This window comes from Nevskia sp. (genome assembly GCF_051860985.1).
Lineage (GTDB): Bacteria > Pseudomonadota > Gammaproteobacteria > Nevskiales > Nevskiaceae > Nevskia.
In genome coordinates this window covers 226,688-454,432 of sequence record NZ_JBIMKV010000001.1, presented here as the reverse complement: position 1 = coordinate 454,432, position 227,745 = coordinate 226,688, and the positions used below count along the sequence as shown (strand labels likewise).

The 227,745-nt window shown below is 68.2% G+C and carries 201 protein-coding genes, 6 tRNA genes and 2 pseudogenes (2 of these 209 only partly in view); 120 read left to right on the top strand and 89 right to left on the bottom strand.

Annotated elements, in window-relative coordinates:
- The 19 genes from ACTIGJ_RS02040 to ACTIGJ_RS01950 all read left to right on the top strand — a co-directional run.
- Positions 1–526, top strand: partial view of a TonB-dependent receptor gene (locus ACTIGJ_RS02040; protein ID WP_439638595.1) — the final stretch only. Its footprint begins 1,835 nt before the window's first position; the window shows 526 of its 2,361 coding nt (coding positions 1,836–2,361); its start codon lies beyond the left edge, outside the window; its stop codon occupies positions 524–526.
- 117 nt (positions 527–643) lie between these two features.
- A complete protein-coding gene (locus ACTIGJ_RS02035; protein WP_439638594.1) occupies positions 644–1,750 on the top strand; it encodes a M48 family metalloprotease in 1,107 nt (368 codons plus the stop codon).
- Entirely contained in the window at positions 1,747–2,601 is an 855-nt protein-coding gene (locus tag ACTIGJ_RS02030) for a DMT family transporter (RefSeq protein WP_439638593.1), read from the top strand. Before ACTIGJ_RS02035 ends, ACTIGJ_RS02030 begins: the two co-directional genes overlap by 4 nt.
- A gap of 179 nt (positions 2,602–2,780) precedes the next feature.
- Positions 2,781–3,368, top strand: coding sequence for an adenylate kinase (locus ACTIGJ_RS02025; protein WP_439638592.1), 588 nt, complete (start codon positions 2,781–2,783; stop codon positions 3,366–3,368).
- Positions 3,369–3,441: 73 nt separating this feature from the next.
- On the top strand, positions 3,442–3,801 hold the full coding sequence (locus ACTIGJ_RS02020; protein ID WP_439638591.1) for a hypothetical protein: 360 nt from the start codon (positions 3,442–3,444) through the stop codon (positions 3,799–3,801).
- Between the two features lie 60 nt (positions 3,802–3,861).
- Positions 3,862–5,643, top strand: a complete 1,782-nt coding sequence (locus ACTIGJ_RS02015) for a PHA/PHB synthase family protein (protein ID WP_439638590.1) — start codon at positions 3,862–3,864, stop codon at positions 5,641–5,643.
- Positions 5,644–5,725: 82 nt separating this feature from the next.
- Positions 5,726–6,466 (top strand): acetoacetyl-CoA reductase, encoded by a 741-nt coding sequence (phbB, locus tag ACTIGJ_RS02010; protein WP_439638589.1) that lies wholly within the window; start codon positions 5,726–5,728, stop codon positions 6,464–6,466.
- Positions 6,467–6,519: 53 nt separating this feature from the next.
- On the top strand, positions 6,520–7,740 hold the full coding sequence (gene phaZ, locus ACTIGJ_RS02005) for a polyhydroxyalkanoate depolymerase (protein ID WP_439638588.1): 1,221 nt from the start codon (positions 6,520–6,522) through the stop codon (positions 7,738–7,740).
- A 67-nt stretch (positions 7,741–7,807) separates the two neighbouring features.
- Positions 7,808–8,989, top strand: coding sequence for an acetyl-CoA C-acetyltransferase (locus tag ACTIGJ_RS02000; protein ID WP_439638587.1), 1,182 nt, complete (start codon positions 7,808–7,810; stop codon positions 8,987–8,989).
- Positions 8,986–9,744: an acetoacetyl-CoA reductase gene (phbB, locus tag ACTIGJ_RS01995; RefSeq protein WP_439638586.1), complete on the top strand. Its 759-nt coding sequence runs from the start codon at positions 8,986–8,988 to the stop codon at positions 9,742–9,744. The genes ACTIGJ_RS02000 and phbB (ACTIGJ_RS01995) overlap by 4 nt, the downstream gene beginning before the upstream one ends.
- Before the next feature lie 10 nt (positions 9,745–9,754).
- Positions 9,755–10,291 (top strand): polyhydroxyalkanoate synthesis regulator DNA-binding domain-containing protein, encoded by a 537-nt coding sequence (locus tag ACTIGJ_RS01990; RefSeq protein WP_439638585.1) that lies wholly within the window; start codon positions 9,755–9,757, stop codon positions 10,289–10,291.
- Positions 10,292–10,399: 108 nt separating this feature from the next.
- On the top strand, positions 10,400–10,762 hold the full coding sequence (locus tag ACTIGJ_RS01985; RefSeq protein WP_439638584.1) for a thioredoxin family protein: 363 nt from the start codon (positions 10,400–10,402) through the stop codon (positions 10,760–10,762).
- 164 nt (positions 10,763–10,926) lie between these two features.
- Entirely contained in the window at positions 10,927–11,925 is a 999-nt protein-coding gene (locus ACTIGJ_RS01980) for an ABC transporter substrate-binding protein (protein WP_439638583.1), read from the top strand.
- The gene (locus tag ACTIGJ_RS01975; RefSeq protein WP_439638582.1) at positions 11,925–12,686 is read left to right on the top strand and encodes an ABC transporter permease; all 762 of its coding nucleotides are present in this window, start codon (positions 11,925–11,927) and stop codon (positions 12,684–12,686) included. Before ACTIGJ_RS01980 ends, ACTIGJ_RS01975 begins: the two co-directional genes overlap by 1 nt.
- Positions 12,683–13,432, top strand: coding sequence for an ABC transporter ATP-binding protein (locus ACTIGJ_RS01970; protein ID WP_439638581.1), 750 nt, complete (start codon positions 12,683–12,685; stop codon positions 13,430–13,432). Before ACTIGJ_RS01975 ends, ACTIGJ_RS01970 begins: the two co-directional genes overlap by 4 nt.
- The gene (locus ACTIGJ_RS01965) at positions 13,429–14,235 is read left to right on the top strand and encodes an ABC transporter ATP-binding protein (protein ID WP_439638580.1); all 807 of its coding nucleotides are present in this window, start codon (positions 13,429–13,431) and stop codon (positions 14,233–14,235) included. Before ACTIGJ_RS01970 ends, ACTIGJ_RS01965 begins: the two co-directional genes overlap by 4 nt.
- Positions 14,232–15,197, top strand: coding sequence for a PQQ-dependent catabolism-associated beta-propeller protein (locus ACTIGJ_RS01960; RefSeq protein WP_439638579.1), 966 nt, complete (start codon positions 14,232–14,234; stop codon positions 15,195–15,197). Before ACTIGJ_RS01965 ends, ACTIGJ_RS01960 begins: the two co-directional genes overlap by 4 nt.
- Positions 15,194–16,405, top strand: a complete 1,212-nt coding sequence (locus ACTIGJ_RS01955) for an ABC transporter substrate-binding protein (RefSeq protein ID WP_439638578.1) — start codon at positions 15,194–15,196, stop codon at positions 16,403–16,405. The genes ACTIGJ_RS01960 and ACTIGJ_RS01955 overlap by 4 nt, the downstream gene beginning before the upstream one ends.
- Positions 16,402–17,208 (top strand): ABC transporter permease, encoded by an 807-nt coding sequence (locus ACTIGJ_RS01950; RefSeq protein WP_439638577.1) that lies wholly within the window; start codon positions 16,402–16,404, stop codon positions 17,206–17,208. The genes ACTIGJ_RS01955 and ACTIGJ_RS01950 overlap by 4 nt, the downstream gene beginning before the upstream one ends.
- Positions 17,209–17,275: 67 nt before the next feature.
- On the opposite strand, the gene ACTIGJ_RS01945 is transcribed toward ACTIGJ_RS01950, so the two are convergent.
- From ACTIGJ_RS01945 to ACTIGJ_RS01895, 11 genes are all read right to left on the bottom strand, one after another.
- Complete coding sequence (locus tag ACTIGJ_RS01945; protein ID WP_439638576.1) at positions 17,276–17,833, bottom strand: PepSY domain-containing protein; 558 nt, start codon at positions 17,831–17,833, stop codon at positions 17,276–17,278.
- Positions 17,834–17,961: 128 nt separating this feature from the next.
- Complete coding sequence (locus tag ACTIGJ_RS01940) at positions 17,962–19,275, bottom strand: magnesium transporter (RefSeq protein WP_439638575.1); 1,314 nt, start codon at positions 19,273–19,275, stop codon at positions 17,962–17,964.
- Positions 19,272–20,114 carry a magnesium transporter MgtE N-terminal domain-containing protein gene (locus tag ACTIGJ_RS01935; RefSeq protein ID WP_439638574.1) on the bottom strand — a complete coding sequence of 281 codons (843 nt, stop codon included), beginning with the start codon at positions 20,112–20,114 and terminating at the stop codon, positions 19,272–19,274. The genes ACTIGJ_RS01940 and ACTIGJ_RS01935 overlap by 4 nt, the downstream gene beginning before the upstream one ends.
- Positions 20,107–20,958 (bottom strand): mechanosensitive ion channel family protein, encoded by an 852-nt coding sequence (locus ACTIGJ_RS01930; RefSeq protein ID WP_439638573.1) that lies wholly within the window; start codon positions 20,956–20,958, stop codon positions 20,107–20,109. Before ACTIGJ_RS01930 ends, ACTIGJ_RS01935 begins: the two co-directional genes overlap by 8 nt.
- A gap of 168 nt (positions 20,959–21,126) precedes the next feature.
- Positions 21,127–21,438: an EthD family reductase gene (locus tag ACTIGJ_RS01925; protein ID WP_439638572.1), complete on the bottom strand. Its 312-nt coding sequence runs from the start codon at positions 21,436–21,438 to the stop codon at positions 21,127–21,129.
- A gap of 13 nt (positions 21,439–21,451) precedes the next feature.
- A complete protein-coding gene (gene pqqE, locus ACTIGJ_RS01920) occupies positions 21,452–22,591 on the bottom strand; it encodes a pyrroloquinoline quinone biosynthesis protein PqqE (RefSeq protein ID WP_439638571.1) in 1,140 nt (379 codons plus the stop codon).
- Positions 22,592–22,594: 3 nt separating this feature from the next.
- Positions 22,595–22,918, bottom strand: coding sequence for a pyrroloquinoline quinone biosynthesis peptide chaperone PqqD (pqqD, locus tag ACTIGJ_RS01915; protein WP_439638570.1), 324 nt, complete (start codon positions 22,916–22,918; stop codon positions 22,595–22,597).
- The gene (gene pqqC, locus ACTIGJ_RS01910; RefSeq protein WP_439638569.1) at positions 22,911–23,699 is read right to left on the bottom strand and encodes a pyrroloquinoline-quinone synthase PqqC; all 789 of its coding nucleotides are present in this window, start codon (positions 23,697–23,699) and stop codon (positions 22,911–22,913) included. The genes pqqD and pqqC overlap by 8 nt, the downstream gene beginning before the upstream one ends.
- A 29-nt stretch (positions 23,700–23,728) precedes the next feature.
- The gene (pqqB, locus tag ACTIGJ_RS01905; protein ID WP_439638568.1) at positions 23,729–24,643 is read right to left on the bottom strand and encodes a pyrroloquinoline quinone biosynthesis protein PqqB; all 915 of its coding nucleotides are present in this window, start codon (positions 24,641–24,643) and stop codon (positions 23,729–23,731) included.
- A gap of 156 nt (positions 24,644–24,799) precedes the next feature.
- The gene (gene pqqA / locus ACTIGJ_RS01900; protein ID WP_366943442.1) at positions 24,800–24,874 is read right to left on the bottom strand and encodes a pyrroloquinoline quinone precursor peptide PqqA; all 75 of its coding nucleotides are present in this window, start codon (positions 24,872–24,874) and stop codon (positions 24,800–24,802) included.
- 252 nt (positions 24,875–25,126) lie between these two features.
- A complete protein-coding gene (locus ACTIGJ_RS01895; RefSeq protein WP_439638567.1) occupies positions 25,127–27,163 on the bottom strand; it encodes a sigma-54-dependent Fis family transcriptional regulator in 2,037 nt (678 codons plus the stop codon).
- 465 nt (positions 27,164–27,628) lie between these two features.
- Here ACTIGJ_RS01895 and ACTIGJ_RS01890 point away from each other — a divergent pair, with 465 nt between their 5' ends.
- From ACTIGJ_RS01890 to ACTIGJ_RS01830, 13 genes are all read left to right on the top strand, one after another.
- Positions 27,629–29,140 carry an aldehyde dehydrogenase family protein gene (locus tag ACTIGJ_RS01890; protein ID WP_439638566.1) on the top strand — a complete coding sequence of 504 codons (1,512 nt, stop codon included), beginning with the start codon at positions 27,629–27,631 and terminating at the stop codon, positions 29,138–29,140.
- A 149-nt stretch (positions 29,141–29,289) separates the two neighbouring features.
- Complete coding sequence (locus ACTIGJ_RS01885; RefSeq protein WP_439638565.1) at positions 29,290–29,916, top strand: response regulator; 627 nt, start codon at positions 29,290–29,292, stop codon at positions 29,914–29,916.
- On the top strand, positions 29,909–31,354 hold the full coding sequence (locus ACTIGJ_RS01880; protein WP_439638564.1) for an ATP-binding protein: 1,446 nt from the start codon (positions 29,909–29,911) through the stop codon (positions 31,352–31,354). Before ACTIGJ_RS01885 ends, ACTIGJ_RS01880 begins: the two co-directional genes overlap by 8 nt.
- A gap of 323 nt (positions 31,355–31,677) precedes the next feature.
- Positions 31,678–32,904: a porin gene (locus ACTIGJ_RS01875; protein ID WP_439638563.1), complete on the top strand. Its 1,227-nt coding sequence runs from the start codon at positions 31,678–31,680 to the stop codon at positions 32,902–32,904.
- A 454-nt stretch (positions 32,905–33,358) separates the two neighbouring features.
- Positions 33,359–35,107, top strand: a complete 1,749-nt coding sequence (locus ACTIGJ_RS01870; RefSeq protein ID WP_439638562.1) for a PQQ-dependent methanol/ethanol family dehydrogenase — start codon at positions 33,359–33,361, stop codon at positions 35,105–35,107.
- Between the two features lie 165 nt (positions 35,108–35,272).
- Positions 35,273–35,698 (top strand): cytochrome c-550 PedF, encoded by a 426-nt coding sequence (pedF, locus tag ACTIGJ_RS01865; protein ID WP_439638561.1) that lies wholly within the window; start codon positions 35,273–35,275, stop codon positions 35,696–35,698.
- A gap of 6 nt (positions 35,699–35,704) precedes the next feature.
- Positions 35,705–36,574, top strand: a complete 870-nt coding sequence (locus ACTIGJ_RS01860) for a substrate-binding periplasmic protein (protein ID WP_439638560.1) — start codon at positions 35,705–35,707, stop codon at positions 36,572–36,574.
- A 27-nt stretch (positions 36,575–36,601) separates the two neighbouring features.
- Positions 36,602–37,372, top strand: a complete 771-nt coding sequence (locus tag ACTIGJ_RS01855; protein ID WP_439638559.1) for a quinoprotein dehydrogenase-associated SoxYZ-like carrier — start codon at positions 36,602–36,604, stop codon at positions 37,370–37,372.
- Positions 37,369–38,316 (top strand): quinoprotein relay system zinc metallohydrolase 1, encoded by a 948-nt coding sequence (locus ACTIGJ_RS01850; RefSeq protein WP_439638558.1) that lies wholly within the window; start codon positions 37,369–37,371, stop codon positions 38,314–38,316. The genes ACTIGJ_RS01855 and ACTIGJ_RS01850 overlap by 4 nt, the downstream gene beginning before the upstream one ends.
- On the top strand, positions 38,313–40,097 hold the full coding sequence (locus ACTIGJ_RS01845) for a pyrroloquinoline quinone-dependent dehydrogenase (RefSeq protein WP_439638557.1): 1,785 nt from the start codon (positions 38,313–38,315) through the stop codon (positions 40,095–40,097). Before ACTIGJ_RS01850 ends, ACTIGJ_RS01845 begins: the two co-directional genes overlap by 4 nt.
- 223 nt (positions 40,098–40,320) lie before the next feature.
- Positions 40,321–40,974 carry a glutathione S-transferase family protein gene (locus ACTIGJ_RS01840; RefSeq protein ID WP_439638556.1) on the top strand — a complete coding sequence of 218 codons (654 nt, stop codon included), beginning with the start codon at positions 40,321–40,323 and terminating at the stop codon, positions 40,972–40,974.
- A 284-nt stretch (positions 40,975–41,258) separates the two neighbouring features.
- Positions 41,259–42,287 carry a serine hydrolase gene (locus ACTIGJ_RS01835; RefSeq protein WP_439638555.1) on the top strand — a complete coding sequence of 343 codons (1,029 nt, stop codon included), beginning with the start codon at positions 41,259–41,261 and terminating at the stop codon, positions 42,285–42,287.
- 154 nt (positions 42,288–42,441) lie between these two features.
- Positions 42,442–42,927 (top strand): hypothetical protein, encoded by a 486-nt coding sequence (locus ACTIGJ_RS01830; RefSeq protein WP_439638554.1) that lies wholly within the window; start codon positions 42,442–42,444, stop codon positions 42,925–42,927.
- 54 nt (positions 42,928–42,981) lie between these two features.
- On the opposite strand, the gene ACTIGJ_RS01825 is transcribed toward ACTIGJ_RS01830, so the two are convergent.
- Genes ACTIGJ_RS01825 through ACTIGJ_RS01800 form a run of 6 tightly spaced genes read right to left on the bottom strand, consistent with a single transcriptional unit; the run spans position 42,982 to position 47,011 of the window.
- Positions 42,982–43,686: a hypothetical protein gene (locus ACTIGJ_RS01825; protein WP_439638553.1), complete on the bottom strand. Its 705-nt coding sequence runs from the start codon at positions 43,684–43,686 to the stop codon at positions 42,982–42,984.
- A gap of 11 nt (positions 43,687–43,697) precedes the next feature.
- A complete protein-coding gene (locus ACTIGJ_RS01820; protein ID WP_439638552.1) occupies positions 43,698–44,216 on the bottom strand; it encodes a hypothetical protein in 519 nt (172 codons plus the stop codon).
- Between the two features lie 26 nt (positions 44,217–44,242).
- Positions 44,243–44,854, bottom strand: coding sequence for a hypothetical protein (locus tag ACTIGJ_RS01815; RefSeq protein ID WP_439638551.1), 612 nt, complete (start codon positions 44,852–44,854; stop codon positions 44,243–44,245).
- Between the two features lie 27 nt (positions 44,855–44,881).
- On the bottom strand, positions 44,882–45,559 hold the full coding sequence (locus ACTIGJ_RS01810) for a MotA/TolQ/ExbB proton channel family protein (RefSeq protein WP_439638550.1): 678 nt from the start codon (positions 45,557–45,559) through the stop codon (positions 44,882–44,884).
- A gap of 4 nt (positions 45,560–45,563) precedes the next feature.
- Positions 45,564–46,850: an FCSD flavin-binding domain-containing protein gene (locus ACTIGJ_RS01805; protein WP_439638549.1), complete on the bottom strand. Its 1,287-nt coding sequence runs from the start codon at positions 46,848–46,850 to the stop codon at positions 45,564–45,566.
- Positions 46,847–47,011 carry a c-type cytochrome gene (locus tag ACTIGJ_RS01800; protein ID WP_439638548.1) on the bottom strand — a complete coding sequence of 55 codons (165 nt, stop codon included), beginning with the start codon at positions 47,009–47,011 and terminating at the stop codon, positions 46,847–46,849. The genes ACTIGJ_RS01805 and ACTIGJ_RS01800 overlap by 4 nt, the downstream gene beginning before the upstream one ends.
- A gap of 439 nt (positions 47,012–47,450) precedes the next feature.
- Here ACTIGJ_RS01800 and ACTIGJ_RS01795 point away from each other — a divergent pair, with 439 nt between their 5' ends.
- Both ACTIGJ_RS01795 and ACTIGJ_RS01790 read left to right on the top strand, forming a co-directional pair.
- Positions 47,451–47,732, top strand: coding sequence for a DUF768 domain-containing protein (locus ACTIGJ_RS01795; RefSeq protein ID WP_439638547.1), 282 nt, complete (start codon positions 47,451–47,453; stop codon positions 47,730–47,732).
- A 176-nt stretch (positions 47,733–47,908) separates the two neighbouring features.
- A complete protein-coding gene (locus ACTIGJ_RS01790) occupies positions 47,909–48,697 on the top strand; it encodes a hypothetical protein (RefSeq protein WP_439638546.1) in 789 nt (262 codons plus the stop codon).
- A gap of 291 nt (positions 48,698–48,988) precedes the next feature.
- Here ACTIGJ_RS01790 and fba read toward each other — a convergent pair whose 3' ends face one another.
- The 8 genes from fba to ACTIGJ_RS01750 form a co-directional block, all read right to left on the bottom strand.
- Positions 48,989–50,053, bottom strand: a complete 1,065-nt coding sequence (fba, locus tag ACTIGJ_RS01785; RefSeq protein WP_439638545.1) for a class II fructose-bisphosphate aldolase — start codon at positions 50,051–50,053, stop codon at positions 48,989–48,991.
- A 32-nt stretch (positions 50,054–50,085) separates the two neighbouring features.
- Positions 50,086–50,814: an HAD-IA family hydrolase gene (locus tag ACTIGJ_RS01780; RefSeq protein WP_439638544.1), complete on the bottom strand. Its 729-nt coding sequence runs from the start codon at positions 50,812–50,814 to the stop codon at positions 50,086–50,088.
- A gap of 3 nt (positions 50,815–50,817) precedes the next feature.
- A complete protein-coding gene (tkt, locus tag ACTIGJ_RS01775) occupies positions 50,818–52,869 on the bottom strand; it encodes a transketolase (RefSeq protein ID WP_439638543.1) in 2,052 nt (683 codons plus the stop codon).
- Between the two features lie 31 nt (positions 52,870–52,900).
- Positions 52,901–53,773, bottom strand: a complete 873-nt coding sequence (locus ACTIGJ_RS01770) for a phosphoribulokinase (protein WP_439638542.1) — start codon at positions 53,771–53,773, stop codon at positions 52,901–52,903.
- Positions 53,774–53,831: 58 nt separating this feature from the next.
- A complete protein-coding gene (locus ACTIGJ_RS01765; protein WP_439638541.1) occupies positions 53,832–54,905 on the bottom strand; it encodes a class 1 fructose-bisphosphatase in 1,074 nt (357 codons plus the stop codon).
- 10 nt (positions 54,906–54,915) lie between these two features.
- Positions 54,916–55,821 carry a CbbX protein gene (cbbX, locus tag ACTIGJ_RS01760; RefSeq protein ID WP_439638540.1) on the bottom strand — a complete coding sequence of 302 codons (906 nt, stop codon included), beginning with the start codon at positions 55,819–55,821 and terminating at the stop codon, positions 54,916–54,918.
- An 86-nt stretch (positions 55,822–55,907) separates the two neighbouring features.
- Positions 55,908–56,342 (bottom strand): ribulose bisphosphate carboxylase small subunit, encoded by a 435-nt coding sequence (locus tag ACTIGJ_RS01755; RefSeq protein ID WP_439638539.1) that lies wholly within the window; start codon positions 56,340–56,342, stop codon positions 55,908–55,910.
- Between the two features lie 31 nt (positions 56,343–56,373).
- A complete protein-coding gene (locus ACTIGJ_RS01750) occupies positions 56,374–57,855 on the bottom strand; it encodes a ribulose-bisphosphate carboxylase large subunit (protein ID WP_439638652.1) in 1,482 nt (493 codons plus the stop codon).
- Positions 57,856–57,972: 117 nt separating this feature from the next.
- Here ACTIGJ_RS01750 and ACTIGJ_RS01745 point away from each other — a divergent pair, with 117 nt between their 5' ends.
- Entirely contained in the window at positions 57,973–58,896 is a 924-nt protein-coding gene (locus ACTIGJ_RS01745) for a LysR substrate-binding domain-containing protein (RefSeq protein ID WP_439638538.1), read from the top strand.
- 7 nt (positions 58,897–58,903) lie between these two features.
- On the opposite strand, the gene ACTIGJ_RS01740 is transcribed toward ACTIGJ_RS01745, so the two are convergent.
- The 18 genes from ACTIGJ_RS01740 to ACTIGJ_RS01655 form a co-directional block, all read right to left on the bottom strand.
- Positions 58,904–59,842 (bottom strand): MBL fold metallo-hydrolase, encoded by a 939-nt coding sequence (locus ACTIGJ_RS01740; protein ID WP_439638537.1) that lies wholly within the window; start codon positions 59,840–59,842, stop codon positions 58,904–58,906.
- The gene (locus ACTIGJ_RS01735; protein WP_439638536.1) at positions 59,842–60,579 is read right to left on the bottom strand and encodes a phosphatase PAP2 family protein; all 738 of its coding nucleotides are present in this window, start codon (positions 60,577–60,579) and stop codon (positions 59,842–59,844) included. Before ACTIGJ_RS01735 ends, ACTIGJ_RS01740 begins: the two co-directional genes overlap by 1 nt.
- 3 nt (positions 60,580–60,582) lie before the next feature.
- Positions 60,583–61,380, bottom strand: coding sequence for a metallophosphoesterase family protein (locus ACTIGJ_RS01730; protein WP_439638535.1), 798 nt, complete (start codon positions 61,378–61,380; stop codon positions 60,583–60,585).
- The gene (locus ACTIGJ_RS01725; protein ID WP_439638534.1) at positions 61,377–62,339 is read right to left on the bottom strand and encodes a diacylglycerol/lipid kinase family protein; all 963 of its coding nucleotides are present in this window, start codon (positions 62,337–62,339) and stop codon (positions 61,377–61,379) included. Before ACTIGJ_RS01725 ends, ACTIGJ_RS01730 begins: the two co-directional genes overlap by 4 nt.
- Before the next feature lie 4 nt (positions 62,340–62,343).
- Entirely contained in the window at positions 62,344–64,647 is a 2,304-nt protein-coding gene (locus tag ACTIGJ_RS01720) for a fatty acid cis/trans isomerase (RefSeq protein WP_439638533.1), read from the bottom strand.
- Between the two features lie 175 nt (positions 64,648–64,822).
- Complete coding sequence (locus ACTIGJ_RS01715; protein ID WP_439638532.1) at positions 64,823–65,692, bottom strand: quinoprotein dehydrogenase-associated SoxYZ-like carrier; 870 nt, start codon at positions 65,690–65,692, stop codon at positions 64,823–64,825.
- Between the two features lie 2 nt (positions 65,693–65,694).
- On the bottom strand, positions 65,695–66,645 hold the full coding sequence (locus ACTIGJ_RS01710) for a quinoprotein relay system zinc metallohydrolase 2 (RefSeq protein ID WP_439638531.1): 951 nt from the start codon (positions 66,643–66,645) through the stop codon (positions 65,695–65,697).
- A gap of 9 nt (positions 66,646–66,654) precedes the next feature.
- Positions 66,655–67,020 (bottom strand): hypothetical protein, encoded by a 366-nt coding sequence (locus ACTIGJ_RS01705; RefSeq protein WP_439638530.1) that lies wholly within the window; start codon positions 67,018–67,020, stop codon positions 66,655–66,657.
- Positions 67,021–67,066: 46 nt separating this feature from the next.
- Complete coding sequence (locus ACTIGJ_RS01700; RefSeq protein ID WP_439638529.1) at positions 67,067–67,996, bottom strand: quinoprotein dehydrogenase-associated putative ABC transporter substrate-binding protein; 930 nt, start codon at positions 67,994–67,996, stop codon at positions 67,067–67,069.
- Positions 67,997–68,028: 32 nt separating this feature from the next.
- Positions 68,029–68,427, bottom strand: coding sequence for a c-type cytochrome (locus ACTIGJ_RS01695; RefSeq protein WP_439638528.1), 399 nt, complete (start codon positions 68,425–68,427; stop codon positions 68,029–68,031).
- A 130-nt stretch (positions 68,428–68,557) separates the two neighbouring features.
- Complete coding sequence (gene fghA / locus ACTIGJ_RS01690; RefSeq protein ID WP_439638527.1) at positions 68,558–69,406, bottom strand: S-formylglutathione hydrolase; 849 nt, start codon at positions 69,404–69,406, stop codon at positions 68,558–68,560.
- Complete coding sequence (locus ACTIGJ_RS01685; protein WP_439638526.1) at positions 69,406–70,515, bottom strand: S-(hydroxymethyl)glutathione dehydrogenase/class III alcohol dehydrogenase; 1,110 nt, start codon at positions 70,513–70,515, stop codon at positions 69,406–69,408. Before ACTIGJ_RS01685 ends, fghA begins: the two co-directional genes overlap by 1 nt.
- Positions 70,516–70,721: 206 nt before the next feature.
- Positions 70,722–72,734 carry a sigma-54-dependent Fis family transcriptional regulator gene (locus ACTIGJ_RS01680; RefSeq protein WP_439638525.1) on the bottom strand — a complete coding sequence of 671 codons (2,013 nt, stop codon included), beginning with the start codon at positions 72,732–72,734 and terminating at the stop codon, positions 70,722–70,724.
- A gap of 677 nt (positions 72,735–73,411) precedes the next feature.
- On the bottom strand, positions 73,412–74,080 hold the full coding sequence (locus ACTIGJ_RS01675; RefSeq protein ID WP_439638524.1) for a hypothetical protein: 669 nt from the start codon (positions 74,078–74,080) through the stop codon (positions 73,412–73,414).
- Positions 74,081–74,119: 39 nt separating this feature from the next.
- Positions 74,120–75,157: a trypsin-like peptidase domain-containing protein gene (locus tag ACTIGJ_RS01670; RefSeq protein WP_439638523.1), complete on the bottom strand. Its 1,038-nt coding sequence runs from the start codon at positions 75,155–75,157 to the stop codon at positions 74,120–74,122.
- A gap of 190 nt (positions 75,158–75,347) precedes the next feature.
- Positions 75,348–77,093: a methanol/ethanol family PQQ-dependent dehydrogenase gene (locus ACTIGJ_RS01665; RefSeq protein ID WP_439638651.1), complete on the bottom strand. Its 1,746-nt coding sequence runs from the start codon at positions 77,091–77,093 to the stop codon at positions 75,348–75,350.
- 594 nt (positions 77,094–77,687) lie between these two features.
- Positions 77,688–78,884 carry an acetyl-CoA C-acyltransferase gene (locus ACTIGJ_RS01660; protein ID WP_439638522.1) on the bottom strand — a complete coding sequence of 399 codons (1,197 nt, stop codon included), beginning with the start codon at positions 78,882–78,884 and terminating at the stop codon, positions 77,688–77,690.
- A 100-nt stretch (positions 78,885–78,984) separates the two neighbouring features.
- On the bottom strand, positions 78,985–79,455 hold the full coding sequence (locus tag ACTIGJ_RS01655) for a hypothetical protein (protein WP_439638521.1): 471 nt from the start codon (positions 79,453–79,455) through the stop codon (positions 78,985–78,987).
- 201 nt (positions 79,456–79,656) lie between these two features.
- Here ACTIGJ_RS01655 and ACTIGJ_RS01650 point away from each other — a divergent pair, with 201 nt between their 5' ends.
- Both ACTIGJ_RS01650 and ACTIGJ_RS01645 read left to right on the top strand, forming a co-directional pair.
- Complete coding sequence (locus tag ACTIGJ_RS01650; RefSeq protein WP_439638520.1) at positions 79,657–80,334, top strand: O-methyltransferase; 678 nt, start codon at positions 79,657–79,659, stop codon at positions 80,332–80,334.
- 163 nt (positions 80,335–80,497) lie between these two features.
- Positions 80,498–80,860, top strand: coding sequence for a hypothetical protein (locus ACTIGJ_RS01645; protein ID WP_439638519.1), 363 nt, complete (start codon positions 80,498–80,500; stop codon positions 80,858–80,860).
- On the opposite strand, the gene ACTIGJ_RS01640 is transcribed toward ACTIGJ_RS01645, so the two are convergent.
- The gene (locus ACTIGJ_RS01640; RefSeq protein WP_439638518.1) at positions 80,788–81,531 is read right to left on the bottom strand and encodes a TetR/AcrR family transcriptional regulator; all 744 of its coding nucleotides are present in this window, start codon (positions 81,529–81,531) and stop codon (positions 80,788–80,790) included. The genes ACTIGJ_RS01645 and ACTIGJ_RS01640 overlap by 73 nt on opposite strands.
- Positions 81,532–81,607: 76 nt before the next feature.
- On the opposite strand from ACTIGJ_RS01640, the gene ACTIGJ_RS01635 reads away from it, so the two are divergent.
- The 3 genes from ACTIGJ_RS01635 (at position 81,608) to ACTIGJ_RS01625 (ending at position 84,411) form a co-directional block, all read left to right on the top strand.
- Positions 81,608–83,107 carry a flavin-containing monooxygenase gene (locus ACTIGJ_RS01635; protein ID WP_439638517.1) on the top strand — a complete coding sequence of 500 codons (1,500 nt, stop codon included), beginning with the start codon at positions 81,608–81,610 and terminating at the stop codon, positions 83,105–83,107.
- A gap of 32 nt (positions 83,108–83,139) precedes the next feature.
- Positions 83,140–83,979, top strand: coding sequence for an SDR family NAD(P)-dependent oxidoreductase (locus ACTIGJ_RS01630; RefSeq protein WP_439638516.1), 840 nt, complete (start codon positions 83,140–83,142; stop codon positions 83,977–83,979).
- 72 nt (positions 83,980–84,051) lie between these two features.
- Positions 84,052–84,411: a YajD family HNH nuclease gene (locus ACTIGJ_RS01625; RefSeq protein ID WP_439638515.1), complete on the top strand. Its 360-nt coding sequence runs from the start codon at positions 84,052–84,054 to the stop codon at positions 84,409–84,411.
- A 27-nt stretch (positions 84,412–84,438) separates the two neighbouring features.
- On the opposite strand, the gene ACTIGJ_RS01620 is transcribed toward ACTIGJ_RS01625, so the two are convergent.
- Both ACTIGJ_RS01620 and ACTIGJ_RS01615 read right to left on the bottom strand, forming a co-directional pair.
- Entirely contained in the window at positions 84,439–85,635 is a 1,197-nt protein-coding gene (locus ACTIGJ_RS01620; RefSeq protein WP_439638514.1) for an HPP family protein, read from the bottom strand.
- 80 nt (positions 85,636–85,715) lie between these two features.
- Positions 85,716–89,093 carry a DUF2126 domain-containing protein gene (locus ACTIGJ_RS01615; protein WP_439638513.1) on the bottom strand — a complete coding sequence of 1,126 codons (3,378 nt, stop codon included), beginning with the start codon at positions 89,091–89,093 and terminating at the stop codon, positions 85,716–85,718.
- Positions 89,094–89,234: 141 nt separating this feature from the next.
- Between ACTIGJ_RS01615 and ACTIGJ_RS01610 the strand changes: the two genes are divergently transcribed.
- The 12 genes from ACTIGJ_RS01610 (at position 89,235) to flgL (ending at position 100,534) form a co-directional block, all read left to right on the top strand.
- Positions 89,235–90,284, top strand: a complete 1,050-nt coding sequence (locus tag ACTIGJ_RS01610) for a Leu/Phe/Val dehydrogenase (protein ID WP_439638512.1) — start codon at positions 89,235–89,237, stop codon at positions 90,282–90,284.
- Positions 90,281–90,811: a CinA family protein gene (locus ACTIGJ_RS01605; RefSeq protein ID WP_439638511.1), complete on the top strand. Its 531-nt coding sequence runs from the start codon at positions 90,281–90,283 to the stop codon at positions 90,809–90,811. The genes ACTIGJ_RS01610 and ACTIGJ_RS01605 overlap by 4 nt, the downstream gene beginning before the upstream one ends.
- 22 nt (positions 90,812–90,833) lie before the next feature.
- Positions 90,834–91,184 carry an MmcQ/YjbR family DNA-binding protein gene (locus ACTIGJ_RS01600; protein ID WP_439638510.1) on the top strand — a complete coding sequence of 117 codons (351 nt, stop codon included), beginning with the start codon at positions 90,834–90,836 and terminating at the stop codon, positions 91,182–91,184.
- A gap of 96 nt (positions 91,185–91,280) precedes the next feature.
- Positions 91,281–92,006: a bifunctional 2-polyprenyl-6-hydroxyphenol methylase/3-demethylubiquinol 3-O-methyltransferase UbiG gene (gene ubiG / locus ACTIGJ_RS01595; RefSeq protein WP_439638509.1), complete on the top strand. Its 726-nt coding sequence runs from the start codon at positions 91,281–91,283 to the stop codon at positions 92,004–92,006.
- 5 nt (positions 92,007–92,011) lie between these two features.
- Positions 92,012–92,686 carry a phosphoglycolate phosphatase gene (gph, locus tag ACTIGJ_RS01590; protein ID WP_439638508.1) on the top strand — a complete coding sequence of 225 codons (675 nt, stop codon included), beginning with the start codon at positions 92,012–92,014 and terminating at the stop codon, positions 92,684–92,686.
- Entirely contained in the window at positions 92,686–93,447 is a 762-nt protein-coding gene (locus ACTIGJ_RS01585) for an SDR family NAD(P)-dependent oxidoreductase (protein WP_439638507.1), read from the top strand. Before gph ends, ACTIGJ_RS01585 begins: the two co-directional genes overlap by 1 nt.
- Before the next feature lie 391 nt (positions 93,448–93,838).
- Positions 93,839–94,624, top strand: a complete 786-nt coding sequence (flgG, locus tag ACTIGJ_RS01580; protein WP_439638506.1) for a flagellar basal-body rod protein FlgG — start codon at positions 93,839–93,841, stop codon at positions 94,622–94,624.
- Positions 94,624–95,283 (top strand): flagellar basal body L-ring protein FlgH, encoded by a 660-nt coding sequence (locus tag ACTIGJ_RS01575; protein WP_439638505.1) that lies wholly within the window; start codon positions 94,624–94,626, stop codon positions 95,281–95,283. The genes flgG and ACTIGJ_RS01575 overlap by 1 nt, the downstream gene beginning before the upstream one ends.
- A 17-nt stretch (positions 95,284–95,300) precedes the next feature.
- The gene (locus tag ACTIGJ_RS01570) at positions 95,301–96,425 is read left to right on the top strand and encodes a flagellar basal body P-ring protein FlgI (RefSeq protein ID WP_439638504.1); all 1,125 of its coding nucleotides are present in this window, start codon (positions 95,301–95,303) and stop codon (positions 96,423–96,425) included.
- Positions 96,425–97,357, top strand: coding sequence for a flagellar assembly peptidoglycan hydrolase FlgJ (gene flgJ, locus ACTIGJ_RS01565; RefSeq protein WP_439638503.1), 933 nt, complete (start codon positions 96,425–96,427; stop codon positions 97,355–97,357). The genes ACTIGJ_RS01570 and flgJ overlap by 1 nt, the downstream gene beginning before the upstream one ends.
- A gap of 82 nt (positions 97,358–97,439) precedes the next feature.
- Positions 97,440–99,323, top strand: coding sequence for a flagellar hook-associated protein FlgK (gene flgK / locus ACTIGJ_RS01560; RefSeq protein WP_439638502.1), 1,884 nt, complete (start codon positions 97,440–97,442; stop codon positions 99,321–99,323).
- Between the two features lie 14 nt (positions 99,324–99,337).
- A complete protein-coding gene (gene flgL, locus ACTIGJ_RS01555) occupies positions 99,338–100,534 on the top strand; it encodes a flagellar hook-associated protein FlgL (protein WP_439638501.1) in 1,197 nt (398 codons plus the stop codon).
- A gap of 31 nt (positions 100,535–100,565) precedes the next feature.
- Here the strand turns inward: flgL and ACTIGJ_RS01550 are convergent, their stop codons facing one another.
- Entirely contained in the window at positions 100,566–100,958 is a 393-nt protein-coding gene (locus tag ACTIGJ_RS01550) for a VOC family protein (RefSeq protein WP_439638500.1), read from the bottom strand.
- 77 nt (positions 100,959–101,035) lie between these two features.
- Between ACTIGJ_RS01550 and ACTIGJ_RS01545 the strand changes: the two are divergent.
- Positions 101,036–102,239: pseudogene (locus ACTIGJ_RS01545) on the top strand (epoxide hydrolase family protein).
- Positions 102,240–102,255: 16 nt separating this feature from the next.
- Here ACTIGJ_RS01545 and ACTIGJ_RS01540 read toward each other — a convergent pair.
- The 3 genes from ACTIGJ_RS01540 to ACTIGJ_RS01530 all read right to left on the bottom strand — a co-directional run bounded on the left by ACTIGJ_RS01540 (position 102,256) and on the right by ACTIGJ_RS01530 (position 104,772).
- Positions 102,256–103,032, bottom strand: coding sequence for a ferredoxin--NADP reductase (locus ACTIGJ_RS01540; RefSeq protein ID WP_439638499.1), 777 nt, complete (start codon positions 103,030–103,032; stop codon positions 102,256–102,258).
- 120 nt (positions 103,033–103,152) lie between these two features.
- On the bottom strand, positions 103,153–104,532 hold the full coding sequence (locus tag ACTIGJ_RS01535; protein ID WP_439638498.1) for a cytochrome P450: 1,380 nt from the start codon (positions 104,530–104,532) through the stop codon (positions 103,153–103,155).
- A gap of 164 nt (positions 104,533–104,696) precedes the next feature.
- Positions 104,697–104,772 (bottom strand) — tRNA-Glu (locus ACTIGJ_RS01530).
- A 270-nt stretch (positions 104,773–105,042) separates the two neighbouring features.
- Here ACTIGJ_RS01530 and pcnB point away from each other — a divergent pair.
- The 8 genes and pseudogenes from pcnB to ACTIGJ_RS01490 form a co-directional block, all read left to right on the top strand.
- Positions 105,043–106,305 (top strand): polynucleotide adenylyltransferase PcnB, encoded by a 1,263-nt coding sequence (gene pcnB, locus ACTIGJ_RS01525; RefSeq protein WP_439638497.1) that lies wholly within the window; start codon positions 105,043–105,045, stop codon positions 106,303–106,305.
- Positions 106,306–106,311: 6 nt separating this feature from the next.
- Complete coding sequence (folK, locus tag ACTIGJ_RS01520; RefSeq protein WP_439638496.1) at positions 106,312–106,821, top strand: 2-amino-4-hydroxy-6-hydroxymethyldihydropteridine diphosphokinase; 510 nt, start codon at positions 106,312–106,314, stop codon at positions 106,819–106,821.
- A gap of 79 nt (positions 106,822–106,900) precedes the next feature.
- Positions 106,901–107,731: a 3-methyl-2-oxobutanoate hydroxymethyltransferase gene (gene panB / locus ACTIGJ_RS01515; RefSeq protein ID WP_439638495.1), complete on the top strand. Its 831-nt coding sequence runs from the start codon at positions 106,901–106,903 to the stop codon at positions 107,729–107,731.
- Between the two features lie 5 nt (positions 107,732–107,736).
- The gene (locus tag ACTIGJ_RS01510; RefSeq protein WP_439638494.1) at positions 107,737–109,272 is read left to right on the top strand and encodes a hypothetical protein; all 1,536 of its coding nucleotides are present in this window, start codon (positions 107,737–107,739) and stop codon (positions 109,270–109,272) included.
- A 25-nt stretch (positions 109,273–109,297) separates the two neighbouring features.
- Positions 109,298–110,146, top strand: coding sequence for a pantoate--beta-alanine ligase (gene panC, locus ACTIGJ_RS01505; RefSeq protein ID WP_439638493.1), 849 nt, complete (start codon positions 109,298–109,300; stop codon positions 110,144–110,146).
- Between the two features lie 236 nt (positions 110,147–110,382).
- On the top strand, positions 110,383–110,763 hold the full coding sequence (panD, locus tag ACTIGJ_RS01500; RefSeq protein ID WP_292997391.1) for an aspartate 1-decarboxylase: 381 nt from the start codon (positions 110,383–110,385) through the stop codon (positions 110,761–110,763).
- 77 nt (positions 110,764–110,840) lie between these two features.
- Positions 110,841–112,463, top strand: a complete 1,623-nt coding sequence (gene pgi, locus ACTIGJ_RS01495; RefSeq protein ID WP_439638492.1) for a glucose-6-phosphate isomerase — start codon at positions 110,841–110,843, stop codon at positions 112,461–112,463.
- Positions 112,375–113,295: pseudogene (locus tag ACTIGJ_RS01490) on the top strand (PA2778 family cysteine peptidase); the annotation flags it as partial. The gene pgi and the pseudogene ACTIGJ_RS01490, both read left to right, overlap by 89 nt.
- A gap of 64 nt (positions 113,296–113,359) precedes the next feature.
- Here the strand turns inward: ACTIGJ_RS01490 and queG are convergent.
- Entirely contained in the window at positions 113,360–114,487 is a 1,128-nt protein-coding gene (gene queG / locus ACTIGJ_RS01485; RefSeq protein ID WP_439638491.1) for a tRNA epoxyqueuosine(34) reductase QueG, read from the bottom strand.
- 13 nt (positions 114,488–114,500) lie between these two features.
- Between queG and ACTIGJ_RS01480 the strand changes: the two genes are divergently transcribed.
- The 4 genes from ACTIGJ_RS01480 to mutL all read left to right on the top strand — a co-directional run bounded on the left by ACTIGJ_RS01480 (position 114,501) and on the right by mutL (position 119,895).
- Entirely contained in the window at positions 114,501–115,988 is a 1,488-nt protein-coding gene (locus ACTIGJ_RS01480; protein ID WP_439638490.1) for an NAD(P)H-hydrate dehydratase, read from the top strand.
- Entirely contained in the window at positions 115,985–116,461 is a 477-nt protein-coding gene (tsaE, locus tag ACTIGJ_RS01475; RefSeq protein ID WP_439638489.1) for a tRNA (adenosine(37)-N6)-threonylcarbamoyltransferase complex ATPase subunit type 1 TsaE, read from the top strand. The genes ACTIGJ_RS01480 and tsaE overlap by 4 nt, the downstream gene beginning before the upstream one ends.
- Positions 116,462–116,558: 97 nt before the next feature.
- A complete protein-coding gene (locus ACTIGJ_RS01470) occupies positions 116,559–117,902 on the top strand; it encodes an N-acetylmuramoyl-L-alanine amidase (protein WP_439638488.1) in 1,344 nt (447 codons plus the stop codon).
- Positions 117,903–118,065: 163 nt separating this feature from the next.
- The gene (mutL, locus tag ACTIGJ_RS01465; RefSeq protein WP_439638487.1) at positions 118,066–119,895 is read left to right on the top strand and encodes a DNA mismatch repair endonuclease MutL; all 1,830 of its coding nucleotides are present in this window, start codon (positions 118,066–118,068) and stop codon (positions 119,893–119,895) included.
- A gap of 20 nt (positions 119,896–119,915) precedes the next feature.
- Here mutL and ACTIGJ_RS01460 read toward each other — a convergent pair whose 3' ends face one another.
- Both ACTIGJ_RS01460 and ACTIGJ_RS01455 read right to left on the bottom strand, forming a co-directional pair.
- On the bottom strand, positions 119,916–122,375 hold the full coding sequence (locus ACTIGJ_RS01460) for a tetratricopeptide repeat-containing protein (protein WP_439638486.1): 2,460 nt from the start codon (positions 122,373–122,375) through the stop codon (positions 119,916–119,918).
- 5 nt (positions 122,376–122,380) lie between these two features.
- Positions 122,381–122,962 (bottom strand): Smr/MutS family protein, encoded by a 582-nt coding sequence (locus ACTIGJ_RS01455; RefSeq protein WP_439638485.1) that lies wholly within the window; start codon positions 122,960–122,962, stop codon positions 122,381–122,383.
- Between the two features lie 61 nt (positions 122,963–123,023).
- Between ACTIGJ_RS01455 and surE the strand changes: the two genes are divergently transcribed.
- The 4 genes from surE to ACTIGJ_RS01435 are packed head-to-tail and all read left to right on the top strand — an operon-like array spanning position 123,024 to position 125,797.
- The gene (gene surE / locus ACTIGJ_RS01450; protein ID WP_439638484.1) at positions 123,024–123,770 is read left to right on the top strand and encodes a 5'/3'-nucleotidase SurE; all 747 of its coding nucleotides are present in this window, start codon (positions 123,024–123,026) and stop codon (positions 123,768–123,770) included.
- A complete protein-coding gene (locus ACTIGJ_RS01445) occupies positions 123,770–124,450 on the top strand; it encodes a protein-L-isoaspartate(D-aspartate) O-methyltransferase (protein ID WP_439638483.1) in 681 nt (226 codons plus the stop codon). The genes surE and ACTIGJ_RS01445 overlap by 1 nt, the downstream gene beginning before the upstream one ends.
- A 22-nt stretch (positions 124,451–124,472) precedes the next feature.
- On the top strand, positions 124,473–125,069 hold the full coding sequence (locus tag ACTIGJ_RS01440; RefSeq protein WP_439638482.1) for a DedA family protein: 597 nt from the start codon (positions 124,473–124,475) through the stop codon (positions 125,067–125,069).
- A complete protein-coding gene (locus ACTIGJ_RS01435; RefSeq protein ID WP_439638481.1) occupies positions 125,042–125,797 on the top strand; it encodes a peptidoglycan DD-metalloendopeptidase family protein in 756 nt (251 codons plus the stop codon). The genes ACTIGJ_RS01440 and ACTIGJ_RS01435 overlap by 28 nt, the downstream gene beginning before the upstream one ends.
- Before the next feature lie 60 nt (positions 125,798–125,857).
- Here ACTIGJ_RS01435 and ACTIGJ_RS01430 read toward each other — a convergent pair whose 3' ends face one another.
- From ACTIGJ_RS01430 to ACTIGJ_RS01420, 3 genes are all read right to left on the bottom strand, one after another.
- Entirely contained in the window at positions 125,858–128,134 is a 2,277-nt protein-coding gene (locus ACTIGJ_RS01430) for a TonB-dependent receptor (RefSeq protein ID WP_439638480.1), read from the bottom strand.
- 173 nt (positions 128,135–128,307) lie between these two features.
- Complete coding sequence (locus ACTIGJ_RS01425) at positions 128,308–128,871, bottom strand: peroxiredoxin (protein WP_439638479.1); 564 nt, start codon at positions 128,869–128,871, stop codon at positions 128,308–128,310.
- Positions 128,835–129,197: a hypothetical protein gene (locus tag ACTIGJ_RS01420; RefSeq protein WP_439638478.1), complete on the bottom strand. Its 363-nt coding sequence runs from the start codon at positions 129,195–129,197 to the stop codon at positions 128,835–128,837. The genes ACTIGJ_RS01425 and ACTIGJ_RS01420 overlap by 37 nt, the downstream gene beginning before the upstream one ends.
- A 306-nt stretch (positions 129,198–129,503) precedes the next feature.
- Here ACTIGJ_RS01420 and alaC point away from each other — a divergent pair, with 306 nt between their 5' ends.
- The 4 genes from alaC (at position 129,504) to recJ (ending at position 135,067) form a co-directional block, all read left to right on the top strand.
- Positions 129,504–130,805 carry an alanine transaminase gene (gene alaC, locus ACTIGJ_RS01415; protein ID WP_439638650.1) on the top strand — a complete coding sequence of 434 codons (1,302 nt, stop codon included), beginning with the start codon at positions 129,504–129,506 and terminating at the stop codon, positions 130,803–130,805.
- Between the two features lie 2 nt (positions 130,806–130,807).
- Positions 130,808–132,106, top strand: coding sequence for a homoserine dehydrogenase (locus tag ACTIGJ_RS01410; protein WP_439638649.1), 1,299 nt, complete (start codon positions 130,808–130,810; stop codon positions 132,104–132,106).
- Positions 132,107–132,226: 120 nt separating this feature from the next.
- Positions 132,227–133,345, top strand: coding sequence for a threonine synthase (gene thrC / locus ACTIGJ_RS01405; RefSeq protein WP_439638477.1), 1,119 nt, complete (start codon positions 132,227–132,229; stop codon positions 133,343–133,345).
- Between the two features lie 18 nt (positions 133,346–133,363).
- A complete protein-coding gene (gene recJ / locus ACTIGJ_RS01400; RefSeq protein ID WP_439638476.1) occupies positions 133,364–135,067 on the top strand; it encodes a single-stranded-DNA-specific exonuclease RecJ in 1,704 nt (567 codons plus the stop codon).
- A 45-nt stretch (positions 135,068–135,112) separates the two neighbouring features.
- Here recJ and ACTIGJ_RS01395 read toward each other — a convergent pair whose 3' ends face one another.
- From ACTIGJ_RS01395 to ACTIGJ_RS01385, 3 genes are all read right to left on the bottom strand, one after another.
- Positions 135,113–138,256: an EAL domain-containing protein gene (locus ACTIGJ_RS01395; protein WP_439638475.1), complete on the bottom strand. Its 3,144-nt coding sequence runs from the start codon at positions 138,254–138,256 to the stop codon at positions 135,113–135,115.
- A 76-nt stretch (positions 138,257–138,332) separates the two neighbouring features.
- Complete coding sequence (locus ACTIGJ_RS01390; RefSeq protein WP_439638474.1) at positions 138,333–139,139, bottom strand: heme ABC transporter ATP-binding protein; 807 nt, start codon at positions 139,137–139,139, stop codon at positions 138,333–138,335.
- Positions 139,136–140,146: a FecCD family ABC transporter permease gene (locus tag ACTIGJ_RS01385; RefSeq protein WP_439638473.1), complete on the bottom strand. Its 1,011-nt coding sequence runs from the start codon at positions 140,144–140,146 to the stop codon at positions 139,136–139,138. The genes ACTIGJ_RS01390 and ACTIGJ_RS01385 overlap by 4 nt, the downstream gene beginning before the upstream one ends.
- Before the next feature lie 186 nt (positions 140,147–140,332).
- On the opposite strand from ACTIGJ_RS01385, the gene ACTIGJ_RS01380 reads away from it, so the two are divergent.
- The 21 genes from ACTIGJ_RS01380 to ACTIGJ_RS01280 all read left to right on the top strand — a co-directional run bounded on the left by ACTIGJ_RS01380 (position 140,333) and on the right by ACTIGJ_RS01280 (position 168,922).
- Positions 140,333–140,414: transfer RNA gene (locus ACTIGJ_RS01380), tRNA-Leu, on the top strand.
- A 144-nt stretch (positions 140,415–140,558) separates the two neighbouring features.
- Positions 140,559–141,896: a trigger factor gene (gene tig / locus ACTIGJ_RS01375; RefSeq protein WP_439638472.1), complete on the top strand. Its 1,338-nt coding sequence runs from the start codon at positions 140,559–140,561 to the stop codon at positions 141,894–141,896.
- Positions 141,897–141,980: 84 nt separating this feature from the next.
- The gene (clpP, locus tag ACTIGJ_RS01370) at positions 141,981–142,601 is read left to right on the top strand and encodes an ATP-dependent Clp endopeptidase proteolytic subunit ClpP (protein ID WP_439638471.1); all 621 of its coding nucleotides are present in this window, start codon (positions 141,981–141,983) and stop codon (positions 142,599–142,601) included.
- A gap of 136 nt (positions 142,602–142,737) precedes the next feature.
- Positions 142,738–144,015: an ATP-dependent Clp protease ATP-binding subunit ClpX gene (clpX, locus tag ACTIGJ_RS01365; RefSeq protein ID WP_439638470.1), complete on the top strand. Its 1,278-nt coding sequence runs from the start codon at positions 142,738–142,740 to the stop codon at positions 144,013–144,015.
- Between the two features lie 148 nt (positions 144,016–144,163).
- Positions 144,164–146,590 carry an endopeptidase La gene (gene lon, locus ACTIGJ_RS01360; RefSeq protein ID WP_439638469.1) on the top strand — a complete coding sequence of 809 codons (2,427 nt, stop codon included), beginning with the start codon at positions 144,164–144,166 and terminating at the stop codon, positions 146,588–146,590.
- 234 nt (positions 146,591–146,824) lie between these two features.
- The gene (locus tag ACTIGJ_RS01355) at positions 146,825–147,097 is read left to right on the top strand and encodes an HU family DNA-binding protein (RefSeq protein WP_439638468.1); all 273 of its coding nucleotides are present in this window, start codon (positions 146,825–146,827) and stop codon (positions 147,095–147,097) included.
- 35 nt (positions 147,098–147,132) lie between these two features.
- Positions 147,133–147,208: transfer RNA gene (locus tag ACTIGJ_RS01350), tRNA-Val, on the top strand.
- 36 nt (positions 147,209–147,244) lie between these two features.
- Positions 147,245–147,321, top strand: a tRNA-Asp gene (locus ACTIGJ_RS01345).
- A gap of 55 nt (positions 147,322–147,376) precedes the next feature.
- Positions 147,377–149,302: a SurA N-terminal domain-containing protein gene (locus tag ACTIGJ_RS01340; protein WP_439638467.1), complete on the top strand. Its 1,926-nt coding sequence runs from the start codon at positions 147,377–147,379 to the stop codon at positions 149,300–149,302.
- Positions 149,303–149,330: 28 nt separating this feature from the next.
- Complete coding sequence (locus ACTIGJ_RS01335; RefSeq protein ID WP_439638466.1) at positions 149,331–150,581, top strand: dicarboxylate/amino acid:cation symporter; 1,251 nt, start codon at positions 149,331–149,333, stop codon at positions 150,579–150,581.
- Positions 150,582–150,645: 64 nt separating this feature from the next.
- Positions 150,646–152,370 (top strand): S8 family peptidase, encoded by a 1,725-nt coding sequence (locus ACTIGJ_RS01330; RefSeq protein ID WP_439638648.1) that lies wholly within the window; start codon positions 150,646–150,648, stop codon positions 152,368–152,370.
- A 192-nt stretch (positions 152,371–152,562) separates the two neighbouring features.
- Complete coding sequence (locus ACTIGJ_RS01325) at positions 152,563–154,197, top strand: TldD/PmbA family protein (protein ID WP_439638465.1); 1,635 nt, start codon at positions 152,563–152,565, stop codon at positions 154,195–154,197.
- A 15-nt stretch (positions 154,198–154,212) separates the two neighbouring features.
- A complete protein-coding gene (locus ACTIGJ_RS01320; RefSeq protein WP_439638464.1) occupies positions 154,213–155,547 on the top strand; it encodes a TldD/PmbA family protein in 1,335 nt (444 codons plus the stop codon).
- A complete protein-coding gene (locus tag ACTIGJ_RS01315) occupies positions 155,547–156,182 on the top strand; it encodes a DUF4159 domain-containing protein (RefSeq protein WP_439638463.1) in 636 nt (211 codons plus the stop codon). Before ACTIGJ_RS01320 ends, ACTIGJ_RS01315 begins: the two co-directional genes overlap by 1 nt.
- Before the next feature lie 78 nt (positions 156,183–156,260).
- Positions 156,261–157,259, top strand: coding sequence for an AAA family ATPase (locus ACTIGJ_RS01310; protein WP_439638462.1), 999 nt, complete (start codon positions 156,261–156,263; stop codon positions 157,257–157,259).
- Between the two features lie 46 nt (positions 157,260–157,305).
- Complete coding sequence (locus ACTIGJ_RS01305; protein ID WP_439638461.1) at positions 157,306–158,193, top strand: DUF58 domain-containing protein; 888 nt, start codon at positions 157,306–157,308, stop codon at positions 158,191–158,193.
- A complete protein-coding gene (locus tag ACTIGJ_RS01300) occupies positions 158,190–159,335 on the top strand; it encodes a BatA domain-containing protein (protein WP_439638460.1) in 1,146 nt (381 codons plus the stop codon). The genes ACTIGJ_RS01305 and ACTIGJ_RS01300 overlap by 4 nt, the downstream gene beginning before the upstream one ends.
- Positions 159,332–161,434, top strand: coding sequence for a hypothetical protein (locus ACTIGJ_RS01295; RefSeq protein ID WP_439638459.1), 2,103 nt, complete (start codon positions 159,332–159,334; stop codon positions 161,432–161,434). Before ACTIGJ_RS01300 ends, ACTIGJ_RS01295 begins: the two co-directional genes overlap by 4 nt.
- Positions 161,431–163,131, top strand: a complete 1,701-nt coding sequence (locus ACTIGJ_RS01290) for a hypothetical protein (protein ID WP_439638458.1) — start codon at positions 161,431–161,433, stop codon at positions 163,129–163,131. Before ACTIGJ_RS01295 ends, ACTIGJ_RS01290 begins: the two co-directional genes overlap by 4 nt.
- Positions 163,132–163,219: 88 nt before the next feature.
- A complete protein-coding gene (locus ACTIGJ_RS01285) occupies positions 163,220–165,253 on the top strand; it encodes an FAD-dependent oxidoreductase (protein WP_439638457.1) in 2,034 nt (677 codons plus the stop codon).
- Between the two features lie 12 nt (positions 165,254–165,265).
- Positions 165,266–168,922, top strand: a complete 3,657-nt coding sequence (locus tag ACTIGJ_RS01280; RefSeq protein ID WP_439638456.1) for a hydantoinase B/oxoprolinase family protein — start codon at positions 165,266–165,268, stop codon at positions 168,920–168,922.
- A gap of 3 nt (positions 168,923–168,925) precedes the next feature.
- Here ACTIGJ_RS01280 and ACTIGJ_RS01275 read toward each other — a convergent pair whose 3' ends face one another.
- On the bottom strand, positions 168,926–169,642 hold the full coding sequence (locus tag ACTIGJ_RS01275) for a DUF2490 domain-containing protein (protein WP_439638455.1): 717 nt from the start codon (positions 169,640–169,642) through the stop codon (positions 168,926–168,928).
- Between the two features lie 162 nt (positions 169,643–169,804).
- Between ACTIGJ_RS01275 and ACTIGJ_RS01270 the strand changes: the two genes are divergently transcribed.
- The 4 genes from ACTIGJ_RS01270 (at position 169,805) to ACTIGJ_RS01255 (ending at position 172,847) form a co-directional block, all read left to right on the top strand.
- On the top strand, positions 169,805–170,500 hold the full coding sequence (locus ACTIGJ_RS01270; protein WP_439638454.1) for a DUF969 domain-containing protein: 696 nt from the start codon (positions 169,805–169,807) through the stop codon (positions 170,498–170,500).
- Positions 170,497–171,447, top strand: coding sequence for a DUF979 domain-containing protein (locus tag ACTIGJ_RS01265; protein ID WP_439638453.1), 951 nt, complete (start codon positions 170,497–170,499; stop codon positions 171,445–171,447). Before ACTIGJ_RS01270 ends, ACTIGJ_RS01265 begins: the two co-directional genes overlap by 4 nt.
- Positions 171,444–172,439: a DUF2891 domain-containing protein gene (locus ACTIGJ_RS01260; RefSeq protein ID WP_439638452.1), complete on the top strand. Its 996-nt coding sequence runs from the start codon at positions 171,444–171,446 to the stop codon at positions 172,437–172,439. Before ACTIGJ_RS01265 ends, ACTIGJ_RS01260 begins: the two co-directional genes overlap by 4 nt.
- 123 nt (positions 172,440–172,562) lie before the next feature.
- On the top strand, positions 172,563–172,847 hold the full coding sequence (locus ACTIGJ_RS01255) for a pyrimidine/purine nucleoside phosphorylase (RefSeq protein WP_439638451.1): 285 nt from the start codon (positions 172,563–172,565) through the stop codon (positions 172,845–172,847).
- Between the two features lie 65 nt (positions 172,848–172,912).
- On the opposite strand, the gene ACTIGJ_RS01250 is transcribed toward ACTIGJ_RS01255, so the two are convergent.
- Positions 172,913–173,548, bottom strand: a complete 636-nt coding sequence (locus ACTIGJ_RS01250; RefSeq protein WP_439638450.1) for a LuxR C-terminal-related transcriptional regulator — start codon at positions 173,546–173,548, stop codon at positions 172,913–172,915.
- Positions 173,541–174,968, bottom strand: a complete 1,428-nt coding sequence (locus ACTIGJ_RS01245; protein WP_439638449.1) for a sensor histidine kinase — start codon at positions 174,966–174,968, stop codon at positions 173,541–173,543. The genes ACTIGJ_RS01250 and ACTIGJ_RS01245 overlap by 8 nt, the downstream gene beginning before the upstream one ends.
- Positions 174,969–175,181: 213 nt before the next feature.
- Here ACTIGJ_RS01245 and ACTIGJ_RS01240 point away from each other — a divergent pair, with 213 nt between their 5' ends.
- Positions 175,182–176,090, top strand: coding sequence for a bestrophin family protein (locus ACTIGJ_RS01240; RefSeq protein WP_439638448.1), 909 nt, complete (start codon positions 175,182–175,184; stop codon positions 176,088–176,090).
- 74 nt (positions 176,091–176,164) lie between these two features.
- On the top strand, positions 176,165–177,163 hold the full coding sequence (locus ACTIGJ_RS01235) for a universal stress protein (RefSeq protein WP_439638447.1): 999 nt from the start codon (positions 176,165–176,167) through the stop codon (positions 177,161–177,163).
- An 8-nt stretch (positions 177,164–177,171) separates the two neighbouring features.
- On the opposite strand, the gene ACTIGJ_RS01230 is transcribed toward ACTIGJ_RS01235, so the two are convergent.
- Positions 177,172–177,678 (bottom strand): SixA phosphatase family protein, encoded by a 507-nt coding sequence (locus tag ACTIGJ_RS01230; RefSeq protein WP_439638446.1) that lies wholly within the window; start codon positions 177,676–177,678, stop codon positions 177,172–177,174.
- A 50-nt stretch (positions 177,679–177,728) separates the two neighbouring features.
- Between ACTIGJ_RS01230 and ACTIGJ_RS01225 the strand changes: the two genes are divergently transcribed.
- On the top strand, positions 177,729–178,175 hold the full coding sequence (locus ACTIGJ_RS01225) for a thioredoxin family protein (protein WP_439638445.1): 447 nt from the start codon (positions 177,729–177,731) through the stop codon (positions 178,173–178,175).
- Here the strand turns inward: ACTIGJ_RS01225 and ACTIGJ_RS01220 are convergent.
- From ACTIGJ_RS01220 to dusA, 5 genes are all read right to left on the bottom strand, one after another.
- Positions 178,165–178,866: a class I SAM-dependent methyltransferase gene (locus tag ACTIGJ_RS01220; protein ID WP_439638444.1), complete on the bottom strand. Its 702-nt coding sequence runs from the start codon at positions 178,864–178,866 to the stop codon at positions 178,165–178,167. The genes ACTIGJ_RS01225 and ACTIGJ_RS01220 overlap by 11 nt on opposite strands.
- A 70-nt stretch (positions 178,867–178,936) precedes the next feature.
- Entirely contained in the window at positions 178,937–179,254 is a 318-nt protein-coding gene (locus ACTIGJ_RS01215; RefSeq protein ID WP_439638443.1) for an SCP2 sterol-binding domain-containing protein, read from the bottom strand.
- A gap of 75 nt (positions 179,255–179,329) precedes the next feature.
- The gene (locus tag ACTIGJ_RS01210) at positions 179,330–179,605 is read right to left on the bottom strand and encodes a hypothetical protein (RefSeq protein WP_439638442.1); all 276 of its coding nucleotides are present in this window, start codon (positions 179,603–179,605) and stop codon (positions 179,330–179,332) included.
- Complete coding sequence (locus ACTIGJ_RS01205) at positions 179,602–180,327, bottom strand: UDP-2,3-diacylglucosamine diphosphatase (RefSeq protein WP_439638441.1); 726 nt, start codon at positions 180,325–180,327, stop codon at positions 179,602–179,604. The genes ACTIGJ_RS01210 and ACTIGJ_RS01205 overlap by 4 nt, the downstream gene beginning before the upstream one ends.
- The gene (gene dusA / locus ACTIGJ_RS01200; protein ID WP_439638440.1) at positions 180,324–181,382 is read right to left on the bottom strand and encodes a tRNA dihydrouridine(20/20a) synthase DusA; all 1,059 of its coding nucleotides are present in this window, start codon (positions 181,380–181,382) and stop codon (positions 180,324–180,326) included. Before dusA ends, ACTIGJ_RS01205 begins: the two co-directional genes overlap by 4 nt.
- Before the next feature lie 336 nt (positions 181,383–181,718).
- On the opposite strand from dusA, the gene ACTIGJ_RS01195 reads away from it, so the two are divergent.
- From ACTIGJ_RS01195 to ACTIGJ_RS01180, 4 genes are all read left to right on the top strand, one after another.
- Entirely contained in the window at positions 181,719–186,035 is a 4,317-nt protein-coding gene (locus ACTIGJ_RS01195) for a S8 family serine peptidase (protein WP_439638439.1), read from the top strand.
- A 103-nt stretch (positions 186,036–186,138) separates the two neighbouring features.
- Positions 186,139–186,966 (top strand): transporter substrate-binding domain-containing protein, encoded by an 828-nt coding sequence (locus tag ACTIGJ_RS01190; protein WP_439638438.1) that lies wholly within the window; start codon positions 186,139–186,141, stop codon positions 186,964–186,966.
- A 104-nt stretch (positions 186,967–187,070) separates the two neighbouring features.
- A complete protein-coding gene (locus ACTIGJ_RS01185) occupies positions 187,071–187,943 on the top strand; it encodes a Wzz/FepE/Etk N-terminal domain-containing protein (protein ID WP_439638437.1) in 873 nt (290 codons plus the stop codon).
- Complete coding sequence (locus ACTIGJ_RS01180) at positions 187,943–189,049, top strand: acyltransferase family protein (protein ID WP_439638436.1); 1,107 nt, start codon at positions 187,943–187,945, stop codon at positions 189,047–189,049. Before ACTIGJ_RS01185 ends, ACTIGJ_RS01180 begins: the two co-directional genes overlap by 1 nt.
- A gap of 6 nt (positions 189,050–189,055) precedes the next feature.
- On the opposite strand, the gene ACTIGJ_RS01175 is transcribed toward ACTIGJ_RS01180, so the two are convergent.
- From ACTIGJ_RS01175 to ACTIGJ_RS01120, 12 genes are all read right to left on the bottom strand, one after another.
- The gene (locus tag ACTIGJ_RS01175) at positions 189,056–190,168 is read right to left on the bottom strand and encodes a glycosyltransferase (protein ID WP_439638435.1); all 1,113 of its coding nucleotides are present in this window, start codon (positions 190,166–190,168) and stop codon (positions 189,056–189,058) included.
- Positions 190,165–191,103: a glycosyltransferase family 4 protein gene (locus ACTIGJ_RS01170; protein ID WP_439638647.1), complete on the bottom strand. Its 939-nt coding sequence runs from the start codon at positions 191,101–191,103 to the stop codon at positions 190,165–190,167. The genes ACTIGJ_RS01175 and ACTIGJ_RS01170 overlap by 4 nt, the downstream gene beginning before the upstream one ends.
- Before the next feature lie 85 nt (positions 191,104–191,188).
- Entirely contained in the window at positions 191,189–192,622 is a 1,434-nt protein-coding gene (locus ACTIGJ_RS01165) for an O-antigen ligase family protein (protein ID WP_439638434.1), read from the bottom strand.
- Positions 192,562–193,665, bottom strand: a complete 1,104-nt coding sequence (locus ACTIGJ_RS01160) for a glycosyltransferase family 4 protein (RefSeq protein WP_439638433.1) — start codon at positions 193,663–193,665, stop codon at positions 192,562–192,564. The genes ACTIGJ_RS01165 and ACTIGJ_RS01160 overlap by 61 nt, the downstream gene beginning before the upstream one ends.
- Positions 193,666–193,832: 167 nt before the next feature.
- Positions 193,833–194,573, bottom strand: coding sequence for a class I SAM-dependent methyltransferase (locus tag ACTIGJ_RS01155; RefSeq protein WP_439638432.1), 741 nt, complete (start codon positions 194,571–194,573; stop codon positions 193,833–193,835).
- Between the two features lie 58 nt (positions 194,574–194,631).
- Positions 194,632–196,107, bottom strand: coding sequence for a lipopolysaccharide biosynthesis protein (locus ACTIGJ_RS01150; protein ID WP_439638431.1), 1,476 nt, complete (start codon positions 196,105–196,107; stop codon positions 194,632–194,634).
- A 110-nt stretch (positions 196,108–196,217) separates the two neighbouring features.
- The gene (locus ACTIGJ_RS01145) at positions 196,218–197,180 is read right to left on the bottom strand and encodes a hypothetical protein (RefSeq protein WP_439638430.1); all 963 of its coding nucleotides are present in this window, start codon (positions 197,178–197,180) and stop codon (positions 196,218–196,220) included.
- Entirely contained in the window at positions 197,177–197,863 is a 687-nt protein-coding gene (locus tag ACTIGJ_RS01140; protein WP_439638429.1) for an HAD family hydrolase, read from the bottom strand. The genes ACTIGJ_RS01145 and ACTIGJ_RS01140 overlap by 4 nt, the downstream gene beginning before the upstream one ends.
- Entirely contained in the window at positions 197,860–198,597 is a 738-nt protein-coding gene (locus ACTIGJ_RS01135) for a 3-deoxy-manno-octulosonate cytidylyltransferase (protein WP_439638428.1), read from the bottom strand. Before ACTIGJ_RS01135 ends, ACTIGJ_RS01140 begins: the two co-directional genes overlap by 4 nt.
- Positions 198,594–200,210: an aldolase catalytic domain-containing protein gene (locus ACTIGJ_RS01130; RefSeq protein WP_439638427.1), complete on the bottom strand. Its 1,617-nt coding sequence runs from the start codon at positions 200,208–200,210 to the stop codon at positions 198,594–198,596. The genes ACTIGJ_RS01135 and ACTIGJ_RS01130 overlap by 4 nt, the downstream gene beginning before the upstream one ends.
- Positions 200,207–201,568, bottom strand: coding sequence for a flippase (locus tag ACTIGJ_RS01125; RefSeq protein WP_439638426.1), 1,362 nt, complete (start codon positions 201,566–201,568; stop codon positions 200,207–200,209). Before ACTIGJ_RS01125 ends, ACTIGJ_RS01130 begins: the two co-directional genes overlap by 4 nt.
- Positions 201,535–201,804 carry a hypothetical protein gene (locus ACTIGJ_RS01120; protein ID WP_439638425.1) on the bottom strand — a complete coding sequence of 90 codons (270 nt, stop codon included), beginning with the start codon at positions 201,802–201,804 and terminating at the stop codon, positions 201,535–201,537. The genes ACTIGJ_RS01125 and ACTIGJ_RS01120 overlap by 34 nt, the downstream gene beginning before the upstream one ends.
- A gap of 352 nt (positions 201,805–202,156) precedes the next feature.
- On the opposite strand from ACTIGJ_RS01120, the gene gmd reads away from it, so the two are divergent.
- Positions 202,157–203,269: a GDP-mannose 4,6-dehydratase gene (gmd, locus tag ACTIGJ_RS01115; protein ID WP_439638646.1), complete on the top strand. Its 1,113-nt coding sequence runs from the start codon at positions 202,157–202,159 to the stop codon at positions 203,267–203,269.
- Positions 203,270–203,281: 12 nt separating this feature from the next.
- Complete coding sequence (gene fcl / locus ACTIGJ_RS01110) at positions 203,282–204,217, top strand: GDP-L-fucose synthase (protein ID WP_439638645.1); 936 nt, start codon at positions 203,282–203,284, stop codon at positions 204,215–204,217.
- Between the two features lie 58 nt (positions 204,218–204,275).
- Here the strand turns inward: fcl and ACTIGJ_RS01105 are convergent, their stop codons facing one another.
- The 5 genes from ACTIGJ_RS01105 to ACTIGJ_RS01085 form a co-directional block, all read right to left on the bottom strand.
- Positions 204,276–204,887 carry a sugar transferase gene (locus tag ACTIGJ_RS01105; protein ID WP_439638424.1) on the bottom strand — a complete coding sequence of 204 codons (612 nt, stop codon included), beginning with the start codon at positions 204,885–204,887 and terminating at the stop codon, positions 204,276–204,278.
- Positions 204,888–205,122: 235 nt separating this feature from the next.
- Positions 205,123–206,142: a UDP-glucose 4-epimerase GalE gene (gene galE, locus ACTIGJ_RS01100; protein ID WP_439638423.1), complete on the bottom strand. Its 1,020-nt coding sequence runs from the start codon at positions 206,140–206,142 to the stop codon at positions 205,123–205,125.
- Positions 206,143–206,150: 8 nt separating this feature from the next.
- Positions 206,151–207,122 (bottom strand): UDP-glucuronic acid decarboxylase family protein, encoded by a 972-nt coding sequence (locus ACTIGJ_RS01095; RefSeq protein WP_439638422.1) that lies wholly within the window; start codon positions 207,120–207,122, stop codon positions 206,151–206,153.
- 481 nt (positions 207,123–207,603) lie between these two features.
- On the bottom strand, positions 207,604–208,944 hold the full coding sequence (locus ACTIGJ_RS01090) for an ABC1 kinase family protein (protein ID WP_439638421.1): 1,341 nt from the start codon (positions 208,942–208,944) through the stop codon (positions 207,604–207,606).
- A 27-nt stretch (positions 208,945–208,971) separates the two neighbouring features.
- Positions 208,972–209,778, bottom strand: a complete 807-nt coding sequence (locus ACTIGJ_RS01085; protein ID WP_439638420.1) for a TIGR03084 family metal-binding protein — start codon at positions 209,776–209,778, stop codon at positions 208,972–208,974.
- Between the two features lie 172 nt (positions 209,779–209,950).
- Between ACTIGJ_RS01085 and alaS the strand changes: the two genes are divergently transcribed.
- The 5 genes from alaS (at position 209,951) to ACTIGJ_RS01060 (ending at position 214,637) form a co-directional block, all read left to right on the top strand.
- Positions 209,951–212,614 (top strand): alanine--tRNA ligase, encoded by a 2,664-nt coding sequence (gene alaS / locus ACTIGJ_RS01080; RefSeq protein WP_439638419.1) that lies wholly within the window; start codon positions 209,951–209,953, stop codon positions 212,612–212,614.
- Between the two features lie 87 nt (positions 212,615–212,701).
- The gene (locus ACTIGJ_RS01075) at positions 212,702–213,934 is read left to right on the top strand and encodes an aspartate kinase (RefSeq protein WP_439638418.1); all 1,233 of its coding nucleotides are present in this window, start codon (positions 212,702–212,704) and stop codon (positions 213,932–213,934) included.
- 231 nt (positions 213,935–214,165) lie between these two features.
- Positions 214,166–214,366 (top strand): carbon storage regulator CsrA, encoded by a 201-nt coding sequence (gene csrA / locus ACTIGJ_RS01070; RefSeq protein WP_439638417.1) that lies wholly within the window; start codon positions 214,166–214,168, stop codon positions 214,364–214,366.
- A 72-nt stretch (positions 214,367–214,438) separates the two neighbouring features.
- Positions 214,439–214,533, top strand: a tRNA-Ser gene (locus ACTIGJ_RS01065).
- 27 nt (positions 214,534–214,560) lie between these two features.
- Positions 214,561–214,637: transfer RNA gene (locus ACTIGJ_RS01060), tRNA-Arg, on the top strand.
- Between the two features lie 124 nt (positions 214,638–214,761).
- Here the strand turns inward: ACTIGJ_RS01060 and ettA are convergent.
- Positions 214,762–216,426, bottom strand: a complete 1,665-nt coding sequence (ettA, locus tag ACTIGJ_RS01055) for an energy-dependent translational throttle protein EttA (protein WP_439638416.1) — start codon at positions 216,424–216,426, stop codon at positions 214,762–214,764.
- Positions 216,427–216,703: 277 nt separating this feature from the next.
- On the opposite strand from ettA, the gene ACTIGJ_RS01050 reads away from it, so the two are divergent.
- The 8 genes from ACTIGJ_RS01050 to ACTIGJ_RS01015 all read left to right on the top strand — a co-directional run bounded on the left by ACTIGJ_RS01050 (position 216,704) and on the right by ACTIGJ_RS01015 (position 225,571).
- Positions 216,704–217,948, top strand: coding sequence for a threonine ammonia-lyase (locus tag ACTIGJ_RS01050; RefSeq protein ID WP_439638415.1), 1,245 nt, complete (start codon positions 216,704–216,706; stop codon positions 217,946–217,948).
- A gap of 45 nt (positions 217,949–217,993) precedes the next feature.
- On the top strand, positions 217,994–218,500 hold the full coding sequence (locus ACTIGJ_RS01045; protein ID WP_439638414.1) for a DUF1993 domain-containing protein: 507 nt from the start codon (positions 217,994–217,996) through the stop codon (positions 218,498–218,500).
- On the top strand, positions 218,497–219,888 hold the full coding sequence (locus ACTIGJ_RS01040) for a lipopolysaccharide biosynthesis protein (RefSeq protein WP_439638413.1): 1,392 nt from the start codon (positions 218,497–218,499) through the stop codon (positions 219,886–219,888). Before ACTIGJ_RS01045 ends, ACTIGJ_RS01040 begins: the two co-directional genes overlap by 4 nt.
- Before the next feature lie 62 nt (positions 219,889–219,950).
- Positions 219,951–221,690 carry a fatty acyl-AMP ligase gene (locus ACTIGJ_RS01035; RefSeq protein WP_439638412.1) on the top strand — a complete coding sequence of 580 codons (1,740 nt, stop codon included), beginning with the start codon at positions 219,951–219,953 and terminating at the stop codon, positions 221,688–221,690.
- Between the two features lie 14 nt (positions 221,691–221,704).
- Complete coding sequence (locus tag ACTIGJ_RS01030) at positions 221,705–222,655, top strand: NAD-dependent epimerase/dehydratase family protein (protein ID WP_439638644.1); 951 nt, start codon at positions 221,705–221,707, stop codon at positions 222,653–222,655.
- Positions 222,656–222,822: 167 nt separating this feature from the next.
- Positions 222,823–223,074: an acyl carrier protein gene (locus ACTIGJ_RS01025; protein WP_439638411.1), complete on the top strand. Its 252-nt coding sequence runs from the start codon at positions 222,823–222,825 to the stop codon at positions 223,072–223,074.
- A gap of 4 nt (positions 223,075–223,078) precedes the next feature.
- Entirely contained in the window at positions 223,079–224,368 is a 1,290-nt protein-coding gene (gene spt, locus ACTIGJ_RS01020) for a serine palmitoyltransferase (protein WP_439638410.1), read from the top strand.
- Between the two features lie 213 nt (positions 224,369–224,581).
- Positions 224,582–225,571: a fatty acid desaturase gene (locus ACTIGJ_RS01015; protein ID WP_439638409.1), complete on the top strand. Its 990-nt coding sequence runs from the start codon at positions 224,582–224,584 to the stop codon at positions 225,569–225,571.
- A 13-nt stretch (positions 225,572–225,584) separates the two neighbouring features.
- Here the strand turns inward: ACTIGJ_RS01015 and ACTIGJ_RS01010 are convergent, their stop codons facing one another.
- The 3 genes in view from ACTIGJ_RS01010 to ACTIGJ_RS01000 are tightly spaced (each overlapping or abutting the next) and all read right to left on the bottom strand, a layout consistent with a single transcriptional unit that may run on beyond the window.
- Positions 225,585–226,541 carry a hypothetical protein gene (locus ACTIGJ_RS01010; RefSeq protein ID WP_439638408.1) on the bottom strand — a complete coding sequence of 319 codons (957 nt, stop codon included), beginning with the start codon at positions 226,539–226,541 and terminating at the stop codon, positions 225,585–225,587.
- Positions 226,538–227,503, bottom strand: coding sequence for a diacylglycerol/lipid kinase family protein (locus tag ACTIGJ_RS01005; protein ID WP_439638407.1), 966 nt, complete (start codon positions 227,501–227,503; stop codon positions 226,538–226,540). Before ACTIGJ_RS01005 ends, ACTIGJ_RS01010 begins: the two co-directional genes overlap by 4 nt.
- Positions 227,503–227,745 carry the end of a CDP-alcohol phosphatidyltransferase family protein gene (locus ACTIGJ_RS01000; RefSeq protein ID WP_439638406.1) on the bottom strand. It continues 924 nt past the right edge of the window, so only the last 243 of its 1,167 coding nucleotides appear in the window; the start codon falls outside the window, past its right edge; its stop codon occupies positions 227,503–227,505. Before ACTIGJ_RS01000 ends, ACTIGJ_RS01005 begins: the two co-directional genes overlap by 1 nt.

Sequence of the window (227,745 nt, the reverse complement as noted above, 5' to 3'; positions counted from 1 at the left end):
CAGCCAGTACCGGATCACCCAGGCCTTGAGCGTCGGCCTGCAGTACACCTATCTCGACGCCCAGTTCCTCGAGGGCTTCCTGGTCAATTCGCCGAACCATCCGGTACGCGACCCCGCCGATGCCGAAGACGTGTCGGCCGCGGCCGGCGTGGTCAATGCCGGCAACCGCATTCCGCTGGTGCCGCGCCACCTCGGCAAGGCGACGATCGAATACCGCGTGCCGAGCTTCGGCGTCGGCTTCGAAGCGGTCGGCCGCAGCAGCTCGCCCTATCGTGGTGACGAGTCGAACACCGATCCCGAGCAAGTGCCGGGCTTCGTGATCTTCGGCCTCTACGGCGACTACCGGCCGCTGCCGTGGCTGACGGTGTTCGGCCGGGTGTCGAACCTGTTCAACCGCGACTTCGCGGCCTTCGGGGTCTACGGCGAAGCCGAGGAAACGCTGGGCGACGACTACGAAGGCGAATACCGCTTCGTCGGCCCCGGCGCGCCGAGGGCGTTCTTCGGCGGCGTGCGCCTGCAGTTCTGAGCGCAGGCCAGGGCGGGCCGATGATGGGCCGGCCCCGGCTTTTTCCGCCGCCGTGATTGCTGCGGCGGCACGGCTCTGGAACAGTGGCGGCCGTTTCGCCACCGAGCCGCGCCGCCCGTGCTTCCCGTCCTCTGCACCCTGATCCTGGTTGCCGCGCTGCGGCTGTTGCTGCTGCTTCGCCAGCGCGCCGTGCTACGCACGCAGGATCAGGCCTATGCCCTGGGCCTGGTCAGCCAGCGCGTCGGCCAGCAGCTGTGGCAGCAGGGCTGGCCGCTGATCCTGATCGCCGCGCTGCCGTGGCTGAGCGGCGCCGGTCCGCTGATGCTGCTGGCACTGGTGATCGCCGGCGGGCTGTGGGAACTGCCGGCCAAGGCCGTCAAGCCGTTCGGACTCGATGCCCGCCACGGCATGAACCGGATGACGCTCGTCGCCTTCGCGCGCGAGCAGGCCATCCAGCTGGCGCTGCTGGCGGCGCTGGCGCTGCCGGCCGCCTGGCTGGCGCTGCAGCTGCTGGCCCGTACCGACAAGCGCGCCTGGCTGCTGATCTGGGCGATCGGCTGGAGTGGCTGGGCTGCGCTGCGCGCCCTGCAGCCGCAGTTCGCCGCGCGGCTGTTCGATCGACTCGAACCGCTGCCGGCCGGCGCCTTGCGCAGCCGGCTCGAAGCGCTGCTCAGCCGCAGCGGTGCGCGCGTGCAGCGGCTGTTCGTGCAGGCCTCGTCGGCCCGCTCGGCGCAGGCCAATGCCCAGGTGTCCGGCAGCGCGCGGGCACCGCGCATCGTCCTCGGCGACACGCTGCTGGCGATGCTGCAGGCCGACGAGGTGGAAGCCGTGGTCGCTCATGAGCTGGGCCATCTGCAGCGCGGCCATCTGCGCTTCCAGCTGCTGATGATCGCGGCGGCCTCGTTCCTGATGGTGATGGTCGCCGCTGCATTGACCGCCGGCATCGCCGAGCCGGTGGCGCGGCTCGCCATCGCCTGGGCGCTGCTGCCGTCGCTGTGGTTCTTTGCACTGCCGCTGACCAACTACTGGTACCGGCGCTTCGAGTTCGAGGCCGATGACAGCGCCGCCCGGCAGGCCAGCGGCGCGGCGCTGGCCCGGGCGCTGCGCCAGCTGACCCGCAACAACCGCAATGCGCCGTTGGCCGACCGCTGGTACGAGCGCGTCTACCACACCCATCCGGCGACTTCGGAGCGGCTGGCCCGGCTGGACCGCGCCGGCACGTGAGCCCGGCCCTGCGCACGGCGCTGCTGACGGCACTGACGCTGTGCTGCTTCGCCGCCAACTCGATCCTGACCCGGCTGGCGCTGCGTGGCGACGGCATGGATGGCCTGGCGTTTTCGATGATCCGCATCGCCGCCGGCGCGCTGATGCTGGCGCTGCTGCTGTCGCGCCGCAGCGCCGGCCGGCGGGCGCTGGCCGGCGACTGGCCGTCGGCGCTGGCGCTGGTCGTCTATGCGGCGGCGTTCTCGGTGGCCTACCGGTCGATCCCGTCCGGAACCGGCGCGCTGATCCTGTTCGGCGTCGTGCAGGTGACGATGATCGGCACCGGCCTCGTGCAGGGCGAGCGCGCGCCGTGGCAGGTCTGGCTCGGCGTGCTGCTGTCGGTGGCCGGACTGCTGGTGTTCCTGCTGCCGGGCCTTCAGCGGCCGCCGCTGGCCGGCAGCCTGCTGATGCTGGCCGCCGGCATCGGCTGGGCGGTGTACAGCCTGCGCGGCCGGGGCAACCGCGATCCGCTGGCGGCCACCGCCGGCAACTTCGTCCGTGCGCTGCCGCTGGCGCTGCTGCCGTGGCTGCTGGTCGGCGAATGGGCGCTGGATGCTCGAGGCGTGATCTGTGCCATCGCGTCCGGCGCGCTGGCCTCCGGCCTCGGCTACGCCCTCTGGTACACCGTGCTGCCGGCGCTGACGGCGTTGCGGGCGAGTCTCGTGCAGCTGGCCGTGCCGCTGCTGGTCAGTGCCTTCGGCGTGCTGTTCCTTGATGAAACCGCCGGCGCCCGACTGCTGGCCGGCAGCGCGCTGATCGTCGGCGGCCTGGCGCTGGCGACGCTGTACCGGGCGAGGCGCGCGGCCGGCTGAACGGGCAGGCCCTTGCGTCATCCGCGTGACACCGGCGCTGGCGGCAAGCCTGTCCAGCCTTGCCAGTGCCATGAAATGACGGACATCTCCGTCCATGGCACCGAACTTGCGCAGTCGCCGGGCGCAACGGAAGCGGTGCCGGTTGCGCATCCGCACAACACCGCGCAGGAGGACAACCGATGAGAATCGTGATGCTGGGCGCGCCCGGCTCGGGCAAGGGTACGCAGGGTGACCTGCTCGCCAGGCACTACGGCATTCCCAAGTCGTCGACCGGCGATGCGCTGCGGGCGGCGGTCAAGGCCGGCACCCCGCTGGGGCTCAAGGCCAAGGCTGCGATGGACGCCGGCCAACTGGTTGCCGACGAACTGGTGATCGGCATCATCCGCGAGCGCCTGCAGGCGCCCGATGCGCGTGACGGCTTCATCGTCGACGGCTTTCCGCGCAATGTCGCCCAGGCCGAAGTGCTGGACAGCCTGCTGGCTGGGCTTGGCCAGCCGCCGATCACGCACGTCGTCCATCTGGCCGTCGATGAAGCCGAAATCGTCCGCCGGTTGCTGGCGCGCGGCGTCGCCGAAGGCCGCAGCGACGACAACGAGGCGACCGTGCAGAACCGCATCGCGGTCTATCGCGCCGAAACCCAGCCGCTGCTCGACTACTACGCTGGCCGCGGACTGGTGCGCACCATTGCCGGTGTCGGCGACGTTGCAGCGATCCAGGCTCGCATCGTGGCGACGCTGGCAGTGGCCGAGACCCCGGTTGCCGCGTAAATCATTTTGCAGCGCAGAATCAATATCGCTATAATGACCGCGACGCGACAGGCGTCGATCGACGGAGCGGACCATGGGCGACAAGGTGAATGCGGTGATCGAGCGGGTGCGCGCGGCCGGTTCGGCGCTGGCAGCAGGCGTGGGACAGGGCGGCCGGACCACGGTTGATGCGGTTCGCCTCGGCGCCGGCCTGCAGCTGGGCCTGGCAGCGTCGGTCGGCAGCGCCGTCGAAGACCAGTGGCAGGCGGCCGGCAAGATTCGCGACACGGCCGATCTTCTGCAGAGCCAAAGAAAGTTTGGTGAAGCGCTGTATGACAGCACGCTGAACTACTTCGATGGCCTGCGCGAAGTCGGCTTCAGCGCCCAGGCGGGCTGGCTGGCGGCGGCCAACACGGTGGCAGCAGGCTTCGGCCTGACGCGGAAGGACCACTAAAACAAGACGGGCGGGGCGGCGGCGCAGGCCGCCGCCCGCTGGCGTGCACGGAGGAGAGACGTGAGCGCGAAGGACAAGACGGCTGGCAGCGCCAGCCGCGCGGCATCGGTCGACAAGCCGGCCCGGCGACGCTGGTTCGATGCGGCGCTGGCCGAGCGGGTCAATGAACAGGCAACCCGGCGGCTGGCCGGCCTGACCGGCGGCATCGCCCCGGCGCGGGTCGTCGAGGCCTATGTCGACTGGTTGCTGAACCTGGCGGCATCGCCGGGACGGATGGCGGAAATCGTCGAATCGCTGCTGCGCGACAACGGCGATCTGCTGCGCGCGGCGATCGGCCGCGCCGGCGCGCCGGATGATCCCCGCTACGCCGGCGCCGGCTGGCAGCGCTGGCCTTTCTCGCTGTTTGCGCAGGCGGCGGCGCGCCGCGATCAGCTGATCGAGCTGGCGACCCGGCCGCTGCCCGGCATGAGCCGCGACAACAGCGATCGCCTGCGCTTCTACGCGCAGCTGCTGGCCGATGCGCTGTCGCCGGCCAACCTGCCGCTGACCAATCCCGAAGTGATCGCCGAGACCCGCCGCAGCCGCGGCCGGAATCTCGTGGCTGGCGCCCGGCTCGCAGCTGGCGATGTCTGGCGCGCGGTGCGCGGCAAGACCGGCGAACCGGCGGCCGATTCGCCGTTCGTGGTCGGCGAAACCGTGGCCTGTACGCCCGGCAAGGTGATCTACCGCAACCGGCTGATCGAAGTGATCCAGTACACGCCGACCACGCCGACGGTGCATGCCGAGCCGGTGCTGATGGTGCCGGCCTGGATCATGAAGTACTACATCCTCGACCTGCAGCCGCAGAACTCGATGATCCGCTGGCTGGTGTCGCGCGGCCACACGGTGTTCTCGATCTCCTGGAAGAACCCGGGACCGGAAGACCGCGACCTGACGATGGAGGACTACCGCAGCCTCGGCTTCCTTGATGCGCTGAAGGTGGTCAACACCGTGGTGCCGGCGCAGAAAGTGCACGCGGTGGGCTACTGCGTCGGCGGCACCCTGCTGTCGATCTGCGCGGCGGCGATGGCCCGCGACGGCGATGACCGGCTGGCCAGCATCACGCTTTTTGCGGCGCAGACCGATTTCACCGAGGCCGGCGAGCTGAAGCTGTTCATCGACGAACTGTCGCTGTACTGGCTCGAGCAGGCGATGGCCAAGCGCGGCGTGCTCGACTCCAAGCAGATGGGCGCGGCGTTCGCGCTGCTGCGGCCGCGCGACCTGATCTGGTCGCCGCTGGTGGCGCGCTACTTCCTGGGCAAGCAGGGCGAAGCCTTCGACATCATGGCCTGGAACGCCGACGGCACCCGCATGCCGCAGCGCATGCATGCCGACTACCTGCGGCAGCTCTATCTCGACAACGAACTGGCGCAGGGCCGCTACCGCATCGGTGGCCGCTCGGTATCGCTCGGCGATGTCCGCGTGCCGCTGTTCGTGGTCGGCACCGTCACCGATCACGTGGCGCCGTGGCGTTCGGTCTACAAGATCCGCAATCTCAAGCGGCTCGGCCACACCAGCTTCGTGCTGACCACCGGCGGCCATAACGCCGGCATCGTCAGCGAACCGGGCCGCCCGCGCCGCCACTTCCAGTTCGGCAGCTGGGATCAGGACAGCGCCTACCAGTCGCCCGAGGAATGGCAGGCCGGCGCCGAGCGGCGCGAAGGCTCCTGGTGGCCGACCTGGCAGGAATGGCTGGCCGAGCGCTCGACGCCGGCCGTGGCCGAACCGCCGGCGATCGGCAACGCGGCCGCCGGCTATCCGGCGCTGGCCGCCGCCCCTGGCGATTACGTGCGGCAGCGCTGAACGCGCCTGCCCGAAAGAACACCCAGACCTAGACCCGTCCAGCGGGCTCTCGACCACCGAGGCGCAGAGGAGCGAACAACAGATGAGCAGGACTGCATTGGTAACCGGCGGCATGGGCGGGCTTGGCGAGGCGATCTGCCTCAAGCTCGAAGCCATGGACTATGAAGTGATCACCACCTATTCGCCCGGCAACCGGAAGGCAAAGGACTGGTTGGCCAAGATGAATGGCGAAGGCCATCACTTCCACGCCTTCGCCTGCGATGTCGCCGACTACGATTCCGCCGCCGCCTGCTGGCAGGCCGCCGAAGCGGAAGTTGGCCCGATCGATGTGCTGATCAACAACGCCGGCATCACCCGCGATGTCACCTTCCGCAAGATGACCAAAGGCGACTGGGATGCGGTCATGAAGACCAATCTCGATTCGGTGTTCAACATGACCAAGCAGGCGCTGCCGGGCATGACCGACCGCAAGTGGGGCCGGGTCATCAACGTGTCGTCGGTCAACGGCCAGAAGGGCGCCTTCGGCCAGACCAACTACGCCGCCGCCAAGGCCGGCATGCACGGCTTCACCAAGGCGCTGGCGCTGGAAGTGGCGAAGTCGGGCATCACCGTCAACACCATCTCGCCGGGCTACATCGGCACCAACATGGTGATGGCGATCGACGAGGCGGTGCTCAGCTCCAAGATCCTGCCGCAGATCCCGATGAGCCGGCTCGGCAAGCCCGAGGAAGTGGCCGGCCTGTGCGCCTACCTGGCGTCCGAGGAAGCGGCGTTCCTGACCGGCGCCAACATCTCGATCAACGGCGGTCAGCACATGTTCTGAACCGGCGCGCCGCCCGGCGCGCCGTACTTCGCGTCACCAGGATCCCGAACGCCATGCTTTACCGCACCTATCAGGCCCAGTCCGATCTGCACGCCACCTTGCGGCTGGCCGCCGCTGGCGCCCGTGCCGCGCTGTCCTGGCTGCCGCCGCCGCTGGCCGGGCTGGCGCCGGTCCGGGCGCTCGACGCCGGCTGGCGGATCGCCGCTGACACCGCGATCCGCCACGAACGCCCGGACTGGGGCATTCGCCAGGTCGAAACTCCGCAGGGCCGGGTGGCGATCGTCGAGCAGGTGGACTGCCAGCGGCCGTTCGTGACCCTGCGCCGCTTCGTGCGGGTCGGTGCGGCGCCGGCGCCGAAGGTGCTGCTGGTGGCGCCGATGGCCGGCCATTTCGCGACCCTGCTGCGCGAGACCGCCCAGACCCTGCTGAGCGATCACGAGGTCTGGGTCACCGACTGGCACAATGCCCGCGACGTGCCGCTGTCCGAGGGCCGTTTCGATCTCGACGACTACATCGCCGAGCTGATCGGCTTCGCCCGGATCATCGGGCCGGGCCTGCACATCGTGGCGGTCTGCCAGCCTTGTGTCGCGGCGCTGGCGGCCACCGCGCTGCTGGCCGAGGACGGTGATCCGGCGACGCCGCGCAGCCTGAGCCTGATGGCCGGGCCGGTCGACACCCGCATCGCGCCGACCGAGGTCAACGCCATCGCCCATCGCTACCCGCTGTGGATGTTCGAGCAACGGGTGGTGCAGACCGTGCCGTACGGCCACGCCGGCAGCGGTCGCAAGGTCTACCCCGGCTTCCTGCAGATCGCCGGCTTCATGAACATGAATGCTGGCCGGCATCGCGAATCGCTGATGCGCCGCTTCACGCTGCTGCGCGGGCTCGATCCGCAGGACGAGGCCGAATCGATCCGCGCGTTCTACGACGAGTACCTGGCGGTCTGCGACCTGCCGGCCGAGTTCTATCTCGACACCATGCGCCGGGTGTTCATCGAATGGCATCTGGCCCGCGGCTGCCTGCAGTGGCGGGGCCGCCGGGTCGACTGCGGGGCCATCACCAGCACCCGCCTGCTGACCGTCGAAGGGGCCAAGGACGATATCTGCGGCCTTGGCCAGACCGCTGCCGCGCATGCGCTGTGCAGCCGCCTCGATCCCGCCCTGCAAGAGGCCTACGTGCAGGACGGGGCCGGCCACTACGGCGTGTTCAGCGGCCGGCGCTGGCAGCAGGAGATCTACCCGAAGCTGGCGGCCAGCATCGCGGCGGCCGAATGAACCGACGCGGCTGACCGCGTCTTCTCACCACCATGCGGCCGCCGCTGCGGCCGAGGAGAGCCACGACATGCAGGACGTAGTGATCATCGATGCCGCGCGTACCGCGATCGGCCGCTTCGGCGGCAGCCTGGCCGGCGTTCCGGCCACCGAACTCGGCGCCCGGCTGATCGCCGCGCTGGTGGCGCGCGCGCAGCTGCCGGCCGAGCAGGTCGATCTGGTGCTGATGGGCCAGGTGCTCAGCGCTGGCGCTGGCCAGAACCCGGCCCGTCAGGCCGCGATCAAGGCCGGTCTGGCGCAGTCGACGCCGGCGTTGACGGTCAGCCATGTCTGCGGCTCCGGGCTGTCGGCGGTGATCATGGCCATGCAGGCGATCCGGGCCGGCGATGCCGAACTGGTGGTGGCCGGCGGCATGGAGAACATGAGCGCTGCGCCGCATGCGCTGCCGAATTCGCGCGACGGCCAGAAGATGGGCCCGTGGTCGCTGGTCGACACCATGATCGTCGACGGCCTCTGGGACGCCTTCAATGGTTATCACATGGGCCAGACCGCCGAGAACCTGGCGGTCAAGTACGGCATCAGCCGCGAAGCGCAGGACGCCTTCGCGGCGCGCAGCCAGAACCGCGCCGAAGCGGCGATCGACGCCGGCCGTTTCGCCAGCCAGATCGTGCCGCTGACGCTGCCGGCGAAGAAGGGAGCGACCGTCGAGTTCGCGGTCGACGAATTCGTCCGTCGCGGCGTCAGCGCCGAATCGCTGGCGGGCCTGAAGCCGGCGTTCAGCAAGAGCGGCACGGTGACCGCCGCCAATGCCTCCGGCCTGAACGATGGCGCGGCGGCGGTGATCGTGGCGTCGGCCGCGAAGGCGAAGGCGCTGGGGCTGCCGGTGTTGGCGACGATCCGCGGCGGCGGCTGGTCTGGCGTCGATCCGGCGATCATGGGCATCGGCCCGGTCACCGCGACCCGGCGGGCGCTTGGCCGCGCCGGCTGGACGCTCGCCGATCTCGACCTGATCGAGGCCAACGAGGCATTCGCCGCGCAGGCGCTGGCGGTCGGCCAGGAGCTGGGCTGGGACGACACCAAAGTCAACGTCAACGGCGGCGCCATCGCGCTCGGCCATCCGATCGGCGCCAGCGGCGCCCGGGTGCTGGTGACCTTGCTGCATGAACTGAAGGCGCGCGGCGCCGCCCGGGGCCTGGCGACCCTGTGCATCGGCGGTGGCCAGGGCGTGGCGCTGGCCGTGGAGCGCGCATGAACCTGCGACTCGAAGGACGGCTGGCACTGGTCACCGGCGGCACCGGTGCCATCGGCAGCGCGATCAGCGCCCGGCTGGCCGGCATGGGCGCGCGGGTGATCGCGGTCTGCCTGCCGGCCGAGCAGGCGGCGGCCGAAGCGCTGCGCGCCGACTGGCAGGCCCAGGGGCTGGCGATCGACGTGGCCGCGTTCGATGTCTCCGATGCCGAGGCCACCGAGACCAGCCTGCAGGCGCTGGCTGACTTGCATGGCGCCATCGACATCCTGGTCAACTGTGCCGGCATCACTCGCGATGCGCCGCTGAAGCGGATGACGGTGGCGCAGTGGCAGCAGGTGCTGCGTGTCAATCTCGATTCAATGTTCAACACCAGTCGTGTCGTCGCCGAGACAATGGCGAGCCGGGGCTGGGGCCGGATCGTCAACATCAGCTCGGTCAACGGCCAGAAGGGCCAGTTCGGGCAGACCAACTACGCGGCGGCCAAGGCCGGTGTCCACGGCTTCACGATGGCGCTGGCGCTGGAAGTGGCGAAGAAGGGCGTGACCGTCAACACGGTGGCACCGGGCTATGTCGACAGCCCGATGATCCGCGCGGTGCCGGAAGCGATCCGGGCCGACATCCTGCGCGGCATCCCGGCCGGCCGCTACGGCACGCCGGCCGACATCGCCGCCGCCGTGGCCTTCCTGTGCGCCGACGAAGCGGCCTACATCAACGGCATCCAGCTGCCGGTCAACGGCGCGATGTACCTGAGCGCCTGAGGGCGATCCGATGGCCGAAACGCCTTATCTGATCAAGAAGTACTCGAGCCGCCGCCTCTACGACGTGGCGGCGGCGCGCTTCCTGACCTTGGACGATCTCTACGAGCTGATCCGCAGCGGCCGGCGGATCCGGGCGATCGACGCCAGCGGTGCCGACATCACCCGCAGCGTGCTGCTGCAGGTGCTGGCCGAGCGCGAAGAGAACGGGGAACCGCTGCTGTCCACCGACACGCTGCACCGGCTGGTGCAGCTCTACGGCAGCGTCATGCACAGCGCCTTCCTGCGCTTCATCGACGAAGGCCTGTCGGACCTGCTGGCCCAGCAGGCGCTGATCCAGGGCGGCTTGCGCCAGTCGCTGAAGCGCGGCGGCCAGGCGGCGGCTCAGGTGTTCGCGCAGCAGAGCGCGATGTTCGATGCCTCCAAGCAGCTGGTACGCGGCTTGCTGACGTTTGGCGACCGCGCGGCGACCGCTGCACCGCTGCAGGCGGTCGAGGAACCGGCCGTGGTGCCCCGTCGCCCCCGAGGCCGGCCCCGCAAGACCGGCTGATCGCAGCGCCCGCCCGGGCGGGCGGCGGCGGGTCGGCGGAACCTCGACGTCTGCGGATGGTCGGTGCACCATCCCGCGACTTCTTCGTCGTGCCACCGTGAGGCCGCCATGTCTGCATCCTTCGCCCCGTTGCTCCCGGAAGTCGATGCCGAGGCGCTGCGCGCCGCGCTGGCCGAGCCGGCGCTGCCGGTGCTGGTCGAGTACATGACCGAAAACTGCCCCTGGTGCCAGCGGCTGGAGCCGGTGCTGGCCGCCGCCGCGCCGAAGTTCGAAGGCCGGGTGCGGATGCTCAAGGTCGACATCGAGCGCTGGCCGGAGGTCAAGCCGACCGACCATCCGCGCGCGGTGCCGACCATCGCGCTGTTCCGCGACGGCCGGATGATCATGACCAAGAGCGGCATGATCCAGCGCCAGCAGCTCGACGTGTTCCTGAACCACTGGCTCGATCCTGCCAATGAGGGCTTGAACTGAGATTCACCGGGCCTACACCGCAGTACGATGCAGGCCAGCGTCATCGAGCGCCGCGTCGGCCCCCGGGGTCGCACCGCGCAAGACGATCCGGAATACCGGACGAACAGAACCAGCCGGAGGAGATCATGAAGGTTTCGGGCAACGGTGCCGGGCGCGGCCGGTGGATGGCGTGCAGCATCGCGTGCTGCCTGGCGCTGCTGGCGGCCTGCCTGCCGGCCCTGGCGGCAGATGCATCGTCCGGCAAGTCCGCCGGCACCTTGCGCATCGGCGTGCTGCAGTTCGGCACGGTGGCCTGGACGCTCGACACGCTGCAGCACCAGGGTTTCGACAAGGCTACCGGCTTCGACATCGAAGTGGTGCCGATGGCCGCACCCAACGCCGCCCAGATCGCGCTGCAGGGCGGGGCGGTGGACATGATCACCACCGACTGGCTGTGGGTGAACCGCAATCGCGCCGAAGGCCGCAAGCTGCAGTTCGCTGCCAATTCGACGGCGCTCGGCGGGCTCTACGTGAAGGCCGACAGCGGCATCAAGTCGCTGGCCGACCTGAAGGGCCGCGAGATCGGCGTCGCCGGCACGCCGGTCGACAAGAGCTGGCTGTTCCTGCAGGCCTACGCCAGGAAGTCCGCCGGCCTCGACCTGCGCAAGGACGCGCGGCCCAGCTTCGCCGCGCCGCCGGCGCTCAATGAATTCATCCTGCGCGGCAAGCTGCCGGCGGTGCTGAACTTCTGGCCCTACGGCGCGCGGCTGCAGGCGGCCGGGCTGACCGAGCTGCTGGACATGAAGGACGTGCTGAAGGGCCTCGGGCTGTCCCGGCCGGCGCCGATGGTCGGCTGGGTGTTCAGCGAAAGCTGGGCGGCGGCGCATCCGCAACTGCTGCAGCGCTTTCTTTCGGCCGTCGAGCAGACCAACGCCGTGCTGCGCGACAGCGATCCGGCCTGGGTCCGGCTGAAGCCGCTGATGAAGGCCGACAGCGAAGCCGATTTCCTGGCTCTGCGCGATGCCCACCGGGCCGGCATCCATCCGGACGAACTGGTCGTCGACCTGCCGGCCATCCAGCGCCTGTATGCGCTGCTGGCCGAGGAAGGCGGCGAGGAACTGGTCGGCAAGTCGGCGACGCTCGACCCGGCGACCTTCTACCCCGCAGGCGGACGCGCGCGCTGATGCCGCTGGCCAGGGCCGGGTTGCCGGCCGGTGTCATCCGTTGCGGCTCGCTGCTGGTGCTGCTGCTGCTCTGGCAGCTGGTGGCGCTGCGGGTGCACGACCCGCTGCTGCCGGCACCGACCGCCGTGCTGGCCAGCCTGTTTCATCACCTGACGGCTGGCGAGCTGCTGCACCACCTCGGCATGACCTTGCTGCGGGTGCTGGCGGCGTTCGTGATCGCGATGACGGTCGGCGTCGCCGTCGGGGTCTGGATGGGGCGCAGCCGGCTCGCCAACCAGCTCCTCGACAGCCTGCTGGTGCTGATGCTCAACCTGCCGGCGCTGGTGGCGGCGATCCTGTGCTTCATCTGGATCGGCCTGAACGAGACCGCTGCGGTGATCGCCGTGGCGCTGAACAAGATTCCGACCGTGATCACCAACATCCGCGAAGGCGCGCGGGCGCTGGACCCGCAGCTGCTGCAGGTCGGCGAGGTCTATCGCGTGCCGCGCCTGACGGTGCTGCGCCGGATCGTGCTGCCGCAGCTGTATCCGTACATCATGGCTTCGGCGCGTTCCGGGCTGGCGCTGATCTGGAAGATCGTGCTGGTGATCGAACTGCTCGGCCGCTCCGATGGCATCGGCTTCCAGCTCGGCACCTATTTCCAGTTCTTCGACCTGACCAGCATCCTGGCGTATACCGCCGCCTTCGCTGCCGTGGTGTTCGTCATCGAAGCGCTGCTGCTGCGGCCGCTGGACCGCCGGCTGAACGGGTGGCGGTCATGAGCGAGCTGCGGGTCGACATCCGGGCCAAGCGCCATGCCGGCGCCGCGGTCGACACCCTGGGCGAGCTTCGCTTCGCCGCGCGGTCCGGGGATTTCATCGCCATCGTCGGACCCAGCGGTGCCGGCAAGACCACCTTGCTGAAGATCATCGCCGGGCTCGATCCGGCCTTCGACGGCAGCGTCAGCGCCGGTCGCGGCAGCCGGGTCGGCTTCGTGTTCCAGGAACCGCGCCTATTGCCGTGGCTGAATGTGGCCGACAATCTGCGGCTGGTGCAGCCGGATCTGAGCGATGCCGCCATCGATGACGGGCTCGCCCGGGTCGGTCTGGCCGGCACGGCGCGGCAATTCCCGCTGCGCCTGTCCGGCGGCATGCAGCGTCGCGTGGCGCTGCTGCGCGCCTTCCTGATCCAGCCGGAACTGCTGCTGCTCGATGAACCGTTCATTTCCCTCGATGCGCCGACAGCCGACAGTCTCTACGACGTGCTGGCCGCGCTGCGCGCCGACGTGATGCCGACCACGCTGCTGGTCACCCACGACCTGCGCGAGGCGCTGGCGCTGGCCGATCGCGTGCTGTTCGTCAGCCGCAGCCCGGCGCGGCTGATTCTCGACCACGCCGTGCCGCTGTCCGGTCGCCGCCGCCGCGATGACGCGGCGGTGTCCGAGGCCCACCACCAACTGATGTCCCAACATCCTGAACTGCTGGGCGGCCTCGCGGCTGCCGGCTCGAATCCGGAGGCCGTCCGATGACGTCGCCTGCTGCAAACCCGCCGGCGGCAACGCCGGCCAACACGCTCGACGTCCGCGACGCGGTGAAGTCCTACGGCGACGTGAAAGCCCTGCAGGGCGTGTCGCTGAACATCGCGCCGGGACAGTTCATGGCGCTGCTCGGGCCGAACGGGGCCGGCAAGTCGACCTTGTTCCAGCTGCTGTCCGGCCTGTTCGTGCCCGATGGCGGCGCGATCAGCATCTGCGGCGAGGATTTCCTGAAGAAGCCGACGGTCGGGCTGGCGAAGATCGGCGTGGTGTTCCAGCAGCCGACCCTCGATCTGGATCTCAGCGTCACTGGCAACCTGCGCTTCCATGCCGCGCTGCACGGCCTCGGCCGCGCGGGCCGCGAGCGGATCGCGCCGCTGCTGGCGCAGGTCGGGCTGGGCGGCTCGGAAGACAAGATCTGCCGCACGCTGTCGGGCGGCAATCGCCGCAAGGTCGAGCTGGCGCGGGCGCTGCTGCATCGTCCGGCGCTGCTCTTGATGGACGAGGCCACCGTCGGCCTTGATCCGCAATCGCGCACCTCGCTGATGGCGCTGGTCCGGGGCCTGTGCCGCGACCAGGGCCTGTCGGTGCTGTGGGCGACGCATCTGGTCAACGAAGCGGAGCAGGCCGACCGCGTCTATGTGCTGCACCGTGGCAAGCAGCTGATCGAAGGCACGCCGGCAGCCGTCACGGCGGCCAGTGGCTGCGCCACGCTCGAGGAAGCATTCCTGAAGATGACCGTTCCGCCGCCGGGCGCCCCCGGCGCGGGCGGCAAGCCTGTGGAGAAGACCGCATGAAGCCCATCCATCTGATCGCCGCCGCCAGCCTGCTGGCCGCTGCCGTGCCGGCGAGCGCCGGCAAGCTCTACATCTCGAGCGAGAAGGACAACATCGTCACCGTGCTGGAATCCGGCTCGCTGAAGCCGCTCGGCAAGATCAGGACCGGCGACAAGCCGCGCGACCTGGTGTTTTCGCCGGACGCCAAGCGCCTGTACGTCGCCTGCGGCGAAGGCAGCCGTATCGACGTGATCGACACCGCCACCGACAAGGTGGTCGGCAAGCTCAACGTCGGCGAAGACCCGGAGCGCTTCGTCTTCTCGCCGGACGGCAAGACCGTGTGGGCGACGCTGGAGGAAGACGGCATCGTCTCCGCCACCGATGTCGCCAGCGGCAAGCGGGTGGCCGAGGTGCCGGTCGGCGACGAGCCGGAAGGCATCCTGATGACGCCGGACGGCAAGACGATCTACGCGACCTCCGAGGTTGCCAACCTGGTCCACGTGATCGATGTGGCGTCGCGCAAGGTCACCGCCAACATCAATGTCGGCAACCGGCCGCGGCGCTTCGCGCTGACGCCGGACGGCAGCGCGCTGTGGGTGTCGAACGAGCTGTCCGGCACCCTTTCGATCATCGACACCAAGACCCACGCGGTGACCGGTGAAGTCAAGTTCCAGCCCAAGGGCTTCCGCGCCGAGGACATCACGCCGGTCGGCATCCTGATGACCAGAGACGGCAGCACCGCCTACGTGACGATGGGCAGCGCCAACCACATCGCCAAGGTCGACGTGAAGACGCGCGAGGTGAAGGGCTACCTGCTGACCGGCGGCCGGCCCTGGGGCATCGCGCTGACCCGCGACGAGAAGACGCTGTACGTCACCAACGGCCAGTCCGACGACATGGCGGTGATCGATGTCGCCAGCTTCAAGGTCGTCAAGGCGGTGCCGGTCGGCCGCGTGCCGTACACCGTGGGCATCCTCGAATGAAGCGTCTGCTGAGCTTTGCCGCGCTGGCGCTGCTGGCCGCATGGCCGGTGGCCCGCGCTGCCGACACGCCGTTCCGGATCGGCTATCTGGAGTGGTCGGAGGACCCGCGTTATCGCAGCGAGCGGACCAAGGCCGAATACCCGCTGCTGCCCTGGGGCCGGCCGCTGGCCGGCGCCGAACAGGCGATCAGGGAGACGGCGTTCTCGGGCAGTCAGCTGAAACTCAAGTTCGAGCTGGACAAGGCGGAAGCGGCCGATGCCGCCGGGCTGGCCGATGCCGTGAAGCGCATGGTCGCCAAGGGCACGCATTACGTGATCGTCGACGCCGACGGCGCGGTGATGGCGGACCTTGCCAAGCGCACCGCCAGCCTGCCGGTGACCCTGTTCAACATCTCGGCCCAGGATGACGCGCTCCGTGGCGCGCAGTGCAGCGCCAGGCTGCTGCACGTGATCCCCAACCACGCGATGCTGACCGATGCGCTGGCCCAGTACCTGGTGCTGCGCCGCTGGGCCAACGTGCTGGTGCTGAAAGGCCCGAACCCGGCCGACGCCGCGTTCGCCGCCGCCTGGGCGCGCTCGGCCAAGCGCTTCGGCCTGAAGATCGTCGACACCCGGCCGTTCAAGCTGGGCCTCGATCCGCGCGAGCGCGAGCTGAACAACCTGCAGTTGCTGACCGGCAGCAAGGACTACGACGCCGTGTTCGTCGCCGACACCGATGGCGAATTCGCCCGCGCCGTGCCGTACCAGACGGCCAAGCCGCGGGTCGTCGTCGGCGCCAGCGGCCTGGTTGCCGATGCCTGGCACTGGAGCTGGGAACGCGACGGCGCGCGGCAGCTGAACAACCGTCTGCTGAAGGCGGCCGGGCGCCACGTCACGTCCTATGACTGGGCGGCGTGGATGGCGGTCAAGAGCGTGGTGGAGGCGGTGGTGCGCGCCGGCACGCCGGACTACGCGAAGAGCTACGCCTATCTGCGCGGCCCGGACATCGTCATCGACGGCTTCAAGGGCTTCCGCCAGGGCTACCGGCCCTGGGACGGCCAGCTGCGTCAGCCGATCCTGCTGAACACCGGCAATTGGGCCATCGCCGTCGCGCCGATCGAGGGCTTCCTGGATCCGGTCAACAACCTCGACACCCTGGGCTTCGATGCCCGGGAAACCGCCTGCCCGAAAGCGCAGGCCTTCGGCAGCGGTTCGGGAGGGGTGAAATGAGAGCAGGACACGCGCTGGAAGCGCTGGGCGCGATCAGTCTTCGCGAGCTGCGCAAGTTCATGCAGCAGCGCTCGCGGCTGCTGTCGGCGCTGGTCCGGCCGCTGCTGTGGCTGGTGGTGTTCGCGGCGGGCTTTCGCAACGTGTTCGGTGTGGCCGTGATCGAGCCGTATTCGAGCTTCATCGAATACCAGGTCTACGTCGCGCCCGGGCTGCTCGGGATGATCTGCCTGTTCAACGGCATCCAGTCGAGCCTGGCGATGGTCTACGACCGCGAGATGGGCATGATGCGGCTCCTGCTTACCGCGCCGCTGCCGCGTGCCTGGCTGCTGGCCAGCAAGCTGGTGGCCGGTACCCTGTTGTCGCTGGTGCAGTGCTACGCCTTCCTGGTGGTCTGCGCGCTGTTCGGCGTCGACCTGCCGTGGAGCGGCTGGCTGTACGCGCTGCCGGCGCTGCTGCTGGGCGGCCTGATGCTCGGCGCGCTGGGCCTGCTGCTGAGCGTCTACATCAAGCAGATCGAGAACTTCGCCAGCACGATGAATTTCGTGATCTTCCCGATGTTCTTCATGTCCTCGGCGCTGTATCCGCTGTGGAAGCTCAAGGAAAGCGGTGCCGACTGGCTGTACTGGGTGGCCAGCGTCAACCCGTTCACGCACATGGTCGAGCTGACCCGGTTCGCGATGTACGAGCAGCTGAACAGCACCTCGCTGGCGGTGGTCGCCGGCTCGGCGACGGTGTTCTTCATCTGGGCCGCCTATGGCTACGACCCGCAGCGCGGCATGGTGAAAAAGCGCGCGCAGGCCTGAAGCCTGCGCGATGCCGTCCGAGGTTTCCCGCCGCCGCGGCGACGAAAAACCTCGGCACGGAAGACGCTCAGACGCCGCCGATTTCCAGCAGCTCCGCCGAGGTTTCGACGACCTCGCCGCTGGCGGCATCGACTTCCACGCGGTAGTCGCCGTCGGCGGTCTTGATGTCGTACTCGTAGGACGCCTTGCCCTCAGCTTCCAGTTCGAATTCGACGCGCTCGACGGTGCCGGCCTTGGCCGTCAGCGCCTTGGCGCGGGCTGCCGCCTCGTCGATCTTGGCGATCGCCGCGAAGGCCGGATCGGCCGCCGACGCGACGCGGGTCTCGGTCTCGACGATGGTGCCGGCGCTGTCGGAGCATTCGATGTCGAACAGCTTGCCGTCGGCCTGCTTGATCTCGAACTCCCAGACGCGGCCTTCCGGCTCGCTCTTCAGCGTGCCCTGCAGCAGCTCGCCCGGCGCCTGGGCCAGCACGGCCTTGGCGCAGCTCTCGATGCCGGCGTTGCTGGCGGCGACGGCTGCAGCCGGGCTGTCGGCAGCAGGGGCGGTCGGGGCCGGCGCTTCGGTCTTGGCGCAGGCGGCGAGGGTCAGCGTGGCAAGCGCCAGCGCGATCGGCTTCAGGTTCATCGGGTGTGCTCCATCGGGAGAGGTGGGCGACGGGAAAATCTTGTCGCGGCGCAGCATTTTAGCCCCAGGAAGATTTCCCGGTGACCTGTGCCGCCCAATGGTGAACAGGCGCAAGCCCGTCCCATGTGTCAGCTCGGCGTCAGCATTCCTGAGAAAAGTGTGGCGATGCCGAGGAACGAGAAGAAGCCGACCACATCGGTGACCGTGGTCAGGATGATCGACGAGGACTGCGCCGGGTCCTGGCCGAAGCGGCGCAGCATGATGGGCACCAGCGCACCCGCGAAGCCGGCGGCGACCATCGAGATCACCATCGCGGTGGCGATCACCAGCACCAGCCCGAACGAGCGGCTCCAGACATAGACGCCGATCGCCGTGGTCGCGGCGATGCCGAGCCCGTTGAGCAGGCCGACGCCGACTTCCTTGGCCACCACGCGCGGCCAGTGGCGGATGCTGATCTCGCGCAGCATCAGCCCGCGCATCGTCACCGCCAGCGCCTGCGCGCCGGCATTGCCGCTCTGGCCGGCGACCACCGGCAGCAGCACCGCCAGCGCCGTGTACTTGGAGATCACACCTTCGAACAGGCCGACGACCGACGCGGCCAGGAATGCCGTCAGCAGGTTGATCTGCAGCCAGGGCAGCCGTTTGGCGACCGCGAACAGCGGTGACGACAGCGCCCGTTCGTCCTTCGACGCACCGACCATGGTCTGGATGTCGAGGCTGGTTTCCTCCTGCATCGCGTTGACCAGCTCGGCCTGGTGGATGACGCCGATCAGCCGGCCGCTGAAATCGATCACCGGCAGTTCGGTCAGCGTTTCGTGCTGCTCCAGCGCTTCGACCACTTCCTCGCGCGGCACGCTGTCGTCGACGACGGCGATGATCGGCTGGCGCAGGTCGGCGAGCAGCTGCTCGGGTTCTGCCAGCGCCAGATCCTGAATCTCGACCCGGCCTTCGAGCCGGCCGCCATCGCCGACCAGATAGATCTCGCGCACGCTGCGGCGACCGGCCCGGCGCAGGCGGCGCAGCGCCTCGGCCACCGGCAGCGCGGCGTCGAAGGCGAGGAAGCGCGGGTCCATCAGCGCGCCGGCGGAATCCGGCAGCCGCGCCATGCTGGCGCGCAGTTCGTCGGCGATTTCCGGGTTCAGCAGCGCCAGGTATTCGCTGCGCCGGTCCTCGCCGACCCGGTTGAGCAGCGCCACCGCTTCGGTCGGCTCCAGTTCGGTGAGGATGTGGCGGGCGATCTTGGCCGGCAGCAGCGGCAGCACAGCCTGTTCGATGTCGCTGGTCAGGCCGCGCCAGACCGGCATCAGCGCGTGCAGCGGCTGGCTGGTGAAGACCGCAGCGATGTCCTCGGCTGGCAGCCGCTCGAGCCGCCGCGCGGCTTCGCGCGGATAGTCGAGCAGGTAGCGCAAGGTCAGCGCGGCGGTGGCGGTATCGGCGTTCACAGGCGGCTGTCCGGATGCTGGCGGCCGGGCAGCCAGGACACCACGACCTCGATCAGCCCGGCCACGCCGGCCCAGTAGCCGCCGGCGAGCAGCGACAGGCCGTCGCCCGGCGTCTGTCGCTGCGGATGGATCGTCGATGGCGCCAGCGCCAGTGCCAGCGCCGACTGCCGCAGCACACCGGCAAAGCGCTCGCCGCGCTCGACCACCGGCAAGGCCCGGTCGCGCGTCCAGCCGCTGTGGTCGCGCATCGCGCCGATCAGCGACTGCGCCGGCACGGTGACCCGCGGCGTCGCCATGAGCCGGCGCAGCGGCACTTCCGGCGCGACCCGCAGCAGTTCCACGAGCGCGACGACGCCGAGCAGCCGCTGATCGTCATCGACGACATACAGCGCGTCGTGCTCGTGTTCGGTATCGCGCAGCCGTTCGACCGCTTCGCCGGCGCTGACCTGGGGGGTCAGCGCCAGCGCATGCGGGTCAGCCCAGGCGCCGACCGTGTTTTCCGGGTAGCCGAGCAGCAGGCGGAAGGCCACCGCATGGCCGGCCGGCAGCAGGCCCAGCAGGGCATCGGCGCGGGCGGTCGGCAGCTGTCGCAGCAGCGCCACGCCCGCCTGCGGACCGATGGCCCGCAGCAGGCCGGCGGCGCTGTCGTCGGCCAGGCGGCCGAGGATGCGGGCCGAGAACAGCGGCAGCATCTGCCGCAGCACCGGCGCGGCGAGCCGCTGCGGCAGGGTGTCCAGCAGGTCGGCGGCGATGTTCGGCACCAACCGTTCGAGCACCCGCGCGGCGTCGGCCGGGTGCGCCTCGAGGAAGGCCAGCGACAGGCTCTGCGGTTCAGACACGGCGCTCGCCTTCGTCCGGACGGTCGACCAGCAGCACGATGGCGCTGTCGTTGAACAGCTTGGCCGGCAGGCTTACGCGGCCGTCGCGCGTTTCCAGCACCAGGCTAGTGGCCGACATGTCGAGGATCTTGCCTTCATGGCCGTCGACCCTGACCTGCTGGCCGATCGAATAGGTCTGGCGCAGGTAGTGGCTGCCGATCAGGTTGGCGACGTAGCTGCGGGCCGCGAGGCTGACCGCCAGCGCCGCCGCACCGACCAGTGCCGCGACGATCACCGCCGCCATGACCACCAGGAAGGTGACGCGGATGCCGATCTGGTCGGCGCCGACCAGGATCGCGGTGATCAGGATCACTGCCTGCACCATGCGGCCCAGCAGTTCGCGCTGGGCACGGACCTCGCCGACCGGGGCGGCTTCGACCAGCTGCCGCGCCATCCGGCTGGCCAGCACGCCGACGATGATGATCAGGCCGCCGGCTGCCACTGTCGGCAGGTAGCCGACCAGCTGCGCCAGCCAGGCGGTGAAGATGTCGAGCCCCATCACTTCGGTGGCGGCGGTCACGAAGAACAGCAGCACCAGCCAGAACAGGATGCTGCCGAGCATACGCGCCGAGATCAGCGGCAGACGGACGCTGGTGCCGGTGCGCGCGATCGAGGATTGCGACAGCACCCGTTCCAGCGTCATCACCACGTTGGTGCCGATCGAGCGCAGCAGTCGCGCCAGCAGCCAGCCGACCAGCAGCAGCAACAGTGCCCCGACCAGTTTGGGCAGGAACTGCGAGGCCTTGCCGAGGAACGCGGACAGCACGTCCTGCAGCGCGGTGCTCCATTCGGCAAACAGGGTCAAGGGCTTGGGCTCCGGAGTGGGACGCGGAGTCGGCGGCGCTCAGCTGACGGCCATCCGCGCAGGCGGACGGAGCACTGGCACGAAGCCGCGGGAGAATCGGGCCTTGAAGGTAACACAGGCTACCGCCTGACTGGCCCGGCGTTGGCGCGGGCCGGTCAGGGTGATGGCTTACAGCTTGACGTCGCTGATCTGCAGCACCGGCTGGGTGTTGGTGTAGTTCGGGATGTCGGCGAGGATTTCCTTCGACGGCGGGCCGAACGCGGCCTGGAAGGCGTCGACCGAATCGAAGTACAGATGGCCCATCGCGACGAACGCCGGGGGCGCGCCCGGGGCACCGCCGGCCAGGCCCTGCTCGACGGCCATCGACTTCAATGCCGACCCGAGCTTGCTCTTGACCATCGGCATGTGGCTCTTGACGTAGTAGTCGATGTCGAACTTGGCATCGGCGCTGTGCGGGTACATCACGCTGACCTTGATCACGGCTTTCCTCTCCTCACTCGGGACCGGCCACGATGGCCGGCGTCTTGGCATGGCGATCCGAGTTCTTCGGATTGCGGAAGATGATCGGCTTCTCGGTGGTGGTGCTGCGCGCCGCCGACACCGCTTCGTCGACGAGATGGCGCAGCGGCGACTTGTCGCAGACCGGATCGGTGGCGGCGGCGTCGCCGGTGAACTGGAAGGCCTGGCAGCGGCAGCCGCCGAAGTCCTTCTCCTTCTCAGGACAGGACGAGCAAGGTTCCTTCATCCAGCCGAAGCCGCGAAAACGGTTGAAGGCGTCCGAGGCCTGCCAGATTTCTTTCACCGAATGGGTCTGCACGTTCGGGAACGCGAAGCCGGGTAGCTGGCGCGCGGCGTGGCAGGGTAGGGCGGTGCCGTCCGGCGTCACCAGCAGGAACACCGAACCCCAGCCGTTCATGCAGGGCTTCGGGCGCTTCTCGTAGTAATCCGGCACCACGAAGTAGATGTCCATCCGGCCCTTCAGCCGCGCCTGGTATTCGTGGGCGACGGTTTCGGCCTCGCGTACCTGTTCGAGCGTCGGCAGCAGGCGGTCGCGATTCAGCAGCGCCCAGCCGTAGTACTGCGTGGTCGCCAGTTCGACGTAGTCGGCTTCCAGTTCGATGGCGAGATCGAGCATCTCGCGCAGCCGATGCAGGTTGTCCCGGTGCAGCACGAAGCACAGCACCATCGGGAAGCCGGCGGCTTTCACCGCGCGCGCCATGTCCAGCTTGTGCGCGTAGGCGCGCATGCCGGCGATCTCGTCATTCTGGTTCGCTTCCGAACTCTGGAAGCTGACCTGGATGTGATCGAGCCCCGCGGTTTTAAGCGCGCGGGCGCGCGCTGCGTCCATGCCGATGCCGGAGGTGATCAGGTTCGAGTAGTAGCCGAGCTTCGTCGACTCGGCGACCAGTGTCTCAAGGTCTTGCCGGACCAGTGGCTCGCCGCCGGACAGGCCCAGCTGCAGTGCGCCCATCGAGCGGGCATCGCGCAGCACGCGCAGCCAGGTCTCGGTGTCCATGGTCTTGCCGTGGCCGTTGAAATCGACCGGATTGGAGCAGTACGCGCACTGCAGCGGGCAGGCGTAGGTCAGCTCGGCGAGCAGCCACAGCGGCGGCTTGATGGCGGGCAGGCTCATTTTTCAGGCGATCCAGCCGCGGGCGTGGGCGACTTCGAGGAAGCTGCGGATGTCGCCGGAGATGTCGCCGGCTTCCGGGAACTGCTGCATCAGGCTGCTGACGATGCCGGTCGCATCTTTCTGTCCATCGACCTGCTTGAGGATCATCGCGGCGGTTTCGCTGAGCTGCACCACCCCTTCCGGATACAGCAGCACGTCGCAGCCCTGCGCGGTCTCGTACTGGATGCGATGGCCGCGGGCCAACTTGAGGGGGCCGTCGTGCAGCGGCTTGTAGTCGGTCGCGTACTCGACCTTTTGCTCGGTGTTGCGGGTGGGCGCGTCAGACATGGGCGGCTCCGCTGATCTCGGCGGCGGTCATCCCCTGGCGGAAGCCATCCACACAGTGGTACGGCGGCTCGCCCTTCACGTAGGCCATGGTCATTGCGTCGAGCATCGACCACAGGATGTCGAGCTTGAACTTCAGCAGTTCCAGCGCCCGTTCCTGCTCGGCGCGCGTGCGGAACAGATCGAGCGTGAGCCCCAGGCCGTGCTGCACGTCGCGATGCGCTTCCTGCACGCGGCCCTTGAAGTAGTCGAGCCCGTGGGACTCGATCCACGGATAGTGCTTCGGCCATTCGGCGATGCGTTCCTTGTGGATGCTCGGCGCGAACAGCTCGGTCAGCGATGACGCAACACCTTCCTGCCACGAGGCGCGGCGCACGAAATTCACATAGGCGTCGACCGCGAAGCGCACGCCCGGCAGCACGTAGCGGTGGCTGACGATGTCCTCGCGATTGAGTCCGACGGCAATGCCGAGGCGCACCCAGCGCTCGATGCCACCTTCGCTTTCGTCATTGCCGTCGTGGTCGATGATCCGCTGGATCCAGCGCCGGCGAACCTCGCGATCCGGGCAGTTGGCGAGCAGCGCGGCGTCCTTGTTCGGGATCGCGGTCTGATAGTAGAAGCGGTTCAACACCCAGCCCTGGACGGCTTCCTTCGACAGCCGGCCCTCGTTCATTGCCCGCTGAAACGGGTGGTGGATGTGGTAGTACGGCTCGAAGGCCTTGAGGCGCGCCGCGAATTCCTCGCGGGTCCAGGGCAGGTCGTGCGTTGCGACCGATGCGTTCATTGATGCCTCCTCCTGCAGTTGATTCCGGCTTACAGCGCGAACTCCATTCCGTCCTGCGCCACCTCGACGCCGGCGGCGCGCACAGCGGCTCGCTCGGGGCCATCCTCGACGAGGATCGGATTGGTGTTGTTGATATGGATCAAGACGCGCCGCGCCTGTGGGTAGGTCGCCAGCACCTCCAGCATGCCGCCGGGCCCGGACTGGTAGAGATGGCCCATCTCGCGCGCCAGCTTCTTGCCGACGCCACGGCGGCTCATCTCGTCGTCGGTCCAGGTGGTGCCGTCGACGAGAATCAGCGCGGCTTCCGCCATCGCCTTCTGCACCGGTGGTTCGATGACGCCGAGGCCCGGCGCGTACAGCGCACAGGCCTGGGTTGCGGTGTTGCGGATCACGAGACCCAGATTGTCGCCTGGTGCCGGCGCCGCGCGATGCGGCGAGTAGGGCGGCGCCTTCGAGGTCAGGGCGAACGGCTCGAACTGGATGCCCTCGATGCCCGGCACGGTGAATGGCGTGCCATCCGGTTTCACCTCGTGCCAGTCGACACCGCAGTAGTGCTCCAGGATGTTGAAGATCGGGAAGCCGGAAGTCAGGTCGGCCTTGACCCGCGCGGAGCAGTAGATCGGCAGCCGGGCGCGCGACTCGCGCAGCATCAGCAGGCCGGTCACGTGATCGATCTGCGCGTCCATCAGGAACACGGCCTTGATGCCGGTGTCGCGCAGCGCCCGGTTCGGCTGCAGCGCGGGCGTCGACAGGATCTGCTGGCGGATGTCGGGCGAGGCGTTGATCAGCACCCAGTCATCGCCGTTCGACGACACCGCGATCGACGACTGGCTGCGGGCAATCGCATTGAGGCGGCCGCTGCGGCAGCCGTCGCAGGTCTCGCAATTGCAGTTCCACTGCGGAAATCCTCCGCCGGCAGCGGAACCCAGGATTCTGATTTTCATGTGGGGTCTGGTTCGGCAGGCAGGCGTTTGCTGCACTGCATCCGGATGGTCGTCCTGCAAAACAAAGCCCCCGTTTCCGGGGGCCCCATTTCTGAATCTACCGCCGTCTGGCCGCGTCCGATAAGGGTTGCCCCTGAGGGATGCAGCCGAGAAGACTTAGCGGTTCAGGATGTACATCGTCACTTCCATGCCGAAACGCATTTCGGTGAAGCTCGGGGTCGTCCAACGCATGATCAATCCTCCAATCGGGTTCGCAGTGGTATGTATGCCAACGTGCTTTTGCAGCACGCGATGGCAGTGCAGAGACTATGCCACCTCGGTTTCGGTTCCCAATCGTCTGTTTCAATGGTCGGGATTGAAAATTCGCAAGTCGCTGTCACGACCTGATTTAACGGCAGTTTTGCCGCCTGCCTCAAGCCTTCCGGAACCCTTGATGCGGCGAGTCCCGGCCGCGCCGACATCTGGCGGCACCGGCGCGATGTGTCAGTTACGGGACAAATCGTCACGGCGGGCATCGCCCACCGGGATCGCGTGACGCTTGAGCTTGCGGTACAGCGTGTTGCGGCTCATGCCCAAATCGCGGGCGGTCAGCGTCATGTTCCACTGGTTGGCTTCCACTGCGCGCAGGATCGCCGCCTTTTCGGCTGCCTCCAGCGGGTTGCCGCCGGCGGCCGTCGGCGCCATCTGCGTTTCCGGTGCCGTCAGCGCCGCCTGGGACGGCGCCGGCAAGGCCTTGGCCCTTGCGCCCTGGAAGCTGCGGGGCAGGTCGGCGATGCGTACCACGCCGTCCTCGCAGATCGCCAACGCGGTGCGGATGACGTTGCGCAGCTCGCGGATGTTGCCCGGCCAGTCGTAACCCAGCAGGCAGTCGAAGGCGTCGGCCTCGATCGAGATCGCTTCGCCGGGGCGCGCCTCGAGCGCGATGAAGCGTCGGATCAAGGCTTCGGCGTCGACCCGGTCCTTCAGCGCCGGCAGCTCCAGCGTCATGCCGTTCAGGCGGTAGTACAGATCTTCGCGGAAGCCGCCGCTGGCGATCAGCTGGCGCAGGTCGCGATGTGAGGCGCTGAGCACGCACAGCTCGACCTTCACCGCCTGTTCGCAGCCGAGCGGCACCACTTCCTGCTCTTCCAGCACCCGTAGCAGGCGGGTCTGCAGGCTCAGCGGCATGTCGCCGATTTCATCGAGGAACAGCGTGCCGCCGCTGGACTGCTGGATGCGGCCGCGCATGCCTTCCTTGCGCGCGCCGGTGAAGGCGCCGGACTTGTAGCCGAACAGTTCGGATTCGATCAGCGTTTCCGGAATCGCCGCGCAGTTCACTGCCACGAATGGCTGCGCCGCCCGCGCGCTGGCCAGGTGGATGGCCTTGGCGAACACTTCCTTGCCGGAGCCGGTCGGCCCCTGGATGAGAATCGGCACCCGGGTGTCGGCCAGCCGCCGCGCCGCCCGGATGTTCTGCAGCATCTGCGGATCCTGGCCGGCGAGGTCGGCCAGCGACAGCGCATTCGCCGACGGCGCCGGCACGATCTGCACGCGCTCGCTCGGTGGCCGGCGGGCGCGGTCGACCTGGGTGTCGATGCGGCTCATCAGTTGCGGCGGCGACAGCGTCACGAAGAAGCGGCGGCCGTAGCGCTGGTCACGCACCGGCATCAGTGCCATCCGCGTGTTGACCAGCTGCGCCAGCTCCATTTCGCCGATGTCGAACAGCTCGCTGACCGGCCGGCCGATCAGGCTGGCGCGGCTCGGGGCCGACAGCAGCGATACCGCCATGTCGTCGGCGGCTACGATGTGGCCGTCCTCGGACAGCGCCAGCGCGGCGTCGTGCAGCAGGTTGACGAACTCGGGCCGGCTGTGGAACCGCAGCACGCGATACGGCTGGCAGCGGCGCAGGAACAGGCACTTCTCGATCATCCGCGCGCTGGTGTTGACCAGCGCCATCGTGTGCATCTGGCTGGCGCGGGTGTCGTGACTGCCGACCGAGGAAGCATCGAGCACGGCGATCAGTTCGCCGTTCATGTCGCGGATCGGCGCCCCCGAGCACGACAGGCCGATGTGGCGGGCACGGAAGTGATCGTTGCGATGAACGGTGATGGCCCGGCCTTCGGCGATGCAGGTGCCGATGCCGTTGGTGCCTTCGCTCTGCTCGCTCCATTCGGCACCGACCAGCAGGCCGGCACTGCGGAACATCTTGTTGAGCGTCGGATCGACTTTGTCGGTCAGGATGATGCCCTTGGCATCGGTCAGCAGCAGCGCATAGCCGGAGCCGCTGATCTGGTCGTACAGCGTGTCGATCTCGGCGCGGGCGATCTCCACCAGTTCGTCATGGCGTTCCTGGAGATCCTTGAGATTGTTGGAGTCGATCACGCTCGGCGCATGCAGGCGCGCCGGGTCGAGTCGGAAATCGTTGAGGCAGCGTTGCCAGGAAACCCGGATCGCCTCGTCGAAACCTGCCTTGGCGACCAGGCCGCCATTGATCGTGCGCAGCACGCCGTTGGCGTGCTGCACCGCAGCGTTATCGCCCATCTCCTCGCACCTCATCTCGACTGCTCCGCGCTGCTTGGTCGCAGGAGCCTTATGGTTTTCATGACGCAGTCCACTGTTGCGGGTGACCGGTGACAGCGCAGAAAGCAACAGTAGTGCCAGCGGACGGTAGTCGCCCCTGACAAGGTCGTCAACGGAAGGTCGTGCGGGCGGTGTCACGTCATCGCTGAACGGCGCATAGGGGGCGAATACTGTGTCAGGGCCGCGACAACCCTTTTGGGTGGCGCGCCGGACCTGAGACAGCGCAGGATAAGTGCCCTGCGATCCGGCGCTGGAAATCGTTGGTCATCAGCGATTTGCAGACGCTTTCGCCGCTGGCTTGCTTCTTGCCATCGCGAGCCCGTCGCGACGCCCCGGCAGCGACGATCAGCGGAACGAATGGTCGTCCGGAACAGTCGCAGGCACTCAATCATCATCTGCAATAACGAATTGACGAGGAGATCACCAATGGATGGATCGAAAGGTCTGGAAGCACTGGGCGCAGCCGCCCGCAAGTTCATCAGCACGCCGAAGCAGATCCTGATCGACGGCAACTGGGTCAACTCGACCTCGGGCGAAACCTTCGAGGTCTACAACCCGGCCACCGGCCAGGTCGTTGCGCACGCCCAGAGCGGCTCGAAGGAAGACATCAATGCTGCCGTGGCCGCTGCCCGTCGTGCGTTCGCCGACAACAGCGAATGGCGCAAGATGTCGCCGGCCAACCGCGGCAAGCTGCTGCACCGCATCGGTGACCTGATCCTCAAGCACCAGGACGAGCTGGGCGAGCTGGAATCGCTGGACAACGGCAAGCCGGTCGTCGTCGCCAAGGTCGCCGACGTCGCGCTCGCTGCCGACATCTTCCACTACATGGCCGGCTGGGCCACCAAGTCGGAAGGCAACACGCTGGATCTGTCCGTGCCGTTCACGCCGGGCACCGAGTACCACGCCTACACCAAGCGCGAGCCGATCGGCGTTGTGGGCCAGATCATCCCGTGGAACTTCCCGATCCTGATGGCGGCCTGGAAGCTGGCCCCGGCGCTGGCCTGCGGCTGCACCGTGGTGCTGAAGCCGGCCGAGGAAACCCCGCTAACCGCGCTGCGCCTGGCCGAACTGATCCAGGAAGCCGGCCTGCCGAAGGGCGTGCTGAACGTGGTCACCGGCTTCGGTGAAACCACCGGCGCGCCGCTGGCCGGACATCCGGGCGTCGACAAGGTCGCCTTCACCGGTTCGACCGAGGTCGGCAAGCTGATCGTCAAGGCTGCCGCCAACGACCTCAAGAAGCTGACCCTGGAACTGGGCGGCAAGTCGCCGAACATCATCCTCAACGACGCCGACCTGTCGAAGGCGATCCCGGGCGCTGCCTCGGCGATCTTCTTCAACCAGGGCCAGACCTGCTGCGCCGGCTCGCGCCTGTTCATCCAGGACAAGGTCTATGACGAAGTCGTCGCCGGCATCGCCGCCTACGCCAAGGGCCTGAAGGTCGGCCCGGGCCTCGATCCGTCGACCCAGCTCGGCCCGCTGGTCTCGCAGAACCAGCTCGACCGCGTGTCGGGCTATCTGAAGGCCGGTCCGGCCGAAGGCGCTTCGCTGGCGGCCGGCGGCGGCCGCTGGGGCAACGAGGGCTACTTCGTCGAACCGACCCTGATGGTCAACGTCGCCGACACCGCCAAGGTCGTGCAGGAAGAGATCTTCGGGCCAGTGCTGGTGGCCACCCGCTTCTCGGACGTCGATGACGAGCTGATCCGCCGCGCCAACGACTCGGTCTATGGTCTGGCCGCCGGCATCTGGTCGCAGGACGTGTCGAAGATCCACAAGATGGTGCCGCGCCTGCGCGCCGGCACGGTCTGGGTGAACTGCTACAACATCTTCGATGCCTCGATGCCGTTCGGCGGCTACAAGCAGTCGGGCTGGGGCCGCGAGATGGGCCACCATGTGCTGAACAACTACCTCGAGACGAAGGCTGTCTGCATCGCCTACTGATCGGTTGGTTGCCATCGGCTGAGGCTTGCCGATAGTTGTCAGTGACAGGAGGCCCGGGTGATGCTCGCCCGGGCCTCCTGCGTTGAGAGCGTTGTAGTAGCGGGACCGACAGGCGCCGATTCGAGCGCCGTTGCCTGAGGAGAATCCGAATGATCCGTATCCTGCTGGTCGACGACCATGCGGTCGTCCGCGCTGGTTATCGCCAGCTGCTCGAATGTGCGCCGGAGTATCAGGTGGTGGCCGAAGCGGCGTCGGCTGCGGCCGGTTACCGGCGCTTCCTGGAATGTATGCCGGACGTGGTGATCACCGACCTGTCGCTGCCCGGCGTCGGCGGCATCGAACTGCTGCGCCGTCTGCGTGCCCGGCAGCCGGAACTGCGGGCGCTGGCGTTCAGCGTTCACGAGGAATCGATGTTCGTCGACCGGGCACTGGCCGCCGGCGCGCTCGGCTACGTGTCGAAGCGTTCGGCTCCCGACACGCTGGTCGCGGCAGTCGATGCCGTGTCCCGTGGGCGCGAATTCCTGTCGCCCGATCTGGCCCATGCCCGCGCCCATCAGCGCAAGCCGGACGACGCGTTGCACAGCTTGTCGCAGCGGGAGTTCGAGATTTTCCGGCAGGTCGCCGAAGGCCGGTCGGTGCGCGACATCGCCAGTGGCCTGTGCATCAGCGGCAAGACCGTGTCCAACCATTACTCGCAGATCCGCGTGAAGCTGGGCCTGCGTTCGGCCGCCGAGATGGCGCGCCTGGCGATCGTCGCCGGCATCGTGCGTGTCTGAAATCGCGGTCGACACCGCAGCGGCATCGCCGCGCGGCGCCCGCTGGCTGCTCAGGGCCTTGATGACGCGGGTCGATCTCAAGACCCGACTCAGCCTGTTCATCGGCCTGCTGCTGGGCGTGGTGCTGCTGCTCGCGGTCTATGCCGTGCTCGGCAATTCCCGGCGCGCCGTGCAAGGCGAAATCGACGCCGTGATGCGGCTGGCCAGCCACCTGCTCGACGACAAGGCGATTCCTGCCGAAGCCAGCGACCGAACCGTGCTGCCGGTGCTGATCAGCGTGTTCGACCATACCCGCCACCTGTGCGTGGAGGGCGCTTACCGAGAGGCCGATGCGCCGTTGCGGGCCTGTCCGGCGGCGATCGATGACCGGGTGCCGGACTGGTTCATCGCCCAGGTGACGACCGTGCCGCAGTCGCTGCGGGTGGCCGTGCCGATGGCCGACGGCGGCATGCGTCCGGTGACCATCCATTCCGATCCCGCCGACGAGATCCTCGAAGCCTGGAACGAGGCGCGGCCATTGTTGCTGCTGATCGTCGCGATCGGCTTCCTGACCAACGCGATCGTGGTGTTTTCGGTATGGCGAGCACTGAAGCCGATCGACCTGATCCGCGCAGCGCTGGAACGCATCGGCCGCGGCGATCTGCACCCGGGCCTGCCGAAGGCAACGACGCCCGAGCTGCGGACGATCATCGACGGCGTCGTCGAACTCGGCCAAAGGCTCGAGGACGCGCGCTCCGACAACCAGCGGCTGCTGCGCCACAGCCTGGAAGTGCAGGAGCACGAGCGCCGCCTGATTGCGCGCGAGCTGCACGACGAGATCGGCCAGAGCCTGGCGGCGATGGATGCCGAGGCCGCCCTGCTGCATCAGCGCGTCGGTCGCCTGTCGCCAGAGCTTGGCGCGCGCACTCACGGCATCCGCGCCGGCATCGCCACGCTTTACGACGGCCTGCATCTGCTGCTGGCCCGGCTGCGGCCGGCCGGCCTCGACGAGTTCGGGCTCGGCCCGACGTTGGAGAACCTGGTTGCCGACTGGTCGGGCCGTTGTCCGCAGATCCGCTTCGAGGTGCGCATCGACGTCGAACGGGTAGCGGGCGAGCCGCTGGTGCAGGTCTACCTGTACCGGATCGCCCAGGAAGCGCTGGTCAACGCCGCCCGCCACGCTGCGGCCAGCCGGATCAGCGTGATGCTGTGCCGCGATGTCAACGCGGCGCTGCACCTGCGCATTTCCGACGATGGCCGGGGCCTCCCAGGCGAGATGCGAGTTGCCGGTGACGGCCTGCATCGCCGGCGTGCGACGGCTGCCGACCGGCGCGGCGGCCTCGGCCTGCTCGGCATGATCGAACGCGCCGAAACGCTCGGCGCCACGCTGCAGATCGATTCGCAGCCCGGCGCGGGCACCACGATCTCGGTGCGCTTGCCGCAGCAAATTCCGGGCTGAGTGCAGCATCTGTCACCGCCAGCTGTAACGGCTGTGACGTTAGGGGCGTCCCTCCGATGAAACAGGCCGGCATTTGGCCGGCGCGCTGGAATTTCCCTAAAAATCATTGAATTCAAAGGGATGAGAAATATTCCCGATTTGGCATGTCGATTGCTCTAGCGGGGTCGCCGCCACACTTGTGCGGGTTGCATGTGTCTACAGACCGAAGCTCACCAACAGGTCGAGGACGCCGGCAGCTGAAGAGGAAGTGGGGCGGCGCGGCAAGCAGGTCTGCATTCGCAGGCCGGCAGGTCGTACCTCTCAACAATATTGGGGAATTACAAATGTCCAAGTCGAACCAGCGAAACCTCATTGCGGCCGCTGTTGCACTGCTGTCCTCCACGGGCGCCAGCGCGCTCGAACTCAATGCCGGTGATTACAAGTTCACCGTCAACGGCAACATCAACGTTCACTACGTCTATTCGGATTGCGACAGCAGCAGCCCGGTCGTCATCGGTGGCGGTCTGGCCTGCACCGGCGGTGGCGGCACCGCCAAGTCGGCCTCGGCGGTCACCAACGGCCTGCTGCCGGCGGCGCTGTCGTTCGGCGTGATCACCCAGCAGAACGGCCTCGACATCGAAGGTCACTTCGGTCTGTATCCGGGCATCAGCACCAACGACGGCGGCTCGCCGAACCTGCAGGGCGGCGCCGGCAATGTCGGCCTCGGCACCACTGGCCTCGACGTTCGTCAGGTCTATCTGACGGTCGGCAACAAGGACATCGGCACGTTCACCGCCGGCCGCAATTTCGGCCTGTTCGGTTTCGACGCGATCATCAACGACATGACCATCCCGGGTGTCGGCGCTGCTGGCGCTGCTGCTTCGGGCACGCCGGCGAACACCACGCTGGGCTCGATCGGCCTCGGCTACGTCTACACCGACACGCTGGCGCAGATGAACTACACGACGCCGGCCTTTGCAGGTGCAACGCTGACGCTCGGCATCTACGACCCGCTCAACAGCCTCGGCGGCGCGACCGGCCGCAAGACCCAGCCGGGCTTCCACGGCAAGCTGGCCTACAAGACCGAAGTCGGCGGCACCAAGGTGTATCTGTCGAGCGCCTTCATCACCCAGCAGCAGCGTGACGACGGCGGCAGCGACGACTACCGCAGCTACGGCCTCGACGTCGGCGGCAAGGTCAACATCTCCGACCTGGAACTGGGCGGCTGGTACTACTACGGCAAGGGCCTCGGCACCACTGCGCTGTTCCTGCTGAGCTCCGACGGCAACGGCGGCCGCCGCGGCTCCAACGGCTACCTGGCCCAGGCCACCTACAAGATCGATGCGGTCAAGGTCGGCGTGAATTACGGCGTCAGCCGCCTGAGCGGCGCCGATGGCGAGAACGCGACCGGTCTGGTGCGCAGCAACACCAAGATCACCGGTGGCGTCTACTACTCGTTGACCAAGAACCTGCTGCTGCTGAGCGAAGTCACCTCGGTGACCGCCAAGGCTCACGGCGGCGGCAAGAACGAAGCGCTGAACTTCAACGTCGGCACCTTCCTGTCGTTCTGAGTGCCGGCCTGATCAAGAACCTCTCCTAGCGCCAAATTACCGGGCCTTGTGCCCGGTTTTTTTTGGCCCGGGGAAGGGGGATTTGCCCGCGATGCGGAAGCCGCTCGAACTGTGTCATTTTCGACCCGCAAAGGGCACCGTCCCGGACGCGAGACAGGCCAGATGAGGCTGTCCCCGGCCAGTGACAATGCCCGGATCGCATGATGAAGGCTGGAGCCGGTCCCGCCGCAAGGCCGAGTTTCCAGCGTGGCTCCAGCATCTTGCGGGAGGTTGTTTTCTTGAGTGATATCAAAGCAATAACGCAGCGATCAGCCCTGGTTGGTGGCCTGGATCGGAGGCCGGGCTGGTGGCCTCCGCGTCTTGCCACGATGGCACTGATCGTGCTTAAGGGCGCGCCGGTGACAGTCGTTGCCCGCCACACCCGTACACAACAAAGCCTTGAGGAGAAATAAAAATGTCCAGTAACGCAGTAGCACGCATCACCGCCGGGGCCGGCTTCAAGGCCTTCGCCGGCCCGGTGACCGACGCCATGATCCTGAATGACCAGAACACGCCGAACGACGTGTTGACGGTGGGCATGGGCACGTCCGGTCAGCGTTTCAGCAGCTCGACCCAGATCAACTCCGACACCGTCGTCGATCTGGTGCCGGCCTGGTCGTTCTCGTTCGGTGGCGAAAAGCAGCGCGGCCAGGAAACCCAGGCCCTGGTGCATGACGGCAAGATCTTCATCACCGGTTCCTACTCGCGCCTGTGGGCGCTGGACCAGAAGACCGGCGCCAAGCTGTGGTCGTACGAGCACCGTCTGCCGGAAGGCATCTTGCCGTGCTGCGACGTCATCAACCGCGGCGCCGCGCTGTACGACAACCTGGTGATCTTCGGCACGCTCGACGCCAAGCTGGTCGCGCTGAATCAGGACACCGGCAAGGTGGTCTGGACCGAAACGATCGACGACTTCAAGGGCGGCTACTCCTACACCGCCGCGCCGCTGATCGTGAAGGGGAAGCTGATCACCGGCGTGTCCGGCGGCGAGTTCGGTGTCGTCGGCCGCGTTGAAGCGCGTGATGCCAAGACCGGCAAGATGGTCTGGTCGCGTCCGACCGTCGAAGGCCACATGGGTTACCTGAACGGCAAGGAAAACGGCATTTCCGGCAAGGTCAACGCCACCTGGCCGGGCGATCTCTGGAAGACCGGCGGCGCCGCCACCTGGCTGGGCTGCACCTATGGTGCGGACACCAACCTGATCTACTGCGGCACCGGCAACCCGGCACCGTGGAACGCCTTCACCCGTCCGGGCGACAACCTGTACTCGACCTCGACGGTGGCGATCAACGCCGACACCGGCAAGATCGAGTGGAGCTACCAGTCGACCCCGAACGACCACTGGGATTTCGACGGCGTCAACGAGTTCATCTCCTTCGACCTGAAGAAGGACGGCAAGACCGTCAAGGCCGGCGCCAAGGCGGATCGCAACGGCTTCTTTTACGTCCTGAACCGCGAGAACGGCAAGCTGCTGTCGGCCAGCCCGTTCGTCACCAAGCAGACCTGGGCCTCGGGCGTCGACCTGAAGACCGGCCGTCCGGTGGAGTCGAACAACCGTCCTGGCGACCCGCAGAAGGCCGAGAAGGGTTCCTCGGTGTTCGCGGCGCCGTCGTTCCTGGGCGGCAAGAACTGGATGCCAATGGCGTACTCGGGCCAGACCGGGCTGTTCTACGTGCCGGCCAACGAGTGGGGCATGGACATCTGGAACGAGCCGATCACCTACAAGAAGGGTGCGGCCTACCTCGGCGCCGGCTTCACGATCAAGCCGCTGTATGAGGACTACATCGGTGCTCTGCGCGCCGTCGATCCGGCCACTGGCAAGATCGTCTGGGAGTACAAGAACCCGGCTCCGCTGTGGGGTGGCGTGATGACCACCGCCGGCAACCTGGTGTTCACCGGCACGCCGGAAGGCTTCCTGAAGGCTTTCGACGCCAAGACGGGCAAGGAACTGTGGAAGTTCCAGACCGGCTCGGGTGTTGTCGGCCAGCCGGCCACTTGGGAAATGGATGGCGAGCAGTACATCGGTGTTGCCTCCGGCTGGGGCGGCGCAGTCCCGCTGTGGGGCGGCGAAGTCGCCAAGAAGGTCAAGGACATCAGCCAGGGTGGCTCGTTCTGGGTCTTCAAGCTGCACAAGGCGGGCAAGGCCACGGTTGCTCAGAAGTAAGCCTCGCGCGTCGCGTTTGACTACACGATAAGCGGAACGGAAAAGGAGCCCGGTCATTCGGGCTCCTTTTTCGATTCACGCGGTCTCACCTGTATTCCCGAACCCCGTTCAACTTTCCACGATTCCACGTACCGGAATTTCCTTCACGCAACACTGGAAACCACGATGACCCGCAATCTGATCAAGTCTTCCGCCATCGCTGCCGTCGCCGCCCTCGGCCTGCTGAGCAGCTCCGTCTTCGCCCACGGTGATGTCACCCCGCAGGCCGTCGATACTTCGAAGCTGCCGCCGCTGAAGGGGCCGGTCGACAAGAACCCCTACGTCGGCAACGCCGAAGCAATCAAGCTGGGCTCGTCGGCGTTCAACCAGAACTGCGCCCGCTGCCATGGCCTCGGTGCCGTGTCGGGCGGCATCGCGCCGGATCTGCGCTACCTGCCGACCGACCAGCCGACCGACGAGTACTTCAAGGGCAAGGTCCAGAATGGCGCGGTCCGCAATGGCGTCACCTACATGCCGCCGTTCAAGGACGTGTTCAAGGAAGAAGCGATCTGGGCGATCCGCAGCTACCTCGTCAGCATCCACGTCGAATAACGCCGGATGAAGCCCTACAAGGCAATGGTCGCGGGGCTGGCGCTGCTGGCCTCGACGATCTCGGCGACCGCGAGCGCCGATGATGATGTCGACGGGCTTGATCGCGTCCGCCAGAAGGGCGCCATCGAGTTCATCGTCTATCGCGACTTCCCGCCGTACTCCGACGAGCGCGGCGGCCAGTTCACCGGTGTCGACGTCGACATGGGCACCGCGCTGGCGGCGGCGCTGAACCTGAAGGCGACCTTCCGCACCTTCATTCCCGGCGACGATCTCGACGACGACCTGCGCAACCAGCTGTGGCGCGGCACGGTCGTCGGCGGCACGGTCGGTGACGTCATGCTGCATGTCGGCGCCGATCCGCAGTACGTCGCCCGGCAGGACAAGGTGTCGATCTTCGGCGTCTATTACCGCGAGGCGCTGGCGGTGTCGTTCGACCCGAAGCGGTTCGCCAGCTACAGCACGCTCGATGATCTGGACGGCCACAAGGTGGGTACGGAACTGGGCACGCTGGCCGACCAGTACCTGACCAACTTCCATGGCGGCGCCATCGCCAAGGCCGTGCGCCGGTATCCGACCCTGGCCGAGGCCGTGAAGGCCTATTGCGATGGCACCCTCGACAGCGCGATCGCGCCGAAGGGCGAACTGCAGGGGCTGATGCACGACAACGGCTGCCCCGCCCGTTATGCCGCACCGCAGCCGCTGGTGCTGCAGGGCATCTACCACGGCGCCTGGGAACTCGGCATCGCGGTGAAGAAGGACAGCCCGAAGCTGCGCGACGCGTTGGCCAACGCGATGGCGAAGCTGATCGAGAGTGGCGAGCTGAAGGCGATCTACGCCCGCCACGGCATGGACTACACCGCGCCCGGTCTTCGCTGACCGGGCCGGACGCAACCGGGAGTCTGCATGACGAAGCCGCTGCTGCAGGTGCTGGCCTGGCTCGGGCTGGTGGCCGGTGGGCCGGTGCTGGCCGCCGCCGAACTGCCGGCTGATCCGCTGAATTCTCCGGCCTGGAGCACGATCGCCGGCCGCTATTTCAAGGGGCAGCCGGTGGTGTTCGACGCCCGGGTCAAGGTCACCGCGCCGGCCAGCGCCGAAGACCCGCTCGACGTGCCGGTGCAGATCAGCGCCGACGGCCTGGCCGATGTCCAGGAGATGCTGGTCGTTGCCGATCTCAATCCGATCCAGAAAATCCTCAGCTACGAGCCGCTGCGGGCGCAGCCGTCGCTCGCGTTCCGCTTCAAGGTCGAGCAGTCGACGCCGATCCGTGTCGCGGCGCGGACCCGGGACGGCGTCTGGCATCTCGGCGGCGTCTGGCTCAGTGCGGCCGGCGGTGGCTGCACGACGCCCAGCTACGGCAGCGCCGATCCGGTCTGGCAGACGCGGCTGAACGAAGTGCGTGGCCGCCTGTGGCCGGCCGAGGACCACAGCGGCCAGCGGCTGCGGCTGCGCGTGATCCATCCGATGGACACCGGCCTCGCCAACGGCATCCCGGCGTTCTACATCGATCGCATCGTGCTCAGCGATGCCAAGGGCGTGACGCTGGCGCGGCTCAATACCTTCGAGCCGATCGCCGAAAACCCGGTGCTCAGCTTCGACCTCAAGTGCAGCGGCGCCGTGCAGGTCAGCGGCGGCGACATCCAGGGCAACCGGTTCTCGGCCGAGATCACGCCGTGAGCCGGCTGCGGCTGCTCGCGGCGCTGGCCGCCGGTGTGTCGACCCTGGCCACCGCCGCCGGTTTCGATTACCGGCTGCAGCCGGTACCGGTCGCCGATGGCGTCTACACGCTGATCGGCAAGTCGGAAAACTTCAGCCGCGACAACGGCGGCAACATCGTCAACACCGGCTTCATCATCGCCCCTGATGGCGTCATCGTCATCGACAGCGGTCCGTCCAAGGGCTACGGCGAGCATCAGCGCGCAGCCATCGCCAAGCTCACCGGCAAGCCGGTCGTGCAGGTGCTGCTGACCCACGCGCACCCGGACCATGTGCTGGGCAGCCAGGCGTATCCGGGCGTTCCGGTGGCCAGCTTGCCGGCCACCACCGCCACGCTGACGCAAAGCGGCGACGCGCTGCTCGGCAACCTGTACCGGCTGGTGGGCGATGCGATGCGCGACACCGAGGTGCGCCTGCCGAACGCCGAGGCGCGCGACGGTGCGGTCACCATCGCGGGCCGCAAGCTGCGGCTGATCGCCGCGCGCGGCCATACCGATGCCGATCTGATGGTGTTCGATGACGCCACGCGCACGCTGTTCGCAGGCGATCTGGTGTTCTTCGACCGCACACCGACCACGCCGAACGCCGATATCCCGGCCTGGCTGGCGACGCTCGACGCCATCGACGCGCTGCCGTTCGCGGCGCTGGTGCCGGGCCACGGCCCGGTGCTGCGCGACCACGCCGGCATCGCCCAGACGCGCGACTATCTGCGTTGGCTGAGGGACAGCCTGCAGGGGGCGGCCCGCCGTGGTCTGGACATGCCCGAGGTGCTGGAATTGCCGGTGCCCGAGCGCTTCCGCCACCTGGCCGTGCTGCGCACCGAGTACGAGCGCTCCGTTTCGCACCTGTACCCGGCGTACGAACTGGACACCCTGCCCACGATCCCGAGATCGAAGCCGAAATGACCACTCGCAACCTGCTGCACCGCTTCACGGCCGCTGCGCTGATCACGCTGACCGGAAGCGCGGCGGCAGCGACTGTGCCGGCCAAGCTCGACTGGCCGCTGTACGGACTGGATGCCGCCAACCACCGGCTGGCCGCGATCACCGCGATCAATCCGAAGACGGTCGGCAAGCTGGTGCCGAAGTGGATCTACCAGAGCGGCGTCAGCGGCACCTTCCAGGCCACGCCGATCGTTGTCGATGGCCGCATGTACGTGTCGTTGCCGGGCGCCCACGTGGTGGCGCTCGATGCCCGCACCGGCCGCGAGCTGTGGCGCTACGAGCACGTCAAGCGCGTCGAGAAACTCTGCTGCGGGCCGGCCAACCGCGGGGTCGCGGTTTCCAACGGCCGGGTGTTCGTCGGCACCGTCGATGCCCGGCTGATTGCCCTCGATGCGGCCAGCGGCAAGCTGCTGTGGGATGTCGAGGTCGCCCGCAATGACCGGCCCGAAGAAACCGTTGCTGGGCTGGCTGCCAACGACCAGCTGAAAGGCCAGAAGGTCAGCGGCGCGTCGGGCGTCGGACTGGCGGCGGCACCGCTGGTGTTCGAGGACCGCGTGATCGTCGGTGCCAACGGCCTCGGCTACGGTCTGCATCTGGACAGCACGCGGCCGGGCGCGCCGCTCGGCGCCGTGGTCGGTCTGCCGGGCGCTTTCGGGGGCGTCGGCTTTCTTGCCGCCTTCGACGCCGCCACCGGCAAGCCGCTGTGGCGCTTCGACACCATTGCCAAGCCCGAGGACGGCGGCTGGGAAGGCGGTTTCTCGGCAACCGCTGCTGGCGGCGTGCCGATGAACCGCGATCTCGCCGCCGAGCGCGCGCAGGCGGAAGCTCGCCGCGATGCCTGGAAAAGCGGGGGCGGTTCGATCTACTCCACGCCAGCGGTCGACCCGGCCACCGGCATCGTCTACTTCGGCGTCGGCAATCCCAGCCCGCAGATGAACGGCGACGGCCGTCCGGGCGACAACCTCTACACCTCCAGCCTGGTTGCGATCGATGGCCGTACCGGCCGCCGCCTGTGGCACTGGCAGCAGGTGCCGCACGATCTCTGGGGCTATGACGTCGCGTCGCCGCCGGTGCTGATCGAGGCTACTGTCGGCGGCAAGCGAGTGCCGGCGGTGGCGCAGGCATCGAAGCTCGGCTGGATGTTCGTCCACGACCGCGCCGACGGCCGGCTGCTGTACAAGTCCGAAGCCTTCGTGCCGCAGGCCAACCTGTTCGCCCAACCGACCCGTGAAGGAGTGACCATCGCGCCGGGCATCGGTGGCGGCGTCAACTGGTCGCCGGTGGCGGTCGATGCGCCGCGCGGCCTGGCTTTCGTCGCGGCAATGCACTGGCCGACCACCTACACGGTCAAGGAAATCCCGGCCGCCGACGGCAAGCCGGCTGTGCCGTACTTCGCGGCCGAGCCGTCGCCGGGCGAACGCTGGGGCGCGCTGGTGGCCGTCGACCTGAACCACGGCGGCAAGCTCGCCTGGACGACACGCACGCCGCAGCCGCTGATCGGCGGCGTGCTGGCGCTGAAGGGCGGGGTCGTGTTCACCGGCGAGGGCGACGGTCATCTGTCGGCCTTCGAATCCGCCACCGGCAAGCGGCTCTGGCAGTTCAACTGCGGAGCCGGTGCCAACGCGCCGCCGGTGGCCTACGTCATCGACGGCAAGCCGTACATCACCGTGGCGGCCGGCGGCAGTGCCATCTGGGGCTATCGCCAGGGCGATGCCGTGGTGACCTTCGGCCTGCCGGACTGACGCAGTCGGCGCTGCCGCCCTGCAGCCCGTACGGCGAGTCTTGAAGGGGCGAACCCTTCATCGCCCGGTTATATCGGTATTCCTGTCTCTGCGAGTGCAGAATGCCGACACTGGCCGAATTTTCTTAACAGTGTTCCGGAACCCGGCCGGGACCATTTCACCGGCAGCAAGAGCGTCGGATGTCAGCGGCGCACCCCCAAGAACGTCATCGATGAGGAGCACCATGAAGCTGATCAATTCCTTCGGCCCCAACCCGCGCGCCGTGCGCATGTTCCTGGCCGAAAAGGGCATCACTCTCGACAAGCAGGACATCGACATCCTCGGCGCGGTCGACAACCGCCAGCCGGCCTACCTCGCCAAGAACCCGGGCGGCCAGACGCCGGCGCTGGAGCTCGATGACGGCACGGTCATCGGCGAGACCGTGGCGATCTGCGAATACCTCGAAGAAAAGCACCCGACGCCGGTGCTGATCGGCTCGAACGCCAAGGAGCGCGCCGAGTCGCGCCAGTGGCAGCGGCGCGTCGAGCTGAACGTCACCGAAAGCATGTACAACGCTTTCCGCTACGCCGAGGGCTACGGCCTGTTCAAGGACCGCGTGCACTGCATCCCGGTGGCGGCGCCGGAGATGAAGGTATCGGCCCAGAAGTGGGTCAAGAAGATCGACGGCCTGATCGCCGGTCGCAACTTCATCGTCGGCAACGAGATCCGCCTCGCCGACATCATCCTGTACTGCTGCATGGACTTCGTGAAGGACGTCGGCCAGCCGATCGACCCGGCCAACGCCAACATCAATGCCTGGTTCAAGCGCATGGATGCGCGCCCGAGCGCAGCCTCCAGCCTCAGCCCGAACTGGGCTGACGTGAAGATGCGCGGCTGATCCGGCTGCGCCGCTGGTTCGCGGCGAAGGGCCCGGCATCGCACTGCGATGCCGGGCCTTTTCATTTGCGGCGACTGCGGGTCGGGCCTGCGGTCGTCGATTTCGGCCAGTCGCCACTGTTCGCCACCGTCATCCGATCAGCGGCATCGCCGGAGACATCAGGAGTTACTGGAAATGGCGACAGCAGGTCGTTCAAATTGCTACAGTTTCAAGACGAACTGACATCTGCCTGACCCCGAGCCCACGTGATCGCATCCTTTTTTCGCCGGCCCGCGCCCCGTTCCGTGATCCTCGGCCTCGTCGTGACCCTTGGCGGACTCGCGCCGACGGCGTTCGCTCCGGCTCAGGCGGCTGCATCCGGCAGCACCGTGGAGCGTCCGGCCCCGACCGCCAAGCCCGCCGTACGCAAGGCAGCAGCACCAGCTACCCGCAACGCCGCGAAGGCCAAACCGGCTCCGCGCAAGCGCGGCAAGTCGACCCGCGCGATCAGCCCGGTCGACGCTGCCGTCGGTGACCTGACGCTGCGCTCGAACAGCGTGCTGGTTGTCGATCAGGACAGTGGCGAGCCGGTGGCGCTGAAGAATCCCGACGAGGTGATGCCGATCGCCTCGCTGACCAAGCTGATGACCGCCCTCGTCGTGCTCGACGCCGGCCTGCCCCTCGACGAGGTGCTGGAAATCGGGCCTGAAGCTGTCGACACCGACCGCCACACGCATTCGCGTCTCGCCGTCGGCACCGAACTGCGTCGTGACGAGATGCTGCTGCTGGCGCTGATGTCGTCGGAAAACCGCGCCGCCAAGTCGCTTGGCCGGCATTTCCCCGGCGGCCGCGCGGCGTTCATCGCCGCGATGAACGAGAAGGCGCGCGCGCTGGGCATGACCCATACCCGCTTCGCCGACACCGCCGGCCTGTCGAACGGCAGCCAGTCGACGGCGCGCGACCTGCAGCATCTGATCCGCGCCGCGCACGCCAAGCCGCTGCTGCGTGCCTATTCGACGCAGCCGGAAGCGGACGTCAGGGTGAAGGGCCGGATGCTGACCTTCGTCAACAGCAATCGTCTGGTTCGCAGCACCAGCAGCGACTGGAAGATCGATCTGCAGAAGACCGGCTTCACCAACGAGGCCGGCCGCTGCCTGATCATGCATGCGACGGTGCTCGGCCGCCGGCTGCTGATGGTGTTCCTCGATTCCAACGGCACCATGACCCGCTACGCCGATGCCGCCCGGGTGCGCCGCCAGCTGGAACTGCAGGCGCGGGCCGGCAGCAAGCCGGTGAAGACCCAGGAAGCGGCGGTGATCGGCGCGGCCTCCTGAGCCGCGTCGTCGCGTCGCTCGGGCGGGCGGCAGCGGGATCGTCGAACCGCCGGCAATCGCTTCTGCGCCGTTGATCTGGGCGCTGCTCGCCCGCGCAGCAATTCGTGGCGTGTCGGCGCATCATCGAAGCCTGTCCATCCCGATGGAGGCGGCCATGATCGAATCCGCAGCAGTTCGCCGTCGGCGGATCCCGGCCTTCGCGCTGGCCGTCACGCTGCTCCTGCCCGTGGCCGGCGGCGCCCCGGCGCGGGTCCTTGCCGACGAGGCACCGGCGGCCAAGCCGGCTGCTGCCGCCAAGGCCAAGCCCCGCAAGCCCGCCAGGCGCAAGCAGGCTGCGCCGCGTTCGCGGACCGGTGCGCTCGATCTGTCGGTGCCCAGCCTGCCCGGCGATCCCGCGCGGCTGCTCCCCGGCCCGGTGAGTGCTGGCGGTGGGGCGCGCAGCCCGGCACCCGGCACCCTGACGGTGGCCGAGCGCGACGCCGAGACCTACAAGACCGAACCGCTGTTCCAGGCCGAGCAGAAGCTGCAGATCCTCGACGCCGAAGTGCCGGTGTCGGTCAAGCTCGGCAAGTGGAAGACCTCGGAGGAATCCAAGGCGCTCGGACTGTCGGCGACGGTGCCGCTGAAAAGCACGCCGTAGGCCATACGGCGGGCGCGTTCCGCGGAACTGCCGGCCGCGCGGCCGCCGTCGTTTCTAGCGTTCGAAGGCCTGCAAGGCCATCGTCACTTCGCCGCCGACGATCTGCGTGGTTTCCAGCGGCTCGGAGCGCTCCAGCTTGATCAGCCCGACGCCCGGCGCGTACCACTCGGTGTGGCGGATCACCACTTCCGAGCCACCGAGGCGGGGATCGGCCAGCACGTGGATCAGCGCATCGCCTTCGGCCTTGATGCAGTGCTTGAAGGTGCCGGCCGGCACGGTCACTTCCTCGTCAACGGCGGTTACCTTCATCGCCAGCGTGAAGCGCACCGAATCGTGATGCAGGAAGCGCTCGCGGAACGGCACCGCGCGCTCCAGGATGAACGGCTGACTCGGCTGTTCCCAGCTGTCGCCAAGCTTGGGCGCCACCGGCAGCACGGTGCGCGGCACGGCGTCGTTGCGCGGCTCGAGTTCCACCGTGGTCCGCAGCGCGCTGCGCACGATGTTGCCGTCGACCAGCTTCAGCCAGTACTCGGTGCCCAGGCTGTTGCGGCGTAGCCAGTAGGTTTCGCCATCTCGTTCGCGCGGGCCGGCGCTGGTGATCTCGAAGGTTTCGGTCTTCTCGCCCAGCGGATTGGCTTCGTGCAGTTCGTAGGTCCAGCGCTGGCCGGCCGCCAGCGGGAAGTACGGCGTGTCCGGCGCGCCGCTGCAGGCGGCGAGCACGAAACCGGCCGAGGCGGCGAGCATCAGGCGCAGGGTCATGGCGGCGCGCCTCACTTTTCCGGCAGCGCCGGGTCGGGCAGGTCGGCCAACGTGAAGTTCGCCGAACCGGCGCTGCGCTTGGCGTCCGACACCAGGTTGGACTTGTTGCGGGTCCCGCTGGCCTTGCGGCCGATCTGCGGCAAGCCCTGCTGGCGTTGCCGTTCGCGGGCGTCCTGGATCTGCTTGTGATCTTCGGGCTGGTACGGCAGTTCGTAGCCGCGCGGCTCCGGCGCGGGGCCTTCCGGTGTCAGTTCGGTGGCCCAGATATGGATCAAGCCGGGATCGCCGGTCGCGGCGTTCGGCTCGCGGACGCTGGCGGCGTGATACAGGAAGCGGTCGGGCAGCGGCTGCCGGGTCGGCCAGCCGGCCAGCCGTTCCCAGGCGTGGTGGGTGACGACCGCCATGCCGACGAAGGCCAGGATCAGCACGGTCTTCAGCCGCGCGGGAAGCGTGGTGCGGATCACCAGCGCCAGCGCCAGCACGACCAGCAGGAAATACAGCAGCGACAGCAGGACGATGCCTTTGGACATGGTTTCGTACGCGGTGGTGGTGGCGGTCAGTCGCGTGACTTGACCAGCGATTTCTGGAGGGTGTTGATGTTGGTCACGCTGCCGTCGGGCAGCACGGTGAAGCGGACGGCGGTCTTTTCCTCGCCCTGGCGCGTCAGCTGGATGGTGTCGTAGTACAGCACTGTCAGCACCGGATTGACCTTGACGACATTGACCTGCACCGGGACTGGTCCGGTGGAGTTCGACTTGTAGTTGTTGATGTTGACGGTGTACTCGCCGGGCGCCTTGCCGCGCAGGGTCACCACTTCCTGGTTCAGCGGGTTGATGATCTTCTGGCCGTTGACGGTGATGGTGTCGTTGGCTGCGCCGCGGTCGTCGCGATCCAGATGCATCTGGCCGGAGTCCGGATGGCGGAACCAAACCACATCGCCATCGCCGCTTTCCACCCAGGTGTCGATATCGTCTTCCGAGCCGTCTGGCCAGGTGGTGGTGATGATGAACTCGGCCTTGGTGTCGATCACACCGGTCTTCTTCGACGGCGGGTTCAGGAACAGCAGCAGCATGAACATCAGCATCGTGAAGCCCATCAGCACGTTGAACAGCAGATCCGTGAACGGATCGACCTCGAAGTGCTGACGATTGGTACCTCGACGGGCCATCGGCGGGGAGCGGTCTTGAACGAGGACTCAGGCGCCGGCGCGATCGGCGGCCGGCGAAGGAGGCGTTTCGGGCAGCGTGATGATCAGCGCGAACAGCCGGTCCGCCGCGCGATCGATGGCCAGCATCTGGAAGCCGATCAGGATCGAGCCGACCAGCCCGGCGATCGTGTGGTACAGCGATACCCGCATGCCGGTGCCCATGCCGCGGATCAAGGTGTCGATGCCCTGTGCCTGCAGTTCGTTGGCGCTGCCGACCGAGGCCAGCATCATCACGAAGCCGATCACCGTGCCGAGCAGGCCGAGCTTGATGTGCAGGCCGGCCGAGAACCAGCCGAGCTCGGTGCGCCCCTTGATCCGCTCGTGCAGCAGGTCGCCGAGCGGCGTCGCATCACGGCCGCCTAGCGTCGCCCGTTCGCGCAGGAAATCGCCGGTCCACGAGCGGGCCGGCATCGGCGCGCCGGCCAGGTGGGCGAGCAGCGCATCGTGCTGCTGCGACAGCTCCCAGGCCAGCATGCCGATGTAGCTGGTCGCGATCAGGAACAGCACCGCCACGGCCGGCGTCAGGAAGGTCGGATCGTCGAGCAGCAGCAGCTGCAGGTAACCCGGCCCGGTGCTCAGGTAGATCAGGTAGCCGATCGCCGAGACGATCAGCAGCCAGCGATGCCACGGTGAACCGGGCACTTCCTGGGCGCGCAGCGCTTCCACGGCCTTAGTGGCGGGCGCGGCCGAAGCTGTCTGTCGAAATGCTTTCATACCAGTCATGGGCTTGGGCCGCCTCGCGTTGCCGCAGGCCATCCGGCGGGCTCAGCGGACTGAGCCCTTCGGAGACGATGGCGATGCGGCCGCTGGCGGCGGAATAGAAACCGGAAACCGAAATCGCGGCGTCGTGCGCGACCAGGCTGTAGCAGGTGTTGATCATGCGGGCATCGGGGGCGGCGCGGCCATCGAGGGCCGCCGCTATCGCCGCCGCGCACAGCTTGGCCTGCGAGTTCGCCGCGAAGGCCGACTTCGGCATCGGGCTGGCGATGGTGGCGTCGCCGATCACATGGATGCCGGCGTGGCGGGTCGATTCGAAGGTCTGCGGATGCACCGGACACCAGCCGGATTCATCCGCCAGACCGGCGGCGCCGGCGATCGCCGCAGCCTGCTGCGGTGGCACGACCGACGCCAGATGGGTGCCGATCGACGCCGCCTGATCGCGCAGCCAGACCTCGCCGGTCGCCGGATCGACGCGCACCACTTCGCCGCCCTTCGAGCGGCTGATCCACTCGATCATTCCGCCGTAGCGTTCGTCCCACTCGGCCAGGAACAGCGGCCGCTTGGTGAAATCGTCCTTGGCATCGGCAATCAGGATCTTGCAGCGCTTGCGCCCGGTGGTGAGCAGACGCTCGGCGATCAGGCTGGCGCGCTCGTAGGGGCCGGGCGGGCAGCGGTAGGGATTCGGCGGTGCGGCGATCAGCACCGTGGCGCCATCGGGCAGGGCGTCGATGCGGTCGCGCAGCGCCTGCACCTGCGCATCGCCGGTCCAGGCGTGCGGCATGGCACCGGATAGCTCCGCCGTCAGGCCCTCGATTGCGCCCCAGCGCATCCCGATGCCCGGCGACACCACGATGCGATCGGCCTTCAGCCGTTCGCCGCCGGCCAGCGTGACCGTCATCGCCACCGGATCGATCGCCGTCACCGTCTCCACCCGCGTCCGCACGCCATGGGCGCGGCCGATGTCTTCGGTGCTGCGGGTGATGTGCTCGACGCTCGCCAAGCCGGTGACCGCCAGATTGGTGAACGGCCCGGTGCACCAGCGGGCGCGGGCATCGATCAGCAGCACATCGACCTGAGGCGACAGCGCGCGCAGCGTCTTCGCACAGGTGGCGCCGCCGTAACCGGCGCCGATGACAATCACCCGGGCTTTTGGCCGGGCCAGCGCCAGCGTCGGCACTGCCGCGCCGAGAGCGGCGAGTGCAGCCGACTGCAGCCAGCGGCGGCGCGAGCGGTTCATCGCGCGCCGGGTACCCCAAGTTCGGCGGCCAGCGCCTCGATTTCGGCGTCGCTCAGATACTGCGCAAAGCGCGCCATGATCGACCCCGGCGCTGGCGTTTCGCGCGCCGCCCGCAGACTGGCCGCGATCTTCAAGGCCGAATAGCCGGCCAGCGACGGCATCGAGGCCGCGTTGACTGCGGGCTGATGGCAGCCCTGACAGGACAGCGCCAAGGGCGACAACCGCTTGGCCGGCGCAGCCCCGGCCGTTCCGCTTGCCAGCAGGCAGGCAGTCGACAGGCAGACGGCAAGATGGGCGTGACATGAACGCATGGTCGGCGCGGACAGCAGTAAGCGTGCCGTGGGATCGAGCCAGCAGGATAGCGGGCAAGTCCTTGTTTGTGCGGGCGAATGGAGGGATGTCGGGTCAACCCTCGACAAGCCGCTGTCACGAAAGCGGGACAGCGGCTGTATCCATTACTCACGATACACGCGAAGGAATTCCTGCCCTTCGATGCATCGACTAAGCTCGCTCGGTCACTGACGGAAATGCCGCAAGCAACCACGAACGGCCGGACGGATTCCCGGCATCGCACTCGACACGCGCACAGGACAGGCAACCATGAGCAACCGTTTCCTCCGGTGGGCGGGCAGCTGGATCGAAGACAACATCCTGCCCGGCGCCAATCCCGACATCGAGACCTACGCCGATCGCGCGAAGCGGCTGATGGACAAGATGTTTGCCGAGGCTGCTGAGGCCGGCTTCACGCACGCGGAAATCGAGGAGGAGCGGGCTCGGCTCGCGCCGCAGGTGCTGGCGGCCGCATCGGACAGTCGTGATTTCGACGTCGGCACCTATCACCTGAAGTCGCTGCTGGCGCAGGAGAATGAGGATGGGGATTGAGGCCTGCACCCTGTCATTCGGTAGCGTGCGCTCCGCGCACGACTTCGATCAGCCTGAGGACGGATTCGTGCGCACAGCGCACGCTACGTCGCTAAGCCCAACCGAACCTGCTTGAAAAGCTACGCAGGCCGACTAGTTCCACGGTAGGTCACACGATCACCTGAAGGAGCAGACGAGTGCGAAGAGTCAACACGTTTGCGTTCTACACGTTGGGCAAGGAACTCAGGCCCCTTGAGAACATTGACGAAGACAATGCCTCTTACGGACAGGTCATGTTCCCACTCGTCAACGCAAGAATTCAGGTCGAGAACCTCTTGAAGAACGAAGTTGTCCCGCTGCGCCTTTGTCGTCATGCCGGCGAGCAGTTTATTGCCGCAGTTAACGCAATTGTTCCCGCAGACATTTCAGAGGCCCTTAAGGGCAACAAAGAGGCCAAGGTCACGTGGTGGCCAATAAGGCAGGCCCGAGAAGCCGCAAGCAAGTTCGAAACGGTTTTGGCAGAGGAACTGAACATCCTCGATACTTACTCCATCGCTCAGAAGGGCGCGTACTCAACTTCTGAACTAATTGCGAATGCCGAAGTAATGTTTTCGCTGTCGGTTCTCGCCAAGCTTCCCGCGCTCGCCGTACGAGATATCCGTGAGGCCGGAAAGTGCTTGGCCTTCGAGACCACAACCGCCGCTGCCTTTCACATTCTGCGCGCAGTCGAAGCCGTACTACTTTCGTACTACGAAAAAATTCTTGGGGCCAAGCCTGGAGCGCGTATGAGGAATTGGGGCGTATACATTGGAACCCTGAGGAAGTCAGGCAAGGCAGACGAGAAAATCCTAGATTTTCTGGATCACATACGAAATTCGTACAGAAACCCCGTGGCGCATCCGGAGGCAGTTCTGGGTGTGGAAGAGGTCATGGTCCTTCTTGGTGTTGCAGTTGGAGCTATCACGCAAATGGCGTTGTCACTATAGCGGCATGGCCTAATCCCTCGGTCAACCTCCTACTCACTACGGCAGGCAGCGTAAGCCTCTTGTGTGGCGGCTTCGCGACCTTCGCACAGCAGGCTTACTTTTCTTCCCACGCACTCGCGTTGGTAGTTCGAACGTTGGCGGCCGGATTTGCATCCGACACAATCGCCGTCGTCCACGATTCAAAAGTCCAATGCCCGAAGTTCGCACGCTGCGTTCGGTCCTGAAAGTAAAAAGCCGCCCGGTCGAAAGACCGGGCGGCTCTTCAGCCAGCTTTGTAGGGCCGGGAACTGATCAGTTAACGACCGGATTCAGCTCGCCCTTCGCGTAGCGGCTGGCCATCTTGTCCAGGTGCACGACCTTGATCTTCGAGGCCTTGCCGGCGCTCTCGAAGGCTTCGAAGCGGGCCTGGCAGATGTCCTTCGCGGCGGCGGTGGCGACCTTCAGGTAGCCGCGCGGATCGAACTCTTCCGGCTTGTCGCCCATGTAGCGGCGGATCGCGCCGGTCATGGCCAGACGGATGTCGGTGTCGATGTTGATCTTGCGGACGCCGTGCTTGATGCCTTCGCGGATTTCCTCGACCGGCACGCCGTAGGTTTCCTTGATGTTGCCGCCGTACTTGCGAATGATCTCCAGCCATTCCTGCGGCACGCTGGACGAGCCGTGCATCACCAGATGGGTGTTCGGGATGCGCGCGTGGATGGCCTTGATCTGGCTGATGGCCAGCACGTCGCCGGTGGGCGGGCGAGTGAACTTGTAGGCGCCGTGGCTGGTGCCGATGGCGATGGCCAGCGCGTCGACGCCAGTGGCCTTGACGAAGTCGGCGGCTTCGTTCGGATCGGTCAGCAGCTGCGAATGGTCGAGCTTGCCTTCGGCGCCGACGCCGTCTTCCTCACCGGCCATGCCGGATTCCAGCGAGCCGAGGCAGCCGAGTTCACCTTCGACCGACACGCCGACGGCATGCGCCATCTCGACGACGCGGGCGGTGACGCGGACGTTGTAGTCGTAGTCGGCCGGCGTCTTCTGATCTTCCTTCAGCGAGCCGTCCATCATCACCGACGAGAAGCCCGAGCGGATCGAGGCCTGGCAGGACGCCGGGCTGGCGCCGTGGTCCTGGTGCATGCAGATGGGGATGTGCGGGTAGGACTCGATGGCGGCTTCAATCAGGTGGCGCAGGAACGGTTCGCCGGCGTACTTGCGGGCACCGGCGGAGGCCTGAAGGATCACCGGGCTGTCGCAGGCATCGGCCGCCTGCATGATCGCGGAGACCTGCTCCATGTTGTTGACGTTGAAGGCGGGCAGGCCGTAGCCGTGCTCGGCCGCATGGTCCAGCAATTGGCGCAGGGAAATCAGTGCCATGGAAAGGTCTCTTGGGGTCTCTAAGGGGCTTGTTAGGGGGCGGACGCAAGTCCGTCCGCAAGGGTAACCGACGCCGGCACCGTGCCGGAACAGGCAAGTGCGACTTCGGTCAGGGTCAGGATTACCCGGTCGGCACCGGCGTGTTCCGCCGGTTCGCCGCCGTTGTAGCCGTACGGCACCATCCACACCGGCACGCCGGCGTTGCGGGCGCAGGCGACGTCGATCGAGGAGTCGCCGACCATCAGGGTCCGCGCCGCCGTAGTGCCGAACTTTTCCAGCGCGAACAGGATCGGCGCGGCATCCGGCTTCTTCTTCGGCAAGGTGTCGCCGCAGACCAGCAGGTCGATCAGGCCCGGCAGCGGGCCGCCGGCCAGCAGCTGCTCGACAAAACGCGTTTCCTTGTTCGACACGATTGCGCACTTCACGCCGAGCGCGCGCAGCTGGGTCAGCGTCGACACGGTGTCGGCGAACGGCTGGCTTTGCGGCGCCAGCCGCGCGTAGTGGTGCTCGAAACGAAGCAGGGCAGCGTCGATGTCGGCGTTGCGCTTCGCCTCCGTAGTGCCGGCAGGCGCGACGGTGTCGTAGGCCTTGGCAATCGTCTCCCGCACGCCGTGGCCGATGAAGAAGCGCACGGCGGCGATATCGACCGGCGGCAGGCCCTGTTCGGCAATCGCCAGGCTGACGGCAGCACCGATTTCCGGCGCGGTTTCGAGCAGGGTGCCGTCGAGGTCGAACAGCACCGCGTCGAAGGGCCGGCGCATCGGCTAGTTGCTCGACCGCTCGAAGATCGCCGGATCGCTGGCTGCTTCGACCACCTGCTGCGCGGCCTGGACGACCGCAGCGGCGGTGATGCCGAAGTACTCGTACAGCGCCGGCGCCGGTGCGGATTCACCGAAGCTCGACATGCCGACGAAGGCGCCGTCGAGGCCGATATACTGGTACCAGCTGTCGGCGGTGCCGGCTTCCACGGCCACCCTCGGCAGCCCGCGCGGCAGGACGCTGGCCTTGTAGGCGGCGTCCTGGCGGTTGAAGACATCGGTCGACGGCATCGACACCACGCGGGCACCGATGCCGAGCGCGGCGAGGCTGGCCTGCGCCTGCACCGCCAGCGTCACTTCCGAGCCGGTGGCGATCAGGATCACGTTCAGCGGCAGCGTCGAATCGGCCAGCACATAGCCGCCGCGCTCGATCAGCGCCGCCGACTCGTCGCCGTGCTTCTGCTGGGCGAGGTTCTGGCGCGACAGCAGCAGCGCCGCCGGACCGTCGTGACGCTCGATCGCCGCCTTCCAGGCAACCGCCGTTTCCAGCGCATCGCAGGGCCGCCAGACGTCGAGGTTCGGAATCGCGCGCAGGGACGCTGCGTGTTCGACCGGCTGATGGGTCGGGCCGTCCTCGCCGAGGCCGATCGAGTCGTGGGTCAGCACGTAGATCACCCGCTGCTTCATCAAGGCACTCATGCGCATGCCGTTGCGCATGTAGTCGGAGAACACCGCGAAGGTGCCGCCGTAGGGGATGAAACCGCCATGCAGTGCCACGCCGTTCATGATCGCGGCCATGCCGAATTCGCGGACGCCGTAGCTGACGTAATTGCCGGCCGCGCCCACCGTGTGGAAGGCCGCGCTGGCCTTGGCAGCGGTCAGGTTGGAACCGGTGAGGTCGGCCGAGCCGCCGAGCAGTTCCGGCACCGCCGGCACCAGTGATTCCAGCGCCACCTGCGAGGACTTGCGGGTTGCCACGGCGGCGGTCACGGCAGCGGCCGAGGTCAGCAGCGCCTGCGTGGTGGCCAGCCAGTCCTTGGGCAGCAGGCCGTGCTGGGTGCGCAGGAAAGCTTCGGCATCCTGCGGGTAGGCGGCCTGATAGGCCGCGAACGCGGCGTTCCAGGCGGCTTCCCGGGCATCGCCGGCGGCTCGGGCGTCCCAGGCAGCGCGGATGTCGTCCGGAATCTCGAATGGGCCGTGGTTCCAGTCGAGCGCCGCGCGGGTGGCAGCGACTTCGGCGGCGCCAAGTGCGGCGCCGTGGACCTCTTCGGTGCCGACCTTGTTCGGCGAGCCCCAACCGATCTGGGTGCGGGCGATGATCAGCGTCGGCTTGGCGGTCTGCGCCTTCGCCTCGACGGTCGCGGCCTCGATGGCCGCCACGTCGTGACCGTCGATCGGGCCGATCACATGCCAGCCGTAAGCCTTGAAGCGGGCGGCAGTGTCGTCGCGGAACCAGCCTTCGACATGGCCGTCGATCGAGATGCCGTTGTCGTCGTAGTAGCAAATGAGCTTGTTCAGGCCGAACACGCCGGCCAGCGAGCAGGCCTCGTGGCTGACGCCTTCCATCAGGCAGCCATCGCCGAGGAACACGAAGGTGCGGTGGTCGACGATCGTGTGGCCGGGCTTGTTGTAGCGGGCAGCGAGCAGCTTTTCGGCCAGCGCCATGCCGACGCCGTTGGCGATGCCCTGGCCGAGCGGGCCGGTGGTGGTTTCGACACCCGGCGTGATCGCGTATTCCGGGTGGCCGGCGGTCTTCGAATGCAGCTGGCGGAACTTCTTCAGCTCTTCCACGGGCAGGTCGTAGCCGGCCAGGTGCAGCGCGGCGTAGTGCAGCATCGAGCCGTGGCCGTTGGAAATCAGGAAGCGGTCACGGTCGGCCCACTTCGGGTTGTTAGGCGAGTGCTTGAGATGGTCGCGCCACAGCACTTCGGTGAGATCGGCCATGCCCATCGGCATGCCGGGGTGCCCGGACTTCGCGGCTTCCACACCGTCGATGGCGAGAAAGCGGATAGCATTGGCGAGCCGGCGGCGCGCTGCCGCGGTAAGCGTCTGAGTCATGGCGTAGGTCAGGTAAGGGGCGGAGCCGGCGTCAGGCGCGGCGCTTCTTGTCCATCAGACGCAGGATCATCGGCGTGAAGATCATCTGCATCGCGAGCCCCATTTTGCCACCCGGGCAGACGATGTTGTTCGGCCGGGTCATCATCGAGCCGTGCAGCATGCTCAGCAGGTACTGGAAGTCGATGCCCTTGGGATCAGCGAAACGGATCACCAGCATCGACTCGTCGGCCGTCGGAATATCCCGTGCAATGAACGGGTTGGACGTGTCGACGGTGGGCACGCGCTGGAAATTCACGTGGGTCCGCGAGAACTGCGGGCACAGGTGGTTGATGTAGTCGGGCATCCGCCGAAGGATGGTGTCGACCACCGCTTCCTGCGAGTAGCCGCGCATGTTCTTGTCGCGGTGCAGCTTCTGGATCCATTCCAGGTTGATGATCGGCACCACGCCGACCAGCAGGTCGACCGCCGCCGCGATGTTGTGCTGCTCGTCGGCATAGCCGCCGTGCAGGCCTTCGTAGAACAGCAGGTCGGTGTTCTCCGGCAGGTCCACCCACGGCGTGAAGGTGCCCGGCTCCTGCTGGTACGGGCCCGCCTCGTCGGCATCGTGCAGGTAGTGGCGGATCTTGCCGGTGCCGGTCTTGGCGTAGGACCGGAACAGCTTTTCCAGTTCTTCGATCAGGTTCGCTTCCGGGCCGAAGTGGCTGAAATGCTTGTTGCCCTGGGTTTCCTCCTCCTTGAGCCGGGCGCGCATGCCGAGCCGGTCGAAGCGGTGGAAGGCATCGCCCTCGACGATGCCCGGCTTCAGCTTCTCGCGGCGGAAGATGTGCTGGAACGCTTTCATCACCGTGGTGGTGCCGGCCCCGGAGGAGCCGGTCACCGCGATGATCGGATGCTTGACGGACATGGTCCTTTCCTCGTGTCGGTGCGCCGCGCGGTGAGCGGCGGCCGGTGGTCTTGGACGCTCAGGCTTCCGAGCGGTACAGCGAGCGGTTGCTGAACAGCGGCGAGATGAACGGCCGGTCCTCGCCGGCATCGAATTCGGCGTGATAGCGCTCGATGCGCTCGACCTCGTTGCGCGAGCCGAAGATCACCGCCACCCGCTGATGCAGGGACTCGGCCGGCAGGTCGAGGATCGGGCCGCGGCCGTGGCTGGACGCGCCGCCGGCCTGCTCGATGATGAAGCTGACCGGGTTGGCCTCGTACAGCAGCCGCAGCCGGCCAGGCTTCTTCGGGTCCTTGGTGTCGCGCGGGTACATGAACACGCCGCCACGCATCAGGATGCGGTGCACGTCGGCCACCATCGAGGCGATCCAGCGCATGTTGAAGTCGCGGCCGCGGATACCGGTCTTGCCGGCCTTGCACTCCTCGACATACCGCGACACCGGCGGCTCCCAGAAGCGTTCGTTGGAGGTATTGATCGCGAACTCGCTGCAGTCCGGCGGAATGCGCAGGTTTTCGTGGGTCAGGATGAAATTGCCGATTTCCCGATCCAGCGTGAAGGCGTGTGTGCCCTTGCCGACGGTGATCACCAGCATCGTCGCCGGCCCGTAGATCGCATAGCCGGCGGCCATCTGGCGGCGGCCGCTCTGCAGGAAATCCTCGACGGTCGGTTCGCTGTCCTTATCGTGGGCCAGCACCGAAAAGATGGTGCCGACCGAGACATTGATGTCGATGTTCGACGAACCATCCAGCGGGTCGAAGTTCAGCAGGTAGCGCCCGCGCTTGAACTCCGGCGGGATACGGATCGGCTCCTCGTTCTCCTCGGAGATCATGCCGGCCAGCGTGCCGCCCCATTCGCAGGCGTCGATCAGCGCATCGTTCGACAGCACGTCGAGCTTCTTCTGCACCTCGCCCTGGATGTTGACCGCCTCGATGTTGCCGTGGAAGCCGCCGAGTGCGCCTTTCGCCGACATCGCGGCGATCGATTTCACGGCCGCCGCGACGTCGACCAGCAGGCCGGCCAGCTGGCCGTTGTCATCGACTTCATGCAGCTGCTCGATCAGGAATTTCGACAGCGTGGTTCTTCCGAGTTGCATGGCAGGCCTTTCAGGTCGGGTCGGCGGAGTCGGGCGTGTCGAACACGCGGGACGCGAGGATATCGGACGCAGAAAGCGTGCTCAGCGCATCGGCCGTGACATGGGGCTGTCCCTGACCGATGCCGGCGAACAGCCGGTTGGCCTGGCGCAGCCGCGCGCGGTCCAGCGCATTGCGTACCGAACGGGCATTGGCGAAGTTCGGCTGCGTCAGCCGGCGGCCGATGTAGCGGCCCATCGCGGCTTCGGCCTCGGCATCGAAGCGGTAGTTCATCGCGTCGACCATGCGACTGGCGATCGACAGCAGCTCCGGCTGCGAGTAATCGGGGAAGTCGATGTGGTGGGCAATGCGCGACGACATGCCCGGGTTGGACGAGAAGAAGGTGTTCATCCGGTCCTTGTAGCCGGCGAGGATCACGACCAGATCGTCACGGTTGTTTTCCATCACCTGCAGCAGGATCTCGATCGATTCCTGGCCGTAGTCGCGCTCGTTCTCCGGCCGGTACAGGTAATAGGCCTCGTCGATGAACAGCACGCCGCCCATCGCTTTCTTCAGCACTTCCTTGGTCTTCGGCGCGGTGTGGCCGATGTACTGGCCGACCAGATCATCGCGGGTCACCGACACCACATGGCCTTTGCGCACGTAGCCGAGCCGATGGAGGATTTCCGCCATCCGCAGCGCCACCGTGGTCTTGCCGGTGCCGGGATTGCCGGTGAAGCACATGTGCAGGCTCGGCGGCGCGGCTTCCAGCCCCAGGGCCTTGCGGGCCCGGGTCACGGCCAGGTAGGCGGCGATCTCGCGGATGCGCCGCTTGACCGGCGCCAAGCCCACCAGTTCGCGATCCAGCTGGTCGAGCACCTCGGTGACGTTCGAGTCGCGAACGATCGCCTGGAGATCGACGGTCTTTGCATCGTCCATGGGCCACCCTGTCTGGCATCCATCAAAGAAAGCGGCGCGACGCCGGGTGCCGGCAACCCGGGCGCCGCGCCGTGCGGAAGAACCGGTCAGTAGCGTTCGCCTTCGCTCTTGTCGGTGGCGTACGAATGGATGGTGTAGCGGATCGCGCGGCTGTCCACTTCCTGACGCACCAGGCCAAAGCCCGGCTCGTTCTTGGGACGGTTGACGATGTAGGACATGGTCGGCGACTCCACGCCGCGCGTGTTGTCGAAGGCCGTGACCCGGATGTAGTGGCTCGGGAAGGTCTTCCGGCAGCTGTTGATCTCCATCAGGATGCCGGCGGCATCGCGCAGATCGAACATCGGGTTGCCGAACATCTCCCAGTAGGTGTTGCGCGGGTGCGGATCGTCGGTGTACTCGATGCCGATCGCCCAGCCCTTGTTCAGCGCGTATTCGAGCTGCGCGGTGATCTGCGGGTCGGTCAGGTCCGGCAGGAACGAGAACTGGCCCTGGGTCACGCGCCGGTTGTAGTTGGTCATCATGATCGTGTCTCCGGTGGCAGGGGCGGGCGCTTCAGGCGCTGACTGTCGGGGTCGGCGCGTAGTCCGAGGTGTCGGTGGATTCGTAGTTGAAGGTCACGTCGCCCCAGACATCGAGCGCCTGCTTCAGCGGCGAACACCACTTGCCGGCGTCGCGCAGGATCTGCGGGCCCTCGTTCCAGATGTCGCGGCCTTCGTTGCGGGCCAGGATCATCGCTTCCAGCGCCACGCGGTTGGCGGTGGCACCGGCCTGGATGCCCTGCGGATGGCCGATGGTGCCGCCGCCGAACTGCAGCACCACGTCATCGCCGAGATAAGTCAGCAGCTGGTGCATCTGGCCGGCGTGGATGCCGCCCGAGGCCACCGGCATCACCTTGTTCAAGGAAGCCCAGTCCTGCTCAAAAAACAGGCCGGTTTCCAGGCATTGCGGCGTGTGGGTTTCGCGCAGCGTGTCGTAGAAGCCCTTGATCATCAGCGGGTCGCCTTCCAGCTTGCCGACCACGGTGCCGGCGTGGATGTGATCGACGCCGGCCATGCGCATCCACTTGCAGATCACCCGGAAGTTCATGCCGTGGTTCTTCTGCCGCGAGTAGGTGGAGTTTCCAGCGCGGTGCAGGTGCAGGATCATGTCGTTCTTGCGCGCCCACGCGGCCATTGTCTGGATCGCGGTGTAGCCGATGACCAGGTCGATCATGATGATCACCGAGCCCAGGCTCTTGGCGAACTCGGCGCGGGCGATCATCTCGTCCATCGTGCCGGCGGTGACGTTCAGGTAGTGCCCCTTCACTTCACCGGTGGCGGCCGACGCCTTGTTGACGGCTTCCATGCAGTACAGGAAGCGGTCGCGCCAGTGCATGAACGGCTGCGAATTGATGTTCTCGTCGTCCTTGACGAAGTCGAGCCCGCCTTTCAGCGCCTCGTAGACGACGCGGCCGTAGTTGCGGCCGGACAGGCCGAGCTTCGGCTTGGTGGTGGCGCCGAGCAGCGGACGGCCGAACTTGTCGAGCCGCTCGCGCTCCACGACGATGCCGGTCGCCGGCCCCGGGAAGGTCTTCAGATAGGCCACCGGAATGCGCATGTCCTCCAGGCGCAGCGCCTTCACCGCCTTGAAGCCGAATACGTTGCCGATGATCGAGGCCGTGAGATTGGCGATCGAGCCCGGCTCGAACAGGTCGAGGTCGTAGGCGATGTAGGCGAAGTACTGCTGTTCGGTCTTGGTGCCCGGGCCGGTGTTCGGCACCGGATCGACCCGGTAGGCCTTGGCGCGATACAGCTCGCAGGCGGTCAGGCGATCGGTCCAGACCACGGTCCAGGTTGCGGTCGAGGATTCCCCGGCGACAGCGGCGGCGCATTCATCCGCCGGCACGCCCTCTTGCGGCGTAATGCGGAACATCGCGATGACGTCGGTTTCCTTCGGCAGGTAGTCGGGCTGCCAGTAGCCCATCTGCTTGTACTTCAGCACGCCGGAGGCGTAGCGCTTCCTGCCATCGGTGATCTGCTTGTCGTCGCTGTGCATCGCATCGTTGCTCATCGCGGAACCCTCTGGTGTTGGCCTGTCACGGATGAGCGACCTTATTCCGCAGGTTGGATAAGGTAAATTCACGATATCTGCAGTCTTGAATAAGGTTTTCTGATGTTGAATGTCAGCCTGCGTCAGCTGCGCACGTTTGCATCGGCCGCCCGGCACCGCAGCTTTGCGCGCGCGGCGGACGAACTGCACCTGACCGCACCGGCCGTCTCGATGCAGATCCGCGATCTGGAAACCGCCGTCGGCCTGCCGGTGTTCGAGCGCAACGGCCGGACCATGAGCCTGACCACCACCGGCGAGTACCTGCTGGTCTACGCCCGGCGGGTGATCGCGACGATGAAGGAAGCCGAGGACACGCTGGCCCGGCTGCGGGGCCTGCAGGCCGGGCGGATCACCGTCGGCATGGTCGGCACCGCGCAGTACTTCGTGCCCCGGCTGCTGGCCCGATTCCGGGTCGACTATCCCGGCGTCGAGGTACGGCTCACGGTCGGCAACCGCGATCAGCTCGATCGACAGCTGCAGGCGCGCGAGATCGACCTGGCCATCATGGGCCGGCCGCCGCGCGATTTCGGCGTGCGCGCCGAAGCCTTCGCCGCCAACCCGCTGGCCGTGATCGCGGCCGGCAGCCATGCGCTGGCCGGGCTCCGTGACGTCGCCCCGGCACTGCTCGATCGCGAGCCGTTCATCGTCCGAGAAAGCGGTTCCGGTACCCGCTCGGCGATGGAGGCCTGGTTCCGTGAAGCGCGGGTGACGCCGCCGCAGATCATGGAATTGAACAGCAACGAAACCATCAAGCAGGCGGTGATGGCCGGGCTCGGGCTGACGCTGCTGTCGCTGCACACGGTGGCGCTGGAATGCGCGGTCGGCCGGCTGGCGGTCATCGATGTGGCCGGACTGCCGCTGAAGCGCGCCTGGCATGTGGTCAGCATCGGCACGATGAGCCTGTCGCCGGCCGCCGAAGCGTTCCGCTATTTCGTGCTGGAACGTGGCGATCGCCTGCTCGACGACCTGTTCGGCGCCGCGCAGTAGGCGGCTTTTAGCGAAAGTCGGCGTCTTCCAGCTGGCGGTACAGGTACTGGACGTTCTGCGGATGCAGGCTCGCGTAAGCGTTCCAGTCGGCGAACGCCGGCAGCTGCACCGCCGCCACGGTTTCCAGCAGGCTGGCGCCGCGCTGGTACTCGGCGCGCACGGCGCGGTCGATCTCGCGCAGATAGCGCTGCATGTCGTCGATCTGCCGCCGATCGCCGACCGGCCCGAAGCCGGGGACGATGCGCCGGATCGGCAGCGGGCGCAGCGCCTCCAGCGCAGCGAGCCATTGCGGAATGCGGGCATCGCGCAGGCTGGGAATGCGCTGCTGGCTGATCAGCCCGCCGGCGAACAGCGTGCCGCTGGCCGGATCGAACACGGCCAGCGTGCCCGGCGTGGTTGCCGGGCCGGCGTCGATCAGCTGCACGATGCGGTCGCCGAGGTCGATCGGCGCGGCTGCATCCAGCAGCCGGTCCGGCGTCACCAGCGCGGTGCCCTTCATCAGGCCGCCGGGCAGGACCTCGCGCAGATGGGTCAGGCAGTTCTCGCAGCGCTGGCGCATCAGCCGCGCGGCATCGCGATGCGCCAGCACCGCCACGCCGTGGCGCTGGAAGGCGCCGGCGCCGAACAGGAATTCCTGCGCCGGCTGGCTCAGCAGCAGGCCGGCGAACGGTCGGTCGGCACGCGCTGTCCAGGCCTGGTACAGCCGCTCGCCGTGGGCGCGCGACACGCCGCTGTCGATCGCCAGCATCTGGCGGCTGCCGACGATCAGCCCGCTGTTGGCGATCTCGCCCCGGTTGTCGCGGCTGAGCTCGGTGGCGGCGCCGAGATCGGCATGCACGCCGTCGGCCAGCGTGCGGACATCGGCGCGTGCGGGCGGGCCGGCGAGCAGCATCGCCAGCGCCGCCAGCAGCAGGGCGACATGCCGCAGGTGCCGGCTTGGGGCCATCAGCCCGGTGTCCGGCCGTATCGCGCCTGCAGCTGCTCGCGCAGCGCATGGGCGCTGGCCAGCACGGCGGCGGCCAGGGCATGACCGGCCACCACGTCGCTGAGGAAATGCACCTGCAGGATCACCCGACTGGCGCCGATCAGCAGCACCAGCGCCACCGTCGCCAGCAGCAGCGGCAGGCGCGCGGCCGCTGCCAGCCTCGGCAGCAACAGCACCGTCAGCAGCCCGTACACCGCCAGCGCGCCGGAGGCATGGCCGCTGGGGAAGCTATAAGCCGGCTCGATCACCAGCCCGTGGTCGTGCAGTGGCCGGACCCGCTCGAAGCCGAGCTTCAGCGCCCGATTCAGCAGCCCGGTACCGGCGGTCACCACCAGCCACAGGCCGAGATCCGACCATTGCCGCCGCAGCGCCAGCAGCAGCGCCACCGCGATGACCAGCGCCAGCAGGGTGCGGAAGTTGCCGAACTGGGTGATCGCGAAAGCGGCGTCGAGCAGGCCGGGCGAGGCCTGTGCGTGCAGGCCATCGGCCAGCCGCAGGTCCCAGCCGACGATCGCCGGCGGCATCGTCGCCAGCACTGCGAACAGCGCGGCCGCGCCGAGGGCGATGGCGAACCGGCTGCGCACCGTCGGCGGGCCACGCCGCCACAGCTGGACCGTCAGCCACCCGGCGAACGCCAGCAGGGCGGCCAGCAGCGGCAGCGTGGCGGCGGGTTGCAGGCCTGCGGACAGCGCGGTCACCGCTCAGCCGTCCAGGGTCATCGAGGTGGCGGCGCGACAGGTGAAGGCCAGCGTCAGGTCGTCGAAGTCCCAGCGCTCGATCCGGCAGCTGCCGCGCTGGGCATCGCAGTGGATCAGGTTGACCGAATTCGGCACGCCCGGCCGGGTGCGCCAGGACACCGCCGTGCCGGCCTGCACGGCCCAGACTTCGCGCGGCAGGCCGTGCGCAACCTTGAGCGGCGCGACGAACGGCAGGTGGATGTGGCCGCCGAGGATCAGGTTGGCGCCGGCCGCCGCCCAGCCGTGCAAGGCCCGCTCGCGGCCGCGCAGCAGGTTGTGCTGGTCGGCGGCGGATTCGACATGCACGGGCTGGTGCGTCACCACCAGCTTGATGCGCGCGCCGCTGCGCCGCAGCCGCTCGCTGCTGCGGACCACCTGCAGCGGCGACACCGTGCCATCGACATGCCGGTAGCGGCGCGTGGTGCGGATGCCGACCACCAGCAGGCCGTGGTCCTCGTAGACCGGTTCCAGGTTGCGGCCGAAGGTGCGCCGGTGGTTGCGGTAGGGCATGAACAGCCGGCGCCCGACATCGAACAGCGGCAGGTCGTGATTGCCTGGCACTACCAAGGTGCGACCGGCGCTCAGCGCATCGACGAAGCGGCGGGCGGCGGCGAACTCGTCGTGGCGCGCCCGCTGGGTGACATCGCCGGACAGCACGGCCAGATCCGGCCGCTGCTGATCGGCCAGGCGCAGCAGCGCCTGCACGACTTCGCTGCGCTCGACGCCGAAATGGGTGTCGGACAGATGCAGGACCAGGCTCATGGCGCGGCGGTAGCGCCGTCCTTGGCGGCGGCCGGCGGCACCATCAGCAGCAGCGGCTCCGGGGCAATGCGGAACACCAGAGGCGACGGCAGGCGGGTCACTTCGCCATCCATCGCCACCTTGTAGCGGCGGCGGCGACGCCCGCCCGGCGGGCGGATGGTCAGGCTGCGCAACGGAAAGCTCACCACCTGGTCGGCGTCGCCGAGCCGCCCGAGCGCACCACGCAGCAGCAGGCCCAGCATCGCCAGGCTGCCGACCGGCTTCAGTCCGATCGCCACCAGCCGGCCGCGGCCCAGCGCTTCGGCATCGGCGATGCCGATCTGGGTCAGCTGCAGCGCGTTGTTGCCGACGAACAGCGTCGGCGTCCGCAGGGTCCGGGTCTCGCCTTCGATCTCGATTTCCACATGCAGCTGGCGGCGCTCGCGCAGGAAGCTCAGCAGGCCGGACACCATCGCCACCAGCCGGCTGCGGCCGAAGCGCGCCTTGAAGGCCTCGCGGTCTTCCAGCAGCTGCGGGTAGAGGCCGAGACTGGCATTGACCAGAAACACCCGGTCGTTGACCAGGCCGACCTGCACCGGTTGCGGGCTTGCCGCCAGCAGCGCGGCGACTGCATCGGCGGTGTCCTGCGGAATGCCGTGGGTGCGGCCGAAGTAGTTGAACGTGCCCTGCGGCAGCACCGCGAATGGCTGGCCGCAGCCGAGCGCTGCCTGTGCGACCGCATTGATGGTGCCGTCGCCGCCGGCCGCGACGACGATGCCGTCGGCTGCCTGCGCCCGCGCCACGGCCTCGCGCGCCAGGCGCGGGATGTCGCGGCCCTGCTCGGCCAGCAGCAGCTGGTGCGGACGACCGGCATCGGTCAGCAGCGTGCGGATCTGGTCGGCAGTGGCATCGGCCACCTGCCGGCCGGAGCCGGCGTTCAGCACGATGAAGCAGGGTCGGGAAGCGACGGCGGCGTTCATCCGGTCACAGGTTTTCGTAGCGGTTCATGTCGAGGATGCCGGCCTCCAGCGGCTCGGTTTCCCGCTGGTACTGCGCAAAGTCGTTGAAGATCGACCAGAAATCCGGATGCGTGCGGCGCAGGCCCCACTGGTCGACGACCTTCTCGAGCCCGGCCTTGTCGGTGACCGCCGACAAGGCGGCGACGAAGCGATCAAGCTCGGCCAGCGGCACGTCGAAGGCGAAGTTCGGGTAGTTGCCGTAGACACCCTTGATCACGCTCAAGGTGTCGCGTTCCGGTTCCAGGCGGCCGTCCTCGCCCATGATGAAGGCGACGTTGCTGTGCGCACGGTTGTGGATCAGCGAATAGACCAGCCGCTGCGATTCGCCGCGCACCCGCAGCAGCACCACTTCGGGCAGCAGCGGAATCACCGGCAGCGTCTTGCCGGTGCCCTGGGCCAGCGGCCGCAGGCTGCGGTTGGCGGCGCGGGTGGTGGCGGAGGCGCCGGGCAGCGCGCAGTCGCCGGCCGGGCAGCGGTTGATCACGTCGTCCGCGCCCTTGACCTTGCGCAGCGCCTTCTGCAGCTGCTCGACATAGGCGGCCTTGGCGCCTTCGGCATCGACGCCGGGCTTGAACTTCAGCTGCGTCGGCCGCTTGTCGTCGATGTCGGCATAGGTGGTGAACAGCTTCACCCGGCCGCCGTCCTGGTACCACTGGTGCAGCAGCGGATTGCGCAGCTTCGGCGGCAGGAAGCGCAGGAAGTTGGTTTCGCCGTCGTTGCGGATCAGGTCGAAGTACAGGCGCGTCTGCAGCTGGTGCGAGACGTTGCCGAAGACATCGAAGTTGACCACCAGCTCGTAGTAGGTGCGCTCGAACAGCGGGTAGTCCATCACCCACAGGGTTTCCGGCAGCGCGCCGATCAGGCCGTCCTTGACGAAGGCGTTGTCGTGGTGCCGGAAGATGGTCAGCAGCGCATCGTGGTTGTGGCCGTCGCCGTCCCAGATGTCACTGATCGCCGGCCCCTTCGGCATCGCCTTGGCGTAGGCCTGCAGCCGCAGCCGCGCGTAGTCGTTGCGCTGCGTGCGGTAGCTGAGCCATTCGGTGCCGGCCTTGATCAGCGACGAATCCTGGCCGGCGACATCGAGCAGCGGCGAGACCTGGTCGCGGTAGGCGGCATCGTTGACGTACAGCTCGTGCGCCGGGTCTTCGAAGCTGACCCAGAACTGGTCGCGGATCACGTCAGTGGCCGCCTGGCCGGCGCAGACCGGGCCGCGAATGAAGGTGCGGACGAAGAACTGCGCGTCGTCGAGCATGAACTGGTAGCGCGCCTTGGCCGGGATCGGCGCGAAGGTCAGGAACGGATTGGCGCGCGCTTCCTTGTCGTGGGCCTTGTGTTCCGGCTGCGGTGGCACCGTCCAGGCGTCCTTCAGGAACAGGGTCTGGAAACGCGTGCGCCGGCGTTCGTCGAGCGGATAGGTGATGTGGTTCTTCTGGACGATGCTCTCGTTGAGCAGCCGCAGGCGGTAGTGGAACGGACCGTCCGCCGCCTGGTTCGGCAGCCGGGTCGCCACCGGCACGATCGGCTCACCCGGCGGCGTGCGCGAGCGCAGCAGCTCGAAGAAGTGCGGGTTCTGCTCGCTGCTGAAATACAGATGGCCGAGGAACAGGTGCTCGTACAGGTAGCGGGCGACCAGCTGCTCGCGATCGCCCGGCCGGTTCAGCCAGCTTTCCCACTGGGCGATCTGCGCAGCTTCGCTGGCGCTGGGTTTGATGGCGTCGCTGTCGACCTGCGCGCCCTCGGCGATCCAGGTGGACAGCGTGGCGTACTCGCGATCGCTGAGCCCGGTGACCGCCAGCGGCATGCCCTCGTGCGGGTGCTTCTTCGCAAAGGCGTCGTACTCATCCAGGGTCGGGCAGTGGTTCTGCCGCGTGAAGCCCAGCGGCAGATCATCCGGCAGGCGCTGGTTGGCGGCCCATCGCTGCTGGCGGCCCAGCGCCAGCGCCCGTTGCAGCAGCGACGACGGCATCTGGCTGCCGGCCTCGGCCTGGGTCAGCACCGGCTGCACCGGAAAGAAGCCGCGCTGGCGCCAGTCGGCGGTGCTCAGCGCGTCGATGCCGAGCCGGGTGGTGGGGGCGGTGTCCAGTCGCGTGCCGTCGTAGACCTGCAGCTTGCTGGCGCCGCGTTCGACACCGTCGGCGCTGGTCAACTTGAGCTGGCAGGGCGCGTCGTAGCAGCCGTGACAGGCCGCGCACTTGGTGTCGAAGATCGGCTGGATGTCGCGGCTGTACTGGTAGGTCTGCTGGATGGCGACCGGGGCCGGCGTTGCCATGACGGCCTTTTTGATCGACAGCCCCGAGCAGGCGAGAACGATCAGGGAGGCGATGCTGACGAGCGCCGCGACGCTGAACCAGCGGCGGCGGGAGGGGAGGGCTGGCGGCACAGGCGAGTTTCCGGAACGTGACGGCAGGATCGTAACAGGCGGGCCGGTTCGGCCCGCCGCACCGTCACGGCGGAATGGCGGCGGCGTGGCCGGGCTTGACCGCCAGCCGGGTCTCGAAGTGCAGGTCGCGGGTGTCGACCACCTCGGCCTGCAGTTCGCCGTCGGTGGTCGGCAGGAAATGGAAGCGGAAGTTGGGGTTCTCGCTGATCGAGAAGTCGATGTCGGCGCTCAGCACTGGCTTGCCGGCGTAGCGCACGGTGAGCCGGCGCACGTAGTAGGCCGGCTCGTAGAGCCGGGTCAGCTGATCGAGCACCAGCCCCGAGGCGTTCGGATGGCTGACCGCCAGTTGCGCGACCGCCGGCACCCCGGCTTCGACCGGGCCATCGACCCGGAAGCGCATGCGGCCGGCATTGCGGGCGGCTTCGCGCGGGTCCTTGCCGGCCGGCGCCGAACAGCCGCCGGAGGCCTTCACGTGACGGCGGGCCATGTGCAGCGTGCCGTCGCTGAGTTCGGCGATGACGCGGACGTCGGTGTACTGCTCGACCCGGATGCGGGTTTCGATGTCGGCGCGGCCGCTGTCCGGTGTCAGCTCGAAGACCGCCGCGACCGGCGACGGGTTGTTGTCGACCAGCAGGTACAGCGTGCGGATGTAGCGCTCCGGCGTCTGCGGCAGTCCGGCCCGGATCGCGATCGGCACCGTGGCGGCGTCCTCGGCCCGCATCGGCGCCTCCAGCTGCACGACATCGGCTTCGTCCTCGCGGATCGGGCGGTCGCCGAACAGGCCGCTGCGCAGCTTCGGCCAGATGCCGACCGGCGAGGCCTGTGGCGCATCGGCAAGCGCCGGCTGCAGGGGCAGGACCGTGCTGACCAGCAGTGCGGCGAGGGCCAGCCTCGACAGGGCCAGGGCCGGGCGGCAGCGCAGGGTGTCGGCCATCGTCAGGGCTCCCATTCCAGCTCCGTGTACACGGTGGTGACGTTGCGGCGGTGGTAGTCGTCGAACAGCTGCCAGCGGCTGCGTTGCTCGCCGCCGTCAAGGCGCTCGACTGCTTCGGACAGCGACACCCCGTCGCGCAGCGCGGCGCGGCAGTCGCGCACCAGCGACGCCAGGTAGGCCTGCTCGGCGGCGAAGGCAACGGCCGGTGGCCGGTTCAGTGGCCCGTGGCCGGGCACCACGCGGGCCGGCTTCAGGGCCAGCAGCTCGTCGATCACGGCCAGCCAGCCGAGCACCTTGCCGTCGACGATCGGCACGCGGTCGACGAACAGCATATCGCCGGTGAACAGCGTGCCGGTACGTTCGTCGAGCACGGTCAGGTCGTGATCGGTATGAGCGGTGGGCCAGGCGTCGAGCCGCAGGCGGCGACCGCCGAGGTCCAGCGTCAGCCGGGTGTCGATCAGCAGGCTCGGCACCGCGCTGTCGCTGCCGGCGCCGAGCGCGCCGAGGCTGTCGTCGATGCCATGCCGGTAGTGATCGCGGCGGCGCGCCAGCGCCGCAGGGTAGGCGGCATGGCTGACCACCACCGGATGGTCGGCCGCGAATGCGGGATCGCCGAAGGCGTGGTCCGGGTGGACGTGGGTGTGGATCAGGTAGCAGACCGGCTTGTCGGTGCGCGACCGGATCGCGGCGCGCAGCGCGCGGCCGATGCTGGCGCTGCCGCCGCTGTCGATCACGGCGACGCAGCGCTCGCCGATCACGAAGCCGAGGTTGGCGATGTCGCCGCCGTTATCCGGACTGGCCAGCGCCTGCGCGCCGAGGTGGACGAACACGCCATCGGCCGGGTTTTCAAGCGGCCAGTCGTTGGCCGCCACAGCTGATGTGCCGACCGCTGCGAACAGCCCGAACAGCATGCTGGCCAGACCGGCCGCCGTGCCGACGCTGACCGGTCTCACGCGATCGGCTCAGTTGATGAAGCAGGACTTGCGCGCCTTGCCGAGCTGCTCGCGGAAGCTGTCGGCCAGCGCCTTGGCCACGCGCTCGTTGCGGATCACCTGGCCGCGTTCACCGGCGATCGACGAGGCGTAGTACGCGGTGGAGCTTTCGACGAAGTCCTCGTACGGCATGGTTTCGCCGAACTTGTCGATCACGCAGGCGCACTTGTAGAGCATCTCGTGCGGTGGCTTGTCGGGGTATTCGCGCTGGCACATGTGCACGAACTCGACGCGGTCGACGGTCGGGTAGTCGTAGGCCTGCGCCGGAGCGGCGGCCAGCCCGGCAGCGCTGCCGAACACGATGGCCAGGGCCTGTGCAGTCTTGCGAACGATCATGGCGTGGGCTCTCGAAAATGGAAAAAGCGATGCCGCCCGGCGGGCTTCAATCGTCCCGCGCCGGTGCCGCAGGAAGGCGTTCGAGCAACGGCACGCCGTAGTCGGCAAGGATGGCGTCGATCTTCGACTGGTTGCGTTCGATCAGGCCGTCGACGGTTTTCAGCCAGGCCTTGTCGGCGATGCGCACCGCCATCGCGATCTCGAAATCGAACTTGATGTTGCGCTCCGACTGCATCGGCAGGACTTGAAGGTCGGCGTCCGGATAGCGCTTGGCGTAGTAGCCAGCGATCGGCCCCCAGACGATGACGGCGTCGAGCTTGCCGGCGATCAAGTCGCCTTCGATGATGCTGCCGGAGCTCTGGTCGGGATCGGCGACCAGTACCCGATATGGCACACCGAGGTCGATCAGGCCGCGCTTGGCCAGCCAGTCGGAGGCCGGCGATTTGTCGATGACGCCGATCTTGAGTCTGGCGAGCTTTTCCTGTGGCAGCGCCAGGAACTGCTCGACCGTGGTTACGCCGGCCAGCGCCTTGCCGCGCGGAAAGGCCAGCGCATAGGTGGAGCGGTAGTAGGGACGGGTGGACGACGTGCCCTGACTGAAACCGGCCGGCACGTCCATCACCAGGTCGCAGGGGAAATCGTCGCCCGGCAGCTTGAAGCGCAGCGTGTTGCGGATGAAGTTGAAGCGGGCGGGGTAGTCGAAGGCGACGACCTTGACGCCGAGATCGGTCGCGAACAGTTCGGCGATCTTGTCCTCGAAGCCTTCGCCGCGGACGTTCTGGAACGGCAGGTTGTTGGGGTCGCGGCAGATCCGCAGCGCCTTGCGGCCTTCATCGGTCTGCTGCGCGACGGCGGGCAGCAGCGGCGCCGTTGCCACCAGCGCCAGCAGCGTCATCGTTGACGTGCGGCGCAGGCTGCCCAGCAAGTCGACCGCCCCGCGCCGGAATCGTTCCTGCATGCCGGTGAACGGATGCATCGTGTCGCTTCCGGCGCGGGGCGCGGCTCGCATCACTCGATGCCCGTGACTTTGGCGGCAGTGATCTTGCCGTCCGAGCGGCCCTTCAGATAGGCGTAGAGCTTGTCGAGGTTCTCGACGACCTTCGGATTGGTGCCGAAGCTCGGCATGCCCTTCTCGAGCCGGCCGTTGGTGACGGTGGCCTTGAAATCGTCCTTCGACAAGGTCTTCAGGCTTTCCACCAGCGACGGGCCGACCAGGCCTTCCTGGTTCGGGCCGTGGCAGCGGTCGCAGGCGGCGGCACGCCAGGTCTTGAAGCCGGTCAGCGTGTCGGCATCGACCTTGGTGCCGTCGACGACGGTATACAGCGGGGCATCGGCGGCCGATGCGGGGACAGACAGGCTGCCGGCAAGTGCGGCGACCATCAGGGACAACAGGATACGGTGCTGCATGTTGAACTCCTCCACAGTTGTTATCGCGTGGCCGGTTTGCGCTGGCAGCGCTGAACCCGCCCTGAATGTGCCCTTGGGCGGCTGCCGACGCCGCTGAACGGTCGTCGGCAGCCCGCCGGTGGCTTGTCGGTCAGACGCCGAGCTGCGTGGCGTGGTGTTTCAGGTGATCAGCAATGAAGCTCTGGATGAACCAGTACGAATGGTCGTAGTCGGCGTGCAGCCGCAGGCTCAGGCGCTGCCCCGAGGCCCGGGCAGCAGCATCGAGATGCTCGGGCTTCAGCTCACGGGCCAGGAAGTTGTCGGCTAGGCCCTGGTCGACCAGCAGCAGCCCCGGATACGGCTGGGCTCTGATCAGCAGGCTGGTGTCGTACGACTCCCAGGTCGACGGGTCGGCACCGAGATAGTTCCCGAACGCCTTCTGGCCCCAGGGTACGGCGACCGGATTGGCGATCGGCGCGAACGCCGATACCGAATGCCAGCGATCCGGGTTGCGCAGCGCGGTCACCAGCGCGCCGTGGCCGCCCATCGAATGGCCGAAGATGCCGCGCCGGCCGGCGAGTACCGGGAAGTTCGCCTCGATCAGCGCCGGCAGTTCTGCGTTGACGTAGGAACCCATCCGGTAGTTCGTCTTCCACGGGTCCTGCGTGGCGTCCAGATAGAAGCCGGCAGCCAGGCCGAAATCCCAGCTGTCGGCTTCGCCGGGCAGGTTCAGGCCGCGCGGACTGGTGTCGCAGGCGACCAGGGCCAGACCGAGTTCGGCGGCCACCCGCTGGGCTCCGGCCTTGATCAGGAAGGTTTCCTCGGTGCAGGTCAGGCCGGCTAGGTAGTACAGCGCCGGCACCTTGCGGTGCACGGCCTGCGGCGGCAGGTAGACGCCGAACTTCATCGCCGTGCCGGTCTCGCGGGATGCGTGGGTATAGAAGCCCATGCGGCCGCCGAAGCAGGCCTGGTCGCTGCGCTTCTCGATCGCTCCCGACATCAGTACAGCACCACGCCGCGGATCGACTCGCCGCGCGCCATCAGGTCGAAGCCTTCGTTGATCTTCTCCAGCGGCATCGTGTGCGTGATCAGGTCGTCGATGTTGATCTTCTTGTCCATGTACCAGTCGACGATGCGCGGCACGTCGGTACGGCCCTTGGCCCCGCCGAACGCCGAGCCGATCCAGCGACGGCCGGTGACCAGCTGGAACGGACGGGTGGAGATTTCCGCGCCGGCCGGCGCCACGCCGATGATCGTCGACATGCCCCAGCCCTTGTGGCAGCACTCCAACGCCTGGCGCATCAGCTTGACGTTGCCGGTGCACTCGAAGGTGTGGTCGGCGCCGCCCTTGGTCAGCTCGACCAGATGAGCTACCAGATCACCCTGGACTTCCTTCGGGTTGACGAAGTGGGTCATGCCGAACTGGCGCGCCATGGCTTCGCGGGTCGGGTTGATGTCGATGCCGACGATCATGTTGGCGCCGACCATCTTCAGGCCCTGGATCACGTTCAGGCCGATGCCGCCAAGACCGAACACCACGCAGTTGGCGCCGTATTCCACTTTGGCGGTGAACAGCACCGCGCCGATGCCGGTGGTGACGCCGCAACCGATGTAGCAGATCTTGTCGAACGGGGCGTCCTCGCGAACCTTGGCGACCGCGATCTCCGGCAGCACCGTGTAGTTGGCGAACGTCGAGCAGCCCATGTAATGCAGCACCGGCTTGCCCTGGAAGCTGAAGCGGCTGCTGCCGTCCGGCATCAGGCCCTTGCCCTGCGTCGCACGGATGCGCTGGCAGAGGTTGGTCTTGCCGGACAGGCAGTAGTCGCACTCGCGGCATTCCGGCGTGTACAGCGGGATCACGTGATCGCCTTTCTTGACGCTGGTCACGCCGGCGCCGACGTCGACAACGATGCCGGCGCCTTCGTGGCCCAGGATCACCGGGAACATGCCTTCCGGGTCATCGCCGGACAGGGTGAACTTGTCGGTATGGCAGAGGCCGGTGGCCTTGACTTCGACCAGCACTTCGCCCGGGCGCGGGCCATCGAGCTGCACGGTTTCGATCGACAGTGGCTTGCCGGCTTCGAAGGCAACGGCGGCGCGTACATCCATGGTCTTTCTCCTGTTTTTTTCTGTTGGGGCTGGGGTGGGGCTGAGCATGCGGCCCAGCCCCGGGTGCTTCGGGTGATGCGGTGACAGCGGGTCCGCCGTCGGCGCGACCGTGCAGCGGGGATAGCGCCTGCCGTCAGCGCCGGTGGTGACCGGTGATGCGCGCGCCGTTGACGGTCGGGCGTCGGGCAGGTGGCGATGTGGGGGCGTCAGCCATCGCCGGCGGTCGACTCGGCAGATGCGCGCGGATGGTGTTCTGCTGCCACGCCTTCACGTCGCGTGATGCCGTGACGAAACATCTTGCGATAGAGCGTCTTGCGGCTGACATGCAGTTGCACGGCCGCCGCACTGACATTCCAGCGGCAGCATTCGAGCACCCGCCGCAGTGCTTCCCGTTCGGCCTCGCCGAGCACGTCGTCACCGTCCAGATCGAGTTCGATGGCGTCGCTGGCGACGGCCGGCGCCGCGCTGCTGGTGCCGGCGGACAGCCATTCCTCGTCGAAGTCGGCCAAGGTCAGGCAATCGTTTTCGGACATCGCGATCATCGTGCGCAGCACGTTGCGCAGCTGGCGGATGTTGCCGGGCCACGGCGATTGCAGCAGCCGGCGCATCGCGGCGTCGTCGATGTCGATTTCCGCGTCGCGATCCCGGGATTCCTCCCGGATCAGGTTCAAAATCAGATCGCGGCTGTCGTGACGATCGCGCAGCGCCGGCATCCGCAGCGACAGCCCGTTGAGCCGGTAGTACAGGTCTTCGCGGAAGCGTCGCTCGCGCACCTGCTGCAGCAGGTCGCAGTGGGTGGCGCTGATGATGCGGATGTCGACCGGAATCGCCTTCGATGCGCCAAGTGGAATGACTTCTCGGTCCTCGATCACTGACAGCAGGCGCACCTGCAGCGGCAGCGGCATGTCGCCAATTTCGTCCAGGAACAGCGTGCCGCCATTGGCCTGCACGACGCGACCGGAATGACCTTCGCGGGTGGCGCCGGTGAAGGCGCCGGCCTTGTAGCCGAACAGCTCGGATTCGATCAGCGTCTCCGGGATGGCGGCGCAGTTGACGGTCACGAACGGCTTGTCGGCGCGCCGGCTGGCGGCGTGGATGGCCTTCGCGAAACAGCCCTTGCCGGTACCGGTTTCGCCGAGCAGCAGCACCGGGATGTTGCGATCCAGCACGCGACGGACGATGCGGACGTTGTTCGCCATCTGCGGATCGCCATATTCCATCGCCGCCAGCGGTCCGCAGGTGGATGTCGCTGGCAGCTCGACATGTTCGCGGCGGCCCTGCTCGGCACGCAGTTCGCGTTCCGGCGGCTGGATGGCACTCCACAGACGCGTCTGGCTGGCACGCGCCAGCAGCGGCGCCGGCCGGAACGCGCGGCGGGATGCCAGCTGCATCTGGGTGGCGAGGGTGGTGTCGAACACGGCCTCCAGTGCCTGGCCGCAGAGCGCGCGGTGATCCGGTGCGCCAAGCAGTTCCAGCGCGCTGCGATTGGCGCCGACGATCATGCCGTTGTCATCGAAGGCGACAATGCCTTCGCCAGGAGTGGAGATGAACTCCTGCTGGCGATGGAAGCGCAGCATGTAGTGCCGCTTGCAGCTTTCCAGCAGAGCACGGTTCTCGATGTTCTGCGCGGCGATTTCCACCAGCGCCAGCGTGTGCGTCTGCGCCCGGTTAAAGCTGCCGGAAATGTCCAGCGCCGCCACCACCTTGCCCTGCGAATCGAAGATCGGCGTTGCCGAGCAGGTGAGTTCGGTGTTCTGCGCCAGGAAGTGCTCGTTCTGGTGGATCACCACCGAGCGCTGCTCGACGATGCAGGTCCCCATGCCATTGGTGCCGAGTTCCCGCTCGCTCCACACCGCGCCTTCACGCAAACCGCTGCGCTTGGCCGTGGCAGCGAAGCCGGGATCGCCGACGTAGTGCAGGATCACGCCATCCTGATCAGTCAGCATGATGCCGAAGTCGTTCTGGTGCAGACGCTTGCGCAGGCTCAGCAGCTCGACCCGGGCAATCGACAGCAGCAGGCCGTGCTGCTCGCGCCGTGCCTGCAGTTCAGGCCGATCGACGACGGTGGCTTTCTTTGGCGTCAGCGGATCGAGCGCGTAGGTTTCGATGCAACGCGCCCAGGAGTGACGTACCCGATGGTTGATGTCCGACGCCGGAACAAGCCCCTGTACTGCGGACTCCACCAGGCTGGCGTGACGCATCGCTTTCTGCGTGGTCAACATCGTCTCCTCCGTGCGCGCCATCGAACCCGTGGGTTCGTGGTCGTTATCGTGATGGCGTTCGGCCATCGCGCGCGGATCGTCGTGATTGGCGAGGCCTTGACGAGGAGGCTGTGATGCACCGGACGCCGGAAGACTACCCCCGTCGGTTGCCCGGTACAACAATCGGTTCGGCTGTGCCGAATGGGGTGTCGACGGCCCGTGGAATGGGCCGTCCGGGCCGTCCACAAGGCTGCCCGGAATGGTGACCCAATCGCTGCCGGCAAGACTGTCGCGGCCATCCCAACGTGTCTGTCGGCGGGCGGCAATCGGCATCTCGTCGGCCTTGTCGGCAGGCGCGATTGGCCGCGCGTTCCCGGCACGACGGTCGCGGTCACGCCCGTCGCTCATCTCAGTACCCGCCTGATGGCAGGCTCGTCCGCCTGCCCCGCAATCGGAGCCGGCCGGCGGCGGCAAGTCGGGCGATGGCGGCGATGGTCATGGCGAGGAGCGGGGCTGGATGAGCGTTCGCGGATCAATCCGCTGATGAGCGGAATTGCAGATCGCGTGCCATCCGGGAAGGTCTGCCCGATGTTTGAAAATCAGCCACTTGAGGCCGGGAAAACGCGGGGCTGCCGCGCCTTGCAGGCCCGCTGTTTCCTATCTGACCCACCTGCTGCGTCAGCGCGCGGCAGGACTCAGCGGCGCTCGAGCGTCAGCATCGTGTCGAGCGCGGGTGCAGTGCCGTCGGCATCGACATGGGTCTTCAATTCGTAGAGCCCGCCCGGCACGGCGCTCGACAGCGTGAAGACATAGGACTTCGACACGAACTGCTTGAGACGATCCTTCAGCGGATCGTCACGGTACGGGCTGATCGTCACTTCATGGCCGTCGATCGTCTTGCCGGCGTAGCGCAGCTGCACTGGCCGCACGGTTGCCTTTTCCGCCAGCGCCATACGAATGCGCTTGCGGAAGTAGGCTTCCTGACCGCCGAGGCGGTTGTGCAGGTCGCGGATGTCGTTTTCCAGGAAGTACAGGATCACCGGATTGCCGGTGCCGCCTTCGATGCTCGACAGGTTCAGCCGGCGGCTGCCGCTGAGGAAATCGACCTTCAGTGCCCGCGCCTCCGGCTTGCCAGCGCCGACATGCAGGATGACCTGGTCGGTGAAACGGTCGCTGTCGCTGCCGGTCTGGGTGAAGACATAGGGCAGATCGGTGGCGTCCCGAATGTTCTGCAGATGGTTGTCAAGAAAGATCCGCTGCTCGGCGACCGAGATGTCGTCGCCATCGGCTGCCATCGCGGGCGGCAGCACGACCGTGACGACGGCGGTGATCGAGACCAGCGCGCGCATCCATTGGCTGACCATGGAATCTCCTGAAGAAGTGGGTGAGGGAATGAGGTGGAGTCAGGGGGTGCCGTCACGATCGCCGGCGCGCAGTTCGGCTGCCAGTTCGGGAGCAAGCGCATCGAGCCGCCGGGCAATGTCCTGGACCTCGTCGAAATGGCGCAGCTTTCGTTCCGCGATACCGAGCTTCAACCAGGCCACGGCCAGCCGGGGATTGAGCTCAAGCGCCTTGCGGAACGACGGCACGGCGTCCGCGTAGCGGTCCATCTGGCTCAGCGCGTCACCGCCGACAAACCAGGATTCGGCGTTCCCGGGTTCGGCGGCTGCCCAGGTCTGCGCAAGCTGGGCCAGATCGGCCCATTGCCGGCGGGCTTCGAGCACGGCTGCCCGCATGAAGTAAGGCAGCCGATCGACCGGCTGCGACCAGAACGGCTGCGCGTCGGCGGGCAGCGGCGCAATCGGACGGTAGTCGTCGTCGCCGGCCAGCGCGCTGTCGATCCAGTCCGCCGGAATCGAGAAGTAGTAGGCCTCCGCGCCCTTCAGGCGAAACGTCAGGATGCCGACCAGACGACCGTCCATCGTGAACAATCCGCCGCCGCTGGCGCCGGAGTTGAAATAGGTGGCGCTCTGCAGCACCAAGCCGCCGTCAATCGGGTGCAGGGCGCGGATCGTGCCGACCTGGGTCGAAAGGCCGGTGCCGAACGTGTAGCCGGCAGCGGCCACCGGATCTCCTACCTCAAGGTCGCGGGCGCTTGAGCGTGGCGCGACGGCGACCGATGCCAGACGGGGCACATCGAGCAGGCAGAGATCGCGTCCGGTGTTGGCGCGCTGTCCACGCACCGGCCAACGCAAGCCCTGGTAGAGCAGGGCAACCGACTCGGCTTTCGCGGTGACGTGACAACTGGTGACGAAGCGCCCTGGCGCCACGGCGACTGCACTGCCGAGCGAGTAGCTGCCGGCTTCGGTCACGGCTTCGACCTTGACGATGCTGGCGAGGATTGGATTGAACCGCGCCCTGTCCAGCTCTTCGGCGGCCGCCGTAGCCAGGCTTGCCAGCGTCAACAGCAGGAGCCGCAATGCGGCGCGCGCGATGGTCATGGGTGTGCAGGCATCGGGTCTGGGGCGCTTTCCGTTGACGGGCCCGGAGGTGGCAAGAACGGTCATCGGCTTGCCGGCTGCGTGGGAAGGTACGAAAGGGCAAGACGCTGGCGAATGAGCGGCAACCGCGCAAAAAAATGGCGCCGCCGAGGTTATCGGCAGCGCCACTTGCATCTACCCGCGCTGGCGATCAGTCGCCCAGCGCGAACACCGTCAGCGAACCGCCCAGCTCGGTGTACTGGTTCAGTTCGCGATAACCGCCGACCGCACCGAGGCCGTCGGTATCCTTTTCGAGACCTGCCGCCATGCCGATGCCGGCCCAGCCGCCGATACCCGAGAACACGCCGACGTACTGCTTGCCCTTGTGCTGGTAGGTGAAGACGTTGCCGATGATGCCGGACGGGGTCTTGAACTTCCAAAGCTCCTTGCCGTCCTTGAGGCTGACCGCCTTCAGATAGCCTTCCAGCGTGCCGTAGAACAGCACGTCACCCGCGGTGGTCAGCGCACCCGACCAGACCGAGAACTTCTCCGGCTTCGACCAGACGATCTTGCCCGCACCGGCATCCCAGACCGTGAAATTGCCCATGCCGCCATGGCTGTTCGGCGCCGGGAACATCGACAGCGTCGCGCCGACGTACGGCTGGCCGGCGGTGTAGTCGACGGCGAACGGCTCGTAGTCCATGCAGACGTGGTTGGTCGGGATGTAGAACAGGCCGGTCTTCGGATTGAACGCCGCCGGCTGCTGGTCCTTCGAGCCCAACGCCGCCGGGCAGACGCCCTTGGTGTTGACGTCCGGACCGTTCTGCGCGGTGGAGTACTTGGAGACGACCTGCGGCCGGCCCGACTTCATGTCGACGTGGGTCGCCCAGTTGACGACCGGATCGTACTTCTCAGCCACCAGCAGCGCGCCGTTGGTGCGGTCCAGCGTGTAGCCGAAGCCGTTGCGGTCGAAGTGGACCAGTGCCTTGGTCGGCTTTCCCTTGACCGGGATGTCGGCCAGGATCATTTCATTGATGCCGTCGAAATCCCATTCGTCGAACGGCGTCATCTGGTACACCCAGTTGACCTTGCCGGTATCGAGGTTGCGCGACCAGATCGACATCGACCACTTGTTGTCGCCCGGGCGCTGCGACGGGTTCCAGGTCGACGGATTGCCGGTGCCGTAGAACACGGCGTTCAGGGCGCGGTCGTAGCTGTACCAGCCCCAGGTGGTGCCGCCACCGATCTTCCACTGGTCGCCCTTCCAGGTCTTGAGGCTGGAGTCCTTGCCCACAGGAGTGACCTTGCCGTCTGTCCAGGTGGTCGTCTTGGCCGGATCGATCAGCATTTCGGCATCCGGACCGACGCTGTAGCCTTTCCAGGCGGGCGTGCCGTCCTTCAGGTTGTAGGCAGCCAGGAAGCCGCGCACGCCCCATTCGCCGCCGGAGATGCCGGTGATGACCTTGTCCTTGAAGACATGCGGAGCGTTGGTGTTGACGGCACCGAGCTTCGGATCGCCGTTCTTCACCGACCACACCAGCTTGCCGGTCTTGGCGTCGAGCGCAATCAGGTTGGAGTCGGCCTGCTGCAACAGGATCTTGCCGTCGCCGAAAGCGAGGCCGCGGTTGACGGTGTCGCAGCACATCTGCGGAATCACTGCCGGGTCCTGCTTCGGCTCGTACTTCCAGATGATCTTCTGGGTTTCGAGATCGATCGCGAACACCTTGTTCGGGAACGGCGAATGCAGGTACATGGTGCCGTCGATGACTAGCGGCGAGCCTTCATGGCCGCGCAGCACGCCGGTTGAGAAGGTCCAGGCGACCTGCAGCTTGTTGACGTTCTTGTCGGTGATCTGGGCGAGTTTGCTGTAGCGCTGGTTGTATTCGTCGCCTGCCTGCGCCGCCCAGTTTTCCGGGTTGGCGAGGGCCTTGTCGAGGTCGGCAGCGGCATGCGACATGCCGGGGGCCGCGACGAGCGCAAAAGCGACCGCAGCCAGATTGGCCTTGTAACGGAAATTCATCTTGTTTCTCCTCCGCATTAAGAAAATTACGGTTGTATCTGTTCGATCACACTCGGACTGCACAGCGGCTGAAACATCCGGCGCATCTTTTTTTGACTCCACTGCAGACAGGGGGCAGTGAACGGGTGCAGCTTGAATCGCTCCACGAGACGACTGCCGTGTTGCCCTCAATAACCGAACCTGCCGCCAAGGGAGCAACAGCCGTGCCACCCTGGGCAGCCTTCCCGGTTTGCAAATTAGATCAATTAAAACAAAGAGATGAATAGGTCCGTGATTGTGCATTTGCACAATGCTGGCGGCTCGCCGCAGTGGCTGGCGCAGTTTTGACCCAAGTGTTTCGGCCCGCCTTGAAGGCCTGAGGAACGACGGCCCTGTCGCCGGCAGCGCACGGCCTGCCGGATGGAAGCCGGGGCCGATCGTCGGCGTAATGCCCTGTACGTAGGCGGCGATGGCGACGGAACGACGACGCAAAAAAAGGCCGGGGATCGCGATCCCCGGCCTGGTATCCGAAACGGTCTGCAGGTGGCGGTGTCAGATCATCTCGATCGCCACGGCCACAGCTTCGCCGCCGCCGATGCACAGGCTGGCGATGCCGCGCTTGCCACCGGTTTTCCGGAGCGCACCGATCAGCGTGGCGAGAATGCGCGCGCCGCTGGCGCCGATCGGATGGCCGAGCGCGCAGGCGCCGCCGTGGATGTTGACCTTGTCGTGCGGCAGGCCGTGGTCTTTCATTGCCGCCATGGTGACGACGGCGAAGGCCTCGTTGATTTCCCAGAGGTCGACGTCGGCGGCCTTCCACGACAGCTTGTCGAGCAGGGCCTGGATGGCGAACACCGGCGCGATCGCGAACTCGCCGGGCAGGCGCGCGTGCGACGCGTGGCCGAGGATGCGGGCCAGCGGTTTCAGGCCACGACGTGCGCTTTCGGCTTCCGACATCACCACCACGGCGGCGGCGCCGTCGGAAATGCTCGACGAGGTGGCGGCGGTGATGGTGCCGTCTTTGGCGAAGGCGGCCTTCAGCGTCGGAATCTTGTCCGGCCGCCCCTTGGCCGGCTGTTCATCGTGGCGGATGACGACCGGGCCGTTCTTGCCCGGCAGTTCCACGGGCGTGATCTCGAAATCGAAGGTGCCGTCTTCGTTGGCCTGCTTGGCGCGTGCCAGCGAGGCGACCGCGAAAGCGTCCTGCGCCTCGCGCGTAAAGTCGTAGTGGCTGGCGCAGGTTTCGGCGAACTGGCCCATCGACTTGCCGCGCTCGTAGGCGTCTTCCAGGCCATCCATCGCCATGTGGTCGTAGATGGTAGCTGCGCCGTAGCGGATGCCGCTGCGGCCCTTCGGCAACAGGTGAGGGGCGTTGGTCATCGACTCGAAACCGCCGGCGACCATGGTCGTGTTGGTGCCGGCCTTGATCAGGTCATGGGCCAGCATCACGGCCTTCAGGCCCGATCCGCACATTTTCGAGATCTGGGTGGCGCCGACGGCATCGGGCAACCCCGCGCCGCGAACTGCCTGCCGTGCCGGTGCCTGTCCCTGGCCGGCGATCAGGCAGCAGCCGAGGATCGCCTCGTCGACATCCGCCGGCGCGATGCCGGCGCGCTCCACGGCCGCCTTCACGGCAATCGCGCCCAGCTGGGCACCCGACAGCGGCGACAGATCGCCCAGCAGGCCGCCCATCGGCGTGCGGGCAACGGAAACGATGACCACGGATGCGTGATCGCGGGATGAGGACATCGGGCACTCCAAGGTGGACGAGGAAATCGCGTCTGCGATTATCGCCCAGCTGTCCGGATGGCCGCGCTCGCCAAAGGTTGGGGAGCGCCCTTGCTCCCGCTTACTTCACTTCTTCTTCGATGGCGGTGACCTTGCCGTTGACGAACACCACGCGCAGCCGCTCGCGTTCGACGCTGTTGCCGGTGTAGATCGTGGTCACGCCGGGTCCGTAGAAACCGACCGGCCGGCCGAAGGCGCCGTAGCCGACGAAGCCCGGGTAATAGCCGGGACCGTAGAAGCCGCCGATGCTGCCGACCGAGCCGCCGTCGTAGTCGATGTAGCGCCAGACCGTCGATCGTCCCTTCTCATCGGTCCGCTGACTCACCCGCTGCGGCTGCCCCAGCGCCAGCTTGACGGCCGCTTCGCTGAAGCCGATCGCGACCTTGCCTTCCTTGACCAGCGCCTGCTGTTCGGCATTGAGCGACTGGAAGGTGTCGGGATTGCGCTCGATCCGCGACTGCGGCGACGCGCAGGCCGCAAGCAGAAGGGCCGAGACCAGACCGGGGAGAAACAGGCGGGATGAAGTCGACATGACGGAAATCCTCCAAGAGCCGCAAGCCTGCGGGCCGCTGGCTGAATGACGCCTGAAGGCGCGTGGAAGTTTCGTCGGCTGGGGGTTTACAAATAAGAATCATTATCATTAAATCGCTGAACGCACCGCAGCCATGCCGTCAGCGCCAGCCAGCCGGAACGCTTTTCGAAGCGCATTTCAGCCGATGGAGACCGCATGCCGATGAGCCCCGCCGATCATGCCCCTGCCGTGATGTCCCGCGCCGGTCTGGAGGCCGGCCCCTCGCGCTCCCGGGCCTGGCTGGATGCCTGTTATCGCGCCGAGCGATCCCGTCCGGTCGGCCTGCGCTGGCTGCACGGCTGGCGCTGGCCCGGCTCGACAGACGGGCCGGCGGACTTGCCGGCGGCGTCCGGCGGCTGGTTGCAGCAGCTGGTCTATGCCACGCGGGCGCAGCTGGTGGTGACGCTGGGCACGGCCGATGGCGCCGCTGCCGTCTGGCTGGCCGAGGCGCTGCGCGCCGTGCCTGGCAGCCGCAGCGATCGCGCGCTGATCGGCTTCGAGCGCGATCCGGCGGCCGCCCGGCAGGCGCGCGACGTGCTGCGCCGTGCCGGGGTGTCGCGCTATGTCGACATCCGCTGTGATGCGCCCGCCCGGGTGCTGGCGACCATCGACGTGCCCATCGACCTCGTCGTATTGCTGGGCGGTTTCGACGACGACGCCAGCGAACTGGTCGAACGGCTGCTGCCCCGGCTGCGAGCGGGCGGCTCGCTGGTGATCCCGCGTTTCCGGCGCCGGCCGCTGCTGGCAGCGGCGATCGACCGATACTGCGCTGACGGCGGCCAGCTCCAGGCCTTGCAGATGCCGCTTGATGGCGGCCTGCTGTGGTCGGTGAAGCGCTGATGTGCGGCCGTTGCCCGAAGTGCCCGAAGCCGTCCTGCGCAACGCGCACGACGCGGCCGCCCGCTGCTGTCGCCACCGCCGACAAGGCCACGACCATTCCGCTGGCAGTCTTGCTGGCGCGGGCAGCGGTCGCACCGCCCGCTGAACCGTCCTCGGTGCTGCCATGAGCGGCGGCGCGCTGGCTGTCGCCGATGCGCCACTGGCGCTGATGGCGCTCGCCTGGTGCTGGTCGGGTGACCACGACGCTTCCGCGCGACTCGAACGGCTGGCGGCCAGCAGCTTGCTGGTGGCGGCCTCCGCCTGCCTGTGGAACGGACTCGTCGGGCCCGAACAGCTCTGGCAGCACTGGCCGGTGCACGCCAGCCTCGCGGTGATGCTGGCCAGCCTGCGCGCGGCGACACGCGAGATGGCGGTGGACCTGCCGGTGCCGATGCTGCTGGGCCGGTTTGCGGCCTATGCCGGCGGCCTTGCGCTGGCGGCAGTGTCGGGTGGCTGGAATTTCGGCCAGAACGCGCTCAGCGCCTGATAGATCGCCAGGTTGTTGCGCAGCACCACGTCGAATGACGGCCGGAAGCCATCGCGCACCCATTGGGTGGCGATGTGGATGTTGGCGCCGAGCAGGCCGGTGGCGATCACGCCGATGTCGATGCCGCGCGTCTCGGCGCCGGGAAACAGCTGCTCGATGAAGCGCCGCGTCAGTTCCGCATATTCGCGGGTGATCTGCCCGGCCAGTTCGCCGACCCCGTGGCTGATGCTTATTGCGTCGATCAGCATCACCCGCGCGCGGCGCGGATCGTCGCGGATGAACTCCAGCAGCACCCGCAGGCCGGCACCGGCCAGCGCATCGATCCGTTCGCGATCCGGGCTGGCCGCCGTCTTGATCTGCGCCGCCATCAGCGCCGCCAAGGTCGCGCCTTTCAGCTGCTCGTTGAGCATCAGGTACAGGGCGCTGAACAAGGCTTCGAGGCTCTTGAACGACTCGTAGAAATAGCGCTCGGTCAGCCGGGCGCCAGTGCAGATCTCGCGCACCGTCACCGCGTGGTAGCCCCGCGTGCCGAAGGCCACCAGGGCCGCTTCGAGCAGCAGCGCGCGGCGCTGGGCGACACGCGCCGCCATCGGCATGCCCTTGAGGCGCGATACCGCGCGGGTGGCGGGCGCTGCCGGCGCGTTATCGGGAGGCGGCGTGTTTTTCTTCATGTTCGGATATTGACATCAATCGATGTCAAAGTTTAGATTGACAACGTGCATTGTCAAACAAGAGGGGAACACGACGATGGCGTACGACGCGGGCAAACCGGTTGAAGCGAAGCAGGTCCTGATCATCGGCAGCGGCTTCGCCGGTCTTGGCATGGCGATCAAGCTGCGCGAGGCGGGCATCGAGGATTTCCAGATCCTGGAGCGCGGCAGCGATGTCGGCGGCACCTGGCGCGACAACCACTATCCGGGCTGCGCCTGCGACGTGCAGTCGCACCTGTATTCGTTTTCCTTCGAGCCGAATCCGGACTGGACGCGGATGTTCGCCCGCCAGCCGGAAATCCGCGCCTATCTCGAAAAGTGCGCCGACAAGTACGACCTGCGCCGCCACATCGTGTTCGGCGCCAATGTGCAGACCGCGCGCTACGACGATGCCTCGGCGAGCTGGACGGTGACCACCGCCGACGGCCGCAGTTTCAAGGCGCAGGTGCTGGTGTCGGGCATGGGCGGCCTGTCGAACCCGGCGATGCCGAACGTCAAGGGTCTGGAGAAGTTCAAGGGCAAGGCCTTCCACTCCGCGCACTGGGACCACAGCTACGATCTCGCCGGCAAGAAGGTCGCCGTGATCGGCACCGGCGCCAGCGCCATCCAGTTCGTGCCGCAACTGCAGAAGCTGGCTGGCCGGGTCGACCTCTACCAGCGCACCGCGCCGTGGATCATGCCGAAGCCGGATCGCGAGATCGGCCAGATCGAGCGGGTGCTGTACCGCCGGTTCCCGGCGCTGCAGAACGCCTACCGCACGGCGATCTACTGGGCGCTGGAATCGCGGGTGCTGGGCTTCGCGGTCAACCCGAAACTGATGACGCTGGTGCAGGGCATCGCCCGCAGCCACATCAAGAAGCAGATCGCCGACCCGACGCTGCGCGCCAAGGTGACGCCGGATTACACGATCGGCTGCAAGCGCATCCTGATCTCCAACGACTACTACCCGGCGCTGGCGCAGGACAACGTCGAGGTGATCACCGATTCGATCGCCGAAGTACGGGCGAATTCGATCGTCGATGCCAATGGGGTGGAGCGCAAGGTTGACGCGATCATCTATGGCACCGGCTTCAAGGCCCAGGACCCGATGCCGCGCGGCACCGTGTTCGGCAAGGGCGGTGTCGATCTGCTCGACGCCTGGAAGGACGGCCCGGAGGCGTACCTCGGCCTGTCGGTCGCCGGCTTCCCGAACTTCTTCATGCTGGTCGGCCCGAATACCGGCCTCGGCCACAACTCGATGGTCTTCATGATCGAGTCGCAGGTCGCCTACGTGATGGATGCGCTGAAGACGATGAAGGCGCGCCAGCTGCGCGCGGTCGACGTCAAGCCGGACGCCCAGGTGAGCTTCAACAAGGGGATTCAGGGCAAGCTGACCAAGACCGTCTGGACCTCCGGCTGCAAGAGCTGGTACGTCGACGCCAATGGCAAGAACACGACACTTTGGCCGGGCTTCACCTTCGTCTACCGTGGCAAGACGCGCCGCTTCAAGGCCGATCAGTACCAGTTGGAAACCGCTGCCGAAGCGGTTGCTGCCTGAATCCTCACTCCACCAGAACAACGAGAAAGACGATGAAATCATTTGCGAACAAGGTCGCCGCGATCACCGGTGCGGCCTCGGGCATGGGCCGCGAACTAGCGGTCGAACTGGCGTCGCGCGGCTGCGCCCTGAGCCTGTCGGACGTCAACCTGAAGGGCCTCGAGGAAACCGCGGCGCTGGCCCGCGAGAAGGGCGCCAAGGTCACCACGAGCAAGCTCGACGTGTCGAACCGCGACGCCGTCTATGCCTGGGCTGAGCAGACCGCCAAGGATCACGGCGGCGTCAACCTGATCTTCAACAATGCCGGCGTGGCGCTGAACTCGCCGCTGGAAACGATCAGCCAGAAGGACTTCGAGTGGATCGTCGGCATCAACTTCTGGGGTGTCGTCTACGGCAGCCAGGCGTTCCTGCCGTATCTGAAGGCCAGCGGCGACGGCCACATCATCAACACCTCGAGCCTGTTCGGCCTGATCGGCACACCGGGCACCGGCGCCTATTCAGCCACCAAGTTCGCGGTCCGCGGCTATACCGAGTCCCTGCGCATCGAGCTTGACCTGATGAACTGCGGCGTGTCGGCTACTTGCGTGCATCCGGGCGGCATCCGCACCGCGATCAACGCCAATGCCCGCATCGGCGACGGTGTCGAAAAGCTGATGGGCGTCAGTGCTGAAACCGCGCGTGACAAGTTCGACAAGCTGCTCAACATCACCACCGCCAACAAGGCGGCGCGGACGATCCTGAAGGCGGTCGAGAAGAACGCGCGCCGCGTCGTCGTCGGCCCGGATGCCAAGACCATGGACGTGGTCGTGCGCATGCTCGGCTCGGCCTACCAGCCGCTGGTGACCTCGAACATGAAGCGGATGATGCGCTGAAGCGTCGCCGCTTCGATCGCCCAAGAAGGCCGCCCGTCGTGGCGGCCTTTTTCATTGCGTAGACTGCCGTCCATGAGCACGAACAAGACACCGGACCGGTCGAAACTCGACCAGATCATCATCGATACCCGGCGCAACGCCGAACAGCGCGAACTCGGCTATCGCGAGCAGGCGCTGAAGCTGTATCCCTGGGTCTGTGGCCGCTGCGCCCGGACGTTCGACCGCGCCAATCTGCGCGAGCTGACCGTCCATCACCGCAACCACAACCACGACGACAACCCGTCCGACGGCAGCAACTGGGAACTGCTGTGCCTGTACTGCCACGACAACGAGCACCAGCGCTACATCGACAAGACCGCCGTCGGCAACGCCAAGGACAAGGTGTCGACCGGCAACCCGTTCGCCGATCTGAAGTCGCTGCTGAAGAAGTAAGCGCCTGAAGCCCGCGCCGGGCCGGCGCTAGGCCGGCGCGCGCTCCGGCTCCACGACCCGCGCCAGCGCCCGCACGAAATCCGACTGGGTCAGGATGCCGACCAGCCTGCCGTCGCCGTCGACGACCGGCAGGTGGTGGTGATCGTCCTCGGAGAACGCCGCCAGCAGGTCGACCACCGGCCGGTCATCGCGGGCCACGCGGACCCGGCGGGTCATGATCTGGCCGACCACTTCCGGCTTCGACGAGGCCAGGGTGCCGCTGCCGCGAACCAGGCCGCGCACCCGCTCGCCGAGGCCGTCGCGGCTGTCGAGATTGGCGTGGCGCAGGAAATCGGCCTGGGTGACGATGCCGGCGATCCGGCCGCCGCGATCGACCACCGGCAACGCCTTGATCCGGCGGCTGCGCATCAGGGTCCAGGCCGCTTCCAGGCTTTCGCCGAACGGCACGGTGACCGGCTCGCGGCTCATCACGTCGGCGCAGCGCAGCCCGCCGAACAGGCGCTGGTAGGCGTTCAGCTCGGTCTGGCGCAGCAGGTTTTCCAGGTCGTCGCGGCTGACATCGAGCACCTCGTTATAGCGGGCCAGCGCCTGGTCGAAATCCGCCGAGCTGAAGCGCGACGGCACTTCGCCGACCGTCGCCTGCGGCGGCGCGGCCGGCCGCTGGCCATGCGGATAGCGGCGCCCGCTGAGGTGGTGGAACGCGACGCCGGCCAGCACCAGCAGCAGGCTGTTGGCGGCGACCGGGAACAGCGCGAAGCGGGCATCGCCGACGCCGAGCAGCACCGTGGTCAGTGCCACCGCGCCGCCGGGTGGATGCAGGCAGCGCAGGCTGAACATCGCCGCGATCGACAGGCTGGCGGCTGCGGCGGCGACCACGAAGACCGGCGCGTCGATCAACTGCATGCAGGCGATGCCGACCAGCGCCGACAGCGTGTTGCCGGCCACCACCGCCCAGGGCTGGGCCATCGGGCCGGCGGGGGCGGCGAACACCAGCACCGCCGAGGCGCCGAGCGAGGCGACCATCCAGGCGCCATCGATCCCGAAGCGGGCGGCCAGCCACTGGCACAGGCCGGCAGCGAGGCCGACGCCCAGCAAGGCCCCGGCGACGATCCGCGCCCGCTCCCGGCCGCTGATCGCCAGCGGCGCCGGCAGCAGCAGGTCGATCACGCGGCGTAACCGGCCGGCGGCCGGGCGGTCGGGCAGGCGGGAAGGAGAAAGCGGCATGCGCGCAGTGTAATCGCGCGCTGCCGGCGCCGGCCCCGCCATGATCGGCCGGCAGCGCTGCAGCCGGCGCGGCCGGGGCCTCAGAGGCCGATCGGCCGCCGCAGGTCGAGCGTGTGCGGGTAGTCCGGGTTGGTCTTTTCCTCGGCCGGCCAGTAGCTGTTCGGCGTGTGGCCGAACGGCACGAAGCGGCTTAGGAAGCGCGCTTCGGCCTCGTAGGCGTTGACCGGGAAGGTGTCGTAGTTGCGGCCGGCCGGATGGGCGACGTGGTAGGTGCAGCCAGCCACCGCGCGCTTGTTCCAGGTGTCGTAGAGATCGAACACCAGCGGCGTGTGGACGCCGATCGACGGGTGCAGCGCCGACGGCGGATGCCAGGCGCGGTAGCGCAGGCCAGCCACGTATTCGCCCTTCACGCCGGTGTTCTTCAGCGGCAGGCGACGACCGCCGGCGGTGACGAAATGGCGGCCTTCGGTCAACCCGGTGACCCGCACCTGCAGCCGCTCCATCGACGAGTCGACATAGCGCGCGGTGCCGCCGACGGCGTTTTCCTCGCCGAGCACCGGCCAGGGTTCCAGCGCGTGGCGGATCTCGACTTCGACGCCGCCGTGGCGGATTGCGCCGTGACGCGGGAAGCGGAATTCGAAGTGCGGCGCGAACCAGTCGAGCTGGAACGGGAAGTTGGCGCGATTGAGATCGGCCACCACTTCGCCGAGGTCCTGCCAGACGTAGTGCGGCAGCATGAACTGGTCATGCAGCTGCGTGCCCCAGCGCACCAGCGGTCGCTCGTAGGGCTGCTCCCAGAACCAGGCGATCAAGGACCGCAGCAGCAGCTGCTGGGTCAGGCTCATGCGCGCATGCGGCGGCATCTCGAAGGCGCGGAACTCGACCAGCCCCAGGCGGCCGGTGGGACCGTCCGGCGAGTACAGCTTGTCGATCGAGATCTCGGTGCGGTGCGTGTTGCCGGTGAGATCGACCAGCAGGTTGCGCAGGGTGCGGTCGACCATCCACAGCGGCACCGTGTAGCCCTGCTTCGGCAGCTGGCTGAGCGCGATTTCCAGCTCGTACAGCGCGTTGTCCTGCGCTTCGTCGATGCGCGGATGCTGGCTGGTGGACCCGATGAACAGGCCGGAAAAGAAATAGCTCAGGGACGGATGGTTCTGCCAGTAGCGGATCAGCGAGCCGAGCACATCCGGGCGGCGCAGGAACGGCGAATCGGCCGGGGTGGCGCCGCCCACGACGAAATGGTTGCCACCACCGGTGCCGACCGCGCGGCCATCGATCAGGAATTTCTCGGTGGCGAGCCGCGCCTGCCGCGCTTCCTCGTAGACCGTGAGCGTGGTTTCGCGCAGCTCTTCCCAGGAATGCGAAGGGTGGATGTTGACTTCGATGACGCCCGGGTCCGGGGTGACCTTCAGCACGTTGATGCGGTGGTCGGCCGGCGGCGAATAGCCCTCGATGCGCACCGGCGTGTCGAGTTCGGCGGCAGCGTCCTCGACGGCGGCGATCAGTTCGAGATAGTCCTCCATCGATTCGGTCGGCGGCAGGAACACGCACAGATGCCCTTCACGCGGCTCGACGGTCAGCGCGGTGCGCACGTTGCCGCCTTCCAGATAGGCGCCCCGGCGCACCGGTTCCGGCTGGTCGCGCTCGGCGGTCAGCCGCTGGCGGCGTTCGCGCAGCCGGGCGGCGATTTCCGACTCGCGCGATTCGCGCGGCGCGTCGCCGGAGGACTGCAGGAACGGCTGGCGCTGGCCGTCGAAGCTCGGCAGCGGCTGCGCGCTGCGGATGTCGACCGCCATCGGGTCGTAGGGAATCAGCGTCGGATAGCGCGACGGCGGCAGCCACGGCAGCGCATCGAGCGGCAGCCGGAAGCCGATCGGCGAATCGCCGGGGATCAGGAACATGCGCTTCTGGCGGAAGCTCCAGCGCTCGGAGATCCAGGCCCGCGACTGCCAGCGCTGCACCGGCAGCGCGTAGCCGCGCGGCCGGTCCAGCCCGCGTTCGAAGACCCGGGCGATGCGGGCCCGTTCTTCCGGGTCCTTGAGCTTGTTGTCCTCGGGCAGCACGTTGTCCGGCAGCTGCCGCTCGCGGTGCAGGTAGTAGAAGGCGTCCTCGTAGCCGGGCACGGCGTTTTCCGGGCTCACTTCCAGCCGCTGGGCGATGCCGCGGATCAGCTCGCCAGCCGCCTCGATGGTCGGCGCCGTATGGCCGTCGGCGAGATCGGTGCGGACGATCGGCTTGCCGTCGCCGCGCCAGTACAGCGCATAGGCCCAGCGTGGCAGCGACTCGCCCGGGTACCACTTGCCCTGGCCGTAGGTCAGCAGGCCATTCGGCGCGAAGCGGTCGCGCAGGCGGCGGATCAGGGTGTTGGCCAGTCCCTGCTTGGTCGGGCCAACGGCGGCGATGTTCCACTCCGCGCCCTGCATGTCGTCGATGGAGATGAAGGTCGGCTCGCCGCCCATCGTCAGGCGGACATCGCCGGCCTTGAGCCGGGCGTCGACCGCCAGACCCAGCGTGTCGATGGCCCGCCACTGCTCCTCGGTGTAAGGCTTGGTCACCCGCGGCGATTCGTACAGCCGGGTGACGATCATCTGGTGGCCGAACTCGGTGTCGAGATCGCCCTTGCCCTCGAAGCTCAGGGTGCCGGTGATCGGTGCGGCGCTCGACGGCTCCGGGGTAGCACACAGCGGGATGTGGCCCTCGCCGGTCAGCAGGCCGGAGGTTGGATCAAGGCCGACCCAGCCGGCGCCCGGCAGATAGACCTCGCACCAGGCGTGCAGGTCGGTGAAGTCGTGGTCGGTGCCGGACGGCCCGTCCAGCGATTTCACGTCCGGCGTCAGCTGGATCAGGTAGCCGGACACGAAACGGGCGGCCAGCCCCAGCTGGCGGAAGATCTGCACCAGCAGCCAGCCGGAATCGCGGCAGGAGCCGGAGGCCAGGGTCAGCGTGTCTTCCGGCGTCTGCACGCCGGGTTCCAGCCGGATCAGGTAGCGCACCGCTTCCTGCACGCGGCGGTTCAGGTCGACGACGAAGTCGATGGTGCGCATCTTCTCCTTCGGCAGCCCCTTGATGAACATCGCCAGCCTCGGCGTCGCCGAGCCGTGCTTCAGGTAGGGCTTCAGGTCTTCCTTCAGATCATCCGCATAGGTGAACGGGAAATACTCGGCCTTGTCCTCGATGAAGAAGTCGAACGGGTTGTAGATCGACATGTCGGCGACCAGGTCGACCGTCACCTTGAACTCGGTGACCTTCTCCGGGAACACCACGCGCGCCTGCCAGTTGGCGAAGGCGTCCTGCTGCCAGTTCAGGAAATGCCCTTCCGGCTCCACCTTGATCGAATAGGACAGCACCGGCGTCCGGCCATGCGGCGCCGGGCGCAGGCGGATGATCTGCGGCGACAAACTGACCCGGCGGTCGTACTGGTAGGTCGTTTCGTGATGCAGGACGGCGTGGATAGCCATGAGGCGGTCGGCGGTTCCGAAGAGGGTGACCCGATTGTGAAGCAAGAAGACTGCCGTCGGGCCGGGCGGTGGCGCCCGGCCGTGCCGGCCCCGACGGGGCGCGCCCGGTAGACTCGCGCCATTCCGTTGCGGCCAGATACCATGTCCGTGTTTTCGCATTCCGAGTTCGATGGCCACGAGCGCGTGGTCTTTCATCACGACGCCGCCTCCGGCCTGCGGGCGATCATTGCCGTCCACAGCACCCGGCTGGGCTGCGGCCTCGGCGGCTGCCGGATGTTTCCGTACGCCGGCGACGCCGAGGCGCTGACCGACGTGCTGCGCCTGAGTCGCGGCATGAGCTACAAGGCCGCGCTGGCCGGGCTGCCGCAGGGCGGCGGCAAGTCGGTGATCCTGGGCGACCCGCGCCGCGACAAGACGCCGGCGCTGATCCGGGCGATGGGCCGTTTCGTCGACAGTCTCGGCGGCGCCTACGTGGTGGCCGAGGATTCCGGCACCGGCGTCGCCGACATCCGCCTGATGGCCGAACACACCCGCCATGTCGGCGGTCTGGCCGACGCCGCCTCGATCGCTGCCGGCCGCACCGGCGATCCGAGCCCATCAACCGCGCTCGGCACTTTCATCGGCATCGCGGCGGCGGTCCGTTTCGCGCTCGGTCGCCGCGACCTGCGCGGGCTGAGGGTCGCGATCCAGGGCGTCGGCAATGTCGGCTACCGGCTGGCGCGCCATCTGCACGAGGCCGGCGCGCAGCTGTGGGTCACTGACCTGCATGCGCCGTCGGTGGCCCGCGCGGTATCCGAATTCGGTGCCACGGCAGTGGCGATGGACGCCATCCATGCGCTGGAGGTCGATGTCTTCGCCCCCTGTGCGCTCGGCGCGGTGCTGAATGCGCAGTCGATCCCGCAGATTCGCGCGCCGGTCATCGCCGGCGCCGCCAACAACCAGCTGGCGACGCCGGCCGACGGCCAGCGGCTGCTCGACCACGGCCTGCTGTACGCGCCGGACTACGTGATCAACGCCGGCGGCATCATCGACATCCACCACGAGCGCATCGGCTACGACGCGTCCGCCGTCGAGGCGCATCTGGCGCGCATCGGCGACACGCTGACGGCGATCTTCGAACGCGCGCGCACCGAACGGCAGCCCACCGGCGTCATCGCCGACGCGATGGCCGAAGCGATCTTCCGCACATGAACCCCACACTTCCCGACGACGCGGCGCTGCAGGCGCTGGCCCAGCAGATCGCGGCGCGGCTGATCGCCCGCCGGCAACGCATGGCGACGGCCGAATCCTGCACCGGCGGCCTGATCGCCAAGGTGCTGACCGACCTGGCCGGCAGCTCGGCCTGGTTCGAGCGCGGCATCGTCAGCTATTCCAACGAGGCGAAGGCAGAACTGCTCGGCGTACCGGAGACGACGATCGCCCGCCACGGCGCGGTCAGCGGCCCGACCGTGATCGCGATGGCCGACGGCCTGCGCGCCCGCGCGCCGGTGCAGTGGACGGTGTCGGTCAGCGGCATCGCCGGCCCGACCGGCGAGGTGCCCGGCAAGCCGGTCGGCACCGTGTTCATCGGCTGGTCCGGCGTCGGCAGCGCCAGCGCGTCGAGCCGCTTCCAGTTCGAGGGCGATCGCGATGCCGTGCGCCGCTGCACCGTCGACGCCGCGCTCGCCGGGCTGATCGATCTGCTCGACGCCGCGCGGCAAGCCGACAGCGGTCGCTGAGCTGCGGCGGAGGAGGCAGGACGTGGATGTCGCAGCTGTCGAAGCGCTGTGCAGCGCAAGTTCCGGTGCCTCGTCGAAGCGCTACGGGCCGCCCAGCAACGTGCTCGTGTACTACGCAGGCGGCCGGAAATTCGCCTACTTCAAGACCAGCGAGCCGGAGCAGTGGCGGTTCAGCATTCGCACCACGCCGGAACGCTTTCTGGCACTGACCGACGTGCCGGGCTTCAAGCCGGCCCGGTACCTGTCCCGATTCCACTGGCTCACCATCGTCGATGTCGGCGCGGTCGCCGACGACTACCTCCGGGAGTTGATCGCCTGGTCCCACGCCGCGGCGCTGCACCGTCCCGGCCGATCGTCCCGCCTGCGCCGATGAGCGGCGACGGCGGGGCCGGCGCTGCTGGCTGCCGGGCGCGCGTCGCTGGCTTCCCTGCGCCGGGTTCACCGGGCCCCGTTTGGTAAACTCCTGCCCATGAATACCAACGTCGATCACGACGAAATCAGCCGTTTCGAAGCCCTTGCCGCCCGCTGGTGGGATACCGATGGCGAAATGGCGGCGCTGCACGTCATCAACCCGCCGAGGCTGCGCTACATCCGCCAACGGACGGGCGGGGCGGCGGCCTCGATCGCCGGCAAGCGCACGCTCGATGTCGGCTGCGGCGGCGGCATCCTGACCGAGGCCCTGGCCGAAGCCGGGGCCGATGCGCTCGGCATCGACCTGGCCTCCGCCTCGATCGAGGTGGCCCGGCAGCATGCCGACGCCAACGGCCTGAAGGTCGCCTACCGGGTTGTGGGTGCGGAGGCGCTGGCCGACGAGCAGCCGGCCAGCTTCGACCTGGTCTGCTGCCTGGAAATGCTCGAACACGTGCCGGACCCGGCCGAGACCGTGGCCGCGATCGCGGCGCTCGTGAAGCCGGGCGGCGATGTGGTGTTCTCGACCATCAACCGCAATCCGAAGTCCTACGCGCTGATGATCGTCGGCGCCGAATACGTGGCCCGCATCGTGCCGCGCGGCACCCATGACTACGCCAAGTTCATCCGGCCCTCGGAACTGGACCGCTGGTGCCGCGCCGCCGGTCTGGTGCCGCAGGACGTCACCGGCCTGCGCTACAACCCGCTGCTCAAGTCGGCCTCGCTGAACGCCAGCGACCTCGACGTGAACTACCTGATGCACTGCCGGAAGCCGGCCGAGGACTGATTCCCGTGACTCACGCCCCTGCATGTGTGCTGTTCGATCTGGACGGCACGCTGGTCGACAGCGCGCCGGATCTGGGCTACGCCGCCAACCTGGTCCGCGAAGCGCTCGGCATGGCCCATCTGCCGCTCGCCGACTACCGGCCGCAGGCCTCCAACGGCGCGCGCGGCCTGCTCAAGGTGGCGCTGAACATCGCCATGGACCATCCGGACTACGAGGCCCGCAAGGCGCTGTTCCTGAAGTTCTACGAAGCCAACCTGACCACCCACAGCCGCCTGTTCGACGGCGTCGTGGAGATGCTGGCGGCGCTCGATGAAGCCGGCATTCCCTGGGGCATCGTCACCAACAAGGCCGGCTGGCTGGCCCAGCCGGTGGTCGAGCAGCTCGGCTTCGCCGCCAACTGCCGGGTGCTGATCGCCGGTGATTCGACACCGCACCCGAAGCCGGCGCCGGACGGCCTGCTGCTGGCGGCCCGCAAGGTCAGCGTCGATCCGAACGCTTGCGTCTATGTCGGCGATGACGTCCGCGACGTGGTCGCCGGTCGTGCCGCCGGCATGCGTACCGTGGCCGCCGGCTGGGGTTATCTCGGCACCGAACCGGACCTCGAGAAATGGCAGGCCGACGATATCGTCGCCACGCCTGCCGACCTTCTTTCGCTGCTGAAACTGACGCCTGCCGCCTGATGAGCAACGCCCCCTCGATTCCCGCCGGCTACCAGCCGCCCGCTGGCCTGCTGGCCGGCCGCACCATTCTGGTCACCGGTGCCGGCTCCGGCCTCGGCCGCGCCACCGCGCTGGCCGCCGCGAAGTGCGGCGCCACGGTGATCCTGCTCGGCCGCACGACCAAAAAGCTGGAAGCCGTGTTCGACGAGATCGAAGCCGGCGGCGGCCCGCAGGCCGCGATCCTGCCGATGAACCTGGTCAGCGCCACCTGGGCCGACCTGTTCGAGGTCGCCGAAACCATCGAGCGCGAGTTCGGCACGCTGCACGGGCTGGTCCACTGCGCGGCGCATTTCCCCGGTTTCACGCCGATCACCGAGGAAAAGCCGAAGGACTGGATGGACGGCCTGCAGGTGAACCTGACCGCCGCCTATGCGCTGACCCGCCACTGCCTGCCGCTGATGCAGCAGACGCCGGACGCCAGCATCGTCTTCGTCACCGACGCCGTGGCTCGCGAGCCGAAGGCGCTGCGCGGCGGCTACGGCGTCGCCAAGTACGCGCTCGAAGGGCTGGTGAAGATCTGGTCGCAGGAACTCAGCGTGACGCCGGGCCTGCGCATGAACAGTTACGACCCCGGCGCGCTGCAGACGCCGCTGCGCGCCAAGGGCTACGTGTCCGAGGAAGTGCAGAAGCTGCCGGAAGCCGCGATCGCCGCCCCCGGCCTGATCTGGCTGCTCGGCCCGGACAGCGCCGGTGTCAACGGGCAGGCGCTGAGCCGCGGCTGAGGCCGGGCTGGACGCCACCGCCCGCCAACCTGTTGTCATACCGGCGAAAGCCGGTATTCAGTACGGGCAGCCGCACCGAAGCCGGCCCTGGACCCCGGCCTGCGCCGGGGTGACAGGTGAAGAAGTGTGTATCTGACCCCGATTTCGACCCTTCCGCTGTCATGCCGGCGAAGGCCGGTATCCAGTACACCCAGCCGCATCGGAATCGACTGGAAGACTTTGGCCTGTACCGCTGTCACCAGTCCGGAAAAACCGTGACGCGTTCCCGTCGCGGGACCGCAAGCTGCAGGAGGGCTGACGGCGTCGCAAAACCGTCGCCGATCGGTCTGGTACGCCACTTGTAACAGCCCCGATGTCCGCCGGATTCCCGGCACGCATCGAGGCTGTCGACATGAATTCCGCACTCTGGGTTGCCAAGACCGGGCTCGATGCCCAGGCCACGCGGATGAGCGTGGTGTCCAACAATCTCGCTAACGTCAACACCAGCGGCTTCAAGCGCGGTCGGGCGGCGTTCGAGGACCTTCTCTACCAGACGGTGCGCCAGCCCGGCGGCCAGACCACCCAGCAGACCCAGGCGCCGACCGGCCTGACGCTGGGCACCGGCGTGCGCGTGGTGGCCACCGACAAGCAGTTCACCCAGGGCAACCTGCAGCAGACCAACAATTCGCTCGATGTCGCGATCAACGGTCGCGGCTTCTTCCAGATCCTTCAGCCGGACGGCACCCTGGCCTATGGCCGCGATGGCAGCTTCCAGCTGAACAGCCAGGGCGAGCTGGTCACCGCCAACGGCTACCCGCTGCAGCCGGGCATCCAGATTCCGGCCAACGCGCTGAGCGTGACCATCGGCACCGATGGCACGGTGTCGGCGCAGCTGCCGGGGCAGGCGGCCGGCCAGCAGGTCGGCACGCTGACCCTGGCGGACTTCGTCAACCCGGCCGGCCTGCAGGCGGTCGGCGGCAATCTCTACGTGGAAACCGCCGCCAGCGGCGCGCCGCAGGTCGGCACGCCGGGCGTCAACGGCGTCGGCACCGTGCAGCAGGGCGCGCTGGAAGCCTCGAACGTCAATGTCGTCGAGGAACTGGTCAACATGATCGAGACGCAGCGTGCCTACGAGATGAATTCGAAGGCGATCTCGACCACCGACCAGATGCTGCAGTACGTCGGGCAGAACCTCTGATGCGGGCCGCGCTCGCCATCGTCGCCGTGACGCTGCTGGCCAGCGGCTGCAGCAGCCTGTCGCCGCGCGTGTCGTTCGGCGACGACCGGCCGCAGCCGGTGCCGATCCCGCTGCCGCAGGGCATGCCGAGCGAGGGTGCGATCTTCAGCGACGGCCAGTCGATGGCGCTGTTCGAGGACGCCAAGGCGCGCAATGTCGGCGATCTGGTCACCATCCTGCTGGTCGAGAAGACGCAGGCGCAGAAATCGGCGCAGACCAGCACCTCCAAGGCGTCTGACGTCAACCTCACCGATGTCACGGTTCTCGGCCGGCCGGTCGGCGTCAACACCGGCATCAGCGGTGAACGCAGCGCCAAGGGCGGCGGCGATTCCAAGCAGAGCAACAGCCTCGACGGCAGCGTCACGGCGGTGGTCGTCGCCCGGTTGCCGAACGGCCTGCTGCAGGTGCGCGGCGAGAAGCAGGTCGAGCTGAACCAGGGCTCGGAAACCCTGTTCATCGACGGCGTCGTGCGGCCGATCGACATCCTGGCCAACAACACCGTGTCGTCCGACAAGGTCGCCAACGCCCGCGTTTCCTACAAGGGCCGGGGCGCGCTGGCCGATGCCAATTCGCAGGGCTGGCTGACCCGCTTCTTCAATTCCCCGTGGTTCCCGTTCTAAGGCTTGCGAGCGTCCCGATGAGCACCATGCGCGTTGCCTTTCACGTCATCGCCGGCCTGTGCCTGCTGGTGGCGATCGCGATCCTGAATCCGGCCCGCGCCGAGCGGGTGAAGGATCTGGCGACCGTCGCCGGCGTCCGCTCCAACCCGCTGGTCGGCTACGGCCTGGTGGTCGGCCTCGACGGCACTGGCGACCAGACCTCGCAGGCGCCGTTCACCGTGCAGAGCCTGAAGGCGATGCTGGCGCAGCTCGGCGTCACCGTGCCGCCGAACGTCAACCCGCAGCTGAAGAACGTGGCGGCGGTGGCGATCAATGCCGAATTGCCGCCGTTCGCCAAGCCCGGCCAGACCATCGACGTCACCGTGTCGTCGATCGGCAACTCCGGCTCCTTGCGCGGCGGCACGCTGCTGATGGCGCCGCTGAAGGGCGCCGACGGCCAGATCTATGCAATCGCCCAGGGCAACGTCGTGGTCGGCGGCCTTGGCGTATCGGCCAAGGACGGTTCGCGGGTCACCATCAACGTGCCGAGCGCCGGCCGGGTGCCGGGCGGCGCCACCGTCGAACGCAGCGTGCCGGCCACCTTCGGCGCCAGCCCGGAACTGCGGCTCGATCTGCGCACGTCCGATTTCACCACCGCTACCCGGCTGGCCTCGGGCATCAACAGCGCGCTCGGCAGCGAGGTCGCCCGCGCCATCGACCCGGTCACCGTCACCGTGCAGGCGCCGGCCGATCCCAATGCCCGCGTCGCCTTCATGGCGCAGCTGGAAAGTCTCGACGTTGCTCCGGGTGATGCGCCTGCGCGGGTGATCGTCAATTCGCGCACCGGCACCGTGGTGATCTCGTCGATGGTCCGGGTGCTGCCGGCGGCGGTGTCGCACGGAAGTCTGAGCGTGACCATCAGCGAGAAGCCGCAGGTCAGCCAGCCGGCGCCGTTCTCGCAGGGCGAAACCACCGTGGTGCCGCGCTCGCAGATCGAAGTGACCTCGGGGGCCAAGCCGGCCTTCGTGTTCGACGGTGGCACCAGCCTCGACGACATCGTCCGCGCCATCAACCAGGTCGGTGCTGCGCCGGGTGATCTGGTGGCGATCCTCGAAGCGCTGCGCGCCGCCGGTGCGCTGCGCGCCGAGCTGGTGATCATCTGATGGCCGGCCTGCCGCTGGGTGGGGCGAAGACCTCGTCGCCGATCGACACCACCGACTTCAACCAGTACGCGAAGCTGCGTGCCGGCGCCAAGGGCAACGATGCCGGCACCGTCCGTGAAGTCGCCCGCCAGTTCGAGGCGCTGTTCACCCAGATGCTGCTGAAGGCCTCGCACAGCGAGGACTCGTCGGCCAACGATCTGCTCGGCGGCTCCGGCAGCGACACCTACCGCGATCTCTACGACCAGCAGATGGCCGGGCACCTGTCGTCCGGCAAGGGGCTGGGTCTGGCTGACCTGCTGACCCGCCAGCTGCTCGGCAAGGCGGCACCGGAAGCGGCCGATCCGGCCACCATCCAGAAGCTTTCGCGCGCACCGCAGGCGGCGGCCAACGTCGACAACCAGCCGCCGATGAAATCGGCCGAGCGGCCGAGCGATGCCAACGCCTTCGTCGACGCCATCACCCCGCATGCCGAGAAGGCGGCGAAGGAACTGGGCATTCCGGCCCGCGTGCTGGTGGCGCAGGCCGCGCTGGAAACCGGCTGGGGCAAGAAGCAGATCCGCAACGCCGATGGCAGCGACAGCCACAACCTGTTCGGCATCAAGGCCAGCCAGGGCTGGGACGGCGCGACCACCAACACGCTGACCCACGAGTACGAAGGCGGCGAAAAACGCAGCGAGCGCGCCGATTTCCGCTCCTACGCTTCGGTCGGCGAAGCCTTCGACGACTACGTCAGCTTCATCAAGGACAACCCGCGCTACGCCGCTGCGCTGCGCAGCGGCGGCAGCGCCAGCCAGTACGCTCAGGGCCTGCAGAAAGCCGGCTATGCGACCGATCCGGCCTATGCCGCGAAGATCGCCAAGATCGCCTACGGGCGGACCATGAACGCCTCGCTCGACGCCGCGCAGAACGATCTCGCGGGGCGGACCTTGTGAGCGACGCGCGCCAACAAAATGGCGCGGACCGGCGGCCGGCGCAACGCGGCCGCCGTGGCACCAAACCTGCAGGAGCCCGGTCATGAGCGACATTCTCGGCATCGGCATTTCCGCACTGCTGGCCAATCGCAGCGGTCTCGACGTCACCGGCCACAACATCGCCAACGTCAACACCGCCGGCTATTCGCGGCAGCGGCTGGACTTGAGCAACCGCGTCGGCGCGGTCACCTCCTATGGCTTCGCCGGCAACGGCGTCACCGTGCGCGGCGTCGAACGGCTGTCCGACAGCTTCGTGTTCGCCCGCGAGATCGCCGGCACCGCGTCGCTGTCGCGGGTCGAGACCTTCACCACCGAAGCCAAGCGCACCGATGCGCTGCTGTCCGACGCCGATACCGGCCTCGGCACCACGCTGAGCAGCTTCTTCGACAGCCTGTCGGTGATGGCGACCACGCCGTCGTCGACCGCCACCCGGCAGACGGTGATCACCGCCGCCGACGCGCTGGCCGGCCGCTTCAATGATCTTCAAGGCCAGCTCGACGCCGACGAGCGTTCGATCAACAGCCGCATCGGCCAGACGGTCACCGAGATCAACAACTACGCAGCGACCATCGCCAGCCTCAACGACCGCATCTCGATGGCGCTCGGCGCTTCGGGCGGCAAGCCGCCGAACGATCTGGTCGACCAGCGTGCGCAGGCGATCCGCGAGCTGTCGCAGCGGGTGTCGGTCAGTACGGTGGAGCAGGACGACGGTTCGCTGAACGTGTTCGTCGCCAATGGCCAGAGCCTCGTGGTCGGCACCACCACCAGCGCGCTCGGCACCCGGCCCAACGAATTCGATTCGGCGCGCAGCGAAGTGACCGTGCAGGGCGGGGCGGTGATCAGCGGCCAGGTGGGCGGCGGCACGCTCGGCGGCCTGCTCGATACCCGTCGTGAAATCCTTGATCCGGCCCGCGAGAAGCTTGGCCGCATCGCCATCACGCTGTCGGAAACCGTCAACGCCCAGCAGGCCAAGGGCGTCGACCAGAACGGCAACTTCGGCGGCCCGCTGTTCACGCCGCTGGCCGGCGCGGCGCCGGCATCGAGCCGCAACACCGGCAGTGCGGCGGTGACGGTCGGCTTCGCCGATGCCACCCAGCTCGACGGCAAGGCCTACCAGCTCGGCTTCGACGGCAGCGCCTGGTCGCTGACCGATCCGGCCACCGGCTCGGCGGTGCCGTTCACCGGCAGCGGCACCGCCGCCGATCCGTTCGTCGCCAAGGGCTTCAGTCTGGCGGTTGGCGGCACGCCGGCGGCCGGCGACAAGTTCCTGGTCCAGCCGGGCCGGCGCGCGGCCGGCCAGCTGGCGGTGGCGATCAGCAATCCGGCCCAGCTGGCTGCCGCCGCGCCGATCAAGGCCGGCGCCGCGACCACCAACACCGGCACCGGCACGATCACGCCGGGCGTGGTCACCGATGTCACGAATACCGCGTTGCGCGATCCGGTCAGCATCCAGTTCACCGGGCCGGGCACCTATTCGATCAACGGCAGCGGCGCTTACAGCTACACCGCCGGCCAGCCGATCAGCGTCAATGGCTGGCAGGTCGAGATTTCCGGCAGTCCGGCGACCGGCGACAGCTTCACCGTCGGCCCGACCGGCGCCAACAGCGGCGACGACCGCAATGCCCGGCTGCTGTCCGGTATCGCCAGCAAGGCGCTGCTCGATGGCGGCCTGAACACGCTGACGGCGGCCAACGGCCAGCTGGTGCAGCAGGTCGGCTCCAAGGCGCAGACCGCGCAGCTGCAGCTCGATGCCCAGACTGCGCTGGCTTCGCAGACGCTCAGCGAGCGCAACGCGCTGTCGGGCGTGAATCTCGACGAGGAAGCCGCTGACCTGTTGCGCTGGCAGCAGGCCTACCAGGCGTCCGCCCAGATCATCGCCACCGCCAGCACGATCTTCGATTCGCTGCTCGCTGCGACCCGCCGCTGACAGGACCTGCGCCGATGAGAGTCTCGACCGCCGATTTCTACCGCCAGAGCATCGTCTCGCTGCAGCGGCAGCAGTCCCTGGCGCTGCATACCCAGAACCAGCTGTCGTCGGGCAGCAAGCTGCAGACGGCGGCCGACGACCCGACCGGCGCGGCGCACGGCCTGTCGCTGGACCAGACGCGGGTGGCCAACCAGCGCTACACCGAAAACACCAAGGCGCTCGGCGAGCGGCTGGGACTTGAGGAAAACGCGCTCGGCGGCATCAGTGAAACCCTGAACCGGGTACGCGAGCGGGCCTTGCAGGGCAACGGCGGCACCTTGAGCGATTCCGATCGCGCCTCGATCGCCGCCGACCTGCGCCAGTCGCTCGACAGCCTGCTCGACTATGCGAATGCCGCCGACGGCGAGGGCCGCTACCTGTTCGCCGGCAGCAATGACGCGCAGGCGCCGTTCGCGCTGACCGCCGGCGGCACCCAGTTCAGCGGCGATGACGTGATCCGCCAGGTGCAGATCGGCCCGAACCGCGCAGTCGCTTCCAGCGACAGCGGCGCCGACGTGTTCCTGCGCCAGCGTTCCGGCAACGGCAGCTTCAGCGTCGCCGCCACGGCCACCAACACCGGCACCGCGACGATCGCCAGCGCGCGGCTGTCCGATGCCTCGGCCTGGGATGGCGGCAGCTATGCGCTGAGCTTTTCGGCCGGCCAGTACAGCGTCGCCGACAGTGGCGGCAATGTCGTCGCCAGCGGTACCTACACAGCCGGGCAGACGATCCGCTTCCGTGGCGCCGACCTGACCGTCGCCGGCGCGCCGGCCGATGGCGACCGTTTCTCGATCACGCCAAGCCAGCAGCAGGATCTATTCGCCACCGTGCGCGACCTGATCGGCTTGTTCGAGACGCCGACCAGCGCCAACCCGGCCGCCCGCGCCCAGGTGCAGACCGGTGTGCTCGACAAGCTCGGCGCGCTGGAAACGGCGCAGAGCCGGGTGATCGACGTCCGTGCCCGGCTCGGTGCCCGGCTGGTGGCCGCCGACGATGCGCAGAACCAGCTGTCGTCGCAGCTGGTGAAGATCGACGAGGCGCTGTCCGGCATCCGCGATGTCGACTACGCCGAAGCGGCCAGCCGGCTGACCCAGCAGCTGACCGGCCTGCAGGCGGCGCAGCAGTCGTTCGCCAAGATCCAGGGCCTGAGCCTGTTCAACTACCTGCGCTGAGACAAGCCGGGAACGGCCCGTCGCCGGCCGCTCAGTCCGGCTCGTGGCAGACCACGCAGAGCTTGTTGCCTTCGGTATCCCGGAAGTAGGCGCCGTAGTAGTTCGGGTGATATTCCGGGCGCAGGCCCGGCGCACCTTCGCAACGCCCCCCGCGCGCCAGCGCGGTGGCATGCGCGCGATCGACGATCGCGCGGCTGCTGGCCACCAGGGCCGTCATCTGGCCGTTGCCGGGCAGATGCGGCTGGCCGTCCTGCGGCGTGCCGATCAGCAGCAGCGGGCGCGGACCGGGCTGCGACTGCCAGCCGGCCCAGGGACGTGACGGATCGCAGAAGCGCTCGGCGATGCCGAGCACCGGCATCAGCCGGCGATAGAAAGCGAGCGCGCGATCGAAGTCGCGGACACCGATGAAGACGTGGGAAATCATGGCCGGGAACGGGCGGAGAGGTAAGCCGGGCCGAGTGTCGCAAATCGTCATGCCGACGCGAAGCCGGTGGCGGGGCGCTGTCAGGCGCCGGGCGATCGACGTACGCTTGCGGTCCGCCTCCCGGTTGTCGCCCGCACCATGTCCGACCGCGTCACGCCGTTCCACCTCGCCATTCCGGACGATGCGCTCGTCGACCTGCGCCGCCGCCTCGAATGCACGCGCTGGCCGGACCGGGAAACCGTCGGCGACTGGTCGCAGGGCGTGCCGCTGGCGCAGGCGCAGGCACTGATCGAGCACTGGCGCACGCGCTACGACTGGCGACGCTGCGAGGCGCAGCTGAACGCGCTCGGTCAGTTCACGACCGAGATCGACGGGCTGTCGATCCATTTCCTGCACATCCGTTCGAAGCACGCCAACGCGATGCCGATGCTGCTCAGCCACGGCTGGCCCGGTTCGGTGATCGAGTTCCTGAAGGTGATCGGGCCGCTGACCGATCCCGAAGCCCACGGCGGCCGCGCCGAGGATGCTTTCCATCTGGTGATTCCGTCGCTGCCGGGCTTCGGCTTTTCCGGCAAGCCGACCGGCACCGGCTGGGGTGTCGCGAAGATCGCGGCGGCCTGGTCGACCCTGATGACGCGGCTTGGCTACACGCGTTATGTCGCCCAGGGCGGCGACTGGGGCGCGGTGGTCACCACCCAGCTCGGCAAGCTGCAGCCGGCGGGACTTGCCGGTATCCACGTCAACCTGCCGGTGGTGCTGCCGGCGACGCTGGAGGGCCCGTTCAGCGACGGCGAGGCGGCGATGCTGGCGGCGCTGAAGGACTACGAGCGCTGGGACGGCGGCTATTCGCACCAGCAGTCGACGCGGCCGCAGACGCTGGGCTATGCGCTGGCCGATTCGCCGAGCGGCCAGGCGCTGTGGATCTACGAGAAGTTCTGGAAATGGATGGACTGCAACGGCGACCCGCTGAGCGTGCTGTCGGCCGACGAGATCCTCGACAACATCATGCTGTACTGGCTCGGCAACAGCGCTGCGTCGTCGGCCCGCCTGTACTGGGAAAGCTACCAGGGCGCGTTCACGGCGGTGCCGCTGAGCCTGCCGGCCGGCTGCAGCGTGTTCGCGAAGGAGATCTACCGCGCGCCGCGCAGCTGGGCGGAAGCCTGCATGTCGCAGCTGATCCACTGGAACGAGCTGGACCGCGGCGGCCACTTCGCGGCCTTCGAGCAGCCGGCGCTGTTCGTCGGCGAGCTGCGGACCTGTTTCCGGACGCTGCGCGGCTGAGGGCGCAGCCTGCGGCTTACTTCTCGACGAAGGCGCGTTCGAACACGTAGTCGCCCGGCTCGCCGATGCCGGGGCTGACGACGAAGCCGCGCTTGTCGAGCATCGCCCGGGTGTCGGCCAGCATCGACGGGCTGCCGCAGATCATGCCGCGATCGGTTTCCGGGTTCAGCGGCGGCAGACCGATGTCGGTGAACAGCTTGCCGCTCTCGACGAGATCGGTCAGCCGGCCCTGGTTGCGGTAGGCCTCGCGGGTCACGGTCGGGTAGTAGATGAGCTTGGTCCGCACCATCTCGCCGAGGAATTCGTCGTTCGGCAGCTCTTTGGTGATGTAGTCCTGGTAGGCCAGTTCGCTGACCAGCCGCACGCCGTGGATCAGCACGACCTTCTCGAAGTGCTCGTAGGTTTCCGGGTCGCGGATGATGCTCATGAACGGCGCCAGACCCGTGCCGGTGCCGAACAGGTACAGGTTCTTGCCGGGCTTCAGGTCATGGATGATCAGCGTGCCGACCGGCTTGTCCGACACCAGCAGCGGATCGCCGACCTTCAGGTGCTGCAGGCGCGAGGTCAGCGGGCCGTTCTCGACCTTAATCGAGAAGAACTCCAGCTCTTCCTGGTAGTTCGGGCTGGCGATCGAGTAGGCGCGCATCAGCGGCTTGCCGTTGACTTCGAGGCCGATCATCACGAAGTGGCCGTTCTCGAAACGCAGGCCCGAGGTCCGCGTGGTGCGGAAGCTGAACAGGGTTTCGTTCCAGTGGTGAACGTGGGTGACGGTTTCGGTGAGGAACTTGGCCATTGCGTGCGTCTGCGGCTCGAGCGGATGTTGGCAGGGCGCGCATTCTCGCCGATCGGCCGACGTTCGTGATTTCTATGCTTATTCGATTTCCGGAACGGCGCCCGGCCGGCGCGGCCAGCGTCAGGCCAGCCGCTCGAGCCGCATCGGCAGCCGGTCCTTCGGGATCGGCAGGCTGGTGAAGTCCTGCGGCATCACGTAGCTCTCCGGCACGGTGAAGCGGAAGGTCAGCAGCAGCCGGTGCAGGATGGTCTTCACTTCCATCATCCCGAAATGCAGGCCGATGCACTTGTGGGCGCCGCCACCGAACGGCGTCCACAGGAACGGGTGGCGACGGTCCTCGGCGCGGGCGCTGCCGAACCGGTCGGGATCGAAGCGGGCGGGGTCGGTCCACCATTCGGGCAGGTGGTGGGTCAGCCAGGGCGTCACCGCCACCATCGCGCCCTTCGGCAGGCGCACGCCGTTGAACGCGCATTCCTCGGTGACGCCGCGCGGCAGCATCGGCACCGGCGCAGCGATGCGCAGCGTTTCCTTGATCGCCAGCGTGGTGTCCTCGAAGCGGTCGAGATCGGCGAAGGCCAGCGCGCCGCTGCCGATCGCCCGGCATTCCTCGCGCAGGCGTTCCTGCCACGCCGGCTGTCGGGCCAGCTGGTAGAGCAGGTTCGACAGCGTGATCGTCGAGGTGTCGTGCGCGGCCATCAGCACGAAGATCATGTGGTTGACGACGTCGTCGTCGGAGAACAGCTCGCCGTCGTCGGTGCGCGCCTCGCAGAGCCGGGAGAACAGGTCGGCGCCGGGATGCGCGCGCTTGCCGGGCAGCGCCCGGGCGAAATGACGTTCCAGCAGCTTCCGGCCCTTGAGCCCGGCATTCCAGCGGGTACCCGGCACCGGGTAGCGGATCAGGCCGGTGGCGGCCTGCACGGTGTCGAGGAAGGCGTCGTTGATCGCGTCGGCGTCGTCGCCGGGCTTGCTGCCGACGAACACCTCGCTGCCGATGTTCAAGGTCATCGCCTTCAGCCGCTTGAACAGCAGGCAGTCGCCGGCGTCCCAGCCGGCCAGCTCGGCGTCGACGCTGCGCTGCATGCGGTCGAAGTAGCCCGACAGCGCCTCGTGGGAGAACGCGGCGTTCATGATCCGCCGGTGCAGGCGGTGCTCGTCGAAGTCCATCAGCATCAGGCCGCGCCGGAAGAACGGGCCGATGAAGTACGACCAGCGGGCGTTCTCGAACAGGTTGCCGCGGTTCTGCAGCACGAACTGGTTGGCGTCCGGCCCGAACAGGAAATGGCACTGGGTGCCGAAGGCGTCGATCTTGGCGACGTCTCCGTGCCGCTCGTGCAGCCGGCGCAGGAAGGTGTCGGCATCGCGGATGTAGGCGAGGCTGGAACCGATCACCGGCCAGCTGCGGTGGTGCGGCGCTTCACGCAGCCGGCTCCCGCCACCGCCGGCCGGGGTGGCGGAATCCGCCGCAGGCACAGCGTGCGCCGGCCGCTCGACATCGGTCATGGTGACGGTCTCCTGCCGCACGGCATCTTGTCGTTTTCGGGGTTCGAAGCCGCCGGACCGCGCGGAATTGAACAAACGGAAGATTGGCACAGAAGCCCGAACGGCGGACACAAAAAACGCCGCGTGAGCGGCGTTGCTTGCATGCGGCGCGACCTGGATGAAGGTGGCGCTCCTACCCGGATTCGAACCGGGGTTAAAGCCGTGAGAGGGCTCCGTCCTAGGCCTCTAGACGATAGGAGCGTGGTCAGCGCGCGGCGGATTATAGGGCAATGCCCGGGCTTGTCCACGCCGGCGTTCGCGGGGCCGCCCCTTGGCGACTGCGGAAGCGCCGCATCCTCGCGTAAACTTCAGTTCGCCCGCCTGCGGATCGCCTTGCCTGGCGCCGGGTGCGGGCCTGACCGCTAGCCGCATCGAACCCTTCTTCCGAGACCCGCCATCAGCGAGCCGAACCGCATTCCGCGCGAGCAGCACCCGATCTCGCGCGCCAAGATTTCTCCGGGCGCCCTGAAGGTGCTCTACGGTCTGAAGGACGCCGGCTACGAGGCCTATCTGGTCGGCGGCGGCGTTCGCGACCTGCTGGCCGGCCTGGAGCCCAAGGACTTCGACATCGCCACCAGTGCGCACCCGGAGCAGATCCGCAAGGTGTTCCGCAACTGCCGGCTGATCGGTCGCCGCTTCATGATTGCCCACGTGCGGGCGGGCGAGGAAATCCTCGAAGTCACCACCTTCCGTGGCGCGATCACCGACAGCCACGAGCGTGACGAGACCGGCCGCATCCTGTCTGACAACGTCTACGGCACGCTCGAGGAAGACGCTTTCCGCCGGGATTTCACCGTCAACGCGCTGTATTACGACATCCGCGATTTCTCGATCGCCGATTTCGCCGGCGGCGTCGACGACCTGCAGGCCCGGCAGCTCCGGCTGATCGGCGATCCGGAACTGCGCTACCGCGAGGACCCGGTGCGGATGCTGCGTGCCATCCGCATCGCCAACAAGCTGGGCTTCGAGATCGCGTCCGATACCGCCGAGCCGATCAGCCGCCTGGCGCCGCTGCTGCGCGAGATTCCGCCGGCCCGGCTGTTCGACGAAATCCTCAAGCTGCTGCTGAACAAGGACGCGGTCGCCAATTTCGAGGAACTGCGCCGCTACGGCCTGTTCGCCGAACTGTTCCCGGCCACCGAGCGCGCCATCAACGCGGCCAAGCGGGACCTGCAGCTGCTGCGCATCGCGCTGGCATCGACCGCCGAGCGCGTCAAGCGCGACCTGCCGGTGACCCCGGCCTTCCTGTACGGCGCCCTGTTGTGGCCGCCGTACGCCGATCGCGCCTACGAGCTGGAATACGAACGCGGCCACGATGCGGTGACCGCGCAGAACCAGGCCGCCGACGAGATCCTGGCTCGGCAGCAGGCCCGGATCGCGATCCCGAAGCGCTTTTCGCTGCCGATGCGGGAAATCTGGAGCGTGCAGCCGCGCTTCGAGGACCTGCGCCCCGGCCGCGCCCGGCGCCTTTTGACCCATCCGCGCTTCCGTGCGGCCTACGACTTCCTGCTGCTGCGCGCCCAGGCCGGCGAACCCGGCTGCGCGGCGCTGGCGGAATGGTGGACGCAGGCTCAGGTCACGCTGGGCCAGGGCGGCGATGCCCCGCCGCTGCCGTCGCCGGAGCTGTTGGAGTCGGGCGCGGCCGACGAGGCCGGTGACGGCGAGCCCGGCGACAATGCCGGCGCGCCCAAGAAGCGCCGCCGGCGCGGCGGACGCAACCGTCGCAAGGCCTGAACGCCGGTGCCCAGGGCCTGGCTGGGCCTCGGCGCCAACCTCGGTGAGCCGGCGGCCCAGGTCGAACGCGCGCTGCAGCAGATCGCTGCGCTGCCCGGCACCCGGCTGATCGCGCGCTCGTCGCTGTACCGCAGCGATCCGGTTGGCCCGCCCGGCCAGCCCGACTACTGCAACGCCGTCTGTGAAATCGACACCGCGCTGGCGCCGGAGGCGCTGCTCGACGCCGTGCTGGCGATCGAAGCCGATCATGGCCGGGTGCGCGACGGCACCCGCTGGACCGCGCGGCGGCTCGACATCGACCTGCTGCACATCGACGGCGTGGCGCTCGACAGCGCCCGGCTGAGCCTGCCGCACCCGCATTTGCCGCAGCGCAACTGGGTGCTGGTACCGCTGGCCGAGATCGCCCCCGCATTGGTGATTCCGGGCCACGGCCCGGTGTCGCAGCTGGCCGCCGCGATCGGCCAGGCCGGACTGTCGCGCGGCTGGCCTACGACCGACGGCGGCTCGCCGCCTTGATAAGCGCGCCGCGCGCAGTTCAGCCACTGCGCTCCGGTAATCTAGACGTCCCTTCTCTCGCCAACCGCTGCCTGCCCGAATGACCGCCCCCGCTGCTGCGCCCGGCACGCCTGTCCATGTCTCCGAACTGCGCCGTATGCGCGAGGCCGGCGAGAAGATCGCCTGTCTGACCTGCTACGACGCCAGCTTCGCGCTGATCGAGGATCGCGCCGGGGTCGACGTGGTGCTGATCGGCGACTCGCTGGGCATGGTCATCCAGGGCCAGAACGCGACCACGGCGGTGACGGTGGCCGACATTGCCTACCACTCGCGCTGCGTGGCGCCGTATCTGAAGCGGGCGTTCCTGGTCGCCGACCTGCCGTTCCTCAGCTTCGCCACTCGTGAACGGGCGCTCGATGCCTCGCAGCGGCTGATGCAGGAGGGCGGGGCGAAGATGGTCAAGCTCGAAGGCGGCCGCGAGCAGGCCGACATCGTCGAATACCTGTCGGTGCGCGGCGTGCCGGTCTGCGCCCACCTGGGCCTGCAGCCGCAGCTGATCCACAAGCTCGGCGCCTTCAAGGTGCAGGGCCGCGAGGACGCGGCGGCCGAAGCGATGCTGAAGGACGCGCGGATTCTGGAGGAAGCCGGGGCCGACATGCTGCTGCTGGAATGCGTGCCGTCGAGCCTCGGCAAGCGCATCACCGAGGCGTCTCAGGTGCCGGTGATCGGCATCGGCGCCGGCCCCGACGTGTCCGGGCAGATCCTGGTGCTGCACGACATCCTGAACATCTCGCCGATGGTCACCATCGGTCGCAAGCCGCGCTTCGTGCAGAACTTCATGGCCGGCGCGCCGGACATCGAATCGGCCATCCGCGCCTACGTGCAGGCGGTCAAGAGCGGTGCCTATCCGGCACCGGCGCACTGCTTCTGAGCGCGGTGCCGGCTCCGATGCTGCAGGCGCTGCCGGGATCGACCCTGCGTGCGGTGCTGCTGCTGGTGGTGGCGCTGGTGGTGCTGCGGCTCGGCTGGATGTCGGACGACGCCTACATCAGCTTCCGCAGCGTCTGGAACCTGGTGCACGGCTACGGGCTGACCTGGAACACCGACGAGCGGGTGCAGGCGTTCACCCATCCGCTGTGGCTGTTCCTGATCGCCGCCGCGCACGCGCTGACCGACGAGATGTACCTGACCGCGATGGCGGTATCGGTCGCCTGTTCGCTGCTGGCCGTATGGGTGGTGCTGCGCCGGCTGACCGATTCCAATGCGGCGGCGGTTGCTTTCGTGGCGCTGCTGCTGGGCTCGCAGGCGCTGCTCGATTTCACCACCTCGGGGCTGGAGAACCCGCTGTCGTTCCTGCTGGTGGCGCTGTTCTGCGCGCAGTGGCTGAATCATCCCGCCGGCCATCGGCCGCTGTTCGGGCTGATGCTCACCGGCTGCGGGCTGGCGCTGAACCGGCTCGATCTGGCGCTGATGGTGGCGCCGGCGCTGGCCATCGAGCTGTGGCAGCAGCGGTCGCGCCGGGCGCTGGGCCTTGCGGTCATCGCGCTGCTGCCGCTGCTGGCCTGGGAGCTGTTCTCGCTGCTGTTCTACGGCTTTCCGTTTCCGAACACCTACTACGCCAAGCTCAATACCGGCATTCCGAAGGCCGAGTACCTCGGGCAGGGCGTGGTCTACCTGCTCGATGTCGCGACCCGCGACCCGGGCACGATGGCGATTCTGGTGCTGGCGCTGCTGGCCCCGTTCGCGCCGGGCGCCTCGCGGGCCCGGCTGCCGCTGGCGCTGGGCCTGCTGGCCTACCTGGCCTACGTGGTCAACGCCGGCGGCGATTTCATGCAGGGCCGCTTCGTCAGCGTGCCGGCGTTCCTGGCCGCGATCCTGCTGAGCAGCGACAGCGGCGACGCCCGCTGGGCGGATCAGGACCGGGTCTGGCTGGCGGTCGCGGCGGTGCTGCTGCTGTCCGCCACGCGGCTGATTCCGTTCGAGGCGGCCGATCCGCCGATCCGCCCCAACGGCGTGGCCGACGAGCGCCGCTATTACTTCGCCCAGACCGGACTGGTCTACCACCAGCGCTACCGGCAGGTGCCGTTCAATCACGCCTGGGGCATGACCGGCAAGCGCATGCGAGGCGCGCCGAGCCAGTCGGTGCAGGTGTTCAACGCGATCGGCTTCTCCGGCTTTGCTGCCGGGCCGGACATCCACATCGTCGATCAGCACGCGCTGTCCGACGCCTTCCTGGCCCGCCTGCCGAGCACGCGGCCCTGGCGCATCGGCCATTTCGTGCGCGAACTGCCGCCGGGCTACCTGGACTCGGTCGCCAGCGGCCGCAACCAGCTGGTCGACCCGGCGCAGCGGGCGCTGTACGACGACCTGCAGAAAGTCATTCGCGGCCCGCTGCTGGCGCCCGGACGGCTGGCCGCGATCTGGCGGCTCAACACCCGGCCGGCGATCGGTTCAGAATCCGCCGCTCGCTGACGTTCAGACGCTCTCGATCCCGACCATGAAAACCCTGCACCTGGCCTCCGAACTGCGCGTCACCGTCGATCGCTGGCGCGCCGAGGGCAAGACCGTGGCGCTGGTGCCGACCATGGGCAACCTGCATGACGGCCACCTGGCGCTGGTCGCGGCCGCCCGCTCGCGCGCCGACCGGGTGGTGGTGACGATCTTCGTCAACCCGCTGCAGTTCGGTCCCAACGAGGATTTCGGCCGCTACCCGCGCACGCTGCCGGATGACATTGCCAAGCTCGAAGCGGCAGGTGTCGACCTGCTGTGGGCGCCGCCGGTCGAGGAGGTTTACGTCAACGGCTACCCGCCGGCGACGACGATCACCGTCGCGCCGATCGCCAACGAGCTGGAAGGCGCCTTCCGGCCCGGTTTTTTCACTGGCGTCGCCACCGTGGTGGCCATCCTGTTCGCCAGCGTGCGGCCGGACATCGCCGTGTTCGGCGAGAAGGACTGGCAGCAGTTGCAGATCGTCCGGCGGATGAACGAGGACCTGCGCTTCGGCATCGACATCGTCGGTTATCCGACCGCCCGCGCGGCCGACGGCCTGGCGCTGTCGTCGCGCAACCAGTACCTGAGCGCGCAGGATCGCCCGCGTGCGGCGGGGCTGCACGCGGCGCTGAAGGCGGTTGCGGCCGGTATCGGCGCCGGCCGCCGCGATTTCACCGCGCTGTGCGCCGAGCAGGTGGCCGTGCTGGCCGGCGCCGGCTTCACGCCGCAGTACCTGGAAGTGCGCAGCCCGGCGCTGGCGCCGGCCGCAGCCGGCGATCGCGCGTTCGTGGTGCTGGTCGCGGCCGTGCTCGGCGGCACCCGGCTGATCGACAACCTGCCGGTGCGGCTCGACTGAGTGATGGCAGCCGGCTCGATCACCGGTTCCGTTCATCGGACCGGCATGATCCGTACGAAAGGTTTGTTGGCGCAGGCCGGCTATATCGTTACAATTTTGCGACTTGCTGCAGTGAACAATCCTGCAGCGACGGGCGTATGTCTTTGTGGGCCGCCCTCGGTCGTTGAACATCTTGATTCCGGGTGCATGTCTTTGTGGGCCACCCGCGCGTCAGCCAACCATCCAGGAAGAAGCTCATGCAACTGACGATGCTCAAGTGCAAATTGCACCGTGCGCGTGTGACCCACGCTGAACTCGACTACGAAGGTTCTTGCGCGATCGACGGGCGTCTGCTCGATCTCGCCGGCATCCACGAGTACGAGCAGATCCAGATCTACAACGTCGGCAACGGCGAACGCTTCACCACCTATGCGATCCGCGCCGAGAACGGCAGCGGCATCATCTCGGTCAACGGTGCGGCAGCCCACAAGGCACGGGTCGGCGATCGGGTGATCATCTGCGCGTACGCCGAGGTGGAAGCCAACGTCGCCAAGATGCACAAGCCGAAGCTGGTCTACTGCGACGAAGCCAACCGCGTCACCCGCACCGCCAACACGATTCCGGTGCAGGCGGCCTGACCGTCGCTGGCGGCAGCACGAAGGGACTCCGGCTTGAGTAAGCTTGGGTCCCTTTTTTATTGCCGACGTGCCGCCCGATGTCTGCACTGACGGAAAGCGCCGCCTGGCGTGCCTTGATCGCCCTTGCCGAGGCAGACCGGGAGATCACCACCGCCGCCCGATTCGCGCAGGACCCGGAACGCGCCTGCCGCTACGCGGCCGAGGCCTGCGGCCTGTATCTCGACTACTCCAAGCAGCGGCTCGGTGACGAGGTGCTGGCCGCGCTGCTGGCGCTTGCCGATCAGCAGCAGCTGCCAGCCTGGATCGGCCGGATGTTCGCAGGCGAGGTGATCAACGCCACCGAGCAGCGCGCCGTCGGCCATGTCGCGCTGCGCGGCGCGGCGCCAGTGATGGACGGCGAGCCAGTCACGGCCCTGGTCGACGGAGAGCTGGATCGGATGGTGGCCTTCGCCGAGGCCGTGCGCAGCGGCGACTGGCGCGGCGCCACCGGCGAGAAGATCACCGACATCGTCAACATCGGCATCGGCGGCTCCGACTTCGGCCCGCGGATGATCTGGGAAGCGCTGTCGCAGAACGCGACGCTGCCGCGCGCCCATTACCTGTCGAACGTCGACGGCGCGCAGCTCGGCCTGATCCTGTGCCGGCTCGATCCCGCCCGCACGCTGTTCGTGGTGACCTCCAAGACCTTCACCACCCAGGAAACGATGGTGAACGCCCACGCCGCCCGCCGCTGGCTGACGGCGGCGCTCGGCGAAGCGGCGGTTGCCCGCCACTTCGCCGGCGTGTCGACCTCGCGTCCGACCACCGAGGCCTTCGGCATCGATCCGGCGCTGGTGTTCGGCTTCTGGGACTGGGTCGGCGGGCGCTATTCGCTGTGGTCGGCCGTGGGGCTGTCGGCGCTGATCGCGCTCGGTCCGGCGCGCTTCCGGGAACTGCTCGCCGGCGCCCGGGCGATGGATCTGCACTTCCGCGATGCGCCGATGCACCGCAACCTGCCGGTGCTGATGGCGCTGATCGCGCTGTGGAACACCAATTTCCTGGGCGCTGCCAGCCAGGTGGTGGTGCCGTATGCGCAGCGCCTGCACCGTTTCGTCGGCTGGCTGCAGCAGCTGGAGATGGAATCGAACGGCAAGGGTGTCGATCGCGATGGCCAGCCGGTCGATTACCCGACCACGCCGGTGATCTGGGGCGATGTCGGCAGCAATGCCCAGCACGCCTTCTTCCAGCTGCTGCATCAGGGGCCGGCTCTCAACCCGGTCGATTTCATCCTGCCGCTCGAAGCCATCCACGGCTACCCGGACCAGCAGCGGCTGCTGATCGCCAACTGCCTGGCGCAGAGCGCGGCGCTGATGCGCGGCAAGAACGCCGACCAGGTCCGCGCCGAACTGGCCGCCCAGGGCCTGGTCGGAGAGGCGCTGGAAGCGGCGATCCCGCATCGCGTGTTCACCGGCAACCGGCCGTCGAGCACGCTGCTGCTGCCGCGGCTCGATGCCTTCCACCTCGGCGCGCTGTGCGCGCTGTACGAACACCGCACGTTCGCGCTCAGCGTGTTGTGGAACATCAATGCCTTTGACCAGTGGGGCGTGGAGCTGGGCAAGCAGCTGGCGCGTGATGTCATCGCCGCGCAGGCGAATCCTGCCGCCGCCGGCACGCTCGATGCCTCGACCCTGCAACTGCTGGAGCGCGCCCGTGCCCATTGATCGCCTGCTGCCAGCCGTCGCGGTGGCCGCACTGCTGACCGCCTGCACGCCGCAGGTGACGCTGCGGGTGCAGGATTTCGGCTCCGGCGACGAGCGGCTGGAGCTGTCTAAGACGGCGTTCTTCCCATCCACCGAGCGGGCCTCGGCCGCAGCCGCCCTGGCCACGCTGCTGTACACCGATGGCCTGAACACGGTCGGCCCTGGCCAGGTCGCGCCGCTGCTCGGCAAGAAAACGGCGGTGCCGGCGTTGCGCGCGGAGATGCTCGACCTCGCGCGCCGCTTCGGCCGCCTGCCGTTCGTGCTGCCGCCGACGCTGAACGCGGTGCTCGCCGAAGTCCGCAGCGGCCAGCCGGTGCTGGTGTTCCAGCAGCTCGACGGCGGGCGCTATTCGGTGGTCGTCGGCGTCGATCCCGTAGGCAACCGGATGATCCTGCGCAGCGGCAAGGACGGCCGCGTCTACCAGCCGGTCGATGAATTCGTCAGCCGCTGGAAGGGCGGCGACGCCTGGGCGATGACGCTCAACGATGGCAACCGGGTGCCGGCGTCGGCGACCCAGGACGCCTGGATCGCCGCCGGTGAGGCCGCCACCGCAGCCGGTTATCCGGGGCTTGCCGAAAAGGGTGCCGTCGCCGCCATCGCCCGTTGGCCCAACGCGGTGGTGCCGTGGGTGGCGCTGGGCAATGCCCGCTACGCGATGAAGCAGTGGCAGACCGCGCAGGACGCCTATGTCGAAGCACTCAAGCGCAAGCCGGACAATCCGGTGGCGCGCAACAACCTGGCGCTGGTGCTGCTGGAGCGGCGCTGCATCTCCCTGGCCGAGGAACAGCTGCAGCGCGCGATCAGCGGCGAAACCGATCCCCGGCTGCTCGAGGCCTACGACAACACGCGGGCGCTGATCAATCGCTACAGCGGCACGGCGATCTACTGTCCGCCGCCGGACGACGCGTCAGCGCCCATCGAATATGAGATTGCACCGTTGAATCCGGAAACGCCGCGCGCGCCTGCAGCGCCGCGACGAGCGACGCCGCCGCCGAAGCGGTAGTCGCCGGGTCGGCCAGCGCATTGCCGATCGCCACGGCCAGGTTGCGCAGCCAGCGCGCATAGCCGGCCCGGCGCAGCGCCATGCCTTCGGTGCGCGCCAGATACTCGTCCTCGCTCCACGCGAACAGATCGATCAAGCGGGCGCTGTCGAGCCCGTGGCGCGGCGCGAAATCCGGCGTCGCGTCGAGCTTCGCGTAGCGATTCCACGGACAGGCCAGCTGGCAGTCGTCGCAGCCGAAGATGCGGTTGCCGATCAGCGGCCGCAGGTCTTCCGGGATGTCGCCGTGGTGCTCGATGGTCAGGTAGGAAATGCAGCGCCGCGCATCGAGCTGGTAGGGCCCGGTGATCGCCTGCGTCGGGCAGATGTCGAGGCAGGCCGTGCAGCTGCCGCAGCGCGGCGTCGCCGGCCCGGCGGCGGTGGCTGCGATCGGCAGGTCGGTGCAGATCTCGCCGAGGAAGAACCAGGAACCGGCCTCGCGGTTCAGCACCAGCGTGTGCTTGCCGATCCAGCCCAGACCGGCATTGCGGGCCAGCGCCTTTTCCAGCAGCGGGGCGCTGTCGGCGAACACCCGGTAGCCGTGTGGCGCGATCTCGGCAGCCAGGCGTTCGGCCAGCTTCTTGAGCCGTTGCCGCATCAGCTTGTGGTAGTCGCGACCCAGCGCGTAGCGCGAGATGTAGGCGCCTTCCGGATCGGCCAGCAGGGCCTCGGCATCGGCGGCCGAGGGCCGGTAGTCGAGCCGCGCGCTGATCACCGTCACCGTGCCCGGCTGCAGCCGCGCCGGGTCGGCGCGCAGCGCTGCGTGTTCGGCCATCCAGGCCATGCCGCCGTGGCGGCCTTCGGCGAGCCAGCGCTGCAGGTGGGCGTGGTCTTCATCGAGCGCCTGGGTGGCGATCGCGGCATCGGCGAAGCCCAGCGACTGCGCCCAGCTGCGGATCAGCGCCGGCCAGTCGCGTGGCAGCGGCGGAGCGGGGGAGGTCGGCACTTATAATCCGTGGATGGACTCCATCATCTCGCGATTGTATTCGGCGGTCTCGACCCGCGAGCTCGACCGGCGGGCGATCGAGGTGTTCGGCATCGCCGGCCACACGCTGATGCAGCGCGCCGCCGAGGCGGCCTGGACCGCCGCCCGCTGGCGCTGGCCGAATGCCCGCCACGTCACCGTCTTCTGCGGACCCGGCAACAACGGCGGCGATGGCTACGAGCTGGCCTGCCTCGCCGAAGCCGCCGGCTGCACGGTACGGGTCCATGAATGCGAGGACCTGCCTCGGCGCGGCGATGCCCTGATGGCGCGCAATCGCTGGCTGGCGCGCGGTGCGGTGCAGCGCTGGTCGGCCGGGCAGGCGCTGGATGACGCCGACCTGCTGGTCGACGCGCTGTTCGGCATCGGCCTGAGTCGCGCGCCGACCGGTGACGCGGCGGCCGCCATCACCGCCATCAATGCCGCCCGCACCGGCGGTACCGCCGTGCTGGCGCTGGACGTGCCGTCCGGGCTCGATGCCGATACCGGTGCTGCGCCCGGCGCGGCGATCGAGGCCGATCTGACGGTCAGCTTCATCGCGCTGAAGCCGGGCCTGTGCACCGGCCAGGGACCGGCCCTAACCGGAGCGCTGGAGCTGGCCACGCTGGACCTGCCGGCTGCCGCACACGATGGCCTGCCGGTGCTGGCCCGGCTCACCGATCGCAGCGAACTGCGCGGCTGGCTGCCGAAGCGGCCGCGCACCGGCCACAAGGGCAGCCACGGCCACGTGCTGCTGGTCGGCGGCGATCACGGCATGGCCGGCGCGATCCTGCTGGCGGCCCGGGCGGCGCTGCGCGCTGGTGCCGGGCTGGTCACCGTCGCCACCCGCGACCGCCATGCGGCGGCGCTGACGGCCGCCCAGCCCGATGTCATGGTGCGCAGCGTCGAGCGCCCGGAAGACCTTCAGCCACTGATCGCCCGCGCCGACGTGCTGGCGCTCGGCCCGGGTCTCGGTCGCGAAGCCTGGGGACAGGCGATGTTCGATGCCGCCATCGACGCGGCGCTGCCGAAGGTCGTCGACGCCGATGCGCTGAACGCGCTGGCCGCTGCGCCACGCCGTGACGACCGGTGGCTGCTGACGCCGCATCCTGGCGAAGCCGGACGTCTGCTGGGCCTGAGTACGGCCGAGGTGCAAGCCGATCGCCTGGGCGCGATCGGCGCGCTGCAGGCACGTTACGGCGGCGCAGTGGTACTCAAGGGCGCCGGCAGCCTGGTGCTCGGCGGCAGCGCCGCCGAACTGCGCGTCTGCCCGTACGGCAATCCCGGCATGGGCGTTGGCGGCATGGGCGATGTGCTGACCGGCGTTGCCGCCGCCTTCATCGCCCAAGGTTTGGCGATCGACGCTGCCGCCGCTGCGGCGGTCACCGCTCATGCGCTGGCCGGCGATCGCGCTGCCGAACGGGGCGAGCGCGGCCTGATGGCCTCCGATGTCATCGAGGCGCTGCAGGTGGTGGTCAATCCATGAGTGTCACCGAACGCTTCCTGGCCGACGACGCCGCCACCGAAGCCCTGGGCGCCGAACTGGCTGCGGCGTTCCGAGCGCGGCCGGGCGGTGTGGTCTACCTGCACGGCACGCTCGGTGCCGGCAAGACCACGCTGGTACGCGGCTGGCTGCGGGCGCTGGGCGTGACCGGCAGCATCCGCAGCCCGACCTACACGCTGATCGAGCCGTACAGCGTCGATGGTCGCGACTGGCTGCACCTCGATCTCTACCGCCTGAAATCGCCGGACGAACTGGAAGGCCTCGGTCTCGACGACTATCCGCCGAGCCGCTGCGGCTGGCTCGTCGAGTGGCCGGAATGCGGTGCCGGCTACCTGCCGCCGCCGAGCCTGCGGATCGAACTGCGGGCGGCCGACGGTGGCCGGATCGCGACCGTCGACACCCTGGACGGCGGTGGATGGCCGACAAACGCCGCGCCAATTTCGCATCCCACTTGAGATTCGCGCGTCTAGCTACTGATTTCGATAAGAAAATTCTTGCGTTGACAAGCGCGTCGAACTATCTTCCGCCTTTGTTCGACCCCGCTGGGCTGCCATGCGTGCACTGACCGGATTGCTGCTGCTGTTGACTGCCGCCTCGGCGGCGGCGGCCGAACTGCGCGAAATGCGCCTGATGGACGGACCGGAAGCGACGCGGGCGGTGTTCGACTTCGACGTCGCCACCACGCCGAAGCTGTTCACGCTGGCCAATCCGGACCGCGTGGTGATCGATTTCGCCGATGCCCGTCGTGGCCCCGGGATGCCGGCGGCGAGCGCCGGCAAGGGGCTGGTCAAGAGCGTCCGCACCGGCCCGCGCGAAGCCGGCCTGCGCGTGGTGCTCGACGTCGGCGAAAAAGTCGCGCCGCAATCGTTCGGCCTGGAGGCCAGCGAAGGCTATGGCTATCGGCTGATCGTCGACCTGATGCCGAAGCAGCCGCACCGGGCCGCGCTGCCGGCAACTTCCTCCGTTCCTGCGACCACGCCGGTGCCTGCCGCTGCACCGGCTGCGCCGAAGCCCGAACTTGTTGTGGCCGCCGCATCGGCGACCGCCGCCGCTGCCGTGGCCGCCGCGCCGCTTCCGGCCGCCGATGCCCCGGCGGCCGTCGCCAGCGCCGAACCGGTCCGGCCGCGCGTGGCCGGGCGCGAGGTGATCGTCGCCGTCGACGCCGGTCACGGCGGCAATGATCCGGGCGCGATCGGCCTTGGCGGCCTGCGCGAGAAGGACGTGACCCTGGCCATCGCCCGCCGCCTGGCCCGGAAGATCAATGCCGAGCCCGGCATGCGCGCCGTGCTGACCCGCGACAGCGACACCTTCATCGAACTGCGCACCCGCACCGTCAAGGCACGGCAGGTGAACGCCGATCTTTTCGTGTCGGTGCATGCCAACGCGGTCAACGACCGCTCGATGCACGGGTCGTCGGTCTACGTGCTGTCGGAACGCGGTGCTTCCAGCGAGCAGGCACGCTGGATCGCCAATCACGAGAACGCGGCCGATCTGGTCGGCGGCGTCGCGCTGCAGAAGCAGGACGACAACGTCGCCGCCGTGCTGATCGACATCTCGCAGGGCGCGACGATGGAAGCCAGCTTCGACGTCGGCAGCCGCATGCTGCATGCGATGGGCCGGATCAACCGGCTGCAGAAGGCGGAAGTCCAGCAGGCCGGCTTCATGGTGCTGAAGTCGCCGGACATCCCGTCGGTGCTGGTCGAGACGGCGTTCATCAGCAACCCGCGCGAGGAAAAGCTGCTCGGCGATCCGGACTACCAGGACCAGCTGGCGGAATCGATCTTCGACGGCGTGCGCAGCTATTTCGCCCGTTACCGCCCGCAGCAGATCGCCACCGCCGTTCCGGTCAAGACCTCGACCACCACTCGTCCGGCGTCGGCACGCCTGCGGCGCTGAAAGGCCGTCGGCTGGACAGCGCGAGCGGCCTGGTTGTTGCCCGCCTGCGGCGGACACCAGAACTTCATTAAGCTGGCCGCCCGCAACAGCTGCCGGCGCGCGTGACCTCTTCGATCTTCCCCGGATCTTTCATCCTCCCGATCGCCACGGACACCGTCGGCCCGTGAGCCGCATCCGTGTGCTGGATGAGCAGCTGATCAACCAGATCGCCGCTGGCGAGGTGGTCGAGCGCCCCGCCGCCGTGGTCAAGGAGCTGGTCGAGAACAGCCTCGATGCCGGTGCCACCGCGATCGAGGTCGAGCTGGAGGCCGGCGGGCTGAACCTGATCCGGGTGCGCGACGATGGCTGCGGCATCGCCCGCGCCGAGCTGGCGCTGGCGCTGACCCGGCACGCCACCAGCAAGATCGCCGGGCTCGATGACCTGGAGCGGGTCCGCAGCTTCGGTTTCCGGGGCGAGGCGCTGCCGAGCATCCTGTCGGTGTCGCGCTTCGCGCTGATTTCGCGCACGGCCGATCAGCCGCATGGCTGGAAACTGGGCGGCAGCGGCGTGCCGGACGATGCCGGGCCGCAGCCGGCGGCGCATCCGATCGGCACCACGATCGAAGTGCGCGACCTGTTCTTCAACACGCCGGCGCGCCGCAAGTTCATGAAGGCGGACGGCACCGAGTTCCGCCATGTCGACCAGATCCTGCGGCGCCTGGCGCTGACCCGTTTCGACCTGCGGCTGAAGCTCGGCCACAACGGCCGGCGCAGCTTCGAGCTGCCGCGCGCCGACGGCGAGGCGGCCCGGGCGGCGCGGGTCGCCCAGGTCTGCGGCGACGAGTTCTTCGCCAATGCGGTGACGGTCGACGAGCAGCGCCTCGGCCTGCGCCTGTGGGGCTGGGTGGCACTGCCGAGTTTCGCGCGGGCCCAGCCGGATCTGCAGTACCTCTACGTCAACGGCCGCAACGTGCGCGACAAGCTGCTCGGCCACGCGCTGCGCCGCGCCTATGCCGATGTGCTGCATTCGCAGCGGCATCCGGCCTTCGTGCTGTTCCTGGAGCTGGACCCGGCGCGGGTCGATGTCAACGTGCATCCGCAGAAGACCGAGGTGCGTTTTCGCGATGCCTCGGTGATCCACGATTTCCTGTTCGGTGCGGTGCACCAGCTGCTGCGGCGGGTGCGGCCGGAGCCGGGGCTGCACCACCGGGTCGCGTTCGAGACGCCGGGCCCGCCGGCCAGCGAACCGAGCCAGGTCGCGCTGCGCTATCCGCAGCCGTCGGCGGCGCCGTCGTGGCCGGTCCGCGAACGGGACGCGGACGTCGGCGGCGGCGCGCCGTGGCCGCTGTACCGACCGCCGGCCGAGACCGGTTCCGGCGAACCGCTGGCGGTCGCCGCCGACGGTGCTGGCGACGGCGACGAGGCGCCGCTGGGCCGGGCGATCGCCCAGATCCGCGGCGTGTTCGTGCTGGCCGAGAACCGCCACGGGCTGGTGCTGGTCGATGCCCACGCCGCGCACGAGCGGGTGATCTACGAACGCTTCAAGCGCGAACTGGCCAGCGATGGCATCGCCGCCCAGCGCCTGCTGCTGCCGGAGCCGGTGGTGGTCGGCGAAGGCGAGGCCGACGAGCTGGAAGCGCAGGCCGAGTCCCTGCGCCGCTTCGGCCTGCTGATCGATCGCAGCGGCCCGGACACGGTCACCGTGCGGGCGGTGCCGGCACTGCTGGTCAAGACCGACCTGGGCGCGCTGCTGCGCAGCCTCTGCGGCGGTGCCGAGGCGGCGGAAAGCGCCGAGCATTTCGGCGAGGCACTCGACGCCCAGCACCGCATCCTGGCCGACATGGCCTGCCGCGCCGCGATCAAGGCCAACCGTCGGCTGACGCTGGCGGAGATGGACGCGCTGCTGCGCGACATGGAGCGGACGCCGAACGCCGGCCAGTGCAATCACGGCCGGCCGACCTGGGTGCAGATCGACGCCGACGGCCTCGACCGCCTGTTCCTGCGCGGGCGCTGAGCCGGCCGAAAGCGCGTCCGTCAGCTGTCGGCTTCGCCCCGGCGCAGCGAGTACAGCCGGTACTTGCCGTAGCGCTTGGCCAGCTCGATTTCGCCGGCGTACTCGGCGGCGTAGCGATCCGGCGCTTCCAGCATCAGACGGGCGGCGAAGGCTTCGGTGACGAAGATCATGCCGGGCGGCGTGACCGGCTCGACCCGCGCTGCGAACGACAGCTGGGAACCGAAGTAGGTGGTGGTGCCCTCGACCGGGTCGATGCCCTCGAACACCGGCGCGTAGTGCGCGGACAGGCGCAGCTCGAGCTTTTCCAGCATGCCGCCAAGACCGCTGCGGGCCCGCTCGACGATGCTGTGGATGCGGTCGGCGATGCGCGCCGTGGTTTCGGCGTCATCGGTCACCACGTGCACCGCGTCGCCCCAGGTGTGCTGCAGCAGGATGTGCGGCTGGTGCTCGGTCAGCGCGGCGGCGATGCCGCCGATCAGCACGTCCTGGAACACCGGCTGCTCCTCGTCGCCGAGCCGGCTGTAGCCGGCGAAGTCGGCGAACAGGGTGCCGACCAGCCGCCGCGTTTCGGGCTGGCCGGTGCGGCCGGGCGCGCAGTGCAGCGGCAGCGGCGCGCCGCAGCCGCAGGCCGCGTCGGCGGCACGCGGGCCGCCGCCGTGGCCGAGGTCGTGCCAGCCGGCGCCGATCCGGCGCGCTTCCAGCCGCGACAGGCCGCAGGCGGTGGCCGACACGTAGGCGGCGCGCCAGTCGCCCTCGCGCTCGAGGAAGCCCTGGGCGATCGAGCATTCGCCGCCACGTTCCAGATGGCCTTGCAGGCGCTGCGCGATGGCGGTGCCGTGATGCCGCTGCCATTCCTCCACCAGCTGCTCGCGGGCGGCCGGCAGCACCAGGTGCACGCGCACGCCGCGCAGCCGGTAATGCTCGGCGATGTCCAGCTCGCGCGGGCCGTTCAGGCCGATGCAGACGAACGAGGCCTCGGCCGGCAGCGGCAGCTCGGCCGGCAGCGCCGACGGCACGAACAGCACAGGCGGGACCGACAGCGCTGCCAGATGCGCGGGATCGTGGCCGAGATGGCGGCAGATCAGCCGCAGCTGGGCGCCGGTACGGCTCAGGGCATTGACGTTGCCGGGCTGCAGCTGCGCGGCCCGGGCCAGCGCGCCGCGCACCCGTTCGACGCGGCCGAGCAGCAGCGCGGCCTCGGCCTCGGTGACGGCGCGGTAGTAGCGCTCGGTGTCGCCAACGCCAGCACCGTCGGCATCGTCGGCCAGTGCGTCCAGCGAATCGAGCACCCGGCGCGCCAGCGCCAGCGCTTCCGGACCGTGGCCGCCGAGCATCAGCATGGTGGCGGCGTTGATGCCGGGAAAATAGCCCTGCGCGTGGTCGAAGGCCTGGGCGTAGACCCGCCCGGATTCGACGAACAGGGCCGGGGCCTTGGCGGCCGGCGCGGCGAGCGCCAGATCCTTCAGCAGGCGGGCCTTCAGCGATAGCCATTCCTCGACGTTGTAGCCGTCGCCGTCGCTGTCGCCGTCATCGACGCCGATGCCCAGCTCGCGGTAGCGGCGCAGCGCCAGCTGGGTGCTGCCGGCATTGGCCAGCGACAGCAGGGCCAGGTGGTCAAGCTCGCGCGAGCGCAGGCCGTCGGCACGGGCGCGTTCGGCAAGGTCGTGGCAGAGCAGGTAGTTGCCGGTCTTCAGCGCCGCGCGGCAGGCGTCGAGCACCTGCTGCAGCGGGTCGAGCAGCGCCGATTCGATGCCGCCGCTGTCGGCCGGACGGGGGCCCGGCACGGCCGCCAGGGTGGGGTCGATCAGCAGCAGCGGCCGCCCGGCAACCGCTGGCCGGCGCAGGTGCAGCGTCGACAGCGCTGCCGGAATCCGGGCCGGACGATGCCGCCAGCTGACCACGTCGGCAGCGCCGCCAGGCAGGCCGCTGTGGCCGGGCCGCAGGATCGCCACCAGCACGTCCGACTGCTCGGCCAGGCAGGCAGCCAGCTGCCGGTACTGGCGCTGGCGGAAGGCGCCGAGCCGGAGCTTGGGATCGGCCGGGCCGCCGGGCACCAGATCGATGACCACGGCGCACAGCGCCAGCTGTTCTTCGATGCCGGCGCGCACCGCCTCGATGGTGGCCGGCTCCAGCGTCACCGACATCTCGCTGAGCCGCGCCACCCAGTCGTCGATCAGCACCGGCACCGGCACTGGCAGCAGCGCCACCGTATCGAACGCGATGCCGGCCTCGCGCAGCCACTGGCTGGCGACCTGCTTGAACAGCAGGTCGGCACCCGGCGCCAGTCCGGTCACCAGGCTGACCCGCCGGGGCCGGGCGCGGGCGATCAGCGTGGGCAGGGCCTCGTGGCGCAGGCGGCTGGTCACCGCCGCACGCTCGCTGGCCGACAGCCGCAGATGGCCAGTGGCGCCGATCAGCAGGTGTCCGTCGTCCTGCAGCGGCAGGCGGGTCAGCCAGGTTTCGAGGCTGATCCGGATCATCGCCGTCAGCCGTTGCCGGGCAGGCTGGCGGCGGTGGCGCGCATCAGCACGTAGACAGCGCCGGTGCCGCCGTCGTGCGGGCGCGCCGAGCAGAAGGCGATGACATCGCTGCGCCGGCGCAGCCAGCTGTCGAGCAGGGTCTTGATCACCGGGCCGGTGTTCGGAGAGCGGTTGCCCTTGCCGTGGATGATCCGCACGCAGCGCACGTCGCGCGACTGGCATTCGGCCAGGAACATCGACACGGCCAGCTGGGCATCGCCGCGGTTCATGCCGTGCAGGTCCAGTTCGGCGCGCACCCGGTAGGCGCCTCGGCGCAACTTGCGCCAGACGCTGTCCTGCAGGCCGGGTCCGCGATAGCTCAGGGTGTCGCTGCTTTCGATCAGCTCCGGCTCGAACATGCTGAACTCGAGCAGCTCGGCCATCACCGCGCGTTCATCCGCCTCGGCCTGACGCGGCCTGGGGGGCGGCGGCGTGCGCAGCGGCGCGATCCGGTCGGAGCCGCTGCGGCGCTGCACGCCGGCCATCGCCGAGCGGAAGTCGACGTCGTCGGCGGAGTCGGGCAGGGCGTCGTCGGCGGGGCTTGGCATGGCAGCCGCATCATAGCCCGGTGCCACGTAAACTAAGGCCATTCCTCACGACACCTCCACCATGCGGATACTCCTGTCCAACGATGACGGCTGCACGGCACCCGGACTGCTGGCGCTGGCGCGGCAGCTGCGCAGCGAACACCAGGTCGACATCGTCGCCCCGGACCGCAACCGGAGTGCGGCTTCGAACTCGCTGACCATCCTGGTGCCGCTGCGCATCCAGAAGCACGACGACGGCACCATCTGCGTCGATGGCACGCCGACCGACTGCGTCCATCTGGCGCTGGCCAGCCTGCTGCCGGAAAAGCCGGAAATGGTCGTGTCGGGCATCAACAACGGCCCGAATCTCGGCGACGACACGCTCTACTCCGGCACCGTGGCGGCGGCGATGGAAGGCCGGCATCTCGGTTCGGCGGCGATCGCGGTGTCGATGTCGGCCTACAACCCGAAGCACTACGACACCGGCGCGCGGGCGACGCTGAAGATCATCGCCGAGCTGGCGCGCAATCCGTTCCCCGGCCACACCATCCTCAACGTCAACGTGCCGGACGTGCCCTGGGAGGAACTGCAGGGCTTCGAGGTGACGCGGCTCGGCCATCGCCGGCAGTCGGAACCGGTGGCCGAGGCGCTCGATCCGCGCGGCCGGCCGATCTACTGGATCGGCCCGGCCGGCCCCGGCGCCGATGCCGGGCCGGGCACCGATTTCCACGCCGTCGAACAGAACCGGGTGTCGATCACCCCGCTGCTGGTCGACCTGACTCGCCACAGCGTCATCGACAAGCTGCGCGACTGGGCCCAGGGCTTGTGATGGTCGGCAGTCACCCTCACAGCCGCGGGCTGGGGCTGGCGTCGCCGGCCAGCCGCGCGAAGATGGTCGAGGAACTGCGCAGGAACGGCGTCAGCGACGAGCGGGTGCTGGCGGCGATGCTGAAGATTCCGCGCCATGACTTCGTCGAGGAAGCCTGGAAAGGCGAGGCCTACCGCAACCGGCCGCTGCCGATCGGCCAGGCGCAGACCCTGTCGCAGCCGGTGGTGGTCGGCCTGATGAGCCAGGCGCTGCTGGTGCCGTCGAGCGAAACCGGCGCGCGCCGCCGGGTGCTGGAAATCGGCACCGGCAGCGGTTACCAGACCGCCGTGCTGGCCGAGCTGATCGAGCGGGTCTATTCGGTCGAGCGGCTCAAGGGGCTGTCGGAATCCGCGCGCAAGCGGCTGGCCGGCCTCGGCTACCGGAACATCCACTTCGGCTATGCCGACGGCACGCTCGGCTGGGATGCCCACGGGCCGTACGACGGCATCATCGTCACCGCTGCCGCTGCCGAAGTGCCGCGCGCGCTGCTCGAACAGCTGGCGCCGGGTGGCCGGCTGGTGATTCCGGTCGGCCCGCCGAACAACCAGATGCTGCGCGCCATCGATCGCAGCGGCGCCCGCTACCAGGCCACCGATCTCGCTACGGTCAGCTTCGTGCCGCTGCTCGAAGGCCGCGCCTGAGCCTGCCCGCCGCGCCCGCGCCGTGATCGAAGCTTTCAAGCAGTGGATCGCCGAGGCGGTCGCGCAACTCGGCTACGGCGAGATCCTGCTGCTGATGGCGCTGGAATCGAGCCTGTTCCCGGTGCCGTCGGAGCTGGTGATGATTCCGGCCGGCTACCTGGCCCGCAACGGCGGCCTCGATCCGTTCCTGGCGGCGCTGACCGGCGGCTTCGGCTCGGTGCTCGGTGCCAGCGCCAACTACCTGCTCGGCCGTCATGTCGGTCGCGCCTTCCTGCTGCGCTTCGGCAAGTACCTGCTGATCAACGAAGCGAAGTACCACGAGGCGGAAGCGATGTTCCTCGGCAATGCCGCGCGGGCCACCTTCATCGGCCGCTTCATTCCGGTGGTGCGGCACCTGATCTCGCTGCCGCCGGGCGTGTTCGGCATGGCCTACCTGCCGTTCGCGCTGATCACCTTCGCCGGCGCCACGATCTGGTGCGGCGTGCTGGTGGCGGCCGGCTATTTCTTCGGCGACGCGGCGATCGGCGTGATCAGCACCTACACCCACGAGCTGACGCTGGCGGTGCTGGTGCTGCTGGTGGCGGGTGGGCTGTGGTTCCTGCTGCGCCGGCGCGGCTGAGCCGCCGCTGGCTGCTGGCCGCGCTGCTGGCGCTGCTGGTGGCCGGCTGCGCCAGCGAAGCCGGCCGGCGCACGGTCAGTCGCGGCGCGGCGGTGGTCCGCTCGAAGCCGACGCCGGGCGAAACCTATGTCGTCGCCCGTGGCGACACGCTGTATTCGATCGCCTTCCGCAACGGCCTCGACTACCGCGAACTGGCCGACTGGAACGGCATCGGCCGGGATTACACGATCCGCCCCGGCCAGCGTCTGCGGCTGGGGCCGCCGGGTGCGGCGACACCGGCAGCCCCGGCAGGCGTGGATCCGGCGCCGTCGTCATCGGCAGTGGCGACCGGCAGCCCGGAGCCGATCCCGATCGTTACCGGCACCGCCAGCTGGGAATGGCCAACACGGGGCGAACTGGCGCGCAGCTTCGCGACCAGCGGCAGCAAGGGCATCGACATTGCCGGCGAAGCGGGCCAGCTGGTGATCGCCGCCCGCGGCGGCAAGGTGGTCTACAGCGGCGCGGCACTGAAGGGCTACGGCGAGCTGGTGATCATCAAGCACGACGAGCAGTACCTGTCCGCCTACGGCTACAACCGCCGGCGGCTGGTCGAGGAAGGGGAAACGGTGGGACCCGGCCAGCCGATCGCCGAACTGGGGCTGGGACCGGAGAACCGGCCGCTGCTGCATTTCGAGGTGCGCGACCGGGGGCGGCCGATCGATCCAGTCGCGCTGCTGCCGCGCCGCTGAGGCGGCGGGCGGTGCCTCCCGGCCCGCGCGACGGCGGGCCGGGAGACGGGACGGCAGACCTCAGAAGCTGGCCTTGAACTGGGCGCCGATCAGGCGCGGTTCGTTGATGAAGCCGGTCAGGTTGTTGAAGTCGATGCCGCCGACGACCCGCGTGGTGCCGGTGATGTTGCGGGCGAACGCGGCCAGCTCGAAGCGACCGTCACCCCACAGGTAGCCGGCGCGCAGGCCGCCTTCCAGCAGGTACTTGCCCTTGTACTCGACCGACTCGTACAGGAAGAAGTTGACGGTGCTGCGGTAGGCCCAGTCGGTCAGCACGAAGGCTTCGCCGGCGCCGACCGGATGGCCGTAGCGCAGAGTGGCGTTGCCGGTCACGCGCGGCGCCTGGGGCAGCCGGTTGCCGTCGATGATGACGGTGTTCGAGCCATTCGCCTGCGGGTCCAGCACGGTGCAGCCGCTGCCGCAGGGGGCAACGGCAAGCCCGGCGTCCTGGATCTCGGTGTAGTTGTAGCTGGCGCCGAGGGTCAGCAGCAGGTTCCGGGTGAGGATCGCCTTGAAGTCCAGCTCGGCACCCTGCAGCAGCGCCTTGTCGGCATTGATCAGCGTGTTGAAGTTGGCGCCGCCGCCGACGGCGGTCAGCTGCTGGTCCTCGACTTCCGAGCGGAACAGGTTGAAGGCGATGCGCGCGCGCTTGTCGAACAGGTCGGCCTTGATGCCGGTTTCGTACGACAGCACCGTTTCCGACTTGGCCACCGACAAGGTCGAGCCAAACAGCAGGCGGCCCTGCACCGACGGCGCTCGGAAGCCGCGGGCGACGCGGGCGTAGGCGCTGACGGTCGGCGTCAGCTTGTAGGTGCCGCTGACATCCCAGCTGACGTCGGTGTCGTACGGGTTGGCGTACAGCTCGCCGGTCGGCGGCGCGCCGATCGGCGACTGCAACTGCTCGGCGACGAAGTTCTTGTTGTCGACCGTGTAGCGCACGCCGCCCTTGAGCTTGAAGTCCGGCGTCACCGCGTAGGTCACCGAGCCGAACACCGCAGCCGCGTTGTTCTGCTGCTCCTGCACCGCGTAGCCGTTCTGCACGCCGCCGGCCAGCGTGTCGAAGTTGAAGCTGTCGATGGTGATGTCTTCGAAGAAGTAGTAGACACCGCCCTGGAAGTTGACCGGGCCGGCGTAGTTCGACTCGATGCGGAACTCCTGCGTCAGCTGCTGGTGCTTCGGCAGGCCGTCGGCCGATTCCGCCGGGAACGGGATGAAGCCGGGGCCCGACGGCGGCGCGAAGGCGGCGCCGAAACCGCCGTCGATGTCGCCGCGGCTATAGGAGATCACGTGCTCGTAGCCGGAGATCGAGTACAGGCTGTGGGCGCCGACATCCCAGCGCAGGCGCACGCTGCCGCCGGTACCGTGCAGGTCCTGCTCGTTGCGGCCGTCGATCGCCACTTCACGCTTGCGGAAGCCGCTGACCAGGTCGTTGGTGCCGGGTTCGATGATGTTGGCGCGGAACAGCCGCGCGGTGCCCTTGAGCTGCCGGGTGTGGACGTTGAACAGCGCGCTGAACGTGGCGCTCGGCTGGTACAGCAGCTGGGCGCGGAAGGCGCCGTCGGTATAGCCCTCCAGCGAGGTCTTGCCCTGCGCCGAGTACAGATTGTCGACCCAGTCCTCGCGCCGCTGCAGCAGGCCCGAGACGCGCAGGGCCAGGGTCTTCGACAGCGGGATGTTGTAGGCCGATTCGACGTTGGTGGTCAGGTAAGTGCCGGTCGACAGGTTGAAGTAGCCGCCCTGGTCGAAGGTCGGCCGGGCGGAATCGAACTTGACGACGCCGGCTGGCGTGTTGCGGCCGAACAGCGTGCCCTGCGGGCCGCGGGCGACTTCGATCTGCGCCAGGTCGAAGATCGGGAAGCCCTTCAGCAACGGGTTTTCCAGCACCACGTCGTCATAGACCAGGGACACCGGCTGCGAGGCGTTGAGGTCGAAATCGGTGTTGCCGTAGCCGCGGATGTAGAAGCGCGGGAAGGCGCGGCCGAACGAGGATTCGATGTTCAGGCTCGGCACGCGGGCGGCCAGCAGGCGCACGTCCTGGCCGTTGGTGACCAGCACGCCCAGGTTTTCGTCGGACAGCGTCGACACCGAGATCGGCACGTCGCGGATGTTTTCGCGACGGCGCTCGGCGGTGACGGTGACGGCCTTCAGCTGGGTCGGATCGGCGCTGCCGGCGGCTTCGGGCGCGCTGTCGTCAGCGAAGGCGGCCGGTGCGCCGCCGATCATCATCAGCAAGGCGGCCCGGAAGGCGAGACGGGCGGACAGCCGCCCGCGATTCAGCGTCAAGATGCTGCTCAGCATGGTGATTTCCCCAGATGTGGATACGGCGCACCCCCGTGCGCCGTCTGTGCGTCGGCTCGCGGCTTTTGTGCCAGCGGCGAGACTGCCTGCGACCTTACCCGAGTCGCCCGGCAAAGTGTCACCGGACGGTCACCTTGTCGCGATGACGCCGGCCGCCGCCGGCTGTCCGCTCCTCAGGGCTGCCGACTGCCCTTCCAGGCCTTGACCGCCGCCAGCGTGTTCTTGACGTGGTCGTCCGGCTTCAGCGCCGAATGCACGTAGGCGACGCTTGCGTCGGGCAGGATCACGAACGAGGTGCGGTCGGCATAGGACAGCAGCGGCACCTTGGCGTCATAGGCACGGGCGATCGCCAGGTCCGGGTCGGCCGCCACCGCGAACTTGCTGCGGCATTCGCTGACCGAGAAGCGGTTCAGCGTGTCGATGTCGTCCTTGGAGACACCGATCACCGTCGCGCCAAGCGCGTTGAATTCGTCGGTCGCTTCGGCGAACAGATGGGCCTCCACCGTGCAGCCCTTGGTGAACGCTGCCGGATAGAAGTACAGCACCACCGGCCCTTTCTTCAGTGCCGCCGCCAGCGTGAACTCGAACGGCTTGCCGGCCAGCGTCGCCTGGGTGCTGAAATCCGGCGCCTTGCTGCCGACTTTCAGGGCCGCCCAGGCGGGTGCGGCAACCGCCAGCGCGAGCGCGGCGGCGGCGAGTTTCAGGCGTGCACGGGAATGGATGCCGTTCGGGAACATCGGATGCCTCTGCTTGAAGTGGTGGTGATCGACGATACGCCTGCGCGCCTCTGGCGGATTCGCGCCGCCGGCTTTCGATGATCCCTTCGGCGCGTGGCGCGCCGCGCAGCGGTGGCGGGCAGCTGCGCTTCTTCGAAGACCGCCAGCATGTCGTCGCCGTAGGCCTTGATGAAGGTCGCGCCGCAGCGACGCGCGGCGGCTATCAGGGTGTCGAGCAGGTGATGGATTTGCCGGCCGGCGGCCACTTCGCCGAGTTCCTTGCGCAGCTTCACCGATCCGGCGATATCGACAATGAGCACGCCGCAATGACGGACGCTTTCGGACACCGGGTTGCTCTTCCTCTTAAAAGTGTCAGCTGGATCACCTTTTCACTCTGTGTTCTTTCTTTCCTGAATGAAACGCGGGCAGGGGACCCCGGCGAAGCGCCGGCGGCGCTGCGATGGCGGTTAGCCGCTACGCCATGTGATCCATCGCGCGGGTCGGCGCCTGGTCAGTCAAGACGCCGCCGGGCGCGATACGAACCGCAGGCGCTGGCCCTCATCAGCCGCGCATGCTGTAATTAGCGGCTTTTTTCAGCAGTATTGCCGTCCCAATCGTGCCGATCCGGCACTCAATCCGTGACCGAGGAATCCGTGAACACCGTCTTCCCGCGCATCGAGCGCCTGCCGCCCTACGTCTTCAACATCGTCGGTGAAATGAAGAAGGCGGCCCGAGCTCGTGGCGAGGACGTCATCGATTTCAGCATGGGCAACCCGGACCAGCCGACGCCGAAGCACATCGTCGACAAGCTGGTGGAAGCCTCGGTGCGGGGTACCGAAAGCGACTACGTACGGCCGGAAGTGCACGACGAGGACGGCACCCACACGCACCGCTACTCGGTGTCGAAGGGCATTCCGCGCCTGCGTCGGGCGATGGCCACCTGGTACAAGCGCCGCTACGACGTCGACCTGAACGCCGAAACCGAAGTCATCGCCACGATCGGCTCCAAGGAAGGCCTGGCCCATCTGGCTTTCGCGACCTTGGCGCCCGGCGACACCGTGCTGGTGCCGAATCCGGCCTATCCGATCCACCCGTTCGGCGTGGTGCTGGCCGGTGCCGATGTGCGCCATGTGCGCTTTCCGGCCGACGATCCGAACCACGAGATCTTCTTCGAGGAACTGCGCAAGGCGATCAAGGAATCGACGCCGACGCCGAAGATGCTGATCCTCAATTTCCCGTCCAACCCGACGGCGGAATGCGTGGAACTGGACTTCTTCGAGCGCGCCGTGGCGATCTGCCGCGAGCACCAGATCTGGCTGATCCACGACCTCGCCTATGCCGACATCGTGTTCGACGGCTACACCGCCCCCAGCGTGATGCAGGTGCCCGGCGCCAAGGATGTGGCGGTGGAGTTCTTCACGCTGTCCAAGAGCTACAACATGCCGGGCTGGCGCGTTGGCTTCATGGTCGGCAATCCGGTGCTGGTGGCGGCGCTCGCGCGCATCAAGAGCTACCTCGACTACGGCATGTTCACGCCGATCCAGGTCGCCTCGATCGCCGCGCTGGAAGGCCCGCAGGATTGCGTCGCCGAAATCTGCGAGATGTACCGCAAGCGCCGCGACGTGCTGGTCGAAGGCCTGCTGGCGGCCGGCTGGCCGGTGACCAAGCCGAAGGCGACGATGTTCATCTGGGCGCAGATTCCGGAATCGCACCGGCATCTCGGCTCGCTGGAATTCTCCAAGCAGCTGCTCGAGCAGGCCTCGGTCGCGGTGTCGCCGGGCATCGGCTTCGGCGAGTACGGCGATGACTACGTGCGCTTCGCGCTGATCGAGAACGAGCACCGCACGCGGCAGGCGATGCGCTCGATCAAGAAATTCCTGAAGGGCGGCAGCAAGGCAGCCAAGGCCGAGAAGCCGGTCAAGGAAGCGCCAGCGGCGAAGGCGGAAAACGCATGAGCATGTCGCCGCTGAAGGTCGGCATCGTCGGGCTCGGCACGGTCGGGCAGGGCGTGGTGCGGGTGCTGGCCAGCAATGCCGAGGTGATCAGGGCCCGCGCCGGCCGGCCGATCGTCGTCACCGACGTCTCTGTGCGCACGGCGAACGCCAAGCGTGACTGCGTGCTCGACGGCATCCGTGTGCATTCGACGCCGGAAGCGGTGGTCGCGGCCGATGTCGACGTGATCTGCGAGCTGATCGGCGGCACGACCCTGGCGAATGATCTGATCGCCGATGCGCTGGCGCGCGGCAAGTCGGTGGTCACCGCCAACAAGGCGCTGATCGCCGAGCGCGGCAACGCGCTGGTCGCCGATGCCCAGGGCCGCGGCCTTACCCTGTCCTTCGAAGCGGCGGTGGCCGGCGGCATCCCGATCATCAAGGTGCTGCGCGAAGGCCTGACCGCCAACGCCATCGACAGCCTGGCCGGCATCATCAACGGCACCTCGAACTACATCCTCACGCAGATGACCGCGAAGGGGCAGAGCTTCGCCGATGCCCTGGCCGACGCCCAGAAGCTCGGTTACGCCGAAGCCGATCCGACCTTCGATGTCGAAGGCATCGATGCCGCCCACAAGCTGACCATCCTCGCGTCGATCGCCTTCGGCACGCCGCTGAACTTCGCGGCCGTGGCCACCGAAGGCCTGTCCAAGGTGCATTCGCAGGACATCCAGCTGGCCCGCGAGCTGGGCTACCGGATCAAGTCGCTGGGCATCGCCAAGCGCTCGGCGCACGGCGTGGAGCTGCGCGTGCATCCGACCCTGGTGCCGGACGACCATCTGCTGGCCAAGACCGACGGCGCGCTGAACGCCGTGCGCGTGCACGGCAATGCCGTCGGCCAGACGGTGTACGTCGGCCGTGGCGCCGGCGGCGAGCCGACCGCCTCGGCGGTGATCGCCGATCTGATCGACATCGCCCGGCTCAACGGCGCCGCGCCGGTGGTGCCGCCGCTTGGCTTCACGGCCGCCGGGCTGTCGGCCCAGCCGGCGCTGTCGATCGAAGCGGTGGAATCGGCCTTCTACCTGCGACTGACGGTGGCCGACGAACCGGGCGTGCTGCGCGCGCTGACGTCGATCCTCGCCGAGGCCGACATCTCGATCGAGGCGATCCTGCAAAAGGAGCCGGAAGACGCCGAAGACGCCCGCATCGCGATCATCACCTCGGTGGTCAGCGGCAGCCGCTTCGACGCCGCGCTCGAACGCATCCGCGCACTGCCGTTCGTGCGCGCCGACATGAGCCGCCTGCGCGTCGAGCATTTCGAATAAATAGCCGCCTTACTCCCTCTCCCGTCGGGAGAGGGCCAGGGTGAGGGAACGCCGCCCGACAAGGGCGCGACGCCACAACGGCCGTTCCCGAGCCACAAGACGAACCACTGGAGCTTCAACGTGACCCGCTACACCGGCCTCATCGACGCCTACCGCCATCGCCTTCCGCTGCCGCCGGAAGCCAAAGCCATCAGCCTCGGCGAAGGCCGCACGCCGCTGATCAAGCTCGACAACCTGGTCCGCCATGTCGGCGTCGACGCCGACATCTACGTCAAGTTCGAAGGCGCCAACCCGACCGGTTCGTTCAAGGACCGCGGCATGACCATGGCCGTGACCGAAGCCGTGCATCGCGGCGCCAAGGCGATTCTCTGCGCCTCGACCGGCAACACCTCGGCCGCCGCGGCGGCTTATGCGGCGCGTGCTGGCATCAAGTCCTTCGTGCTGATCCCGGAAGGCAAGATCGCGATGGGCAAGCTCGCCCAGGCCGTGGTCCACGGCGCGGTGATCGTGCAGGTCCGCGGCAACTTCGACGACGGCATGCGGCTGGTCAAGGAAGTGTCCGAAACTTCACCGGTAGTGCTGGTGAACTCGGTCAACCCGTACCGCCTGCAGGGTCAGAAGACGGCCGCCTTCGAGATCGTCGAAGCGCTCGGCGAAGCCCCGGACTACCACTGCCTGCCGGTCGGCAATGCCGGCAACATCACCGCCCACTGGATCGGCTACACCGAATGCGCGGGCAACGGCACGGTGTCCTGCAAGCTCTGCAACGGCAACTGCCAGTTCGCGCAGGCCGGCGGCAAGGCCAAGCGGCCGAAGATGGTCGGCTATCAGGCGGCCGGCTCCGCGCCGTTCATGCGCGGCGGCGCCGTCAAGAATCCGGAAACAGTCGCCACCGCGATCCGCATCGGCGATCCGCAGAGCTGGGACCCGGCCTGGATCGTCCAGAAGGAATCCGGCGGCTGGTTCGACGAATGCTCGGACGCCGACATCCTCGCCACCCAGCGCCTGCTCGCCGAACAGGAAGGCGTGTTCTGCGAACCAGCCTCGGCGACCTCGCTGTGCGGCGCGCTGCGCGACCTGAAGAGCGGCAAGATCCCGGCCGGCTCGTCGATCGTCTGCACCCTGACCGGCAACGGCATGAAGGACCCGGACATCATCCTCAAGGCCGGCCTGCCGCAGCTGATCGAAGTCGACGCCGTGAAGAGCGCGGTCGAGCGGGTGCTGGTCGACCGCCTGTAAGCGGAGCCGCGCCGCCCGGTGAGCCGCGCGCCGACCATCCGCCGTCGCCCGCCGGGCGAGCCGCAGGCGCTGCCGGCCACGCTGTCGCCGGTGCTGCGCCGCGTCTATGCGGCGCGCGGGCTGCGTGACCCAGCGCAGCTGGCGCTGGAGCTGAAACATCTGCTGCCGCCGGATCGGCTGCTCGGCATCGAGGCGGCAGCGGCGCAGCTGGCCGATGCCATCGCTGCGCGGAAGCGCATCGTCATTGCCGGCGACTACGACGCCGACGGCGCCACCGCCTGCGCGGTCGCGGTGCTCGGGCTGCAGGCGCTCGGCGCGACCGAGGTCGGCCATGTGGTGCCGAACCGCTTCACGATGGGCTACGGCCTGTCGCCGCCGCTGGTCGATCTGGCGCGCGAAGCCGGCGCCGAACTGCTGGTCACGGTCGACAACGGCATCGCCAGCGTGGCCGGCATCGAGCACGCCCATAGGCTCGGTCTGCCGGTGATCGTCACCGACCATCATCTGGCCGGCCCCGAGCTGCCGGCGGCAGCGGCGATCGTCAATCCCAACCAGCCGGGCTGTCCGTTCCCGTCGAAGCATCTGGCCGGCGTCGGCGTGATGTTCTACGTGCTGCTGGCGCTGCGTGCGCGGCTGCGCGCCGATGGTGCGTTCGGCTGCGGCAACGGCCCGAACCTCGCCGAGCTGCTGGATCTGGTTGCGCTCGGCACGGTCGCCGATGTCGTCAAGCTCGACTACAACAACCGGGTGCTGGTGCAGGCGGGCCTGCAGCGCATCCGCGCCGGCCGCGCGCGGCCGGGTCTGATGGCGCTGCTCGAAGCGGCCGGCCGGACGCCGGAGCGGATCAGCGCCGCCGATCTCGGTTTCGTGCTGGGCCCGCGGCTGAACGCCGCCGGCCGGCTTGACGACATGCGCCGCGGCATCGAATGCCTGCTGGCGCCGGATCGCGAGTCGGCGCTGCCGATCGCCCAGGAGCTGGATCGGCTGAACCGCGAGCGGCGCGGCATCGAGGCGCAGATGCGCGACGACGCGCTGGCGCTGGTCGCCGACAGCGAGGACGTGGGTGTCGTCGTCCACGAGCCGGACTGGCACGAAGGCGTCGTCGGCCTGGTCGCCTCGCGGGTCAAGGATGCGCTGCACCGGCCGGTGATCGCCTTCGCCCGCGCCCAGGAGCGCGGCATGCTGAAAGGCTCCGGCCGCTCGATCGCCGGCCTGCATCTGCGCGACGCGCTGGCGGCGGTCGACGCCCGCCATCCGGGCCTGATCACCCGTTTCGGCGGCCATGCGATGGCGGCCGGTCTGAGTCTTCCCGAAGAAGGGCTGACGGCGTTCCGCACGGTCTTCGATGCGCAGTGCCGCTCGATGCTCGACGCCGAGGCGCTGGCGCAGGTGATCGACACCGATGGCGAACTGCGCGGGCCGGAGTTCGCCATCGACACCGCTTTCGAGATCGAAGCGGCCGGGCCCTGGGGACAGGGCTTCCCGGAGCCGCGCTTCGACGGCGAGTTCGAAGTGCTGGATCTGCGCCCGGTCGGCAAGGACGGCAACCACGTCCGCTATCGCTTGAAAGGTCCGGCCGGCGCGATCAACGCGGTGCACTTCAACGGCGCCGAAACGGCGGTCGACGAAGGCCGCGTACGGGTGGTCTACCAGCTGGCGATCAACCGCTGGCAGGACCGCGAGACGCTGGAACTGCGCATCGACTGCCTCGAACGCGCCTGAAGCCATGCCGGCGGCGCAGCCCCCGATGCCGCCGCCGGGATCGCCTCAGGCCTTGAACGGCACCGGCGAGGGGCGGGCGATCGCCGGCCCCTGCAGGTAGTCGGCGCCGAGGCGACGCCAGACGGCTGCCTGCGCCTCGCTGCCGATCTCGGTGACCAGGGTCCGTGCGCCGTTCAGTTTGGCCAGCCGGATCGCCGTCTCGGCCAGCGTCTGCTCGACCTGGTCGTCGACGATCCGGGCAAACGCGCCGGCATCGAGCCGGAGCACCGAAATCGGCAGCTTGCGCAACAGATCGATGTAGTCGATCTGCCGACCGTCGCGATGGTCGATGGCGGTGCGGCAGCCCAGCTTGCGCAGCGATTCCAGGCAGCGCGCCGCCTGCTGCGGGAAGCCGGTCAGCAGCTCGTCGCGCAGCAGGAAGCACAGCTTGCCGACCGCCACCCGCGGCTGGCGGTTGATCTGCTCGGCAATGAAGTCGATCAGGGCGGCGTCGCCCAGCGAATCGGCCGACAGCGGCACCGTGCAGAACGCCAGCCGCGTGCCGAGATCCGGCTGGGCGGCCAGCTTGTCGAACAGGCTGCGGATCACCCACTGGTCCAGCGGCGCGCCCAGCAGATGTCGTTCCGCCACCGGCAGGAAGGCCGGCAGCGGCGCCCAGAAGCCTTCCTCGTCCTCCAGCGACAGCAGCACGTCGAACACCTCGCCATCGTTGGCGTGGCTGCGCGCTGGCTGCACCGACTGGGTGGTCAGATGGAACAGGCGATGCTCCAGGCCGCGCTCGATGCGCCGCACCCACAGCAGTTCCTCGTCGACGCCGGCCACGGTTTCCAGCTCGGCGCTGTGCAGCAGCACGCCGAGGCTGCCGTGGGCGCGGTCGCAGGCCAGGCCGGCGCGGCGCATCACTTCGGCCGGCGTATCGATGCCGGCGCCGATCAGGCACAGGCCGATGGCCGGCTGCGGATCGATCCAGTGATCGCCAACCAGCAGACGCTGGCCGGCGATCTGCTGGCGCAGGGTTTCGGCCTGGCGCAGCGCCTGCTCGGCGGTATCGGCCGGCAGCAGCACGCCGAAGCGGTCCGGGGCCAGCCGGAACACGTGCTCGGTGCCGCCGAGCAGCGCCGCCAGCCGCTCGCCGCAGCGGGCGGCGACCGCATCGGCATCGCTGTGGCTGCGGCTTTCGCGCACCTGGCGCAGCTCCGGAAAATCCAGCTTGGCCAGGGCCCAGTGGCCCTGGGTGGCGTGCTCGCGGGCTTCGCGGTGCAGTTCGCGCACCCGCCGCTCGCAGGCCTTGCGGCCGCCGAGCCCGGTCACCGGATCGACGAACTCGGTGCCGGCCGGCGCTGCGGGCGTGCCGTTGCCGGACGGCTCGGCGGCACCATCTGCTGCGCCTTCGCGCAGCACGATCACGGCGCCATTGAGGCGGTCGAAACGGCTGCGCAGCGCCACCGCGCGCACGCCGAGCGTGCGGGCTTCTGTGCTGCCGGCCGGCAGCAGCACGACCACCGGATGGTCGACACGGTGGCTGCCGGCCTGCAGCAGCTGCATCAGATCGGGCAGCGGCGGTCCGTCGGCGGTGCCGACGCGGGCCGCGAACACCTGGCTGAAAAGCCGTCCGCGCAGGCTCGGTGCGTTGACGGCCAGCCATTGTTCGGCCCGGCTGTTGAGATCCTCGATGGCGCCGCGTTCATCGAGCACCAGCAGGCCTTCGTCGACACTTTCGGTCAGCAGCCGCAGCTTTTCGCCGAGCCGCATCAGGGCGTCCTGGGTGCGCAGCCGCTCGCTGTTCTCGGCGTTCAGCTGGGTGGTGGCGATGTTGGCGCGGTCGCGCATCTCGGCCAGCCGTTCGCTGCGCTCGTTGTGCCAATGGGCGATCTGGCGCAGCTCGCCGGCGCCGGATTCGTCGAGCGTCGCTGTGCGGCCGTCGACAGTGGTGCCGGCCAGTGCCGACCCCATTGCACGCAGCGGCCGGATCACCAGCCGCTGCAGCAGCGCGAAGCTCAGCAGCAGCACCAGCGCCGAGCCGCCGAGCGACACTGCCAGCACCTGTTCGTTGACCCGGCGGGCACGCTCGCTGCCCTCGCGGGCCGGGGAGGCGCTGATCAGCAGCCAGCGGCTGCCGGGAACGGCGGCGACCACGGCGTGGCCGGTCTCGCCGAACACCGGGTCGACCGCCAGCCGCAGCGGCACGGCGGCCGGCTCGATGCGGCCGTCGGCGGCGTTCCAGACGCCGGCCAGCAGGTCTTCGGCCGCGTCGCGGTCCAGCTCGCGGGTGTTGTCCTTCAGCGACGACACCAGGCGGGCGTCATAGCGGGCCGAGCGCAGCGCTGCCGCACGGAAGGCATCGTCCCGTTGGCGTAGCTGTCCGGCCACCTCGGCGAACGCCGGCAGGCGTTCGGCCAGTGCGGCCAGCGTCGGCGCGGCCGTGTCGTCCTGCAGGCCCAGCGCGCGCCGGGCTGGCGCCGACACCGCCAGCAGCGCGCCGCGCCGGTCGGCGACCAGTGCGTAGCTGCGATCGTCGCCGCCTGCGCCGAACATCTGCCGGCCGAGCTGGGCGACGTCCAGGCTCACGGTCGCCACGCCCTCGAAGCCGCGCCCGCCGGTGATGGCAACGGCGCAGCTGACCACGGCGCGGCCGAGCAGTGGATCGCGGTACGGGGCAGACCAGTGGCAGCCGCGCATCGTCGCCGGCGCCAGCCGCACCGGCGTGTACCAGGGCTCGCGCCACCAGGCGAGCGCCGCGCTGCGGCCTTCGTCGCCGAGCAGGCGCGCCCGGCCGTCGGGCAGCAGCGACCAGTGCCGGTCGTCGTGGCGGCTGCCCGGCGCCGTCGACACCGGTTCCGGCCACAGGCCATAGCCGGCGACCGGCAGACCGGCGAGCAGGCTGTCGCCGAGTTGTGTCAGCGTGGCGGCATCGCTGCGCGGACCGATCCGGGCCAGCGTCTGGGCGAACTGCTCGACGGCGCGCAGCAGCTGCTGGGTTTCGGCCTGCAGGCGCTGGTTGATCGCCATCTCGTGGCGCAGGCTGGCGTCGTCGACGCTGCCGACGATCAGCTGCTCGGCGGCGTAGAACGCCACGGCCGCCAGCAGCGCCAGCAGTCCGGCGAACAGCCCGGCGAGCCGGAACTGCAGGCTCTGGTGCCAGCGCAGGCCGGCGTCGTCGGCGCGCGGCCGGGAACGCGTCGAACTCATTCGGGCAGCGCGGGAAGACCGGTGGGCATGCCGGCACGATGACATGGAAGCTCTAGTGGAACCAGCGGCTTGCGGCTCATGGGCGGCCTTTGCGCAAGGCTTCCTCGACCAGCAGCGCCCAGCCGCCGTCTGGCCGCGCCGCCGCCACGATCGGCAGGCCGTAGAGCGCGCTCAGCCGGGTTGGTTCCAGCACCGTTTCGGGGCGGCCGGAGGCGATCAGACGACCCTGCGCCAGCAGGCTGACCTGGTCGGCATGGCGCAGCGCCAGATTCGGGTCCTGCAGGATCGCCAGCACGCCGACGCCGCGATCGGCCAGTTGCCGCAGACGCGTCAGCACCTGGTGCTGGAAGGCGAAGTCGAGGCTGGCGGTGGGTTCGTCGAGCAGCAGGTAGCGTGCCGCCAGGTCATCGGCGTCGGCGTGGATCTGGGCCAGCGCCCGGGCCAGCTGCACGCGCGCCCTTTCGCCGCCGGACAGCGCCAGATAGCGGCGACCGGACAGCGGGCCGGCGCCGGCTTCGTCGAGCGCTGCACGGACGACCGCCTGCTCGGCGGGCGATCGCTCGCGCCGCTGCCAGGGCAGGCGGCCCAGCGCCACCACCTCGTCGACCGAAAACGGAAATCGCAGTTCGTCGCGCTGCATCATCACCGCGCGGCGGCGCGCCAGCTGGGCTGGTGGCCAATCGGGCAGGGCGCGGTCGTCGAGCATCACCCGGCCGGCATCCGGGGCGCGGTCGCCGGCCAGCAGGCCGAGCAGGGTCGATTTGCCGGCGCCGTTCGGGCCGAGCAGCACGTGCAGCGTGCCGGGCTCAAGTTGCAGGCTGACGTCGTCGAGCAGCCGGCGCCCGTCGCCGACCAGCGAGACGCCCGTGGCGGCCAAGGTCATGGCAGGCCGATCCGGCTGCGCATCCGCAGCAGCAGCGCCAGGAAGAACGGTGCGCCGAGCGCGGAGGTCAGCGCGCCGACCGGCCATTCCGCTGGTGCCGCCGCCGTGCGGGCGACGGTGTCGGCAAGCGTCAGCAGCAGCGCGCCGAGCAGGGCCGAGGCCGGCAGCAGCAGGCGGTGACCGGGGCCGGCGAGCAGCCGGATCGCATGCGGGACCACCAGGCCGACGAAGCCGATGACGCCAGCCAGCGACACCGAGGCGCCGGTGGCCAGCACCACGGCAACCAGCAGCCGGCGCTTCAGCCGCTCGACATCGAGGCCGAGGTGCGCGGCTTCGGTGTCACCGAGCAGCAGCGCGTCGAGGCCGCGCGCCTCGCGCGGCAGCCAGAGGGCGACGGCCAGCAGCACCGGCGCGGCGATGGCGATCTCGTTCCAGCCGGCGCGGCCCAGGTTGCCGTACATCCACAAGGTGAAGCCGCGCAGGCCGGCATCGTCGGCACGCGCCGACAGCAGGCCGACCAGCGCGGCGACGAAGGCATTGATCGCGGTGCCGGCCAGCAGCAGCGTGGTCATGTCGGTCTGGCCGTCGCGGCGGGCCAGGCGCAGCACGATCATCGCCGACGCCAGGCCGCCGGCGAAGGCCGCCACCGGCAGCACCAGGCTGGCCGGCAGGGCCAGACGGCTGGCGAAGCCGGTCAGCGCGGTGTGGACCAGCGCCGCAGCGAGCGCCGCGCCGGCCGAAACGCCGATCAGGCCCGGCTCGGCCAGCGGATTGCGGAACAGCGCCTGGGCGACGGCGCCGGTCTGCGCCAGCACGGCGCCGATCAGTACCGCCAGCACGATGCGCGGCAGGCGCAACTGCAGCAGCGCGGTGGGGGCTGCGCCATCACCGCCGAGCGCGGACCAGTCGATGTCGATGGTGCCGGCGTTCAGCGCCACGGCAACCGTCGCCAGCAGCAGCACCAGCAGGCCGGGAATCAGCAGGGGGCGGGCGAAGCCGGGGAGCATGGACGGCGAGAAGAGGGCAGGGATAGCCGGGCGGCGAGCAGCGGCCCGCCATTTTGGCAGCTTGATCGCGGCGGATCACGACGCCCTGCGGCCGCCCTGCCAGCCGGGCCGTCGGCAGTCGGCCGCTGATATACTCGCGCCCTGCGTCGCCGGTCGTGGGCGGCAGGAATCCGGCGCGAGCACCGGGCGAGAGTGGCGGAATTGGTAGACGCACTGGATTTAGGTTCCAGCGCCGCAAGGCGTGCGAGTTCGAGTCTCGCCTTTCGCACACCCGCAATCCGCGCCGCTGACGCTCATCCCGACGGCCGGTTGCCGCCGTGAATCCGCAGACCGCGCACAACAGACCGCCGGGAGACCCCATCCGGGCAAGGCGGCCACCCATCATCATCACAATCTCGAAGAGTCTTTAACGATGGAAGTTCAAGTCGAATCCGCCGGCGGCCTGCTGCGCCGGCTGCATGTCACGATCCCGGCCGATCGTTTCGAGCACGAAATCGGCGAGCGCCTGAAGCGTCTTGCCAGCCGCGTGCGGGTTCCGGGCTTCCGTCCGGGCAAGGCGCCGCTGAAGGTGATCCAGCAGCAGTACGGCGCCGATGCGCGCAACGACGCGGTCAGCGAACTGGTGCGCACCACCTGGCCGCAGGCGCTTGACCAGGTCAAGATCCAGCCGGCCAGCCAGCCGAACTTCCAGGTCACCACCGAAGCGGTCGGCCAGCCGCTGGTCTACGTCGCCAGCTTCGACGTCTACCCGGAGATCACGCTGGGCGACCTGTCGAGCCTCAAGCTCGTGCGTCCGCAGGTCGAGGTGACCGACGCCGATGTCGAGCGCCTGATCGACAATCTGCGCAAGTCGCGCCGCACGCTGGCGGTGGTCGAACGGCCGGCCCAGCAGGGCGACGTGGTGACGCTTGATTTCGAAGGCAAGCTCGACGGTGAAGCCTTCCAGGGCGGCAAGAGCGACAACGCCTCGGTCGAGATCGGCGAGCGCCGCTTCCTGCCGGACCTCGAAGACGGCCTGATCGGCCACGCTGCTGGCGAAACCTTCGACGTCGAGGTGAATTTCCCGGCCGATTACCGCAACGAAACGCTGGCCGGCAAGAAGACCGTGTTCACCGTCAACCTCAAGGAAGTGCGTGAAGCGCGCCTGCCGGAGATCGACGAAGCGTTCCTGACCGCCCACGGCATCGAGGAAGGCGGCGAAGCGGGCCTGCGCGCCAAGTGCCGCGAAGCGCTGGAAACCGAACGCAACAAGGCGGTCAACAACCGCCTGAAGCGCGAAGTGATGGAGCAGCTGTTCGACCTGCACCCGATCGACGTGCCGGCCGGCCTGGTGGCCGAGGAAGTCGAGCGCATGCGCGCCGAAACCGCCAACCGGATCGGCGCCAACAACCCGGCCCAGAAGCTGAAGCCGGAGCAGCTGCGCGCGATGCTGCCGGCGGAAATGTTCGAGCCGTCGGCCAAGCGCCGCGTGGCGCTGGGCCTGCTGATCGGCGAGATCATCAACGCTCGCAACGTGCAGTTCGATCCGGCCCGCGTCGAAGCGGCGCTGTCGGCGATCGCCGCCGATTTCGAGGACCCGTCCGAAGTGGTGAAGATGTACCAGCAGCGCCAGGACCTGATGCAGGGCCTGCGCAGCGTGGTGATCGAGGAACAGGTCGTCGAGCTGCTGGTCGCCGGCGCCCAGGTGACCGAGGAAGCGATGTCGCTCGAAGACTTGTTGAAATCGCAGAATCAGGCCCAACCTGCCTGAGAGCGCCGGCGAGGAGCCGGCGGCACGCGCCGGCTGCCGATGGCCGGCGCGTCCCGACTACACCGATAACCACTGGAAATCCGAATGACTGACCTCCGCAACCGCTCGCAGCTGGTCCCGATGGTGGTCGAGCAGACCGCCCGCGGCGAACGCGCGTTCGACATCTATTCGCGCCTGCTGAAGGAGCGCGTGATCTTCCTCGTCGGTCCGATCGACGACCACATGGCGAACCTGGTGGTCGCCCAGCTGCTGTTCCTGGAGTCGGAGAACCCCGACAAGGACATCCACCTGTACATCAACTCGCCGGGTGGCGTGATCACCTCGGGCCTGTCGATCTACGACACGATGAAGTTCATCAAGCCGGATGTGTCGACGATGTGCATCGGCCAGGCGGCCAGCATGGGCGCCTTCCTGCTGTCGGCCGGCACCAAGGGCAAGCGTTACGCGCTGCCAAATTCGCGGGTGATGATTCACCAGCCGTCCGGTGGTGCCCAGGGCCAGGCGACCGACATCGAGATCCAGGCGCGGGAAATCCTGTACCTGCGCGAAAAGCTGAACCGCCTGATGGCCGACCATTGCAGCCAGCCGATCGAGAAGGTGGCCAGCGATGTCGAGCGCGACTACTTCATGAACTCCGAGCAGGCCAAGGCCTACGGCCTGATCGACCAGATCATCGACAAGCGCGCGGCGGCTCCGGCGGCCTGACGCAATCCCGTGCCGCAGGTCCTGCGCCGGATTTCCGACGCCGGGCAGGACCTGCGACACAGCACGGGAATTGCAGTCATTCCGTTGTCACCTGACATGATGCTATAAGGATTCAGAACCTTGATTGAGGTCGGAAATGCCTGACAACGTACGCAGCGGCACGCAAGGTGGCCGTGTGCTGTATTGCTCGTTCTGCGGCAAGAGCGAGCATGAAGTCCGCAAGCTGATCGCGGGCCCGTCGGTGTACATCTGCGACGAATGCGTCGATTTGTGCAACGACATCATCCGCGAGGAAGTGCACGCCAAGCCGCAGGTCAAGGGCTTGCCGAAGCCGCAGGAAATCCGTGCGGTGCTCGACGAGTACGTCATTGGCCAGGACCAGGCCAAGAAGGTGCTGTCGGTGGCCGTGTACAACCACTACAAGCGTCTGAGCCAGAAGGGCTCGACGGATGGCGTGGAGCTGTCGAAGTCGAACATCCTGCTGATTGGCCCGACCGGCTCAGGTAAGACGCTGCTGGCGGAAACTTTGGCGCGGCTGCTCGACGTGCCGTTCGCGATCGCGGATGCGACGACGCTGACGGAAGCCGGCTATGTCGGCGAGGATGTCGAGAACATCATTCAGCGCTTGCTGCAGAAGTGCGATTACGACGTCGAGAAGGCGCAGCGCGGCATCGTCTACATCGACGAGATCGACAAGATCTCGCGCAAGAGCGAAAACCCGTCGATCACCCGCGACGTGTCCGGTGAAGGCGTGCAGCAGGCGCTGCTGAAGCTGATCGAGGGCACCATCGCCAGCGTGCCGCCGCAGGGCGGCCGCAAGCATCCGCAGCAGGAGTTCCTGCAGGTCAACACGGCCGGCATCCTGTTCATCTGCGGTGGCGCGTTCGCGGGCCTCGACAAGGTGATCCAGCACCGTACCGAGAAGACCGGCATCGGCTTCGGCGCCGATGTGAAGTCGCAGAAGGATGCGGCGCAGGTGTCGAAGATGCTGCTGGGCGTCGAGCCCGAGGACCTGATCCGTTACGGCCTGATTCCCGAGTTCGTCGGCCGCCTTCCGGTGCTCGCCGTGCTGGAAGAGCTGGATGAGAAGGCACTGATCTCGATCCTCAAGGAGCCGAAGAACGCGCTGGTCAAGCAGTTCGCCAAGCTGTTCCAGATGGAAGGCTGTCAGCTGGAGTTCCGCGAGGACGCGCTGAACGCCATCGCGCGGAAGGCACGTGATCGCAAGACTGGTGCCCGCGGCCTGCGCACGATCCTCGAGACCATCTTGCTCGACGTGATGTACGACCTGCCGTCGATGCAGAACGTGTCGAAGGTGGTGGTCGACGAGTCGGTGGTGAAAGGGGAGGCGAAGCCTTTCATCGTCTACGAGAACCTCGAGGCGCCGCGCCGCGACGTCAAGAACTCGGCCTGACACGCTTTGGGCTGTCGAGAACCCGCCCGGGCTGTCCGCGGCGGGTTTTTTTGTTCAGGAGGGCGATCGGTGCCTGCGCCACGCTTGAAAAGGCCGGCGCGGGACGCACCTCCCACGTACTGCATAATCACCGAAACGTCTTATTCCGATGTCACCGAACTCGACCGAGGTTCCGACAGTGTCCAGCACGAATGAAGCATCCACGCCGGTGTTGCCGCTGCGCGATGTGGTGGTCTACCCCCACATGGCGATTCCGCTGTTCGTCGGTCGCGAGAAGTCGGTCAAGGCGCTGACGGCGGCGATGCAGGATGGCAAGCGCATCCTGCTGGTGGCACAGAAGCACGCCGACACCGACGAGCCCGGCGTCGACGACCTGTACGACACAGGCACGCTGGCGTCGATCCTGCAGTTGCTGAAGCTGCCCGATGGCACCGTCAAGGTGCTGGTCGAAGGCGCGCAGCGCGCGCAGGTGCTGAAGCTGGAAATGAACGGCGACTATCTGACCGCCGATTTCCGCGTCATTCCTGCGGACGAAAGCGGGTCGGGCGGCAGCGAGGCCGATGCCGTGATGCGGACGGCGGTGGCGACCTTCGAGCAGTACGTGAAGCTGAACAAGAAGGTGCCGGCTGAATTGCTGCCCAGCCTGACCAGCATGGATTCCCCCGGCCGGCTTGCGGATGCGATTGCCGCCCATCTGTCGCTGAAGCTCGAAGACAAGCAGAAGGTGCTGGAGATCGGCGATCCGAAGCCGCGCCTGGAATACGTGCTGGCGCAGCTCGAAGGCGAGATCGACATCCTGCAGATCGAGAAGAAGATCCGTGGGCGGGTCAAGCAGCAGATGGAGAAGAATCAGCGCGAGTACTACCTGAACGAGCAGATGAAGGCCATCCAGAAGGAATTGGGTGAGCTGGACGATGCGCCGAACGAGCAGGAAGAACTGGCGCGCAAGATCGCCAAGGCCGGCATGCCGAAGGCCGCCAAGGCCAAGGCTACGGCCGAACTGAACAAGCTGAAGATGATGCCGCCGATGTCGGCGGAAGCGACCGTCGTGCGCAATTATCTCGACGTGATGACGCAGGTGCCGTGGAAGAAGACCACCAAGGCCAACATCGATCTGCCGAAGGCGCAGGACCAGCTCGACGCCGATCACTACGGTCTGGAGAAGGTCAAGGAACGCATCCTCGAATATCTCGCGGTGCAGAGCCGGGTGAAGAAGCTGAAGGGCCCGATCCTGTGCCTCGTCGGTCCGCCCGGCGTCGGCAAGACCTCGTTGGGCCGCTCGATCGCGCAGGCGACCAACCGCAAGTTCGCGCGCATGTCGCTGGGCGGCGTGCGTGACGAAGCCGAGATCCGCGGCCACCGCCGGACCTACATCGGTTCGCTGCCGGGCAAGATCGTCCAGAATCTGACCAAGGTCGGCGTGAAGAATCCGCTGTTCCTGCTCGACGAGATCGACAAGATGAGCACGGACTTCCGTGGCGATCCTTCGTCGGCGCTGCTCGAAGTGCTGGACCCCGAGCAGAACAACACCTTCCAGGATCACTATCTGGAAGTGGACCTCGATCTGACCGACGTGATGTTCATCTGCACCGCGAATACGCTCAACATTCCGGGGCCGCTGCTCGACCGCATGGAGGTCATTCGTATCCCCGGCTATACCGAGGACGAGAAGCTCAACATCGCACGGCGTTACCTGATTCCGAAGCAGATCAAGGAAAACGGCCTCAAGGAGTCGGAACTGGAAATCAGCGAAAGCGCGGTGCGGGCGGTCATCCGCACCTATACCCGCGAAGCCGGCGTGCGCAGTCTGGAGCGCGAGATGTCGAAGATCGCGCGCAAGGTGGTCAAGCAGGTGCTGCTGAAGCCGACCGACAAGACGGTCAAGGTCACCGACAAGAATCTCGACAAGTATCTTGGCGTGCCGCGCTACCGCTATGGCCGCGCCGAGGAAGCCAATCAGGTCGGGCAGGTCACTGGTCTGGCCTGGACCGAAGTCGGCGGTGAACTGCTGACCATCGAATCGGCGCTGACGCCGGGCAAGGGCAAGATGACTCAGACCGGTAGCCTCGGCACGGTCATGCAGGAGTCGATCCAGGCGGCGCTGACCGTCGTTCGTTCGCGCGCCAAGCAGCTTGGCATCGACCCGGAGTTCTATCAGAAGCACGATCTGCACGTGCATGTGCCGGAAGGCGCGACGCCGAAGGACGGACCATCGGCTGGCATCGGTATGTGCACCGCGCTGGTATCGGCGCTGACCGGCATCCCGGTTCGGGCCGATGTCGCAATGACGGGCGAAATCACGCTTCGCGGCGAGGTCCTACCGATCGGGGGGCTGAAGGAAAAGCTGCTGGCTGCGCAGCGTGGCGGCATTCGTACCGTGATCATCCCGCAGGAGAACGTCAAGGATCTCGCCGAGATCCCGGACACCATCAAGGGCAAGCTCGATATCGAGCCGGTGCGCTGGGTTGAAGAAGTGCTGCGCATCGCGCTGGAACGGATGCCGGAAGCCAAGCCGGTCGTCGAGGGCGCGGCAGCGCCGACTCCGACCTCCAACGACGGCGTTCGACCGCATTGATCGACTCGTTCGGATCGCACGCGACGAGGCTCCCTGCGGCGAGCACTGCTGCAGTGGAGTTTCGTTGACGCTCCTGGACCTGCTTGATATAAGGCGTGCTCCGATGCTCGGCCGTGCAATTCCCGCCGGCGGCTTTCCGCTACAGCAAGCCCTTCAAGTCCCCGGCATTCTGCAGCGGGCCTGATCGCCAGCATCGGCTCACGTCGATCAAACCATTCGAGGGGACGCACTTACATGAACAAATCCGAGCTGATTGCTGCCGTCGCCGAAAAATCGGGACTCACCAAGACTGACGCCGGCAATGCCATCGACTCTTTCATCGATGTGATCGCAGCCGCGCTGAAGAGCGACGACAAGGTTTCTCTGGTAGGATTCGGCACGTTTTCGAACCGCACGCGCGCTGCTCGTACTGGCCGCAACCCGAAGACGGGCAAGACCCTCACGATCGAAGCCAGCAAGAATCCAACGTTCAAGGCTGGCAAAGCGCTGAAGGATGCGGTAAAGTAGCAAACCAGTTCGGGAGTGACAGCCCGAAACGAGAAGGGTGCTTAGCTCAGTTGGTAGAGCATCGCCTTTACACGGCGGGAGTCGGGGGTTCGAGCCCCTCAGCACCCACCAACTCATTGGTTAGAAGTACAGATTTTGAAGTTTCGCGGAGCGGTAGCTCAGTCGGTTAGAGTATCGGCCTGTCACGCCGAGGGTCGCGGGTTCGAGTCCCGTCCGCTCCGCCATGTAACACCCCAGGGCGCTCATTGAGCGCCCTTTCTATTTGCGAGACCGAAACCCATGATGCAGCAAATCCGCGACAGCCTGAACGGCCCGCTCATCGTCGGCGTATTGCTTGCCATCATCGGTATCCCGTTCGCCTTCAGTGGAATCGAAGGTTATTTCCAGAGCAACGCCAACCCGACGATTGCGAAGGTTGGTGATACGAAGATCACCCAAGATCAGCTGCGGCGCGCCTACGACCAGCGTTACCGGCAGCTGCAGCAGCTGCTCGGCGAGAACTTCCGCGCCGACCAGATCAACCCGCAGCGGATGCGTGAGAACGTGCTGCAGGACATGGTTCAGGACGCCCTGCTGCGAGCCGAAGCCCGGAACAGTGGCTACCGTGCCGGCGATGCCGCCCTGCGCGATTACCTCACCGCCATTCCCGCGTTTCAGGACAGCGGCAAGTTCTCGCCGGAACGCTACCGCCAGCTGCTGGCACAGAACGGCTACACGCCGGACAGCTTCGAAGCCCAGCAGCGCGACAGCCTGATCGTCGACCAGCTGCGTGACAGCATTCTGGGCAGCGCCGTCGTCACGGCGGACGAAGCGGCGCTGGCCACCCGGCTCGCCAAGCAGGAGCGCGACTTCAGCTATCTGCAGTTCGATCCCGCCAAGTACCTGCCAACGGTCAACGTCACGCCGGAGCAGGTAGCGGCGCGTTACGAGGAGCGCAAGGCAACCTTGCAGGCTCCCGAGCGCATGAAGCTGGCCTATGTGGAGCTCTCGCAGGGCAGCATCCAGAAGGCCGAAGCGCCGGGCACGGACATTTTGAAGACGCTCTACGAGGCCGAGAAGTCGCGCTTCACGACGCCGGAAACGCGTCGCGCCAGCCACATCCTGGTGAATTTCGGCGCCGACAAGGACGCTGCGCGCAAGAAGATCGAATCGCTGTCGGCGAAGCTGAAGAGCGGCTCCGATTTCGCCGAACTGGCGAAGTCGGTGTCCGACGACACTGGCAGCAAGGACAAGGGTGGCGACCTCGGCATCGTCAAGCGTGGCGACGGCCTTTTGCCGCCGAAGTTCGAGGCTGCGCTTTATGCGATGAACGCCGCTGGCGAAGTCAGCGAGCCGGTGGAAACCGAGTTCGGCTGGCACATCATCAAGCTGACCGAACTGGTGCCGGCGCACACCGAAGCCTTCGAAGCCCCCGCCGTCCAGAAGGCGCTGACCGATCTCTACGTCAACAAGGACCTGCAGGCCAAGGTCCAGGAAAAGACCCAGCAACTCGAACAGCTGGCATTCGAGAACGAATCGACGCTGGAGCCGGTGGCCAAGGCGCTCGGCCTCAGCGTGCAGACGACCGACTGGTTCACGCGGGCCGGCGGTGCCGGCATCGCAGCCACGCCGGCGGTGATCGAAGCCGCATTCTCGCGCGACGTGCTGACCGATGGCGTCAACTCCAAGCCGATCGCGCTTGATGCCGACCGGCTCGTGGTGATCCGCAAGGCCGAGTACGAAGCCCCCCGCCAGCGTGAACTCGCCGAAGTCGAGGCGACTTTGCGCGAGGCCCTGCGCAACGAGGAAGCCCGCAAGCTCGCCGATGCCGATGCCGCCAAGGCGCTGGCCGATATCAAGGCCGGCAAGTCGATCGACGAAGTGGCCGCCAGTATCGGCGCCACCGTGCAGAAGCAGGACGGCGTGACGCGCAACAAGAGCGGCGTCGGCTTGGCGCTGCTGCAGACGGCGTTCAAGCTGCCGCGGCCGGTCGGTGCCGCCGTCAGCGCCGGCAATGCCACCCTCGAGGACGGTGCGGTCGCCGTGATCGCCGTCAGCTCGGTACGCGATGGCCGCGAGAAGGATGGCCACGAGCGCGACACCGAACTGGCGACCCTGCGTGATGCGCGCGCCGGCGCCGAGTTCAACGCCTACCGCGAAGCCTTGAAGAAGACCATCAAGGTCGAGGTCAAGGCACTGCCGGCCGAAGAAGCGCCGCTGCCGTAGCCCGGCTCCCGCCCCCCAGGATCGCGCGATGAAATCCCACTGGCAGATCGCCATCGCACTGGGGCTCGCGGTACTGGTGGGAATGCTGGTCCCGTCCGATAGCCGGGTATTCGCGGCCTGCGGTTTCGTGGGCGGGCTGTTTCTCAATGCCTTGAAGATGGTCGTCGTGCCGCTGATCGTGTCGTCGATCATCAGCGCCATGTCGACCTTCGGCGATGCCGGCGCCCTGTCGCGGATCGGTGTCCGCACCATGCTGTTCTACACGGCCACCACCGTGCTCGCGGTGGTCACTGGCCTGGCGATGGTCAACCTGGTCGAGCCGGGCATCGTCGACGGCCGGCCGGCGCGCGAACTGCTCGGGCTGGCCAGCGGTGCTGGACAGCTCAGCGAACACGTCAGCAGCGCCAAGCTGTCCGATGTCGGCGATGTCTTCTACCGGCTCGTCACGCCCAATCCGATCAAGGCGGCGGCGGAAAGCGATCTGCTGGGCCTGGTCTTCTTCAGCATGCTGTTCGGCATCTTCGCGGCGCGGATTCCCGGCGCCGCCGGCCAAGTCCAGCGCGATTTCTGGGCCGGGGTCCGGGAAACGATGATGCACATCACCGCGCTGGTGATGCGCTGCGCGCCGGTCGGCGTGTTCGCGCTGGTGGCGAAGGCCTTTTCGGCGACCGGCGCCGATGCGATCCGGCCGCTCGCGCTGTTCTTCTTCGCGACGCTCGGCGGACTGCTGTTCCACCTGCTGGTGACGATGTCGCTGCTGCTGGCGGTCATCGGCCGGGTGTCGCCGCTGCGCATGCTGCGGGCGATGACCCCGGCGCTGCTGACCGGCTTCTCGACCTCCAGCTCGGCTGGCACGCTGCCGGTCACGCTCGACTGCCTGCGCCATCGCGCCGGCGTTTCCGAGCGGGTCACCGGCTTCACCCTGCCGCTGGGCGCAGCGATCAATCTCGACGGCACCGCGCTGTACGAATGCGCGGCCGCGATGTTCCTGGCCCAGGCCTACGGCCTGCAGCTCGACCTGGTCACCCAGTTCGTGATCGTCGCGATGGCGGTCGTCACCTCGATGGGCGTCACCGGCATTCCATCGGCCAGCTTGGTCGCGATCGCGGTCATCCTGGGCGCGGTCGGCCTGCCGCTCGAAGGGCTGGGCGTGCTGCTGGCGGTCGATCGGGTGCTCGACATGTGCCGTACGGCGGTCAACGTCTATGGCGACGGTTGCGGCGCCGTCGTGATCGGCCGCCTCGAAGGCGAATCGGACATTCTCAGCCGTCCGCTCTGAACGGCGGGATTGGCCCGGCCGGTCGCGTCAGCAGTTCCATCACCACCACATCCGAGGCGTGTCCATGCGCTATCCAGGTGCCGCCGTGCGCGGCGCGATCTTGTCCGGCGTCGCTGCCGTGCTGTCGATGGCCACGCCGGCCGCCGTCGCCAGGGACGGCTTTCCGCAGCAGGTCATCGTCAAGTACCGCGACCCGGTGGCGGACACCGGTATGGCGGGACAGGCACTCACCGAACGCCTGAGCGTGCTCGGCCAGCGCCGCGGCCTGCTGCTTGCGCGGCTGCGCAGGCTGGCCACCGGCGCCGAGCTGATCCGCGTCGATCGCGATCTCGACGATCGCGAACTGCGCGAGCTGCTGGCCGAGCTGTCGGCCGATCCGCGCGTCGAATACGCCGAAGAAGACCGCATCATGAAGCCGCTGCGGGTGCCGAACGACAGCCGCTACAGCGAGCAATGGCATCTCAGCGACAGCGTCGCCGGCATCCGCGCGCCGGCGGCCTGGGACTTGAGCACCGGCAGCGGCGTGACCATCGCCATCCTCGACACCGGCTACCGCCCGCATGCGGATTTCGGCAGCGCCGTGGTCGGCGGCTACGACTTCATCTCGTCGACCGGCAACAACGACGGCAACGGTCGCGATGCCGATGCCGCCGACCCCGGCGACTACAACGCAGCAGGGCAGTGCGGCAGCGGCTCGCCAGCCAGCGCCTCCAGCTGGCACGGGACCCACGTCGCCGGCATCGCGGCGGCGCGTGCCGACAACGCGCTCGGCGTCGCCGGCGTGGCCTTCGATGCGCGGCTGCTGCCGGTGCGCGTCCTTGGCCGCTGCGGCGGCACCACGTCGGACATCGCCGACGCGATCATCTGGGCTTCCGGCGGCACGGTCAGCGGCGTACCGGCCAATGCCTACCCGGCTCGGGTGCTGAACCTGAGCCTCGGCGGCGACGGCAGCTGTTCGGCGACCACGCAGGCGGCGATCAACAGCGCCCGCAGCCGCAGGTCCACGGTCGTGGTGGCGGCCGGCAACTCGAACGCCAATGCGGCCAACGAATCGCCGGCCAACTGCAGCGGCGTCATCACCGTGGCCTCGGTCGGCCGCAGCGGCGGCCGCGCCTACTACTCGAACTTCGGCAGCGTGGTGGAGATTGCCGCGCCCGGCGGCGACCAGCAGCGCAGCGACGCCAACGGCGTGCTGTCCACCTTTAACGCCGGCACCCGCACGCCGGCTGCCGACAGTTACACCTACTACCAGGGCACCAGCATGGCGGCGCCGGTAGTGGCCGGCGTCGCGGCGCTGCTGTATGCGCAGAACCCGTCGATCACGCCGGATCAGGTGCTGGCGCGCCTGCAGGCCACCGCGCGGCCGTTCCCGGCCACCTGCAGCCAGTGCGGTGCCGGCATCGTCGATGCCGCTGCGGCACTCGGCTCGGCAACGCCACCACCACCCCCGCCGCCACCGCCGTCGGCCTGCCCGAGCGGCTACGTCGTCCACACCGGCAGCCTGGCGCGCAGCGGCAGTTCGGTCTACGAGCCAGGCAGCGGCGGCTTCACGGTGGCAGCCGGTGCCGCGCTGAACGGCCGCCTCAGCGGCCCGGACGCCGCCGACTTCGACCTGTACCTGCAGCGGCGCGCCACCGATGGCACGACCTGGGCGAACGTCGCCTCGTCGACCTCGGGCGGCTCCACCGAAGCGATCAACGCGACCGGCAGCAGCGCCTACCGCTATCGCTGGCGCGTCTATTCCTACGAAGGCAGCGGCGCCTACACGTTCTGCAGCCGGCCGAAGTAGCAGAACGGCGCGATTCCTGCTGCAGCGGTTCGCCCGGCAGCGACTGCGGGCGGGTGACGGCCGGATCAAACCCGTTCAAACGATTCCCCGGCGCCCGCTGTCCTACTGCCTTCATGTGCCGCGTCGCGCGCCGCCTGCCGGGCGCGCCACTCGGTGCAACCCCGAGCAGATTCCCTGGAGATGGCGATTCCGATGGATAGACGCGACTTCCTGAAACGCACCAGCACCAGCGTCGGCGCGCTGATGCTGCCGGTCTACGGCCACGCGGTGGCGGCCGAGGTGCTGGCCAGCCCGGCCGACAAGGCGCTGCGCAAGTCGCTCGCCGACGTCGCGCTGAACGCCGCGACCAAGGCCGGCGCGACCTACGCCGACGCCCGCATCGGCCGCTACCTGCGCCAGTTCGTGATCACCCGCGAGACGCGGGTCGAGAACGTGGTCAACACCGAATCGACCGGCATCGGCATCCGGGTGATCGTCAACGGCACCTGGGGCTTCGCGGCCACCAGCGACCTGTCGCCCGATGCCGTTGCCAAGGCGGCGCAGCAGGCTGCGGCGATCGCCAAGGCCAATTCCAAGTTCCAGAGCGTGCCGGTGCAGCTGGCGCCGACCAAGGGTGTCGGCGAAGTGTCCTGGGCCACGCCGATCAAGAAGAACGCGATGCAGGTCCCGGTCAAGGAAAAGGTCGACCTGCTGATGGCGGTCAACAATGCTGCACTGAAGGCCGGCGCCGACTACGTCAACTCGGTGATGTTCCTCGTCAACGAGCAGAAGTATTTCGCCTCCACCGACAACAGCTACATCGATCAGGACATCCACCGCATCTGGACCCCGATGCAGGTCACCGCGATCGACAAGAAGAGCGGCAAGTTCCGCACCCGCAGCGAGCTGTCGGCGCCGATGGGCATGGGCTACGAATATCTGGACGCCAAGCCGTCCGGAAAGCTGAAGCTGCCGGGCGGGGTGATCGGCTACACCGATTCCTACGACATGGTGGCCGACGCCGTGGCGGCCGCTAAGCAGGCCCGTGCCAAGCTCACCGCGCGCTCGGTGAAGCCCGGCAAGTACGATCTGGTGCTCGATCCCTCGCACCTGTGGCTGACCATCCACGAATCGGTCGGCCATCCGCTGGAACTCGACCGCGTGCTCGGCTACGAAGCCAATTACGCCGGCACCAGCTTCGCCACGCTCGACAAGTGGAAGTCGAAGGATTTCAAGTACGGCAGCCCGGCGGTCACGCTGTTCGCCGACAAGCAGCAGCCGAACACGCTCGGCGCGGTCGGCTACGACGACGAAGGCATCGCCACCCAGCGCTGGGACCTGGTCAAGGACGGCATCCTGGTCAACTACCAGGCGATCCGCGACCAGGCCCACATCATCGGTGCCAAGGCCTCCCAGGGCTGCTGCTACGCCGATTCCTGGCAGAGCGTGCAGTTCCAGCGCATGGCCAATGTCTCGCTGGCGCCGGGCAAGGCCAAGCTCACGGTCGACGAGATGATCAAGGACGTCGAGCGCGGCATCTACATCGTCGGCGACGGCTCGTTCTCGATCGACCAGCAGCGCTACAACGCACAGTTCGGCGGCCAGCTGTTCTACGAAATCAAGGACGGCAAGATCACCGAGCAGATCGAGGATGTGGCTTACCAGATCCGCACGCCGGAGTTCTGGGGCGCCTGCAGCGCGATCTGCGACGAGCGTGACTACCGCTTCGGCGGCTCGTTCTTCGATGGCAAGGGCCAGCCCAGCCAGGTGTCGGCGGTGTCGCACGGGTCGTCGACGGCCCGCTTCAACGGCATCAATGTCATCAACACCGCGCGCAGCCTCGGCTAAGGACCCCGTCTATCCATGAGCATCTATTCCGAAGCACAGGCCAAGGCGATTCTCGACAAGGTCATCAAGCTGTCGAAGGCCGACGAATGCACCGCCACGCTCGAAGGCTCGGTGGCCGGCAACATCCGCTACGCGCTGAACTCGGTGTCGACCTCCGGCATCGTCAGCAACTGCGAACTCGCCGTGCAGGTGGCGTTTGGCAAGAAGGTCGGCACCGCCACCATCAACGAGTTCGATGACGCCGCTCTCGCGCGGGTGGTCAAGCGCGCCGAAGACCTGGCCAGGCTGGCCCCGGACAATCCGGAGTTCATGCCGGCGATCGGCAAGCAGGACTACCCGGCGACGCCGACCTATGTCGCCGCTACCGCCGGTATCACGCCGGAGTACCGCGCCCAGGTCGCCGCCGACAGCATCGTGCCGTCGAAGGCCGGCAAGCTGGTGGCCGCCGGCTTCTTCAGCGACGCCGTGCGCTTCTCCGCACTGGCCAATTCCAAGGGCAACTTCGGCTACCAGCAGTCGACCAATGTCGATTTCACCTGCACGGTGCGCACGGAAGATGCGCGCGGTTCCGGCTGGGTGGCGCGCAATGTCGCCGACGTCGGCCAGTTCAATGCCAAGTCCGAAATCCAGACCGCGATCGCCAAGGCGCAGCAGTCGGTCGACGCCAAGGCGCTGGAGCCCGGCAAGTACACGGTGATCCTCGAACCGGCGGCCAGCGCCGGGCTGATCAGTTTCATGATGCAAGGCTTCGACGCCCGCTCGGCCGACGAGGGCCGCAGCTTTCTGACCAAGAAGGGCGGCGGCAATCGTCTCGGCGAAAAGCTGTTCGACGACAAGGTGACGCTGTTCAGCGATCCGGCCCATCCGGGCGCCGCCGTGCTGCCCTGGGACAACGACGGTCTCAAGCGCGAGAAGCAGGCCATCATCACCAACGGCAAGGTCGACAGCCTGCAGTACTCGCGCTACTGGGCGAAGGCCAAGAACACCCGGGCGATCGGCCAGCCCGGCAACCTGATCATGGTCGGCGGCAGCAAGTCGACGATGGACCTGGTGAAGTCGACCAAGAAGGGCATCCTCGTGACCCGCACCTGGTACATCCGCTCGGTCGATCCACAGACCGTGCTGCTGACCGGGCTGACCCGCGACGGCACCTTCTACATCGAGAACGGCGAGATCAAGTACCCGATCAAGAACTTTCGCTGGAACGAGTCGCCGGTGATCATGCTCAACAACGTCGACGAGCTGGGCAAGCCGGAGCGGGTCGGCGATGACGAGTCTCCGTTCATCATGCTGGTCCCGCCGATGAAGATCCGCGAGTTCACCTTCACCTCGCTGTCCGACGCGGTCTGATGACGGCGGCGTCCGCAGCGGTCTACGACTTCTGGTTCACCCGGCTGCAGTACGAGTCCGGCAACTGGGACGTGGACCAGCGGATGCCGTCGAACATCATCGATACGCTGACCCAGTACACGACCCTGCGGGTCGATCCCGAGGAAAAGGTCATCCCGCTGGCCGACCCCCGGATGCTGGCCGCGCCGTTCGTCTATCTGGCCGGCAATCGCCTGCTGTCGTTCACACCGGACGAACGGCGCAACTTCGAAAGCTACGTGCGCAACGGCGGCTTCGTGTTCGTCGACGACTGCAACCACGACATCGACGGCCTGTTCGCCAAAAGCTTCGAGCAGGAAATGGCCTCGATCTTCGGCGCCGACAGCCTGAAGAAATTGCCCAACACGCACGCCGTCTACCGCAGCTTCTTCCGTTTCGACGGCCCGCCGCCGAACACCATCGAACTCAACGGCTGGGGCGATGATCTGGTCCACGATTACCTCAAGGGCATCGAGATCAACGGCCGCCTCGGCTTGCTGTACAGCAACAAGGACTACGGCTGCGAATGGGATTACGACTGGCGCAACAAGCGCTTCAACGCCGAGGACAACACCAAGTTCGCGGTCAACATCGTCGTCTACGCGCTGACGGCATGAACCATCGCGATCCGCTGCCGCCGTCATTCCGGCCTGCGCCGAAATGACGGCGCGACGAACCCCACTTCGAACCCGACCATGGCTGACACGACCCCCTTGACCGAAGCCGCCGTCACCGCCCAGCTCGCGGCGCTCGGCGAGGTCCGCACGCAGATCGCCCGGGTCATCGTCGGCCAGACAGCGGTGGTCGAGCAGTTGCTGGTCGGCCTGCTGGCCGGCGGGCATTGCCTGCTCGAGGGCGCACCGGGGCTCGGCAAGACCTTGCTGGTGCGGGCGCTGTCGCAGGCGCTGGCGCTGGAATTCCGGCGCATCCAGTTCACGCCCGACCTGATGCCGAGCGACATCCTCGGTACCGAAATCCTGGAGGAAGACCACGGTACCGGCCGGCGCAGCTTCAAGTTCCAGAAAGGCCCGGTGTTCACCCACCTGCTGCTGGCCGACGAACTGAACCGCACGCCGCCGAAGACCCAGGCGGCGCTGCTCGAAGCGATGCAGGAGCACACGGTGTCCTACGCCGGCACCACCTGGCCGCTGCCGGAGCCGTTCTTCGTGCTGGCCACGCAGAACCCAATCGAGCAGGCCGGTACCTATCCGCTGCCGGAAGCGCAGCTCGATCGTTTCCTGCTGCATGTCCGCGTCGACTATCCGAGCGAGGCCGAGGAGCAGGCGATCATCCGCCAGACCGCCGGCAGCGCCGTGCAGGCGATCCAGGCCGTGATGAGCGGCGAACAGGTGCTGGCGCTGCAGAGGCTGACCCGCGACGTGCCGTTGTCCGACCCGCTACTGGCCTGGATCACGCGGCTGGTGCGCGCCACCCGGCCGCAGGACACGCCGGTGACTGCGGTGCGTGAATGGCTGCGCTGGGGCGCCGGTCCGCGCGCCGGGCAGGCGCTGGCGCTGGCCGCGAAGGCTCGGGCGCTGCTGCACGGCCGGCTGGCGGTCACCCGCGACGACATTCGCGCGCTCGCCGCGCCGGTGCTGCGCCATCGCCTGTTGCTGTCGTTCGCGGCCGAAGCCGAAGGCCGCAGCACCGATGACGTGGTGGCTGCCGTGCTGGACGCGCTGCCGGCGCCATGAGCGGCGGCCGCCGTTGGCCGGCCGGCCGTGTCGGGCGACTGCTGCCGTGACCGCGCTGCTGCCGGCGGAAGTCCGCGCCCGGCTGGGCCGCCTGCAGATCAGCAGCCGGCTGCGGCCGGATGGCCAGGGGCTCGGCCTGCATGCCGGCCGCGGTCGCGGCGCCGGCCTGGAATTCGCGCAGTACCGGGCCTACGGGCAGGGCGATGAGCCGCGCCAGATCGACTGGAAGCTGTACGCCCGCTCTGACCGGCACTTCGTCCGCGATGCCACCCGCGACAGCCCGCTGACCGTCTGGCTGGTCATCGACTGTTCGGCCTCGATGGCGCAGGCCGACGCCGTGCGGCCGGACCACGCCCGGCTCGATGCCGCCAAACTGCTGGCGGCCGGCCTCGCCGAGCGGGCCATCGCCCAGGGCGACAGCGTCGGGCTGATCGGCACCGGCGGCGCGACCGTATGCGGCCTGCCGGCAGCAGCCGGCGCGCGCCATCGCGATCGCCTGCTGCAGTTGCTGGCGAGCCTGTCGGCTGATGGCCGCGACGATGCCCGCGCGCCGCTGCCCGGGCTGTCCGCGCAGATCGCGCCCGATGCGCTGGTGGTGGTGATCAGCGATGGCTTCGATCCGGCGCTGCTCGACCGCTGCCGGCAGCTGGCGGCCGCCCGGCGCGATGTTCGCGTGATCCGCCTGCTGACCCTGGCTGAAACCCGCTTCCCGTTCGCCGGTGCAGCGCGCTTCGTCGACCCCGAAAGCGGCCGCGCCCGCGCCGTCGATGCCGATGCCGCCCGCAGCGGCTTCCTGGAGCGCTTCGCCGAAGCCCGCCGCGCGCAGCTGCGGATGCTGGCCGGCAGCGGCGTGATCGCCGTCGAGCAGGGGCTCGACGAGGCACCGGACGCTGCGCTGCACGCGCTGTTCGGCACTCGCGGCCACGGCCGATGATCGATTTCGCTGCGCCCGCCACCGGCGGGCTGGCGCTGGCGGCGCTGCTGGTGCCGCTGGTCATCCACCGGGTTCGCTGGCGCCTGCCGGGCGCGATTCCGTTCGCCGCCCTCGACTGGCTGGCGGCGCGCGCGCCGCCGCGCCGCCAGTGGCAGCTCGACGAGCGTCTGCTGCTGGCGCTGCGGCTGCTGCTGGTCGCGCTGCTGGCCGCGCTGCTGGCCGAGCCGCAATGGCGGGCCAGCGGCGAACCGCCGCGCACGGTCGTGCGGGTGCTGCCCGGCATCGCGCCGGAGGCGGCGCGCGCGGCGGTCGATGCGCCGCTGGCGGACTGGCGCTGGCTGGCGGTCGGCAACCCGCCGCTCGACGCGACGCCGATCGGGCTGCCCACCGGGCCGGGAGCGTCGCCGACCAGCCTGATCCGTGCGCTCGATGCCGAACTGCCGCCGGCGGTGCGCCTGATCGTGGTGCTGCCCGAACAGCTGTCCGGTCTCGATGGCGAGCGTCTGCAGCTAGGCCGCGAGGTCGACTGGCGGGTGCTGCCCGGCGGGCCGTCACCGCCACCGGAGACGACCTCCACGCGACCGTTCCCGATCGCCATCCGTGCGGAAGCCGCTGCCGCCGTGCTGGCGCGCGCGCTGTTGGCGGCGTGGCGGGCCGACGGCATGGCGCTGGCGGTTGATGACGCGCCGCCGGGCGCGCCGCTGCCGGCCGGGCAGGCGCTGCTGATCACCGACTCGCCGCCCGATGCCGCGCTGCGCACGCAGGCGGCCGACGGCCTGACCGTGCTGTACGGCGATGCTGCGGCCGACGGCGAGGTGCTGCTGCGCGACGACGACGGCGCGCCGCTGCTGCGCTGCCAGTCCGCCGGGCGCGGCCGGCTGTGCGCGCTGGCTGGCCCGCTCGACGCCGGTGCCTGGCCGGCGCTGCGCGATCCGCAGCGGCCACGGCAACTGCGGGCGCTGCTCGGACCGTCGCCGGCAGTGCCCGACCGGGCGCCGGCCGTCGCGGTGGCGCCGCTGAAGGCGGCGCAGCCCTCGCGAGGCGCAGCGACGCCGCTGGCGCCGTGGCTGGCGGTGGCGATCGCCGCCGTCGCGCTGCTCGAACGCGCGCTGGCCGCGCGACGACGGCAGCCGGCCGAATGAACGGCGACGCTGCCGCGCTGTGGCGTCCGCTGGCCGGGCTGCGCCGCGCTGCGCTGCGCCGCGCGCTGCTGATCGACGCGGCCGCCGTGCTGCCGCTGGCGCTGGGCCTGTCGGCGCAGGCGGCTGCGCTGGGCGGCGCGCGGGCGGCGGCAGCGGTGCTGGTGGCGGCGCTGCTCGGCCTGGTGGTGGCGGCGGTCGCCCACCGTCGCCGCCACGACCGGCGCTGGCTGCTGCAGGCGCTCGATGCCCGCTGCCCGGCGCTGGAAGACAGCAGCGCGCTGGCGGTCGGTGTCACGCTGCCGGCCGGCACCTTGGCGGCGCTGCAGCAGGCGCGCATCCGGGCGCGGCTGGCAGGGCAGCTGGCGCAGACGAGGCCGCAGCTGTGCCGGCAGTGGCCGCGTCGCCGGCTGCTGCGGCTGCTGGCGGTGGCGCTGCTGCTGGTCGCCAGCGCGCCGCTTTGGTCGCGGCTCGGCGCGGTGCTGCCGGCGTTGCCGCCGGCCGCAGGCCAGCCGGCCGAGGCCGGCGGCACGCGGATCGTGCTGGCGCGGCTGGCGATCCAGCCGCCGGCCTACACCGGCCTGCCGCAGCACACGGTGGAGGCGCTGGATGCCGCGCTGCCCGCCGGCAGCCGGGTCGACTGGCGGCTGACGCTCGATCGCCGCGCCGACGCGGTGGCGCTGCGCTTTCACGACGGCAGCCGCCTGCCGCTGGCGTACGACGGCACGGCCTGGACCGGCAGCCGGGTGATCGACCGCGCCAGCCTGTACCGGATCGAGCTCGGCGGGGCGGCGGCGCTGGCCGACGATCGCGGCTACCGGCTCGATGCCCGCGCTGACCAGCCGCCCGAGATCCTCGTCCACGCGCCAGCGCAGACGCTGACCGTGGTCGAGGCCGCGCCGGCCGAGTGGTCGCTCGACTTCGAAGCCCGCGACGACTATGGCCTCGGTGCGGCCGAGCTGAGCCTGCGGCTGGCGCAGGGCGCGGGCGATCAGCTGAAGCTGCGCGAGCAGCGCCTGCCGCTCGACGGGGACGGCGACGATCGCCGCCGCCGCTACCGGAAGACGCTTGACCTGAAGGCGCTCGGCTACGCGCAGGGCGATGACCTGATCGTGCAGCTGGCGGTCAGCGATCGCCGCGCGACGACGCCGCAGCGCAGCCAGAGCCCGAGCCTGATCCTGCGCTGGCCGGCCGCCGGCAGCGCCTTGAGCGAAGGCCTGGAAGGGGCGGTGCAGAAAGTGGCGCCGGCCTACTTCCGCAGCCAGCGGCAGATCATTCTCGACACCGAGGCGCTGCAGGCGGCGCGGCCGACGATCAGCGCCGAGCGCCTGCTGAAGGACGCCGATGCGATTGGCGTCGACCAGAAGCTGCTGCGCCTGCGCTACGGCGAATTTCTCGGCGAGGAGTTCGAGAGCGGCCGGCCGCACGAGGAGACGGCGGAGACCGCCGCGCCGGCCGCGTTCGGCACGGAAGGCGACCTGCTGCACGACTACGGCCACGTCCACAACGAATCGGAAGCCGCGACGCTGATGGACCCGGCCACCAAGCAGTTGCTGCGCGCCGCACTGAACGAGATGTGGCAGGCCGAGCTGCAGCTGCGCCAGGCCCGGCCCGATGCGGCGCTGCCTTACGAGTACAAGGCGCTGACGCTGATCAAGCAGGTGCAGCAGGCCGAGCGCATCCATCTGGCGCGCACCGGGCTGGAGCTGCCGCCGTTCGATGCCACGCGTCGGCTCAGCGGCGAGCGCGCCGGCCTGGCCGATTCCAGCCGCGCGCTCGATCCGCCCCTCGATGACGACACGCCGGTGCCGGCGCTGCTGCGCCAGCTCGACGACGCCCGCCGCCTGCCGGTGGACACCGCGCCGCTGCTGGCCTGGCTGCAGATGCATCCGGAGACACCCGACGCGCTCGGCCTGCTGGCCGCTGCCGATCGCCTGCGTCGCGATCCCGCCTGTGGCGACTGCCGGCGGGCGCTGGCCGCGCGTCTCTGGCCGCTGCTGCCGGTGCCGCCAGCGGCGGTGACGGCGCGACGCCAGCCCGATGCCGCCGGCCGCGCCTGGCTCGAGGCACTGCCCGGCACGGCGCCGGAGGCTGCGCGGTGAACGTCGCCCTGCTGCTGGTCGCCGCGATGGCGCTGCTCGGCCTCTGGCACTACCGCCGGCTGCCGTGGCGGGACCCGCGCCGCTGGCTGCCGCTGCCGATGGCGCTGCTGCTGGCGGCGAGCCTCGCGCCACCGTCGTTGCCGGTGGAGGTCGGCACCCTGACCGTGCTGACGCCCGGCGCCACGGCGGCCCAGCAGCGCGGCCTGCCGTGGCTGGCGCCGCTGGTGGCGCTGCCGGGCGCGGCGGCGCCGGCGCGCGCCGAGTGGGTGCCGGATCTGGCCAGCGCGCTGCGCCGCCATCCGGACAGCCGGCGGCTGCGGGTGATCGGCCACGGCCTGCCGCCGCGCGATCTGGATGCCGCGCGCGCCCTGCCGCTGCAGTTCGAGGCCGCGCCGGAAGCCGGCATCGTCGCGCTGGAAGTGCCGGACCGGGTGCCGGTCGGCACCCGGCCGGTGATTCGCGGCCGGGTCGCCGGGCCGGTGGTGCGCGTGGCGCTGCACGAGCCGGGCGGGGCGCAGGTCGATGTCGCGACCGTCGACGGCCAGGGCGCGTTCAGCGTGTCGGCGCTGGCCCGGGCGGTGGCCACCGTGCCGTTCGAACTGCGCGCCTTCGATGCCGGCGACCGGCTGGTTGACCACGCCGCTGTGCCGCTGCGGATCGAGCCGGGCGAGCGGCTGTCGCTGGCCTACCGGGCGGCGACGCCCGACGCCGATGCCAAGTACCTGCGGCGCTGGGCGCAGGATGCCGGCCTGGAGGTTCGCTACCGGGCCGGCCTCAGCGAAGGCGTGGCGCTGAACGCCGATGGCTTGGCGCCGGCCGAGGTGGCGCTGACAGCCGCGTCGCTGGCGCGCCTCGATCTGCTGGTGATCGATGAACGCGCCTGGGCGGCGCTGGCGGCCGGCGAGCGGACGGCGTTGCTGGCGGCCGTCGACGGCGGGCTCGGCCTGCTGCTGAAGCTGACCGGGCCGCTCCCGCCCGAGGTCGCCGCCGACTGGGCCGCGCTCGGCTTCCCGACCACGCCGCTCGACCTACCGCCGACGGTGACGCTGGACGACCGGCTCGCGATGCGCGAGCGCCACGATTTCACGGCGGCACCGGTGACGCTGGCCGATTCGGCGGCGCTGACGCCGCTGCTGCGCGCCGACGATGGCCGGCTGCTGGCCGCCTGGACGCCACGCGGGGCCGGGCGCATCGCGCTGTGGATCTGGCTCGACAGCTACCGGCTGGTGCTCGGCGGCGATGCCGCCCGTCACGGCGGGCTGTGGAGCGCAGCACTCGGCGCGCTGGCCCGGCCCCGGCCGGCTGCCGCAGCCGGGCCGCAGCTGCCGGCTTCCGGCTGGGTTGGCGAACGGGCGGTGATCTGCGGCCTCGGCGCCGCTGCTGCGCTGCAGGGGCCGGATGGCAGCCGCACGCCGTTGCAGGTGGCGGCCGACCGCTGCGCGGCGGTCTGGCCGGGCACGTCCGGCTGGCAGCAGCTGGACAGCGGCGGCGCGACGCAGCCGTGGTACGTCCGCGCGGCCGATGACGCGGCCGGCCTGCGCGCCGCCCGCGACCGCACGGCGACCGGCCAGCTGCCGGCGGTGCCGGCTGGCGACGCGGCGGCCGTCCGCGTCTGGCGGCCGCTGCCGCGCCTGCCGTTCTGGCTCGGCTGGCTGCTGCTGGCCAGCCTCGTGTGGTGGCGCGAACGGCGTGCCTGAGCGCCTGTCGACACGCGCGATTACCGACGCGCCGGCCTGATTTTTCCTACAGTGCACGACCGTACTCGCTGGATGGACCGTAATCGTCATGACCGCCCCGTATCCGCATCTGCTGGCTCCGCTCGACCTCGGCTTCACCACCTTGCGCAACCGCGTGCTGATGGGCTCGATGCACACCGGGCTGGAGGACGCCGCCAAGCACACGCCACGGCTGGCCGCCTATTTCGCCGAGCGGGCGCGCGGCGGGGTGGGGCTGATCGTCACCGGCGGTGTGGCGCCGAACATCGCCGGCTGGGCCAAGCCGCTGGCCGGCACCCTGGCCACGCATACGGCAGCCAAGCGCCACCGCGTGGTCACCGACGCGGTGCACGCCGAGGGCGGCAAGATCGCCATGCAGATCCTGCACACCGGGCGCTACGGCTATCACCCGTTCGCGGTCGGCCCGAGCGCGATCAAGTCGCCGATCTCGCCGTTCAAGCCGCGCGAGCTGTCGGCACGCGGCGTCGACAGCCAGATCAAGGCCTTTGTCCGCTGTGCCGCGCTGGCCCGCGAAGCCGGCTATGACGGCGTCGAGGTGATGGGCTCGGAAGGCTATTTCATCAACCAGTTCCTGAGCCCGCACACCAACAAGCGCAAGGACGCCTGGGGCGGCGACTACTCCAACCGCATGCGCCTGCCGGTGGAGATCATGGCCCGCACCCGCGAAGCGGTCGGCCGCGATTTCATCATCGTCTACCGGCTGTCGATGCTCGATCTGATTCCCGATGGCCAGACCTGGGATGAAACCGTGCAGCTGGCCAAGGCGATCGAAGGCGCCGGCGCCACGATCATCAACACCGGCATCGGCTGGCACGAGGCGCGGGTGCCGACCATCGCAACCTCCGTCCCGCGCGCGGCCTTCGCCTGGGTGACGAAGAAGATGAAGGGCGAGGTCGGCATTCCGCTGGTCACCACCAACCGCATCAACACGCCGGAAGTGGCCGAACAGCTGCTCGCCGACGGCTGCGCGGACATGGTGTCGATGGCCCGGCCGCTGCTGGCCGATCCGGATTTCGTCAACAAGGCGGCGCGCGGCCTGGCGGCGGAGATCAACACCTGCATCGCCTGCAACCAGGCCTGCCTCGATCACGCGTTCAAGAACAAGGTGGCGAGCTGCCTGGTCAATCCGCGCGCCTGCCACGAGACCGAACTGCACTACGACCGCACGCTGAAGCCGAAGCGCATCGCCGTGATCGGCGCCGGTCCGGCGGGCCTCGCCTGCGCCACGACGCTGGCGCGGCGCGGCCACACGGTGGAGCTGTTCGAGCAGGCCGGCGAGATCGGCGGCCAGTTCAACATGGCCAAGCGCATTCCCGGCAAGGAGGAATTCCACGAGACGCTGCGCTACTTCGGCACCCAGATCGAGCGCAGCGGCGTGCGCCTGCACCTGAACACCCGCGCCGAAGCGGCCGCGCTGATCGAACAGCAGTTCGACGAGGTGGTGCTGGCCACCGGCGTGGTGCCGCGCGACCCGAAGATCAAGGGCCAGAACTCGCCGAACGTGGTCAGCTACATCGACGTGCTGCGTGGCAACGCCAGGGTCGGCGAGCGGGTGGCGGTGATCGGCGCCGGCGGCATCGGCTTCGATGTCAGCGAATTCCTGGTCAGCGACGGCCATTCGGCGACCCTCGACCTCGCGGCCTGGAAGGCCGAGTGGGGCGTCGGCGATCCGGCCGACACGCGCGGCGGCCTGACTCGGCCGACGATCGCGCCGCCGGCCCGCAAGATCACCCTGCTGCAGCGCAAGCCCGGCAAGCCGGGTGCCGGTCTGGGCAAGACCACCGGCTGGATCCACCGCAGCCAGCTGAAGATGAAGCAGGTCGAGATGCTGTCCGGCGTCAACTACGACGGCATCGACGAGAAAGGCCTGCACATCAGCTTCGGCGAGAAGCGCCAGCAGCCGACGCTGATCGAGGCCGACACCATCGTGCTGTGCACCGGCCAGGAACCGTTGCGCGAACTGGAAGCGCCGCTGGCCGCTGCCGGCGTCAAGGTGCACCGCATCGGCGGCGCCGATGTCGCCTCCGAGCTGGATGCCAAGCGGGCGATCGACCAGGGCTCGCGGCTGGCTGCGCGGCTCTGAGCGGACGACGCGATGGCTGACGCCGCCGACGACCGCCCGGGCTGGCAGTTCTGGATCGACCGCGGCGGCACCTTCACCGATGTCGTCGCCCGCAGCCCCGACGGCCGGCTGATCAGCGACAAGCTGCTGTCCGAGCATCCGGAGCGCTACGCCGATGCGGCGACCGAGGGCATCCGCCGGCTGCTGGCCGCGCACGGCGGGCCGGGCGCGTGCATCGAGGCGGTGAAGATGGGCACCACGGTGGCGACCAATGCGCTGCTGGAGCGGCGCGGCACGCCGACCGTGCTGGCGATCACCGCCGGCCACGGCGATGCGTTGCGGATCGGCAGCCAGAGCCGGCCGGACATCTTCGCGCGGCGCATCGTGCTGCCGGAGATGCTGTATTCGCGGGTGATCGAGATCGACGAGCGGATCGGCGTCGACGGTGCCGTCGTCCGGCCGCTGGAGGCGACCGCCGCGCGGGCCGCGCTGCAGCAGGCCTACGACGACGGCTATCGCAGCGTCGCCATCGTGCTGGTGCACGGCTGGCAGCACCCGGCGCATGAGGCGCGCGTGGCGGCGATCGCGCGCGAGGTCGGCTTTCCGCAGGTGTCGGTCAGCCACGAGGTCAGCGCGCTGCAGAAGCTGGTGCCGCGCGGCGACACGACCGTGGTCGACGCCTACCTGTCGCCGGTGCTGCGCGACTACGTCGGCCGCGTCGAGCAGGCGCTGCCGCCCGGCACACCCTTGCAGTTCATGCAGTCGAACGGCGGACTGGTCGCCGCCCACGCGTTTCGCGGCAAGGACGCGGTGCTGTCCGGCCCGGCCGGCGGCATCAACGGCATGGCGGTCGCCGCGACGGCAGCCGGCTTCGAGGCGGTGGTCGGCTTCGACATGGGCGGTACTTCCACCGATGTCTCCCACTGGGCCGGTCATTTCGAGCGCCGCTTCGAGACCACCGTGGCCGGCGTGCGGTTGCGCACGCCGATGCTCGACATCCACACCATCGCCGCCGGCGGCGGCTCGATCTGCCGGTACGACGGTGCGCGGCTGCGGGTCGGGCCGGAATCGGCCGGCGCAGTGCCGGGGCCGGCGGCCTATCGTCGCGGCGGGCCGCTGACCATCACCGACTGCAATGTGCTGCTTGGCCGGCTGCAGCCGGCGCACTTCCCGGCGCTGTTCGGGCCGCAGGCCGATGCGCCGCTCGATGCCGTCACCGTGCGCCGCCAGTTCGAGGCGCTGGCCGCTGACGTCAGCCGCGCCAGCGGCCAGCCGCAGACCGCCGAGCATCTGGCCGCCGGCTTCATCCGCATCGCGGTCGCCGACATGGCGCGGGCGATCCGGGCGATCTCCACCGAGCGCGGCCACGACGTACGCCGCTGCGCGCTGCTGAGTTTCGGTGGCGCCGCCGGCCAGCACGCCTGCGCCGTCGCCGAGGCGCTGGGCATCGAAGCCGTGCTGCTGCATCCGCTGGCCGGCGTGCTGTCGGCCTGGGGCATCGGCCAGGCCGATGTCCGGCTGCTGCGCGAGCGCTCCATCGAACTGCTGCTGGCCGACGACGACGGCGCGCTGCAGGCGGCGGCGGCCGAGCTGTCGGCGGCGGCGCTGGCCGGCCTCGATGCCCAGGGCGAGGCGTTTGCCGAACGCGCGGTGACGATCGGCGCCAGGCTCAAGGTGGCCGGCACCGATGCTGCGCTGGACCTGCCGTTCGGTTCGCCGGCGTCGATGCGCCATGCCTTCGCGCAGCGCCATCGGGCCGTGTTCGGCTTCGCGGCGGACGACGCGCCGCTGGTGGTGGAGATGCTGGTGGCCGAAGCGGTCGGCCGGCCGGCCGGCCAGCGCGGCAGCCAGGTCGCCGCAGTTCCGCCGGCAGCGGCCGGCGGCGTGCCGCCGGCACCGATCGATCAGGTGGTTCTGCACGACGGCGTGCATGCCCGCACGGTGCCGGTCTGGTCGCGCGAGGCGCTGCCGGCTGGCTGCCGGATCGACGGCCCGGCGATGCTGGTCGAGGCCACCGGCACCACGCTGGTCGACGCCGGCTGGCAGGCGACGGTCGACGCCGGCGCGCAGCTGATCCTGCGCCGGACCGCAACTGTCGCTGCGCCGCCGCCAGCGGTCGACGGCGGCGCCGACCCGGTCGCGCTGGCGCTCTACAACAGCCGCTTCATGGCGATCGCCGAGCGGATGGGCGAGCGGCTGCGGGCCACCGCCACTTCAGTGAACATCAAGGAACGGCTGGATTTTTCCTGCGCGCTATTCGATGCCGAAGCCAACCTGATCGCCAATGCGCCGCACATCCCGGTGCATCTCGGCTCGATGGGCGACAGCGTGCGGGCGATCGTCGAGGCGCGCTCGGCCTCCGATCCGCTGCGGCCCGGCGACGTGCGGATGCTCAACAACCCGTATCGCGGCGGCACCCATTTGCCGGACGTGACCGTGGTGATGCCGGTGTTCGACGCCGATGCGGTGCGGGTCGGATTCGTCGCCGCGCGCGGCCATCACGCCGACATCGGCGGCATCACGCCCGGTTCGATGCCGCCGGGTTCGCGGCACATCGACGAGGAAGGCGTGCTGATCGATGACTTCCTGCTCGTCGATCAGGGCCGCTTCCGCGATGCCGAAACCCGTGCACTGCTGGCTTCAGGCCCGTATCCCGCGCGCAATCCCGACCGCAACCTCGCCGATCTCAAGGCGCAGGTCGCCGCCTGCGCCAGCGGCGCCGAGGAGATCCAGGCGCTGGCGGCGGAGATCGGCCGGGACGGGCTGGCCGCCTGGTTCAGCCACGTGCAGGACAACGCCGAGGCGGCGGTGCGCGAGGTGATCGGCCGGCTCGGCGACGGCGAGCAGGTGATCGAGATGGACGACGGCGCGCGGATTGCGGTGGCGGTGCGCATCGACCGCGCGACGCGCAGCGCGACGGTGGATTTCACCGGCAGCGCCGCGCAGCAGCCCGGCAACTTCAACGCGCCGCGCGCGATTGCCCGCGCCGCCGTGCTCTACGTGTTCCGCACCCTGATCGACGACGCACTGCCGCTCAACGACGGCTGCCTGCGGCCGATCCGGCTGGTGGTGCCGGAGGGCTCGATGCTTAATCCACGGCCACCGGCGGCGGTCGTGGCCGGCAATGTCGAGACCAGCCAGGCGATCACCGACGCGCTGTTCGCAGCGCTCGGCGCGCTGGCGGGATCGCAGGGCACGATGAACAACTTCACCTTCGGCAACCGCCAGCACCAGTACTACGAAACGATCTGCGGCGGCGCCGGTGCCGGGCCCGGCTTCGATGGTGCGAGTGCGGTGCAGACGCACATGACCAACAGCCGGCTGACCGATGTCGAGGTGCTGGAGGCGCGTCACCCGCTGCGCATCGAGCGTTTCGCGATCCGGCGCGGCTCCGGCGGCGACGGCGCCTGGCGCGGCGGCGATGGCGTGATCCGCCAGTTCCGGTTCCTGGCGCCGATGACCGCCGGCATCCTGTCCAACCGCCGCCGGGTGCCGCCGCGCGGACTGGCCGGCGGTGGCGATGCGGCCTGCGGCGAAACCCGCGTCGAACGCGCCGACGGCGGCATCGAACGCCTGGCCGCCACCGGCAGCGCCGAGCTGGCCGCCGGCGATGCCATCGTCATCGAGACGCCGGGCGGCGGCGGCTACGGACCACCGCCCGCCGTGGCCGGAAGCCGGTCGGGACGCTGAACCTCAGCGGTGGAAGTTGGTGTACAGGGCCACCTGCAGCACATGGTTCACGGTGTCGCGGTGGCGGCCGTTGATGTACTGGTTCAGATAGCCGATCTCGACGTCCGAGGTCGGGTTCAGCCGCCAGCCGAAGGCGATGTAGGCGCGGTTCTGGTCGAAGAACTTGCCGTTCAGGTCGTCGCGGTTGCTGAGGTTGATGAAGGCCTCGTTCTGCAGCGCCACGAACGGGCCGCTGACCCAGTTGGCGCTGCCGTCGAGCGGCAGCACCATCCGCGAGAACCAGCGGAAGCGCGTCGACTGCACATCGGTCGCATTGGGCCGGCCGATGAAGCGCTCTTCCAGCCGTAGCCGCTGCGACACCCGCAGCCGGTCGATCTTGTAGGTCGACAGGTACTGCTGCCAGATGCGGTGCTCGACGGCGTCGGGCGCGTCCGGATTGAAGGTGCCGACATAGGCGTAGCCGAGCGTCAGGCTCTGCCCGGGCGCGAAGTACCAGGACAGGCCGGGGCGGATCAGCAGGTTGCGCGGGCCGGCCCATTCATCGCGGCTGCGCAGCTGCACGTCGGAGATCAGGCCGACCTGGTCGGTGAACTTGTAGGTGTTGAACCAGGCCGCCCAGCCGGTCTGCTGGGCATCGGCAGCCTGCGCGGGCAGGGCGGCACTGCCGAGGATCGGCAGCAGGGCAGTGGCAAGCAGGGCAAGACCGCGGCGCAGGGGCATCGTGTGTGTCGCTCGTTTGTGAATGATTTGTGAATTATAACGATAGGACCGTTCGATCGGCCGACCGCGACGGCGGGCTGCACGATTTTCGCATCGCCGGCACGGCACACTCGCGGGGTGGTCGCGACCAGCCGGCGCGACATCGTCCGGAGCCCGTCGTCCATGTTGATCCTGAGCGGCATCGTCGTGGTGATGGCCGGCTTCGCGGCGCGGATCAATCCGCTGCTGGTGATCGTCGTGGCCGCGCTGCTGACCGGGCTGGCGGCCGGCCTGAACATCGTCGAAGTGGTCGCCGCGCTGGGCAAGGCGTTCAACGACAGCCGCTATATCTCGGTGGTCTGGCTGATCCTGCCGGCGATCGGCCTGCTGGAGCGCGCCGGCCTGCAGCAGCGCGCGCGGACGCTGATCGCCGGGCTGCGCTCGGCCACCACCGGCCGTCTGCTGATGCTGTATTTCGCGCTGCGCCAGATCACCGCTGCGCTCGGCCTGACCTCGCTCGGCGGCCATGCCCAGATGGTGCGGCCGCTGATCGCGCCGATGGCCGAAGCGGCGGCCGAATCGCGCTTCGGCCTGCTGCCGGACATCTGGCGCCAGCGGGTCCGCGCCCAGGCGGCGGCGGTCGACAACATCGCGCTGTTCTTCGGCGAGGACCTGTTCATCGCCATCGGTTCGATCCTGCTGATCGTCGGCTTCCTGGCCGGCAACGGCGTCACCGTGGCGCCGCTGGCGCTGGCCTTGTGGGCGATTCCGACCGCGCTGGCGGCGGCGCTGATCCACGGCATCCGCCTGCATCGCTTCGACCGGCGGCTGCGCCGCGCGCTGTCGGTGCCGGATCTGGCCAGTGGGACGGCGCGATGATCGGCCTCGGCAGCGTCTATCTCGTCGCCGGACTGATGTTCGCCGGCTTCGCGCTGGCCAGCGCGCGCGATCGCAGCCACCCGAAGCGCTGGGGCCACGCGGCGTTCTGGGGCCTGTTCGCACTCAGTTTCCTGCTCGGCGACCAGCTGGGCGACCTGGCCAACGGCGCGCTGGTGATCGCCCTGGTGCTGATCGCCGGGCTCGGCGGCCTTGCCCCGGCCCGACCGCCGGCGACGGCCGCCGCGCCCGCCGTCGCTGGCAACACCGGCCGCGGCCTGGGGCTGCTGGTGACGGCGCTGGCGATCCCGCTGGTGACGTTGGCCGGCGTGCTGGCGGCGCAGCGGCTGCAATGGCGTGAAGCGCCGCTGATCGATCCCCGGCACGCCACGCTGGTCTCGCTGATGCTCGGCGCCGCCGTGGCGGTGCTGCTCGGCCTGCTGCTGCTGCGCCAGCCGCCGAGGGCGGCGGTCGACGAAGGCCGGCGGCTGATGGACACCGTGGGCTGGGCGGCGCTGCTGCCGCAGATGCTGGCGGCGCTCGGCGCGGTCTTCGCGCTGGCCGGCGTCGGCCCGGTGATCGGCGAGCTGGCCGGCCGGCTGGCGATCGGCGGGCCGTATGCCAGTGTCGTCGCTTACGGCCTCGGCATGGCGCTGTTCACAATGATCATGGGCAATGCCTTCGCCGCATTTCCGGTGATGACCGCCGGCATCGGCTTGCCGCTGGTGGTGCAGGCCCACGGCGGCGATCCGGTGGCGATGGGTGCGATCGGCATGCTGTCCGGCTTCTGCGGCACGCTGATGACGCCGATGGCGGCCAACTTCAACCTGGTGCCGGCCGCGCTGCTTGAACTGCACGATCGCCATGCGGTGATCAAGGCGCAGCTGCCGACCGCGCTGGCGCTGCTGGCGTTCAACATCGCGCTGATGGCGCTGGTGGTTTACCGATGAGCCGGCTCGATGCCGCCCGTGCCGCGCAGTTCGCCGGCATCGCGCTCGGCCATGTCGGCCGCGAATATCCGTACAAGCTCGGCCAGGTGCTGACCGCCGACGCCGACCTGGCACCGCCGCGCTTGCTGCATCCGATCTTCCACGGCAGCTTCGACTGGCACTCCTGCGTGCACGGCTACTGGACCTTGGCGACCGTGCTGCGGCTGTTTCCGGCGCTTCCCGAAGCCGCCGCGATCCGGGCGCGCTTCGACGCCATGTTCAGCGCCGACACGGTGGCCGGCGAGCGCGCATTCTTCGCCCGGCCGGCCAATCGCGGCTTCGAGCGTCCCTATGGCTGGGCCTGGCTGCTGATGCTGCAGGCCGAGCTGCGTCGTCACGAAGCGCACTGGGCCGACACGCTGCAGCCGCTCGCCGATGACCTTGCCGCGCGGCTGCTGCAGTTCCTGCCGCTTGGCCGCTATCCGGTGCGGGTCGGCACCCACTTCAACACTGCTTTCGCGCTGGTGCTGGCCGAGGAATACGCGCAGACGGCCCATTTGCCGGCGATGAGCGCCGCGCTGCGCGAAGCCGCACTGCGCTGGCATCGGCAGGATCGCGACGCCCAGGCCTGGGAGCCGGGCGGCGACGATTTCCTGTCGTCGACCCTGACCGTGGCGCTGGCGATGCAGCGGCTGCTGGCGCCGGCCGAGTTCCTGCCGTGGTTCGCGGCCTTCCTGCCGCGCCTCGGCGAGCGCGCGCCGGCGACGCTGTTCGAGCCGGCCACGGTCAGCGACCGCAGCGACGGCAAGATCGCCCATCTCGATGGCCTGAACCTGAGCCGCGCCTGGTGCTGGCGGGCGCTGGCGGCGGCGCTGCCGGCCGGCGATCCGCGTATCGCGGTCATGCAGGCTGCCGCCGCGCAGCATCTGGCCGCCAGCCTGCCGGCGGTGGCCGGCGACTACATGGGCGAGCACTGGCTGGCCAGCTTCGCGCTGCTGGCGCTGCGGGCCTGAGCCGGGTCGCGATCGGCCGGGTAGCGGAAATGTGGATCTGACCCCGATTCCGGTCTTGCCGGGGGGCGGCGCAGCGGTCAGGATGCGCGCCCATTCCACCCACCGGATCAGGAGTCACGCGGCATGCTCAAGCACAACACCTACTTCGACGGCGCCGTGCAGAGCGTCGGCTTCGAGCGCAACGGCCTGCCGGCCTCGGTCGGCGTGATCATGCCGGGGCAGTATCACTTCGGCACCGCCAAGGCGGAGCGGATGACGGTCACCAGCGGCCTGCTGCAGGCCGATATCGCCGGCTCCGGCTGGGTCAGCTATCCGGCCGGCACCTCGTTCGAGGTCGCCGCCAACAGTGGCTTCGACGTGCGGGCAGTCGGTGGCCCGGCCGCCTACCTGTGCGAATACCTGGGCTGAGCCGCGCTCGGCGAATCAGGTGATCCGGCGGTCGCGGCGGCAGCGGTGCCCCGAATTCCCGGCGCTCAGATCAGGTCGCCGTACTGCTGGATCACCACCATCACCAGCTGGCTGCGCGAGCGCACGTCCAGCTTGTTGAACAGCTGCTGGAAGCTGGCCTTGATGGCGCTTTCGGAACTGCCGAGCTGGCGGGCGATCTGCTTGTTCGAATGGCCCTGCAGCAGGCCGCGCAGCACGGCGCGCTCGCGCTCGGTGAAGCTGACGCGATCCTGACCGCTGCTGGCAGCGACGATCGACTGCAGATAGCGCTGCTCGATCAGCACCTGGCCAAGCGCCACCGCGTGGATGCTGGCCTTGAGCTCGTCGGTCGACACTTCCTTGCGGCAGATGCCGCATACGCCAAGCCGGATCAGTTCCAGCGCATCGCGTTCCGGCACGCCGGCGGTCACCACCAGCGCGGCACCGGCCTGTGACGGCCGGCGGCGCATGAAATCCAGCGCCGTGTGGGCGCCGAGTTCGTAGTCGACGATCACCACGTCGGGCCGCAGTGCGGCGATCTCGGCCAGCGCCGGTTCCAGCAGCCCGGACTGGCCGACGACGACGAAGCGCGGGTCGGCCGCCAGCAGCCGCAGCAGGCCTTCGCGGAACAGCGTGTGATCGTCGAGCAGGTACAGGCGGATGGCCGCCGGGGCGTCAGTCATGAACGGACTCGTCGGGCTGCGCCAGCGGCAGCAGCAGTTCGAAGCAGCAGCCGTCGGTGCCGGGCAGGTGGCGCAGCTGGCCGTCCTGATGGCTCATCAGCGCCCGTGAAATGTACAGGCCCAGGCCGGTGCCGTCGGCGCCGGGGCGGAACGGCTGGAACAGCAGTTCCGGCTGGGCGATGCCGGGGCCGGAATCACGCACCTGCAGGACCGCCCGGCCGTCGGCCACGCGGGCGCTGAGCGTCAGCCGCCGCTCGGGCCGCGCGTCGACGGCCCGCAGCGCGTTCTGCGACAGGTTCAGCAGCACCTGCAGCAGCGCGTGGCGATCGCCGCGCACCGGCGGGAAATCGGCGGGGATGTCGATCCGCACCTCGCCGTCGATGTCGGCCCAGTCGGGCGCGATGATCACCTGCAGCTCGGTGGCCAGCGCCTGCAGGCGGATGGCGCTGATGGTGGCGCTGGCCTTGCGGCGCAGATCGAACGAGGCCAGTTCCAGCAGCGCCTGCACGAGGCTGCGCAGCGCCGCGAAGTCGGGATCGTCCTGCAGGGCCGGATGCCGCGACAGGTTCGAGCAGACCACGCCGGCCGCCGAGCACAGGTTGCGGATCTCGTGCGACACCGCGCCGGCCAGCAGCCGGTTGTACTTGTGCAGGTCTTCGAAGCGGGCGTACTCGCGCTCGCGCACCTCGTCGGATACGTCGACGACGATGGCCGCCAGATGGCGGCTGTCATGGCTGCCGTAGACCGAGAACCAGATGGTGGCCGGGAAGGCGCTGCCGTCGGCGCGCCGGCCCCAGGTGGAGGTCGAGGTGCGCATGCCGCCGATGCTGGCGCTGACCGACAGCGCGTCGTGCAGCACCGGCAGGTAATCGCGCACTGGCTGGCCGAGCAGCGCGCCGCCCGGCTCCGGCACCAGCATGTCTTCGGCGGCCCGGTTGGCGGCGACGATGCGGCCGTCGCGGGCCACGGTCAGGATCGCCGCCGGGCTGCTTTCGGCCAGCAGCCGCAGCTGGCGCTCGGCGCGCCGGCGCAGCTGCTGCTCGGCGCGCAGCCGCGCGTAGTGGCCGAACACCACGCGCCGGGTGCGGCTGATCTCGGACATCAGCAGGCCGCAGCCGGAATAGGCCATGGTCGCCATGCTGAAACGCAGCAGCTGCTCGATGTGGCCCTCGTTCATCACGAACAGGCCGCGCAGCGCGGCGCAGGCGATGGCTGCCATGACGATCTGCGCGCGGCTCATCACCGTGGCCGCCAGCACCACCGGCAGCACGTACAGCAGGCCCAGCGACACGCCGAGGTGCGAATACCACTCCAGCAGCACCAGCAGCGCCAGCATCACGCCGGAGATCCACAGGGTGGCGCCGTAACCGAGCTTGACCACCTGGCCGCGCACCTCGAACGGCAGTCTTAGACGATGCATGACGGTGCTCTTGGCAGGCGGGAACCCGGATCAGATCGGCAGGCGGCGGCGAGGTTCCGGAACCCATCGAAAGATAGCCTGCGGCGATCGACCGGCCGATCCGTCGGCAGCGGCCGGCCTGGCCTTCCGATGACGGCTCGATAGCAGACAGCCGCCGGTCCCGGGCCTGTAATGGCGACACCTCCATCCCGACCTCGACCCCAGGCCCTCGCCATGATCCTTCGTGACGGCATTTCGCTGCGCCAGCTCTGGCCCCGCACCCGCAAGCGGCTGCTGGTGCTGGTCGGCTTCGACTGCGCGGTGGCAGCGCTGTACGTGTGCCTGGACTGGCGCTGGCTGTCGTTCGACGCGCTGCCGCTCGGCACGCTGGGCTCGGCGCTGGCGATCTTCCTGGCCTTCCGCGCCAATGCCGCCTACGGCCGCTGGTGGGAAGCGCGCCAGCTCTGGGGCCAGCTGGTCAACACCTCGCGGGCGCTGGCCCGGCAGGCGCTGACGGCGCTGGATGTCGAGGCCGATGATCCGGAGCAGCTGGCGCTGCGCAATGCCATCGTCGTTCACCAGGTGGCCTTCGTGCATGCGCTGCGCTGCCATCTGCGCCGCCAGAACCCGTTTCCCGAACTGGCCGGCGTGCTCGGCCGGGCCGACACCGATGCGCTGCGCCGCTACGGCAACGTGCCCAATGCGCTGACCCTGCGGGTCGCCGAGCAGCTGCAGCAGGCGCGGGCGCTGGGCATGCTCGACAGCCTGCGCTGGAGCGCGCTCGACGGCAGCCTGACCACGCTGGCCAACATCCAGGGCGCCTGCGAGCGGATCAAGAACACGCCGCTGCCGCGCCAGTTCAGCCTGCTGCCGCGCGTGCTGGTCGACGCCTACTGCTGGCTGGTGCCGCTGGCGCTGGTGTCCGGCCTTGGCCTGTTCACGCCGGTGGCCTCGGCGCTGATCAGCTTCACGCTGATCGCCATCGACACTGCCAGCGAAGCGATCGAGGAGCCGTTCGAGAACACCGTCAACGACACGCCGATGACGGCTCTGTCGCGCAGCATCGAGCTGACCCTGCGCGAGATGCTCGACCAGCGCATGGCGCTGCCGGAAGTGCGTGCCATCGACGGCTACGTCTACTGACCCGGTCGCCGGCAACGGCCTTCTTTCGCCTGACCGCTCCATCCATCCCCGATCCCGACTGCCGAGGACACGCCATGCTGCCGATGCCGCGCACCGACCACCCGCATTTGATCTTCGCGACCAATTTTTCCGAGGCCTGCCACGCCGCGATCCCGATGGTGGCCCACTGGGTCGACGTGCTGCAGGCGCGCCTGACCCTGCTGCACGTCCACCCGCGCGGCGCCAGCCAGCAGGCGGCGCGGGCGCTGGATTCGTTCTTCGCCGAATCGGCGCACTACCCGGACAGCCAGCGGCAGCTGCTGAGCGGCGACGCCGCCACCGGCATCGCCGGTTACTGCAGCCAGCATCCGCAGGCCCTGCTGGTGATGCCGCCGAGTCTGCGCGGCTATCTGCCGAGGCCGCTGCATGTGTCGCTGCGGACCCGCGTGCTGCGCGAACTGGAGACCCCGATGCTGACCATGCTGCCGGACTCCCGGGCGATCCCCGAACTGCCGGCCCACGGCGGCCATGTCGCCTGCTGGATCACCGGCGACGAGCCGCAGCTCGATCACGTGCGCGAGGCCGCAACCCTGGCCCGGCAGCGCGGCGCCGAGCTGCACCTGCTGTTCGTGCTGCCCGAAGTCAGCGAGGGCCTGATGCTGGAAGCGCTGTACTCCGACCGGCCGCTGGCCGAGCCGGCCGCGACGCGGCTGCTCGATGACATTGCCGCCCGGATCGATGCCGACGTGCGGGTGCGCGTGCATCTGGGCAGCGGGTCGACGCAGGCCAGCCTGGCGCGGCTGCTGCGCGCCAGCCGCGCCAGCGTGCTGGTGGTCGATCGCGATACCGCGGTGCGCAAGCGCCTGCTGCGCGGTGCGTTTTCCTCGGCGCTGCGCGACAGCCCCTGCCTGCTGGTCTGCGTGCCGTCGCGCCGTCATGGCGACGACGGCAGCCTGCCGCCGCCGAATGCCCGCTCGCGCAGCCAGACCCCGCCGGCGACGCGGCTGCGCGCCCGCACGGCCAGCGCCGAGAAATCCGCACCGGCCTGGCTGGCCTGGGATCGCGGCCCCGGCTGGCTGCCGGCCTGCGGCTGAACGACCGGCTACTGGCGCGGGCTTTCCTTCGGGTAGCGATAGCCGAGCAGCTGGCCGGCGCCTGGCACGATGTCCTGCCAGCGCGCCTGCTCGAAGCCGAACATGACGATGCCGCAGGTCGGCAGCTCGATGAACGGCAGCGGCCCGTCGGCGAGCAGCTGGGCGAGGTCGGTGAAGCCCGGGTTGTGGCCGAACAGCAGCACCTGATCGTCGGCGTCGTCGAGCGTGTTGACCAGGTGCAGCAGGGTGCCGGGCGTGGCTTCGTAGATGCGCGCGTCAACGCCGATCCGCGACTCCGGCAGGCCGAAGGTTTCGGCAAACAGCTGGGCGGTGGTCAGCGCGCGCACGGCGGTGCTGCTGATCATCCGGAACGGCGGCGCCAGCAGCGCCTGCAGCCGCAGCGCCATTTCCGGCGCATCGTGCCGGCCGCGCGGGTTCAGCGGGCGGTCGAAGTCGGCGAGCATCGGGTAATCCCAGCTCGACTTGGCGTGGCGAATCAGCAGCAGGCGTTTCATGGTTCAAGCCTAACGTAAGCTCTGCAGCAACTGAACGAACGCATGGAGCGATGGTGTCGATCAATCGGAAAGGGCTGCGCTATCTGGTTTATGCACTGGTGCCGCTGGCCTTATACTTCGTCAATGTCGAGTACCAGACCTGGCGCGGCGAGCAGGCGCTGACGGCAGCCGCGCTCGATTTCCAGCCGCTGCCGGTGGCGCTGGCGCGGGCCCGCAGCAGCGGCAAGCCGGTGCTGGCCGATTTCTCGGCGATCTGGTGTCCGGCCTGCCGGCGGCTGCACGAGGTGTTCGCCGATCCGGCGGTCAACGCCGCGATCCGCAACGGCTACCAGCTGAGCCGCATCGATTACGAGTCGCCGGAGGCGGCGGCGTTCATGGCCCGCTATCAGGTCAGCAGCTTTCCGAGCTTGCTGCTGCTTGATGGCGAAGGCCGCCTGCTGCGCCGGCTGACCGTGCATTTCGAACCGGCGGCGATGGCCGCCGAGCTCAAGGGCTGAGCGGCAGCAGGTAGACATCGAAGCGCAGCTGGGTGCCGTCGAAGCACAGCGACGGCGCAAGGCCGGCCAGCGGCGGCGCCTTCGACGGCCGCTTCACCACCACGCGGCGGCCGGCGCAGGCCAGCGCCGGTGCCAGCAGCGCATCGGCATCGGCATCGCCGCCGGTCAGCTCGCGCAGCAGCTGCATTTCCTTGGACGGCAGCGCGCTCTTGCCGTCGTCCGGGTACATCGGATCGAGGTAGATGACCTCCCAGCGGCCGCGATGGGCCGGCTCGGCCAGCAGCGTGATGGCATCGCCTTCCAGCACCTCGATGCGCGCGGCGGCCGCCTGGGCGCCAGGGGCGGCCAGCGCCCGCAGGCGGGCATCGCGAAGCAGCGCGCAGGTGGTCGGGTGGCGCTCCAGCAGGCTGACTTCGGCGCCCAGCATCGCCAGCGTGAAGCCGTCGCGCCCCAGTCCGGCGGTGGCGTCGAGCACCCGCAGCGGGCCTTCGTCCGGCAGGCGCGGCTTGTGCAGGCCGATGGCGCGGCCGATCGGCTGCCGGCGGCCGGCGCCGATGCGGCGGGCGAGGTCGGTGGTCAGCCAGTCAGCGCAGATGGCGCCGAACTTCGGCCGATGCAGTGCCCGCAGGCTCAGGCGCGGCGGCCCGTCGCCATCGCCCGGCAGCGATTCCAGCGCGAATTCGGGCGTCATGGCTGCAGGCAACAAAAAACCCCGGACCTCGCGATCCGGGGCTGTCGCCGACAGGCGCTGCGCGACCGGATCAGCCGAGCTTCGAGGCGTCGAAGAAGCTGGTCATGCGCTGGGCCAGCATCATGTCGCCGTCCAGCTGCAGCTTGCCGGTCATGAACGCGGTCATGCCGTTCAGATCGCCCTTCAGCAGCGCGACCAGATCGTCGTCTTCCATCGTCAGGGTGACGTCGGCATTGCCGGCCGTACCCTCGACCAGCTGGGCCGAGCCGCCCTTGATGATCAGGTGAGCCGGGGTCGAGATGGCGAACTGGACGACGGCTTCGGTGCCGGCGGCACCGTTGGCATCGAACGCGGCGGGGAGTTTCTTCAGGAAGTCGAGGGCGCTCATGGGGGGCTCCGGAAAAGGAGCCGCATCCTACCTGCGCGAGCGCTGCAAAGTAAACAACTGTAAACATGCTTACCGTCATCCGGCTGCGGTCAGCGCCGCCTGCACGTGGGCGGCGGCGGCCGGCGCCAGCAGCACCGGATGCACCGAGCCGCGATACAGCCGGCCCTGTGCAATCAGCGCCGCGACAAGCGCTTGCGCGGCCTGCAGGTCGAGCACCACGAAGTCGCGCCCTTCCTCCAGGCTGCCGAGCAGCGCCTTGAAAGCGCGGAACGCCGTCCCCTTCGGCTGGCCGGCAGCAAGGTCGAGATCGCGCATGCTCAGCCAGCCGGCGTAATCATCCGTTCCGGTCATGGCAGCCGGCGGCGCCGCAGCCCGGCGGCGTCGACCTCCAGGTATTCGCAGTAGCGGTCGTGCCAGTCCGACAGCACCAGACGCTCGACCTTGCGGCCATCGACGCTCAGCGCGTGCACGGCCGGGCGATGGGTGTGGCCGTGGATGATCCGGCTGACGCCGTGCTTCGCGAACGCTCGCGCGATGGCCTGCGGATTGACGTCGAGGATCGCCGCCGGCTTGCGGGTGCTGCCGCTGCGCGCCTTGCCGGCCACGCCCTGGCGCCAGCGCCGTGGCAGGCGCCGGTAGATGAACTGGGCCAGCCGGTTGCGCGAAAACCGCCGCCAGCGCTGGTAGCCGAGATCGTCGGTGCACCAGATGTCGCCGTGGCTGAGCAGGGTCGGCGTGCCGGCCAGATCGACGATCAGCGGATCGGCCAGCAGCTGCAGACCGGCCTCCCGGGCAAAGGCGGCGCCGAGCATGAAATCGCGGTTGCCGTGCTGGAAGTACAGCGGCACGCCGTGGTCGCGCAGGCGGCGCAGCGCGGCGGCTTCCTGCGCGTAGTCGGCCAGCCCCTCGGCGTCGCCGATCCAGTACTCGAACAGATCGCCGAGCAGGTAGACCGCCGCCGCCTCGCGTGCCGGACCTTCGAGAAAGGCCAGGAACCGTGCACGCAGCGGCGAGGGCGTGTTCGGCAGGTGCAGGTCGGACAGCAGCAGCACCGGCCGCGAGGTCGGGCTCACGCGGCGGCGCGGTTCCCGGCGCTGGCGGCGGCCTTTTCGACTTCTGCCAGCGCGGCCTCGATGGTGTCCCAGTCCGGCTCGCGGCTGGCGTCGTGTTCGCTGAGCACGCGGCGGAACTGTTTGCCGCCGGGCTGGTTGCGGTACAGGCCAAGCATGTGCCGGGTGATGTGATGCAGGCTGGTGCCGGCCGCGAGTTCGTCGTGGATGTAGTCGTACATGGCGTCAACGACCTCGACCCGCGTCGGCGCCGGCCGGGTGTCGCCGAACAGCACGGCGTCGACCTCGGCGAGGCGATACGGATTTTCGTAGACCTCGCGGCCCAGCATCACGCCGTCGACCTGCTTCAGGTGGTCGAGGCACTCCGCCATCGTGTGGATGCCGCCATTGATGCAGATGGTCAGCTGCGGGAAATCCTGCTTCAGCCGGTACACGGTGTCATAGCGCAGCGGCGGGATCTCGCGGTTCTCCTTCGGACTCAGACCGCTCAGCCAGGCCTTGCGGGCATGGACAATGAAGGTGGTGCAGCCGATTTCGGCGATCGGCTCGACGAAGTCGCGCAGGAACACGTAGTCCTCGCTGTAGTCGACGCCGATCCGGCACTTCACCGTCACCGGCAGGCCGCTGGCGCGCATCATCGCCTGGACGCCGGCCGCGACCTGCTTCGGGCCCATCATCAGGCAGGCGCCGAAGCCGCCGTCCTGCACGCGATCGGACGGGCAGCCGCAGTTCAGGTTCAGCTCGTCATAGCCGTACTGCGCGCCCAGCTCGGCGGCATGGGCGAGCAGCGGCACGTCGCTGCCGCCGATCTGCAGCGCCACCGGGTGTTCGGCGCGATCGAAACGCAGATGCCGGTGCACGTCGCCATGGCGCAACGCGCCGGTGGTCACCATCTCGGTGTACATCCGCGTGTGGCGTGTCAGCTGGCGGTGGAAGAACCGGCAGTGGCGATCGGTCCAGTCCATCATCGGCGCCACGCAAAAGCGCCAGGGATTGAACGGGGCAGCTGCGGCGCCTGCGGATTCGGCGGGCGGGGCAACGGCGGTCGTCGGGTCCATCGTGTTTCCTTCTGTGATCGCCCGCCGTGTTGTCGGGGGCCTTGCGAAGCAGCCACCGCCGTCGTCCTGAGGCGGAATCGCCGCCGGCTGCCATCGAAATGTCAACAACAGGATAAGGACTGCGGGTCTGCCCGTACACCGGCGACCGGCGCATGCGTGCATTTTCCGCGCCGCTGGCCCTCGATGCGGGGCTCGGGGCGCGCCTCGCGCGGCCACTTGGCAGCTTCGCAGCTGCCAATCGGTCGCCTGTTCTTGGCACTATCCACCTGCGGTGCCGGCGTGCTGCCGAGCGGCGCGGCGGGCAGGGCCAAGAATTCGAAAATGGGGGAGCGTGACATGGGCAAGGACAGGCACCAGATCGGCCAGCGGCTGCGTCGGGCAGCGACGGAATGCGGTCTCGGGCTGACGCGCCGCGCGGCGCCGCTGGCCTTGGGTCTGCTGGCCTCGCTGTCGCTGGTCGGAAACGCCGGCCTGCCGGCAACGCGCACGGCGGTGGCGCCGGCCGCGCAACGGGCGCCGGTGGGGCAGATCAAGCCCTCGGCGGCCGCGCAGATCGCCGTGCTTCGCGGGATCAAGGCCAGCGCCACCCCGGTCCAGCGCAAGCTCGATTCGCGGCTGCTGATGTCGCTGCTGCAGGCGCGCGGCGATGCCCGGCTGGCGGCGCTGTCGCCGCAGTACCGGCAGGCGCGGCCGGGCGCCGATGGCCGCCACCTGGTCGATATCTCGCTGCGGCGCGGTGCCGATCCGCGCCAGGTGCTGCAGGCGCTGGCCGGTGCCGACGCCGTACTGCTGTCGCCGAAGGCACTCGCCGGCAGCGCCCGCAGCATCCGCGCCCGGGTGGCCACCCGGCACCTCGAGTCGCTGGCGGCGCTGAAGGCGGTCAGCCGCATTCGGCAGGCGGCGCCGGCCTACACCAGCCGCCGCGCGTGGACGCCCGGTCCGGTACAGGTGACGACCGACGATGCCCGTCCGTCCTTCGCCAGCCGGCTGGTCGCGGCGCTGGCCGCTGCGCCGAACCGTTCGGAAGGCGTGCAGACCCACGGCGTCGATCAGGCGCGCAGCCTCTACGGCGCCAGCGGTCAGGGTCAGGTCCTGTGCGCGCTGTCCGATGGCGTCGACTCGCTGGCCGCCGCCCAGGCCAGCGGCGACCTGCCGCCGCTGGTCAGCGTGCTGCCGAGCCAGGCCGGCGCCGGCGACGAGGGCACGGCGATGCTGGAAATCCTGCACGACCTCGCGCCGGCCGCCCGGCTGGGCTTTGCGACGGCGTTCAACGGCGAAGCCAGCTTCGCGCAGAACATCCTCGATCTCGCCAGCGCCGGCTGCACGATCATCGTCGACGACGTCATCTACCTCGATGAATCGCCGTGGCAGGACGGCCCGGTGGCGCAGGCGGTGAACACGGTGACCGCCGCCGGGGTGCTGTACTTCTCCTCGGCTGGCAACGAAGGCAACCGCAGCGACGGCACCTCGGGCACCTGGGAAGGCGATTTCCGCGCCAGCAGCCTGCCGAATCCGCCGGTGCTCGACGGCGTCGGCACGCTGCATGACTTCGGCGACGGCGGCCAGTCGCTGCGGGTCGAAGCCGGCGATTCCGGCACGCCGGTGGCGATGATCTGGGCCGAGCACTACACGCTCGACCAGGGGCTGGCCAGCACCGATTACGACGTCTACGTGCTGAGCGAGGACCTCAGCACCGTGGTCGACAGCAGCGCCAATACGCAGGACGGCGTCGACGGCGACGACTTTCCGTTCGAATTCATCGAAGCCGGCGTCAACCCCGGCGAGCGCGTGGTGGTGTCGCTGTTCAGCAGCCCGTCCGCCACGCCGCCGCCGTTCAACCTGATCGTGTTCCGAGGCATCGTCGACCGCGCGCTGGCCACCAGCGGCGCGACACGCGGCCACAGCGCTGCCGTGGCGGCGTTCAGCACGGCAGCAACGCCGGCAGCGGTCTCGTTCGACGACCTCACCCCGAACGGCCCGTTCCCCGGCCTGTTCGGTCCCGGCAGCGCGACCGAAAGCTTCAGCGCCGATGGTCCGCGCAAGATCCTGCTCAGCCCGACCGGCGCCGAACTGACGCCCGGCGATCGCAGCTTCGCGACCGGCGGCGTGGTCCGCCGCAAGCCGGACCTCACCGCTGCCGATGGCGTCAGCACGTCGGCACCGGGCTTTTCGACGTTCTACGGCACCTCGGCGGCCGCGCCGCATGCGGCGGCCATCGCGGCACTGCTGAAAGGCGCCCGGCCGTCGCTGTCGGCAACGGCCGTGCGCGACACCTTGGCGGCGACGGCGATCGACATCGAAGCGCCCGGGCCGGATCGCGACAGCGGCGTCGGCATCGTCATGCCGGTGCCGGCGCTGGCCGCGATCGGGGCGACGCCGCAGCCGTACCTGACGGCCGAAGACGCGCAATTCACGCAGATCGCCGGGGATGGTGACGGCGTGATCGAGCCCGGCGAATCGTTCGCGCTGCAACTGCCGCTGAGCAACATCGGCGCAGTCGCGGCGACCGGCATCCGCGCCACGCTGACTGCGGCGGGAAGCGGCGTGACCGTGTTCAACGGCAGTTCCGACTATGCCGACATCGCGGCTGGCAGCACTGCCGGCAACGACACCGCGCTGACCTTCCGGGTCGAATCCAGCTTCCCCTGCGGCCGGAATCTTTCGCTGGTGCTGAGCGTGGCCTACAACGGCAGTGGCAGTCCGCAGCGTTTCCTACTCAGCGAGCCGACCGGCAGCGCCGGTACGCCGGTCACCTTTCGCTACGGCGGTCCGGTGCTGCCGATTCCCGATGCCGGCGACCCGGTGGAAGCGGCGCTGACCATTCCCGGCAGCAACGGCCGGATCCGCAACCTGAGCGTCAGCATCGACGGCGACCTGTGCAGCAATGCCGTTGGCGCGACCACGGTCGGCATCGATCACAGCTTCGTCGGCGATCTGGCGGTCAGCCTGGTATCGCCAGGCGGCGTCGTGGTGCCGCTGATCAATGGCGCCGGCAGCAGCGGCAACAACTTCTGCCAGGTGCTGCTCGACGACCAGAGCAGCGGCGGCAGCATCCAGAACATCAGCAGCGCCAATGCCCCGTTCACCGGTAGCTACACGCCGGCCAGCCCGCTGGAAACGCTGACCGGCAGCGTCGGCAATGGCCGCTGGGCGCTCCGTGTGCAGGATCTGGCGGCGGCCGATACCGGCAGCGTCCGCGCCTGGTCGCTGCGGGTGACGCCGGCGGTCTGCAATGCCGGTGCGCCGGTGACCGGGCCGATCGTCACCGCCATCGGGCGCGTCAACCCGAGCCCGACCAGCAACAGCAGCGTCGACTTCCAGGTGCGTTTCAGCGAAGCGGTCAGCGGCGTCGATGCTGGCGACTTCCGGCTCACCACGACCGGCGCACTGAGCGGCGCATCGGTGGCCTCGGTGAGCGGCAGCGGCAGCCTCTACAGCGTCCGCGTGCTGACCGGCAGCGGCAGCGGCAGCCTGCGGCTGGATGTCGCCGATGACGACTCGATCACCAGCGTTGCCAGCGGCGTGCCGCTGGGCGGCAGCGGCGCCGGCAATGGCGCGTTCACCGTCGGCGAGGTCTACGCCGTCGACCTCGAGCCGCCGACCGCCACCATCGCCGTCGATGGGGCGCAGCCCGATCCGGTGGTCAGTGCTCCGGTGCTGTTCGTGGTGACCTTGAGCGAGGCGACCGGCGATTTCGCGGCCGATGACCTCGAACTCGGCGGCAGCGCGCGACCGACCACCGCCCGGGTGATCGACAGCGGCCCGAGCTACACCGTTGCCGTGTCCGGAATGAGCGGCAACGGCACGGTCACCGCGCGGGTCCGGGCTGGGGCGTTCACCGATGCCGCCGGCAATGCCAGCCGCGCCTCGGCTGTGGCCAGCGCCAATTTCAGCGGTGTCACGCCGGACGTCGGCTTCACGTTGGCCAGCCAGCGCATCGTCGAGGGTGATCCGTCCGGGGCCACCACGACCACGCCGGTCACTGTCACGGTGAGCCTGAGCACGCCGGCTGGCAGCGATGTCACGGTGCCGGTCAACGTCGATCCAGCGAGCACCGCAACGGCCGGCGACGACTACCAGCTCAGTGCAGCGCAACTGCTGATCCCGGCCGGCCAGTCGGTGGCCAGCCTGACCATGTCGGTGCTGCGCGACCGGGTGCAGGAGCCCGACGAAACCCTGGTGCTGGTGCTCGGTACGCCCACCGGTAATGCCCGGATCGGCAGCCCGTCGACGCAGGTGATCACCATCGTCAACGATGACCTGACCACGCCGGCACCATTCAGCTTCCCGGATACCGTCGATGCCGTTCCCGGCTCGGTGCAGACCAGCGCACCGGCGACTATCAGCGGCATCAATCAGCCCGCCACGGTGACCGTCAGCAGCGGCAGCTACAGCATCAGCGGGGGCGTGTTCACCAGTGCGCCGGGCACCATCAGCAACGGTCAGACGCTGGTGCTGCAGCAGACGGCCTCGAGCGCAGCGTCGACCGCCACCACGATGACGGTGACGGTCGGTGGCGTCAGCGCCAGCTACCGGGTAGTCACCGGTGCAGCCCCTGCCGCCAGCGGTGGCGGCGGTTCTGCCGGCGGCGTGCTGCTGGCGGCCTTCGGTCTGGCGGCGCTGTGGCGGCGGCGTCGGCTGCGGGCGAGTTGAGCCTGAAACAGCCGGTGCGGTGGCGTCGGTCGATGACGCCCCGCGCCGGCCGCGCCGGACCCCGGTGTAATCTGCCGGCACGCCCTTTCGAGTAACGACGACGATGCGCCAGGCCCTGCTGACCGCCATCTTGCTGCTGTTTGCCTGGCTTGCGCCATTGCTGCCGGCGGGTGCTGCGGACCAGGCGCTGTGGGAGAAATCGACGCTCAACCAGGTGCTCAAGCGCGGCGAGCTGAGGGTAGGGCTGGAAGCGGGCTATCTGCCGTTCGAGATGCGCGACAAGCGCGGCGAGATCATCGGTTTCGATGTCGACCTCGCCAAGCTGATGGCTCGCTACATGGGCGTCAAGGTCAGCTTCGTGAACACCCAGTGGGACGGCATCATCCCGGCGCTGCTGACCGACAAATTCGACATCCTGATCTCCGGCATGACCATCACCCCGGAGCGCAACCTGCAGGTCAACTTCGCCGAGCCGTACATCATCATCGGCCAGACCTTCCTGCTGAATGTCCGCCATCGCGACACGGTGAAAACGGTCAAGGACCTGAACGACCCGAAATACACGATCGCCACCAAGCTCGGCACCACCGGCGACATCGCCGCCCGCCGTTTCCTCGGCAAGGCGCGGCTCAAGACCTTCGAGACCGAAGCCGACGCCGCACTGGAAGTACGCAACGGCCGCGCCGATGCCTTCGTCTACGACCTGCCGTTCAACGTCGTCTACGCCGCGCAGTACAAGGACAGCCTGGTGCACATCAAGGAGCCGTTCACAAAGGAGCCGCTCGGCTGGGCGATCCGCAAGGGCGACCCGGATTTCCTGAACTGGCTCGACCACTTCCAGAACCACATCCGCAACGACGGCAGCTACGACGCGCTCTACAACAAGTGGTTCGGCGGAACGGCCTGGCTGGCCAATGTGCAGGGTGGCTGAGAGGCCGGGCTGTCGTCGGTGCGCTGCTAGACTTCGGTACCGCACCGCTGCTGACGTGATGACCGCTCAGCGCCTCGCGATTTCCACTTCGCAATCAACGTCCCATGGACCCGCAATCCGACGAAATCTCGCTGCGCGAGCTGGCTGACACACTGTGGTCGCGCCGTTTGCTGATCGCCGCCATGGCGATCGGTTTCGGAATCGCGGCCGCCGTGACCGCGCTGCTGCTGCCGGAGAAATACGAGGCCAGCATCGTGCTGTCGCCGGTGGATGACGATGCCGGCGGCAAGCTCGGCGGTGCCGGCGCGCTGCTGTCGCAGTTCGGCGGGCTGGCAAGTCTTGGCGGCCTGGGCATCGGTGGCTCGGACAAGAAGGCGGTCGCGCTGGCCACGCTGCAGTCGCATGCGCTGACGGAGGCCTTCATCCGCGACAACCAGCTGCTGCCGCTGCTCTACGCCGACGAATGGGACGCCGGCCGCAAGGCCTGGATCGACGACGACCCCGATGACCCCGACGACCAGCCGACGGTCTGGAAGGCCGAGCGGATGTTCGCCAAGAAGGTGCGCAGCGTCGCTGAAGACAAGAAGACCGGTCTCGTGACGCTGACCATCGAATGGACCGATCCGGAACTGGCCGCCCGCTGGGCCGCCGAGCTGGTGGCCCGCGCCAACCGCGATCTGCGCGCCCGCGCGATCGCGGAATCCATGGCCAGCCAGGCGTACCTGAACGAGCAGCTGACCAAGACCAGCGTCGTCGAACTGCAGAAGGCGATCTACGGCCTGATCGAGGCCGAGATCAAGAAAGTGATGATTGCCAACGGCAGCGATGAATTCGCGTTCCGCGTCGTCGACCCGGCGCGAGTCGCCGAGGAACGCAGCAGTCCGAAGCGCGGGCTGATGGTGGCAGTCGGGGTGCTGGGCGGGCTGATGTTCGGGCTGCTGCTGGCGCTGGCCCTGCCGTCGTCAAGGCGGCAGTAATGGCGGCGCCCGATCGGGCTGGCGCCACCGAGAAGATCGTCGGAATCGAACTGCTCCGCTTCGTGTCGGCGCTGGCGGTCCTGATCTGGCACTACCAGCACTTCGGTTACTCGGCAGGCGCCATCGATGTCGTGCGGCAGGAGCAGCCGTTCTACCGCCTGCTGTTCCCGTTCTACGAACGTGGCGGGCTCGGCGTGCAGATGTTCTGGTGCATCAGCGGCTTCATCTTCTTTGCCCGCTACTACGCCGCGCTCGCTGCCGGAAATGCCTCGTTCAGCGCTTTCGCCGTCAATCGGTTTTCCCGGCTGTATCCGCTGCATGTCTTGACGCTGCTGCTGGTCGCGGGCTTGCAGAAGTTGTACCTGGCCACACATGGCGAATTCTTTGTCTACCCCTGCAATGACGCCTGGCACTTCTTGCTGAACCTGTTGTTCATAAGCGGCTGGGGCTTCGAATCCGGTTACAGCTTCAACGCCCCGATCTGGTCGGTTTCGATCGAACTGATCGTCTACGCGCTGTTCTTCTGGCTGGTGTCGAAGCTGCCGGTGGCAGCTGCCTACGTTGCTGCCGTCGCCCTGGTCGCCGTCTTCAGCGGGGTTGGCGCCGACCTGGTGGCGCAGTGCCTGATGTATTTCTTCATTGGCGGGCTGATTGCCCTCGGTCGCTTCTTTCCAGATGCCGTGAAGGTCGGCGGCATCCGCCTGCCGCTGACGTTTCCGGTGGTCGGCGGCTTGCTGGCCGTGTCCGCAGCCGCTATCGCGGTCGGGCATTTCGCCGGCATCGCCGACCTGACGAGCACCAGCATCCTGCGGCCCGTCCTGATCGCCGGGGTGCTGTTCGCATTCGCCGGCGCCAACCGGCTGTTCCTGCCGCTTGCCCCGGTGCTGACCTTCCTCGGCAACCTCACCTATGCCAGCTACCTCTGCCACTTCCCGATCCAGCTGCTGTTCGTGCTGGGCCTGCCGCGGCTCGGGTGGCCGGTCGACTACCGCAGTCCGTGGCTGCTGAGCAGCTTTCTGCTCGCCACCTTCACGGTGGCTGCGGTGGTGTACCGGACGATCGAAGTGCCAGCGCAGCGGGCGATCCGGCGAACACTGCTGCGCTGAGCGCGGCTAGACCGTAAGCCCGGTGCGATCGCGGATCAGCTGGGTCAGCTTTTCGTTGAAGTGCGCCAGGTCGAAGCTGGCCGCATGGGTGCGGATCGCTCCGGCGTGGAAGCGGATCTCGCCGCGCTCCAGGCGCTGCACCGCTTCCATCAGCGCGTTCTCGCTCTGTTCGTGGAAATGCAGCCCGGTCACGCCGTCGATCACCGTCTCCAGCGCGCCGCCCTTGGCATAGGCAATCACCGGCTTGCCGGTGGCCATCGCTTCCAGCGGCACGATGCCGAAATCCTCGACGCCCGGGAACAGCAGCGCCTTGCAGCGCCGATAGTGGTCCAGCACCTCCGCGCGGGAGCGTCGGCCCAGTACGGTCACGTTGGCGCCGGCCGTGGCCCTGATCTCGTCGTACAGCTCGCCATCCCCGATCACCACCAGCGGCAGGCCCAGCCGGTTGAAGGCGCTCACGGCCAGATCGGCGCGCTTGTAGCGCACCAGTGCGCCCACCATCAGGTAGAAGCCTTCATTCTCGGTCGAAAGCTGGAACTCGTCGAGTTCGACCGGCGGGTGCAGCACATCCGCCTCGCGGCGGTAGAACTTGGCGATCCGCCCGGCGACGAACGCCGAGTTGGCTATGAAATGATCCACGCGGTCGGCCGACAGCCGATCCCACAGCCGCAGGTAGTGGATCAACGGCCGCATCAGCAGCCGCGTCAACCGGCCCGCGTGGCCGAGATAGTCGTGGTACATGTCCCAGACATAGCGCATCGGCGTATGGCAGTAGCAGACATGCGCCACCTCAGGCGGCACCACCACGCCCTTGGCGGGCCCGCTTTCGGAGGAGATCACCAGGTCGTAGCCGGACAGGTCGAACTGCTCCAGCGCCAGCGGCATCAACGGCAGGTACTTCTGGTACAGCCGTTTCGCGAACGGCAGTCGCTGGATGAACGAAGTGCGGATCGTGCGACCGGCCAGCGGCGAGTCGGCCACCACCTGCGGATCGTAGACATGCGTGTAGATGTCGGCATCCGGGAAACGCTGCGCCAGCGCTTTCAGCACTTCCTCGCCGCCGCGCCAGCTGACGATCCAGTAATGCACGATGGCGATCTTCGGCTTCGCGCGGCTCATGGCTGCACCGAGCCTTGCAGCGTGTCCAGCACGCTGCGCACACGGGCCGCCACCACGTCCCAGGAATGGCGACGCGCCTGTGCCGGCCCGGCCTCGCGCAGCCGCGCGCGCAGCGCGCTGTCGAAGACGATGCGATCAATGCCATCACGGATCGACTCCACCGACTCGGCTTCCACCAGCACGGCGGCATCACCGACCGCCTCGGGCAGCGAGGTCGTGTTTGCAACCAGCGCGGGCGTGCCGCCCGCCATCGCTTCCACCGGTGGCAGACCGAAGCCCTCGAACAGAGACGGGAACAGCAGAGCCGTCGCACCTTGATACCAGCCGGGCAGGGCGGAATCGGGGATACGCCCGGCGTAATGCACGCGGCCGCTGAGCCCCAGCGCTGCAATGCGCGCCTCAAACATCGCGTCTGCCGCCCCGGTCACCACCAGCCGCAGCTGCGCGCTGGCCTTCGAAGCCGCGAAAGCAGCCAGCAGCCGATCCAGATTCTTGTGCGGCTTCCGCGCGCCGACATACAGCAGGTACGGAAAACCGGGATCGTGCGGTGTGGCGGGTGCAAAGAACATCGCATCAACACCCGAACCGACATTCACCACCTGCGCGGGGTCAGCTCCGGACCAGTCCAGCACATCGGACCGCGAGTACTCCGACACGGTCAACACCTTGAACGACTGATGCACCGCCGGTTTCACCAGACGCTCGTAGTAGGCGCGCTTCATCACGCCGGCTTCCCCTGCCACCCGCAGATGGATCAAGTCATGCACCGTGAACACGCAGCGCGCCCGGCCGGCAGCCGGCGCATTGAAGCCCGGCGAATAGAACAGGCTGCGCGGCGACGCCAGCAGCTGCGCACCGCGTGCGAACGGATCGGCCGGACTGACGGGCGACGCGGGCCATTTCGGCGACGGCGGCGGCGCGTCAGCGGAGAACAGCCGTAGCGCCAGTTCGCTTGCCGTGCGGCCGATGCCGTGAAGGTCGATCCATCGGGCGTCGAACAGTAAGGAATTGATGGGCATTTCAGGAGTCAGAAGTGCTGGTCGTTGTCATTCCAGCAGAACGATTCCAGACCAATCGGAAAGGTCGCCCCCCGGTGAGCCTTTTGCCGGGTAGCTGCGTCAACGCATAAGCAAGGCCAATCGATGTAGTGACCCATGGGTACGCAAAAGTTACCTGTGCGCCAAATAAATGAGCCACAAATTGGTACGCGCACAAGACCAAGCAAACTGGCTTCACCAGCCGATCCGCAGCTAGATTGACGGGCCGCCAGATGAGCCACATTAAAAATAGCGTACAGGGCAGGCCGAGTTCCGCTGCGTAACCAATGTAGCTGAGACCCGGCAAGTCCCAACCGTCGGTCGTCGGCAGGCCGTTGAGAATTTCCGGATTATTCCGTTGAAGACTGTAATTGCCGATGCCTACACCAGCGAGAGGATGCTCCATGATCATTCTCGGGGCCAGAACCGTGGCCATGATTCGGCCCATCGCATATGAAGAGTCGTCGGCATGGGTCTGAATTTCTTCTTCAAAATTCATGACGATACGAACGTAGTCGCCGAGGCCCCGGTTTGCCACGGCTACTACGAAAATCGGCATGACGACTGCGACGCCAACAAGTAGACGAAGATAGCGACGATCTAAGAGTTGCCAGATCACAACCATGAACATGCCCAGCAAAAGCGCCGCCTTTGATTGCGCCGCGAGTAGCGCAGTAAAAAGGATCGCCATCTGAACCAAGCCTATCTTCTTCTGCTGTCCAAGTTGACCCATCCGGAAGGCAACAGTGACGATGACGCTCATCAGATAGACGCCAAGCGGCCCACCCTCGACAAAGAAGCCGCGCGCTCGTATGAAGCTTACGTTGTATGCGCCAGGTAGCTCGACACCGGCATGCCAAGCCGCATAACTAAGCAGAGCGTATGAAGCACTAAGAAGGCCTGACCATACGTAGAGTTGCGCGGCCAGACGTATTAAGGACGGGCGGCGCACCATCGCCAATGTGAGAAGCAGGAAGCCGCCGATACAAACAGCAAGCTGGACGATGCGAGACAGAGACAGCAAGGGGGGCGTCTTAAGCGGCGGCAACGCGAATGGCGGAAACGTATCTAGACGAAGCGAAAGGGCCGCCAGCGATATGACCGCTGTGATTAGCAGTACGTGAAGACGAAATAGTTGGGCGAGTTGTCGAGGGGCAGTGAAACTCCAGTCATTCCTCGCAAAAAATCCGTAAGCGGCTAACAGGCAAATTAGCCCATAAGCTTCGATCGATTGGACGTCAGCCAATCTGATATCCGTCAATGGGGTCAGAAAGCAGTACCCCGCAACGAGCAAAAAGCCGACTGTCCTCAGGCCGGAAGATGACGGGGAGCCGCTGGCAAAATTGTTTGCGGCGTTCACAGCAATTCCGTTGAGGGCTGAAGTTTCGTAGCCAACATCGTTGCTGCCTGCCGCCATCCGTCGGCATAAGGCAATGGGAACGGCGGAGGGAGGCTGATTACATCGCGTATCGAAACAGCGATCGAAGCGGCATCCGGCAGGCAGTAGCGCGCCTCGTCACCGCCTGCTTCCCGCAGTTCTTCGAGGTCGGTGGCCACCACCCGTGCGCCGCAGCGACGGGCTTCGAGCACGGGCATTCCGAAGCCTTCGTAAAGCGATGGCATGCAGAACACGTCGCAGGCGGAGTACAGCGCCGGCAGGTCGTCGTCCGGCACGAAGCCGAGGCTGCGGATACTGCGGCCTTCGTGCTCGGCGATCTGCTGCGAAAGACGTGTGTCGCGCCAGCCCTTGCGGCCAATCAGCACCAATTCGTGAGCGGGTAACTGGCCGGCCCGCTTCAGTTGAAGGAACGCTTCGATCAGCGCGACGAAGTTCTTGCGCGGTTCAAGCGTGGATACCGCCAGTACGAATGGTGCTTCGAGCCCGTAGCGGCGGCAGACTTCAGCACGTTCAGCCGGGCTGGATGGCTGAAAGCGGGCCGAAGCATCTGGACGGATCACGGCATCGGCGTGGCGACCGTAGTAGGCGATCATCCGGCGCCGGGTGCCTTCGGAATTGGTCAGCACGCGGTGCGCACGGCGTAGATCGCGTGCGAGGAACAATCGATGGGCCCACAGGTTGGCCCGGGACATCGTTTCCGGATGCAGCCGAAACGTGAAGTCATGGACGGTCAGCACCTGCGGCACGTTGCCGGCCAGACCGGCCCGAAGCCCGGCAGCCGCCCAGAAGACGTCCGGCCGGTCGGCTAAAAGCAATCGTCCCAGCCGCAGCTTGAGCCACAGGTTCGGCCTCAGCCTGGCGTAACGCGGATTCGGCTCGCAGCGCAGTGTCCAGCGCGAGGACGGCAGGGTGATGCCATCCGGCTTCTGTGCGTAGAGCAGGAACTCGGCGTCCGGCAGTTGCCGGTCGAGTTCGAGGCTCAGTTCGTGGATATAGCGGGGGACGCCGGTCAGTGGCCCGCCCTGGTAGCGGCCGTCGACACCAATGCGGATGCGGGACATCGTGGTTTCGGAATTCAGGTGGGGGCGTTGCCTGCCTGCCGCGCATTATTCGCGCTTTCTGCTTCGGCCACCGGCTGCACCTTGTCGCTGCGGCGCAGGCGGCGTGTCGGTCATCAGCGTTTCGCCGGCGACGGCGGGCTGCCCGTCCGGAACAAGCGGCGAATCTTCTAGGCTCCTGCCGGCTTCACGACGACAACCACATTCGTCGATAACGGTGTGGACCCGCTGGAGTACAGCGCCCGCAGGAACAGGCGGTGCACGCGTCGCAGGATGCGCTGCAGCGGTCGCAGCAGCCGTGCCGGAAATGGGGTCGGGAAGGCAGGATCAATCGCTTCCCGCAGCGCCACGGTGTCAAGGCCCGCCTGGCGGCACAGCTGGGCGACGATGGGGCCGGACAGCATGCTGACGTGGGTGGCGTCGCCGAACTGGTTCAGCAGGCCGGCCGCGCTCTGGCAGTTTGGAAAGCGGAAGACGATGCGGGCATCGTGATCGGCGATCCGGCGGACCTGTTTCAGGAAATCGACGAGGTGTTCGCGCGGGATGTGTTCCAGCACGTCGAATGCCGTGATGATGTCGTGGCTCGCGGTCGGTACGTGGTCCAGGCCTTCGTAGGTTCGGATGCCGCGTGCCTCGGCGGCTTCGCGCAGTTCGGTCTGCAGTTCGATGCCCGCGATGCTCGCGCCGGACTGCTGCGCCCACGCCAGCAGGGCGCCGCTGCCGAAGCCGATGTCGAGCCACCGCTTGCCGTGCACGGGCATATCGCGGAATTCGCGCTGGAACAGGGCGCATTCGTGGGCCTGGGGGCTGAACAGGTGGTTCCATTGCTTCCATGCACGGTAGCCGTCGTAGCTTTCCGCGCCGGTCGAGGCGGATGCGGCGGCGGCCATCGGTGATTCGGGCTTGGTCATCGTGTGCTCGGTCGATGTGCGGGCATCGGCAGGGGTGGCGTCATGGCAACTGGGACTGTCAGGAGGCGGGCTGGAGACTTTCCGTCGCCGTTTGGCGTTGCAGCCGGTGGCGCTGGAACAGCGTGTTGCAGATTTCGCCGGTGAGCGCAGCCGCTCCGGCACCTGCGGCTCCGAAGCGCTGGGTCAGCAGCACGGCAAGCGAAAAAGTGATGACGCTGTTAATGACGGCCGCGTACATCACGGCATCGAAGCGGCCGAGCCGCAGCAGCAGGGCGGTGATCATCGAGTTGGCAACGCGGAACGGGATCGCGGCGGCGAACAGCGCAGCCAGCAGGCCGGCTTCCGGGCGAAGGTTCAGCAGCTGCGTGACCAGCCGCGCCAGCGCGCCCAACGCCATGACCGCAAGCACCATGCCGATGACGGTGGGCCACACCGGCGCGGCGAGCAGGCGGCGGGCCAGCTGCACGGTGTCCGCATTCCGTCGGCTTCCCAGCTCGGCAAGCAGCGCGAGCGAGGCAAGTGCGAACAACATGAAAAACGGTTCGATGAGCCGGAAGCCGGCCGAGTAGTCGGCCTGGGCATCGATGCCGGCGATCGGCCTGACGATCACCACATCGAGCCGGCTGTAGGCCATCACCGTCACGGCGATCAGGGCGCTCGGAATCAGCTTGCCGGCGATCAGCCGCAACGCGTGGCCCAGGCGTCGCCAGTGGCGCCCGGTGGCCTGCAGCAGGGCGCGCATTGGCGCCGAGGCGATCATCACAGCCGACAAGCCGGCGATGCAGTCCGGCGTGATCAGCAGCCAGGCCATGGTCGACAGGCGGGCCGGTGTCATCAGCACGAACAGGTCAACCAGCAGCGAGGCGGCCAGCGTGATGCCGACCAGCACGCCGAGGCCGCTGAACCGTTCGGCCTTCTGCAACAGGGCCACGGCGCTGGACTGCGCGGCGGTGGCCACGATCAGCAGGAATATCGGCAGCGTGGCTCGGGTGTCGGTCAGCAGGAAGGCGAGCGCGATGCCGCCGACACTCAGCAGCAGTGAAGCAGCGCCGCGCAGCACTAGCGCTGCCCGTACCGTGGCGCGCAGCGCCTGATGCCCGCTACCGAGACGCGAATAGATGTAGGAATCGGTGCCGAGATCGGCGACCGCCCGAAGCAGTTCAACGCCGGACAGCGTTGCCGCCAGCGCGGCGAACTCGGCGATCGACAGGTGCCGCGCGGCCTGGATCAGCACGAACCAGCGACCGATGACCAGTGCGATCCGGGCGGCGGCGAAGCTGGCATACCGGCTGGCAAGCCGCCGCAGCGCGTCTTTCGTGGAGGGCGAAATCAAGGTGCGGATGGGTCGGGTACGCAGGATTCGGGCGCGGCGGCAGGCCGGAAAGACGCTGGCGCGGGCGCAACCGAGCGACGACAACCGTATCAAATCCGGATTGCCGTACTGTGCGATCTCGATCGCAGTGGTAGTAATTTTTTTGTGAATTCCCCTGATTCCCACCGACACCGGCAACGGCTTGCGGCCGATCGTCCGCAAACGCCAGGCCGTGCGGTCAAGCCGCGGTGACGGGACTGCGACGCTGCCGGCCGGATGGATTCAGCAAGGTGCCGACACGGCTGCCGGATCGAGCGTCGCCGGGGAACGATTCAGGGCGTGGTCAGGCGCGGTTGAGCCGCCGCTGTCCGCGCCGGGGCCGGGTGGGCCGAGTGTCCGGATGAGCCGACAGCGGCGGATGGGCCTGACGTGCCGGGCTGCCAGGCGGAGTCGCTGACGATCTGCAGCTCGATGCCCAGGCTGTCGAGCCAGCGGACCAGTGACGGTACCGCGGCGGCCACGGCCTGCGCCTCGCCTTCGATCATCGAGGCCGGGTTGTAGCGGCGGCCGGTGACATGCAGCCAGAACTTGCAGAAGCGCGTGAGCCCCAGGTTGCGCGCCAGCCAGCGCGCCGGCATGAAGCGCGGCCGGACCGGTGGCGCGGGCTTCGCGGCCGGGGCGGCGGTGTCGTAGAAATGGGTGTTGGCAGCCGCGCCGTCGGCGATATCCCAGCCCACGGTGACGATTCGGCGGACGCCCAGCAGCGCAAGGGTATGGAAGACGGTCTCGTACATGATTCCGGGGCCCCAGCGGCGGGGCCGGTCGACGTCGATCAGCGCTTCGGCCGCGAAATCGCCGGTCGCGGCCAAGCTGTGCCGCAGATCATGGCCGGGGGGAACGCCGACGTTGAGCAGCAGATCGGGATCGGCGAACCAGAGCGAGCCCTTCGAGGCCGAAAACACCTGCAGCGGCCGGCGGCTGCGCCGGTAACGGAAACGCTGCAGGTTCTGCGAATTCAGGAAATGCAGGTGGCAGGGCACATCGATGCGATCGATCGCCTGCTTGACGCAGGCCACGACCGGCCGCTCCGGCAGCGCGTCGTAGACCTCCCGCCAGCGGTTCAGCGACGGACCGCAACTCAGCAGTAGAACGGTCCTGCCCGCGAAGGCATCGCGCAGGCTTTCCAGATCACCGGGCCGTTTGCGCAGCGCGGCGCGCAGACGGGCCACGTGCGCGAACAGTGCGGCGTCATGCAGGCCTGGGTCTGGATCGTTCGGGGCCGGTGGCGTGGTCATGGGCGATCTACGGTCGGGAGCAGCGCATCGGCGCGGACAATGGTCGGCAGCGCGTGGCGGGCCACGTACTGTGCCCATTCGTCGTACTCGGTCCAGGCCGAGACGAACACGAAATCGATACCGGACGCAGTGGCAGCTTCGTGATCGAGCCGGCTGTCGCCGAGCATCAGCGCGGCCGGCGGTGCGCCGCCGTGATCGGCCACCAGTTGTTGGACCAGCGTGGTCTTCGGCGTCGGGCTGCCGTGGATGCCGGCATCGAACAGGTCATCGAGGCCGCGCGCGCCCAGCACTTCGCGCAGCTCGGTCTGGTCGGCGCCGGAAGCGATGGCCCAGCGCGCGCCACGGGTGGCCCGTCGCAGCGCGTCGAGGCGTGGCGTGACCGGGCACTGCCGCAACCCGTCGCGAACTTCGGCCGCGAAGGCGTCGAGCAGCGCCGGCAGGCGCGCATCGTCGTCGATGCCGGCCTCGCGCAGCAGCTGCCGCAGCTTGACGTAGCGCGACAGGCCGCCGTTCTGCTGGTGGAAGTGCACGAAGCGTGCGGCGATATCGGTGCCGAATGGCGCGGCGACGGTGCGGAAGGCTTCGGTCTTGACCGCGTTGGAATCGAGCACGACGCCGTCGCAGTCGAAGATCAGCAGTCGGTACTCGGCCAGCGGCCGCAGCTTGACGGGGCCCCCATTCATGCCAGCCCCCGGGCGCGGATCGCGTGTTCGGCAAGATGCACGTCGTCCGGCATGTCGACAGCGATCGACTGCGAGGACATCGCCAGCATCCGTACCTCGTAGCCGAGTTCGAGGAAGCGCAGGATCTCGATGTCCTCCTCGGCTTCCAGCGGTGTCTTGGTCGTCTGGCTTGCGAAGGCCTGCAGTGCGGCGCGCGGGAAGGCATAGGCGCAGACCTGCCGCCAGCCCTTCGAGAATTGCCCGGCCTTAGTCCCGGGAATGCCGGATCGCGACATGTAGAGCAGCCGGCCGTCGGGGCGGAATACCACCTTGGGAATGCTCCGCCGGAAGAACAGCTCGGCATCGTCGATCGCGCAGTAGCCGTTCAGCACCTCGCCGGGGTGACGGTCGACGGCGGCGATCAGCAGCCGCAGGTCGTCGGGATCGAACAGCGGCTCGTCGCCCTGCACATTGACCAGCACGTCGGCATCGAGCTGCCCAGCAGCCTCGGCAACGCGGTCGGTGCCGGTCAGGCAATCCGGGCTTGTCATGAGCACCTGGATGCCGTGGTCGCGGCACAGCGCCTCGATGCGGATATCGTCAGTGGCCACCCAGATCCGCGCCGGATCGACCGCCTGCGTGCAGCGCTGCCAGGTGCGCACCAGCATCGGCACGCCGCACAGCGGGATCAGCGGTTTGCCCGGCAGCCGGCTGGACGCGTGGCGGGCGGGGATGATGACGGCGTGACGGCTCATGCGTTCTGGGCGTAGACGGAGGTCGCCGTCAGGCGGGCATGGCGCGACGGCGTGATGGCGCGCAGTGGCAGCGCGCCGGGCGTGCGCAGATAGGCGTCGAGCGTCGCCGTCATCTCGTCCTGGCGCGGATCATCGGCGGCAAAGCCGTCGAAGCCGGCGAGATCGATGCGGGCGGCGCCGCCACTGGTGGCGATCGCCAGCGCATAGCCGGCCACCAGCACGTTGGGCGTGACGCAACTGGTGGCGTCAAAGGCGAAGCGGCCGCTTTCGACGGCCTGGCCAAAGTCGCGGATGTCGAGGCTGGACAAGCGGCTGCGCAGGTCGCAAGGCAGCATGCTGAGCGGCGCGACCAGCGGCTGCCCGAGCTGCTGGTAGCGGGGATGATCGGCCGTGAGGCGGATCGGGTGGGAGGCGGCGCGTAGGTCGATCAGCGCGCCGTCGATGATGTCGACGGTGTTCAACGCAATCACCCGTGGTCGCCGCGCGCGGATCCAGTGTTCGATCGCGGTGCGATGGCGCGCGACCGATGCGCCCGGCGCCACGATCAGGACCTCGCGGCCAGACAGCAGCGTCGACGGTGCCCACTGCCCCTGGCGTGGCCCGGTGCAGGCGATGCGGCCGGTTTCCAACCGGGTGCTGGAGAACTTCTTGCCGTCCGCCTGCTGGAGCCGGCCGATCACCGACAGGATGTCTTCCTCGGCGAAGCGCGGGTCGGACAGCATTTCCTGGATGTAGGTCGGATGAATGCCGTGCTTGCCGGCCAGGTAGTAGTACGGATTGGTGCCCCATTCGTACTGCTGCTGCAGCGGCTTGAAGTAACGGCGAATCAGCGCCAGCAACGGCGTGAGATCGCGATGACGGTCCGGCGCGCGCGCGATGAGTTCGATGGCGAGGTATTCGGTCTTGACGTTGCCGGGCCCGCGTCCCATGCCAGTGACCGTCGCGTCCAGCCAGGTCACGCCCTCCTCGGCGGCGCGCAGCGTGTTGGCCAGTGCAAGGCCGAGGTTGTCGTGAGTATGGATGCCGATCGGGCCCGACCATTCGCGGCGGATGTCGCGGACGATCCGCGCCGTCTGCTCCGGATTCAGGCTGCCCATGCTGTCGGCGAAGTACAGCACCTCAACGGCGCTGGCGGCCGCGCTGCGCGCGACGCCGGCGATCTCGTCCGGGTGACGATCGGCAATCTGCATCAGGTTGATGCCGGTGCGATAGCCGAGTGCACGTAGCCGCGCGATCGCTTCGAGGCAGGGCTTGAACTCGTGCAGGTGGCAGGCGAGGCGCACCAGCGTCACGCGTGACTGGCTGGCGTCGCTGAATAGCGCGTCGATGGCAGCGACCGGCCCGCCTGCATGGCTGATCAGCTCGGCGCCGTTCACCATCACGCCCACCTGGAGGCCGGTTGGAATCGTCAGCGTGTCGAGGTAGGCGTCGGTCGTGTAGGCGCAGCCGCCCTTGAAGCCCCGGGTGTCGAACGAACGGAAGCCGAGTTCGACGTAGTCGGCGCCGAGCGCGGCCATCGCGGCCAGGTAGGCATCGACGAGCGCGGGCTCGTAATCCCACTGGTTGTAATAGCCGCCGTCGCGCAGCGTGCAATCGAGCAGGGTGACGTTCATGGTCCTCGTCCGCGGGTGCGGGAACCCATCAGCCAGCCAAACAGGGCGCGCGCCTTGATGCTGCGCAGCGACGCCAGGTCGCGGTCGATGAAGTCCAGCAGATAGTTTGCCGTTGCCAGCGCGGTCAGGGTCACCCAGGCAGACCCCACAATACCGTAGCGAGGGATCGCCCACAGGTTCAGCGTCACACTGAGCAGTGCCGACACGACGGCGCGTACCGCCAGCTTCCGTTGCAGGCCGTGTGCCACGAAGTAGCGCGCGTTGACCGAGCCCATCGCCGAGAACAGGCCGGCGAAGATGCTGATCGACAGCACGTCAGCGGCACCGTCGAAGGCATGGCCCAGCGTCAGCGCGACGATCCATGGCGCCAGCAGCGTCGTGACTATCGCCACCGCCAGGCTGGCACCGACCAGCATCCGGTACAGCAGCAGGAATCGCTGCTCCACCTGCGCAGCACTGCTTTGCGGGCCGGCGATCAAGCCGGGCAGGAAGGCGATCGACACGAACGTGGGAACCGCGATCCAGGCGTCGTAGAGGCGTACCGAGGCGGCGTAGACGCCGGCCTGCGTGGCGCCGGCGAGCTGGTAGACGAGGTACTGGTCGACGCGGGTCTGTGCGAGGGTCGCCACAGTGGCTGCCAGCGTCGGCCAGGACTGCGCAAGCAGTGCCGTGATCTCGCCGGGTGTCGGCTTTCTGGCAGCCGTCACGGTCGCACCCTGAGCCGACGGAATGCGTCGCACGGCGAGCGCCATCAGCAGGTAGCTCAGTCCCTGTTCGAGCAATACGGATAGCGCAAACAGCACCAACGGTGCGTCGACCAGGATCAGCGCCACCCGCAGCAGTGCGACGGCGGCGATCGAGATGACCCGGCTGACGACCACCATCGGCATTGCCCGCCGCGCCTGCAGCAGGCTGTCGTTGACGCTGAGCGGCTGGATGGCGACGGCCGCTGCGACGATCACGACTTCGCTGGTGCCCGCGCCGACCGCCCACGCCGTGATCAGCAGGACCATTGCGCTGACGATGCCGCTGAATCCGATGGCGCGGCGCGCGGCGGCCATCAGGCGCGGTGCACGCTCGGGCGCGGCGACCAGTTCGCGCAGCAGAATGGTGTCGACGCCAGCCCGCGTCAGCATCGCGAACAGCAGCACGGCGGTCATCAGCATCGACAACCGCCCGAAACGCTCGGGACCGAGATGTCGGGCCATCCACAGCCCGACGAACACCGCCGACACGAACCGCAGTCCGTGCTCGGCGATCAGCCAGCCGGAATTGCGGATCAGGTGCCGGGTCGACGCGTCGGCCGTGGGGCGCGCGGAGTCCATCATTTGGCGCATGGCAATGTCGGGGCGCAGCACAGCAGGTCCCGTTCGGCCTTCGGGCAGCGCCGCGCCGCGTTCTCGGGGCGGTCGTACATCGGGGTCATGGTCGGCAGTTCGATGAGTTCGCCGCTGCGGCGGCGGTTCAGGTGGTTGTCGATCACGTGGAAGATTCCAGCCAGCGCTCCGGCTGTCGCATGGGCCTGACGCGCACGCCAGAGGTGACCCTGCAGCCGCAATGATGCCTTGTCGAGACGAGTCTGCCGGCGGTTCATCGACGAGGCGTACGGATCATCGGATACGCGGAACTTCTGCGGACCTACTGGCGATGGCAGTCCCGAGTCTGCGACGCCAGCGCGAGCCCGCTAGCGTCACGTCCCCCGCGCCGCGAAACGGGCACGCCGACGGGCAAGCCGGAGCCGGCGGGACGCCGCGGCAGTCCGAGGCCGATATTGACGGCCTCGCGTCGAATGCAGGGGCGTCGGTTCGCATGCGAAAGCTTTTCCGCTGCGCGGGTCCAAGACCGGCGACAATTTCCGCCTTTCAACCGACTTCACGTCCATACGGGGCTGGCCCCGATCCGACCAACCGAAGATGAGGCGCGACACGATGACGAATGCCCAGAAACTGCGGAAACGCGCCCTCATCACCGGCATCACCGGTCAGGATGGGGCCTATCTGGCCGAGTTCCTGCTTGGCAAGGGCTACGAGGTGCATGGCATCAAGCGGCGTTCGTCGTCGTTCAACACGGGGCGCATCGACCATCTGTACCAGGACCCGCACGAGCAGCAGCGGCGGCTGATCCTGCACTACGGCGATCTGACCGACTCCACCAACCTGATCCGCATCGTGCAGGCGGTGCAGCCGGACGAGATCTACAACCTCGGCGCGCAGAGCCATGTCGCGGTGTCGTTCGAAAGCCCGGAGTACACGGCCAATTCCGATGCGCTCGGTACGCTGCGCCTGCTGGAGGCGATCCGCATCCTCGGGCTGGAGAAGAAGACCCGCATCTACCAGGCCTCGACCTCGGAGCTGTACGGCAAGGTGCAGGAGATTCCGCAGAAGGAGACCACGCCGTTCTATCCGCGCTCGCCGTACGGCGTGGCCAAGCTGTATGCGTACTGGATCACCGTGAACTACCGCGAGTCCTACGGCATGTATGCCTGCAACGGCATCCTGTTCAACCATGAATCGCCGGTGCGCGGCGAAACCTTCGTGACGCGCAAGATCACGCGGGCGTTGGCGCGCATCTATCTCGGCCTTGAAAGCTGCCTGTATCTCGGCAACATGAACAGCCTGCGTGACTGGGGACATGCGCGGGACTATGTCCAGATGCAGTGGCTGATGCTGCAGCAGGAGCAGCCGGAGGACTTCGTGATCGCCACCGGCGTGCAGCATTCGGTGCGTGATTTCGTCAATGCCGCCGCTGCCGAACTGGGCATGACATTGGCTTGGCACGGCGTCGGCGTCGACGAATACGCGACGGTGCTGACAGCCCCTGAGGAGTGCGCAGCGAAGCCGGGCACGAAGATCGTGGCAGTGGACCCGCGCTACTTCCGTCCTGCCGAGGTCGACACGCTGCTTGGCGATCCCACCAAAGCACGTGAAAAGCTGGGCTGGACGCCGACAACGAGCTTTGCCGAACTGGTGCAGGAAATGATGGCCGAGGACCTGAAGTCGGCACGGCGCGACACGCTGGTGCAGAAGGCCGGCTACCGCGCGTTCAACTACCACGAGTAAGGGATGGCCACGATGACGCCGGATTCGAAGATCTTCGTCGCAGGCCACCGAGGACTGGTGGGATCGGCCATCGTCCGCCGCCTGCAGTCAGCTGGTTTTACCCAGATCCTGACCCGCAGCCGCAGTGAACTCGATCTGACCGACAAGCAGGCGGTGCGCGGCTTCTTCGACGCGCAACAGCCGGACTACGTGTTCCTGGCGGCTGCGAAGGTTGGCGGCATTCTCGCCAACGACAGCTTCCCGGCGGATTTCATTCGTGAAAACCTGGAGATCCAGACCAATGTCATCGACAGCGCCTGGCGCGCCTCGGTGAAGAAACTGGTGTTCCTCGGTTCATCGTGCATCTATCCGAAATTCGCAGCCCAGCCGATCACCGAGGATGCGCTGCTGACCGGTACGCTGGAGCCCACCAACGAGTGGTACGCGATCGCCAAGATCGCCGGCATCAAGACCTGCGAGGCCTACCGCAAGCAGCACGGCTTCAACGCCATATCGCTGATGCCGACCAATCTTTACGGGCCCGGCGACAACTTCGATCTGAAAAGCTCGCACGTGCTGCCGGCCTTGATCCGCAAGTTTCACGAATCGAAGCAGCGGGGCGACGCCGAAGTGGTCGTCTGGGGCACGGGCACGCCCCGTCGCGAGTTCCTGCATGTCGACGATCTGGCCGACGCCTGCCTGCATCTGTTCCGCAGTTACGAGGGGGCGGCGGTCGTCAATGTCGGCGTCGGTGACGATGTCTCGATCGCCGAACTGGCGGCCCTGGTCAGCGCCGTTGTCGGCTTCGAAGGTCGCATCGTCTACGACACCAGCAAGCCGGACGGCACGCCGCGCAAGCTGCTGGACGTATCGCGGCTGCAGGCACTCGGCTGGAAGGCCAAGATCGGTCTGGCCGACGGAATCGCGTCTACCTACCGGTGGTTCCTCGAGCAGGGGAACGGCGCGTAGCGCCGGCGGCCGTTATTCCCGGCGGCTGTTCTCAGCGCCGGGCACGCCCGCAGCCGATTCAGTACGCGCCGCTGCCCTTGAGCACGACGCGCACGGTCTTCAGGATGATCCCGAGGTTCATCTGCAGGCTGCGGTGCTTGGAGTAGTAGGCATCCAGCACCACACGCCGCTCGTAGCTGGAATCGCTGCGGCCGGACACCTGCCACAGGCCCGTCAGCCCAGGGCGCTGCGCGTAATAGTGCTTGGCGAAGCGGCCGTACTTCGCGATCTCGAAAGGCTCGATCGGGCGCGGGCCGACCAGACTCATGTCGCCGCGCAGGATGTTCCAGAGCTGCGGCAGTTCATCGAGGCTGGTCTTGCGCAGGAAACGGCCGACGCGCGTCACTCGCGGGTCATTCTTGAGTTTGAAGCTGGTTTCCCACTCGGCGCGCAGCTCGGGGTTGCTTGCCAGCACGTCCTGAAGGACGGCGGCAGCATTCGGCACCATGGTGCGGAACTTGTAGACCTTGAAACTGCGGCCGCCCTTGCCGAGCCGGGACTGGCTGAACAGCACCGGGCCATCCGATAGGCCCAGCGCCACCACGGCGGCGACGATGACCGGACTGAACACCGCCCCGAGTCCGATGGCGAACAGCAGGTCGAGCCCGCGATCCACCGCGCGCAGCGCCACTGACCGTGCGCCGTTGCCGTCGGCTCGCGATGCACGCCGTGGCACGCGGGGGACGTGCAGGCGGGCGGGAATCGGCGGCGTGACCGTGGCCGTGTGCGTGGAGCGGAGGTGGCCGCTTTTGGCTGTCGGTCGGGTTTCGGCGGTGCTGGACATGGGGCTTCGGGTCTCGAGTCCGGTGGCTGTCGAAGCTTGTGCTGGGTCTTGACGGGTGGTCGATGGATCAGGAGTGGCGTCGTCAGCAATCGCGGCTCAGCGACTGCCTTTTCTGCATCCAACGCCAACTGTGTGCGATCGCGTCGTCAAGTTCGGTGAATTTCGGCGTCCAGCCCAGCGCGGCCCGCGCGTAGTCTGCACGGCCGACAGCATAGGGGGGATCGCCGGGCCGGCGATCGGTATAGATCACCGGAATTGTGCGCCCGGTCACGCGACGTGCCGCTTCCACGATCTGGTTCAAGGAAAATCCGTTTCCGACACCGAGGTTAACAGCCTCGAATGTCATTTTTTGTTGCAAGGCGCGCGCCACCGCCAGCGTGTGAGCGTGCGCCAGATCACAGACATGAACGAAATCGCGGACGCAGGTGCCATCGGCCGTGGGGTGGTCGGCGCCGTTCAGCGTGACCTTGTCGTCGATGCCGGCGGCGACCCTCAGCACCACCGGAATGATGTGCGGCTCAGGGTCGTGGTCTTCGCCGATCTCGCCGTCCGGGTCGGAGCCGGCGGCATTGAAATAGCGGAGCGCGATGGCGCTGAAGCCGTGATGGCGCACGAAGCCGCGGATCAGCTGCTCGCAGTTGAGCTTGCTCTGGCCATAGAACGAGCTGGGGTCGCAGGGCGTCGATTCGTCGATCGGCTGATCGTGGACGCCGCCGTAGACGGCGCAGCTCGACGAGAAGACCAGGGTCGTCACGCCGGTGGCGCGCATCGCTTCGAGCAGGCGCGTGGTACCGACGACGTTGTTCTCGAAGTACAGCGACGGGTTGGCCATCGATTCGCCGACATAGGCGAATGCGGCGAAGTGCATCACGGCGACCGGCTGGACCTCGCGGATGACCTGTTCGAGGCGGTTGCGGTCGAGGATGTCGCCCTCGATCAGCGGGCCCCATTTGACGGCTTCGCGATGGCCGCGGCTCAGGTTGTCGTAGACCACCGGCCGGTAGCCGGCGGCCGCCAGCGCCTTGCAGGCATGGCTGCCGACGAAACCGGCGCCGCCGGTGACCAGAATCGTGCGAGCGGAATCGGACGGGTTCATCGGCATCGGCAGGCTCAGCGTTTCTGGCCGCGCAGCACGCGCTCGAAGTACGGAATCGACCGCTGCAGGCCTTCGCGAAGCGCGATCTTGGGTTCCCAGCCCAGCGTGTTGCGGGCGCGGGTGATGTCCGGACGGCGCTGCTTGGGATCATCCGGCGGTAGCGGCAGGTGCTCGAGCGTCGACTTCGAGCCGGTCAGCTCGATCACCAGTTCGGCCAGTTCGCGGATCGTGAACTCGCCCGGGTTGCCGAGGTTGATCGGGCCGGTGATGTCTTCCGGCGAGTTCATCAGGCGCACGAAGCCTTCGACGAGATCGTCGACGAAGCAGAACGAGCGGGTCTGCTGGCCTTCGCCATAGATCGTGATCGGCCGGCCGAGCAGCGCCTGCATGATGAAGTTCGACACTACCCGGCCGTCGTTCGGATGCATGTTCGGGCCGTAGGTGTTGAAGATGCGGGCCACCTTGATCTCGACCTTGTGCTGCCGGTGGTAGTCGAAGAACAGCGTTTCGGCGCAGCGCTTACCTTCGTCGTAACAGGAGCGGTAGCCGACCGGGTTGACGTGGCCCCAGTAGTCCTCCGGCTGCGGATGGACTTCCGGATCGCCATAGACCTCGCTGGTCGAGGCCTGGAAGATCCGGCACTTCAGTCGCTTGGCCAAGCCCAGCATGTTGATCGCGCCGTGAACGCTGGTCTTGGTGGTGGCGACCGGATCGAACTGGTAGTGGATCGGGCTGGCCGGGCAGGCGAGGTTGTAGATCTGGTCGACTTCGACGTACAGCGGCATGGTCACGTCGTGGCGCAGGAATTCGAAGCGCGGGTGATTGAGGATGGGCTGCAGGTTCTCGCGCGAGCCGGTGTAGAAGTTGTCGACGCAGAGCACTTCCTGCCCTTCCGCCAGCAGCCGGGCACACAGGTGCGATCCAATGAAGCCGGCGCCGCCGGTGACGAGGATGCGCTGCGGTCCGAACTCTCGCTTGGTTCCCATGCCTGACTGGTCTCGATCGTTGTAGTGAATGACGGTGAAGGGAAATCGTGTAATTGCCGGGGTTTACAGTCAGCGATCGACGAAAAGCCGGCGCTTGTCGCGATGCTGCGGGTCGCAGGGAATCCGTCGGGAGGTCAGGTGGTTCGCGGCTGGCATCGCCCTCAAGAAAGGGTGATCAGGGCGACGGGAGACTGACGATGCTGGGGTCCTCGACATGGATGGAAGCTGAACGGCCGCTTTCGGGCCTGCTGGGATACCACAATAGGGCTGTCGACCGTTGGCGGCGTGCGCCACAACGGTGCGTCTATTGTGCACTGCGGCGGATCATTTTTTGTTGGTTCGTGAGGCGGATGTCGATTTCAAGCAAACGTCGTGCAAACCTTAATGCCAACAGATGCTTGAAAGACCTATCGAACCTGAATAGTGCAGATTTCGTTAGCCAAACTGTGAACTGCCGCACTGTTTCTGCCTGAACGGCGAATCAGCTGCTTTTTTTCGGGTCATCGTCCTGCACGCCGGCCGGGCGCAGACCCGGACGCAGCTGCACGCCGTGCGGCGCCAGGATGGCGATGACCGGCACGCGGGCCCGCAGCGCGCGCAGGATCCAGTAGTGGCCGCTCAGCGCCCGGAGCACGAACAGCAGGTCGGACACCGGCTTGAACTTGAACGACAGCCCGAGATTGCGCTTGATCGCCCCGCGGATGTCGGTGATGAAGCGGGCGTCATCGAAATCGAACGTTTCCGCCTCGGCGAGACGGCCCAGGATCAGTTCGGCAAGTTCGCGGTAGAAGGCGGTGAGCTGCTCGGTGGTGACGCCGTCGCTGATGCCGCCGAGCGCGGTGAGGTGGCCGTGCAAATCGTCCCAGTGCGACGCGTGGGCCGCATTGAGCAGCGCCACCACCCGATCGGCCACCGGGCGGCTGAGCCGCTTGACGCAGCCGAAGTCGTAGACCACCAGTTCGCCGGTCGGCCGGAACGCGAAATTGCCCGGATGCGGATCGGCATGCACCGCCAGCGCCACGAACAGCTGGTGCAGTGCCCAGCGGCTGAGCGCCAGTCCGAGGGCGTCGCGTACCTCCTGGGGCCAGGATTTCGCGATTTCCAGGGTGGCGCCAGCTTCCTCGCTGAGCACCAGGATGCCGTCGGCGCAGAGCGCCTCGACCGGCTTCGGGTAGACGATGCCGGCCAGCTTCGCGTGCCGGCGCAGATGCTGCAGATGCCCCAGTTCGGCGGCGTAGTCGGTTTCCTCGCGGAAGCGGTCGCGGACCTCGGCCATCAGCGTGTCGATGGCGCTGCCGTCGACCGGCAGCAGCTTCGACAGGCCGATCAGCCGTTTCAGCTGCGCGACATCGGCGTCAACGGCATCGACCACGCCGGGGTAGCGCACCTTGATGACCACTGGCGCGCCGTTGGACAGCACCGCGCGGTGCACCTGGCCGATGCTGGCGGCGGCGATTGCCTGCGGCTCGACCGAACGGACCCGCTTCCGCTGCGCGGCGGTCCATTGCGCGTCCAGCAGCGGCGCGATGTCGGCAAACGGCAGTGGCTCCACCGAACGCTGCAGCTTCTTCAGCTGCTCGCCGAGCTGCGGCGGCAGCACGTCGGCGTATTGCGAGGCCAGCTGGCCCATCTTCATGGCGGCGCCGCGCAGTTCGCCGAGCGTCTGCGCCCAATCCTCGCCGACCTCGGCCCAGTAGATCGCCGTGCGTTCCAGCCGGTCGCCCCCGGGCAGCTTGTTCAGCACCGATCGCCCGAGCGTCCGCAGTCCGGCGCCGAGGATCTTGCCGGTCCGTCCACCCGCACCGCGCGTCTTGATCGCCATCGAAATAATTGGGGTCAGATACAGATTTCAGCGAGCGAGTGCCGGCAGCCGGCTGCCGGCGGCAGGCGGATCTTCCGGCGGGCCGGCGAAGCACTGGGCGATGCCCATCCACTGCCTCGCCGGCTCCCCGGTGATGACCAGCGCCGTGTCGGCAATGTTCCGGCCCTGGGTGACGACATGGCAGAAGTCGCTGGCCAGGCCTTCGATCCGGTCGCTGTCCGATGGCGGATTCCACTCCCAGACCGCGCCGGACGGGGCGGTGAGGCGCAGGTGGGGCTCCGGCGTCGGCACCGGCAGCCGACGGTTGTTGAAGGTGAAGGCATAGGTCTTGACGCCCAGCGTGGCGATCGCCCGGATGGCGTCGGTATAAACGCGCGTCTGGCCCAGCAGGTCGTAGATGTCCTGACCGTGCGCCCAGGTTTCCATGTAGCGCGCGGTGACGAACGAGCGCGCCCCCATGTCCGGACCGAACCAGGCGAGGCGGGCCTTGGGATCAAGCTCGGCGAGGCGCGTGGTGAGGTCGGAGAAGCAGCGCTGCCAGGAATCGAGAATCGCGCGGCCGGGCTGCCCGGCGAAGTGCTGGCGGGTGAAGTCGCGCAACGAGGTACGGGCATTGAGGGCGGCCAGCAGCGGCAGGATGGCCTGCTTGAAGGCCGGCGGCCCCTGCAGCGAGGCAACGGCCCACTGGTCCGACAGGTGCAGATGCGCCACCACGTCCCACGGCGTCCACTGCTTGAACGGCGTCGGGCGTGACCAATCGTCGGGAGCAAGGCGGGCCAGCAGCGCCTGCAGCACAGCACCTTCGGCCTTGAGGTCTTCGACTTCCTGAAACATGGGAACTTCCGGATCGGGCGGTGGCGCATTGTCAGCGCATGCGCGATCGGCTGCGCAGACTGCTTGACGGGCCGTGCAAGAAGCCTGCGGGCGAGCCCGAAACCTCGCCGTTACAGGGCCTTGCGCGCTAAGATGCGCGACTTTTTTCGACCGGGAGCCGGCCCGGCAGGCCATGAACAGCAACGAATTGCGGGCGAAGTTCCTCGAATATTTCCGGAGCCAGGGTCACGCCGTGGTGCCGTCGTCGTCGTTGGTGCCGGGCAACGACCCGACCCTGCTGTTCACCAACTCCGGCATGGTGCAGTTCAAGGACGTGTTCACCGGCCAGGACAAGCGGCCATACACGCGGGCCACGTCGAGCCAGCGCTGTGTGCGCGCCGGCGGCAAGCACAACGATCTCGAGAACGTCGGCTACACGGCCCGGCATCACACGTTCTTCGAGATGCTGGGCAACTTCAGCTTCGGTGACTACTTCAAGCAGGACGCGATCCGTTTCGCCTGGGAGTTCATCACCAGCCCGGATTGGCTCGGCATCGACAAGTCGCGGCTGCTGGTCACCGTCTATCACACCGATGACGAGGCCTACGCCATCTGGCACGAGCAGATGGGCATTCCGGCCGAGCGCATCGTCCGCATTGGCGACAACAAGGGTGCGCCGTATGCCTCGGACAACTTCTGGGCGATGGGTGACACCGGTCCCTGCGGCCCGTGCACAGAGATCTTCTACGACCACGACCCGGACGGCTCCAAGGGCATCTGGGGCGGCCCGCCGGGATCGCCGGAGGAAGACGGCGACCGCTGGATCGAGATCTGGAATGTGGTGTTCATGCAGTTCGAGCGCGCCAAGGACGGCACGCTGAGCAAACTGCCGGCGCCGAGCGTCGATACCGGCATGGGCCTGGAGCGGATCAGCGCGCTGATGCAGGGCAGCAACGACAACTACCAGATCGACACCTTCAAGGTGCTGGTCGGGGCGGTCGCCAAGCTGTCGAACACCGCGCCGTATTCAAGCGCTTCGCAGAAGGTGGTGGCCGATCACATCCGCTCGGCGGCGTTCCTGATCATCGACGGCGTGACGCCGTCGAACGAAGGTCGCGGCTACGTGCTGCGCCGGATCATGCGCCGCGCGATCCGCCACGGTTACAAGCTGGGGCTGAACGAGGCGTTCTTCTGGAAGCTGGTCGGGCCGCTGGCCGAGGCGATGGGCACGGCCTACCCGGAGCTGATCGAGCAGCGCGCGCGCCTGGAACAGGTGATCCGCGCCGAGGAAGACAGCTTCGCGTCGACACTCGACAAGGGCATGAAGCTGCTCGACGACGCGATTGCCGGACTCAAGGCCGACACCATTCCCGGCGAGGTCGTTTTCAAGCTGTACGACACCTACGGCTTCCCGTTCGACCTCACTGCCGACATCGCCCGCGAGCGCAACCTCAAGCTCGACGAAGCCGGCTACGAGCGCGAGATGGACGCCCAGCGCGCCCGCGCCCGCGCAGCCAGCAGCTTCAAGACCGCCGGCACGCTGGCCTACGAAGGCGCCGATACGGTATTCGTCGGCTACGACCGGCTTTGGGACGATGCCCGGGTGCTGGCGCTGTACCGCGATGACCAGCCGGTGAGCACGCTGACCGCTGGCGACCACGGCGTGGTGGTGCTCGACCGCACGCCGTTCTACGCCGAATCCGGTGGTCAGGTCGGTGATCGCGGCACGCTGCAGCCGCCGCCGGCCTGCGGTGGCGACGATCAACGGCTGCGCTTCGTCGTGGCTGATACCCAGAAGCTGCGCGGCGCGGTGTTCGGCCATCACGGCGTGCTGGAACGCGGCGGCCTCGCGGTCGGCGACAGCGTGCGCGCCGAGGTGACGGGCAGCGTGCGCCGCGCCACGGTCCGCAACCACTCCGCCACCCATCTGATGCACAAGGCCCTGCGCGAAGTGCTGGGCGATCACGTGCAGCAGAAGGGCTCGCTCGTTGATGCCGACAAGACCCGTTTCGATTTCGCCCATACCGGTCCGATGACGGCCGAGCAGATCGCCGAGGTGGAACGCCGCGTCAATGCCGAGATCATGGCCAACGCCGATACCCAGGCGCGGGTGCTGCCGATCGAGGAAGCGCGCAAGACCGGGGCGATGATGCTGTTCGGCGAGAAGTACGGCGACGAAGTCCGGGTGCTCGACATCGGTTCCTCGCGCGAGCTGTGCGGTGGTACTCATGTCAATCGCGCCGGCGACATCGGCCTGTTCAAGATCGTGGCGGAAAGCGGCGTCGCTGCCGGGGTGCGGCGCGTCGAGGCGGTGACCGGCGACAACGCGCTGGCCTACGTCGGCGGCCTGCAACAGAAGCTGGCGGCTGCGTCCGGCCTGCTGAAGACCACGCCGGCCGAACTGGTCAACCGGGTCAATGCCGTGCTTGACGCCCAGAAGGCGCTCGAGAAGGAGCTGGCAACGCTGAAAGCCAAGCTGGCCGCCAACGCTGGCGACGAGCTGGCCGGGCAGGCGAAGGTGGTCCACGGCGTCAAGGTGCTGGCCACGGCGGTCGACGGCATCGACGCTGGCGAGCTGCGCGGTCTGCTCGATCAGCTGAAGAACAAGCTGGGGTCCGGCATCGTGCTGCTGGGCCTGCCGGCCGCCGACAAGGTGTCGCTGATCGCCGGTGTCACGGCCGATCTCACCGGGCGGGTGAAGGCCGGTGAGTTGCTGGCCCACGCGGCGGCGCAGGTCGGCGGCAAGGGCGGTGGCCGTCCCGACATGGCGCAGGGCGGTGGTACGCAGCCGCAGAACCTGCCGGAGGCGTTGCAGTCGGCGCTGCAGTGGATCGACGGCAAGCTCGCCGGCGGCTGATCAACCCGGCGCGACGGTGCCAAACCGTTCGCGCCCGACAACGCCGCGGATCGTCGGTCCGGGGCTCAACAACTGGAAATCGTGTCAATGGCTTTGCTCGTTCACAAGTACGGTGGCACCTCGATGGGCTCGGTCGAGCGCATCGAGCATGTCGCGTCGAAGGTGGCCGCCGCACGCGCGCGTGGCGATCAGGTGGTGGTGGTGGTGTCAGCGATGTCGGGCGAGACCGATCGCTTGATCAAGCTCGCCAAGGCGATCGACCCGCGGCCGGTGTCGCGCGAACTCGACCAGATGATCGCCACCGGCGAGCAGGTGACGATCGCGATGCTGGCGATTGCGCTGGAAAAGATGGGCGTGCGTGCCCGCTCGTACACCGGCGCCCAGGTCGCGATCCGCACCGACCGTGCCTACAACAAGGCGCGCATCCGGCACATCGAGACCGAGCGCCTGCTGGCCGACTGCAACGCCGGCATCGTGCCGGTGGTGGCGGGTTTCCAGGGCATCGACGACGACGGCAACATCACGACGCTCGGCCGTGGCGGCTCCGACACCACCGGTGTCGCGCTGGCCGCTGCGCTGAAGGCGGATGAGTGTCAGATCTACACGGACGTCGACGGTGTCTACACGACCGACCCGCGGGTCGAGCCGAAGGCGCGCCGGCTGAACCGGATCACCTTCGAGGAAATGCTGGAACTGGCGAGCCTCGGCTCCAAGGTGCTGCAGATCCGCTCGGTGGAATTTGCAGGCAAGTACAAGGTGCCGCTGCGCGTGCTGTCGACCTTCGTCGACGGCCCCGGCACGCTGATCACGCTGGATGAAAAGAAGACGGAGAGTGGTGTGGAAGAACCCCTGATTGCCGGCATCGCGTTCAGCCGGGACGAAGCGCAGCTGACCGTGGCCGGCGTGCCGGATCGCCCGGGCATCGCGGCGGCCATTCTTGGCCCGATTGGCGACGCCAATATCGAAGTCGACATGATCGTGCAGAACGTCGGTGCCGATGGCACCACCGATTTCACGTTCACCGTGTCGCGCGGCGAACTCGACCGCGCAGCTGAGGTTTCGCGCAAGGTGGCCGAATCGCTCGGTGCCGCCGGAATCCGCACGGCCACCGATATCTGCAAGGTTTCGCTGGTTGGCGTCGGCATGCGCTCGCACGCTGGCATCGCCGCAAAGATGTTCAAGACGCTGGCAGCGGAAAGCATCAATATCCGGATGATCTCCACTTCCGAAATCAAGATTTCGGTGGTGGTCGAAGACAAGTATCTCGAACTTGCCGTGCGATCACTGCACAAGGCTTTCGATCTCGAACAAGGCCCCTGACGCGGGCAACCCCTCGTTTTGCCAAGGTCTCCCGGCGTATTCGGCGCTCGTCAGGTGGGCGCCGGGTATCGCGTTGATGCCCGAATGACGGCCTTTTGTCGGAATTCACCCGCTGGACCTTTGCATCGCAAACTTTCGTTTCCCCGGCGCGATATCATTTTGATTCGGTAAGTGCACGATCAGACTCGAAATGCAGAGTTTGGCGACAGCCCCGGGTTGCGGAGAACAGCGATGCTGATTTTGACGAGGCGGGTCGGTGAAACCCTGATCATCGGTGAAGACGTGACGGTCACCGTGCTGGGCATCAAGGGCAATCAGGTGCGGATTGGCGTGAAGGCGCCGAAGGATGTGTCGGTGCATCGCGAAGAAATCTTCGAGCGGATTCGCGTGGAGCGTGGCGAAGATCCGGGCACCACGGACGGGCACGATTGATTGCAGAAAACGCTTTACGCGCAGGGGCTTTCAACCTATAATGTCGTTCTGTTGCAAGGCTCTCAGAGCTGTGGAGAGATGGCCGAGTGGCCGAAGGCGCTCCCCTGCTAAGGGAGTATAGGGTCTTAAAAACCTTATCGAGGGTTCGAATCCCTCTCTCTCCGCCACCAGGCGGCACGCAGCAAAGATCAAGAGCGCTCGTAGCTCAGTTGGATAGAGCACCTGGCTACGAACCAGGGGGTCGGAGGTTCGAATCCTTCCGAGCGCACCATCAGGCAGCATATGAAAAACCCGATGATCACTCATCGGGTTTTTTGTTTTTCAGCCGCCTGAAACCGGAATTGTGGGACGGAGCTGCGTGAAAGGCAATTTGCCTTCCACGCAGCGGATCACCGTCAGGCCAGTTTCTTGTGGCGTGCGCGGCGATTCACGCCGGGCTCCGAGCCGGTACGGCGGCGGAAATCGTCCTCGTATTCGCGGTAATTGCCTTCCAGGAAGACGATTTCGCCGGAGTCCTCGAACGCCAGGATGTGAGTGGCGACGCGGTCGAGGAACCAGCGGTCATGGGAGATCACCAGCGCGCAGCCGGCGAAGTTGAGGACGGCCTCCTCGAGCGCGCGCAAGGTTTCGACGTCGAGATCGTTGGTCGGTTCGTCGAGCATCAGCACGTTGCCGCCGGTCAGCAGCATCTTGGCCAGATGCACGCGGTTGCGTTCGCCGCCGGACAGTTCCTTCAGCCGCTTGCCCTGCGCTTCGCCCTTGAAGTTGAAGCGGCCGATGTAGGCCCGGCTCGGCATCTCGAACGAGCCGGCGCGGATGATGTCCTGACCCTGGCTGATTTCCTCGAACACCGTCTTGTCGCCGTCGAGGGCGTCACGGCTCTGATCGACATAGGCGAATTTCACGGTCTCGCCGATGCGGATCGAGCCGGCGGCAGGCGTCTCGGTGCCGAGCAGCAGCTTGAACAGCGTGGTCTTGCCGCGGCCGTTGGCGCCGATGATGCCGACGATCGCGCCCTTCGGCACCGTGAAATTCAGGCCTTCATACAAGGTCCGGTCGCCGAATTTCATGGCGACGTCCTTGACCTCGATGACCATGTCGCCGAGACGCGGACCGGGCGGGATATAGAGCTCCTGCGTCTCGGCGCGGGCTTGGTATTCCTGCGAGGCCAGTTCCTCGTAGGCCTTGATGCGCGCCTTCGACTTCGACTGCCGGCCTTTCGGGTTCTTGCGTACCCATTCGAGTTCTTCCGACAGCGCTTTCTGGCGCGCGTCTTCCGACTTTTCTTCCTGCTTCAGGCGGTTGGTCTTCTGCTCCAGCCAGCTCGAATAATTGCCCTGCCAGGGAATGCCGTGGCCGCGGTCGAGTTCGAGAATCCAGCCGGCGACGTTGTCGAGGAAGTAGCGGTCATGGGTGACCGCGATGATGGTGCCCGGGAAATCCTTGAGAAACTTTTCCAGCCAGGCGACCGATTCGGCGTCGAGATGGTTGGTCGGTTCGTCGAGCAGGATCATGTCCGGCTTCGACAGCAGCAGCCGGCACAGCGCCACGCGACGGCGTTCGCCGCCGGACAGCTTGGTGACATCGGCTTCCCAAGGCGGCAGGTTCAGCGCTTCGGCGGCCTTGTCCATGATCACGTTGAGGTTGTGACCATCGAGCGCTTCGAGTTTCGCTTCCAGTTCCTGCTGCTTGGCGGACAGCTTGTCGAAGTCGGCATTTTCTTCGGCGTACGCCGCGTAGACGGCATCGAGCGCGGCCTGGGTGTCGGTGATTTCCTTCAGCGCTTCCTCGACGTTGCCGCGCACGTCCTTGGCCGGATCAAGCTGCGGTTCCTGCGGCAGGTAGCCGACCTTCAAGCCCGGCATCGGCCGCGCTTCGCCGGTGAATTCCTTGTCGACGCCGGCCATGATCTTCAGCAGGGTCGATTTACCGGAGCCGTTGTAGCCAAGCACGCCGATCTTGGCGCCCGGGAAGAAGCTCAGGGAAATGTTGCGCAGGATTTCCTTCTTCGGCGGAACGGTCTTGCCGACCCGGTTCATCGTGTAGACGTATTGGCTCATGGCGGCGTGCAGGCTCGAAACGGCGGTCGCGGGGAATCGCAGGGCGCGGATTATCCGCGAGTCACCGAGAGCGCGCCAAGGGCACGCCAAGATCGGCTGAGAATGCGATCGCCCACGCGAGAAAAAGCAACCGAAGCCGGGCGGAAATGACCAAGCCACACAGCGGCCTCTGCGCCGGCTGGCCCGCAGAGGAGTAGCTTCCGCTTCGACCGGAACCACGGCTGGGGCGTGGACGGCGCGCCCCTATAATCCGGCGAGTTCCTTTCGAGTCATTGCCATGAGCGAGCCTCTCGCGATCAGCGTGGACGATGTCCGCGACGCCGCGCGGGTCATCGACGGCCAGATCCTGCGCACGCCCTGTGCGCCGTCGAAGGTGTTGTCGAAGCTGACCGGGGCCGAGGTCTGGCTGAAGTTCGAGAACTTTCAGTTCACCGCCTCGTTCAAGGAACGCGGCGCACTGAACAAGCTCGCACGGCTGACATCCGCCGAACGGGCCGCCGGCGTGGCGGCGATGTCGGCCGGCAACCACGCTCAGGCGGTGGCCTATCACGCGACGCGGCTGGGCATCCGCAGCGTCATCGTGATGCCGGTCAACACGCCGTTCACCAAGGTACGCAACACCCGTGATCTGGGCGGCGAGGTGATCCTGCACGGTGCGACGCTGGGTGACGCCTTCGACTATATGCAGCGCGAGCTGGTCGAGGCGCGCGGCATGACGCTGGTGCACCCGTACGACGATCCGCAGGTGATGGCCGGGCAGGGCACCATCGCGCTGGAGATGCTGGCCGACGTGCCGGAACTCGACACCCTGGTGATCCCGATCGGTGGCGGCGGCCTGTTTTCCGGCAACGCGGTCGCGGCACGCGCAGTGCGGCCGGCGCTGCGGTTGGTCGGCGTCGAATCGGCCGGCTACTGCTCCGCCTACGCGGCGCTGCAGGGCGACCCGGCACTGGTTCGCGGTGGCCCGACGATCGCCGAAGGCATTGCCGTCAAGGGCATCGGCCGCCGCACGCTTCCGGTGATCGCCGCGCTGGCGGATGAGCTGGTGCGGGTCGACGAGCCGGCGATCGAGCGGGCCGTCGGCCTGCTGGCCAATGTCGAGAAAGTGGTCGCCGAAGGCGCTGGCGCCACTGGGCTTGCGGCGCTGCTGGCCGATCCCGCCCGGTATGCAGGCCGCAAGGTGGGCCTGCTGGTCTGCGGCGGCAACATCGACCCGCGCCTGCTGGCCTCGGTGCTGCTGCGCCAGCTGGTGCATGAATCGCGGCTGGTGAACCTGTCGATCGAGATCGAGGACAGCCCTGGCTTTCTGGCTCGGGTGGCCGGCTGCGTCGGCACGGCTGGCGGCAACATCGTGCAGGTGCACCACGAGCGGCTGTCGGCCGGCCGCCACGCCAAGAGCGCGACCTTGGAGATGCTCATCGAGGCGCAGGACGAGGCCCACAGTGGCCAGATTCTCGGCGCCCTGACGGCGGCCGGCTTCATCGCGCACCGGCAGCACGGCGGCTACGGCGAGTTCGAGTAAGCTGCGCCGCCGCGATTTCCGCCGCCGGCGCCCGAGGGGACCTTCATGACGATTTCGATGTACCAGGCTTCGATTCCGGTGTTTCTGCGGGCGCTCGACAACCTGTCGGCGATCCTCGACATCGGGGCTGCCCACGCGGCGGCGAAGCAGCTCGACCCGCTGGTGCTGACCGGCGCGCGGCTGTACCCGGACATGTTTCCGTTCTCGCGGCAGGTGCAGATCGCTTGCGACATGGTGAAGGGCGGCGCCGCGCGACTGGCGGGCGTTGAGCCGCCGCCGCGCGCCGACACCGAAAAGACCTTTGCCGAGCTGAAGGAGCGCATCGACTGGACTGCGGCCTTCCTGCGCCGCTTCGACGCCGAGCAGATCGACGGTTCGGAAGATCGCCCGATCGTCATCCGGACGCCGTTCGGTGAACTCCATTTCACGGGCCAGCGCTACCTGCTCGGCTTCGTGCTGCCGAACCTGTATTTCCATTCGACGACCGCCTACAACCTGTTGCGGCACTCCGGCGTGGAACTGGGCAAGCGCGATTTCCTCGGCCCGGCGTGAGCAGCCGGTCGCCGATCGAGGCGGCGGCGGATGCCGAGCCCGCACTGAAGGCCATTCCCGAGCCGGAAGCTGGCGGCGGCACCCTGCGCCAGATCCTGTCGAACGCCGGCATCCTGCTGGGCGGCAAGGCCCTCAACGGCGCGCTGAGCCTGGGGGCGACGGCACTGGCGGCGCGCGCGCTGGGCGTCGATGCCTTCGGCGTGCTGGTGCTGGTGCATGCGTACGTGCAGACGATCGGCGAAATCGCCAAGTTCCAGTCCTGGCAGGCGTTGCTGCAGTACGGCACGGCACCGCTCGATGCCGGGCGGATCGGCGAGTTCCAGCGCGTGCTGCGCTTCAGCCTGCTGCTGGATGCCCTGAGCGGCGTCGGCGGCGTGATCATCGCGCTGCTCGGCGTGCTGCTGCTGGGCAGCACGCTCGGCTGGCCGGCGGCGCTGTCGCCGGAGGTAGGGCTCTACTCGCTGGTCATCGTGTTCATGGTCAGCGCCACGCCGACCGGCGCGCTGCGTCTGCTCGACCGCTTCGATCTGCTTGCCTGGCAAAGCGCCATCGATTCCTGGGTGCGGGTCATCGGAGCCCTGATCGCCTGGAAGCTGGGCGCCGGGCTGACCGCCTTCCTGGCGATCTGGTTCGCCGGCCAGGTCGTCGCCTTCGTGTTCCTGTTCGGCGCGGCGCTGACCACCTTGCGGGCAAGAGGCGCGCTGGCCGGCTTCCGCCTGCGCGCCAGCGGATCGTTGACTGAAGGTTTCCCGGGGCTGTGGTCGTTCGTCTGGTCGACCAACCTCAATTCGACGCTGGCGCTGGCTTTCACTCACGTCAGCACCTTAATGGTCGGTGCCTTGCTGGGCGCCCGTGACGCCGCCCTGTTCCGCGTCGCCAAGCAACTGGGCGATGCGGTGGCCAAGCCGGCCAAGCTGATCGTGCCGGCGCTCTATCCGGAACTGGCTCGTCTGGCTGCCGCGCAGGACTGGATCAAGCTGCGGCGCCTGGTCTGGCAGCTGGCGCTGGCGGCTGGTGGCGCTGCGTCGCTGCTGCTGGTGGTGGCAGCCGCGATCCGGGAACCGGCGCTGCGCTTTCTGATCGGCGAGTCGTTCGTGCCGGCCAAGGACGTGCTGCTGTGGCTGCTCGGCGCGTCGGTGGTCAGCCTGTGGGCATTGCCGCTGGAGCCGCTGCTGATGTCGACCGGCGGGGCCGGTGCAGCGTTCCGGATGCGCCTGCTGGTGACCAGCCTGTATCTGCCATTTCTGTACGCGGCGACGGTTCAAGGCGGGCTGACGGCGACCGGCGCGGCCTCGGTGATCGGGGCGCTGATGCTGTTTGCGGGGCAGCTCTGGCTGGTCCTGCGCTGGTACCGGCGGACCCGGCCAGTAGGTATAGATGTCGGGTAGTCCGGCACAGACTATGCGTTACAATTTCAGCGCATCTCCAACTTCAAGCCCTGCCTCGATCGATGACTCTTCCCACCCCCACGACGAGCGAGCTCGCCCGCTACCGGCCCGCTGATTTCACGACCTTGCCGGAGGCGCTGGACTACGCCGCGCAGGGCGCGACCGGCATGAATTTCTATTCCGGCAAGGGGATTCTGACCGAAGCGCTGAGCTACAAGCAGCTGCGCGAACAGAGCCTGGTGCTGGCTCGCAAGCTGATCAGCTGCGGCCTGAAGCAGGGCGATCGCGTCGCGCTGATCGCCGAATCCGATGGCGACTTCGCGCGCGCCTTCTTCGCCTGCGAGTACGCCGGCCTGGTGCCGACGGCGCTACCGCTGCCGGCGGCGTTCGGCGGCCGTGCGGCCTATGTCGCCCATATCCGCCGGATGATCGAGATCGCCGATGCGTCGGCCGCCTTCACGCCGGCTTCTCTGGCCGAATGGCTGGCCGAAGCGGTGGAAGGCCTGAATCTCAAGGTGGCCGGCACCCTGTCGGTGCTGGATGCCGTCGCGGAAGATCCGGCGCCGCTGCCGTCGGTCGGTGCCGACGATTTCTGCTACCTGCAGTTCTCGTCGGGCAGCACGCGTTTCCCGCTCGGTGTCGCGGTGACCCAGCGGGCGCTGATGGCCAATACCCGCGGCATCGCCTGCCATGGACTGAACATCGGCCCGACCGATCGCTGCAGCTCATGGCTGCCGCTGTATCACGACATGGGGCTGATCGGCTTCCTGCTGACGCCGCTGGTCTGCCAGATCTCGGTCGACATGTTCCCGACCCGCGATTTCGCGCGCCGGCCGCTGCTCTGGCTGGAGCTGATCTCCCGCAATGGCGGCACGCTGTCGTACAGCCCGTCGTTCGGCTACGAGCTGGCGGCGCGGCGCGCCGAGACGGCGTCGGCGGAAGGGCTGGATCTGTCGAAGTGGCGCGGCGCCGGAATCGGCGGCGACATGGTGCGTCCGGAGCCGCTGGCGAAATTCGCCGCCCAGTTCGCACCGAACGGTTTCAAGGCGTCCGCCTTCGTGCCCAGCTACGGCATGGCGGAAACGGCGCTGGCGCTGAGCTTCGCACCGCTGGGCCAGGGCATTCGCTACGACACCCTCGACAGCCAAGCCCTGGAAAGCCGCAATGTCGCCATCGTGGCGTCGGCCGACAGCGAACGGCGCCGCGACTTCGTGCTCTGCGGTCCGGCACTGCCGGAGCACGATATCGAAGTGCGTGACGGCGCCGGCAAGCCGCTGGCGGAAGGCCAGGTCGGCCGTATCTACGCCCGCGGCCCGAGCATGATGCATTCGTACTACGGCCAGCAGGAAGCAACCGAAGCCGTGCTGGCGGCCGATGGCTGGCTCGACACCGGCGACCTCGGCTACTTCCGCAACGGTCAGATCGTCATCACCGGTCGCGCCAAGGACCTGATCATCGTCAACGGCCGCAACATCTGGCCACAGGACCTGGAGTGGACGGTCGAGCGCGAGATCGACGCGCTGCGCAGCGGTGACGTTGCGGCCGTGTCGGTCGATGACGGTGGCGTGGAACGCATCGTCGTGCTGGTCGAGTTCCGTACCGCCGATGACGACACCCGCGACGGCCTGAAGAAGGAAGTCGCCGGCTTGCTGCGGCTGCGCCACGGCGTCGAAACCGATGTCGTCACGATCCCGCCGCGCGCCTTGCCGCGCACGTCGTCGGGCAAGCTGAGCCGGTCGAAGGCAAAGGCGCTGTACCTGCAGGGCAGCTTCGCCGCTGCTGCTGCGGCACCGACCAGTTGATCGGGGCCGATCGGGTGCCGTTGACGGTCGCCGTCACCGGCTCGACAGGATTTCTGGGCCAGGCGGTGATCGCCGAATTGGCGCGCCGCGACTGCCATCTCCGGCTGCTGGCGCGCCGAGAACCTTTGTCGCTGGCCGCTGCCGCCGACGTTCATCCAGACATCGTCCTCGGCGCGCTGGACGATCCTGACGCGCTGGCGCGGCTGGTGCAGGGCGTTGATGTCGTGCTGCATATCGCGGGCGCCATCAAGGCAGCGGACGATGCGGGCTACCTGCGCGTCAACCGCGACGGCTCGCGAGCCCTGGCCGAGCAAGTCGCCCGGCATGCGCCGAAGGCTCATTTCATCCAGGTATCGAGCCTTGCCGCACGCCACCCGGAGCTGTCGGGCTACGCGGCCAGCAAGCGCGCCGCAGAGCAGGCGGTGCTCGACGTGCTTGGGCCCGAGCGCGTCAGCGTCATCCGGCCGCCGGCCATCTACGGTCCCGGTGACCGGGAAACGATGATCTTCTTCGAACTGGCCAGCCGGAAGATGGTGCCGCTGCCGGGCAAGCCGACGGCACGGATCGCCCTGATCCATGTCGAGGACGCTGCCCGCCTGCTGGTCGAGCGGGTGTTCGGCGCGCCTACCGGTCGGGTTCAGGCGATCGCCGACGGCCAGCCGGCGGGGTACGCTTGGCAGGACATTCTGGGTGCTGCCTGCGCGGCGGTCGGCAATACATCGCCGCGCTATTTTTCGCTGCCGAGCGGGCTGGTCAGGCTGGTGGGTGGCGGAGCCGGCGCAATTGCAAGCATTGTCGGCAAAGCTGGCATGGTCAGTGCCGGGAAGATTCGCGAATTGCTGCACGAGGACTGGGCGGTGCAGGCCAGCGAGCTGCTTCGCGAAGCCGATGCCGAACCGCGCCATCGCTTGGTCGAAGGATTCGCTGCAACGGCCCAGTGGTATCGGAAAGCCGGCTGGTTGTAGGCTGCAAGTGTTTGAAAGCGTTACGGCAGTGCAGGTCCGGCGTGTGAAAGCGCTATGACAAAACCATTTCCCTTGCTTTACAATCCGTTGATTCGGCCGATGATTCGGGACCGCCTGTCGTGCGGAATTGTGGGTGGCCGTAGCGGATATCAGGAGAAGAGTTGCAGATGACCGAGACTTCGCGCGATTCGCAAGCCGAAATCATTGATGGACTGCGGCAATTGCTGAAGAAGCAGGTGCCTCTGGACGCCTCGACCAATATCGTCCGCGATCTTCAACTCGATTCCCTGGCGGTGATGGACTTCATCATGTCGCTGGAGGACCGCTTCGAAATTGTGATCCCGCTCGACCGCGTCGCCGAGGTGGAAACGCTCGGCGAACTGGCGCGAGTGGTTGACGAACTGCGCGGAAGGAACTGAGCTAGTGAGCATTCTTTCGAAGTTTGCCCCGCTGCGGCAGACGTATGACTCGTTGCGGTCGGTCGGGCAAAACCCGTTCGAGATGGTATTCGAGGACATGCTGTCTTCGACCGAAGGTGTCTACAAGGGTCGCAAGACGATCCTGCTCGGCACCAACAACTATCTCGGCCTGACGTTTGACGAAGCCTGCATCGAGGAAGCCGTCGCCGCCGTTCGCGCGCACGGCACCGGTACCACCGGTTCGCGCATCGCCAATGGCAGCTACGGCACGCACCGCGAGCTGGAAAGCAGCCTTGCGCAGTACTTCGGTCGCAAGCACTGCATGGTGTTCTCGACCGGGTACCAGGCAAACCTCGGCATGCTGTCGACCCTGGCCGGCAAGGGCGACTACCTGCTGCTCGACACCGATAGCCACGCCAGCATTTATGATGGTGCCCGCCTCGGTCACGCCGAAGTCGTGCGCTTCCGTCACAACGATCCGGATGACCTCTACAAGCGCCTGAAGCGCCTGTCGGACCTGCCGGGCGAGAAGCTGGTCGTGGTCGAAGGCATCTACTCGATGCTCGGCGACACTGCTCCGCTGCGCGAATTCGCCGACGTCAAGCGCCAGATGGGCGCCTGGCTGATGGTCGATGAAGCGCATTCCCTCGGCGTGCTCGGTGCTAACGGCCGCGGTCTGGCCGAAGAAGCCGGCGTCGAAGCGGATTGCGACTTCGTGGTCGGCACGTTCTCGAAGAGCCTCGGCAGTGTCGGCGGCTTCTGCGTGTCGAACATCGATGACTTCGACGTTTTGCGCGTGGCTTGCCGCCCGTACATGTTTACCGCGTCGCTGCCGCCGTCGATCATGGCGTCGACGATCATGGCGCTGCGTCGCATGCAGGACGAGCCGGAGCGCCGGCAGCGCCTGCACGAGAACGCCCAGCGGCTGTACCACGGCCTGCGCAAGCTCGGTTTCACTGTTGGGCCGCAGTGCAGCCCTATCGTTTCGGTGGCCGTTTCGGACGCACCGCTGGCCGTCGAGTTCTGGAACCGCCTACTGGAAGGCGGCGTCTACCTGAATCTGGCGCTGCCGCCGGCCACGCCGACGCCGGCGCCGCTGCTGCGGTCGAGCGTCAGCGCCGTGCACACGCCGGCGCAGATCGACCGCGCGGTGCAGTTGTTCGAGGCAGTCGGCCGTCAGCTTGGCGTGCTGCCGCCGGTGGTCAACGCAGCGCGCAAGCGCCAGGCTCCGGTCGCGACGCCGATTCCGGGGCATGCGGAAGTGGCGATGGTGGCGTCCGGCGGCGCTCGCTAAGCGCTGCTGGCTGCGACCGACTGATCAGAGAAGCCCGGGCAACCGGGCTTTTTTTGTGGCCGGCGCGCCACCCATCGGATGCCGGTCGGCTGCACGGCGGTTGCGATGGCTGGAATGACCGCTGCCGCTTATGCTCGCGGACACTCGCCGGACCCGCGCCAGTGACGCTCCTGACGCTCCGGCTGACGATTTCCCGTTTTGGATACACCCTCGATGAATCGCGATTTCATTTACTCCGACGCTCCCGTTTCGCACACCCTGCGCCGCCGTGACATCGCGGCCCGACACCCTGAAGTCCGCGCGCTCAACGGTCGCCATCCGGCGTCCGCGCTGTGGATCGTCGGACTGGTGGCCGTGCAATGGCTGGTAGCCGCCCAGATGCCGCAGGTCGATGGCTGGTTGGTGGTGGCGCTGGCGTTCCTGTTCGGCGCCTTCGTCAACCATGCGCTGTACGTGATGATCCACGAGTGCACGCACAGCCTCGTTTTCGCGTCGAGCACCCTGAATCGGCTGTTCGCGATCATCTGCGATTTCGCGCTGGTGCTGCCGTCGGCGATGGGCTTCCGCAAGTTCCACCTGCACCATCACCGCTACCTGGGCCAGTACGACATGGACCCGGACATCGTCAGTCACCGCGAAGCGCGCCTGATCGGCAACGCCGCGTGGCGCAAGGCGGCGTGGATCGCACTGCTGCCGGTTTCGCAGGCGCTGCGGCCGATGAAGCTGAAGGCGACCCAGGGCGTGTCGCTGTGGGATGCCTGGACGGTCGGCAACCTGCTGGCGGTGATCGCGGTCAACGTCGCGATCTGGCAGTTCCTGGGAGCCGAAGCGCTGGCCTACCTGACGCTGTCGACGCTGTTCGCGCTGGGCCTGCACCCGCTGGGTGGGCGCTGGATCCAGGAGCATCACGTCACCCAGGAAGGCCAGGACACCTATTCGTACTACGGCGTGCTGAACAAGGTCTGCTTCAACATGGGCTATCACAACGAGCACCACGATTTCCCGAGCGTGCCGTGGAACCGCCTGCCGCGTCTGCGCGAGATCGCGCCGGAGTCCTACGACAACCTCAAGTCCTACGATTCCTGGCTGGCCGTGCTGCGCCACTTCATCTTCACGCCGACCATGTCCGGCTTCAGCCGCATCGTCCACCCGTCGACCGTTCCGGCCGGTGCGGCACCGGCAGCCGCCACCCAGGAAGACTGAGGCGGCGAGCGGTTCAGCGGATCGCGCCGCGCTTGCGCAACTGCCACAGCACGTACGGCGACGCCAGGATCGGATGGCGCCGCTGCCAGGGCGTCAGTTCCATGCGCACGCCGCTGTGCCGCTCGATCTTCCAGAGCACATAGTCGACCCCACCGTCGAAGGTGTAGGCGCTCTTCATCAGCCGCACGAAGTTCAGCGGCTTGCCGAGCAGATGGCGCAATGACCAGCCGCTGGCTGCCAGCCACCGGGCAACGGCGCTGACGGCAGGTCGCAGCCGGCCGTCGCTCAGGGTCTCGAAACGCAGCGAATCGGCAGCCCAGGCCAGCGGCAGCAGGCGGTCGTAGCGCTCGCCGCCGTAGGCCATCAGGCTGTCGGTGCGGCTGGCTTTCTCGACCCGCAGTTCGGCGCCGTAGGTGCGCTTGAACAGCGCCTGCCAGTAATCGTTGGCGACCCCGATCGCCGGGCCGAGCCGGCCCGCCCAGCCGGCGGCGCTGATCACCGCATCGGTCACTGCCGCGACGGCCGCGTCCCGGCTGGCGGCATCGCGATGCCAGGCCAGTGCCGCCGGCTGCGAATAGCGCGCCCACATCGTGGTGTCGAGCCCGCTGCGGCGCATCGCCCGGCGGAACTGGTCGGCGCGCAGCACCGCCACCTTGGCGCGCAGCGTCTGGCCCTGCCACTGCGGTTCGAGGTACAGGATGCTCGGCGGCAGGATGCGGTTCGCGGCGGCCGGCAGCCAGCGGCCGGGGCCGTACCAGCCGCGCAGGCTATCGACCAGAACGTAGTAGTCGAGCACGCCGTCGAGCGCGCCGCTGCGCAGGTTGGAGCCGTAGAACAGCACGGCCGTCGCCGCGCCGTGGCCGCGGGCGGCGAGCATCTCGGCGACATCGGTGATCGCCGGCGGCAGCGGCAGCGCCAGTTCGGTGGCCACCGCATCGCGCAGTGCCGCGCGTGCTGCGTCCGGGTTCATGGCGGCCCCGAGGAGAAGAAGTCCAGCGCCGGCCCGGCATGCAGTTCGACCTCGCCGTAGGCGCCCGGCGTGTAGGCCTCGCCGTCGATCACCAGCGGCGCTTCCAGGCGCAGGACCAGCTGTTGCGCGCCGCCACTGCGATAGGCCGGCGATTCGCGCATCCAGCGGCTGGGCTGCCCGCGCAGCAGGCCGGGCAGGCTGCGGGTGAAGCGCGGCGGCGGCGCATCGATGTCGAGCCAGCGCAACGGCGCATCGCCATGGTCGTAGAACGGCCAGAGGCCGCCGAACAGGCAGTGCAGGCTGGTGGTCAGGAACAGGAAGCGCTGGCGATCCTCGACCGCGCTGCCATCGACGCCGATGCCCATGCTGACGCCCGCCTGCCACTCGTTGCCGCGGCCGCCGGCCAGGGTCTGCCAGAGCGCGCTGGCCATCGTCACGAACAGCGCCGGGCCGTGCAGGAAGCCCTTGTCGTGGACCGCGCCGAGCGCCAGCCGCCAGCCGCGATAGAACGCCGCAGCGCCGATGAAGAAGCCGAGCACCGGCGGCCGCGAGCCATCTGGCCAGCGGGCTTCGATCGGCTGGCGGCGACGAACCTCGCCGCCGCCGGCGGCCAGCGTGTCGAGCAGGCGCTGCAGCGCGGCCGGACCGTGGCCAGCGCCGCCGACATCGTGGGTGGCCAGGTTGGCGTTGCCGCCGGCCATCAGCATCAAGGTTGGCAGCCGTTCAGGGAACGCGGCGGGAAGGGCGGTCATGACGTCGCGCAGCGTGCCATCGCCGCCGTCGACGATCAGGTGGCTGAGGCCGCGACCTGCGTATTCGGCCACCACGCCGGGGATGTCGTCGGCAGAGCGGGGATCGAGCCGCAGCAGGTCGACGCCGTTCGGCACCACCACTTCGGACAGCCGGTCGCCGACGCGGCGATTCCGCTGGCTGTTGGGATTGCGGATGAGGCCGACCCGCATTACTGGCTCAGCCAGGAGGTGATCGGTCCATGCCGCCGCGCCGCCAGCGCCTGCAGGATCTGCACGGCGTGCACGACCAGGCTCAGCGCCGTCCACAAGCCGACCAGCCAGATGCCGAGGTTGGGATAGCCGGCCAGCGCCAGCGGCGTGAGGATCACCAGGTTCGGATTGCGCCGCGCGGTGATCTGCCGGAAGAAGCTGTCGAACGGCCGCCAGACATGCGGATGCATGCCGAACTGCCA

What these genes read in the sequence shown, in the direction of transcription:
- ACTIGJ_RS02025 (WP_439638592.1), top strand. Translation starts at nt 2,781, where the DNA reads ATGAGAATCGTGATGCTGGGCGCGCCCGGCTCGGGCAAGGGTACGCAG.
- ACTIGJ_RS02020 (WP_439638591.1), top strand. Translation starts at nt 3,442, where the DNA reads ATGGGCGACAAGGTGAATGCGGTGATCGAGCGGGTGCGCGCGGCCGGT.
- phbB (WP_439638589.1), top strand. Translation starts at nt 5,726, where the DNA reads ATGAGCAGGACTGCATTGGTAACCGGCGGCATGGGCGGGCTTGGCGAG.
- phaZ (WP_439638588.1), top strand. Translation starts at nt 6,520, where the DNA reads ATGCTTTACCGCACCTATCAGGCCCAGTCCGATCTGCACGCCACCTTG.
- ACTIGJ_RS02000 (WP_439638587.1), top strand. Translation starts at nt 7,808, where the DNA reads ATGCAGGACGTAGTGATCATCGATGCCGCGCGTACCGCGATCGGCCGC.
- phbB (WP_439638586.1), top strand. Translation starts at nt 8,986, where the DNA reads ATGAACCTGCGACTCGAAGGACGGCTGGCACTGGTCACCGGCGGCACC.
- ACTIGJ_RS01990 (WP_439638585.1), top strand. Translation starts at nt 9,755, where the DNA reads ATGGCCGAAACGCCTTATCTGATCAAGAAGTACTCGAGCCGCCGCCTC.
- ACTIGJ_RS01985 (WP_439638584.1), top strand. Translation starts at nt 10,400, where the DNA reads ATGTCTGCATCCTTCGCCCCGTTGCTCCCGGAAGTCGATGCCGAGGCG.
- ACTIGJ_RS01980 (WP_439638583.1), top strand. Translation starts at nt 10,927, where the DNA reads ATGGCGTGCAGCATCGCGTGCTGCCTGGCGCTGCTGGCGGCCTGCCTG.
- ACTIGJ_RS01975 (WP_439638582.1), top strand. Translation starts at nt 11,925, where the DNA reads ATGCCGCTGGCCAGGGCCGGGTTGCCGGCCGGTGTCATCCGTTGCGGC.
- ACTIGJ_RS01970 (WP_439638581.1), top strand. Translation starts at nt 12,683, where the DNA reads ATGAGCGAGCTGCGGGTCGACATCCGGGCCAAGCGCCATGCCGGCGCC.
- ACTIGJ_RS01965 (WP_439638580.1), top strand. Translation starts at nt 13,429, where the DNA reads ATGACGTCGCCTGCTGCAAACCCGCCGGCGGCAACGCCGGCCAACACG.
- ACTIGJ_RS01960 (WP_439638579.1), top strand. Translation starts at nt 14,232, where the DNA reads ATGAAGCCCATCCATCTGATCGCCGCCGCCAGCCTGCTGGCCGCTGCC.
- ACTIGJ_RS01955 (WP_439638578.1), top strand. Translation starts at nt 15,194, where the DNA reads ATGAAGCGTCTGCTGAGCTTTGCCGCGCTGGCGCTGCTGGCCGCATGG.
- ACTIGJ_RS01950 (WP_439638577.1), top strand. Translation starts at nt 16,402, where the DNA reads ATGAGAGCAGGACACGCGCTGGAAGCGCTGGGCGCGATCAGTCTTCGC.
- ACTIGJ_RS01945 (WP_439638576.1), bottom strand. Translation starts at nt 17,833, where the DNA reads ATGAACCTGAAGCCGATCGCGCTGGCGCTTGCCACGCTGACCCTCGCC.
- pqqE (WP_439638571.1), bottom strand. Translation starts at nt 22,591, where the DNA reads ATGAGCCTGCCCGCCATCAAGCCGCCGCTGTGGCTGCTCGCCGAGCTG.
- pqqD (WP_439638570.1), bottom strand. Translation starts at nt 22,918, where the DNA reads ATGTCTGACGCGCCCACCCGCAACACCGAGCAAAAGGTCGAGTACGCG.
- pqqC (WP_439638569.1), bottom strand. Translation starts at nt 23,699, where the DNA reads ATGAACGCATCGGTCGCAACGCACGACCTGCCCTGGACCCGCGAGGAA.
- pqqB (WP_439638568.1), bottom strand. Translation starts at nt 24,643, where the DNA reads ATGAAAATCAGAATCCTGGGTTCCGCTGCCGGCGGAGGATTTCCGCAG.
- ACTIGJ_RS01895 (WP_439638567.1), bottom strand. Translation starts at nt 27,163, where the DNA reads ATGGGCGATAACGCTGCGGTGCAGCACGCCAACGGCGTGCTGCGCACG.
- ACTIGJ_RS01890 (WP_439638566.1), top strand. Translation starts at nt 27,629, where the DNA reads ATGGATGGATCGAAAGGTCTGGAAGCACTGGGCGCAGCCGCCCGCAAG.
- ACTIGJ_RS01885 (WP_439638565.1), top strand. Translation starts at nt 29,290, where the DNA reads ATGATCCGTATCCTGCTGGTCGACGACCATGCGGTCGTCCGCGCTGGT.
- ACTIGJ_RS01875 (WP_439638563.1), top strand. Translation starts at nt 31,678, where the DNA reads ATGTCCAAGTCGAACCAGCGAAACCTCATTGCGGCCGCTGTTGCACTG.
- ACTIGJ_RS01870 (WP_439638562.1), top strand. Translation starts at nt 33,359, where the DNA reads ATGTCCAGTAACGCAGTAGCACGCATCACCGCCGGGGCCGGCTTCAAG.
- pedF (WP_439638561.1), top strand. Translation starts at nt 35,273, where the DNA reads ATGACCCGCAATCTGATCAAGTCTTCCGCCATCGCTGCCGTCGCCGCC.
- ACTIGJ_RS01860 (WP_439638560.1), top strand. Translation starts at nt 35,705, where the DNA reads ATGAAGCCCTACAAGGCAATGGTCGCGGGGCTGGCGCTGCTGGCCTCG.
- ACTIGJ_RS01855 (WP_439638559.1), top strand. Translation starts at nt 36,602, where the DNA reads ATGACGAAGCCGCTGCTGCAGGTGCTGGCCTGGCTCGGGCTGGTGGCC.
- ACTIGJ_RS01845 (WP_439638557.1), top strand. Translation starts at nt 38,313, where the DNA reads ATGACCACTCGCAACCTGCTGCACCGCTTCACGGCCGCTGCGCTGATC.
- ACTIGJ_RS01840 (WP_439638556.1), top strand. Translation starts at nt 40,321, where the DNA reads ATGAAGCTGATCAATTCCTTCGGCCCCAACCCGCGCGCCGTGCGCATG.
- ACTIGJ_RS01830 (WP_439638554.1), top strand. Translation starts at nt 42,442, where the DNA reads ATGATCGAATCCGCAGCAGTTCGCCGTCGGCGGATCCCGGCCTTCGCG.
- ACTIGJ_RS01825 (WP_439638553.1), bottom strand. Translation starts at nt 43,686, where the DNA reads ATGACCCTGCGCCTGATGCTCGCCGCCTCGGCCGGTTTCGTGCTCGCC.
- ACTIGJ_RS01820 (WP_439638552.1), bottom strand. Translation starts at nt 44,216, where the DNA reads ATGTCCAAAGGCATCGTCCTGCTGTCGCTGCTGTATTTCCTGCTGGTC.
- ACTIGJ_RS01815 (WP_439638551.1), bottom strand. Translation starts at nt 44,854, where the DNA reads ATGGCCCGTCGAGGTACCAATCGTCAGCACTTCGAGGTCGATCCGTTC.
- ACTIGJ_RS01805 (WP_439638549.1), bottom strand. Translation starts at nt 46,850, where the DNA reads ATGAACCGCTCGCGCCGCCGCTGGCTGCAGTCGGCTGCACTCGCCGCT.
- ACTIGJ_RS01800 (WP_439638548.1), bottom strand. Translation starts at nt 47,011, where the DNA reads ATGCCGTCGCTGGCCGGCTATTCGGCCTTGAAGATCGCGGCCAGTCTG.
- ACTIGJ_RS01795 (WP_439638547.1), top strand. Translation starts at nt 47,451, where the DNA reads ATGAGCAACCGTTTCCTCCGGTGGGCGGGCAGCTGGATCGAAGACAAC.
- fba (WP_439638545.1), bottom strand. Translation starts at nt 50,053, where the DNA reads ATGGCACTGATTTCCCTGCGCCAATTGCTGGACCATGCGGCCGAGCAC.
- ACTIGJ_RS01780 (WP_439638544.1), bottom strand. Translation starts at nt 50,814, where the DNA reads ATGCGCCGGCCCTTCGACGCGGTGCTGTTCGACCTCGACGGCACCCTG.
- tkt (WP_439638543.1), bottom strand. Translation starts at nt 52,869, where the DNA reads ATGACTCAGACGCTTACCGCGGCAGCGCGCCGCCGGCTCGCCAATGCT.
- ACTIGJ_RS01770 (WP_439638542.1), bottom strand. Translation starts at nt 53,773, where the DNA reads ATGTCCGTCAAGCATCCGATCATCGCGGTGACCGGCTCCTCCGGGGCC.
- ACTIGJ_RS01765 (WP_439638541.1), bottom strand. Translation starts at nt 54,905, where the DNA reads ATGCAACTCGGAAGAACCACGCTGTCGAAATTCCTGATCGAGCAGCTG.
- cbbX (WP_439638540.1), bottom strand. Translation starts at nt 55,821, where the DNA reads ATGGACGATGCAAAGACCGTCGATCTCCAGGCGATCGTTCGCGACTCG.
- ACTIGJ_RS01755 (WP_439638539.1), bottom strand. Translation starts at nt 56,342, where the DNA reads ATGATGACCAACTACAACCGGCGCGTGACCCAGGGCCAGTTCTCGTTC.
- ACTIGJ_RS01750 (WP_439638652.1), bottom strand. Translation starts at nt 57,855, where the DNA reads ATGCACAGCGACGACAAGCAGATCACCGATGGCAGGAAGCGCTACGCC.
- ACTIGJ_RS01745 (WP_439638538.1), top strand. Translation starts at nt 57,973, where the DNA reads ATGTTGAATGTCAGCCTGCGTCAGCTGCGCACGTTTGCATCGGCCGCC.
- ACTIGJ_RS01740 (WP_439638537.1), bottom strand. Translation starts at nt 59,842, where the DNA reads ATGGCCCCAAGCCGGCACCTGCGGCATGTCGCCCTGCTGCTGGCGGCG.
- ACTIGJ_RS01730 (WP_439638535.1), bottom strand. Translation starts at nt 61,380, where the DNA reads ATGAGCCTGGTCCTGCATCTGTCCGACACCCATTTCGGCGTCGAGCGC.
- ACTIGJ_RS01725 (WP_439638534.1), bottom strand. Translation starts at nt 62,339, where the DNA reads ATGAACGCCGCCGTCGCTTCCCGACCCTGCTTCATCGTGCTGAACGCC.
- ACTIGJ_RS01720 (WP_439638533.1), bottom strand. Translation starts at nt 64,647, where the DNA reads ATGGCAACGCCGGCCCCGGTCGCCATCCAGCAGACCTACCAGTACAGC.
- ACTIGJ_RS01715 (WP_439638532.1), bottom strand. Translation starts at nt 65,692, where the DNA reads ATGGCCGACACCCTGCGCTGCCGCCCGGCCCTGGCCCTGTCGAGGCTG.
- ACTIGJ_RS01705 (WP_439638530.1), bottom strand. Translation starts at nt 67,020, where the DNA reads ATGATCGTTCGCAAGACTGCACAGGCCCTGGCCATCGTGTTCGGCAGC.
- ACTIGJ_RS01700 (WP_439638529.1), bottom strand. Translation starts at nt 67,996, where the DNA reads ATGCATCCGTTCACCGGCATGCAGGAACGATTCCGGCGCGGGGCGGTC.
- ACTIGJ_RS01695 (WP_439638528.1), bottom strand. Translation starts at nt 68,427, where the DNA reads ATGCAGCACCGTATCCTGTTGTCCCTGATGGTCGCCGCACTTGCCGGC.
- fghA (WP_439638527.1), bottom strand. Translation starts at nt 69,406, where the DNA reads ATGTCGGGAGCGATCGAGAAGCGCAGCGACCAGGCCTGCTTCGGCGGC.
- ACTIGJ_RS01685 (WP_439638526.1), bottom strand. Translation starts at nt 70,515, where the DNA reads ATGGATGTACGCGCCGCCGTTGCCTTCGAAGCCGGCAAGCCACTGTCG.
- ACTIGJ_RS01675 (WP_439638524.1), bottom strand. Translation starts at nt 74,080, where the DNA reads ATGGTCAGCCAATGGATGCGCGCGCTGGTCTCGATCACCGCCGTCGTC.
- ACTIGJ_RS01670 (WP_439638523.1), bottom strand. Translation starts at nt 75,157, where the DNA reads ATGACCATCGCGCGCGCCGCATTGCGGCTCCTGCTGTTGACGCTGGCA.
- ACTIGJ_RS01665 (WP_439638651.1), bottom strand. Translation starts at nt 77,093, where the DNA reads ATGTCGCATGCCGCTGCCGACCTCGACAAGGCCCTCGCCAACCCGGAA.
- ACTIGJ_RS01660 (WP_439638522.1), bottom strand. Translation starts at nt 78,884, where the DNA reads ATGTCCTCATCCCGCGATCACGCATCCGTGGTCATCGTTTCCGTTGCC.
- ACTIGJ_RS01655 (WP_439638521.1), bottom strand. Translation starts at nt 79,455, where the DNA reads ATGTCGACTTCATCCCGCCTGTTTCTCCCCGGTCTGGTCTCGGCCCTT.
- ACTIGJ_RS01650 (WP_439638520.1), top strand. Translation starts at nt 79,657, where the DNA reads ATGAGCCCCGCCGATCATGCCCCTGCCGTGATGTCCCGCGCCGGTCTG.
- ACTIGJ_RS01645 (WP_439638519.1), top strand. Translation starts at nt 80,498, where the DNA reads ATGAGCGGCGGCGCGCTGGCTGTCGCCGATGCGCCACTGGCGCTGATG.
- ACTIGJ_RS01640 (WP_439638518.1), bottom strand. Translation starts at nt 81,531, where the DNA reads ATGAAGAAAAACACGCCGCCTCCCGATAACGCGCCGGCAGCGCCCGCC.
- ACTIGJ_RS01635 (WP_439638517.1), top strand. Translation starts at nt 81,608, where the DNA reads ATGGCGTACGACGCGGGCAAACCGGTTGAAGCGAAGCAGGTCCTGATC.
- ACTIGJ_RS01630 (WP_439638516.1), top strand. Translation starts at nt 83,140, where the DNA reads ATGAAATCATTTGCGAACAAGGTCGCCGCGATCACCGGTGCGGCCTCG.
- ACTIGJ_RS01625 (WP_439638515.1), top strand. Translation starts at nt 84,052, where the DNA reads ATGAGCACGAACAAGACACCGGACCGGTCGAAACTCGACCAGATCATC.
- ACTIGJ_RS01620 (WP_439638514.1), bottom strand. Translation starts at nt 85,635, where the DNA reads ATGCCGCTTTCTCCTTCCCGCCTGCCCGACCGCCCGGCCGCCGGCCGG.
- ACTIGJ_RS01615 (WP_439638513.1), bottom strand. Translation starts at nt 89,093, where the DNA reads ATGGCTATCCACGCCGTCCTGCATCACGAAACGACCTACCAGTACGAC.
- ACTIGJ_RS01610 (WP_439638512.1), top strand. Translation starts at nt 89,235, where the DNA reads ATGTCCGTGTTTTCGCATTCCGAGTTCGATGGCCACGAGCGCGTGGTC.
- ACTIGJ_RS01605 (WP_439638511.1), top strand. Translation starts at nt 90,281, where the DNA reads ATGAACCCCACACTTCCCGACGACGCGGCGCTGCAGGCGCTGGCCCAG.
- ubiG (WP_439638509.1), top strand. Translation starts at nt 91,281, where the DNA reads ATGAATACCAACGTCGATCACGACGAAATCAGCCGTTTCGAAGCCCTT.
- ACTIGJ_RS01585 (WP_439638507.1), top strand. Translation starts at nt 92,686, where the DNA reads ATGAGCAACGCCCCCTCGATTCCCGCCGGCTACCAGCCGCCCGCTGGC.
- flgG (WP_439638506.1), top strand. Translation starts at nt 93,839, where the DNA reads ATGAATTCCGCACTCTGGGTTGCCAAGACCGGGCTCGATGCCCAGGCC.
- ACTIGJ_RS01575 (WP_439638505.1), top strand. Translation starts at nt 94,624, where the DNA reads ATGCGGGCCGCGCTCGCCATCGTCGCCGTGACGCTGCTGGCCAGCGGC.
- ACTIGJ_RS01570 (WP_439638504.1), top strand. Translation starts at nt 95,301, where the DNA reads ATGAGCACCATGCGCGTTGCCTTTCACGTCATCGCCGGCCTGTGCCTG.
- flgJ (WP_439638503.1), top strand. Translation starts at nt 96,425, where the DNA reads ATGGCCGGCCTGCCGCTGGGTGGGGCGAAGACCTCGTCGCCGATCGAC.
- flgK (WP_439638502.1), top strand. Translation starts at nt 97,440, where the DNA reads ATGAGCGACATTCTCGGCATCGGCATTTCCGCACTGCTGGCCAATCGC.
- flgL (WP_439638501.1), top strand. Translation starts at nt 99,338, where the DNA reads ATGAGAGTCTCGACCGCCGATTTCTACCGCCAGAGCATCGTCTCGCTG.
- ACTIGJ_RS01550 (WP_439638500.1), bottom strand. Translation starts at nt 100,958, where the DNA reads ATGATTTCCCACGTCTTCATCGGTGTCCGCGACTTCGATCGCGCGCTC.
- ACTIGJ_RS01540 (WP_439638499.1), bottom strand. Translation starts at nt 103,032, where the DNA reads ATGGCCAAGTTCCTCACCGAAACCGTCACCCACGTTCACCACTGGAAC.
- ACTIGJ_RS01535 (WP_439638498.1), bottom strand. Translation starts at nt 104,532, where the DNA reads ATGACCGATGTCGAGCGGCCGGCGCACGCTGTGCCTGCGGCGGATTCC.
- panB (WP_439638495.1), top strand. Translation starts at nt 106,901, where the DNA reads ATGACCGCCCCCGCTGCTGCGCCCGGCACGCCTGTCCATGTCTCCGAA.
- panC (WP_439638493.1), top strand. Translation starts at nt 109,298, where the DNA reads ATGAAAACCCTGCACCTGGCCTCCGAACTGCGCGTCACCGTCGATCGC.
- panD (WP_292997391.1), top strand. Translation starts at nt 110,383, where the DNA reads ATGCAACTGACGATGCTCAAGTGCAAATTGCACCGTGCGCGTGTGACC.
- pgi (WP_439638492.1), top strand. Translation starts at nt 110,841, where the DNA reads ATGTCTGCACTGACGGAAAGCGCCGCCTGGCGTGCCTTGATCGCCCTT.
- ACTIGJ_RS01480 (WP_439638490.1), top strand. Translation starts at nt 114,501, where the DNA reads ATGGACTCCATCATCTCGCGATTGTATTCGGCGGTCTCGACCCGCGAG.
- tsaE (WP_439638489.1), top strand. Translation starts at nt 115,985, where the DNA reads ATGAGTGTCACCGAACGCTTCCTGGCCGACGACGCCGCCACCGAAGCC.
- ACTIGJ_RS01470 (WP_439638488.1), top strand. Translation starts at nt 116,559, where the DNA reads ATGCGTGCACTGACCGGATTGCTGCTGCTGTTGACTGCCGCCTCGGCG.
- ACTIGJ_RS01460 (WP_439638486.1), bottom strand. Translation starts at nt 122,375, where the DNA reads ATGATCCGGATCAGCCTCGAAACCTGGCTGACCCGCCTGCCGCTGCAG.
- ACTIGJ_RS01455 (WP_439638485.1), bottom strand. Translation starts at nt 122,962, where the DNA reads ATGCCAAGCCCCGCCGACGACGCCCTGCCCGACTCCGCCGACGACGTC.
- surE (WP_439638484.1), top strand. Translation starts at nt 123,024, where the DNA reads ATGCGGATACTCCTGTCCAACGATGACGGCTGCACGGCACCCGGACTG.
- ACTIGJ_RS01445 (WP_439638483.1), top strand. Translation starts at nt 123,770, where the DNA reads ATGGTCGGCAGTCACCCTCACAGCCGCGGGCTGGGGCTGGCGTCGCCG.
- ACTIGJ_RS01430 (WP_439638480.1), bottom strand. Translation starts at nt 128,134, where the DNA reads ATGCTGAGCAGCATCTTGACGCTGAATCGCGGGCGGCTGTCCGCCCGT.
- ACTIGJ_RS01425 (WP_439638479.1), bottom strand. Translation starts at nt 128,871, where the DNA reads ATGTTCCCGAACGGCATCCATTCCCGTGCACGCCTGAAACTCGCCGCC.
- ACTIGJ_RS01410 (WP_439638649.1), top strand. Translation starts at nt 130,808, where the DNA reads ATGTCGCCGCTGAAGGTCGGCATCGTCGGGCTCGGCACGGTCGGGCAG.
- ACTIGJ_RS01395 (WP_439638475.1), bottom strand. Translation starts at nt 138,256, where the DNA reads ATGAGTTCGACGCGTTCCCGGCCGCGCGCCGACGACGCCGGCCTGCGC.
- ACTIGJ_RS01390 (WP_439638474.1), bottom strand. Translation starts at nt 139,139, where the DNA reads ATGACCTTGGCCGCCACGGGCGTCTCGCTGGTCGGCGACGGGCGCCGG.
- ACTIGJ_RS01385 (WP_439638473.1), bottom strand. Translation starts at nt 140,146, where the DNA reads ATGCTCCCCGGCTTCGCCCGCCCCCTGCTGATTCCCGGCCTGCTGGTG.
- tig (WP_439638472.1), top strand. Translation starts at nt 140,559, where the DNA reads ATGGAAGTTCAAGTCGAATCCGCCGGCGGCCTGCTGCGCCGGCTGCAT.
- clpP (WP_439638471.1), top strand. Translation starts at nt 141,981, where the DNA reads ATGACTGACCTCCGCAACCGCTCGCAGCTGGTCCCGATGGTGGTCGAG.
- clpX (WP_439638470.1), top strand. Translation starts at nt 142,738, where the DNA reads ATGCCTGACAACGTACGCAGCGGCACGCAAGGTGGCCGTGTGCTGTAT.
- lon (WP_439638469.1), top strand. Translation starts at nt 144,164, where the DNA reads ATGTCACCGAACTCGACCGAGGTTCCGACAGTGTCCAGCACGAATGAA.
- ACTIGJ_RS01355 (WP_439638468.1), top strand. Translation starts at nt 146,825, where the DNA reads ATGAACAAATCCGAGCTGATTGCTGCCGTCGCCGAAAAATCGGGACTC.
- ACTIGJ_RS01340 (WP_439638467.1), top strand. Translation starts at nt 147,377, where the DNA reads ATGATGCAGCAAATCCGCGACAGCCTGAACGGCCCGCTCATCGTCGGC.
- ACTIGJ_RS01335 (WP_439638466.1), top strand. Translation starts at nt 149,331, where the DNA reads ATGAAATCCCACTGGCAGATCGCCATCGCACTGGGGCTCGCGGTACTG.
- ACTIGJ_RS01330 (WP_439638648.1), top strand. Translation starts at nt 150,646, where the DNA reads ATGCGCTATCCAGGTGCCGCCGTGCGCGGCGCGATCTTGTCCGGCGTC.
- ACTIGJ_RS01325 (WP_439638465.1), top strand. Translation starts at nt 152,563, where the DNA reads ATGGATAGACGCGACTTCCTGAAACGCACCAGCACCAGCGTCGGCGCG.
- ACTIGJ_RS01320 (WP_439638464.1), top strand. Translation starts at nt 154,213, where the DNA reads ATGAGCATCTATTCCGAAGCACAGGCCAAGGCGATTCTCGACAAGGTC.
- ACTIGJ_RS01315 (WP_439638463.1), top strand. Translation starts at nt 155,547, where the DNA reads ATGACGGCGGCGTCCGCAGCGGTCTACGACTTCTGGTTCACCCGGCTG.
- ACTIGJ_RS01310 (WP_439638462.1), top strand. Translation starts at nt 156,261, where the DNA reads ATGGCTGACACGACCCCCTTGACCGAAGCCGCCGTCACCGCCCAGCTC.
- ACTIGJ_RS01300 (WP_439638460.1), top strand. Translation starts at nt 158,190, where the DNA reads ATGATCGATTTCGCTGCGCCCGCCACCGGCGGGCTGGCGCTGGCGGCG.
- ACTIGJ_RS01295 (WP_439638459.1), top strand. Translation starts at nt 159,332, where the DNA reads ATGAACGGCGACGCTGCCGCGCTGTGGCGTCCGCTGGCCGGGCTGCGC.
- ACTIGJ_RS01285 (WP_439638457.1), top strand. Translation starts at nt 163,220, where the DNA reads ATGACCGCCCCGTATCCGCATCTGCTGGCTCCGCTCGACCTCGGCTTC.
- ACTIGJ_RS01280 (WP_439638456.1), top strand. Translation starts at nt 165,266, where the DNA reads ATGGCTGACGCCGCCGACGACCGCCCGGGCTGGCAGTTCTGGATCGAC.
- ACTIGJ_RS01275 (WP_439638455.1), bottom strand. Translation starts at nt 169,642, where the DNA reads ATGCCCCTGCGCCGCGGTCTTGCCCTGCTTGCCACTGCCCTGCTGCCG.
- ACTIGJ_RS01270 (WP_439638454.1), top strand. Translation starts at nt 169,805, where the DNA reads ATGTTGATCCTGAGCGGCATCGTCGTGGTGATGGCCGGCTTCGCGGCG.
- ACTIGJ_RS01265 (WP_439638453.1), top strand. Translation starts at nt 170,497, where the DNA reads ATGATCGGCCTCGGCAGCGTCTATCTCGTCGCCGGACTGATGTTCGCC.
- ACTIGJ_RS01260 (WP_439638452.1), top strand. Translation starts at nt 171,444, where the DNA reads ATGAGCCGGCTCGATGCCGCCCGTGCCGCGCAGTTCGCCGGCATCGCG.
- ACTIGJ_RS01255 (WP_439638451.1), top strand. Translation starts at nt 172,563, where the DNA reads ATGCTCAAGCACAACACCTACTTCGACGGCGCCGTGCAGAGCGTCGGC.
- ACTIGJ_RS01250 (WP_439638450.1), bottom strand. Translation starts at nt 173,548, where the DNA reads ATGACTGACGCCCCGGCGGCCATCCGCCTGTACCTGCTCGACGATCAC.
- ACTIGJ_RS01245 (WP_439638449.1), bottom strand. Translation starts at nt 174,968, where the DNA reads ATGCATCGTCTAAGACTGCCGTTCGAGGTGCGCGGCCAGGTGGTCAAG.
- ACTIGJ_RS01240 (WP_439638448.1), top strand. Translation starts at nt 175,182, where the DNA reads ATGATCCTTCGTGACGGCATTTCGCTGCGCCAGCTCTGGCCCCGCACC.
- ACTIGJ_RS01235 (WP_439638447.1), top strand. Translation starts at nt 176,165, where the DNA reads ATGCTGCCGATGCCGCGCACCGACCACCCGCATTTGATCTTCGCGACC.
- ACTIGJ_RS01230 (WP_439638446.1), bottom strand. Translation starts at nt 177,678, where the DNA reads ATGAAACGCCTGCTGCTGATTCGCCACGCCAAGTCGAGCTGGGATTAC.
- ACTIGJ_RS01225 (WP_439638445.1), top strand. Translation starts at nt 177,729, where the DNA reads ATGGTGTCGATCAATCGGAAAGGGCTGCGCTATCTGGTTTATGCACTG.
- ACTIGJ_RS01220 (WP_439638444.1), bottom strand. Translation starts at nt 178,866, where the DNA reads ATGACGCCCGAATTCGCGCTGGAATCGCTGCCGGGCGATGGCGACGGG.
- ACTIGJ_RS01215 (WP_439638443.1), bottom strand. Translation starts at nt 179,254, where the DNA reads ATGAGCGCCCTCGACTTCCTGAAGAAACTCCCCGCCGCGTTCGATGCC.
- ACTIGJ_RS01210 (WP_439638442.1), bottom strand. Translation starts at nt 179,605, where the DNA reads ATGACCGGAACGGATGATTACGCCGGCTGGCTGAGCATGCGCGATCTC.
- dusA (WP_439638440.1), bottom strand. Translation starts at nt 181,382, where the DNA reads ATGGACCCGACGACCGCCGTTGCCCCGCCCGCCGAATCCGCAGGCGCC.
- ACTIGJ_RS01195 (WP_439638439.1), top strand. Translation starts at nt 181,719, where the DNA reads ATGGGCAAGGACAGGCACCAGATCGGCCAGCGGCTGCGTCGGGCAGCG.
- ACTIGJ_RS01190 (WP_439638438.1), top strand. Translation starts at nt 186,139, where the DNA reads ATGCGCCAGGCCCTGCTGACCGCCATCTTGCTGCTGTTTGCCTGGCTT.
- ACTIGJ_RS01185 (WP_439638437.1), top strand. Translation starts at nt 187,071, where the DNA reads ATGGACCCGCAATCCGACGAAATCTCGCTGCGCGAGCTGGCTGACACA.
- ACTIGJ_RS01180 (WP_439638436.1), top strand. Translation starts at nt 187,943, where the DNA reads ATGGCGGCGCCCGATCGGGCTGGCGCCACCGAGAAGATCGTCGGAATC.
- ACTIGJ_RS01175 (WP_439638435.1), bottom strand. Translation starts at nt 190,168, where the DNA reads ATGAGCCGCGCGAAGCCGAAGATCGCCATCGTGCATTACTGGATCGTC.
- ACTIGJ_RS01165 (WP_439638434.1), bottom strand. Translation starts at nt 192,622, where the DNA reads ATGGCGGCAGGCAGCAACGATGTTGGCTACGAAACTTCAGCCCTCAAC.
- ACTIGJ_RS01160 (WP_439638433.1), bottom strand. Translation starts at nt 193,665, where the DNA reads ATGTCCCGCATCCGCATTGGTGTCGACGGCCGCTACCAGGGCGGGCCA.
- ACTIGJ_RS01155 (WP_439638432.1), bottom strand. Translation starts at nt 194,573, where the DNA reads ATGACCAAGCCCGAATCACCGATGGCCGCCGCCGCATCCGCCTCGACC.
- ACTIGJ_RS01145 (WP_439638430.1), bottom strand. Translation starts at nt 197,180, where the DNA reads ATGACCACGCCACCGGCCCCGAACGATCCAGACCCAGGCCTGCATGAC.
- ACTIGJ_RS01140 (WP_439638429.1), bottom strand. Translation starts at nt 197,863, where the DNA reads ATGAATGGGGGCCCCGTCAAGCTGCGGCCGCTGGCCGAGTACCGACTG.
- ACTIGJ_RS01135 (WP_439638428.1), bottom strand. Translation starts at nt 198,597, where the DNA reads ATGAGCCGTCACGCCGTCATCATCCCCGCCCGCCACGCGTCCAGCCGG.
- ACTIGJ_RS01130 (WP_439638427.1), bottom strand. Translation starts at nt 200,210, where the DNA reads ATGAACGTCACCCTGCTCGATTGCACGCTGCGCGACGGCGGCTATTAC.
- ACTIGJ_RS01120 (WP_439638425.1), bottom strand. Translation starts at nt 201,804, where the DNA reads ATGAACCGCCGGCAGACTCGTCTCGACAAGGCATCATTGCGGCTGCAG.
- fcl (WP_439638645.1), top strand. Translation starts at nt 203,282, where the DNA reads ATGACGCCGGATTCGAAGATCTTCGTCGCAGGCCACCGAGGACTGGTG.
- galE (WP_439638423.1), bottom strand. Translation starts at nt 206,142, where the DNA reads ATGCCGATGAACCCGTCCGATTCCGCTCGCACGATTCTGGTCACCGGC.
- ACTIGJ_RS01095 (WP_439638422.1), bottom strand. Translation starts at nt 207,122, where the DNA reads ATGGGAACCAAGCGAGAGTTCGGACCGCAGCGCATCCTCGTCACCGGC.
- ACTIGJ_RS01090 (WP_439638421.1), bottom strand. Translation starts at nt 208,944, where the DNA reads ATGGCGATCAAGACGCGCGGTGCGGGTGGACGGACCGGCAAGATCCTC.
- ACTIGJ_RS01085 (WP_439638420.1), bottom strand. Translation starts at nt 209,778, where the DNA reads ATGTTTCAGGAAGTCGAAGACCTCAAGGCCGAAGGTGCTGTGCTGCAG.
- alaS (WP_439638419.1), top strand. Translation starts at nt 209,951, where the DNA reads ATGAACAGCAACGAATTGCGGGCGAAGTTCCTCGAATATTTCCGGAGC.
- ACTIGJ_RS01075 (WP_439638418.1), top strand. Translation starts at nt 212,702, where the DNA reads ATGGCTTTGCTCGTTCACAAGTACGGTGGCACCTCGATGGGCTCGGTC.
- csrA (WP_439638417.1), top strand. Translation starts at nt 214,166, where the DNA reads ATGCTGATTTTGACGAGGCGGGTCGGTGAAACCCTGATCATCGGTGAA.
- ettA (WP_439638416.1), bottom strand. Translation starts at nt 216,426, where the DNA reads ATGAGCCAATACGTCTACACGATGAACCGGGTCGGCAAGACCGTTCCG.
- ACTIGJ_RS01050 (WP_439638415.1), top strand. Translation starts at nt 216,704, where the DNA reads ATGAGCGAGCCTCTCGCGATCAGCGTGGACGATGTCCGCGACGCCGCG.
- ACTIGJ_RS01045 (WP_439638414.1), top strand. Translation starts at nt 217,994, where the DNA reads ATGACGATTTCGATGTACCAGGCTTCGATTCCGGTGTTTCTGCGGGCG.
- ACTIGJ_RS01035 (WP_439638412.1), top strand. Translation starts at nt 219,951, where the DNA reads ATGACTCTTCCCACCCCCACGACGAGCGAGCTCGCCCGCTACCGGCCC.
- ACTIGJ_RS01025 (WP_439638411.1), top strand. Translation starts at nt 222,823, where the DNA reads ATGACCGAGACTTCGCGCGATTCGCAAGCCGAAATCATTGATGGACTG.
- ACTIGJ_RS01015 (WP_439638409.1), top strand. Translation starts at nt 224,582, where the DNA reads ATGAATCGCGATTTCATTTACTCCGACGCTCCCGTTTCGCACACCCTG.
- ACTIGJ_RS01010 (WP_439638408.1), bottom strand. Translation starts at nt 226,541, where the DNA reads ATGAACCCGGACGCAGCACGCGCGGCACTGCGCGATGCGGTGGCCACC.
- ACTIGJ_RS01005 (WP_439638407.1), bottom strand. Translation starts at nt 227,503, where the DNA reads ATGCGGGTCGGCCTCATCCGCAATCCCAACAGCCAGCGGAATCGCCGC.